We start from the raw sequence: 227,414 nt of genomic DNA, 5'->3' as shown, positions 1-227,414 counted from the left end.
CAGTCTTGCGGTTCTGCCCGTACGGGTCGAACGCGACGGGTGTGCCCGTCGACAGATTGCAGAACGCGATATCGTTGAGGCCGAGCGTGCGAGCGGCAAGGTGCTCGCGGGTGTTGACGTCGATCTTGTACTTGATCCCGGTGACCGTAACAGGCGTCGTCCGGGTGCCGATGCGGGCCAGATAGGAGCGGCCAGGCATGAGTTGCTGGTCGCTCATCCAGATGACATGTGCCGCAAACTGGTCCGATACCTCGGGAGGAGAATCCGGACTGATCAGGAGATCGCCGCGGGCGATGTCCAGCTCGTCTGCGAGCGTGATCGTGATCGCGTCACCGGCCTGGGCGGAGGTCTGAGCGCCTTCCGCGGTCAGGAGTTCCTTCACCCTCGAGAGCCTGCCGGAATTCGCGACGGCGATGGGATCGCCGGCATTGATTGTCCCGGATGCTACCGTGCCGGCGTAACCTCTGAAATCAAGATGGGGTCGGTTGACCCATTGCACCGGAAAGCGGAACGGACGTTCGATCGTGTCGCCACTCACATCGATGGTTTCGAGATAGTCGAGCAGGCTTGGCCCGCGAAACCAGGGCGTGTTGTCCGACACCTTCGTGACGTTGTCGCCATGTCGGGCCGAGATTGGAATCGGTGCGATCGACGAAAAGCCGAGTTCCGCGGCGAAGCCTCTGTATTCATCGACAATGCGAGAGAAAATCTCGCTTTGATAGGAGATCAGATCGATCTTGTTCACGGCCAGGACAACATGACGTATGCCGAGCAGCGAACAAATCAGGGAGTGTCGTCTGGTCTGAGGCAAAACACCTTTGCGCGCATCGATCAGGAGAATGGCGAGATCGGCTGTCGATGCCCCGGTGGCCATATTCCGCGTGTACTGCTCGTGGCCGGGCGTGTCGGCGACAATGAAAGAACGTCGGGGTGTGCTGAAGAAACGATGTGCAACGTCGATCGTGATGCCTTGCTCCCGTTCGGCTTCGAGCCCATCCATGAGGAGTGCAAGGTCGATGTCGTCTCCGGTGGTGCCGTGGCGCTTCGACTCCGTCGCCAACACGGATAGTTGATCTTCAAAGATCAGCTTGGAGTCATGCAGGAGGCGGCCGATCAGCGTGGACTTTCCGTCATCCACCGATCCACAGGTGAGGAAACGAAGCAGGTCCTTGCTCTGCGCTTCGACGGGAAGTTCGCGGCTGTCCATCAAAAGTAGCCTTCGCGCTTCTTTCGCTCCATTGATGCGGGTTCGTCGCTGTCTATCAGGCGCCCCTGCCGCTCCGAGAGCCGCGTCGATCTCATTTCCGAGATGATATCTTCCAGCGTTGTGGCGCTGGAATCGATCGCACCGGTCAGGGGATAGCAACCCAGCGTCCGAAATCGAACTTGCCGCGATTCCGGCTGCTCGTCCGCATTGAGGGGCAGTCTCTCGTCATCGACCATGATCCAGGAGCCGCCGCGCGCCACGACCGGGCGGTGTTTGGCGAAATAAAGCGGCACCACGGGAATGTTTTCCAGATGGATGTAGTGCCAGACATCCAGTTCGGTCCAGTTCGAGAGCGGGAAAACGCGAACGGTTTCGCCTGGTCCGACACGGGTGTTGTACAGGTTCCACAATTCTGGGCGCTGGTTGCGGGGGTCCCAGACATGTCCGCGCGAGCGAAAGGAGAAGATCCGCTCCTTGGCCCGGCTCTTCTCTTCGTCCCTGCGAGCGCCGCCAAAAGCGGCATCGAAGCCATAGAGGTCGAGCGCCTGTTTGAGCGCGTGGGTCTTCATCACCTGAGTGTGGATCGACGAGCCCGATGTAATCGGCGAGATGCCACGGCCTAGACCATCCTGATTGATGTAGATGAGCAGCTCGATGCCGAGCCGACGCGCTGTCTCGTCGCGAAACGAGATCATCTCGCGAAACTTCCATGTCGTATCGACGTGCAATAGCGGAAACGGGAGCTTTGCGGGGTAGAACGCCTTGAGCGCCAAATGCAGCATGACGCTGGAGTCCTTGCCAATCGAATAGAGCATCACCGGGCGTCTGAATTCGGCGATAACTTCGCGCATGATCTCGATTGATTGAGCTTCCAGACTCTTGAGGTGCTTCGGAAGCCCGCGCTGCGTCCCGTCAGTGGTTGATGCGACGAAATTCATTGCAGGCGCCTTCAGGGGAATCTCATTGGGAATGCCAACATACTTCATGCCAAAGCGGCAGCGATAGTTGATGTCTACGGCGCGCGGAGCTATGTCGTCCGGCCGCTGGGAAGCCGGCGCCGACGAATTCTTGATCTTGGTGCGATAGTAAATGCGTGGGCCTTGTTGCCTTGCATTCTGAACGCGGTAGTGGCTGATGCGACTTCAAGGTGCCGGTGAAGCGAGCGGTCGCGGCGTTCAGCGGCACACTTTGAATTAAAGAGACCCGATGGCATTGAATGCGGACGACATTTTTCTGAATCCCGCGCTTGAATCCCGCGTGCGCGGACAAGCCTGGGCGCTCTTGCTTCTCAACGCTGCCGATCCGCGGATGGGATCGTTGTTTGCAACGCAGCAACGCTGGCTGATGGCGCACGCGGCGGTAGCGCAGTTCTTCCGAGATGTTGCCGTGGCCGGCCCTGGCTCCGGAGTGTTGACCGCACGTGTGCTCGATCTTGTCGAGCATCACCAGATCGCAAGCCGGAACACTGCGGCTGCCTTCGTCAAGGAGATGTTGAAATACGGCATCGTGCGCCATGTTGCGGGAAGCGAGGGCAAGCGTCATCGCCCGGTGGAGCCGGGACCTGCAGCGCTTGATGCGCTGTATCAATGGCATCTGCTGCATCTGGCAACGCTGGATGGCCTTGATGGCGGAAGCCGTTCGGCGACATTGGCCGCCCGACCAGAGGTCGTTCAGCGCATGCAGCCGCTGATTGCCGACGGCTTGCTCGGGTCTCACATGGTTCGCGAACCCGAACCGACGTTCAAGCTGTTCACCTGGGTCGACGAGGGGGGCGTGTTGATGGATCGCCTGATCGTCGGCTGTGAGGAAGAGGACGCCAGCCTCGATCGTATCACGACCGACGTGACGTCGGTCTCCGCTCTGGCGCAGCGGCTGAAATTGTCGCGGACACAACTGGGCCGCAAGCTCGCCGAGGCGGAGTCCATGGGAAGCGTTGGCTGGGTCGGAGCGCGCGGCAAGTCCCGGCTCTGGGTCTCGAAAGGCTTCCGCCGCGAATATCACAAGGCGCAGGCCGTCAAGCTCGCGATCATCGACGCGGCCTTCGACGCCTGTTTCGTGTCGCATCGATGAAGTCAACGACATCGTTGGACCGATGATCGGCAGCATTGATCAATCCGCTGTCGCCTGACCATTTTTGGTGGTCGACCTTTCCGGCCGGTCTCGATCTTTACCGCACATGTTGGGCCCGCTGCGGAAAGTGCCGCAGTGGTTCATGGCGCTGCGGGCATTGATTTCGCAGCAGATTTTCGTGCGCGGAATGAGAGCATGTCGCGATCTAGGTAAACGCATTTTCGGATTTTATGCGCGCCGGGCGGGTAAGCACAATTGATGAAAATGGGCGCGTGTGAACGCTGGTTCGCAGCCTTCGGCAGCTCGACACCGTACCAATGGGTCCGCTGAGGAATCGTCGCTTCCGGGCTGCGCTGAATGAGAATGGCATTGGTGAGGAGGATTGCTCTCATCGGTCGGTAGATGGAGAGCGCGACAACAGCGTTGGTCGGATGTGTTTCGGCGGTCATCTTCCGCCTCGTTTGCGCTACCGTTTTCAGATGGAATGAATGATGCTGCATGTCGGCAGTGATCGATATTTGTCGCTCTCTATTTCGCAAGAGCTTTCGGCCGAGGGCGCGTCGGACGCGTCTGCCGCGGCGATTCAGGATACGCATACGCATCTCGTCAACGCGGAATTGAAGCGCGCCGGCGACGACTTGATGCTGACGGGCTCAGACGGAAAGAGCCACGTAGTTGCCGGCTATTTCAAATCGGAAAACCTGCACGCGGTGCGGTCGCTGGATGGTGCCAGGCTGAGCGGCGAAATCGTCGCTGTGTTGGCCGGGCCAGTTGCTCCCGGACAGGACGCCGCCAAGGACGCACCGCCGCCGGCGATGCAGGTGATCGGACACGCGGTACGGATCGAAGGCCAGGTGACGGTCCTGCGCAACGGCGTCGTGGTGGCGCTCAACAACGGCGATGTGCTGCTCAAGGGAGACGTGGTCCAGACCGACAGCGGGGGCGCGGCTGGCCTGGTTTTCAACGACGGCAGCGCGTTCCAGATCGGGCATGGTTCGCGCCTCGTACTGAGTGAGTTCAGATTCGACCCGCATGGCAGCGCCAATCTGGAAGTCGTCGATCTCCTCCAGGGATCGTTCAGTTTCGCGTCCGGCAAGATTGCCAAGTCGGGCGAGATGCGGATTGGAACGCCGATCGGTTCGGCAAGGATTGCGGGCTCGGCCGGTGGCGGCGAGATCTCCCCGGACGATGGATCGGTCACGCTGTCGATCTTTCGTCAGAGCGACGGGCAGCATCAGGCGACCGCCTACGATCGGAACGGCAATGCCATTGCAATCATCAGCAGCGAAGGCGGCAAGCTGGAGCTGAAGCCGACCGGTCCAGCTCAGATAGCAACCAGCGAGCAGGTAAAGACGGACGCCGATCGGGCAGACGAGCTGGATGCGTTGAACAACATTCTGCAGATCAAGAACCTTGCGGACCGCCATGGCAGCGACTCGCGGAACGGTGCCGGTACGCACGGTTCGTCGTCTCCTCCACCTGTCTCGTACGATCCGGGAGGCGGCGCGCCATCGTCTCTGCCTGATGGAGCTTCCGGCCACGGCCCGCCGGTCGGCGCCGGTGCGGACGTCGCCCCCCATATGCCCGGAGGTGGTAATGGCGGAGCCGGTCCCGGAATTGCATCGATCCCGACGCCTCCGGTCAATGATCCGCCGTCGCTATCTTTCAATTCCGGATCGGCGCCATTGGTTGCGCTCGAGCAAACGCCAGTCGCGATTGCGCCGGCGCTGACGCTGTCCGATCCGGACAGCCATACTTTGCTGCAGGCGACGGTCCGTATCACCGGCAACTATCAGCCGGGCGAAGACATCCTGTCGTTTACGAACACCACGCTGATCGAGGGCAGGTTCGATGCGGCCACCGGCACGCTGACGCTCACGGCGAAGGCCGGCCAGCAGCCGTCGGTTGCGGATTTTGCGGCCGCGTTGCGAGCGGTCTTCTACACCGACACGAGCGACAATCCCTCGCCGTTGACCCGCACGCTGACCGTGACGGTGCAGGACCCGGACGGCAGCGCGCATGGCGGGCAGGACACGACCGTCGCCACGCGCGAGCTGACGGTCGGTGCGGTCGACGATGCGCCGGTCATCGGCGCTGCGCAGACAACCGGTGCGGTGCGGGAGGATACGGCGCTCGATGCCCAGGGGCGGCTGCATGCCGACGGTGCGATCGCGTTCACCGACGTCGATCTGGCGGACGCGCATGTCGTTTCGGCCACCTTCGACAGCTCGACCCGCGCGGGCGGGCTGGCGCTCGGGACCATGAGCGCGCATCTGTCTGCCGACACCGTCAATGGCCTCGGCGGGCAGGCGACGTGGCAATATCTCGTCGACAACGCGGACGTCCAGTTCCTGCGGGCCGGGCAGACCGTCACGGAAACCTATGCCGTGACCGTCAGTGATGGTCATGGCGGGCTGGCAAGCCGGAACGTCGCCATCACGATCACCGGCGACGAGGATGCGCCCGTGCTGGCCGCTGCATCTGAAGGCACCAGGGAAGCCGCTGACGCCGCCGCGCAGCACATCACGCTGACGGGCACCCTGCCGGTGACCGATCCCGACATCGGCGATACGCTGACGGCTTCGATCGCCGGTCCGCCCGTGGTGACCCTCGACGGCCACGCCTTCGCCCTGCCGGCAGGGGCGGCGTCGCTGATCAACAACGCACTGTCATTTCATGCGGGCAGCTCCAACGGCGGCACTGCCGGTGTCGGCTGGACCTATGATGCGTCCGCGGCCAACCTGGATTTCCTGCGGGAGGGGCAGAGCCTCGTCCTGACCTACACGGTCGAAGTCAGCGACGGACTCATCACCAGCAACCAGCAGACCCTGACCATCACCATCGCCGGCACCAACGACGAGCCCGTGGTGACGGGCGACACCGCGGCGGCCAACGAGGCGGCCGATGCCCATGCGCAGGTCATTTCGCTGGCGGGCTCGATCTCGGCCAGCGACCGCGACGTCGGCGACACGCTGACGGCTTCAGTGGTCGGCGCGCCGGTGGTGAGCCTCGACGGGCACGCCTTCAATCTGCCGGCCGGCGCGCTGGCGCTCACCGACAATGCCGCCTTTGCGATCGACTCCACTGGTCACCTATCGACGGGCGCCGCCACGACGTTCGGCTGGACCTACCAGCCGGCTGCGGCAGACCTCGATTTCCTGAAGCAGGGCCAGGCGCTCACGCTGACCTACGCGGTCGTGGTCGGCGACGGCACCGCGACCAGCGCCACGCAATATGTCACGATCACCATCAACGGCGCCAACGACGCGCCGTTGGCCATCGCGCACAGCTACACGACCGACGAAGACCATGTGCTGGTGGTGCCGGGCGCGGGTGTGCTTGCCGGCGCGAGCGACCCCGATGGCGATGCGCTTCACTCGATCCTCGTCAACGGTCCGGCCCACGGCACGCTGACGCTGAATGCCGACGGCTCATTCACCTACGCGCCCGTCGCCGACTATAACGGCACCGACAGCTTCACCTACAAGGTCAATGACGGCCTCGCCGATTCCAACGTGGCTACCGTCGATATCGTCGTGCAGCCGGTTAACGACCCAGCCGTGATCTCGGGCACCAGCGCCGGCTCGGTGACCGAAGCGGGCGGCGTCGCCAACGCTTTGGCGGGGACGCCAAGCGCGACCGGCACTCTGACGGACGCCGACGTCGACAATCCCGCCAACACCTTCACTGCGGTCGGGACGGCCGCGGCGAGTGACCACGGTTACGGCACCTTCACCATGACGTCGGGCGGCGTCTGGACCTACAATCTCGACGACAGCAACAGCGCGGTTCAGGCGCTCAATGCCGGCGGCGCGCTGACCGACACGTTCACGGTGACGACCATCGACGGCACCGCGCAGGTGGTCACGATCACCATCAACGGCGCCAACGATGCCGCGGTGCTCTCGGCCGATTCAGTCAACCTGAGCGAGACCGATTCAGTGCTGTCGACGAACGGCACGCTGACGATCCACGACGTCGACAGTCCCGAAACCTTCGTTGCGCAGGCGAGTACGCCCGGGCAATACGGCATCTTCACGGTCGGTACGAACGGCGCCTGGAGCTATGTCGCAAGTTCGGCACATGACGGGTTCGTCGCCGGGCAGACCTACACCGACACTTTCGCCGTGACGAGCTGGGACGGCACGACCTCGTCCGTCACCGTCAAGATCCTTGGCACCAATGATTCTGCGGTCGTGTCGGGCACGAGCGCGGGTTTGGTGATCGAAGCGGGTGGCGTCGGCAACGCGGTCGTGGGCACGCCGAGCGTGACTGGCACGCTGACGGACTCCGACATCGACAACCCGGCCAACACCTTTACCGCGGTCGCGACGCCCACGGCGAGCGCCGGCGGCTACGGCACCTACACCATGACCTCGGGCGGGGCATGGACCTATCATCTCGATGACGGCAACAGCGCGGTGCAAGCGCTCAACGCCGGCGCAACGTTGACCGACACGTTCACGGTGACGACCATCGATGGTACGGCGCAGGTGGTGACCATCACCATCAACGGCGCCAATGACGCGGCGGTGGTGTCGGGCACCGGCAGCGGCGCGGCGACTGAGGCGGGCGGGCTCAACAACGGCACGCCGGGAACAGCGATCGCAACGGGCACGCTGACGGACAGCGACGTCGACAATCCGGCCAACACCTTTACCGCGGTCAGCACGGCAACGGCGAGCGCCGGCGGTTACGGCACCTACACGATGACGTCGGGGGGCGTGTGGACGTATACGCTCGACAACGGCAACTCCGCGGTGCAGGCGCTCAACGCCGGCGCAACGCTGACCGACACGTTCACCGTGACGACCATCGACGGCACCGCGCAGGTGGTGACGATCACCATCAACGGCGCCAATGACGCGGCGGTGGTGTCGGGCACCACAAGCGGCGCGGTGATCGAGGCGGGCGGCATCAACAACGGCACGCCGGGAACGCCGGTCGCAACGGGCACGCTGACCGACAGCGACGTCGACAATCCGGCCAATACGTTCACCGCGGTCGGCACGCCGGCGGCGAGCGCCGGCGGCTATGGCACCTACACGATGACCTCGGGCGGTGTGTGGACCTACACGCTCGACGACAACAATCCGACGGTGCAGGCGCTCGATGTCGGCGCTGTTCTGACCGACACGTTCACGGTGACCACCATCGATGGCACCGCGCAGGTGGTGACGATCACCATCAATGGCGCTCACGATACGGCCGCGGTGACCGGTGCAATCACCGGCGCGGTCACCGAGGCGGGCGGCGTCAACAACGGCACGCCGGGAACGCCGGTCACCACCGGCACGCTGACGACCGCCACGGGGGCTTTTGTCGCGGTTGCTTCCGCGACGGCCAGCACCGGCGGCTATGGGACGTACGTCCTGACGTCAGGTGGAGTGTGGACCTACACGCTCAACAACAGCAATGCCACGGTCCAGGCGCTGAATGCCGGCGCCGCTCTTACCGACACCTTCACCGTCACCACGACGGCCGGCAGCACGCAGGTCATCACCATCACGATTGCCGGCACCGACGATGCGCCGGTGCTCTCCGGCGACGCGGCGGCCTCGCTGCTGCAGGGGACGTCGACGGTGATCACCACCGCCGACCTCAGCGCTGCTGATATCGACAATACGGCGAGCCAGCTGACGTTCAATGTCAGCAGCACCGTTCACGGTTATGTGGCGCTGTCGAGCGCGCCTGGCGTCGCGATCACCAGCTTCACTCAGGCCCAGCTCGCGGCGGGCCAGGTGATCTTCGTCAACGACGGGACCCAGAATCCCGCCGCGAGCTTTACGGTCACTGCGACCGACGGCAGCCTGACCACGGCGGGAATGACCGTCAATGTCGCCGTCAACAGCGACTTCGTCATCACCAGCAATGTCGATCTCGGCGCCGTCTCAGAGACCATCCACAGCCTGAGCCAGTCGGGCGGCACGCTGTCCGGCACCGGCACGCTGACCGACGCCAACGGGGCGACGTTCACCGGCGGCACCGAGAGCGGCAGCGGCGCGACGGTCGTCAACGGACTTGCGACGTTCTTCAATGCCAACAACCAGACGTTCACGCTCGACGGCAGAACGCTGGAACTGCACGGCTCCGCGCAGAGCGGGGCGTTTTCCGGCGATACGCTGCAACTCAACAACGGCGCGGTGCTCAAGATCGACGCCGGCGTCACCTTCACCGATGCGTCCGCCAGCGGCACGGCTTTCAACATTGCCTCCAGCGCGGGCACCGGTACGGTCAATGTCGCCGGCAGCTATGAAAAAACCGGCGGCGGCACCACGGCGATCTCGACCGCGCTCACCAACACCGGAACGATCGATGCCAAGGCCGGCACGCTCGATCTCGCCGGCAGCGTCACCAATTCGGGCACGCTGAAGGCGGAGAGCGGCGGCACGCTGCTGGTGGCCGGCAACGTCACCGGGTCGGGTGCCGTGATCGTCGACGACAACGGAACGGTCGAGTTCGGCGGCAATGTCGGCGCCGGGCAGACGATCACGTTCAGCGGTACGTCGGGAACGCTGAAGATCGATCATCCCGCCAGCTTCGCCGGCACCATCACCGGCTTCAGCGGCGCGACCGATACGATCGACCTCGCCGGGATCAACCACAACTCCGCGCAGTTCTCGCAATCGTTCGATGCGGCGACCGGCATCCTGACGGTGACCGACGGCACCAACACCGCCACTCTGCATTTCAGCGGCGCGACCTACGGCTTCGTGTCTACGACGGATGCCTCAGGCACCGGCACGGTGATCAGGCCGGCCAACGTCTACACCGTCCATAATGCGGCCGAGCTCAATGCGGCGCTGCTCGCGGTCAGCCAGGGCGGCTCGGCGGCCGCTGTCAACAGCAGCTATTCGATCGAGCTCGCGGCCGACATTTCGGTTGCCTCGCTGGGCACCAACCTGACGGCGATCAATCTGGCCAGCGGCAGCTCGCTCATCATCCATGGCGGCGGGCATACGCTGGATGGCGGCAACGTCTATCGCGGCCTGTTCGTTTACGGCGGCAATGTCGCGATCGACAATCTCGCCATCAACCACACGCTGGCGCAGGGCGGCGCCGGAGGCACGCAGGGCGGCGGCGGTGGCGCCGGATTGGGCGGCGGCCTGTTCGTGGCGGCGGGCGCGACGGTGTCGATCAGCGACGTCAGCTTCAGCGGCGACAGGGCGGTCGGCGGCAACGGCGGCAGCCTCGACGGTGGCGCGAACAGGGGCGCCGGCGGCGGCGGCATGGGATCGTCCGCCAGCGCCAACACCGGACAATATCAGCACGACGCGACACGAGGGCCGCAAGGCCATTCCACCTACGTCGCAACGGCGTTCGACGGTACGGCCGGCGGCGGCGTCGGACTCAACATTCCCGGCCAAGCTGGGCTTGCGCATGGCGGCGCCGGCGGCGCGTGGACCGGCGGAAGCTTCACCAACTACACGCCGGCTGCAACCGGTGGGTTCGGCGGTGGCGGCGGTGGCGGCTTCTACAGCTACATGAACGCCATCGATACGTCCCAAATCTCGCGGCTGGGCACGAATGGCGGCAATGGCGGCTTCGGCGGCGGCGGTGGCGGCGGGGCGAGCGGCTCGGCCGGACTGCACACCACCGGCGGCGCCGGCGGGTTCGGTGGTGGCGGAGGCGGCGGATATTTTGGCGGCGCCGGCGGCTATGGCGGCGGCGCCGGTGGCGGCCATGGCAGCTCCGGTCTGCTTGGGGTTGGCGGCGGCGGTCTTGGCGCCGGCGGTGACATCTTCGTCCAGGAAGGTGGACATCTCATCGTCGGCGGCGGCTCGCTGTCGGGAGGAACCGTCGCTGGCGGCGCCGCTGGGACCATCGGCACGGCTGCGCAAGGCGGCCAGGCGCTCGGCTCCGGCATCTTCATCCAGGGCAACCAGACGGTCACCTTCGCGCCGGCCTCCGGCGATGATCTCACGATCTCCGACGTCATCGCCGATCAGCATGGCAATGGCGGCACCGGCAATGTCGAGATCTCCGGTAGCGGCATCGTACATTTCGCCGCGGCGAACAGCTATGTCGGCACGACCACCGTCGACGCCGGCGCCACGCTCAACATCGAGGCGGCCGGCGGGCTGGGAACGGGCGCGGTCACCGACAACGGCACCCTGAACGTCAACGCTGCAACGACGTTTGCCAGCACGGTCAGCGACGGCGGTGTCCTCAACGTCAACGCGGCAACGACCTTTGCCGGCGCGGTCACCGACAGCGGCGTGCTCAACGTCAATGCTGTTACGACATTCGCGAGCACGGTCATCGACAGCGGCGCGCTGAACGTCAATGCGGCGACGACCTTTGCGAACACCGTCACCGACAACGGCGCGCTGAACATCAACGCGTCCGCGATCTTCCAGGGCACGGTGGTCAACAACGGCACCGTCACCATCAATGCCGCGAACGCAGATTTCGCCGGATCGATCACCGGCAGCGGCACGATCAATTTCGGGACGTCGGGCGGGACGGCCGTGTTCGAGCACGGCGTGCCGACCCAGACCATCACGGGCTTTGCCAATGGCGACGTCATCGACCTCCGGTCGGTGGTGGCGACCACGGCTTCCGTCGATGCCGGCAACGTCGTGACGTTGAAGGACGCCGGCGGCGCCGTTGTCGCGACGTTGCATTTCGATCCGGCGCAGACGCTGGGCCCGTTCGGCGTGACGAGCGACGGTCAGGGCGGCACCAAGGTCGTCGCCATCCAGACCACCTTCAACGTCAGCTCCGCCGCAGAGCTCAGCGCGGCGCTCACCGCGATCAGCCAAGGCGGCACGTCCTACGCGAAGAACGTCGCCTATACGATCCACTTTGCCAGCGACATTTCGCTGGCCTCGCTCGCGGCCTCGACGCAGCTCGCGGCCATCAATCTCGACACCGGCAGCTCGCTGCTGATCGATGGCGCAGGTTTCAAGCTCGACGGCGCCGGCGCCCATCGCGGCTTCTTCGAATACGCCGGCAATGTGAGAATCCAGAATCTCACGATCGCGCACACGCTGGCGCAAGGCGGCGATGGCGGCATCGGCGGTGGTGGCGGCGGCGCCGGACTTGGCGGCGGCCTGTTCGTCGCGGCCGGCGCGTCGGCGACGATCGCCAACGTGACCTTCCTCGACAACGCGGCCCATGGCGGCGACGGTGGTGGCGTCAACCCGGCCGGCCGGATATTTCAGGGCGGCGCCGGCGGCGGCGGCATGGGCATCGATGGAGCCGCCGGCTCCACGACCGGGGTGTACCATCTCAATCACTACCAGAGCTTGACCGGCTGGGGCTATGCGGGTGGCGCCGGCGGCGGGCTCGGCCTGTCGAATCTTCCGGGCGGAGGCGGCGCAGGAGCGACGTCGTATCGCGGATCGTCCCCGGCCTCCGGCGCCTTTGGCGGTGGTGGCGGCGGCGGCGGCGCCTTTCTCGCTAACCTGAAAGCCGGAAGCCCCGGTGCACAGGGCGGCTTCGGCGGCGGCGGCGGTGCCGGTGGCGGCTACAACAGCAATGACTCCTATGGCGGCGGCGCCAACAGTGCCGGCGGCAATGGCGGCTTCGGCGGCGGCGGTGGTGGCGGCGGGCTCCGCGGTCACGATGGCCTCGGCGGATTCGGCGCCGGCAATGGCGGCGTCGCGCTCGCTTATCTTGCCGACGGGACATTCCAGTCGCGGATCGGCGACGTCGGCGGCGGCGGCCTTGGCGCCGGCGGCGGGGTCTTCGTCCAGGAAGGCGGCACCCTGATCCTCGAGAGCGGCTCGCTGTCCGGCGGCTCCGTCGCCGGCGGCGCTGCGGGCGCGATCCAGGCTGCTCATCAGTTGTACGATATGCCCGGCGCTGGCCAGGGGCTCGGCAGTGGCATCTTCTTCCAGGGCAATCAGTCGATCGTTCTCGCGCCGACGTCCGGCAATGCGATCACGATTGCCGACGGGATTGCCGACCAGGGCGGCAACGGCGGCAGTGTCTCGATCGAGATCAAGGGACCGGGCACCGTCGAGTTCGACGGCGCCAATTCCTATGTCGGCGGCACCACGATCGATGCGGGCGCCAAGCTCACGCTTGGCGGGCAGGGCACGCTCGGCAGCGGAGCGGTCGTCGACAATGGCGACCTCGTCATTGCCCATTCCGGCACGTTCGGCAATGCGTTCACCGGGAACGGTGATCTCGCGTTCGGGGCCCAGATCATCACCGTCACCTTCACCGCCTCGGTCTCGCTCGGTGGCTCACTGGATCTCGGCGACGGCGACAATGTCGCCGCCTTCAACGGTGGGCTGTCTGGCCTTCAATCGATCAATTTCGGCACGGGGATGCAGACCCTGTCCGTCACAGGCGCGATGCCGAGCGCCGTCGTGCACGGTTTCGGCGTCGGCGACACGATCGATCTTGCGACGATCAACGCGACGGGCATCGGCAGCTTCGTCAACAACGTGCTGACGCTGACGGGCCCCGGTGGCGCGCCGGTTGCGACCATCCACTTCGATCCAGCCCAGCAGAATATCGCGCCGCACGGATTCGTGCTGGTGTCCGATGGTGCCGGCGGCACCGAGGTCATCCTCAACGAGGCGCCGGTCTACCGTGTGTCGACCGCGGCGCAGCTCGTCCGTGCGATCAACGAGATCAGCGTCGGCGGTGTGTTCTCCGCCACCAACCAGAACTACGAGATCGACATCGTCGGAAGCTTCACGCTGGACGGCGCGCTGCCCGACATCAATCTCGCCAGCGGCGACACGCTGACGATCCATGGCCTCGGCCATGAGATCGACGGCGCCGCCACCTATTCCGGCTTCGTCCTGCGATCCGGCGACGTGACGATCGATCATCTGACCGTCGCCGACTTCGTCCGGCACGGCGGTGACGGGTCGTCACCGGGAACTGCGTCGAAGTATGGCGGCGGCGGTGGCGGACTCGGTGCGGGCGGCGCGCTGTTCATAGGTGCCGGCAGCTCGGCGACACTGACCGATGTCGCTTTCACCGACAATCATGTCTTCGGCGGACATGGCGGTCAGGGCGGCATCTACGCACCGAGCGTGCCGAATGGCGACCAGGGCGTTACGACGGGAGGCGCATCGAGCCCGGGCCAGCTGGGATTCGGCTATGGCGGGGCGGGTGGTCATTTCACCGCCAACGGAGGCGGCGGCGATTTCGGCGGTGGCGGTGGCGGTGGCGGTGGCGGGCGTAGTCCGGTCACATCCTTTCCGCCCGGCGGTGGCGGCGCCGGCGGCTACGGCGCCGGCATGGGCGGCACTGGAACCTCTGGTGGCGGAGGCGGCGGCGGCGGTGGTGGCGGCGGCGCGGGCCTCGGTGGCGCGGTCTTCGTCGCTTCCGGCGGTGCACTGAATATCACCGACTGGACCTTCTCCAACAATGGTGCAACGGGCGGCGCCGGCGGCGGCAGCCTATGGGGTACCAGCGGGACGGCGGGCCAGGGCATCGGCAACGATATCTTCAACTACGGCGGCACCATCGGCCTGACGTCCAACGCCGGACAAACACTCACCATCGATCAGTTCGTCGCCGGCACGCAAGGCACCTTCAACATCTACGCGTCCGGCATCGTCGTGCTGACGCAGGGCATCGGAACCGGCGTCCTCAACATTTCCGGCTCCGGCAATGTCACCGTGCTCAACGACATCACGGCCACCGCCATCAACGTGTCGGGGGCGGGCAATGTGCTGTTGCAGGGCGAATTCCACGGCCAGCAGGCCATCACCCACACCGGCACCGGCACGCTGACGATCAAGCCGGTCTACAACGTCTCGACGGCGGCCGAACTCGTCACCGCGATCCAGACCATCGACGGGAATCCGATCTCGGGTCTGCCCGTCAACTACGTGATCAATCTCACCGCGGACCTGAACCTGAGCGCGGTGCTGCCGTTCCTGACGATCGCGGCCGGAGACACGCTGACCTTCGAAGGCAACGGCCACACCATCGACGGCGGCAACCTCTATGGCGGCTTCACCGTTCAGTCCGGCGTCGTCACCTTTGATAACGTCACCATGCAGCACATGGTCGAGCGCGGTCAGGACGGCTATGCCGGCATCACCAATCTCGGCCACGCGGCGGCGGCTGGCGGCGGCGGCGGCGGTGGTCTCGGCGCGGGCGGTGCGTTTTACATCGGCAGTGGCGGCTCGGCGACGCTGACCAACGTCAACGTGCTGAGCAATCAGGCCGTCGGTGGCAATGGCGGCGCTGGCCAAGGGCTTTACTCCAATTTCGGATCCCGGGGCGGCGGTGGCGGCGCCACCAATGGTGGGTTGACCGGAATCAAGACGGGCGGCGATGGCGGCAACTGGAACACGTCGGGCGGCGGCTTCGGCGGCGGCGGCGGCCTGGGTGGCGGCGGCGGCGGCGGATATGGTCCCTGGCAGTTACAGTTTCAATATCCGGGCGGCTCCGGCGGCTACGGCGCAGGCGCCGGCGGCAGAGCCGGATCTGACAGCAACAACAGGGAGCACGGCGGCGGCGGTGGCGGCGGCGCCGGCCTTGGCGGCGGCATCTTCGTCGCCTCCGGCGGCTCGCTGACCATTGGCGGCAGCACATCCGTTGCCGGCAACGCGGTGCAGGGCGGCCTCGGCGGCGCGGGTGGGAACGCCGGCGCCAACGGCGCTGGCATCGGCGCGGGCCTCTTCACCGCATCGAGCAATGTCACGCTGGCTCCCTCGCTCGGGCAGACGATCCATATTTCCGATTCGATCGCCGGCAACATGACCGGCACGCTCCATATCGACGGCGCCGGCACGGTCGTGCTGGACGCGATCGCAGCAACGATCATCGACATCACCGGCAGCAGCGCGCTGACGCTGCCTGCTTCGCTCATCAACGACTCCCTGACCGTGTCGGGTTCGGCCACCTACACCGTCACTTCGAGTGGCTTCAGCGGCGCCGGCTACTTCGGCGCGGCCGGCTATGGCGTGCTCACGATCGCCGTTACGGAGACCGTGACCGGCGGTGTTCGACTCGCCGAGCACGGCACGGTCGAGCTGGCCGCAGCCGGTGCGGCCGGGAGCGGCGCGATCACCTTCCAGTCGGGTGCGCAGGCGACCCTGATCATCGATCAGGGCGCCACGCCGCTCAACGAGATCGACGGCTTCCTCCCCGGCGACACGATCAAGCTGGCCGGCTTTGCCGCCGGCGCGACTGCGACGCTCGGCGCCGGCAATGTGCTCACGATCAGCGACGGCACGCACAGCGCCCAGCTTCATCTCGACCCGAGCTTCAATTACTCGACCACCCAGTTCAACGTGACGGCCTACAACGGCGGCATCGCGCTGACCGGGATCATCGCGCCGAACATCACGCTCGTCGGCCAGCCGCTGAACGGCAACCAGGTCGTGCTCAGCGGCAGCGGGGCGCCGGGCAGCACCGTCCAGATCTTCATCGACGGCAATCAGGTCGGTACCGCTACGCCGGATGGCTCCGGAGGTTTCACGTTCTCGACCTCGGCGCTTGCCGATGGCGAGTATCATGTTACGGCAACGCAGACGGTCGCCGGCCAAGCCCCGATCACGACCTCGCTCATCGTGGACGTGCTGCCGAGCGCCCCGTCGATCGCGCTGGCGCCCGGACAGACGACGCTGGCCACCAATGTCGGCGTGCATCTGCAGGGCAGCGGCGAGCCGAACCAGACGGTCACGCTGCATCTCAGCGGGCCCGGCGGCAGCTCCCTGACATACACCACGGCAACGGACGGTAGCGGCAATTACGACTTCGTCACGCCGAACCTGCCTGACGGCCACTACACGCTCAATGTGACCGAGACAAACGCGCAAGGCCTCGTCAGCCCGCCGTCGGGCGTGCTCGCCTTCGACGTCCATCCGAAAGCCCCGGTGATCGCGGTGGTCGGGCAGCCGCTCGACGGTGCCAGGATCGAGGTGGCAGGCAGCGCCGATCCCAACATCACGATCAACATCTGGGTCCGCAACCAGTCCGGCGATCAGTACATCGGCTCCGGCAGGGCCGATGCCACGGGCCATTTCGATTTCACGGCGACCCAGCCGATCGGCCACGGCAACTATACGCTGCTCGCATTGGCGCAGGATTCCGCAAACCTGATAAGCGACCAGGCGCTCCCCTTCACGTTCCACGTCGATCCGCAGGCACCCGTGATCACCTCGATCGTCGGGCAGAGCGTCAACGGGGGCACCGTCGAGATCAAGGGCAATGCGCTGGCGGGCAGCACCGTCACGCTCTATGAGGGTAGCACGGTGGTCGGATCAGGCGTCGCCAATGGCGCCGGCGTTTTCGATATCGTCACCACCGCCACGTTCGCCGAGGGCGTCCATTCCTTGCGGGCGACGGCAGCGGACGCCGACGGCCTGACCAGCACGCTCTCCACCGCGTTCAACGTCACCGTCCTGCCGACTGCGCCGGTGATCTCGGCCGTCATCGCGACGGCGCCGCAGACGATCGAAATTCAAGGCACCGGCGAGGCGGGAGAGACCGTCAAGGTCTATGCCGACGGCACGACGCTGCTGGGCTCGGGTGTGGTCGATCAGACCGGGCATTTCGATTTCAGCGTCGATGCGCCCGGCGGTCACCACGTCATCACCACGACCGAGACCAATAGCAGCAATCTGACGAGCCCCGTCTCGGCGGGCGTTGCGATCGACGTGACGCCGAAGGCGCCCGTCATCACCTCGGTGGCGCCGCTGGTCGCGACACAGATCGATGCCAGCCACGATTTCATCGTCAAGGGCACCGGCCAGCATGTCGGCGAGACCATCACGCTCTATGCCGATGGTGGCACAACCGCGATCGGCACAGGTATCGTGGCAGCCGACGGCACCTTCACCATCACGACCACGGTGGCGCTCGCGAACGGCAATCATACGCTGACCGCCACCGATGCGGCCGGCGCCGACGTCAGCGCGCCGTCGACCGGCTTTGCGATGTATGTCGATCCGGCTCCGGTCACCGGCATCAGCCAGGTCGGGGTCGCCGCGGATCACGGTGTCATCGAGCTCCAGGGTTCGGGCCAGCCGGGCGACACGATCACGCTGATGCTCGGCAACACCGTGATCGGCACCGGCACGGTCGACGCATCAGGTCATTTCGACGTGACGACCGACCCGGCTGCGGGCGCGCTGCTCGGCCCCGGCCTCCAGCACGTCACGGTCATCCAGACCGACAGCCTCGGTCACGCCAGCCCTGGGGCCGCGTTCGATGCCAGCGTGGCGCCTGCCGCGCCCGCCGTCGCGTCCGTGCTCTCGGTGTCCGACGCGGTCGGGCGCGTCGAGGTGAAGGGCAGCGGCGAGGCCGGCACCATCATCAAGCTCTATGCCGACAATGGCACCACGGTGATCGGCACCGGCGCGGTCGATGTATCAGGTCATTTCGACATCTATAGCGAGTTCCAGTCGGTCAGCGGCGGCGCGCACAGCATTACGGTCACTGCGACGACCATCGACGGCATCACGGGACCGGCCTCGGCCGGCTCGAACGTCACGGTCACACCAGTTGCGAACACCTGGACCATCACCTCGGCGGCCGATCTCGCCAAGGCGATCGCGGCGATCGACGTCTCCGGCGCGAGCGCACAGAACGGCGCGCACTACACGTTCGACGTCGTCGGTGATCTGCAGCTCGCTGATCAGTTGCCGGCCTTCAATCTTCCGCCGGGCGCCTCGCTCACCATCGCCGGCCATGGCCATGTGCTCGACGCTCACGGCCTCCCGGGTCTGTTCGTCTACGCCGGCAGCGTCGAGATCGACGATCTCGGAATCATCAATGCCGTGGCGAAGGGCGGCGACAGCAATTTCGGTGGCGGCGGCGGCGCCGGCCTCGGCGGCGGCCTGTTCATCGCATCGGCAGGCACGGTGACGCTGTCCAACGTCAATTTCGCCAACGACAAGGCAATCGGCGGCAACAGCACCGGCGCGTTCGGTTACATGGGTGTTGGGCTTTATGGCGGCGGCGGCGGACTCGGCGGTGCCGGCGGTTTCCAGGGCGGTGGCGGAATTGGCATTCATGCATCCGGCGCCAGCCATCCGCGGCCCTATTACACAGGAACAGGCGCTGGTGCCGGCATCGCAGTGGGCGCGGCCACAGGTGGCGGACAGGTCGTCGGCACGAACCCGGCCTATCTTGGCGGTGCACAGGGCGGCGGCGGCGGTCTGGGTATCGGATTCTACACCAGCGCGGGCTATTTCGGCTTTTCTGGATACGGCAACCCGGGCAGCGGCGGTGGCATCGGGGGCGGTGTCGGCACCGTCAATGGCAGCAGCACGATCGCCACGGGCGGTGCGGGCGGCTTCGGCGGCGGTGGCGGCGGCGGCGGTTTTATCTGGCCGTCCTTCATCGGTGGATATGGCGGCGCCGGCGGCTTCGGTGGCGGCGGCGGCGCCGGCCAGCATGGCGGCGGCGCCGGTGGTTTCGGCGGCGGCGGCGGTGGTGGCGGCTATGGCAGTGCGGGCGGCTTTGGCGGCGGCGCCGGAGGCACGGGCGCCTATGGCGGCGGTGGTCTCGGCGCCGGCGGCGCGATCTTCGTGCAGCAGGGCGGCACGCTCATCTTCGCCGGCTCCGGCAGCGAGCGGAACGGCGGCGTGACTGGCGGCACCGCCGTGACCTGGACCGGCGCCCATGCAGGCTCGGCATTCGGCAGCGGCATCTTCCTTCAGGGCAACCAGACCATCACCTTTGCGCCGGATGCGACGCACATCATCACGATCAGCGACGTGATCGCCGACATGATCGGCTCGCATGATGCCAGCGGCCAGACCGGCGCGGGACGTCTGCTGCTCGATGGCGAGGGAACGCTGGTGCTGGGGGCAACGAACACCTTCACCGGCGGCGTCACGATCGAGAACGGCACGCTCGATTTGACCGCGCACGGTGCGGCAGGGTCCGGCGCGATCGACTTCTCTGCGGCGGGCCATGCCGCACTGGAATTCAGCGCGGCCAACGCGCCCGTCAACGCGATCGAGCATTTCGGCACGCGTGACCAGATCGTCGTTGATGGCTTCCATGCCACCAGCGAGAGCTACAGCAATGGGGTGCTGGTGTTGAGCGGCGCCACCGGATCGATCAGCCTTGCGGTGACCGGCGAGGATATCGCGACGCTGTCGGATTTCCATTTCGTCTACGATTCTGCGGCAAACACCACGACCGTCACCGCCGGCCCGGATCGCTCGGGCAGCGACGTGATCCATTACGGTAGCGGCGCGCATAGTCTCACCGGCGGGACGGGCGACGACGTGTTCTTCTTCCGTGGAACAGATCTTGCCGCTGGCGTGACCGACAAGATTACCGACTTCTCGTGGGCAACCGGCAGCGGCGAGCACGACCGCATCCATATCGAAGGCGTCGATCCCAATGCGGTGACGGTCTCGACCGTCAACGGCGGCCACGACACCGACATCGCTGTCACCGTCACTGGCGGTACAGCGCATATCCTGGTGCAGGGCGTCGGCTCAGGCCCGCTGGAAATCGAATTCCAGAACACGACGCCGACGGATGATGCGCATCTGAACACGCTGCTGACGCCGTCGACGGCCAATGAGACGGTCGCCAGTTTCAATCTCGGCGCCAATCCGCCTTACGCCAAGTCTCTGGTCAGCTATGACGCAAATGGCGCCGTGGTCGCGCAGGACGTCACCAACAATGACGGATCGCACACGGTCACGGTGCAGGGGGCCAACGCCGCGCTCACGGCCTCGGGTACGAACGATACATACGTGTTCCAGTCCAATTCGCAGGTGGCGGCCACAGCGACTATAAGCAATTTCGACGTGGCGCATGACGTTCTGCAGCTCAGCCAGTCCGTCTATGCGGACGCGGCGGCAGCGCTGGCTGCGATCACGGCCGATCCCCACAACGCCGGCAACCCGGCCGATACCGTAATCGCGCTCGATGCCCTTCACTCGGTCACGCTGAACGGTATCAGCCCGAACCTGCTGCAGCAGCGGGATTTTCTGGTAGTCTAGTCACGAATCTCCGGTCAGGTTTGCAGGATCATGCAAGGCGATATCCATTTCATCTCTGGACTTCCGCGCGCGGGCTCGACGCTGCTGTCGGCCATATTGCGGCAGAACCCGCGCTTTCGCGCCGGGATGACCGGACCGGTTGGCTCGCTGGTCGACGGCATGCTGCGCAGCATGAGCATGAGCAACGAGACCGCGATTTTCATCACCGACGAGCAGCGCCGGGAGCTCGTCAAGGCGATCTTCTCGACCTACTACGCCGACCTGCCGAAGGGACATGTGGTGTTCGACACCAACCGCAATTGGTGCGCGCGGTTGCCGCTGATCACCGAGCTGTTTCCGCGCGCCAAGGTGATCTGCTGCGTGCGCCACATTCCCTGGATCCTGGATTCGGTCGAACGGCTCATTCGCAAGAACAAGTATCAGCCGTCGGGCATCTTCAATTTCGAGCCGGGCGGCACGGTGTATTCGCGTGTCGAAGGGTTGGCGGCCCCCAACGGCATGGTCGGCTTTGCCTGGAATGCGCTACGCGAAGCTTTTTGCGGCGAGCAGACCGCGTGCCTGCTGGCGCTGACCTATGAGACGCTGACCAGCCAGCCGGAACGGGCGATCGCGGCGGTCTACGAGTTCATCGGCGAGAAGCCGTTGGCGCATGATTTCCAGAACATCGAGTTCGACGCCGAAGAGTTCGACCGCAGGATCGGTACGCCGGGTCTGCACAAGGTCGGCAAGCGCGTGGAATCCCCGGGTCGCAAAACCGTGCTGCCGGGCGATCTCTGGCGCAAATACGAGAACGATGCGTTCTGGGGCGACCCCGCGCGCAACCCGAACCAGGTGAAGGTGATCTAGGGCAGGTACGAATACCTCGGATCAGGTTTCTCGGGGGTGAAGGGCGCCGCCGATGCGCCACGCCGACTTTCAAGCCTTTCGCGTGGCGACGGTACCTGCGATTGCGCTTTGCCCCCTGTGGATACCGACGTTTTCTGATTCAGTACTTCCAAGACGAGAGAACACGAATCCTGCTCGCAACGCGATAGGCCAGAGCGTTGCGAAAACGTGTGCCGGCACATAGCGCGGCAGTGCAAGGACGGTGTGCCGGATTTCTCAGTTTGGTTCGTCCCTTGCAGGATCGATTGGAGATGTAATATATCAATTAGATGAATGATTTACGCTGGAGATTTTCCACAGCGCCCATGATGGATTGGACCGACCGGCATTGCCGGGTGTTCCACCGTCACCTCACCCGACGGGCGCTTCTCTATACGGAGATGCTGACGACCGGCGCCGTCATCCACGGCGACCGGGACCGGCTGCTCGGGTTCGATGCGATCGAGCACCCGGTGGCGCTTCAGCTCGGCGGCTCGGATCCGCGCGAGCTCGCGCTGGCGGCGCGGATCGGCGAGGAGTTTGGCTATGACGAGATCAATCTCAATGTCGGTTGTCCGTCCGACCGCGTGAAGGACGGCCGCTTCGGCGCCTGCCTGATGGCGGAGCCGGAGCTCGTGGCGCGGTGCGTCGATGCGATGAAGCGTGCGGTTGCCGTTCCTGTCACGGTGAAGTGCCGCATCGGCATCGATGATCAGGATCCTGAAATGGCGCTCGATACGCTCGCGCGTGCGGTGGCTGCATCCGGCTGCGACGCGCTGATCGTGCATGCTCGAAAAGCCTGGCTCAATGGATTGTCGCCGAAGGAGAACCGCGACATCCCGCCGCTTGATTATGATCGCGTCTATCGTCTCAAGCGTGCGATGCCGGACGTGCCTATCATCATCAATGGCGGCGTCCCGGGCATCGACGAGGCGAAAACGCATCTCGAACATGTCGACGGTGTGATGCTCGGTCGGGCCGCCTATCAGGAGCCGTGGCGGCTGCTCTCTGTCGATGCCGAGATCTTCGGCGAGGCTGCGCCGCATGCGACAATGCAGGACGCATTCGAGGCGATGATGCCCTACATCGAGGAGCAACTCGCGCGCGGCACGCGGCTGCACGCCATCACGCGGCATTTCGTCGGCGCCTTCCACGCGGTTCCCGGCGCACGTGCGTTCCGCCGGCATCTCGCCGAGCAGGGTGTCAAGCCGGGCGCAGGTCTCGGCGTGCTGCGCGATGCGATCGCGCGCGTCGGTGCGCGCGTGCCGGCGGAGGCGGCTGCTTAACAGCGCCCATCATGAATAAGGAGCCGGATCGCAAGATCCGGCCCCGTCGTCGATCCGCAATCAGCGGAACAGGTCGAAATGATAGTTCACGCCAACGCGGAACGTGTGGAATTTCGCAGCGTTCCAGTCCGGCAGATCGTCGTGCTTGAACTCGGTGTAGAGATACTCGGCCTTGGCCGACCATTTCGGCAGGAACGCCCACTCGACGCCGCCGCCCGCGGTCCAGCCCATTTTCATCTTGTTGATGGGGCCGTCCTTCAATTCGCCCGCGGCAAGACCCGCGGTCCCGAAGAACAACAGCCGTGAATCCATCGTGGCGATGCCGGCGCGGGCCCGGCCGGTCATGAACCAGGGAATGCTCACGGCGGCGCTGTTGAGGGCGTCGTGGTTCTTGATGTCTCCACCCTCGAAGTCGTTCTCGATGCCGACCACGAACATCGGCGAGAGCTGATAGTTGTAGCCGATCTGCACGCCACCGAAGGCGCCCTTGACCTTGCCGCCGCTCACGCCGACGAGGTTGGTGAAGGCATCGTCGCCGCTCTCGGCGTAGCCGGCGTTGAGGCCCGCATAGAGGCCCGTCCACGAATAGACCGGCTGCGGTGCCGTGTAGGCGGAAGAGGGCGCCGCATAGCGCGGCGAAAGGTCGGCAGCGCTGGCACTGCCCGCGGCGATCGTCGCGGCAAAGGGCAGGGCGCGCATCAGGCGACGTAAGGCGGCTCTGGCAGTCATTGGTCACATCTCCCACTTGGCCGCTTCCGGCGGGAAGCAGCGCTTGTCCAACCCCGATCCGGGAATGTCATCGTTATAAACCGACCAGGCGGTTTGTAAATAGCGGAAATGCCACACCCGCGATCTACCGCTGGCGTTGTGGAAAGATCCGGCCGACCGGTTCGGCATATTGCGGAAGAAGCTCAACGCGGGGCAGGTAATGTCCCTCGTCGATCTCGCGCCGGACATGCGCGGCGATCTCTTCCATCGGCGCGAACCAGACGTCGCCTTGCGCGACCATCCGCTCGAGGAAGCCGGCGAACACATGCCAGCGCGCGAGCCGTCCCGTCGCGAACGGGTGCAGCGTGGGTATCCACAACCCGCCATAGGTGTAGGCCGCCTGGAACTCCTCGAGGAATGCCGCAAAGCCGTTACTGGGGCTGCGTATGGGCATGAAGTAGTCGAGGTCGAAGGATTGGACATATTGCGGCCAGTCATCGAGGCCCCAATGCGTCGGCAGCTCGATCAGCTCGCCGCCGTTCGCCCTGCTCTTGATGACATAGGGCACGTCATCGCCCATCAGCGAAGCATCGTAGGTGAAGCCGCGCGCCAGCAGCAGGTCCAGCGAGCGGTGCGAGAAATTGTACAGGGGCGCCCGCCAGCCACGCGGCGACTGTCCCGTCGCCTTGCGGATGATGTCGATGCCGAGGTCGAGCCAATGGGATTCCGCGTCCGGCGTCTGGTCGAGCGGGTTCTCGTGGATGTAGCTGTGATGCCCGATCTCGTGGCCGCCGGCGAGCATCGCCTCGATGGCGGCGGGATATTGCTCGATGCACCAGGCCGGAACGAAGAAGGTCTGCCTGATGCCGAGCTGCCGATAGGTCTCGACGATGCGCGGCACCGCGACGGTGGGGCCATAGCGCAGCATGGAGATGCCCGAGACGCGCTGATTGCCGTCACCGGGATGCTCGACATGGATCAGGCTGTCGGCATCCATGTCGAAGGTCAAGCAGCAGGCGCACTTGGCGCCGTCGGGCCAGCGGACGGGATTGGCGATCATGCGTGTCGTCTCCGGACTCCGCCTCCTGCGCAAGCGTGCGGCGGCAGCGGTTTCGGGCCCATGCATCGGGCGTGCCATCGCTCGATCGCGCGCTGATCGATGGTGCCGATCGCTACGGCGGAATCGTCATGTCAACTGGAACGGAATCTGCTTCTGCCGGAGCTGACAATTCGCCGATCGGAGGAAACATGGCACACGGGTATGAGGGCGGCAGACTGGACCTGCCATTTGTCGGGCATTCCACCTTCGGCAAGCGGCCTGTCTGCCTCGAGTGGGACAAGCTCGACGCCGATGTCGCCGTGCTCGGCGTGCCCTTCGACATGGGCACGCAATACCGCTCCGGCGCGAGGTTCGGGCCGCGCGCGATCCGCGAAGCCTCGACGCTCTTCTCCTTCGGCCATGGCGGCGCCTATGATCACGAGGACGACATCACCTATCTGCCGCTCGACAAGGTGCGCATTGTCGATGTCGGGGACGTCGACATCGTCCACACCGACACGGCAAGGAGCCATGCCAACGCCGAAGCAGCCGTCCGGAAGATCCTCGAACGCGGCGCGCTGCCCGTGGTCCTCGGCGGCGATCACGCCGTCAACATTCCCTGCGTCAGGGCCTTCAGCGGCCATGGCCCGATCCATGTCGTCCAGATCGATGCGCATCTCGATTTCGTCGACGTGAGGCATGGTGTGCGCGAGGGCCATGGCAATCCCATGCGCCGCGCCGCCGAGCAGGACCATGTCACCGGCCTGACCCAGATCGGTATCCGCAACGTGTCGTCGACCGCCCGAGAAGGTTATGAGGATGCGCGCGCGCGCGGCTCGACCATCCTCTCGGTCCGCCAGGCACGCAAGCTCGGCGCCGAGGGCGTCCTGGACCGGATTCCACACGGCGCCCGCTACTATGTGACGATCGACATCGACGGCTTCGATCCCTCGATCGCACCAGGGACGGGAACGCCGAGCCACGGCGGCTTTCAATATTACGATGTGATGGAGATCCTTCAGAGCCTCACGAAGCGAGGCGATGTCGTCGGGATCGACCTCGTCGAAGTTGCCCCCGCCTACGATCCTGCCGGCGTGACGAGCATTCTCGCGGCGCAGGTGCTGATGAACTTCCTCGGCTATATCTTCGAGGAGCGTTCGCGGCGATCGTGATGTCCTAGTCCACCGCCGTGCGCGGGCGGCGGTGGCTGCTCTGCAGCTCGGGATAGCCCGTGAGCATCAGCTTGTCGGCGCGCACACCCCAGCTCTCCAGGCGGTCGAGGAAGCTCATGCCGAGCAGATTGGTCTTCATCTGGCCGCGCTGCACGACGAGGGCCGGCACCGATTTCTCGACGAGATGGCCGACGGCGAGACGATCGAGCGTGAGCCGTGCCGCCTTGGTGTGGCCGCCTGCGGTCTCCAGGTCGACGTCGTATTCGAGCATTTCGAGCGGCAGCCCGATCGCTTTCGCCGTTTCCCAGGTCAGCACCACGGAGGTGGCGCCGGTGTCGATCACCATCGGTGCGGCGACGCCGTTGATCTTTGCCCGCAATGCGAATTCGCCGCCCTGGCCGCGCGGGATCTGCACGGCGGGGGGCGGGGTGGCGGTCTGTCCGCGGAAGATGTGCGAGACCTTGTGGCTCGCGCGCGCGATCTGATCGGGGTCGCCGTAGGCGACGACGGCCCCCGCTGTGCCGGCGAGCATGACGAGGACGAGGAGGAAGCGGATCATCGCGCACCTCCGCCGCAACCGCTCAGGCCGGTCAGGTGCGTTTCGGAGATCCCGCGATCGGCTGCAAACCGGCGTCCGCCATGCGTGCCGGCAACAGTGCCATGACCGAGAGCCGTTCCGCGCTTTCCATGGCGTGCCAGCGCGCGATCTCCGGCAAGGTGCGGCCGCAGCCGAAGCACAGCTTGGTCCTGGGATCGATCATGCAGACGGCGACGCACGGCGTTTCTTTGCTCATTCGGACATAGTGGAGGATTGTCGGGCATGTCTGCAAGCATCTGGTTACGAGCCCGTGCCTGCGCTCATGATCGGCTTGTGGCGCGGCCGGCGTTTCTCGTCGGGGACGACGGACCCTTCGGGCTGCAGCGGCGGAGAATCGTCCGACAGCGGCGCCAGCGCGCTCATCACGCGCTCCGGCGGGAAGGTGACGATCACCTCGGTGCCGATGCGCAGCTTCGATTTCAGCGTGAACGTGCCGCCATGCAGGTCGATCAGGTTCTTGGCGATCGGCAGGCCGAGGCCGGCGCCCTGTTCGGCCGACTTGATCGAGTTGGAGCCCTGGCCGAAGGAGGCGAGCACGACCGGGATCTCGTCCTCCGGGATGCCTGAGCCGGTATCCTTCACCGAGAGATATTGTCCGCCCGACGCAGTCCAGCCGGCCTTGAGCCAGATCTCGCCGCCTTGCGGGGTGAACTTGATCGAGTTGGAGAGCAGGTTGAGCACGACCTGGCGGATCGCGCGCTCGTCGGCCCAGAGCCGCGGCATGGCCTGCTCGAACACCTCGTGGATGGTGATGCCGCGGCTGGAGGCGCGCAGCTTCATCAAATGATGGCAGTCGGCGACGATGCCGACCAGCGACACCGCTTCCTCGTTGAGCTCGTAGCGGCCGGCCTCGATCCGCGACAGGTCGAGGATCTCGTTGATGAGGTTGAGCAGGTGCACGCCGGAATTATGGATGTCGGCAGAATATTCCTTATAGACCGCCACCGCATGCGCGCCGAAGATCTCGCTCTTCATCACCTCGGAGAAGCCGAGGATGGCGTTCAGCGGCGTGCGCAGCTCGTGGCTCATCTGCGCGAGGAAGCGCGACTTGGCGACGTTGGCGGATTCGGCGCGGTGGCGCGCCTCGTCCGAGATCGCCTTGGCTTGTTCCAGCTCGCCGATCAGCGCGTCCTTCTCGGCCCGCGCTTCGAGCGTTGCGAAGGTCGAGGAGTGCAGGCGATGCGCCAGCAGCACGAAATAGCCTTCGGCCGCAATCGCGAGCGCGGCCAGGATGTAATTGTCCAGCGAGCCGGTCATCGCGAAGCTCAGCGCCATCGCAACCGCGACCGGCGCGGTGGCGGCAAGGGCGGCGATCGGCAGGTTCGCGGCCAGCATGCTCGATACTGCGATCACCAGCAGCATCAGGAACATCATCAGCGTTTCCGTCACCATGTCGAGCACGGGATGGATCAGGATCGCCATCCAGCACAGGCCATAGAGCAGGTCGAGCACGACGAAGCGGGTCCGCCAGGCGCGCGTGGCCGCGGGCGAGGCGGGCTCGACCAGGAAACGCCGGCAACTGCGGATCATCGCACCGTGGATGCAGAGCATGCCGGCGGTCCAGAGCGCGGCCGGGATCGGCTGCATCCACAGGCCGAAGAGTACGCCGGTCGCGACCACCAGCAGCATCACGACATAGGAGGCCGATAACCGCGTCTGGGCATATTGGCGCAGCATCTCGGCGTCGAAGGCCGGCCGGGTTCCGCTGGTCGACGTTAACTTATCGCGCGCCTCGCGCACCCGCTGCGCCGCAGCCCTTCGGCTGCTCGCCGATGGAGCGCTCACCGGCTCGGCCGGAAGCTGCACTACCTCAGGCTTTTCAGCGGGGTTACTCATCGAACAACAACGATTCCTGCCCGCGCCGGGCGCGGGCCTTCTGCATTCTCTATCTCTGGCAAGAAATCCTTAAGAGGTGACTTAAGGAGCTAAAGAATTACGTTAACCCGGCGTTAATTTTGGAGCCGGCCGGCACCGTCAATGCAGGGCCGCATGCTGGGCGATGTATACCACCGCGCCCGCCAGATAGCCCGCCAGCGCGGGGCCGGCGATGCGGCGGGCGTACCAGAGGAACTCGATCCGCTCGAGGCCCATGGCGGCAACCCCCGCGGCCGAGCCGATGATCAGGATCGAGCCGCCGGTGCCGGCGCAATAGGCGATGAACTCCCAGATGAAGCTGTCCGCCGGATAATGCGCGAGGTCGTACATGCCCATGGTCGCGGCGACCAGCGGCACGTTGTCGATGATGGCGCTGAGCAGGCCAAGCACGATCACGATGACGTCCTGGCGGCCGATCGCGGCATCCAGCCAGCGCGCCAGCATCGACAGCAGGCCGGCGTGCTCGAGGCAGGCGACCGCGAGCAGGATGCCGACGAAGAACACGATCGAGCTCATGTCGATCCGCGCCAGCGCGTGCACCAGCGTGAGAGGCTGGCGCACGTGCTCCTCCTTGTGGCGATGCACGATCTCGCCGACCAGCCAGAGCACGCCGAGCCCGAACAGGATGCCCATGAACGGCGCCAGATGCGTGACCGCCTTGAAGACCGGCACCGCGATCAGCGTGCCGAGCCCGAGATAGAACATCAGGTTGCGCTCGAACCGATCGACGGCCAGCAGCCCGTTGTCCTTCGGCGGCGGTGCGATGGTCTTGCCTCGAAGCGAGAAGCTGATGAAGGCGAGCGGCACCAGCAGATTGAGCAGCGAGGGCAGGAACACCGCGCTCATGATCTTGAGCGGCGAGATCTGCCCGCCGATCCACAGCATGGTCGTGGTGACGTCGCCGATCACGGTCCACGCGCCGCCGGCGTTGGCGGCAATGACGATGAGGGAGGCGAACAGCAGGCGGTCGTCGCGGCGGGCGATCAGCTTCTGGATCAGCGAGATCATGACGATGGTGGTCGTCAGATTGTCCAGGATCGCGCTGAGGAAGAACGTGACGAAGCCGATCAGCCAGATCAGCGTGACCTGGCGCGTGGTGCGGATCAGGGAGGTGATGACCTCGAAGCCGTCATGGGCATCGATCACCTCGACGATCGTCATGGCGCCGATCAGGAAGAAGACGATCTGCGCGGTGGAGCCGACGGACTCGTCGAGCTGGCGGCCGACCAGCGCGTGGTCGCCGGTCGCGACCGCGTAGATGGTCCACAATAGCCCCGCGCCGAGTAGCGCCGTGGCGCTCTTGTTGACGCGAAGCGGGTGCTCGAGCGCGATCGCCGCATAGGCAAGAACGAAGATGGCGGCGATCGCGATCAGCAAGGTCGTTTCAGATGGTCAGGTTTCAGCGATTGAGGCGCGCGAGCAGGCTCGACGTATCCCAGCGCTTGCCGCCCATCTTCTCGACCTCGGCGTAGAACTGATCGACCAGCGCGGTGACAGGCAGATTGGCGCCGTTGCGGCGGGCTTCGGCGAGCGCGATCGAGAGGTCCTTGCGCATCCATTCGACCGCGAAGCCGAAATCGTACTTGTTCTCGTTCATGGTCTTGTAGCGGTTCTCCATCTGCCAGGACTGCGCGGCGCCTTTCGAGATGGTCTCGATCACGGCGGCGACGTCGAGGCCGCTCTTCTTGGCGAAATGGATGCCTTCGGAGAGACCCTGGACGAGGCCTGCGATGCAGATCTGGTTGACCATCTTGGTCAGCTGACCCGAGCCGGCGGGCCCGAGCAGCTTGCACATCCGTGCATAGGCGCCCGTGATGATCGGCTCGACGCCGGCATAGACATCCTCGGCGCCGCCGCACATCACCGTCAGCACGCCGTTCTCGGCGCCGGCCTGGCCGCCAGACACGGGTGCGTCGATGAACTTGAAGCCGGCCTTGGTCGCAGCCGCATCAAGCTCGCGCGCGACCTCGGCGGAGGCGGTGGTGTGGTCGACGAAGGTTGCGCCCTTCTTCATGCCGGCGAACGCGCCATCGGCGCCGATCGTGACCGAGCGCAGGTCATTGTCGTTGCCGACGCAGCACATCACGAAATCCTGGCCCTCGGCGGCGGCCTTCGGGGTGGCCGCGGTCTTGCCGCCGAACTTGTCCGCCCATTCCTTCGCCTTGGCCGCGGTGCGGTTGTAGACGGTGACCTCATGGCCCCCTTTTTTCACGAGGTGTCCGGCCATGGGGAAGCCCATCACGCCGAGACCGAGGAAAGCGACTTTAGCCATTGTGGTACCTTGTCCGTAGTTTGGGTTTTACGGTTGTAGCCGGGCGGGGGGCGCCCAGGCGGCATCTTCGGGGTTCCGCCCTGGAGCGGATCGGGCGCACCATAAACCCTTAGGGGCGGAGGGCAACGGCTTCGTTTGGCGCCCTCCTGTGCTAGGATGGCGGACCTCAAGAACTTCAAAACAAGGGAGCGAAACATGGCATCGGGCTTGGGCGGCGTGAGCGTTGGCGTCCTCGATCATTTCAACATAAGGACCCGGAATCTGGCCGAGACGGTCCGCTTCTACGAGGACGTGCTGGGTCTGGAAAAAGGCCCCCGGCCGAATTTCGCCTTCCCGGGGGCCTGGATGTACAGCGAGGGCAAGGCGGTGGTGCACCTCGTCGATATTTCGCTGACCTCGGAGCCGCAAAAGCCGGATTCCGGCGTTGTCCACCATGTCGCCTTCGTCAGTCGCGGGTTCGACGGCATGAAGCAGCGGCTGACGTCCAAGGGGATGAAGTTCGACTCCCGCCAGGTGCCCGGCGGCGACCTCTGGCAGATCTTCGTCCACGACCCCAACGGGGTCATGATCGAGCTGAACTACGAGGCGGCCCTGGAGCAGGGCGCCGCGCCCGCCGAGATGGCTGACGATATCGGCAGGCAGTAGCCTTTTGGTCGTTTCCGCTCTAATGGGGCATCCTGAAGCCTTGGGCCTGATCTGACCGGATCATGCCCCGTTTGGGAGATGCGCTTTGAGCGTGACGCAGCAACAGGTTCTCGACAGCCTCGCCCGGATCAAGTCGCCGCGCGGGGTTGCGCTCACCAATGCCAATGTGCTGAGCCCGATCAGCGCCTCCGACGGCAAGGTGTTCTTCTCGATCAATGTCGATGCCGCCGAGGCGCGGGCCTGGGAGCCTATCCGGGCCGAGGCCGAGGCCGCGGTGCGCAGCCTTCCCGGCGTCACCACCGTGATGGTGGCGCTGACCGCCGAACGCAAGGCGGGCTCGGCGCCTCCGCCACCACCACAGCCGAGCCGCGGCGCGCCGGGCGTGCAGCCGATCCATGCCCACAAGCCGCCGCCGCAGGGCGGCGCCCAATCGCCGATGGCGCGGCAGTCCGAAATCCCCGGCGTTGCCGCCGTCATCGCGGTTGCGTCCGGCAAGGGCGGCGTCGGCAAATCGACCACCGCGCTCAACCTGGCGCTCGGCCTGCGCGACCTCGGCCTCAAGGTCGGGCTGCTCGATGCCGACATCTACGGCCCCTCGGTGCCGCGGCTGACCGGCCTGCGCAACAAGCCGGAGCTGGACGGCGAGCGCAAGATGATTCCGCTGCGGCGCTTCGGCCTTGCCATCATGTCGATCGGCTTCCTGGTGGAAGAGGAGACCGCGATGATCTGGCGCGGGCCGATGGTGATGTCGGCGGTGACGCAGATGCTGCGCGACGTTGCATGGGGCCAGCTCGACGTGCTCGTGGTCGACATGCCGCCGGGCACCGGCGATGCCCAGCTCACGCTGGCGCAGAACGTGCCGCTGAAGGGCGCCGTGATCGTCTCGACGCCGCAGGACCTGTCCCTGATCGACGCCCGGCGCGGGCTTGCGATGTTCAGGAAGGTCAACGTGCCCGTGCTCGGCATCGTCGAGAACATGAGCTATTTCCAGTGTCCGCATTGTGGCACGAAATCCGACATCTTCGGCCATGGCGGGGCGCGGCACGAGGCCGAAAAGCTTGGAGTGCCGTTCCTCGGCGAGATCCCCCTGCATATGGCGATTCGCGCCACGTCGGACGCCGGCAATCCCGTCGTCGACAGCGAGCCGGACGGTCCCCATGCGGCGATCTATCGCGCCATTGCGGGCCAGGTCCGCGACCAGCTCAAGGGCGTCATCGCCGCGGCCTGAAGCGGCCGTCGGGGCATGCGACTTTCGTAGAGCCCCGTCATGCCATTGTCGCGTTCCGAAAGCGGCCCGTCCGTGTTAAAGGCCCACGGCAGTCAAGCCCCTTCGGTTCGACGCGGCCCGAACGCGTCGCCGGAATGAGCGGCGGCAAAAGAGAAGTTAAGGGGAAACGCCCCAGCAAGGAGAGACCTGAAGATGAAGCGTCGTGATTTTCTCAAAGTGTCGGCAGCAGGCGCGGCGGCGACCGCCGCGGTGGCCTCGCCGGCGATCGCGCAGTCCTCGCCCGAGATCAAGTGGCGCCTGACGTCGAGCTTCCCGAAGTCGCTCGACACCATCTATGGCGGCGGCGAGCAGCTGGCGAAGTACGTCGCCGAGATGACCGACAACAAGTTCCAGATCCAAGTGTTCGCCGCCGGCGAAGTCGTCCCCGGCCTCCAGGCGCTCGACGCGACCTCGAACGGCACGGTCGAGATGTGCCACACCGTCTCGTACTACTACGTCGGCAAGGACCCGACCTGGGCGATCTACGCCTCGGTGCCGTTCGGCCTCAACGCCCGCCAGCAGAACTCCTGGTGGTACCAGGGCGGTGGCCAGGAGCTCGGCAATGAGTTCTTCAAGAAGTCGAACGTGATCGGCTTCGCCTGCGGCAACACCGGCACCCAGATGGGCGGCTGGTTCCGCAAGGAGATCAAGACCGTCGCCGACCTCTCGGGCCTGAAGATGCGCATCGGCGGCATCGCCGGCCAGGTGCTGCAGAAGGTGGGCGTGGTGCCGCAGCAACTCGCCGGCGGCGACATCTATCCGGCCCTTGAAAAGGGCACCATCGACGCCGCCGAGTGGGTCGGCCCTTACGATGACGAGAAGCTCGGCTTCGCCAAGGTTGCCAAGTACTACTATTATCCGGGTTTCTGGGAAGGCGGTCCGATGGTCCATGCCTTCACCAATCTGGAAAAGTGGAACTCGCTCCCGAAGAACTACCAGGCGATCCTCACCAACGCGGCGGCCAATGCCAACAGCTGGATGGCCGCGCGCTACGACATGCAGAATCCGGCGGCGCTGAAGCGTCTGGTTGCCGGCGGCACCCAGCTTCGTCCCTTCACCAACGAGGTGCTGGAAGCCTGTCTCAAGTCGACCAACGAATTGTGGGCGGAGACCTCGGCCAAGAACGCCGACTTCAAGAAGTCGATCGACGCCATGCAGGCCTACCGCTCCGACGAATATCTGTGGTGGCAGGTCGCCGAATACACCTACGACAGCTTCATGATCCGCTCGCGCACCCGCGGCTGATCGTTCGAGCTGTTCGCAAGACCGGAAAGCCCGGCCTCGAGAAGAGGCCGGGCTTTTTCTTTGCGGCGCGTCCGAAGGGCCAAACAAAAAAATATCGAAAACAACCCCATGCACAGTAGAGGCGGGGTCAGGCCAGGTTGCTCGGTGGATGCGGCTAGTCGTCTGACATGTTAGGCAAATCAGCGGGACCGAGCAATTCTGGAGCAGCCGGCTCCGACGCGGCGCTTTTTGCCTGACGGTGACCGGATAGACGTCATCATTTGGCGCGCCTCTGCCTCCCATCGTCATTGCGAGCGCAGCGAAGCAATCCAGAGTCCCTCCGCGGAAAGATACTGGATTGCTTCCGCCTTCGCCGAGGCTTCGGCGGACTGCGCTCGCAATGACGGGCGGATGGAGCTGGGGCTCAGTCGAGCAACGGGGCCGTTTTGACTCGTCGGGCAAAACAGTGGTAGAAAGCGATAATCGAATAATCCGAAATTTGCCTCGGCGCTGATCCCGGCGATGACCATGTTCTTCGATCCCGATGAGATTCAACGCGCGTTGCGCAAGGCTTGGTCGCTGTCGACGGCCAGCCAATGGACGGCGGACAATCCGGCCGCGGGGCAATGCAACGTCACGTCACTGCTGATCCACGAACTCTTCGGCGGTGACTTGCTGAAGACGCCGCTGCCGGCCGGCGACCATTTCTATAATTGGATCGAAGGCAAGCGGCACGACTTCACGGCGAGCCAGTTCGATCAGCCGATCGTCTACATGGATTTGCCAACAAGTCGCGCCGACGCAGAGCGAGGGGCGACACACGAGGAGCGGGCTCAACTCAGAGCGGCATTTCGGGAGCACCACATCGAGTCAACCTAGAACAGCGGTTCGGGGATGACGCTGGCAGAGGGTGACGTGGCGCCACAGGCCTCCCAACCTGTTCGGGTGCTCGATACTTGATGCCTATCTCAACGTGAGTGCGGTACGTATTTTTTCGGTGTTCCTTTTGCGGAACGATCAGGCTATCGGAATCCTGCAATCGGGCTGAGGTCGCGGCGGTACCACCACCGCCGTTCCGGCTTCAAGGGACGGTATACCGGACCCAACAAGTCCCGACGGGAATTCAACCTTCATCGAATACGGCGGCGTCTCGATTCCGGATCGAGATGCCAGGACGGCCGTTGCCTGGGGACTTATCAGTGACAATGGCAATTGAGATTTTACAGCTCCTGGTCCGATCGGCCGACAGCTGGATTTTTGAGGGCAGTGTTTCGGGTCTGAGCGATCGTGAATGGATGGCCTTGCGCTATCTTGCCCGCGCAAACAGGTTTTCGAGGACGCCGAGCGCTCTTGCCAGCTTTCTGGGCACGACCCGCAGCGCCGCATCGCAGATTGCCGCCGTGCTGCAGAGCAAGGGATTGATGGTCCGCAAGCCAGTTGCAGAGGACAAGCGTTCGATCGCGCTCTGTCTTACGGGAGCAGGCGAGAGATTCCTCGATCATGATCCGATGAACGCTCTGCGAGACCGGCTTGTGGCACTTGATGTCATCGATCGATCTCAGCTGCTCGACACGCTTCGCCGCGTCCTGGTCGGGTTCGACGTTGGCAAGCGCCGCCATCATGCCGACGTTTGTACCGGATGCATGTTCCTGATCGAGAGGGGCGAGGGGAAGGACCGACATTTCAGGTGCCAATTCTTCCGGAAAGCCATCGCCCAAAAAGACACGACCCTGCTTTGCGCCTATTTCGAGGGACGGAGCGAGAGGTCCGCCATAGGAGGCCCGCAAGACCTTTTGGAGAAGGCCATGCGAGCACCTGCTATTTCCGGCGATACCTGAGTGCCTCGACCAGGAGCGAAAACGCCGGTGAGGGTTGGCGGCGGCTCGGATAGTACAGATGATAGCCCGAGAACGGCGGACACCAGTCCGATAGCACCCTGACCAGCTTGCCGCTGGACAGGTAGGGCTGCACATGTCCTTCCGTGAGGTAGGCGAGGCCCAGGCCCTTGAGCGCTCCGTCCAGCAGAAGGCCGGCGCTGTTGAAGACGAGCTGTCCGTCGACGCGCACATTCAGCTCGCGGCCGCCTTTCTCGAACTCCCACGCATACAAGCTGCCGCCATGGGTCGGCAGGCGCAGGTTGAGGCAGTTGTGGTGCGTCAGATCCTGCGGAATCCTCGGGCGCTTGCGTGCGGCGAAGTAGGAGGGCGAACCGACCACGGCCATGCGAAGGTCGGGACTGACGCGCACCGCGATCATGTCCCTGGCCACGAGCTCACCGGGTCGAATGCCCGCATCGACCTGCTGCGCCACGATGTTGGTGAGACCGTAGTCGATGACGATCTCGACATGGATGTCGGGGTACTTCGGAAGGAGCCTGGCCAGTGCGGGCAGCACGATTTCGGCGGCGGCGTATTCGGTCGCGGTCAACCGCACGGTCCCGGCCGGTTTCTCCCTGAGCTCGCTGAGCGCGGCGAGGTCGGCGTCCATCTCGCTGAATTTGGGAGCGATGCTTGCAAACAGGCGTTCTCCGGCCTGGGTCGGTGTGACGCTCCGCGTGGTCCGGTTGAGCAGCCGCATGCCGAGCCGCTCCTCCAGGTTCCGGATGATCTGGCTGAGCGCAGACTGCGTCATGCCGAGCTTTGCCGCTGCACGCGTGAAGCTGCGTTCGCGCGCCACTGCAAGGAAGGCGAGGAGATCGCCCGCATCGTCCCGATTCATTAATTAGCCCAGCTAATGACTGCATTCGAAATCTATCACCTAATCGGGGAAGCGCGGAAGCTCTAGGTTCGGCTCAGCCATCAGACCAACGAAGCAGGAACCGAGAGAGGCATGTCGGCAACAACGATGCAGGAGCCGGTCGCGGGCCCTCGCGGGGCTGCAGCCGTGCTGCCGATCATGGGCGTGGTCTTCGTGGCCTTCCTCGTCATCGGCGTTGCGATGCCCGTGCTTCCGCTTCACGTCCATGATGGGCTGGGCTTCGGCACCTTCGTGGTCGGCCTCGTCGCCGGCAGTCAGTTTGCGGCCTCGCTGGTGTCGCGGCCATGGGCTGGCCACTTTTCGGACAGAAGCGGAGCCAAGCGCGGCGTGGTCGCCGGTCTGCTTGCGGCCGCGGTGTCCGGACTGCTGTATCTGGCTTCACTGGGATTGACCCACGCGCCGCTGATCTCGGTCGCGATACTTCTGCTCGGGCGCGCGTTGTTGGGCGCGGCCGAGAGCTTCATCATCACCGCTGCGGTGAGTTGGGGGCTTGCACTTGCCGACAGCCGCAGCACAGGCAAGGTGATCGCCTGGGTGGGGTCAGCGATGTTCGCGGCCTTCGCGATCGGCGCGCCCGCAGGCTCCGCGCTCTACGCTGCCTATGGATTTGCCGCGATCGCGACCGCGACGGCGGTGGCGCCACTGCTGACGCTGCTGCTCGTCGCGCCGCTTCCCGCAATTGCGCCGGTGCACCAGGCGCGTCTCTCGTTCGTTCAGGTCGTCGGCTCAGTGTGGGTGCCGGGTTTCGGCTCGGCGCTCGGCAGCGTCGGGTTCGGTGCGGTGACGACGTTCGTCGCCTTGCTGTTCGCGAACCGGGGGTGGACGAACGGCTGGCTTGCCTACAGCGCCTACGCGGTCGCGTTCATCCTGGCGCGGGTGTTCTTCAGTCACGTGGCCGATGCGGTCGGCGGCGCAAAGGTCGCGCTGGTCTGCGCGCTGATCGAAGCGGTCGGGCAGGCGCTGATCTGGCTCGCCGCCCGACCCGAAATGGCGCTCGCCGGCGCGGCGCTGACCGGCTTCGGCTTCTCGCTGGTGTATCCCGGCTTCGGCGTCGAAGCCGTACGCCGCGTTCCCGCGCAGAGCCGCGGCCTCGCCATGGGCGCCTACACCGCCTTCCTGGACCTCGCGCAAGGGCTCGCAAGCCCTGCGCTCGGACTGATCGCGACCGGAGCGCGGCTCAACACCGTGTTTCTCGTCAGCGCCATGACCGTGCTCTGTGCCGCACTCGTCGCCTGGTGGCTGATCGCGCACCCCTCAACATTGGAAGGATCTCCACGATGAAGCTGCTCGCAGTCACCCTGTTTTCGTTCTGCCTGTGCGCCGGCGACGTGGCCGCCGCCAGCGAGGTACAAGGAGCCCATCTTATGTCGAAGCCCGAAGACATCCGCGCCGTCGCGCCCGCGCTCGAAAGCTTTGCGCAGAAGGTTCTCAAGGACGATCTCTGGAAGCGGCCGGGCCTCTCGGTCCGGGACCGCAGCATCGTCACCGTCGCGGCTCTCATTGCCCGCAACCAGACGGTGGAGCTGCCGACCTATCTCGGTCTCGCGCTCGACAGCGGCGTGAAGCCGTCCGAGATCTCCGAGATCATCACGCATCTGGCCTTCTACACCGGCTGGGCGAATGCGATGGGGGCGATCCCGGCGGCGCGGGATGCGTTCAGGAGCCGCAACGTCGGCGCCGATCAACTGCCGCCGGCCTCGGGACCGCAGCTTCCGCTCGACGAAGCCGCGGAGAACCAGCGCGCGAGCCGTGTCGGCGACCAGTTCGGGCAGATCACGCCGAGCCTCGTGCAATACACGACCGACGTGCTGTTCAGGGATCTGTGGCTGCGGCCGGCGCTGGCGCCGCGCGACCGCAGCCTGGTCACCGTGAGCGCGCTGATCGCGACCGGCCAGGTCGCGCAGATCACCTATCATTTGAACCGGGCGATGGATAACGGGTTGACACGTGAGGAGGCCGGCGAGGTGCTCGGGCATCTCGCCTTCTACGCCGGCTGGCCCAACGCGTTCTCCGCGGCGCCGGTCGTCAAGGACGTCATCGAGAAACGTCCGCACTGAGGGAAGCCGGACCATGTCTCACCTCACACGCAGGGGCGCGCTGATCAGCGCCGCCGCCGCTGCGATCGGAGCCCACCGGACGCTTGCGGCCGAAGCACAGAAGGAAGCCCACATGGACATCGACATCAAAAGAAACGGATCGCGCCCCTCCCAGAAGGGTCCTGCCGACTGGTTCACCGGAACGGTTCGCATCGATCCGCTGTTCCAGGCGCCCGATCCTGCGCGCGTGGCGGCCGGTCAGGTGACATTTGAACCGGGTGCCCGAACCGCCTGGCACACGCATCCGCTCGGCCAGACCCTGATCGTCACCGCCGGGCTCGGCTGGGTGCAGCGGGAGGGCGGCCCGGTCGAGGAGATCCGGCCCGGCGACGTCGTGTGGTTTCCGCCGGGACTGAAGCACTGGCACGGAGCCTCGCCGACGACAGCGATGACGCACATCGCCATCCAGGAAGCCCTCGGCGGCAAAACCGTTGACTGGATGGAGAAGGTCAGCGACGAACAATATCGCAGGGCATAGCTCGCGGAGAAGCCACGTCGAGCTTGCGTTCTGCGAAGACCCAGGGAGCAGCGCATGGCGATCGTCTTCATCACCGGCAGCACGGATGGCCTTGGCCGGGCAGCGGCGCAGTCGCTGCTCGATCAGGGACACCGCGTGGTGCTGCACGCGCGCTCGGCCGAGCGCGCCGCGGCGGTCGCGGACTTCGCCTCGCATGCCGCGGGGATCGTGGTCGGCGACCTCAGGAGCGCCGTCGAGACGAAGGGCATCGCGGACCAGGTCAATGCGATTGGACGCATGGATGCGATCATCCACAATGCCGGCGTCTATACCGAGCGGAGCCGCGGCCCGACCGCGGAGGGACATGCCGGCACGCTGGCGATCAACACGCTGGCGCCGTACATGCTGACGGCCCTGATGGCGCGGCCGAAGCGGCTCGTCTATCTCAGCAGCGGCCTGCATCGCGGCGGCGAGGGCTCGTTGCGTGACCTCGACTGGACCCAGCGAAGCTGGGATGCGGGGAAGGCCTATGCCGAAAGCAAGCTGCATGCGGTGGCGCTGGCTTACGTACTGGCGCGGCGCTGGCCGAACGTCCTCTGCAATGCGGTCGATCCCGGTTGGGTGCGCACCAGAATGGGCGGTGCGGGCGCCCCCGTGGATCTCGACACCGGACAGCGGACACAGTCCTGGCTCGCCGTGAGCGAGGAGCCGGCCGCGATGGTCAGCGGCCGCTACTGGCATCACCTGCGGCAGGAGCAGCCGGCCGCTGAGGCGATTGACCCGACGTTCCAGGACGCGCTCATCGCCAGACTGAACGAGCTGACGGGCGTGCAGCTTCCGATGGCGTAGCCTGCAATTGACACGCTCCAAACCACGGGCGGGATCAATAAACCGGGAGGTGTGAAGCGGCTCACATTCGCCCCGGAGAATTGGCTCTAGAAAAGCTCAGGAGCCGGCAAACTTCCGCTCTGCGCCGATGGCCGCGATGGGTGCGCCAGCCGCGAAGCTCGGAGCGGCAGGCCTGAACTCCGGTTCCGCGTCGTTTGGACGATCATTCGATTGGATTTCAAGCGGGCGCCCACCATCGATGGTGAGCGTCCTGGACGGAAAACAGACCGGCAGGATGCCGGCACCGCGGATGCGGAGAACAGCGCCGGCTCGTTTCGCCCGTTGCGCGCTTTTCTGTCCGGCATAGACTTTGAGTAGGCGTGAGGATTTTGCGCCGGCTGTTGCGCGGCTGAGGGTTGCGTCGTGGCGAAAGTCGTTTTCAATCTGACCATTGAAGATAGTGGCGAAAGTCATTGCCGCATCGTCGCGGAATACAATTCATCGAGCCGCGAGATTGAAGTCGAGAAGCTCAAGCCGAGCTTTCGTCAGAATCTGAGGCCGTTGCAGGAGGCGATTCTCCAATGCGCTGCCGCGCGCAACGCCGACGTGGCGATGCGCGCGCGAACCGAGAATGCGGCAGCGGCAAATGGCGGCGATGAAGCAAGACCCGCTTTCCGCGATGCCGCGGGAAGTCTGACCTCGGGATCGGACGAGCGGATCGTGCAGGAGGTCGGATCGCAACTCTTCGAGTTCATCTTTCAGCGCAAGATCCTCGAGCTCTATCAGGAATGTTCCCAGGCGGCGCGAAAGGTCGATCAGCCGTTCCTGATCCGTCTGCGGGTCACCGATCCCACGCTCGCCTACGTGCCCTGGGAGACGATGTACGACAAGAAGAACCGCTTCTACGTGACGACATCCCAGAGCACGCCATTCACGCGAGCCGTCGACGACTATGCCGAGGAGCGCAGGGTGGCCGCGGCAAGGCCGATACGGGTGCTGGGCATGGCCGCACGGGTCAAGGTGTTGAACGGATTCCCGCTGGACGAGATCGAGGTCGATGCCGAGCAGGTCGCGATCAAGAGGGCGCTGAGCGAGCTGAACGACGGCAAGCGGCTGAAACTGTCGTGGATCCCCTCGGCGAAGGCCCGGGATCTCAACCGCCGCTTCCTGCGGGGAGATGAGGGCAAGCGGTGGGACCTGTTTCACTTCATCGGCCATGGCGGCCACGATCCCGAGCGGCAGATGGGCTTCATCGTGGTGCAGGAGGAGGGCGGGTCGAAGGGGATCAGGCTCTATGCCGACATGCTGAAAGCGTTTCTGACTCAGCCCGGTCAGACGCCGAGCCTCGTCGTCCTGAACTCCTGCAGCGGTGCCCAGGGCGAACCCGGCTCGCTGTTCTCGAGCACCGCCGCCGAGCTCATTCAGGGAGGCGTGCCCGCCGTGATCGCCATGCAGTTCGAGATCAGCGACAATATGGGTCTCGCCTTCGCCGACACCTTCTACACCTATCTGGCGGAAAGCGTTTCGATTCAGGCGGCGCTTGCGCATACCCGGGCCGAATTGAAGGCGCGGCAATTCGCCGAATGGATTTCGCCGGTTCTGTACATGCGCGGCCTCGACGGGGAAATTTTCGTGGACCGGGCCGGATCGGAGTGAGTTTTCATCCATGCAAGGCGTTGACCCGTCGATCGTAGCTCTCTGCCTCGGTGCGATTGCGATCTGCGTCGTCAGCGCGATCGACTTTCACGCGCCCTTCGAAATCTCGGACATTCGCTATGCCGTGATGCGCGATCGCTATTATTTTGCGGTCTTTGGCTACGTCATGATCGCGGTGGTGTTCTATTTCTTCGTCGCGATCCTGTTGTCCCGCGGACTCGAACCGCTCGTTGCGATTCCTGCGACGATCGCCTTCATGGTGCTGGCGCCCCACCTGCCGCTGCTCGGTTGGGTGATCGATTTCCTGCGGACCATGATGCAGACGCTGGCCCGCTACCCGCAGGCCGTGGAGACGGTCATCGTGGCCATCGCGCGGTCGCCGATCAGCGTGACGGAGCGGGCAAGGCCCGAGTTGCAGCGCGAGCTCGAAGGCTACGGCGTTCCCGCCGGGCTGATCGAGAAGGCGCTCAACGACGACAACGACGTGCTCGCCGTCGGCGCGGCAACCATGATCAAGCAGGTCGCTTCCCTCCACACCAGTTTTGTCGCGCTGCGCGAGAACAAGCGGTTCGACAGGTTTTTCCGGGCCCGGAAAGCCGCCTTCGACGAGATGGAAAAGCAATATCGGCGCATGCTGCGACGCTCGGCCCGTGCGCTCCTGCTGACGGAGGACATCACGGTGTCGGACGTGGACGCGATGGAGCTGGTGCTCGAGATTTCCGATTTCATCGCGGAGGAATGCGAGGATCTGCGCGTCGCCTACCAGCGTCGATTGGCCGAGGCGACGCTGTCGGTCGTCGACAGGCGCGACTCCCGGATCGAGCTGATTTCCAGCTTCGGATATCACACTGTTCTCCCCCAGCCGCTGCCGTTTGCCCCCCTGGTGATCATCTTCGTGCTCGACTTCGTGGTCTCCGTCTTGCCGCTGCTCTTCATGAACCTGTCGAAGAACTATGAAGTCGGCTCGCTGACCGGAGGGCTCTCCTCCGCCGCACATGCGGTAGCCCTGACGATCTCGATCTTCTTTGCGATCTATCCGAAGGCCTCGACGAATTTCGCGCGACCCTCGCTGTACGCCTTGCCCTGGCGCTCCTACGTGGTGTTCGGGGGGCTATCCTATCTGATCGGCAACGCCGTGCTCTGGATCACCTACAGCACGATCCCGATCGCGCCCGGCTGGCTGGCCAGCGGTCATCCGCTTGCGGCAAGCTCGCTGGTGTCTCTCGTCTTCCTGGTCAATACGATGGTCCTGAGCATTCTTCTCGACGTGCGGCTCCGGGCCGATCGACTGGACTATCACGAAGCAAGGCTGAGGGATGGCGCGACCCATGCGGTGGTCATGGCCTCTACCATGCTCTGTCTTCTCATCGGCTTCACATTGGTGAGCAGGCATTTTGGCCTGAACATGCCGTACATCTCCTGGCTGCAATACGGGTTCATCGTCGCTCTGTTCGGCGTGCTCGGCTTCGTCATGGGTTATCTCGTGCCGTCGACCGCGGAAGCCTACATCGAGGCCAACAAGCTGATCCGGAAATCGTCGGCGCTCGATGGCAATCGGCTCGAGTGGGCGGCACCGGCGTCTCAGCCGAGCACGCAGCTCAGATCTTGATTTCATGCCGGGCTCGCAAGCCCGTGCGCCATATGAGGACGCGACGAAGCAGATCGTCTGGAGAGGGGCGAAGTCATGGCTGAACTCGAAGTAGCGAACGGGATCGTGGTTCGCAGTCCCGACGATGTCGAAATCAGGATCGTTCAGGACGGTCCCGTTCGCCGCGGATTTCGCCGGGGCACTGCCAGCCAGATCGATGGCGCCGATCAGCTGAGGGGAGCGTTGGCGTCCGACTTCACCATCGCGGCCGAGGTCGAGATGGTGCCGACGCGCCCGGGAACGCGTGCGCTGCGACGGGACGCATCGACGCCGACGCAGATCGAGGTCGAAGTCGACCCGTCTGAACGGGCGCTGGTCCTGATCGAGGGCGCAGGCGGCGTCTATGCCTGGACCTATCCGCAAGCGGCGGGCCAACCGTCGAGGCGGCGTGGAGCTGGACAGGTTCTGGTATTTCCGCTGACGGCTGGGGCGAGGGGTTCGCCGCGCGGCATCGTCCCCGCCAGCGGCAAGCGCGGTCCCGTCCTCGACTGGGTGTCCGACAAGCTGATCGATCCGGTCCGTGCCTATGTGCTGAAGTTCGCCGCCAGAACGGCGATCGACGTGGCGACCGACTACATCGAGGGGGACAAGGAAGAGGGCATCGTGGTGATGGCCGGGTCCGATCCGGCAGCATGGACGCCGGCGCGATCGGCGCGGCCCCGACTGCCGCAGGATCGCCCGCTGAAGATCCTGCTCATGGTGCACGGCACGTTCTCGTCGACGGCGAGCGGATTCGCGCAGCTAGCCGGCTCCGACAGCGGGAAGACGTTCCTGTCGAAGGCCGGCGCGCATTACGACGCCGTCCTCGGCTTCGATCACAAGACCCTGACAGTCGCACCGGCAGAGAACGCGGCCGCTCTTGTTGCCGCGCTGCAGGCGCTCGGAATCCCCAAAAATTCCTCGATCGACGCTGTCATCCACAGTCGCGGCGGACTGGTCTATCGCGTGGCCGAAAATCTGCTCGCGGAGAAGCGGCCCGACATCCGGCTCGGCAAGGCCGTCTTTGTCGGCTGCACCAATGCCGGAACGCATCTGGCCGAGCCCGAGAACTGGGCGGCGATGATCGACCTCTACACCAACGGGATCATGGCCGGCGTCCGCGCGGTGTCATTCCTCGCAGGCGGCGCGGCGCTGAGCCCCATCGCGTCGCAGGGGATCAAGACGGTCGGCCGTTTCGTCCAGGCGTTCTCCGAAGTCGCCATCGATGAGGGCCGGGTGCCCGGACTTGCCGCGATGCGCCCGACAAGCGATCTCGTTAAGGAACTGAACGGCGCGGCCGGTCCTCTCGACGGGCTCGCAGCCTATCATGCGATCACGTCGAATTTCGTCGCGCAGATCGCGCCCGACAAGGGCGTGACGAAGGAGTTCGCCGAGTTCGTTGCCGATCGCGTGACAAATCGGCTGTTCCAGCTCGACAACGATCTGGTGGTGGATACGGCGTCGATGACGTCGTTCGGGACCCGTGGCCCACGCCTTGCGAAGGACGCGACGTTTGCTTTCGGCGATACGGACGACGTGTTTCACACCACGTATTTCGCGACCGACATCGTGCCCGCGAAATTGAGCGAGTGGCTGGGTCTTGGCGCAGCTCGTCCCGAGAGAGCCCCGGTGCAGATCGAGCTGCAGCAGCCGCCGCCGCGACGATCGAGGCGGGGAGTGGGCTCCATTGTCGAAAGTCCGCTTGAATCCAGTGTGGCTGCGCGCGAATGGGAAAGCCCGGGATCCGGCCCCATGTCGGACACGCTCACATTGCGACGGACGCGATCCCGCTCCGCTCCTTCGGCGAGGCCAGCCAGACCGCAGGAGGCGCCTGCCGCAGGTGACGCGCCGCCCCCGGTATCGACGTCGCCCGATTCACGAACCGCGGCCTGCTATTTTGCGGCGGAGATCGAGTCTCATCCGCCGCCGAAGAAGCCGGTCCCGCTGTTCGTCACGGTCTCCCGCGAGAAGATTCAGGCCGCGCAGAGCCCGGCTTCGGCCGCGCTGGATGCACCGGTCAACGTCGATACGGCACGCGCGATCGTCGTCGAGGTCATCGCGCGCAAGAATTGCCGGGTCATCGGCGACACCAGCGCCGAGATCGACCTGCCGCGGGATCAGCGGGCGGAGTCGCTCCGCTTCGTCGTGGAGGGCGCCGCGGAAGGCGCGGCTGACATCCTGGTCGAAGCAAGGCAGGGCCCGCGCATTCTCGCGTCATTTACCCTGGCACCCGTGTTCGTCGATGCCGACAGCAAGACCTTGCGCCGGAGCCAGGCTGGACTGGCCATGGCGGCACATCCGGACGAGCCGGCGGTGCTGCGGATCTACGAGATCGTCGAGAGCGGCAAGGTGACGCTGCGTTTCGATCTGGCCTGCGTCGACCCGAACATCGCGGTTTCGGAATCGCGCACGCTTCCGGGCGGCTTCTCCCGCGATGTCTATGTTGCGGAGATCTTCAAGGGCATCGAGAGCGCGTGGCTCGCAACGAACCGCTTGTATGACCAGTTCCTGTCGCGCCTGCAGGCCAACGGAATCGTCATGGCAAACGAGTTGCTGCCGGACAAGGTGCGCGAGGCGTTGTGGACCCACCGCGACGCGATCCGCGCGATCCAGGTCATCTCGGAGGAGCCGTTCATTCCCTGGGAGCTGCTCTATATCAACGACCGGAAGTCCGGACCGGACGGGAAGGGTTTTCTCGCGGAATGGGGGCTGGTGCGCTGGCTGCACAGCACGCCGTGGCCCGGTCCGCAACTCGCCATGCGCAATGATCGCGTCAACTGCGTGATCCCGGCCTATGTCGATCCCGGCCTGCAGCTCGAAGGCGCCGATGCCGAACGTCAGATGCTGGCCAAGCTCTTCGGCAGCCCGCGCGAGGTGACGGCCGAGAGCATCGCCGTGACCGGCTTCCTGCAGAAGGACGCGAAGGACTGCGACGTCCTGCACTTTGCCTGCCATGGCGAGGCCGCACAGCGGGCGGTGATGACGGCCGACCTGTTGATGACGGGCACCAAGGTCGACGGCAATTTTGCCCAGGACTCGCTCTCGGCGGATCAGGTCAAGGCGTATGCCCGCTTCGCCGAGAGCGGGCCGAATCCGATGGTCTTCATCAACGCCTGTCAGACCGGGCGCGCCGGGCGCGGCATCGGCGGAGGTGTCGCCGGCTTCGTCGATGCCTTCCTGCGGCCGTACTCCGAGCGCGGCGCCGGCGCGCTGGTCGGCGCGCTCTGGTCGGTCGACGACAAGCTGGCCTACAGCTTTGCCGAGGCGTTCTATCGTTCGCTCAAGCAGGGAGATGCGCTGGTCGATGCCGTCCGCGCCGCGCGCGAGGCCGCCAAGAACCGGAAGGAACTGACCTGGCTCGCCTATTCCGTGTATGGCAATCCGTTCGCGCGCGCCGCGGATGCTCCCTAGCGGGATCCATCCACCGCCCTCGCATCCTGAGCTCGCGCCGGATCGGCTTACATGAACCTGACGGGACCCTCGAGGTCGGCCTGCCCGGTGCTTTTTCGCTGGCCGAAACCGGACGAATGGGGGAAGAGAGCACGGATGCGGCGCGAGCCGTGCCGTGACACCGGACCATCCGGCAGGAAATGCGATGCGCCTTCTGATCGTCGAGGACAATGCCGAGCTGTCGCGGCTCGTGGCCGCCGGTCTGTCGGCGGCCGGATATGAGAGCGACATCGTCGGCAGCGCGGCCGAGGCGCGCGAGGCGGTCAGCAGCGTCAGCTACGCCGCGATGATCCTCGATCTCGGCCTCCCTGATGGCGACGGCCTGTCGGTGCTGCGCGAGTTGCGCCGGCAGATGGAGCCGCTGCCGGTGCTGGTGCTGACGGCGCGCGGCGGCCTGCAGGACCGCGTGAGCGGCCTGCGCAGCGGCGCCGACGACTATCTCGCAAAGCCGTTCGCGATGGAGGAGCTGGTGGCGCGGCTGGAGGCGATCCTGCGTCGGCCGGGCCAGCTGCTCGGCCGCTCGCTGCATCTGGCCAACCTCGTCTACGACACCGAGAGCCGCCAGATCTTCGTCGACGACCAGCCGCGGATCATCTCCGCGCGCGAGACCTCGGTGCTGGAGATCCTGCTGCGCCGGCAGGGGCGGGTGGTGCCGAAGAAGAACGTCGAGGACCACATTTTCGGTCTCGAAGGCGAGGTCGCCTCCAACGCGGTCGAAGTCTACGTCTCGCGGCTGCGCAAGCAGCTCGCCGAGCATGGCGCCAGGGTCGTGATCCACACCATCCGCGGCGTCGGCTACCTGATGGCCGAGGAGAAATAGCGTGGCCGCCGCGAGCGCCTATGGCAGATCGCCGACGTTCAAATCGCTGATCTGGCGCATCGTGTTCCTGCACATCGTGGCCGTTGCGGTGGTTGCGATCTTCCTGCCGCTGGTGCTGTTCTGGCTGCTCAACTCGGAGGTCGACCAGCTCCATCGCGACGCCATGCGCGCCCAGGCCGAGGTGCTCGCCGAGCGCATCGTCCCGCAGGCGGATGGCACCTTGACGTTCATTCTGCCGGACAGCCTGCGAGGTCTCTATTCGGAAGCCTACGGCCGCTACCTCTACGACATCCGCGATGAGGACGGCCGTGTGCTGTTCTCATCCCGCCGCAAGGCGGGCGCCGCGACACCGGCGCCGCCGCTGTCCGAAACGATTTCCGGCGCCGGCGTGACGCGCGTCATCGAGGGCAAGACGGTGCGCATCCGCGTCGCCGAGGACCTTTCGCATCGCGACGTCATCATCGACGACATCATCTCGAACTTCTTCCGGCGGGTGGGCTGGATCACCATCCCCATCCTGCTGGTCCTGCTCGCCACCGACATCATCATCTTCCGCCGCGCGATCGCGCCGCTGTGGAAGGCCTCGGAGGAAGCCAGCAATATCGGTCCGGCACGCACCGACATCCGTCTGCCGACGGAGCAGATCCCGCGCGAGATCATGCCGCTCGTCACCGCCGTGAACCAGGCGCTGGACCGCCTCGAGGACGGTTTCCGGGTGCAGCGCCAGTTCACCGCGGATGCCGCGCATCAACTGCGCACGCCGCTCACGATCCTGCGCACGCGGATCGAGACGCTGCATGACGGCGCGGCAAGAGAGGCGCTGCACGCCGACATCGAGAGCATGAGCCGCATCGTCGCCCAGCTGCTGGAGATCGCCGAGCTCGACACCCTGGTGCTCGATCCCGGCGAGACCGCCGATTTGCGCGCCGTCTGCACCGAGGTGGTCGGTTCGATCGCGCCGTTCGCGCTCGCCCAGCACAAGGACATCGCGCTGAAAGGCGTCGATGCGCCGGTGCTGATCCACGGCAATGCCGAGATGCTCCAGCGCGCGATCTTCAACCTCGCCGAAAACGCCATCAAGTTCACTGCAACGGACACCGCGGTCGACGTCGAGGTCGGCGAGGACGGCTCGGTGCGCGTGCGCGATTGCGGCCCGGGCATCGCGGAAGCCGAGCGCGATTTGATCTTCCAGCGCTTCTGGCGCGCCGACCGCCAGCGCAGCGACGGCGCCGGCCTCGGGCTCTCGATCGTGCGCGGCGTCGCCGACGATCACGCCGCGACGGTGGCCGTGGAGAACCTTCCCGGCGGCGGCGCGGAGTTCACGCTGCGCTTTCGGCTGGCGGAGGAGGGCGCTTTGCCCTCTCCCCTTTTGGGAGAGGGTGGCTCGCCGCGATAGCGGCGAGACGGGTGAGGGGTATCTCTCCGCGAGTCCGGAATCGTAGGGTGGGCAAAGGCGCACTGGCGCCGTGCCCACCATCGATCCAACACTGCAACAGAGAAGTGGTGGGCACGCTTCGCTTTGCCCACCCTACGATACTGAATTCGCGGAGAGATACCCCTCATCCGGCGCTTCGCGCCACCTTCTCCCACAACAAGGGGAGAAGGGAAGAAGAGGCTGGGCGCTATTTCACCTTGCCGGTGGACAGATCCATGATCATGCGCGTGGTCAGGTAGAGACGCGGCACGATGGTGTCGAGCTTCACATATTCGGCATCGTTGGAATGCGCGCCGAAGCCCGAGAGGCCCATGCCTTCGACCACTGCGCCCTTGGTCTTGAGCGCGGCAAAGGCGGCGTCGGTGCCGCCGCCGGTCGCCTTCTCGTCGACCTTGAGAGGTATTCCGAGCTCCCCATAGATCGTCTTGCCGTAGGCCGCCACGCGGCGCGAGGCGTCGTTGGCCTCGAGTGGCGGACGGCGCACCTCGAATTTCAGCTCGACCTTGGAATCGGGCAGCAGGCGGTTCTTGATCTTCTCCTGCAGCGCTTTTTCCAGCTCGTCGAAGTCCGAGACCTTGAGCGCGCGCGCATCCGCCTGGGCCGTGGCTTCGGCCGGGATCACGTTGCGGTTGGTGCCGGCCTTGGAGACGGTCCAGTTCAGCTTCAGGCCTTGCTCGGGCTTGGACAGGTCCTTCATCTGAAGCACCTGGTGCGAGAGCTCGTAGAGTGCGTTGATGCCGCCCTCGGGTCTTGCGCCGGCATGCGACGACTTTCCGATCACGGAAAGATAGGCCGAGCCGATGCCGCTGGTGGCGAGCCGCAGCGTGCCGTCGGTGCCGCCGCCCTCGAACGAGAATACCACGTCCTGATCCGAGGCGAATTTTGTGATGGTGCTGCGCCAGCCGGGCGAGGAGATCTCCTCGTCGCCATTGGTGAGCACCGTGAGCGTGCCGTACTCCCTGAAGTTCAGTTTCTGCAGCATCGCCACGGTGTGGAGAATGAGCGCGACGCCCTGCTTGTCGTCGGAAATGCCGAGGCCATAGGCCTTGTCACCGTCGATGCGGAACGGCTGGTCTTTCAGCATGCCCTTCAGGTACACCGTGTCCATATGGGCGATCAGCATGATTTTCCTGCTGCCGGTGCCCTTGAAGACGGCGTGCACGGCCGGACCGATTTTCTCGGGCGTGTCGTCGAGGCGATAGATGTCGGTGGGCTGCAGGATCTCCACTGTGCCGCCGAGCTGCCTGAGCTGGTCGGCCACCCGCCCGGCGATCTGGTTCAGGCCGTCGATGTCCTTGCTGCCGGATTCGATGCTGACGAGATCGCGCAGCGTGTCGAGCAGCGGCTGCCGCTCCTTCTGTGCCAGCGCGTGGACGTCGGCCACCGGCTCGGCGTGCGTGATGGTGGCAGCACATGTCAGCCACAGCGAGGCGATCAACGAAGCGACGAGCGAGGGAACAGGGTGCGATCGGGGCATGCGCGGCGGTCCATCGGTTGGAGGATGGGCCCGGTATGCCTGTGTTCGCCGCGCGTGTCACGCGTGTCGGTCTCCACCCTCCCCTGGAGGGGGAGGGTCGGCGACCATTGAGCGCAGCGAAATGGGCGACGGGGTGGGGTGATCTCTCCACACGAACACTGCCCGCGGGGAGAGATCACCCCACCCCGCTCGCGCTACGCGCGATCGACCCTCCCCCTCCAGGGGAGGGTAAGAGGGCAGGTGTGCGAGTCGCCTTACTTCTGCGGCGGACCGAGATCCAGCGGCGGAAGCTCGATCTGCGGGACCTCGATCTTGACCTTGTCGAGATCGACGTTGAGCGGCTTGTCGAGCAGGCCCGTCACCACGGACGGGAAGATGATCACCAGCAGCACCATGATCATCTGCAGGCCGATCCAGGGCATCGCGCCCCAATAGATGTCGGAGCTCTTCACTTCCTTCGGCGCCACGCCGCGCAGGTAGAACAGCGCGAAGCCGAACGGCGGATGCAGGAACGAGGTCTGCATGTTCACGCACAGCATCACGCCGAACCAGATCAGCGCCGCGTCCGGTCCCACCACGGGGGCGAGAATCTTCTGCGCGATCGGCGCGATCATCGGCAGGATGATGAAGGCGATCTCGAAGAAGTCGAGGAAGAACGCCAGGAAGAAGATGAAGAGGTTGATGAAGATCAGGAAGCCCCAGACGCCGCCGGGCAGCGAGGTCAGGAGATGCTCGAGCCAGACGCCGCCGGAGACGCCGAGGAACACCACCGAGAAGCAGGTCGAGCCGATCAGGATGAAGGTGACCATGCAGGTGAGGCGCATGGTGGACTCGTAGCCCTGCTTGATGAGGTCGCGCAGGTCGGGAATGCGCGCGGCCTGGAAGCAGATCCACGCCACCGCGAGATAGGTCACCGCGAAGGCGAGCTTGAAGATCAAATTCTCGCTGAACAGCATCGCGATGATGGTGCCGATGCCGGCGGCGATCACGCCAATGACCAGCACCTTGCGATCGTTCGAGGTGAAGTCCTTGTGGTGGATCGCGGCGAGCACGATGGCGCCGACCGCGCCCATGGCGCCGGCTTCCGTCGGGGTCGCAAGGCCCATCATCATGGTGCCGAGCACGACGAAGATCAGCACGGCCGAGGGGATGATGCCCATCAGGCATTTCTTCCACAGCGCCCAGCCGGTCAGCGTGCGCGCTTCCTTCGGCACCGGCGGCACGTGGCCCGGCTTGATCAGGCCGAGGATGAAGGTGTAGCCGGCGAACAGCATGATCTGGAACACCGAGGGGCCCCAGGCGCCGAGATACATGTCGCCGACCGACTTGCCGAGCTGGTCGGCGAGCACGATCAGCACCAGCGAGGGCGGCACCAGCTGCGTGATCGTGCCGGAGGCCGCGAGCACGCCGGTGATGTAGCGCATGTTGTAGCCGTAGCGGATCATCACCGGCATCGAGATCAGCGCCATGGCGATCACCTGCGCCGCCACCGTTCCGGTGATGGCGCCGAGGATGAAGCCGACGATGATCACGGAATAGCCGAGGCCGCCGCGAACCGGGCCGAACAGCTGGCCCATCGAATCCAGCATGTCCTCGGCGAGCCCGCATCGCTCCAAGATCGCGCCCATGAAGGTGAAGAACGGGATCGCGAGCAGCAGCTCGTTGGAGAGCACGCTGCCGAATACGCGGCCGGGAATGGCCTGGAGGAAGTTGAGGTCGAAGAAGCCGAGATGGATGGCGAGGAAACCGAAGGACAGGCCGACCGCGGCAAGCGTGAACGCAACCGGGAAGCCGATCAGCATCGCCAGAACCAGGCCGCCGAACATCAGCGGCGGCATCATTTCCAGCGTAATCATTGGGTCGGCCTCTCGTACTTGGCGTCGATCGTCACATAGCCCTGGAGAGCCGCGATACGCTTGATGACTTCGGAAACACCCTGGAGCGCCAGCAGGACGAAGCCGGCGGGGATTACGAACTTGATCGGCCAGCGGATCAGGCCGCCGGCATTGCCGGACATCTCGCCGACGTCATAGGCCTGCATGAAGAACGGCCAGGACAGATAGGCGAGCAGGAGGCAGGCGGGAATCAGGAAGAACAGCGTGCCGATCAGGTCGAGCAGGAGCTGGCCGCGCTCGGACAGCAGCAGATAGAAGATTTCGACCCGGACGTGCTCGTTGCGCTTGAAGGTGTAGGACGCGCCGAACATCACCAGGATCGCGAACATGTACCATTGCATCTCCAGCCAGCCGTTGGAGGAGTAGCTGAAGGCGTAGCGGATCATGGCGTTGGCCGCGCTGACCAGGCAGGACAAAAGCACCAGGAGGTTACAGACGTAGCCGATCTTCTCATTGAGAAGATCGATGGCGTTGCTCACCGCCAGCAATGGACGCATCTTATTTTTTCTCCGTCGCGGTCTAACTTCACGGGAGCAGCATCAGCACGCATCGCTCGGTCCGCATGCGAAAAAGCACGCGACCGCACGGCTCGTTTTCCGAAAGCGTTGCGGCGTCAGTCCTCCCCTCGTGCCTTGCCGTCTTGACCGCGACCGCCAACGGGCGGGCCGGCTTATTGCTGCCGGGCAAGCAAAGGCGGTCGCACCAAACCAGCGGCTTCACCTGCCGTCAATCGGAAAATGGACAAATTGACGCGTGGTCAAAAGCTTAGGTTAGCGGCGGCCGGCGGCCTGGAAGGCCTTCATCCGGCTCATCAAGAACCTGAGCAACTGGCTGGCCGCGTTCGGCAGCTCGCGGCCCAACCGCGTGACGATGTGGGCTTCCGCCGAGGAGAGCAGCACATTGTCGACGGGGAGGGCGACCAGCGATCCGTCCTCGAGGTCCGCTGCCACCGAAAACGCCGGGAGCAGGGTCACGCCGAGGTCGGAGCGGACGAAATCTCTCAAGATGCTGATCGAGGTCGTGGTCAGCTTCGGCGAGAGACCTATTTTCTCGGACGTTTCGGCCATCGCGAGCAACTGACGCGTGCCGTAACCCGCATGCATGATCCCGAGCGTGTGCCTGGCGATCTCCCGAAGCTTGACCGGGCGGCGGAGCTTCGCGAGCGGATGGTCGGGGCGCGCGATCAGGCAGATCGGCTGACGGATGGCAGCGCAGGAGCGGATTCGCGGATCCTGGGGCGGGTGATAGACGAGCCCGATATGGCAGCGATCGTCGGCAATGGCGCGAATGACCTCGCTGGTGCCGGCGAGTTCCAGCGAAATGGTCAGCCGCGGATGCCGCCGCCAGAACTCGCCGAGCGCGCCGCCCATGAGATCGGCGGCAAAGCCTTCGCCGAGCACGAGGTCGATGTGACCGCGGTGCAGCCCCTGGAGTTCCCGCAAGCGGGCCAGGGTGTCGTCGCGGTCCACGGTATGGCGGCGGTAGTGCGCGATCAGGAGCTCGCCAGCCTCGGTCGGCCGCACGCCGCGGCTATGGCGGTCGAGCAGGGCGGCGTCGAGCTCCCGTTCCAGCAGGGCGATCTGCCGGCTGACCACCGACGGGTTCACCCCAAGCGCATCGGCCGCGGCGCGGACGGCGCCGTAATGCGCGGCCTCGAAAAGGTAGCGGAGCCGGTTTTCGTCGAGTGCATTGCTCATGCCCAAGTGTTGCCTATGAGGCAACATTAGGCAACCGCGCCGCTGATCCCCAGCCCGGGCCCGAATCCCTATGGTTTTGCCTGAAATCGCAGGGTGAGGGACTGGACATGGCGGTCGTCGGCGTCGTTGGGCTCGGGAATATGGGGCGCGGTATGGCGCTCTCGCTGACGCGGGCCGGGCACGAGGTGCTCGGGACCGACGCCTCGGAAAAGGTGCGCAGTGCGCTCGCATCGGAAGGTGTTGCGGTTTTCGAGAGTGTCGGACCGCTTTGCGCCCGCGCCGATCTGCTCATCCTCTCGCTGCCGACCGCCGAGATCGTCGATGCCGTCGTGGCCGGCGAGGGCGGAATCATCGCCCATACACGGCCGGGCCTGCGCGTGGTCGACACCTCGACATCCCATCCCGAGACGACCCGCCGCCTTGCCGCAGCTCTCGCCGCGCACGGCATGTCCATGATCGACGCGCCGGTCAGCGGCGGCCCGAAGGGCGCCATCACCGCCACCATGACCATGGTGATCGGCGGTGCCGACGCCGATGTGGCCGCGGTCGAGCCTGTTCTTGCCGACATCAGCGCGAAGCGCGTCCATGTCGGATCGGTTGGCGCCGGGCATGTCTGCAAGATCATCAACAACCTGCTGTGCGCGGCGCATCTGTTGACCGCTGCCGAGGCGATGCGGATCGCGCGCGCGGCCGAGGTCGATCCGGCCCGGCTGCTCGAAGGCCTCAATGCCGGCTCCGGCCGGTCCGGCGTCACGCAGGTCAATCTGCCGACCTGGGTGCTGAACGGCGCGTTCGATTCCGGTTTTACCATGAAGCTGATGCGCAAGGACGTGCGCCTGGCGAGCCAGCTCATCGGCGAGCTCGCGCTCGACTTGCCGATCGCCGCGGAAGCCGCACGGGTCTGGTCGCAAAGCGCCGCCTCGATCGGCGACGGCGAAGACTTCAACAGGATCGTCGAGACTCAGCTCGGCAGGATGTGAGCAACAGCATGACCTCTTTCATCGACACGCGACTGCGCGATGCGCTCGCTCCGTTCTGGCCTGATTGCGCGGCGATCGGTTCTCACGTTGCGGGCCGTATCGTTCCTGGTACCGGCGAGCTCATCGCGATCGATGATCCCGCAACCGGCGTGCCGCTCTATGCCTATCGTGATGCCGGCGAGGCGGTCGTTGCCGAGGCGGCAGCAGTGGCCAGCGCAGCGCAAGCCGGCTGGTCGCGGCTCACCGGTGCGGCCCGCGGGCGCGTCATGCAGGCGATCGCGCGGGCCATCCAGGGCAAGGCCGAGGAGCTGGCGCGCCTTGAATCGCTCTCGGCCGGCAAGCCGATCCGCGACACGCGCGTCGAGGTCGCCAAGGTCGCCGAGATGTTCGAGTACTATTCCGGCTGGGCCGACAAATTCCACGGCGACGTGATCCCGGTGCCGTCGAGCCATCTCAACTACACGCGGCGCGAAGCCGTCGGGGTCGTGCTGCAGATCACGCCCTGGAATGCGCCGATCTTCACCTGCGGCTGGCAAGTCGCACCCACCATCGCCATGGGCAACGGCGTGCTGTTGAAACCGTCGGAGCTGACGCCGCTCACCTCCATGGCGGTCGCGCTTCTTGCAGAACAAGCGGGATTGCCGGTCGGGCTCGTCAATGTGCTCGCTGGCTACGGCCACACGACGGGGCAGGCCGCGCTCGGCCAGCCGGCGGTGAAGAAGGTGGTGTTCGTAGGTTCAGTGCCGACGGGCCGGCTGATCGCGGAAGCCGCGGCCAAGCGGCTGCTGCCCTGCGTGCTCGAGCTCGGTGGCAAGTCCGCCAACATCGTGTTTGCCGACGCCGACCTCGCACGCGCTGCGATCGGCGCGCAGTCGGCCATCTTCGCAGGCGCCGGGCAGAGCTGCGTCGCAGGTTCGCGGCTACTGGTCGAACGCTCCGTCTATGATCGCTTCGTCAAGATGGTCGCCGATGGTGCCGCGAAGCTGAAGGTCGGCGCGCCCGACGCCGCGGACACCGAGGTCGGGCCGATCAACAATGCCCGGCAATATGCCCGCGTGCTCAGCATGGTGAAGCAGGGCCTCGCGGAAGGGGCAAAGCTCGCGACCGGCAGCGACGGCAGCACGGGGAAGGGCGGCTTCTTCGTCGCGCCGACCGTGCTGCGCGACGTCAGCAACAGCATGGCGGTTGCGCGCGACGAGATTTTTGGACCCGTCGTCGCCGCGATCCCGTTCGATTCCGAGGAGGACGCGATCGCACTTGCCAATGACAGCGATTTCGGTCTCGCCGGCGCAGTCTGGACGCGCGACGTCGCGCGGGCGCATCGGGTTGCCGCGCAGGTCAGGGCCGGAACGTTCTGGATCAACTCCTACAAGACGATCAACGTCGCCTCGCCCTTCGGCGGCTTCGGCATGAGCGGCTATGGCCGTTCGAGCGGGGTCGAGACGCTGTTCGAGTACACCCAGGTCAAGAGCGTCTGGGTCGAGACCGCGGCCGAGCCGGCTGTGGGCTTCGGCTACGCGCCGGGGATTCGGGAGTAAGGCTTTAGGCTATTGTTTGAGCGGTCGTAGATCTTGCCGGGGCAATCGGGCAGGCTTGAAAAACGCTCTCAGCGGCGGCAATCTCCACCTGACTGAGGCCTCGATCTGGAGAATCTCGGCTTATGCCGACCGATGCGAGGATCGACGATGAAGCCGCGGCTGATCATGTGGCTTGCCGTTGTTGCGGGCGTCGCCATGGTGCTCGGCATCGCCTGGGCCGCCATCCTCTGGACCCGCCCGGAGCCTATTCGCATCGCGTTCGCCAATTCGCTCTCTGGCCCATCCGCCCCGGCCGGGACGGAAAGCCTGATCGCGATGCAGCTTGCATTCGACGAAGTGAACGCCAAGGGTGGCGTCAGCGGACGGCCGATTGAACTCGTTCTGTTCGACGACGCAAGCGATCCAGCCGTGGCGCGCGCGAATGCGCAGGCGATCGCCGACAGCCCATGCGTCGCTGTGCTCGGCCATTATCTCAGCTCCGCATCGCTCGCGGCAGCGCCGGCATACAAGGATGCGCGGATTCCGGCGCTCACGGGAACCGCGGCTGCCGACGATCTGACATCCACCAATGATTACTATTTTCGTGCGCTGTCGCCGGTCTCCGCACAGGCGCGCTCGATCGCGGAGCATCTGCGCGCCGTGATGAAGGAGCCAAGAGTCCGTCTTGTTCACACGCGCGATTCCTACGGCAAGAGTTTTGAGCGTGGATTTGCGGCGGCCTATCCGGCGGAGCAGTTGCGCGTCTTCGGACTGGACGTCGCAGCCGGTCAGATCCGATCGCTAGATGAGGCGCTGGACGCTGCCGCGCAGGAGCCCGGTCCCGGTGTCATCGTCGTCGGCGCGGCAGCCGACTATATCGCAGACATTGTCAAGGCGCTGCGTCGCCGCGGCATCACGGGGACGATTATCACAACCCAGGGCGCGGGCCGCGAAAGCTATTTGAGAAATTTCGTCAACGAGCCCGAGGAACAAACGCGTCCGGGTTTCTTCAGTGAGAATCTGTATGCGGCATCGTCGCTGATTTTCGACAGCGCCGGCGCGGCGGCGCAGGCTTTCGCCGCCGACTACAAAGCGAGAGCGGGAACCTCCCCAAGCTGGGTTGGCGGTGGCTCGTATGACGCCGCGCGCCTGATGATCGACGCGCTGAGACGAGCTGCCGTACATCGCCGGTTTATGGGGCAGGGGATTCAGAAACCATCCGACAGCAAGGTTGCGGATCGCGACCGGGTGCGCCTCGCACTGGCCGCGATCAACAGTCCGAAATCGGCGGTCGTCGGGCTGACGGGGCGGCTCTATTTCAACGCGAACCGCGACATTCCGCGCCCGATCCGAATGGGTTTCTTCCGTTACGGTCGGTTCGTCACGGCGCCGCTGCAACTCGTGCGCATCGATCAGCCGGATGGAATCGATCTCGACGCCGAACGGGAGAAGGGCCATGTCATCGCGTTCGAGGGTCGGCGCTACTGGATTCAACGCGTCGTCTATACCGGCATCGACATCATTCGCGTCAGTCGGATCGACGTGAAGCAAAATTCGTTCAACGTCGACTTCTATCTCTGGATGCGGTTCGCCGGCGACGATGAGGCGCAGACGCACGTCGAATTCCCGGCCTTGCTGGATCGCGGGGCGTTCGATGCAGCTCGGCCGATTCAGGCTGGACAGGAAGACGGCCTGAGCTATCGGCTCTATCGCATCAACGGCGATTTCAAGGCCCGTTTCGATCTCCATGATTATCCGTTCGACACGCAGAAATTGCGTCTGCATTTCCAGAACACGGAACAGCGGCGGGAACTCGTCACCTATGTCATCGATCGGTTCGGCTTGCGCCTTGCCGAGGACGGAAGCTCGCGGGCCGAGGACGGGGCCTATTCCGGACTTCCGCTCTGGCGATTTCTCGGGCTGAACTATTTCGTCGAATCCATGTCCAGCGGATCGACGCTCGGCAAGGCGTCCTTGTTTGATGCCGGGGCAATGACGGAATTCGCAGGATTCGATGCGACCATCGTGCTGCGCCGCAGCTCCTCCATCTACATGCTGAAGAACCTGCTGCCGATGTTCCTGCTCGTGCTCGTCGTATTCGCGACGCTGTTCTTTCCCGAAACCATGTTTCGTGAACGCGTGACCATTCCGGTGACCTCGATCCTGGCGAGCGCGGTGCTGCTCGTGGCGGTGAGCAGCCAGATCGGCGATGTCGGATACACGGTGGTGGTCGAAGAGATGTTCTACATTTTCTTTGTACTATGCCTGATGACGATATTGGCGGGCTACAAACATGAAAAACTTCGGGCCACCGGCCGAAAGCGCGCCGCTGTTGTTCTGGATCACGCAGCGCAGGTCATTTATGCCGGGACGGTGCTCGCTGTCATCGTCGTGCTCTACCGGCGCTATGCCTTGTGAGGCGCGTCGATACCTCGCCGGTCCGCCACACCTTCTTGAAATTCGCAGCATGAGTCCGCCCCCTCCGGGGCCGGATCATGCTTCAGCCGCCAGTGACGCTCATGTGCCTGCTGACACTGGGCCGGTTGTGGCGACGGTCGATGATGAAATCGTGGCCCTTGGGCTTGAGCCCGATGGCGCGGTCGATCGCATCGGCAAGCAGCATGTCGTCATCAGATGCACGCAGCGGCTTGCGCAGGTCCGAAGCATCCTCGTGGCCGAGGCAGGTGTGTAGCGTCCCCGTGCAGGTGATCCGCACGCGGTTGCAGGATTCACAGAAATTATGGGTCATCGGCGTGATGAAGCCGAGCTTGCCGCCGGTCTCGGCGACGCTGACATAGCGCGCGGGGCCGCCGGTGGATTCAGCGAGATCCGTCATGGTGAACTGCTGGGCGAGGCGTGCGCGCACCAGCGACAGCGGCAGATACTGGTCGATGCGGCCCGATCCGATTTCGCCCATCGGCATCACCTCGATCAGCGTCAGGCCCATGCCCTTGCCGTGGGCCCAGCGCATCAGCGAGGGCAGCTCGTCCTCGTTGAGGTTCTTCAGCGCGACTGCGTTGATCTTCACGGCGAGGCCGGCGGCCCGCGCGGCCTCGATGCCTTCCAGCACCTTATCGATCTCGCCCCAGCGGGTGATCTCGCGAAACTTCTTGGGATCGAGCGTGTCGAGCGAGACGTTGATGCGGCGGACGCCGCAATCGGCGAGTTCCTTCGCATGCTTTGCGAGTTGGGTGCCGTTGGTGGTCAGCGTCAGCTCGTTCAGGGCGCCGCTCGTCAGGTGCCGCGACAGCGAGCGCACCAGCGACATCACGTTGCGGCGGACCAGCGGCTCGCCGCCGGTGAGGCGCAGCTTCTTCACGCCCTTGGCGATGAAGGCCGAGCAGAGCCGGTCGAGTTCCTCCAGCGTCAGCAGGTCCGCCTTGGGCAGGAACGTCATGTCTTCCGACATGCAATAGAAGCAGCGCAGGTCGCAGCGGTCGGTGACGGAGACTCGCAAGTAGGTGATCGTCCGCCCGAACGGATCGGTCATCGCGCTCGACAGCGCAGCGCGGGGGCTCACGGAAGGTCCGTTCATACCAAATGCCTTGTCACTTACGGCGACGGGCGCACCTTTGCTTCAGCGGTGCTCTGGAAGCAATCTAAGCATCGGACGCGTCGAGGACAATCGGGTGGTATACGTAACTCAGCGCTTGCCCGCGTTCGGATCGGGGAACGGCGAGCCGGCCGCAGGTGCAGCATCGGCCGGCGCCGCGGCGGTCGCGGCCGGTTTCGGCTTCTTCGGCCGGTGCGGCTTGCGGACGGGCTTCGGCGGGGCGGCTGGCTGGAGCTCCGCAAACACCGGATTCGGGTCGGTGGTGACCGAGGCAGGCGTGGTGAAATCGCCGGGATTCTTGATCACGTTCACCGGCACGCTCGCGGGCTGGTATTTTGGCAGCGCGAAAGCAACCGTGAATGGGGCGTCGGGCGCGGGAACCGAGACCGAGCAGGGGGTCTTGCAGCCCTGACCAAGCGAGGTCGTGGCATCAGCCCCGGGGGGATTGGATTCGAGCTGGACCTGAACGGTCGGGGGCGCCGATTTGAACATGTCCCAGGACATCGAGGAGCAGCCACCCAAGCTTGCTCCCGCTAGTGCAATCGCGATCACACGACGCATGAACCACCCACATCTGCTGCGACGAACCGCCACATCCCGGGCGGACCTTAGGGACGTCGCTGAGGGCAGGCAACCGGCGCGCCGCGCATAGTTAATAGTTGGTTAACGCGGGGTATCTTTGATTTTTTGGTGGGATTTCAGGATCTTGTCGAATGCTAGGCCATCATCAGGCTGCTGGCGGCCGCCGGGAGGTCGCGCATGTGGTGGATCAGCCGGTCCGGCTTCAGCTCGGCAATCGGTACGTCCGTGTAGCCGAAGCTGACCCCGATCACGGGAACCCCGGCCCGCCGGGCGACCCCGACGTCGGTCCCGGCGTCGCCGACCATGATGCTGGCCTTCACGTCCCCGCCGGCCCTGGCCACCGTTTCCCGGAAGATGGTCGGATCGGGCTTCTGGACCCCAAAAGTGTCGGCGCCGCAGATCGCCGCGAAGCGGCGGCTGAGGTCGAGCTGGTCCAGCAGCCGCTTCGACAGCCATTCCAGCTTGTTGGTGCAGACGGCGAGGCGATGGCCCTGCGCCGCAAACTGGTCGAGCGCCGCCTCGAGCCCCTCGAAGGGCCGGGATTCGACCGCGATATGCTCGGCGTAATAGGCGATGAAATCCGCCGTCATCCGGTCCATGTCGGCGGGCGTGACGCTCCGGCCCTCGGCCTCCAGCCCCCGCTCGATCAGCTTGCGGGCGCCGGCGCCGATCATGTTGCGGGCCGACGCCACCGGGACGGGCGGCAGGCCTTCGCGGTCGAGCACGTAGTTCAGCGCGGTGATCAGGTCGGGCGCCGTGTCCACAAGCGTGCCGTCGAGATCGAAGACGAGGGTGTAGGGGGAGGTCATGGCCAAGCGCTATCGGGCCGGCCGGATCGACGCAAGGGCCGAAGCCATAAGTTCACCTTATAAGATCGGCCCAGAGGCCTGTTCCGGCGGGAAAAACGAGGCTACATAGGCCGCCGCAAGCGGCTAATACCGGCGGCACTCTCAAGCCAGAGGCGGGCGCAAAATTGAACATGGACCAGTTGAAGCGGCAGGCGGCGGCGCGGGCGCTGGAGGAGGTGCGTGACGGCATGCAGCTCGGGCTCGGCACCGGCTCGACCGCAAAGCATTTCGTCGAGCTGCTCGGCGAGCGGGTGGCGGCCGGGCTCAAGGTGATCGGCGTGCCGACCTCCGAGGCCACGCGCGCCGATGCGGAGCGTTGCGGTGTGAAGCTGACCACGCTGGATGAGATCGACCATCTCGACATCACCGTCGACGGCGCGGACGAGATCGATCCCGAGCTCAATCTGATCAAGGGCGGTGGCGGAGCGCTGCTGCGCGAGAAGATCGTGGCGGCCGCCTCGGACCGCATGATCGTGATTGCCGACGACAGCAAATGGGTGCCGACGCTCGGCAAGTTTCCGCTGCCGGTCGAGGTCATCCCGTTCGGGCTTGGCGCGACGCGCCGCGCGATCGAGAAGGCATTTGCCGACTGCGGCGTTTCCGGGCAAATGGCGGTCCGCAAGGCCAAGGACGGCCACGTTTTCGTCACCGATGGCGGCCACTGGATCGTCGATGCCCAGCTCGGACGTATTGCGGATCCCGCCAGCCTCGCCAAGGCGTTGAGCGCGATCCCCGGCGTGGTCGAGCATGGATTGTTCATCGGCTTGGCCAGCTCGGCCGTCCTGGCGGGTGGCGAGGGAATTCGCGTGATTGAACGGCGAAAGCCGAAAGGAGACTAGGAATGAAGAGCGTTTTGAAATTATTGCCGGCCGCGACCCTTGCTGCTGGCCTGGCCGTCGCGGCGGTCCCGGCGATGGCGCAGCAGGCGGCGCCGGCCCAGCCCAAGGCCGCCACAGCGCCGGCCCAGCCGAAGGCCTCGCCGGCGGCGATCGCCGCGGCCAGGGAAATTTTGCAGATCAAGAACGCCACGGCGATGTATCAGGGCGCCGTGCCCGGCCTCGTCGAGAAGACCAAGATCGCGCTGACGCAGCAGAACCTCAACTACCAGAAGGATCTCAACGAGGTCGCGCCGATCGTGGCCCAGCAGCTCGCCGGCCGCCAGAACGAGATCGGTGAAGGCATGGCGCAGATCTATGCCAGCGAGTTCACCGAGCAGGAGCTGAAGGATCTCGTCACCTTCTACAGGTCGCCGCTGGGCAAGAAGCTGATCGAAGCCGAGCCGCGCGCCATCGGTCTCAGCATGGCCTTCATGAACTCCTGGGCCCAGAACTTCTCCGAGACCGTGATGGGTGCCTTCCGCGCCGAGATGCGCAAGCGTGGCAAGGAAATCTGACAGTACCTATCTGACAGAGGATACCTGATAGGGACTCCCTGGAAGAGGTCGGAGTGGACAATGGCTGAATTCGACGTCGACCTCTTCGTCATCGGTGGCGGCTCGGGCGGCGTGCGTGCCGCCCGCATCGCGGCCGGTCACGGCGCCCGCGTAATGATCGCGGAAGAGTATCGCATGGGCGGCACCTGTGTGATCCGCGGCTGCGTGCCGAAGAAGCTGTTCGTGATCGGCTCGCATGTCCGCCACGAGATCGAGGACGCCGCCGGCTTCGGCTGGACCATCCGGTCCATGAGCTTCGACTGGGCGACGCTGATCGCCAACAAGGACAAGGAGATCGCGCGGCTGGAGGCGGCCTACACGACGAATGTCGAGAAGTCGGGCGCGCAGATCGTCAAGAGCCGTGCGGTGATCGAGGACAAGCACACCATCCGCCTGCTCGAGAACGACAAGAAGGTCACGGCGAAGTACATCCTCATCGCCACCGGCGGTGCGCCCAACCATGGCGCGGCGATTCCCGGTATCGAGCACGTGATCTCGTCCAACGAGGCGTTTCATCTCAAGAAGCTGCCGAAGCGGATCGTGATCCAGGGCGGCGGCTACATCGCGCTGGAATTCGCCGGCATCTTCGCCGGCTTCGGCTCCGACGTCACCGTGATCTATCGCGGCGACAACATCTTGCGCGGCTTCGACGAGGATGTCCGCACGCATGTGCGAGCCGAGATGGAGAAGCAGGGCATCACCATCCTCACCGGCTGCACGGTGACCAAGGTCGACCGTCACGGCGAGGAGTTCACCACCCATCTGTCGAACGGCTCGAGCATCGCCTCCGACCAGGTGATGTTCGCGATCGGCCGCCATCCCAACGTCGCTAATCTCGGCCTGGAGAACGCCGGCGTCGCCATCAATCCAAGGAATGGCGGTATCGCGGTCGATCATTTCTCCAAGAGCTCGGTCGACAGCATCTACGCGATCGGCGACGTCACCCATCGCTTCAACCTGACGCCGGTCGCGATCCGCGAGGGCCATGCCTTCGCCGACACCGTGTTCGGCAAGCGCGAGGTGCAGGTGGATCACGCCAACATCCCGACGGCCGTATTCTCGCAGCCGGAGGTCGGCACCGTTGGTCTCACGGAGACCGAGGCGCGCGCGCAATTCAGCCATGTCGACATCTACAAGACGACCTTCCGCCCCATCAAGGCGACGATGTCGGGCCGCGACACCCGCGTGCTGATGAAGCTGGTGGTCGACGGCTCGACCGACCGCGTGCTCGGCTGCCACATCGTCGGCGATGCCGCCGCCGAGATCACGCAAGCCGTGGCGATCGCGGTGAAGATGAAGGCGACCAAGGCGGATTTCGACGCGACCATCGCGCTGCATCCGACCGCGGCCGAAGAGCTCGTCACCATGCGCACCCCGACCGCGCGCCACGTGCGGCAGGCGGCGGAGTAGGGCTGTCGGAAGAGCCTGGCCTGCATGGTTCGAGACGCCCGCTTTGGCGGGCTCCTCACCATGAGGGTCTAAGATCTCGCCGCGAAGTGTGACCTCATCCTGAGGGCCCGCCATAGGCGGGCGTCTCGAAGGATGGCCGCAAGCGAAGACGTACGCGTACAGATACCCGACCGGCTTGCCTTCGGTGCGCAGGGGACGGACGTCCTTGTGCGTGATGATCTGACCGGCGAGGCCGTCGATCTCGTCGCGCTGCGTCGGTGTCCAGCCGCGCAGCTCGTTCATACCCTTCAGCAGGCCTCTCAGGACCTGGGCATTTTCGCCGACGCCGATGAGGCTGATCGACTCTTCCCCTCATGCACGCGAGCTACTGCAGGCGCTGCACCGGGCGGTGAGCGGAGATGATGGCCTATCGACCCACTACGCTCTAGCCAAGCTACTTAGCTGTCCCCGTCGTAACTCCTGGCGCTGTCGTAACTCCTGGCGCCGTCGCAACTCCTGGCGCCGTCGTAACTCCGCGCCGCACTTGGCGCGCTTCACGGCGACCCTCGCGGCGCACTTGGCGCGCGTCACGGCGATCCTCGCGGCGCTCGTGTCGCCCCTCACGTCGATCTTGACGCCTTTCCATACCAGCGGTCTGCGCCTCCGCGTCAGGGACCATCAGCACGGTCGGGAACGCGGCTATTGCAGTCGCCAAGCCCAAAGAAGAAAGAAGCTTCCGCCGAGAGATCATGACTACCTCCCTTGCTGGACTGCCCCAAGATTTAAAAGTTTACTCGCTCTGCCCGTCCTCGTCTTGATCTATGTCATTGGACGGTTGCACTCACATCCGCCATCCTTCGACGGTCGCGCCGTCGCGTGCGCATCACCTCGACACGGCTTCTTTCGTTGAGATGCACGGCACGGATCGAACCCGGAGCCAGCACGGGCAACGGCTCGCACCGTCACCGCGTCACCATCACGGCGCGGACAGGCGACGGACGCGGCAGGCAGCGCGCGCACCGGGAGCGGGCAGGCCGGGAGCAACGGGCGACACCGCCAGGCGATGGCGTAAACGCCAAAAGCGCTAAAACCAGAAGGCCGCCAACTGAGGCAGCCCAATCGCTAAACGAACGCTATGTAGGAGGTCGTCCCGGGCCGCAGGAAGGCCGTCCAGCGCCTGGGAGCGGCAGCACCACGGGGCCGGGCAGGCCGCCAGCCTATCCACAGGAAGCCGCCGGGCATTCCCGAAGCTCTTAAAACCTAACATATTAATTTCGTTGGGTTTTTCTGGCCAGTCAGGCTCCCGCAAGGGGAGAAGGAAGAGAAACTCCGGTCAGCTGACTCTGATCACGCCTACGCCCAGATGAGGCCGGCGCTCAGCCGTACAAATATCCGACCGGCTTGCCTTCGGTGCGCAGGGGACGGACGTCCCTGTGGGTGATGATCTGGCCGGCGAGGCCGTCGATCTCGTCGCGCTGCGTCGGGGTCCAGCTGCGAAGCTCGTTCATGCCCTTGAGCAGGCCGAGGCGCAGGACCTGGGTGTTCTCGCCGACGCCGATGAGGCTGATGGACTCCTTGCCTGCCGTCACCACGTCGCCGGCGGAGAGTTCAAAACTCTCGCCGGACTTCTTCTTGAACTCGGCCGTGCCGCGAATGACGCGGTAGATCACGACCTCGCCCTTGGCAAAACAGGTCGCGTCCGCCGCGGTAGACGTGCTCTTCGGCAAGAGTGCGTGGCCCCGCGGGTCGGTCGCGATGATGTGGCCGGTGACGAGATGCCCGCTCGGAATCTCGATGCCGATATCGCGCACGTAAACCGGCATGGCCGATTTGACAGGACCATCGGTGAGCGGCTTGAACAGCGCGTCCAGCGCCAGGGGATCCTGCAGCCAGAAGCCGGCATCGGCCGGACGATCATGCAGCGGATGGCTCCAGGCCACGCGCGGCGTTTCGTCCTCATTGATCTGATCCGGGCCGACGATGGTCGGGTTCGGAAAGGTGGTGGGATCGGTGATGAAGGCTTCGAGGAATTTGCCGGAATAGCCCATCGAGATCGGATCGGGCACCACCGTTTGCGGCGTCTTCAGGTTCTCTTCTGTCGACAGTCCCGACCAGGTGTAGAACAGCTGCCGATGCACGATCGCGCTTTGCAGCATCACCGCGCCGGGGCCAACATTGTACCAGCGCCCGTCATAGTCGAAGGTGAACGCGCCCGAAGTGACCAGCACGAGCTGAAAGCCGCCCGGTGGCAGATGCAGATGGAAATCGGTGGGGCCGGTGTCGGGACGGTAGATCGGCAGGTTGGTCGCGACCTCGTGCAGCAGGAAGGTCTCATTGTTGGCGTGAAAGCCTTCGTTGGCGCGGTTGTAGAGCGCCTGCGGCCGGTAGGTCGCCTCGAACTTCGCGTTCTTGTCGCGATCGATCGCGACAAAGTCCTGATCGTTGAGGCGGAGGGGTGAGCCATCCGGGCGGGTGAGGCCGGTGAATTTGAGATCGCCCGCAGCATGCACGTTCATGGCATTCTCCGATGTGAGGCCGTCATCCCGGAGCTGGGCGCACGCATCTTGCTGCTCCTGTCGTGGGAGGGCAGGGAATCCGGCGTGACGATGTCTTGCGAATTTTGGGCCAGTCGGCGTGCGGCGCAGCGCGCGGGCTCTCCGGCGTCTCGCGGCGAGAGAAAAATCGAGGTTGCGCCTGAAGTTAGATCGCGTGGTTCACCAGCCTGCCAGGCCCTGTTCGCAGAGCTCGCGAGTCCGGTCGAGGCACGCATTTTGTCTAATTTGTCGGCATGTCCTGCAAAGGCCATGCAGTCGTACAGGTCGCTGGGACAGGCAATCGCCGGCGGCTCAAGCTCCGGGGCGGCTCATTCGAACGACTGACGGACGGTCCGCTCGGGCTTGCCGGACGGGCTGTCTGCCCACTTCGCCATGTCCACCGCGCGCGCGTCGATGCCTTCGCACCAGAGGCAGCTCAGCTCCGCGCGGCCCTTGGCCGTCAGCATCGGGACAAGCGCATGGCCGCAGCCGGTGCAGGACGTGATGCTGTGCATGCGATTCTCCGCGATCATCGAACTTCAGGGGCGACCTTTTCGCTGCCGAAGCTTGCGCGGGCGCTATGACGGAGCGATGCGCCCCATCGGAGCTCGCCCGAGATCATAGCGATCTATGGTGACGCGGCTGCGATGCCGCCGTTTTCGCCCGGCCCCGGTGTTAAGATGCGGGACGTCGAGATCGGAGGTCGAGATGGACGATCAGGCCACGCGAGCCGCGCTTCAGCGCCATTGGGATGCTTCGGACGCCAATGATTTCGAGGCCGAGCACGACATCTATCGCGAAGATGCCGTGCTCGACTATCCGCAATCGGGCGAGCGCATTCATGGCCGCAGGAACATCCAGGAGAGCCGTTTCGTGCAGCCGAACAGGAAGCGCTTTACGGTCCGGCGAATCGTCGGCGGCGGCGATCTCTGGGTGAGCGAGTTCGTCCTGAGCTATGACGGGGTGCCGTCCTACGTCGTGAGCATCATGGAATTCCGTGACGGACTGGTCGCGCACGAAACGCAATATTTCGGCGACCGGTTCGATCCGTCACCGTCCCGTGCGCATCTCGTCGAGCGGGAGTGAGCTGCGTGCTCCGCGCTCCGCTGTCATTCCCCGCGGAGGCGGGGAATCCAGTACGCCGCGGCTACTCGATAATCACGCACGTCTCGGAGCACTGGATCGCCCGCCTGCGCGGGCGATGACAGCGAGAATGTGATCAGGTGCGTCGCCCGCAACTGTTTAACCAAACATGACAACACGGAACCGATGCGGCGGCTGGTCGCAGTCGGATCGCCTTGATTCCGACAGACCCATCTTTATTTCTGGTGGCGAACAAGAATCCGGGCCCCTCTGGCGAGGACGCCGACAGATGTCGGCAAACCTCGCGATGTCGGATGACCTGTCCCGCGCGAATGCGATGGATCGGCCGACTGTCGGGCCCTCTCGACTTCCTTCCGATCCGTCGTCCCCATCGCAGCTCCGCGCGGCCATTTGCGCAAAATGAGGAGCAACGATGTCTGACGCCAAATTCTCAAATTCAATCGAGATCACCGAACCGTCCAGCCTGAACGAGCAGGCGGCGGTGGCGCTTGTCATTGCCGGCGCGCTGGTCGCCGTGGCCGACCGGCGCGTCTCGCCGGTCGAACGCGACGAGGTGATCCGCTTCATCAGGGATCGCGGATTGGCGCCGCACATCGATGACGAACGGCTGCTTTCGATCTTCGACGAACTCGCGGAACGATTGGAGGAGCCGGACTTTGCCAATGTGGTGATCGACACGCTGCGGCCGGTTTCGAACATGCCGCTGTCATCGCATCTGATCGAGCTGTCGGAGCGCGTCGCGGCCGCGGACGAGGACGTGCATCCGCACGAGGTGCAGGCGATCAAGCTGCTGCGGCTTTTGACGCTGGTGCTGCCGCGCGCGAAGCAGGTCGGGCCGGGTGCGATGAGCACTGCCCAAAAGGAGTGAGCATGAGCACGACTTCGGATGAGCAAGCGGCAGGGAACGCGGGCGCCGCCAGCCAGATGGCCGGCGGCGATCCGCGCCTCGACAAGCTCGTCCATCGCCTGCCGCCGCGCATGGGCGATACCGTCACCTATCTGCTCAGGCCGTCCAGCCGGTGGGTGCGGATCCCCTCTGGCGCGCTGCTCGTCGTCGGCGGCGTGCTCTCCTTCCTGCCGGTACTCGGCGTCTGGATGCTGCCGCTTGGCCTCGCGCTGCTCGCCGAGGACGTGCCGGCGCTGCGAACCTCCCGTTCAAAGGTCCTCGATTGGGTCGAGCGGAAAAAGCCGGGATGGCTCGATCCGTCTGCATCGAAAAATGATCAATCATGACTGAATTCATCACAACCGACGCGCTGACCGCGCTGCTTCAGGTCATCCTGATCGACCTCGTGCTCGCCGGCGACAACGCCGTCGTGATCGGCCTTGCCGCCGCCGGCCTTCCGGCCGCGCAGCGCCGGCGTGCCATCATCGTCGGCATTGCCGCAGCAACCGCGCTGCGCATCGTCTTTGCCGGCGTCGCGACCCAGCTCCTGCAGGTGATCGGTCTTCTGCTCGCCGGCGGCGTGCTGCTGCTCTGGGTGTGCTGGAAGATGTGGCGCGAGCTGCGCGAGCATTCAGCCCATTCGAGCCAGCTCGCGTTCAGCCATGGCGGCGCGAGTGCTGTGCCGGCGCAGAAGACTTTCGGCCAGGCGGCGGTGCAGATCGTCGCCGCCGACGTATCGATGTCGCTCGACAACGTGCTCGCGGTCGCGGGCGCCGCGCGCGAGCATCCCTACATCCTCGCCTTCGGCCTGCTGTTGTCGGTCGCGATGATGGGCGTTGCCGCCGACCTGCTCGGCCGGGTGCTGCAGAAGCAGCGCTGGATCGCCTATGTCGGTCTCGCCATCATCGTTTACGTCGCCTTCGAGATGATCTATCGCGGCTCGCTCGAGCTTGCGCCCGTGATCGCAAGTCTCTAAGCGGACGCTTCCTGCCTGCACTCCGGAGTGATCAATGAAGTCTGAACCCAAAGCACATTTGGTTGCGCCGTCGTCGCCGCCGCAAATCGGCCCGTTCGCGCAGCTGATCTTCGGCTCGCGCTGGCTGCAGGTGCCGCTCTATGTCGGCCTGATCATCGCACAGGGCGTCTACGTGCTGCTGTTCCTGAAGGAGCTCTGGCACCTGGTGGTGCATTCGTTCGATGCCAGCGAGCAGCAGATCATGCTGGTCGTGCTCGGACTGATCGACGTCGTCATGATCTCGAACCTCTTGGTGATGGTGATCGTCGGCGGTTACGAGACGTTCGTTTCCCGGCTCAACCTGAGCGGCCATCCCGACGAGCCGGAATGGCTCAGCCATGTCAACGCCAGCGTGCTCAAGATCAAGCTGGCGATGGCCATCATCGGCATCTCCTCGATCTCGCTGCTGCGCACCTTCATCGAGGCCGGCAATCTCGGAACCACGCGCAGCAATTTCACCGAGAGCGGCGTGATGTGGCAGGTCCTGATCCACCTGACCTTCATCATCTCCGCGATCGGCATCGCCTGGGTCGACCGCCTCAGCGAGAACGGCCACCGCAAGCAGGCTGGTCACTGAGCGTCGACTTTCGAACGGTTGCGGGGCGCTTGCCGGCTGTGCTGCGTCTCCAGCGCTAGGGCGTGTGCGGATGGGCGGCGTTCTCGCGCCGCTCGCGCTCGCCCAATTCGCGCACCAGCTCCTGAAGGAAGGATTCGGTGTAGGCGGGTAGCGTCCGCTCGGCGCGGACATAGATGCCGAGATCGGACCAGACCGGGCTGCCGGCATTGTCGAGTGGAAGAAAGACGAGCTGGCTGTCGCGCGACAGCCTGTTGATGCCGAGCTGGGTCTGGAAGGCGACACCGACGCCGCGCGCGGCGAGCTCGCGCATCAGGTCGATCGAATTGGCCTGGATCGCCGGCTCCGGCGTCTCCGAGAGCTGCGCGATCAGCGGCTGCAGCAGATGATAGATCGACAGCTCCGGCAGCGCGTTGATGACGGGGAAGGCGAGGCATTGCGCCAGCGTCACCGTCTTGCGGCGTGCCAGCGGATGCTCGCGTGCGACCACCGCGCCGAGACGAAACCGCTTCAAGGCGGCCTGCCGCAAATCGGGCGGATGGCGGAGCGCCATGGCGATGCCGATGTCGGCTTCGCCGCGGCTCAAGGCCTCCAGGACGTCCGACGATCCCTTCACCTCGATGGTGAAGCTGACGCGGCGGGCCCGGCCGCGGTGGGACGCGATCAGGTCCGGCAGCACGGATTCCGTCAGCGATTCGATGCAGGCGATGCTGACGGTGCCGCTCCAGGCGCCGGACAGGGACGCGACGTCCGAGCGGAAGCGGTCGAGGTCCTGGAGCACGTTCATGACATGCCGGGCCAGCATCTCGCCGACCGTCGTCAGCGTCAGGCCGCGCGCATTGCGCTCGAACAGAGGTGATCCAACCTCTTGCTCCAGCTTGAGAATCTGGCGGCTGACGGCCGAGGACGCAACGTTCAGGACGCGCGCCGCCGCCCGGATCGAGCCGGTGCGGCGAACCGCGTGGAAATACTGGATGGCGGGTGAATGAAATCGCATGGGGCCCCTTGGCAGGACTATAGCCGTTGCCGAAACGGCAGCAATATGTGCGAAATTCTCTGCTTTTCGAGAGCGCTCCTCCTCCCTAGGTTCGCGGCCGGCTTGGCCGGCCCTGCCGGGACGACGCCATGCCGTGCGCAACGCCGCGCCAGGGGATTTCGGGGTGAACGAAAACATCGCTTGCGAGCTGGAGCACGGGCCGGACACCCGTCTGGTTGATCGCCGCCGCGCGGCCGCCTATGTCGGCGTGACCGCCGGGCGCTTCGAGCAATTGGTGCGCGACAACGTCGTGCCGCCGCCGGTCATGGTGGACAACAAGCGACGCTGGCCGATCGCATTGCTCGATGTCGCGAGGGAAGCGGTCATCAGCAGCATGCCATGCCTGCCGCAGGTGATGGCCGACGCCGCGCCGGAGGCGCACCCCTGCGAGCGCGATCCGGCACCCTCGCATGAATTGCCCGATCAGGCCTGGTTCGAGCAGCGCACGCGGTTCGTGCAGCGCGTGCGCCGCTCGCTGCTCTCCGGCAACGAGATCCGCCTGCTGCGCGAGTTCAAGCTGCTCAAGCAGAACCGGATCAGCATGTTCGGCTACTACGGCAGCTTCGAAGCGCTGATGGTGCGCGGCTACATCGTCGAGATCGATCGCAAGCCACCGTCGAGCCGGCCGCTGGTGACCTATCGCCTGACCGAGCGCGGCGAGCAGGTGGTGTCGGCGCTGAAGGACGAGCCGCTGATGTGAGCGGGCCGGGTGGCGTTGCCGGGACCGTGTCGCCCTCAGAAGTCGAAGCCACGCTCCCCCGGCTGGTTCGAGATATTCCAAAAGAACCGGCTGGACCTGATCGCATCTATCGCTATATTTTTTAGGATATAGCGGAACTGCGCTTCGGAGTTCTCGATGGAAATCAAAGTCAGATCGCTCACGACCTGCGAGGTGGCGGCCGACGGCGGCGCGATCTCGCTGGGGTTCGAGGACGTGACGGGCAATTCGGCTGCCGTCCGCGTCTCGCTCAACCAGGTCGGCGCCCTCATCATGACACTTCCGGGATTGCTCGAGACGGCGCTGAAGGCCCGTTACGGCGACCAGAGCCTGCGCTACGCCTATCCGCTGGCGTCCTGGGTGCTGGAGCAATCGACCGACACGACCCAGCGCATCATCACGCTGCAGACCGAGGACGGCTTCAAGGTCCGCTTCTCGATCCCGAAGGCGGAGCAGAGCCTGCTCGGTGAGGCTCTGACGCAGCCGATGCCGGAAGTGAATGTGCGCCCGAACTAGCGCGCGCACTCAAAGCCGCGGCAGCCAGCGCCGGGCTCATTCGGCCCTAGAGCGTTCGATTTCGTTCACATAATCGGCCCACTCGAATTCAAAGGGCCCGACGCCGAGCTCGGAAGCGGCATCAATTTCATTTTCATGTGCGAAATCGGACCACCGCACGCCACGATCAGTTCGAGAGACGCGAGCGGTGATGGCGCCACAAGCGAAGTCGCCACACTCCGGACAGACAAAAAGAGCCACCCGGTGCCCGTCCACCGGGGCATCAGAAGACAACATGGCCGCCGTTCGTCCATTGAACCGTCGGGCGAAGTCACGTTCGAATTCTGGGTTCGAGAGAGAACCGCACATATCGAATGTGAGCCCCCCGGCAGCTTCGAAGAGCGATACTCCATTGACGACGAAGTCGAACGTTCGCCGCTCCTGGTGCGGAGGATTTGTGCCGCCGATCCGATGCAGGGGCGCTAATTCAAGCCGATCCATCATGTCCACCCGTCCGGTCACGACTTCCGCGAACGGGCGATGTCGCTCCTGAGTGCCTCCAGCTCCTTGTGCACGGCGCGCGCGGCGTCGCGCTCGATCTTGCGGTAGCGTGCGACAAGCTTCTCACCGAAGGGAGTCAGCATCGCCCCGCCGCCGTTCTTGCCGCCGGCCTGTGGCTCCACGACGGGATGTCCGCAGATGCGCTTGATCTCGTCGACGAGATCCCAGGCCCGCTTGTAGGACATGTCCATGGCGCGACCGGCCGCCGAGATTGAGCCGTGCTCGCGGATCTGCTCAAGCAGCTCGATCTTGCCGGGCCCGATCCGGTCTTCGCCGTCGAGGTCGATGCGAAGGCTCAATTGGGGAAGCGATTTGGCGCTCGCGCGCGACATGACGAGGACTCTTGGATCAATTCGCAACTGAGATTGCCACTCTTGCCTGCCGTGGACAAGGTGAGGGCGCATTCATCACCGCACGGCGTGCATCTCCAGGAACGCCTTCACGCCGGTCACGGTGCCCGTGTCCGAAGGCACGTAGCCGGGCAGGGTGGCGACGGCGGCGCGAAAATCGGCGCTGCGGATGATCTCGAGGATGCGCTGCATCGGGGCGGTATCGAGGAAGGCGCGCTTGCAGACGAAGAAATAATCCTCGGTGAGGATGCGGATGAAGTCGAGGCCGAACTGTCGCGCGGCCGCCTCGACGCCGAAGCACGCGTCCGCCATGCCGCTCGCGACATAGGCCGCGACTGCGGCGTGGGTGAACTCGATCTGCTGCGCGCCATTGATCCTGCTCTCGTCAATGCCGTTTGCCGCGAGCAGCTGGTCGAACAGCAGGCGCGTGCCGGAATCATGGTCGCGGTTGACGAAACGGACGTTCGGTTTGGTGAGGTCGTGAAGCGAGGCGATGCGCAGCGGATTGCCGCGCGCGACCATCAGCCCCATCTCGCGCGTGACGAAGCTGATGATGCGGTCTTCGCGCGGATCGAGCCATTCGCGCGCGGCCTTGATGCCTTGTGCGCGCAGCGCGCCGTGCGGCAGATGCAGGCCGGAGAGGTCGCAGGCGCCTTGCGCCAGCGAGACCAGCGAATGCTGGTTGCTGACATAGCGCAGGTCGACGCCGATGCCGGGCTCGCGGTCGAGGAATTCGCGCAGCTTCGCCACCGCAAAGCCGTGGCTGGCATGCACGCGGATCACGGACGGGCGCTGCTCGAGGAACGGCTTGATCTCGCTTGCCAGCTCCTGCGCGAGGTTCTCGAGCTGCGGCCCGAGTCGCGCCTGCATCCGCTCGCCGGCCCACACCAGCCGCTCGCCGAACGGCGTGAGTTTTGAGCCCTTGCCGCGCTGGGTCTCGACCAGAGGGGTTCCGAAGAACTCCGACCATTGCTCGATCAGATTCCAGACGTGGCGATAGGAGAGGTGCGCGTCGCTGGCGGCGCTGGTGATCTTGCCGGTCTTCCGGATTTCGTTGAGGACGCCGAGCATGACGGCGACGGTGCGCGGGCTGCCCTCGCGGCGAAACCGCCAGACGGCCTCGATCTCGATCTGAAGCATATGGCCTTTCCTTATGAACTTCGCTTCATATATTGGGCGTCCATTTGCACATCATATCATATTTACTGCGGCCAATAGGTGCCTAGTCTGGTATACCAGAACAGGAGGAAATATGATGTCAGTTGCATATGACTTTGCGCATTCGCCGGCAACCGCGTTCATGGCCCGGCCGCAGCATCTGCTCATCGACGGCCGCCGCGTCCCCGCCAGCTCCGGCCGCACCTTCAAATCCCTCAACCCTGCAACGGGGCAGGTCATCGCCACCGTCGCCGAGGGCGGCGAGGCCGATGTCGAGCATGCGGTCGCCGCGGCACGCCGGGCGTTCGAAGGCCCCTGGCGCACGATGCGCGCCTCCGAGCGTGGCCAGATATTGCTGCGCTGGGCGGACCTGCTGAAGGCACACGCCGAGGAAATCATCGAGCTCGAGTCCATCGACGCCGGCAAGCCCATTGCCGCGACGATGCGTCAGGACTTTCCCGCCGCTGTCGACACGCTGATCTATTACGCCGGCTGGGCCGACAAGATCAGCGGCGACGTCGTGCCGGTGCGCGACGATGCGCTGACCTACACCATGCGCGAGCCGGTCGGCGTGGTCGCGGCGATCGTGCCGTGGAATTTCCCGCTGATGATCGGGATGTGGAAGCTCGCGCCGGCGCTGGCCTGCGGCTGCACCGTCGTGATGAAGCCGGCCGAGCTGACCTCGCTGTCGGCGCTGCGCATCGCCGAGCTCGCGCTCGAAGCGGGCCTGCCGGCTGGCGTCTTCAACGTCGTGACGGGTCCGGGACGCGTCGTCGGCGACGCGCTGGTCAATCACCCCGATGTCGACAAGGTCACCTTCACCGGCTCGCCCGGTGTGGGGCGAGGAATCATGAAGGGCGCGGCCGGCAACTTCAAGCGCGTCTCGCTCGAGCTCGGCGGCAAGTCGGCCAATGTCATCTTCGACGATGCCGATCTTGAAGCGGCTTCCAAGGCCGCGGCCTCCGGCATCTTCTTCAATGCCGGCCAGGTGTGCTCGGCAGGCTCCCGGGTGCTGGTGCAGGAGAAGGCCTATGACGAGGTCGTCGAGCGACTGGCTGCACGCGCGAAGTCGCTCAGGATCGGCGATCCGCTCGATCGCAAGACGGCGCTCGGTCCCGTCATCTCCGAGAAGCAGATGAAGTCGATCCTCGACTATGTCGATATCGGCTTGAAGGAGGGCGCGAGCCTCGTCACCGGCGGAACGCGGATCGGCGAGCGCGGTTACTTCATCAGCCCCGCCGTGTTCGCCGATGTCGCGCATGAGATGCGGATCTCGCAGGAGGAAATCTTCGGCCCCGTCGTCAGCGTCATCAAGTTCAAGAACGAGGCCGACGCCCTGCGGATCGCGAACGGCACCGCCTACAGCCTCGCCGCCGGCGTCTGGAGCCGCGATATCGGCAAGCTGCAGCGCTTCGCCAAGCGGGCCCGCGCCGGCACGGTCTGGATGAACACCTATGGCTATACCGACGTGCGCCTGCCCTGGGGCGGCGAGCGCGACTCCGGCCTCGGCCGGGAGCACGGCTCCGCCGCGCTCGACAATTTCACCGAGCCCAAGGCTGTGTGGATGAATCTGGCCGTCTGATAACCTCCCGATCGGCCAATCCTGGGCCCGCCTGATCGTCCGGTCAGGCGGGCTCTTTTTCGAGATCGATAAAATTGTCTGCATCCGGCTCAGCAGCCGCAAACCCTCTCGACAGGAAACACGGCGTCTTAAACCAGAGCTTTGGAACCGACCTGCATCCTGCCCGCAACAGGGCAGGGCATTATCATGTCAATCTTCAGGGAGATCGTCGTGGCGGTTGCGGGAGTGTACGCGCTCCTGTTCGCCTGCGATGCAGTGTTCGGCGTCGGCGAGACGCGCTTCGACGACAACTATTATAGCGCCACCTTCTACGCACCCAAGCCGAAGGAGTTTCGGTTCGCGAGCGACACGCCGCCGGCGGTCCGCGTCAGCGACGCCTTTGCGCAGTTTGCGCCGAGCGATGCCAAGCCGAACAGGCGCTACTCGTCGCTGACGACGATCATTCGCTGACGGCTCACTCGCCCTGGAGCCATTCCGCGACGCCGCGCCACAGCGTGTCGCGGTGCGCGGGGCGGAAGAAGCCGAAATGGCCGATGGCCTTGGTGCCGACGTCGGACGGCTTCACCGTCAACACCTCCGGCTCGATCGCGGTGAATCCGCTCGCGAGCAGCTCGACCGCCGGGCGTGTCGCCCAGGGATCGTCGGAGAAGCACAGCGCGCGCAGCTCGCCCTTGAATCTTGCAAAATTGTCCAGCGCGGGTAGCTTTGAATCGAAGAGATAGCGCGGACTCCGGACCCACTCGGCCCATTGCAGGAAAACGCCCTTGGGCAGATCCTCGCCGATGCCGGCCCAGCCCGGCGCGTAGCCGAGTGCGTGGGCCAGCGGCACGCCGACCAAATTCATGAAGGCGTAAACGCGGTACTTCTCCGGCGAGGTCATCAGCCGCCAGGTTGCGGCCTGCGAGGCCACGAAGGCGGCGCGGGAGATCTCGCTGTTGTTCTCGATCAGCCCGAGCGCCTGGCCGCCGTAGGAATGGCCGACATAGGCAAGGGGCAAGCCATGATAGCGCTCGCGCATCCAGCGCACCGCGGCGGCGACGTCGAGCGCGGCCCAGTCCGACATCGAGGCCTTGAAGCCGACCAGCGATTTCGGCTGGTTGTAGCCGACCATCGCCGGCAGCCGGGAGTCGCCGATGCCGCGATAGTCGTAGGTGAGCACCGCACAGCCGCGATGGGCGAGATAGGAGGCAAAGCCGCGATAGATCTTTCGCGGCACGGCCGTGGCCGAATTGATCAGGACGGCGTGGCGCTTGGCGCCGCGCGGCAGGAACAGGGTGCCGGCCAGCGCATACCCGTCGGTCGCCGGGAAGCTGATCTCGTCGATGAAAACGTCGTCCGGTGCCGCGTCCATGGGCGGAAGGTATCTTGCCGGTTTCCTCGCTACCCCTAGCAAATGCGAATTCAGCTTTACCCGCAAGGGTTTGCAATGCGAAACGGATTTACAACTGGCGATGTCGTGCCAGCCTGTGTATAAGGCGGCCCTCGCAACCCTTAGATCAGGTTGTGCTTTTTGCTTCACGGAGAGATTGCGATGTCCGAGCGGTGGACGCCCGAGTCCTGGCGCAGCAAGCCGGTGCTACAGGTGCCCGATTATCCCGACGCCAAGGCCCTGGCCGACGTCGAGGCGCAGCTTGCGACCTTTCCGCCGCTGGTCTTCGCCGGCGAGGCGCGCAATCTGAAGAAGGCGCTGGCCCGTGTCGCGGCCGGTGAGGCCTTCCTGCTCCAGGGCGGCGACTGTGCCGAGAGCTTTGCCGAGCACGGCGCCAACAACATCCGCGACTTCTTCCGCGTGCTGCTGCAGATGGCGGTCGTCTTGACCTATGCCGGCGCGGTGCCGGTGGTGAAGGTCGGCCGTATCGCAGGCCAATTTGCAAAACCGCGCTCGTCGCCGACCGAGAAGGCTGATGGCGTCGAGCTGCCGAGCTATCGCGGCGACATCGTCAACGACATCGCCTTCACCAAGGAGGCGCGCGTGCCGGACCCGCAGCGCCAGCTGATGGCCTATCGCCAGTCGGCCGCGACGCTGAACCTGCTGCGCGCCTTCGCCACCGGCGGCTACGCCAATCTCGGCAGCGTGCATCAATGGATGCTCGGCTTCCTTAAGGATTCACCGCAGTCCCGCCGCTACAAGGAATTGGCCGACCGCATTTCGGATGCGCTCAATTTCATGCGCGCCTGCGGCCTCGATCTCGAGGCCCATCCCGAACTCCGCTCGACCGATTTCTACACCAGCCACGAGGCACTGCTGCTCGGCTACGAGCAGGCCATGACCCGCGTCGATTCCACGACCGGCGACTGGTATGCGACCTCGGGCCACATGATCTGGATCGGCGATCGCACCCGCCAGCTAGATCACGGCCACATCGAATATTTCCGCGGCATCAAGAATCCGATCGGGCTCAAATGCGGCCCGTCGCTGAAGCCCGACGAACTCCTGAAGCTGATCGATGTGCTCAACCCCGACAACGAGCCGGGCCGGTTGACGCTGATCGGCCGCTTCGGCTCCGACAAGGTCGGCGAGCATCTGCCCAACATGATCCGCGCCGTGCAGCGCGAGGGCAGGGTGGTGGTCTGGTCGTGCGATCCCATGCACGGCAACACCATCACGTCGACGTCGGGCTACAAGACGCGGCCGTTCGACCGCATCCTGTCCGAGGTGAAGTCGTTTTTCGCGATCCACGCCGCCGAAGGCACTCATGCCGGCGGCGTGCATCTGGAGATGACGGGCAAGGACGTCACCGAATGTCTCGGCGGCGCCCGCGCGATCACGGACGAGGATCTCAACGACCGCTACCACACGGTCTGCGATCCCCGCCTCAACGCCGAGCAATCCATCGATATGGCCTTCCTGGTCGCCGAGCTGCTGAAGCAGGAACGCGCCGGCAAGACCAAGCCGATGCCGGCCGCAGCGGGGCTCTAGGACCTTGCTGCGAATCTGGAAGGCCACGATCAATTCCCGCAACGGTCTGGCTTTTGCGTTCCGTTCGGAGCAGGCCATCCGGGAGGAGATATTTGCGCTCCTCGCGTCGCTGCCGCTGGCCTGGTTCATCGGCGCGACAGCGATGCGTGCGGTCGAATTGATTTGTGCGGTCGCGTTCGTGCTGACGGTCGAGCTGCTCAACACCGCGATCGAGAAGCTCGCCGACCGCCTGACCATGGATCACGACAAGCAGATCGGCCGCGTCAAGGACATGGGCTCTGCCGCCGTCGGTGTGGCGCTGCTGATGGCGGGCGCGTTCTGGATCTTCGCCATCGTCGAGCGGCTGGGTTTCGTCTGACGAGAATTGAAAAGGGCCGTCATGACCGAACGTCTCAACGCATTCGCGGTCACGCTCGCCCAGCTCAATCCGACCGTGGGCGACATCGAGGGCAATGCCGCGAAGGTGCGCGCCGCGCGCGCGCAAGCGGCGGGCGACGGTGCCGATCTCGTGCTGTTTCCGGAACTGTTCATCGCCGGCTATCCGCCGGAAGATCTGGTGCAGAAGCCGGCCTTCCAGGCCGCCTGCCGCGTCGCGATCGAAGCGCTCGCGCGCGAGACCGCCGATGGCGGGCCGGCCATGCTGGTCGGCACGCCCTGGGTCGAGGAGGGCAGGCTCTACAATGCCTGCGCGCTGCTCGACGGCGGCCGTATCGCCGCACTTCGCTTCAAGTGCAATCTGCCGAACTACGGCGTGTTCGACGAGAAGCGGCTGTTTTCGCGCGGCCCGGCCGCCGGCCCCGTCACGGTGCGCGGCGTTCGCATCGGCGTGCCGATCTGCGAGGACATCTGGCTCGAGGAGTCCGAAGACTACGAGAACGTGGTCGAGACGCTGGCCGAGACCGGTGCCGAGATCATCCTCGTGCCGAACGGTTCGCCTTACGCCCGCGACAAGAACGACGTGCGCCTGTCGGTCGCGGTCGCGCGCGTCACCGAGAGCGGGCTGCCGCTGGTCTATCTCAACCAGGTTTGCGGCCAGGACGAATTGGTGTTCGACGGCGCGTCCTTCGCGCTCAACGGCGATCTCTCACTCGCGGCGCAACTGCCGGCGTTCGAGGAAAGCGTCACCACGCTCCGCTTCACCCGAAACGGCGACGATTGGCGCTGTACGGGGCCGCTCGCGGAGCAGGTCGAGGGCGACAAGGCCGACTATGCCGCCTGCGTGCTGGGCCTGCGGGACTATGTCGGCAAGAACGGTTTTCCCGGCGTGCTGCTCGGCATCTCCGGCGGCATCGATTCCGCGCTGTGCGCCGCCATCGCGGTCGATGCCCTCGGCGCCGACCAGGTGCATGGCGTGATGCTGCCTTATCGCTACACGGCCGCACATTCGATCGCCGACGCCGGCGAGCTCGCCGGCCATCTCGGCATCCGCTACGAGGTGTTGCCGATCGCGGAAGCCGTGACCGGGTTCGAGACGATCCTCTCGGGCATCTTCAAGAATCTGCCGCCTGATATCACCGAGGAAAACCTCCAGGCCCGCACCCGCGGAACGCTCTTGATGGCGATCTCCAACAAGACCGGGCTGATGGTGGTGACGACCGGCAACAAATCGGAGATGTCGGTCGGCTACGCCACGCTCTACGGCGACATGAACGGCGGCTTCAACCCGATCAAGGACATCTACAAGACGCAGGTGTTTCGGCTGGCGAGCCTGCGCAACGGCTGGAAGCCGGATGGCGCGCTCGGGCCCGCAGGCGAGGTCATTCCCCCTGACATCATCACGCGTCCGCCGACCGCGGAGCTGCGCGAGAACCAGACCGATCAGGACTCGCTGCCGCCTTACGACGTGCTCGATGCGATCCTCGAGCGGCTGGTCGAACGCGAGGAGCCGCTCGATGCGATCATCGCCGCCGGCTTCGACCGCGAGACCGTCACCCGCATCGACCATCTGCTCAACGTCGCCGAATACAAGCGCCGCCAGGCTGCGCCCGGCGTGAAGGTGACACCCAGGAATTTCGGCCGCGACCGCCGCTATCCCATCACCAACCGCTTCCGTGACAAGGGCGAGAGGCTGCCCGCGCCGGACGAGACGCTGGTCTCGCGCGGAAGCCGGGCGTCGATCGACGCGTTCGAGGGGTGACGCTTTCGCGTGTGAGGGCGACAGCGCCCCAAGGTTCGCTGTCATCATCCGCGAAGGCGGATGATCCAGTACTCCGCGGCGGATGTTGAGACGACCGACTTCAGCCATAGAACGTCAATAGGTATGGCCGAACGCTCGTGTCGGGCAGATGAAACATGGCAGACGAGTTCATCCTGGATATTGAGGACCTCCGAGAGGTCGCTGCCTACGCGGTGGAAAATGCTGCAGACGTGCTGGAGATATTCGAGCAATCGCATCCTGCGGATTCCCGTCCGCGGGACGCGATTGAAACCGCGCGGACGTTCGCAAGAGGAGGCAAGCGGGTGAAGGCCCTGCGCGATGCGGCCTGGGCGGCGCTGAAGGCATCAAAGGAAACCGAAAATGCAGCAGCCAGCCAGGCTGCGCGCGCTGCGATGTGTGCCTCATCCGCGGCTTATCTTCATCCGCTGGCTCGATCGACTCAGGTCAGGCACATTCTTGGCGCGTCCGCCCACGCAGCCCGAGCCGCCGAACTTGCTGCAGGTGACGCTTCCGGTGTTGGTGCCGACCATGTTGAGCGCGCCATCCGGCGTGCGACGCCAAGGCTTGTCGAGGTCCTGCGGCGTTACCCGCTCGCGCCGATCGGCGGCGGGCGGGTTGGCGAACTCCTGCGCGCAATCGATCGCAGGCTTCGCGGCGAGCTGCCGTAACTGGATGCCCACGCCCCAGGGCGATGGCGGCGAGAACTCAGATTGCCGCTACGACGGGGTTGCGAAAAACAGTACCCGCAGGAAGTGCGTGTATTCGGATTCGAGCACCATGATCGACACAAATACCAAGACTGCGATCGGCGGCACCAGGATGGCATAGGCCAGGGCCAGCCGCTCCCAGGCCATGTGCATGAAGACGGCGACGATCAGGCCGGCCTTCAACATCATGAACAGCAGGATCAGCGACCACCTCAGATAGCCATGCAGGCCAAAATAGTCGACGAGGTAGGAGCACGTGCTGAGGACGAACAACCAGCCCCAGACCACGAGGTAGAGCTTGATCGGGTGCTGTTGCCCCTTGGCGTGAACGGCTCCCGTTGCGACTGCACCATGCGCCGGAGCGTGGAGCTGTCCTTCCATGTGTATTGTCGCGTTTGCCATGCGCCGACCTCACCATAGATAGAAGAACGCAAAGATGAACACCCACACGAGGTCGACGAAGTGCCAGTACAGCCCGGTGATCTCGACGATCTCGTAATAGCCCTTGCGGCTTGTGAAAAAACCACGCCTCTCGACGTCGAAGTCTCCCCGCCAGACCTTTCGCGCGATCGCGATCAGGAAGATCACGCCGATCGTCACGTGGGTGCCGTGGAAGCCCGTGATCATGAAAAAGCTCGAGCCGAACTGCACCGCGCCCCACGGATTGCCCCAGGGACGGACGCCCTCCATGATCAGCTTGGTCCATTCGAAGGCCTGCATGCCGACGAAAGTTGCGCCGAAGGCCGCCGTGATCAGCATCAGGATTGCGGTTCTCACGCGATCCCTGCGGTAGCCGAAATTGACCGCCATCGCCATTGTTCCGCTGCTGCTGATCAGGACGAACGTCATGATGGCGATCAGGATCAGGGGGATGTGGTTGCCCCCGATATTGAGGGCGAAGACTTCGCTGGGATTCGGCCACGGCACGGTCGTCGACATGCGCGCCGTCATGTAGGAGAGCAGGAAGCAACTGAAGATGAAGGTGTCGCTGAGGAGGAAGATCCACATCATGGCCTTGCCCCAGGACACGTTCTTGAAGGCGCGTTGATCCGAGGCCCAGTCTGCGGCGATGCCGCGCCAGCCTTCAAGCTGTGCAGTCGATTGGCCCGGATTTGTCAGCACGGTCTCAGCCATCTGGTCTCGCCTCCCTAGCGCAGCAATTGGCGGCAGATGTCGACGAAATCGTCGGCCCAGCCCGTGAGAAGACCGAGCAGCACAAGCCAGACCAGGAGCAGGAAGTGCCAGTAGATGGTGCACAGCTCCACGCTCAAGCGCATGTCCGCGATCTCGGCGCCACGCCACATCTTGGCCAAGGTCCGGCCCAAAGCCACCAGGCCGCCCGTCAGATGCAGCCCGTGCACCGCAGTCAACAGGTAGAAGAAGGAATTCGCCGGATTGGACGCCATGAAATAACCGGCGGCTCCGAGCCGTTGCCAGGCCAGGAGCTGTCCGGCGAGGAAGATCACGGCAGACGCTCCGCCGGCGAGCAGACCGACCATGACGCCTTCAGCGTCGTTTCGGCGTGCGGCCAGGTACGCCCATTGCAGCGCGACGCTGCTCAGGACCAGCACGCCCGTGTTGACCCACAGCAGTCGCGGTACCGGCAGCGGCCGCCAGTCGACCACGCTCATGCGCATCGAGTAGGCGCTGATGAAGAGGACGAACAATGCGCTCGCGACAGCGAGAAACACGCCAAGGCCGACCTTCGCCGCCGGCCAGGTCATGGTATCCCCGCCCGGGAAGTCACCGACCGCGCCTTCCTCCAGCCAGGGCTTGGCCGTCAGCCGCTGCTGCGACAGCCACCATCCGGCAATCACCGCGAGCACGCCCAGGAACAGGATGATGGCGCTCACGAAGCAGCTCCCTGAACGAGCTGCGTCGCGCGCGGCGGCTGGTTCTGCGGAATGAAGTCCTCCGCGGCGCCGGGTACACTGTAGTCATAGGCCCAGCGGTACACGACCGGGAGCTCCTTGCCCCAGTTGCCGTGCCCCGGGGGCGTCTCCGGCGTCTGCCACTCCAGCGTCGTGGCCCGCCACGGATTGCCGCCTGAGGCTTCACCCTTGAACAGGCTCCAGACGAGATTGAAGAGGAACACCATCTGGCCGAAGCCGACGGTCAAGGCGATTACGGAGATGAAGGCGTTCAGTGAATGGGCCGAGGACGGGATGAATGACGTGTCCCCGAGCTCGAAATACCGGCGCGGAACCCCGAGCAATCCAAGATAGTGCATCGGGAAGAAGATCAGGTAGGCGCCGAGGAAGGTGACCCAGAAGTGAAACTTGCCCAGCGTGTCGTTCAGCATCCGCCCAGTGACCTTGGGGTACCAATGATAGATCGCGCCGAGCACGACCATGATCGGCGCAACGCCCATCACCATGTGGAAATGCGCGACCACGAACATGGTGTCCGAGAGAGGCACGTCCACCACGACGTTGCCGAGGAAGAGGCCGGTGAGCCCGCCGTTCACGAAGGTGATGATGAAGCCAAGGGCGAACAGCATCGGCACCGTGAGATGAATGTCGCCGCGCCACAGGGTCAGCACCCAGTTGTAGACCTTGATCGCGGTGGGGATTGCGATGATGAGCGTCGTGGTGGCGAAGAAGTACCCGAATTGCGGGAACATGCCGCTTACATACATGTGGTGCGCCCATACGACGAAGCTGAGCGCGCCGATGGCCACGATCGCCCAGACCATCATGCGGTAACCGAAGATGTTCTTGCGCGCATGCGTGCTGATCAGATCGGAGACGATGCCGAAGGCGGGCAGGGCGACGATGTAGACCTCGGGATGGCCGAAGAACCAGAACAGGTGCTGGAAGAGCAGCGGGCTGCCGCCGCCATATTTCGACAGCGTGCCCATCTCGACGAGGGCGGGCATGAAGAAACTGGTTCCCAAGAGACGGTCGAGCAGCAACATCACCGAGCCGACGAACAGGGCAGGGAATGCCAGCAGCGCCATGACGGTCGCCGTGAAGATGCCCCAAACGGTCAGGGGCAGACGCATCAAGGTCATGCCACGGGTGCGTGCCTGGAGCACGGTCACCACATAGTTCAGTCCGCCCATGGTGAAGCCGATGATGAAGAGGATCAGGGAGGCCAGCATCAGAACGATGCCCCAATCCTGCCCGGGCGTTCCGGAGAGGATTGCTTGCGGCGGGTAGAGCGTCCAGCCGGCGCCGGTGGGGCCGCCGGGCACGAAGAATGTCGAGGCCAGCACCAGGACTGCGAGCAGATAGACCCAGTAGCTCAGCATGTTCACATAGGGGAAGACCATGTCCCGGGCGCCGACCATCAGCGGGATCAGGTAGTTGCCGAAGCCGCCCAGGAACAATGCGGTGAGCAGATAGATCACCATGATCATGCCGTGCATGGTGATGAACTGGAGGTATTGATTGGCATCGATGAAGGAGAAGGTGCCGGGGAATCCCAGCTGCAGCCGCATCAGCCACGACAGCACCAGGGCCACCAGGCCGATGGCCGTGGCCGTCAGCGAATACTGAACGGCGATCACCTTGGCGTCCTGCGAGAAGACATACCGTGTCCACCAACTCTTCGGATGATAGAGCTCGACATCGGGTACTTCGGCAGGTGGAACGCCTGCGATCCCTTCATATGGAATATCGACCATAGAAACCTCCTCGGTCGTTTCCATCGGGGTGAAGCGTTCGCCTCATGCACCCGATTTATCTTCGCGGCAGCTTTACTTGCCGCCGGATCGGTACGTCGCCTTCACGACGGCTTTTGCCGGCGACAATTCCGCAAACGTCTTTTGTTGCTCCAGCCAAGCGTGATATTCGCGCTCTTCGTCGACGATGACCTTGGCCCGCATCTGATAATGAGCGGCGCCACAAAGCTCGGCGCAGAGAACATCGAACGTCCCGGTTCGGATCGGCGTTATCCAGAAATAGGTCACCATGCCTGGGACCATGTCCATCTTGGCCCGGAATTCGGGCACGTAGAAATCGTGCAGGACATCGACCGAGCGGAGGAGAACCTTGACCGGCTTTCCCACTTGAAGGTGCAGGTCGCCGTTCTCGATCACGACGTCGTCCTGCGCGTGTGAATCGTCACGATTGAGTCCCATCGGATTGTCGGAAGCGATGTTGCGGACATCGGATGTGCCCAACCGTCCATCCTTGCCCGGAAGGCGGAAGCTCCACTGCCATTGCTGGCCCATGACCTCGACCTCGGTGGCATCCGCGGGTACCGTCACGAACTGGTGCCAGACCACGAGGCCGGGGGCCAGCATGGCCGCGACGCCGATGCCGGTGCCGACGCTCAGCCACCACTCGAGCCTCTTGTTTTCGGGATTGTAGTCGGCCCGTCTTCCCTCCTTGTGGTGAAAGCGGAAGACGCAGTAAGCCATGAAGGCGATGACCGCGACGAAAACGAAGCCCGTGATCCAGAACGTAATGTTGATGGTGTGATCGATATAGGCCCAGTTCGTGGCGATCGGCGTCCACCACCACGGGCTGTAGATGTGAAACAGCACCGAGCCGATCGCGACCAGAAGCAGTATCAGTGCGACAGCCATCCTGATCCATCCTTGCCATCGAAGGCTACGGATACGAATCCAGGGCGGAGCTCATGTCTGTCGCGATGGCTGGCCTTTCTTGGTTGGCATTCATGCCATCGCCGGCCTTTTGCCTCGCCCATTCCACCGGTCGCGAAATCAGGACAGCGCTCGCGACCAAACTCTAAGGGCGTCTGAGTCTAAAATGATACCGGCCTAATCCGGCGTCAATAGAGCAATGTAGGTGCTCCGACATGGCGTGGTTGCCGTCGCCCGGCCAGTCGACAAAGCATCAAGCGCGCATGTTGGTTGGCGGCGTGGCGATGCAGCGCACAATCAGACAATTCACCTAACCGTGAGCGCAGCCGTGCCCCGCGCGCGCTAAGCTGGCCAAGCAGGTCGCGACGGGTTCCGTCCGGCCAGGCTCTGTTCGCTGAACCTGGGTTGCCGTACCCGACCCCTCGCGTTTCCTGCTCGTCAGGCGGACACGCGTGACTGAAAAGCGCGTGTGATCGAAAACCGCGATTTTCAGCACGGGAGGGTCCGTTCATGGCCACTCTGTACTCCCACGACATCGTCAGGCGGCACGTATTCGGCGAATCGGCCTCCTATCCCATTCGCAAGATCGGCTTTTCCGACCTGACCGAGGCCCTGCGCCTGGGTTGGGAGGATTTCCAGGCGATGCCGAGCCACGCGATCATCGTGTGCGTGATTTATCCCGTTCTCGGTCTCGTCCTGTTCAGGATGGTCCTCGGCTATTCGGTGCTGCCGCTCCTGTTTCCGCTGGCCGCCGGCTTCGCCCTGATCGGGCCCTTCGCCGCGATCGGTCTCTACGAACTCAGCCGGCGCCGCGAGCGTGGCGAGGAGGTCGATGCGTGGGATGCGATCAAGGTGCTGCGCGCACCGTCGTTCGGTGCCATGGTCGAGCTCGGCGTGCTCCTGCTGGTCCTGTTCGGGGCCTGGATCGGTGTCGCGAACGCAATCTATGTCACGATCTTCGGTCACGCGGCGGCTGCAAGCATTCCCGACTTCGCAACGCGTGTGCTGACGACGCCGGAAGGCTGGTCGCTCATCCTCGTCGGTTGCGGTGTTGGCTTCCTGTTTGCGGTTGTGGCCTTGTGCGTCAGTGTCGTGTCGTTTCCGTTGATGCTCGACCGGCATGCGACTGCGATCGACGCGATCCGCACGTCGCTCCGAGCGGTGGGGGCGAATCCGGTTGCGATGGCCGGATGGGGCCTCATCGTGGCGGCGCTGCTCGTGATCGGCTCGCTGCCGCTCTTCGTCGGTCTCGCCGTTGTCCTGCCGGTGCTCGGTCATGCCACCTGGCACCTCTATCGGCGGGTGGTCGAGCCCAATCCGAATCCACCGGACGAGCTGCCGCCGCCCCCGAAGGGAAAGCGCTACGCGGCGGACTTTCCGGCCAATCTCTTCCCGTGGAGCCGCGAGGGCGAACAGTAACAGCGAAACGGCCGCGCCTGGCGGCCGCCTTCGCTTGGCATGACGGGTGAGGACCTACTTCTGCTGCTGCGGCAGGAAGGTCGGGCCGACCGAGCGGATCGGCTTGTTCTCCGACGAGGTCGTGGGGGCTGCATCCGCGGGCGGTGTCGCGGCCGGTGCGGTGGCCGTCGTCGGCGCGGGCGCCGCGCCCTTCTTGGCATTGGCAGGCTGCGGCGCGCCCTTGTTGAGGCGCTGCTGCTGCATCTTCCTGGCGCTCTCCTCGGTGACGATGATGTCGCCCTGCTGCTCGGCGGCGGCCTTGTCGTCGGCCGATTTGAGCGCATCCGCCCAGGTCTGTCCGGCCGCCTTGCAGGAGCAGGACGGATTGAACTCGCTGCGGAATTTGAACGCGGTCGGCAGCGCCGTGTAGGGCTGGCCGCCGATGGAGACCGCCGAGTTCATGTCCTCGCCGGGATTGCGATGGGTGTAGAGCACGGCTTCCGCGGCGGGGCACAGCGCCTTGCAGGTCTTCTCGTCGTCGGGGAAGCGCGCCGGCACGGTGGCGAAGGAGATCGGGAAATAGGCGCCGTCGCAGGTGCGCACGCACACGGTGCGGAAGGTGCCGGATTGCGGGCCGAGGTCGGAGGGCGGCACGGCTTGCGGATTGTTCGGGTTGTTGCCGCCGAACAGGTTGCTCAGGAAGTTGCCGCCGCCTTGCGACTGCACGGCATTGGCATATTGCGGGCCGCAATTGTTCTGCGCCAGCGCCATCAGCACCGAGCGGCGCTGGTTGTCGCGCTCCGGGCTGAAGCCGCCGCCGCGCAGGCGTTCGAGATTGCCGGTGATCTGGTCCAGATTGGCGCGCATCTGCTGGATCTGGGTGTTGACCGGCCCGCACTGCGCCTGCTGGCCGTTGAACAGCGAGAAGAAGCCGGAGGAATCGCAGCCCATGCGCTTGGCCTGCATGGTGACGCGGTCGAGCTCGGCCTGCTGCTTGGCCTGGGAATCCTGGTAACGGCGGATCTGCTCTTCGCGCGCGGGATCACCACCGCCGCCGCCACGATCGAGCGCGGCGAGCTGGCCTTCCAGCCGGGCGCACATCGGATTTGGGCCGAGCCCGTTCTGGCCGGGCTGAGGCGGCGGGCCGGGCGGGCCGGCCTGCGCGAAAGCGCCATTGGCGAGCACGACGGTGCCGAGGAGCACGGTGCAGGCAAGTAGGGAGCGGGCACGGGAGAGAGACAAAAATTCAGGCATATCCGCCATTCTAGCGAGGTCACGGCCCAGCGTGACTTTCCAAGATGACTTGGGGGCCGAAGCGCGCCCTCCAATAGCCGCTTCCTGCGGCATCGTCACGTCGTTTCAGGGGGCCTAAGACTGGTCCTAAGGTCTGCCAGCTCCGAGGGAATTCAGCGCTGGCAGGTGATTGCGACATATTCGTCGCAACGGCCATGGGAGCAGTTTGCGCCGGTTTTGGGGACAGAGCCGGTAATTTCGTCTGGATCGACCCGGCGATAGCTTGATGCCTGGGCAAAATCCCGTGACTGGCAGTAGGTGCGCGCGACCTGCGCCCCGCATTTGTCGCCCCTGGCCAGGCACTGGTCGATGCCATAGCCGTCCGCCTGGTTGGCAATGATGAAGACGCGGGTCTCGGCGAATGCGCCGGATGCCGCGACGAGGGAGGCACAGGAGACGAGCGCGAACAGAAATCGCATGGGAATACCGGGGGCTGGAGACCGTCCGCTCTTAATAAACTCAAAAGGTTAAGGGGAATGGAACCATTGCGGCGGGCCGGCGGGCATTGCGGGGAGAACACGGCATTTTCGCGGCTCTCTTGACGTCAGGGGCCCTCGTGGCCCATATGTTCCCGCATGAACGGTCTCCTCGCCATTTGCATCATTTGCGAGATTACGAGCTAGCGATTCGCTGGCTGGAGCCGTCTTTTCTCAAACACATTGAGAGCACTGGACGCCCGGCCAACAGCCGACGGGTGTCCCTATGGAATTGCGCCTTTACGATACGCTGACGAAGGAAAAGCGCCCCTTCGTGCCGCTCGATGCGAAGAACGTCCGCATGTATGTCTGCGGACCGACGGTCTACGACTTCGCCCATATCGGCAATGCGCGGCCGGTGATCGTGTTCGACGTGCTGTTTCGGTTGCTCCGCCACACTTACGGTGAGGCGCATGTCAAATATGTCCGCAACATCACCGACGTCGACGACAAGATCAACGATCGCGCTGCGCGCGACTTTCCCGGCCTGCCGCTGAACGAGGCGATCCGCAAGGTCACCGAGCAGACCGGCAGGCAGTTTCACGCCGACGTGGATGCGCTTGGCGCACTCCGGCCGAGCGTCGAGCCGCGCGCGACCGAGCATATCGGCGAGATGCGCGAGATCATCGAAAGGCTCATTGCCGGCGGTTTTGCCTATGCCGCCGAGGACCACGTGCTGTTCTCGCCGCAGGCGATGAACGCGGCCAATGCCGGCCTGCCGCGCTACGGCGCGCTGTCCAATCGCTCGCTGGACGAGATGATCGCCGGTGCCCGCGTCGATGTTGCGCCTTACAAGAAGGGCAACACCGATTTCGTGCTGTGGAAGCCGTCCAAGCCGGGCGAGCCGTCATGGCCGTCGCCGGCCGGCATCAAGGCCGAGGGGCGTCCGGGCTGGCACATCGAGTGCTCGGCCATGGCCTGGAAGCATCTCGGCGAGCACTTCGACATCCATGGCGGCGGCATCGATCTCGTGTTTCCGCATCACGAGAACGAGGTCGCGCAGACCTGCTGCGCGTTCCACCAGCAGCGCATGGCGAACTACTGGATGCACAACGGCTTCCTGCAGGTCGAGAGTGAGAAGATGTCGAAGAGCCTCGGCAACTTCATCACGATCCACGAGCTGCTTCAGGACTGGCCGGGTGAGGTGCTGCGCCTCAACATGCTGAAGACGCATTACCGCTCGCCGATCGACTGGACCATGAAGTCGCTGGAGGAGAGCGCCAAGACGCTCGACGACTGGTATCGCGTCGCCGCCGACGTTGTGCCGGGCGAGCCGGCCGCATCCGTGGTCGAGCCGCTGCTCGACGATCTCAACACGCCGCTGGCGATCGCGGCGCTGCACGGCTTGCGCGGCGAAGCCGCTGCATTGTCGGGCTCGTTGCGGCTGCTGGGCTTCCTGTCGGAGAGTGCCGCGCAGTGGGAAAGCCGCAAGCAGCAGGCGAGCGGCGTCGATGCCGGGGAAGTCGAGCGGCTGATTGCCGAACGGACAGCCGCGCGTGCACGGAAAGACTTTAGGGAGTCCGACCGCATCCGCGATCTGCTCGCCGGGATGGGCGTTGCGATCAAGGACTCCAAGGACGGGACGACCTGGGAGATCGCGCGATGAAGCGGCCCGACACGCCGTTCCCGCGGCACTGGCTCTATTACATCGCGCTGAAGATCCTGCTGCTCGGCGCCGCGGTGGCGATCGTGCTGAAACTCTATGGGATGTGGTGAGTACGATGGGACAGACTTTGCCAAAGCCCGGCCTGCGGCCGTTTCTGCCCGATGACGTGTCGGTGCTCGCCGCCATCTTTACCGCCAGCATCGAACAGCTGACCGGCGATGACTACAGCGAGGCGCAGCAGCAGGCCTGGATGGAGGCGGCCGAGGACGAGGAGTTCGGCAAGCAGCTCGCGGCCGACCTGACGCTGATCGCGACGCTCGAGGGCTCGCCCGTCGGCTTCGCCTCGCTGCGCGGAGCCGATCATATCCGCATGCTCTACGTGCACCCGGCAGTGGCCGGGCAGGGCATCGCGACCATGCTGGTCGACGCGCTGGAGAAGCTCGCCGGTGGCCGGGGCGCCAAGAGCCTGACGGTCGATGCCAGCGATACCGCGGAGGGCTTCTTCGCCAAGCGCGGCTACGCCGCCCAGCAGCGCAACAGCGTCACCATCAATGACGAGTGGCTCGCCAACACCACCATGAAGAAGACGCTTGGAGCTGCGCCATGAGCAAGGAGCGTCTTTATCTGTTCGATACCACTTTGCGCGACGGGGCGCAGACCAACGGCGTCGATTTCACGCTGGCCGACAAGCAGGTCATCGCGGCGATGCTCGATGACCTCGGTATCGACTATGTCGAGGGCGGCTATCCCGGCGCCAATCCGCTCGACACCGAGTTCTTCGGCTCCAAGCCGAAGCTCAATCACGCACGCTTCACCGCCTTCGGCATGACGCGGCGGGCCGGGCGCTCGGTCTCCAACGATCCCGGTGTCGCGGGCCTTTTGGAAGCGAAAGCGGATGCGATCTGCTTCGTGGCGAAGTCGTCGGCCTATCAGGTGCGCGTCGCGCTGGAGACGACCAAGGAGGAAAACCTCGCCTCGATCCGCGACAGCGTCGCCGCCGCAAAGGCCGCGGGCCGCGAGGTCATGCTCGACTGCGAGCATTTTTTCGACGGCTACAAGGAAGACGTCGCATTTGCGCTCGCCTGCGCCAAGGCCGCTTATGAAGCCGGCGCGCGCTGGGTGGTGCTGTGTGACACCAATGGCGGCACCATGCCTGATGAGGTCGAGGCCATCGTCACCGAGGTGACCAAGCACATCCCCGGCGATCACGTCGGCATCCACGCCCATAACGACACCGAGCAGGCGGTGGCCAATTCGCTCGCCGCGGTGCGCGCGGGCGCGCGGCAGATCCAGGGCACGCTGAACGGTCTCGGCGAGCGCTGCGGCAACGCCAATCTCTGCTCGCTGATCCCGACGCTGAAATTGAAGAAGGGTTTTGCCGACGTTTTCGAGATCGGCGTCACGTCCGAGAAGCTGGCGACGCTTGTCAAAGTCTCGCGCACGCTCGACGACATGCTCAACCGCGTGCCGAACCGGCATGCGGCCTATGTCGGCGAGAGCGCCTTCGTCACCAAGACCGGCATCCATGCCTCCGCCGTGCTCAAGGACCCGCAGACCTATGAGCATGTGCTGCCGGAGCTGGTCGGCAATCATCGCAAGGTGCTGGTCTCCGACCAGGCCGGCCGCTCCAATGTCATCGCCGAGCTCGACCGGGCCGGGATTCCTTACGAGAAGAGCGATCCGAAGCTGACCCGTCTCGTTGAAGAGCTGAAGGAGCGCGAGGCACAGGGCTACGCCTATGAATCCGCCAACGCCTCTTTCGACCTCTTGGCGCGCCGCACGCTCGGCAAGGTGCCGCATTATTTCGAGGTCGAGCAGTTCGACGTCAATGTCGAGCAGCGCTACAACGCGCTCGGCGAGCGCGTCACCGTGGCGCTGGCCGTGGTCAAGGTCGACGTCGCCGGCGAGCACCTGATCTCGGCAGCCGAAGGCAACGGCCCTGTCAACGCGCTCGACGTCGCGCTGCGCAAGGATCTCGGCAAGTACCAGAAATACATCGAGGGGCTGACGCTGATCGACTACCGCGTGCGTATCCTCAACGGCGGCACCGGCGCGGTCACGCGCGTCCTGATCGAGAGCGAGGACGAGAACGGCGATCGCTGGACCACGGTCGGCGTGTCCCCGAACATCATCGACGCTTCGTTCCAGGCGCTGATGGATTCGGTGATCTACAAGCTCGTGAAGTCGGGCGCGCCGGCGTAAGCCCCACGACGGCTGTCATACCCCGCGAAAGCGGGGTATCCAGTACGCCGCGGCTTCTCGGTCGCTCTCTGGCGTCTCGGAATACTGGATCGCCCGGTCGAGCCGGGCGATGACAGTTGGGGTGAGGAGAGGGCAAGGCATGATCGACCACATCTCCGTCGGCGTCGGCGATCTCGATCGCGCCGCAAAGTTCTACGAGGCGACGCTCGCCACACTCGGCCTCACGCGTCTCGTCACGCGGCCTCGAACGGTGGGTTTCGGCAAGGCCTATCCGGAGTTCTGGATCAACTTGCGCGAGGGCATGCCGCGTGTCGGGCCTTCGAGCGGCGTGCACATCTGCCTGCGGGCGAAGACCACGGGCGAGATCGATGCGTTTCACGCCGCCGCTCTGTCCGCCGGCGGCGCGTCCGACGGCGCGCCGGGCATCCGTCCGCACGATCGCGTGCGCTATTACGCGGCCTTCGTCTTCGACCCCGATGGTAACCGGATCGAAGCGGTGACGTTTCCGAGCGAGTAGCGCATGATCCGGAAAAGTGTGAAGCGGTTTTCCGAAAAGATCATGCGCCAGCAAAAAAGCTCTTACAGCTTGCGCGCGACTTCCGGGGCGAGCTGTTTTTCCTCCTCGGCGATCTGCGCCGCGGCCGCTTTCAGCTTCGGCAGGATCTCCTCGACGCGATCGGCCTTGAGGATGTCGACCGTCAGGCCGGCGCGGATGAACTCGGTCTGGCGCATGTGCGACAGGAGCGAGAACAGCGGCTCCCAGAAATTGTCGATATTGGCGAGCAGCACCGGCTTGGCGTGACGGCCGAGCTGCTTCCAGGTCAGCTGCTCCACCAGCTCCTCCAGCGTGCCGACGCCGCCCGGCAGGGCCACGAAGGCGTCGGAGCGCTCGAACATCAGCCGCTTGCGCTCGTGCATGTCGGGGGTGACGATCATCTCCTGCACGCGGGTCAGCGCGTTCTCGCGCATCCGCAGGAATTCGGGGATGATGCCGGTGACGGTGCCGCCGTGATCCAGCACGGAGGTTGCGACCGAGCCCATCAGTCCGAGCGAGCCGCCGCCATAGACCAGGCGGATGTTGTTCTCGGCGAGGGCCTTGCCGAACGCCTTGGCGCCTTCGGTGAAGCGGGGATTGGTTCCGGGGCCGGAGCCGCAATAGACACAGACGGTTTTGATAGTGCTCATTGGTGCCATGATGCATTGCAGCGAAGAGGCGTCAAGCCCAATCGGTGATTCGGACTGCCCGGAAATCTACCGGTAAATGGCGAGAAACAATCGAAGATTCGCCATCTGGCGGGGTGCGCGGGCATCGGGAAGGCTCTATATGACAAGCGAAATTCGTTAATCGCAGCGACGCCCGCATCCGGCGGGCTTTCAGGTTTGTTGATGGACCAACCCCAATCGTTCGACGGCGCCGACGTTCCTGATCCTCCCGCCGGGGGACCACTGGAACGGGCCACGCTGATGGGCACGCTGGCGCATCTGTGGCCCTATATCTGGCCGGGTGACCGTTTCGACCTGAAGATGCGGGTGGTCTGGTCGCTGGTGCTGCTGCTCGCCGCCAAGCTGATCACGCTGGCCGTGCCGTTCAGCTTCAAATGGGCGACGGATGCGCTGACCGGCGCCAACACCGCGCCGGTCGCGGCCGACAATTGGCACCTCTGGGTGATCGCATCGCCGCTGCTGCTGACCGCGAGCTATGGCGCGATGCGCATCGTGATGGCAGTGCTGACGCAATGGCGCGACGGCATCTTCGCCCGCGTCGCCATGCACGCGGTGCGCAAGCTCGCCACCATCACCTTCGTTCACATGCACGAGCTGTCGCTGCGCTTCCACCTCGAGCGCAAGACCGGCGGCCTGACGCGCGTGCTCGAGCGCGGCCGCGAGGGCATCGAGGTCATCGTGCGCATGGTGATCCTGCAGCTGATCCCGACGATCGTTGAGGTCTCGCTCCTGATGGCCGTGCTGCTCTGGCAGTTCGACTGGCGCTATGTGGTTGCGACCCTGATCACCGTCGCGGTCTACATGTACTACACCTACATCGCGACCGAGTGGCGGATCGGCATCCGCCGCAAGATGAACGATTCCGACACCGAGGCGAACACCAAGGCGATCGACTCGCTGCTCAACTACGAGACCGTGAAATATTTCAGCGCCGAGGCGCGCGAGGCGCAGCGCTACGACAGGTCGGTGGAGCGTTACGAGGAGGCGAGCATCCGCACCTACACCTCGCTCGCGGTGCTCAACACCGGCCAGGCCGTGATCTTCACGATGGGACTGACCGCGACCATGCTGATGTGCGCGATCGGCGTACGCAACGGCACCAACACGGTCGGCGATTTCGTGCTGGTCAACGCCATGATGATCCAGCTCTACCAGCCCCTGAATTTCATGGGCATGGTCTATCGCGAGATCAAGCAGGCGATCATCGACATCGAGAAGATGTTCAACGTGATCGGCCGTGAGGCCGAGATCAAGGACGCGCCCGACGCGCAGCCGCTGGCCGTTTCCGCCGGCACGGTGCGGTTCGAGGACGTGCGCTTTGCCTATGAGCCGACGCGGCCGATCCTGAAAGGCATCAGCTTCGAGGTGCCAGCCGGCAAGACCGTCGCGATCGTCGGTCCCTCCGGTGCAGGCAAGTCGACCATCTCGCGCCTTCTGTTCCGCCTCTATGACGTTTCCGGTGGCAAGATCCTGATCGACGGCCAGGACATCCGCGAGGTCACGCAGGCCAGCTTGCGCGCTTCCATCGGCATGGTCCCGCAGGATACCGTGCTGTTCAACGACACCATCCGCTACAACATCCGCTATGGCCGTTGGGACGCCAGCGATGCCGAGGTCGAGGAGGCCGCGCGCCTCGCGCAGATCGACCATTTCATCCGCCTGGCGCCGAAGGGCTACGAGACCCAGGTCGGCGAGCGCGGCCTGAAACTGTCGGGCGGCGAGAAGCAGCGCGTCGCGATCGCGCGTACGGTGCTGAAGGCGCCGCCGATCCTGGTGCTTGATGAAGCGACCTCGGCGCTCGACACCCACACCGAGCACGAGATCCAGGGCGCGCTCGACCGCGTTGCCAAGAACCGCACCTCGCTGGTGATCGCACACCGGCTCTCGACCATCGTCGGTGCCGACGAGATCATCGTACTGGACCAGGGCCGCATTGCCGAACGCGGCACCCACGCCAGGCTGCTCGCGCTGGGGGGCCTTTACGCCAGCATGTGGAACAGGCAGCGCGAGGCCGAGGCGGCGCGCGAGAAGCTGGCCAAGATGGCCGATTCCAGCGAGGCGCCCAACCGGGAGCCGCCGCCGGTCGCCGACGCCCTGACGACGCCCGCGGCTGCGGAGTGATCTTGTCTCCGATCCCAACTCTGGCCTAAACAAGCCCGCGCGACGACCCGCGCCATCAACCCCAGGCGGCAGATAACGATGTCCATTCTCGATTCGATCCAGCGTCAGATCCCGCCGATCCACAAGGAGGGCTATCCCTTCATCGGAGCCTTTGCGCTGGCGAGCCTGATCCTGTTCTGGCTGTGGTCGCCTTTGGGATGGATCGGCACGATCCTGACCGTCTGGTGCGCGCTGTTCTTCCGCGACCCCGTGCGGGTGACGCCGGTGCGCGAGGGTCTCGTGGTGTCGCCGGCCGACGGCCGCGTCTCGATGATCACCATGGCGCTGCCGCCGGCCGAACTCGGCCTCGGCGACCGGCCGTTGCCGCGCATCTCGGTGTTCATGAGCGTGTTCAACTGCCACGTGAACCGCAGCCCGATCGCGGGCAGGGTGGACCGCATCGCCTACCGGCCCGGCCTGTTCATCAATGCCGAGCTCGACAAGGCGAGCGAGGACAATGAGCGCAACTCGCTGGTGATCTCGACGCCGACGGCGCGGATCGGCGTGGTGCAGATCGCAGGCCTCGTCGCCAAGCGCATCGTCTGTTTCGTCAGGGAAGGGCAGGCAATCGGCGCCGGCGAGCGCTTCGGCCTGATCCGCTTCGGCTCGCGGCTCGACGTCTACCTGCCTGTCGGCACCAAGGCGCTGGTCTCGGAAGGGCAGACCGCGATCGCCGGCGAGACCATTCTGGCCGACCTTGCCGGCGAGGACCCGAGCCGCGCCTTCCGCGCCAATTAACCAAAGTCGGTCCTTGCGGGCCTTCCGCCGCAATGGCGGAGGGGGACGGGGCTTGCTATATCTCGCCTCAGGATAAGGACGAGCCATGACGCCCTATGACGTGAGAGATCCCGATGTCCGCCGCCGGCGGTTCCGCCCCGTTCCGGTGCGGATGCTGGTGCCCAACGTCATCACCCTGCTGGCGATCTGCGCCGGCCTGACCTCGATCCGCCTGTCGATCGAGGGGCGGATGTCGCTGGCCGTCTACGCCATCGTGTTCGCGGCCGCGCTGGACGGTATCGACGGCCGCATCGCGCGCATGATCAAGGGCCAGTCCAAGTTCGGCGCCGAACTCGACAGCCTCGCCGACTTCGTCAATTTCGGCGTGGCGCCCGGCCTGATGCTGTATTTCTGGCAGCTGCACGAGCTCGGCAATGCCGGCTGGATCGCCGCCATGGTGTTCGCGATCTCCGGCGGCCTGCGTCTGGCGCGCTTCAACGCCACCATGGACGATCCGAACAAGCCGGCCTTCGCCGCCAATTTCTTCACCGGTGTGCCGGCACCCGCCGGCGCGATCACGGTGCTGCTGCCGATCTATGTCGCCTTCCTCGATCTCGGCCGGCTGCCCGCGGCGGTGACGGCGGCCTATACGCTGCTGATCGCCTTCCTGATGGTGTCGCGCCTGCCGGTGTTCTCCGGCAAGACCAAGCGCATGCGCGTGCCGCCCGAACTGGTGCTGCCGGCCTTCGTCGCGGTGATCGTCTTCATTGCACTGCTGATCGCCTATCCCTGGCACGTGCTGTCGATCGGCACGGTGCTGTATCTTCTCGCTCTGCCGCTCGGCTACAAATCCTATCGCGACCAGGCGCGCGCGATGGAAGCCACCACGCCGTCGGGAGGCGAGGTCCCGTCGCCGCCGTCGGCACCCACGCTGGCGAATTTGTCGGAGCCGCCGCACGACGAGGACCGACCCGGACGGCTGCACTGAGCGGCCACACGCGGATATCTGCCATGAGGCCCCCTGAGTTGGGTTGAGGCCTGATCTCGGCTATATCGCCCTGTGCCGGCGGCATCGCGTCAATCAGCCGCCAATCTGGGAGAGAACGCCGTGACTGATAAAGCGACCGGGCCGCTGCCCGCTTCCGTCCTCGAAGCGCTGGGCCGCTACGACACGCCGACGATCTGCAACGCCATGGAGATCGTGGCGCCCGAGCGCCGGCTGATCGGCTACACCACCAAGCAACTGGTCTGCCCGTTTCCCGACCTGCCGCCGATCGTCGGCTATGCCCGCACGGTCGCAATCCGATCGGTGCTGAAATCCTCGCTTGCACCTGAAGAGCAGTCGAAGCGCCGCATCGCGTACTACGAATATGTCGGCACCGGTCACGGTCCGCGCATCTCGGTGATCCAGGACATCGACGGTCCCGACGTTGGCTATGGCGCGTTCTGGGGCGAGGTGCAGAGCAACGTCCACAAGGCGCTCGGCTGTCTCGGTGTCATCACCGACGGCTCGATCCGCGACATTCCGCAATGGGCGCCGGGCTTCCAGGCGCTGGCCGGCTCGATCGGCCCGTCGCACGCCTGGGTGCACGCCGAGAGCTTTGGCGGCGAGGTGCGCGTCGCCGGCATGACCGTGAAGTCCGATGATCTGATCCACGCCGACCAGCACGGCGCGATCGTGATCCCGCTCGACGTCGCCGCAAAGCTGCCCGAGGCCGCCGAGCTCTGCGGCCGCCGCGAGACGCCGATCCTGGAGATTGCCCGCAGCCCCGACTTCTCGCTGGAGAAGCTGAAGGCCGCACTGAAGCGTTCGGCGGAGATCCACTGACTTGGTAATTGGGCGATCTACGGCCGCGACGCCGGCCGTGGATCGCCTTGTTCCGTCAGAAACAGGGCGGCCTGATCCGGCTCGCCGAGCACGGCGGCGGCGCATCCGATCAGGGTGAAGCCGCCGGCGAGATCCCACAGGGTGATGTCGTCTGCGCTGTCGGGGCTGTGAATCAAGCGCGCTGCGATCACGGCGAAGGCAGCCTCGATAAACAGCAGCACGCTGAACGCCGGCAGCACGAGTTCCGGCTCGAGCAGATGGAGCGCCAGCACCGCCGGTAACGCAGTGAGAAGGCTGAACAGCGTCAACATCGCGATGTCTCCCGCGATCGAGCATGCCGCACGGTTAGCAAATACCAAATGATCGATCGTCTCGACGTGGCGTAGGGCCGCAGCGTCGTTCCAGCGCGCCTGCTTATGGTTAGCGAAGTGTTGAGATTCCCGTCCCTGGACGGCAATCGCTGCGCGCAGCAGCGGGTCGCACACTGCCCCAGCTTAACCTTTACGCGGCTTTAAGGGCGGCGCTCTAGGGTTTCCGATGCGGTTCGGGGTTGGGCCGCGCCAGCGGCCAGGACGGCCGTTGTTGCGGACGCGTTGGAGTCTTCCATGGATATCATGACGGGCGTTGGGCTCACGGCGGGCATCATCGTCATCACGGCGATGATCTTCATGGGCGGCGACCTGCACATGTTCATCTCCGAACATGCGATGATCATCATCTTCGGCGGCTCGATCTCCGCGACCATGATCCGCTTTCCGCTCTCGGCGCTGCTGCACGGCCTTCCGCTCGGCGCCAAGTTCGCTTTCACCATGAGCCGGCTGTCGGCCCACGACCTCGTCGACGAGCTCGCCCGCATCGCCGAGATCGCCCGCAAGCAGGGCCCGGTGGGTCTCGAAAAGGTCGAGACCGACGAGCCCTTTCTCGCCAAGGGCATCCGCTACGTCGCCGACGGCTACGACCTCGACTTCATCCGCGACAATCTCGAGCGCGACCGCGACAACTTCCTGATGCACCTCGACGAGGGCAGCAAGATCTACCGCGCCATCGGCGACTGCGCCCCGGCCTTCGGCATGATCGGCACGCTGATCGGCATGGTGCAGATGTTCGCCAACATGACCGATCCTTCCAAGCTCGGCCCGTTCATGGCGACCGCGCTCCTGGCCACCCTGTACGGTGCGCTCGTCGCGAACCTGTTCTGTCTGCCGATCGCCGACAAGCTGCACGGCAAGCTGCTCGACGAAGAGACCAACCGCACCCTCATCATCGACGGCATCCTGATGATCCGCGACTCCAAGAGCCCGACCTTGGTGCGCGAAATGCTGCTGGCCTATCTGCCGGAGAAGCATCGCCACGCCGAGGGCGAGCCGGTGCCGGCGTAAGGCCGCTCCCCGGGATCAACAGAGATGGCCAAGAAGAAACGCGGCGATGCTCACGGCGGCGGTCACGGCTGGTTCGTGACCTTCGCCGATCTGATGGGCCTGATGATGAGCTTCTTCGTGATGCTCGTCGCGTTCTCGACCCAGGACGCCAACAAGCTGAAGATCGTCGCCGGCTCGATGCGCGACGCGTTCGGCGTGCAGAGCGAGGCGCGCTACGCCGGCATCGTCGAGTCCGACGGCCTGCCGACCCGTCCGCGGCTGAAGAACGTCGATCACATCCAGCCCGAGGATGCCTCCAACACGCCGACGCCGGACCAGGAGGACCGCGACCGCACGTCGGGCGCGAAGATCAAGGTCGACCGCAACTTCGCGCTGGCCGCGGCCTCGCTGCGGCAGGCGCTGCAGGACATGCCGGAACTGACCGAGATGTCCAAGCACATCATGTTCGAGGAGACCAAGCAGGGTCTTAACCTCGAGATCGTCGACCAGGACGGCCGCTCGATGTTCGCCGACGGCTCCAAGGTGCCCTATGACCGCACCCGCCGCCTGATCGAGAAGCTCGCGATCCCGCTGAAGGCGACGCCGCTTCGCGTCTCCATCGCCGGTCACACCGCGGCCGGATTCGTGCCGACGCGCAGCGATTACGGCGCCTTCGATCTGTCGGCCGACCGGGCCAATGCCGTGCGCCAGATTCTCGAGCGCGAGGGCCTGCCGGCCTCGCACATCTTCGCCGTCTCCGGCAAGGCAGACACCCAGCCGCTGTTTCCGGACGATCCATCGCTCGCCGCCAACCGGCGCGTCACCATCACGCTGATGCGCGAAGACCCGCCGCTGCCGCCGAATCTGAAGCCGTAATCCCCTTGCGCTACCATCTTACCTGAGGCATCTCGTCGCGCAGGCGACGGCGTGGCCGCGCCGTCACAGCATCCGGCTCCATGCCTGCTATGCTGCGCGGATTGACAGGCGCGCAGGAAGCGTCAAAAGGCGCCGGATCAAATTCAGGGACGAAGCGTTTTCCATCCTCATGGCGGCGAGCATCACACAGACCGAGACCCAGGAAGGGCCGGTCACCTCGGGTTTTTGGGCCCTTACGCTCGGGAGCATCGGCGTTGTCTTCGGCGATATCGGGACCTCGCCGCTCTACGCATTCCACGAGGCGATGAGGGGCGCGGCCCATGGCGAGCCGGTCTCGCGGGTCATGGTGCTCGGCGTGCTCTCGCTGATCCTCTGGGCGCTCTTTATCGTCGTCACCGCCAAATACGTCCTGCTCCTGCTGCGCGCCGACAATAACGGGGAGGGCGGCACGCTCTCGCTGATGGCACTCGGCCAGCGCGCGCTCGGGCGGCGAAGCTGGTTCCTGCTCGCCCTCGGTGTGGTCGGCGCCTCCATGTTCATCGGCGATTCCATGATCACGCCGGCAATTTCGGTGCTGTCGGCGGTCGAGGGTCTGAAGCTCGTGACCCCCGCCTTCGAGCACTATGTCGTACCGCTCACCGTCATCATCCTGGTGTTGCTGTTCGCGGTCCAGAGCAAGGGGACCGCGCTGGTGGCCTCGGCCTTCGGGCCGGTGATGGTGGTCTGGTTCACCGTTCTTGCGGTGATGGGCGCCGTCCACATCGCCGACGATCCGTCGGTGCTCGCGGCGATCAATCCCTATTACGCCCTGCAATTCCTGCTGTCGCACGGCACGATCGGTCTCGTGACGCTGGGCGCCGTGTTCCTCGCGGTCACCGGCGGCGAGGCGCTTTACGCCGATCTCGGCCATTTCGGCCGCAAGCCGATCCAGTCGGCCTGGATGTTCTTCGTGCTGCCCGCGCTGCTGATCAACTATTTCGGGCAGGGCGCGCTGGTGCTGTCCGATCCCAGCGCGATCGAGCATTCGTTCTACCGCATGGTGCCCGAGAGTCTGGTGCTGCCGCTGGTCGGACTTGCGACCGCGGCGACCGTGATCGCGAGTCAAGCGGTGATCACCGGCGCCTATTCGCTGGTCTATCAGGCGGTGCAACTTGGCCTCTTGCCGCGTTTCGAGGTGCGCTACACCTCCGAAACCCATGCCGGCCAGATCTATCTGCCGCGCGTGAACCGGCTGCTGCTGATTGGCGTGATGCTGCTGGTGCTGCTGTTTCACACCCCCAGCAATCTGGCTTCGGCCTACGGCATCGCCGTCTCCACCACCATGGTCGTCGACGGCATCATGGGCTTCGTCGTGATCTGGAAGCTGTGGAACTGGCGCGCCGCGACGGCGGCGGCGGTGATCGTGCCCTTCGTCGTCGTCGACATGAGCTTCTTCAGCGCCAATCTGCTCAAGCTGCTCGAAGGCGCGTGGGTCCCGCTGCTGTTCGGCGCGGCCATGGCCGGGACGATCTGGACCTGGCGCAAGGGGACCGGCATCCTGCTTCAGAAGACGCGCCGGATCGAGGTGCCGCTGGACGATCTGATCCGGAGCCTGGAGAAACGGCCGCCGCACATCGTCAAGGGCACCGCGGTGTTCCTGACCAGCGATCCTTCCTTCGTGCCGACCGCACTGCTGCACAATCTCAAGCACAACAAGGTGCTGCACGAGCACAACGTGATCCTGACCATCGAGACCGCGCATACGCCGCGGGTCGATCTGTCCGAGCGGTTCCGCATGGAGAAGATCAGCGACAAGTTCTCGAAAGTCCGCCTGCGCTTCGGCTACATGGAGCAGCCAAACGTGCCCAAGGCGCTGGCGATCGCACGCAAGCAGGGCTGGCAGTTCGACATCATGTCGACGTCGTTCTTCGTGTCACGAAGGTCGCTGAAAGCCTCGGCGCAGTCCGGCATGCCGCTGTGGCAGGACCATATCTTCATCGCGCTGAGCCGGTCGGCGAACGACGCCACCGATTACTTCCAGATTCCCACGGGGCGGGTGGTTGAAGTCGGGACTCAGGTCACCATCTAAAAACGCAACCGGCGGAACCATGCAGATTTGCATGCCTAAGGCCCAGAATCGGGCTAGGCTATGCCGGTAGCGCAGGACTATAAGCCGCGCGCCCTTTCTGCCATTGTGCAGTGAAGCATTTTAGAGGCCTCCAGGCTCTCCCATGACAAGTGACGTAGCGATTTCCGCCCCGGAAACGACGGCGGCCAATGGGCATGGCGAGGCCCACACCACCGCCCGTTTCGGCGCGCTGACGCTCGGCAGCATCGGCGTCGTCTATGGCGATATCGGCACCAGCCCGCTTTACGCGTTCCGCGAGGCGGTGATGGCCGCTTCGGGCGCGGAAGGCGCCCCGACGCCGGCGGCCATCCTCGGCGTGGTCTCCCTGATCCTGTGGGCGCTCATCGTGGTGGTGACGCTCAAATACGTCGTGATCCTGCTCCGCGCCGACAATAACGGCGAGGGCGGCACGCTGGCGCTGATGGCGCTGGCCCAGCGCGCGGTTGGAACCGGCGGGGCGACCATCGTCCTGCTCGGTATCATTTCCGGGGCGCTGTTCTACGGCGATGCCGTGATCACGCCGGCGCTCTCGGTGCTGTCGGCGATCGAAGGCATGAAGGACGTCACCCTGACGTTTGAGCCATACATCGTCCCGCTGACCGTGGTGATCCTGGTCTGCCTGTTCGCGGTGCAGTCCCGCGGCACGGCGCGCGTTGCGGCGTTTTTCGGCCCGATCATGTGCGTCTGGTTCGCAGTCCTCGCGGTGGCGGCGATCCACCCCATCATCGAGCAGCCGCAGATCCTGTTTGCGCTGAATCCGCTTTACGCGGTGTCCTTCATGCTCCACCACGGCATCATCGGCTTCGTGACCCTGGGCGCGGTGTTCCTGGCCGTGACCGGTGCCGAAGCGCTCTATGCCGACCTCGGCCATTTCGGCAAGCGGCCGATCCAGACCGCCTGGCTGTTCATCGTGCTGCCGTCGCTGGCGCTGAACTATCTGGGGCAGGGGGCGCTGGTGCTCGGCGATCCCGGCGCGATCGTCAGCCCGTTCTTCCAGCTCTTTCCGCAAGGCTTTTTCCGCGGCACCATGGTCGTGCTGGCTACCATGGCGACCGTGATCGCGAGCCAGGCCGTCATCACCGGCGCCTATTCGCTGACGCGCCAGGCGATCCAGCTCGGCCTGCTGCCGCGCTTCGAAATTCGCCATACGTCTGAAGCCCATTCCGGCCAGATCTTCATCCCGCGCATCAACCAGCTGCTGCTGGTCGCGGTGGTGCTTCTGGTGCTGCTGTTCCGCTCCTCCAGCGCGCTGGCCTCGGCCTATGGCATCTCCGTCACCGGCACCATGGTGGTCACGGCGATGATGGGCTTTGTGGTGGTGTGGAAGGTGTGGCGCTGGTCGCCGATCGCCGCTGGTGCGCTGATCGCGCCGTTCCTGTTCCTCGACCTGACCTTCCTCGCCGCCAATCTGCTCAAGGTGTTCGAGGGCGGCTGGGTGCCGCTGGCGCTCGGTGCGGTCATGATCATCCTGATGTACACGTGGCGGCGCGGCAGCCGGCTCTTGTTCGAAAAGTCGCGCAAGCTCGAGTTCCCGCTCGCCGATCTCGTGGCCATGCTGGAGAAGCGGCCGCCGCAGCGGGTGCCCGGCACCGCCGTGTTCCTGACCTCGGACCCGCTCAGCGCCCCGACCGCGCTGATGCATAGTCTGAAACACTACAAGGTGCTGCACGAGAAGAATGTCATTCTCACCATCGAGACCGCGCAGACCCCGCGGATCGACCTGGCCGAGCGCGTCAGGCTGGAGCAGATCTCACCGACCTTCTCCAAGGTGACGCTGAAGTTCGGCTTCATGGAATCGCCCAACGTGCCGAAGGCCCTCGCCATCGCCCGCAAGCTCGGCTGGCAGTTCGACATCATGTCGACCTCGTTCTTCCTGTCGCGCCGGGCGCTCAAGCCCGCCGCCCATTCCGGCATGCCGCGCTGGCAGGACCGGCTGTTCATCTCGCTGAGCCGCTCCGCCAACGACGCCACCGACTATTTCCAGATCCCCTCGGGGCGCGTCGTCGAGGTCGGCACCCAGGTGACGATCTAGGGCGGGAAACCAACGCCGGACTTCAAGTCGCTGCGATTTAGCTTTAACTTGCGCCGCGCGGCTCAAGCCTTTGTGGCGCTTGATTTTCGTTTCCCGAGAGGCGAGGTTGCCGCGCGCCGGGATCGCCCCGGCATGCAGCCCGCGACGTTGGAGGATGAAGTGGCAAACCAGGTACAGGATCTGACCCCGGACGAGGTCTCCAAGGGTGTCGCGGAAGGGCGCTATCTGCTCGTCGACGTCCGTGAGCCGAACGAGGTCGAGGCCGAGGCCTATCCCTATGGCGTCGTGGTTCCGCTCTCGACCTTCGATCCCAAGGCGATCCCCGATCCGCAAGGAAAGCAGGTCGTGTTCGCCTGCCGCTCGGGCAAGCGCTCGGTGACCGCCTCGCTGGCGGCGCAGGCGGCGGGCCTGCCTTACGACAAGCATCTGGCCGGCGGAATGCTGGGCTGGAAAGCGGCGGGTCTTCCCAGCAAGGTCGGTGGCTGATCGGCCCCAATGCCTAACAAGATGTCCAAGAGCTCGTCCCTGAACAAGGTCTTCGCCGACCTTCCCGTCACCATCTTCGAGGCGATGTCGCAGGCCGCGCGCGACAATGCCGCCATCAATCTCGGCCAGGGCTTCCCTGACGATCCCGGCCCCGAGGACATCCGCCGCGCCGCGGCCGAGGCCTCGCTGAACGGCTACAACCAATACCCCTCGATGATGGGCCTGCCGGAGCTGCGCCAGGCGATCGCGACCCATTACGGCCACTGGCACGGCCTCAAGCTCGATCCGATGAGCGAGGTGATGGTCACCTCCGGCGGCACCGAGGCGCTGACCTCGGCCATCCTCGCGGTGGTTCAGCCCGGCGACGAGGTGGTCTGCTTCCAGCCGGTCTATGATTCCTATCTGCCGATCATCCGCCAGGCCGGCGGCATTCCGCGCCTGGTTCGCCTGGAGCCACCGCACTGGCGGTTGAATGAGGACATGCTGAAAAGCGTGTTCAATTCAAAGACCAAGGCGGTACTGTTCAACAACCCCTTGAATCCCTCCGCGGTGGTCTATCCGCGCGAGGACCTCGAGCTGCTCGCGCGCTACTGCCAGGAGTTCGACGTCATCGCGATCTGCGACGAGGTCTGGGAGCACGTCACCTTCGACGAGCACAAGCACATCCCGCTGATCACCATCCCCGGCATGCGCGAGCGCACCATCAAGGTCGGCTCGGCCGGCAAGATCTTCTCGCTGACGGGCTGGAAGATCGGCTTCGTCTGCGCTGCGCCACAGCTGTTGCGCGTCGCCGCCAAGGTGCACCAGTTCCTGACCTTCACCACCGCGCCGAACCTGCAGGCCGCCGTCGCCTACGGCCTCGGCAAGTCCGACGACTACTTCCTGTCGATGCGCAAGGATTTGACGCGGAGCAGGGACCGCCTGACCAAGGGCCTCGAGAGCCTCGGCTTCCCCGTGCTGAAGTCGCAGGGCACCTACTTCCTCACCGTCGACCTGTCGCCGCTCGGGCTCAACGAGAGCGACACCGAGTTCTGCTGGCGCATCGTCAAGGACTACAAGGTCGCCGCGATCCCGGTCTCGGCGTTCTACGAGCAGGACCCGGTGACCTCGGTGGTGCGCTTCTGCTTTGCCAAGAAGGACGAGACGCTCGACACCGCGCTGGAGCGGCTGTCGGACGCGGTGCGTGGACGCAAGAGGTAGACAGAGATGACCAATGTCAGCCGCTCGGGGTTTCGCCTCGGTCTTGCAATCGCCGCAGCGCTGACGTTGCTCTCCGCCCCCGCCGGGGCCGAGGAGCGGGTCGTCAACTTCTACAACTGGTCCAACTATATGGCGCCTGACGTCCTTGAGGCCTTCACCAAGGAGACCGGCATCAAGGTGGTCTACGACACCTTCGACGCCAACGAGACGCTGGAGACGCGCCTGATGGCCGGCAAGTCCGGCTACGACGTCGTGGTGCCCACGGCCTACTTCCTGCAGCGCCAGATCAAGGCGAACATCTTCCAGAAGCTAGACAAGGCGAAGCTGCCAAATCTCGCCAATGCCTGGCCCGTGGTGACGCAGCGCCTCGGCATCTACGATCCCGGCAATGTCTACGCCGCCAACTACATGTGGGGCACGACGGGCATCGGCTACAACGTCGCCAAGGTGAAGCAGATCCTTGGGGCGGACGCGAGGATCGACAGCTGGGACATCGTCTTCAAGCCGGAGAACCTCGCCAGGTTCAAGGACTGCGGCGTGCACATGCTCGACTCCGCCGACGACATCTTTCCGGCAGCGCTGAGCTGGCTCGGGCTCGATCCGAACTCGACCAAGCAGGCGGACCTGGAGAAGGCCGCCGACGTCGTCGCCAAGGTCCGGCCGTCCGTGCGCAAGTTTCACTCCTCCGAATACTTAAGCGCGCTCGCCACCGGCGAGATCTGCTTCGTGGTCGGCTGGTCCGGCGACATCATGCAGGCCCGCGCCCGCGCGGCGGAGGCCAAGAGCGGTGTCGAGATCGGCTACACCATTCCGAAGGAGGGCGCGCAGATGTTCTTCGACAATCTCGCGATCCCAGCGGATGCCAAGAACGTCAAGGAAGCCTACGAGCTGATCAACTATCTCTATCGTCCGGACGTTGCCGCCAAGAACTCGGACTTCCTGTCCTACGCCAACGGCAACCTCGCCAGCCAGAAGCTGGTCGATCCGAAGATCCTGAACGACAAGAACATCTATCCGGACGAGGCGACGCTCGCAAAACTGTTCGTCATCACGGCGCGCGAGCCGGCGACCCAGCGGATCATCAACCGGCTGTGGACCAAGGTGAAGACGGGGCGGTAGGCCTTCCCGCGACCAGCCTCGAATCCAAAACCTGAAAACAACCCCATGCACAGTAGAGCCGGGACGGAAATCATTGGGCTTTTTTGATTTCTGGAAACGCGAAATATTCGGTTGCGGCGTCGGGCAAAACAGCGGCAGAATGGCATGATGCGGTTGGCCTGTGCTGTGGCCCTAAATTCCTCCATCATGCCCCGCGAAGGCGGGGCATCCAGTACGCCGCGGCCTCTCGGTTCAACGACAACTGTCTCGGCGTACTGGATCGCCCGGTCAAGCCGGGCGATGACAGCTAACTGTGACGAGGGCGCGAACCTCACCACTCATAACGCACCGTGCCCTTGCCAGTGTAGGTCTGCGTGCTGCGGGAGAACTCGCCTTCGACGGTGCCCGCGAGCGAGAGGCCGTTTCGCCACTTCATTTCCGCGCGGCCGCCGACCAGCGCGGAGTCTGCTGCCGGTTGCGCGCCGTTGACCGTGAAGGCCGCGCCGGGGAGCGTCTGGAAGGCGGCGTTCACGAGGCGGTTCGTATTGGTGTCGTGGGCCCAGGCGAGGCGGCCGCGCAAAGTGAGCACGCCGTCGTTGACGAGAAAGCGCTGGTCGGTGCGGGCGCCGAGCTCGGTGCGGACATTGGTGGTGTCCTGCGCCGTGTAGGAGAGCGCGAACTGGTTGCTGCCGACGATCGCGGTCTCGCCATAGCCGGGGAGGTGGAAGGTCGTGACTTGTGCGGCCGCGTAAGGCGTCACGCCGAAGCTCGATGCGGGGATCGGTGCGAAGCGCCAGCCGGCTTCCAGGCGGCCCGAGAAGGTGCTGGCCTTGAAGTTGGCGGTCAGCTTGTCGGTGCCAGACACCGTCACGGTGCGGTCGGTGGTGACGTCCTGCCAGCCATAGGCGAGGGCAGCCGAGAGATAGGCCGGTCCAAAATTGTGGCGGGCATAGAGGCCGGCCTGGAACAGATCGGCGCGGCCGCTGCCGAGACTGTCGGACAGCGCAAAGTTGTAGCCGGCGCCGCCGAGCGCGAAGCCGACCAGCGTGTTCGGCGAGACGCGGTAGTCGGCGCCGACCACGGTGCCGTAGATGCGGCTGGTGGTGGTGCTCGAACCGGCCGCAGTGTTGCCGTTCAACGTGCTGGCGCCGCCATAGCCGGAAGCCCACACGCCCCAGCGCCGGTCGACGACATCGCCGCTTGCATCGCGGGGCGTCACCGCGGCGTAGGCCTCGCGCACCCTGGCGTTATCCGGTGCGGTGGAAGCGTAGCCCAGCGTCCCGCCGTCGCCGGCCGTGCCGCCACGCTCGCCATCTGTGCCGCCGCCACCGAACGGATCAAGCATGCCCACGAACTGCTGCGTGGCATTGAACGCGGCCTGCGTGCTGGCGGCGCCGGGCTGGCCGGAGACCTCGCTGAGGGCGCGGTTGAGCTGGGCGCCGCCCATGTTGAGCAGCGCATCGAAGCCGGCCGGCGGCGTCGCGCCGCCTTCGACCGCCTTGTTGATCGCGCCGGCCACGTTGCTCTGGTTGCCGCCGGTGCCTGCCGGCAGCACGATCGTGCCGGGATCGAGCACGAGATAGACGTTGTTGAGGTCGTAGGTGAGGTGCGGATTGCGGGTGGGGCTGAAGCTGCCGGTGACGCTCAGCCCGGCGAACTGCGTTCCGCCAAAGCCGCCGGTCGCGTTGAGAATGGTGTAGGTCTGGCTGCGGAAGCTGCCGGGAATCGCCACCGCCTGCACGGTGGCGCCGCTCAGCGTCGCGATGCCCGAGACATTGGTCCGGTCGGCGGCTGTCGTGGAGACCTCGACTCTGTAGAAGCTGCCGGCACTGAAGGCGAGGTTGCCGCTGACGGTGAGCGTGCCGATCGAATTGCCCGGCGCCAGCGTGCCGCCGCTCGCAATCGTCGTGGTGCCGACCGCGCCGGTGCCGCCGAGCGTGCCGCCGCTGTTCACGGTGAGGCTGCTGGAGGACGCAATCGAGCCGTTCACCGCCAGCGTGCCGCCGTCCACGATCGTGGCGCCGGTGTAGGTGTTGATGCCCGAAAGCGTCAGCGTGCCGGTGCCGACCTTGATCAGCGATGTCCCGGTGATGTGCGCGTCGCCAGTGAGCACGCCGGTGACGGTCGTCGACAGATTGTTGCCGCCAACCGTCAGTTCTGCACCGTTGAGGTTGAAGGTGCCGCTGCCGGCGATCGAGCCGGCGCTGATTTTGCCGTCGCTGCCCGGGCCGGGGGTGTTGAAGTCGATGACGGCGCTGGAGGTGGTGTTGATGAGCTGCGCGTTGCCGGCGGTGGAGTTGCCGTCGAACAGCACGTTGCCGCTGTTGACGATGGTCGCATCGCCGGCCGTTGAGTGGCCGTAGAACGCCAGCTGCGCGTTGTTGGCGATATCCGCGCTACCTGCCGTGGTATTGAGGAATGCCAGCGTCCCGGCGGACACCGTCGCGCCGGAAAAACCTGCCGCGCCGGTCAAGGTCAGCGTGCCGGCGCCGGACTTGGTCAGCGTGCCGCCGCTGATGCTCTGGCTGATGACGAAATCGTTGGCGGCGTCCGCAATGTCGAATGTGCCGCCGCCGGCACCCAGGGTGACGGTGCGTGCGGTGGCGTTGAATGCCGTGCCTGATATTTGCAGGGTGCCGCCGTTGAAGGTCAGGCCGCCCGCGAGGTCGCCGAGATTGGCGTCCGAGGAGACGCTGACCGTTCCGCCGGCGAATGTGGTGCCGCCGGTGTAGGTGTTGGCGCCTGTCAGCGTCAGCGTGCCGGTGCCGGTCTTGACCAGCGAGCCGCCGGTGCCGCCGCTCGCGCCGCCATCGGCGATCACGCCGGTGACGGTGGTCGACAGATTGTTGCCGCCGACCGTCAGTTCGTTGGCGCCGAGATAGAAGGTGCCGTTGCCGGCGATCGAGCCGGCGCTGAGCTTGTGGTCGCCGCTCGCGCCGGAGCTGCCGGAGAAATCGAAGACGGCATTGGCCGCGTTGTTGATCAGCTGCGCATTGCCGGCGGTCGAATTGTCCTGGAAAGTGGTCGTGCCGCCGGCATTGTTGGTGATCACGGCGCTGCCGGCCGTGCTGCTGACGACAAAATTGATGGTATTGGTGTTGGTGATGGAGGCGTTGCCGGCCGTGGAGTTGTCGCGGAAAACCAGCAAATTGGAGTTGGTGATGGTCGCGCTGCCAGCCGTGCTGTCGTTGTAGAAATACAGCCAGCGATTGTTGGTGAGCGTGGCGTGGTCTGCCGTGCTGGTTTCGTTGAAAGACAGCCAATTGTTGTTGGTGATCGTTGCGTTGCCGGCCGTGCTGCCGCCGTAGAAATACATGAGGTTGTTGGTGGTGATGATTGCGCTGCCGGCCGTGGCGTTTCCGGAGAGAAGGACCGTGCCGCTGCTGCTGTTGGTGATGGTGGCGGTCCCGGCGGTGCTGGTGTCGTAGAAGTATATCGAGCCGTTGTTTGAGATGGTCGCGGAGCCGGCGCTGCTCGCGTTTTGGAAGTTCGTGGTTCCGTCGTTGGAGATGCTGGTGATGCCGCTGGTGTCGGCGTTGACGACGTCGAACGTGCCGCTGGCGCCAACGTTGACGGTTCCCAGAATGGAGCCGACGCCGCCGGCACTGCCGAGCTGTAACGTGCCGCCGTTGATGGTGGTGCCGCCGGTATAGGTATTGGCGCCCGACAGGGTCAGCGTGCCGGTGCCGATCTTGACCAGCGAGCCACCCGTGCCTGAGATGACGCCGCTGACCTCGGTCGAGGAATTGTTGGAGCCGACCGTCAGCTCGTTGGCGCCGAGGACGTAGCTGCCGGCCCCGGCGATCGATCCCGCGCTCAGCCTGCCGTCGCCGTTCGGACCGGTGCTGTTCGAGAAATCGATGGTGCCTCCGGCGTTGTTGATAAGGGTGGCGCTTCCGGCCGTGCTGCTGTACCGGAACTGGAGGACGGAATTGTTGGTGATGGTGGCGCTGCCGGCCGTGCTGGTGCCAAGGAAATACAGAGTTCCGTTGTTGGTGATGGTGGCGTTGCCTGCCGTGTTGGCGTCGCTGAAGTCCAGCTCGTTGTTGTTGGTGATGGTGGCGTTGCCCGCCGTGCTGGTGCTGAAGAATCCCAGGGTATCGTTGTTGATGATAGTGGCGCTGCCAGCCGTGCTGCTACCGAAGAAAGACAGGGTATGGTGGTTGGTGATGGTGGCGCTGCCGCCGTTGACGGTGATGCCGGCACCCGTGAAGGTCAACGGACCGTTGACGTCAAACGTGTAGTTCGAGGCGCCCGCATTGAAGGTCCAGCCGCCGACGCTGACGCTTGAAACCGCAAGGCTGGTGGTGTCCGAGGTGCCGAAGGAGGCCGTGCCCACCGGCACGAAGCCGCCGTCCCAGTTGGAGGCGGTGCCATAGTCGTTGCTGCCGGGGGAGGCGAGCCAGGTGCCATTCGACGAGCCGTGCGAGGGCGCGGCCGGCAGCATCCAGGCCAAGGCCAGCGCCGACGACGTCAGCAGCGCGGCCCGCAGGTGGCGGGTCGCCTTGAAACAATCTTTCCCCGTCTTCACTACGTCCCCCAACACGTCCCGAGTCCTCGGCTGGATTCATCTCATCGGCAGGGAGTGGTGTCCTGATAAGCGGTTGGCTAGTTTCTGAAAGTTTCTGATATTTGTGTTTCAGACCCGATTTTCGGGCATTTTCGGCAGACTTCGGCTATATGAGCCGCCTTGAGAGACGTGTTGGGGGATAGCTTGCTTCGTTTCGCCGGCTTCGAGCTGGACCTGCCGCGCGCGGAGCTGCGCGGGGCCGATGGCACGCCGATCAAGCTCCGGCCCAAGACGTTCGAGATGCTCCGGCTGTTCGCCACCAGTGGCGGCCGCGTGCTCAGCAAGCAGGAGCTGATGGAGGCGGTCTGGCCGAACGTCCATGTTGGCGAGGACAGCCTGTTCCAGTGCATCCGCGAGCTTCGCACCGCGCTCGGCGACGAGCGGCGGCAGCTGATCAAGCTCGCCTCCGGCGGCGGCTATCTGCTGGCGACGGAGGTCTTTGCAGCGCCCGAATCCGGCCCGGTGCAGGCCAAGGAAACCCGGCCGGACCCGGGCGGCGAGGTCGCGCCCCCGCCGCCGGCCGAGGTCGCCGCGGCGTCTGCGAGGCCACAGCGCGCCTGGTTCGGCTTGAGCCGGCAGGCCACGGTCGCCGCCGTGGCCGGGCTCTGTGTGATCGTCATGGGGCTTGCAGTTGCCGCGCCCGTGCTGAAGCCGGACCTCCTGTTCAGGCGAACGCCGCCGCGGCTCGCGGTGATGCCGATCGTTGACGACAGCAAGGACGCGCGCGGCGCGGCGATGGCCGCAGAGGTCACCGCCCGCCTCACCGATGGTTTTGCCAGGATCCAGAACATCAGCGTGGTTGCGCCACGACTGGCGGCCAGGAGCGGCGACAGCACCGCTGCGTCCGCCGCATCATCCGATTACGAGCTGCGCGGCGAACTGGAGCGCAGCGACAAGTCCTGGACGCTGCGCGCGCGTATCATCAAGGCTGCGACCGGCGAGGTGCAGTCGGTCGTCGCAGCGTCCGTCACTGCTGACGAGGCGGACGCGCAGCTCGCGCAGTCCCGGCTCGTCGCCGGCGTCGGTCACGGGCTTGCGCGCCGTCTCAACGAGATTCTGGAGTCGCGTGCGCCGCGCCCTCTGGTAGCCGGGGCGTCGGCCGGCGGCGACAAGGTTGCGGTCGAGCAGGCGCTCGCCTCGATCAACCAGACCACGCGCGAGCGTTTTGGCGCGGCACAGGCCATGCTGCAAAAGGCGCTCAGCGACGACCCCGACAATCTCGACATCGCGGTTGCACTCGCTTCACTGCAGATGCGCGGCATTCAGATGGTCTGGTTCAGCCCGGAGGAGGCTGTTGCGGTCGAGGCCAGGGCCAACGCGACGCTGGAGCAGGCGCTGCGGTCGAAGCCGAATTCGATTCCGGTGCTCGAGGCCTATTGCCGCTTCCTCAGTGCGACCAACCATTTTGTCGAGAGTCTCGTCACCTGCGCCAAGGCGTTGAGCTTCGATCCGTGGAACGGGTCGGCGCTCTATCTAATCGGTCTTGGGCAGATCTATCTCGGCCGCTTCGACGATGCGCTCGCGACATTCCAGCAGGCCGATCGCTACGACACGCCGCAGGCCTCGCGCTGGACCTGGCTGCTCGGCGCGGGCATGACCTATGCCTTGATGGGGCGCTTCGAGGAGGCATTGCCGTGGCTGCAGCGCTCGATCGCCATTACGCCCGGGACCGGCCGCTCGCACTTTCTGCTCGCTGCTGCCTACCAGAGAACGGGCCGCCTTGAGGAGGCGAGGGCGACGATGCAGGAAGGGCTGAGGCTGCGGCCCGGCACGACGAAGCTCAACGTCTCGCCGCCGATGAAGAACGCAAGTCCGGTTTGTGTCGCAGCCTGGGATCGCGTCGTGCAGGCCGAGGTCGACGCGGGATTGCCGGAGCAGTGAAGGCGCGAGAGCTTCGGAACCCTCGCTGTCATGCCCCGCGAAGGCGGGGCATCCAGTACGCCGCGGCGTGAATTGTGAGAGCGAGCTCTCCAACCCAGGCCTCTGGAATACTGGATCGCCCGGTCAAGGCCGGGCGATGACACCGAGAATGAGGCGCGCTCTCGGCCTCCACGCAATGACGGAGTAACTACCGCCACCTGCGGTGCAGCCAGAGCCACTGCTCGGGATGCTCGCGCACCCAGCTCTCCACCACGCTGGTGATGGCCTGCGTCGTGCCCTGGATGTCGATCTTGCCGTCGGCATCGCGCACCGGCTGGACTTCTTCCGTCAGCTCGCCGCGGAAGCGGCCGCCGGGCAGGCGGATGATGCGGACGCCGTGGATCGGGCATTCGACCTGGCGGAGCAGGCGGGCCAGCATCGGGTTGGCGCGGGTCTTGCGGCCGAAGAAGGCGACCTCGACGCCGCCGGTCAGATACTGGTCGATCAGCATCGCGACATGCTTGCCGTCCTTCAGCGCCTGCGCGAGGCGCAGCGGCGCGTCGCGGCCGGCCGGGATCAGCGTGCCCATGTTGACCTGGCGCATCTCCTGGATGATGCGGTCGGCAGACGCAATGTTCGGGCGGCGATAGAGGATCGCGGCGTCCAGTCCATGCGAGACGGCGGCAAGTGCCGGCAATTCCCAGTTGGCGAGATGCGCGGCAAAGATCAGCGCCGGCTTGCCGTCGTCGCGGATCTGGTCGAACAGCTCGACGCAGCGCGCCGAGAGTTCGATCCGGCTCTTTTCGGGATGGTCGCGGTCGTAGTCCCAGACGTGGTCCATATGGGCGAACTCGGCGCCGACGCGGCCGAGATTGTCCCACACGCCCATCAGGATGTTTTCGATCTCCTCCGGCGACTTCTCCGGAAAGGCCGCGGTGAGATTGGCGCGGCCGATGCGGTGCTCGCGCAGGCGCGGGCCGATCGATTTCACGACGCGCGCGAAAAAATCCGAGGTCTTGACCGGATCGAAATAGCGCGTGGTGCGCAGCATGCCGACGGTGGCCGCGCCGATCAGGCTGCCGCCGATCGACTTGGCAGCATTGCGCGCGCGGATCTTCGCGCCGAGAGAAATCAGCGCCATGCGTCCGGTCAGGCCGGTTCGCGGGTCAGAATCAGCGAGGCGTTCTGGCCGCCGAAGCCGAACGAGTTCGACATCACCGCGGTGACGCGGGCATCGCGCGCCTTGTTGCCGACGACGTCAAACAGGATCGTGGGATCCGGGGTCTCGTAGTTGATCGTCGGCGGAATGCGCTGGTGCTCGAGCGTGAGCAGCGAGAAGATCGCCTCGACTGCGCCTGCGGCCGAGATGGTGTGGCCGACCATCGACTTGTTGGAGGTGACCGGAATCTTCTGCGCGAGCTCGCCGAACACGGCCGATGTCGTATTGAACTCCATCTTGTCGTTCTCGGGCGTCGCGGTGCCGTGCGCGTTGATGTGATCGATCTGGTCCGGCGTCATGCCGGCATCGGCCAGCGTCTTGTTCATGCAGCCGATGATCGGCTTGCCATCGGGAGACGAGCGGGTGCGATGGAAGGAATCGGTGAGCTCGCCGCAGCCGGCGATCACGCCGAGAATCTTCGCGCCGCGCGCGGTGGCTGCCTCGTAGCTTTCCAGCACCAGCGCGCCGGCGCCCTCGGCCATGACGAAGCCGTCGCGGTTCTTGGAGAAGGGACGGGAGGCCGCCTGCGGCGGATCGTTCTGGGTCGACAGCGCCGAGAGCAGCGAGAAGCGCACCAGCGCTTCCGGATTCACGGTGCCGTCGGTCGCGACGCACAGCGCGGCATCGGTCTCGCCGCGGCGGATCGCCTCGACACCGAGCTGGATCGAGGTCGCGCCAGAGGCGCAGGCCGTCGACAGCGAGATCGGCGAGCCCTTGGTGCCGAAGGTCTCGGCGAGATAGGCGGCGACTGAGCCGAACATGAAGCGATGGTGATAGGCGCTGTACTTGCCGCCGCCGGAGATGCGCAGCAGATCGTCATAGTTGAAGTCCTGCGCGCCGACCGCGCGGCCAAGCTCGCGGCGCTGCGGCCACTCGACCTCGACCGGCGCGACCGCCAGGAAGAGTGGGCCCGGGAAATCAGCCTTGGCGCCGATGCCGGCCTGCTCGAGCGCTTCCTGCGTGACGAGCTCGGCCATCCGTTCGGACAAGGCGGTGGAGGAGAACGGATCGACGCTGACGAAATCGACGGTGCCGGCCATCGTGGTCTTGAGGCCCTCGACCGGAAAGCGCGTGATGGTGCGGATGCCGGATTCGCCGGCCACGAGCTTCGCCCAATTGTCGGCCTTGCCGGCGCCGAGCGAGGTCATGATGCCCATGCCGGTGACGACGACGACGGGACGCCCGAATTTGTCGCGTGGTGCAGTCATGTCGATCCCCCGATAGAAGAGCTAGAGCATCCGCTAAAGCGCAACGCGCTTTAGCTCACCGCCTCGACCAGCGCCATGCCTTCGCCGCGCCAGTGTCCGGCCCCCACCACGACAATCTGGGTGGGCGCCCCCTGCATTTCAATCTCGGTTCCGGTCGAATCGTTCGGCGGGAACAGCGCACCGCGCGAGATCGACAGCGCGGCGAGCGCGATGCCGAGCGGGAATTGCGTCTCCATGGTGTGACCGAACATCGTGCCGGTCGAGCGCACCGGGAAGTCGGCATGACCCTTCAGGAAGCCGCGCTCTTCCGAGGTCGCAGGCTCGGCGCCGGTCGCCCCCGTGATGATCGCGCCCTTGCCCTCGCGCTTCGGCAGCTTGGCCCAGAGCTTCTCCAGCGTTGCGGCCATGTCGCCGGGCTGCTTGCGGCGGGCGAGGTCGGCGACGACGCTCGACAGCTTCGCGAACGGCTTTGCGCCCCGCGCTTCGGCGTGGGCCTTCGATTCCAGCACCAGGAACGCGCCGGCCGAGCCGAGCGCGAAGCCGGCATGGTCCTTGCGCGCCCACACCGGGGCAAACTTGTCCCTCAGATTGAAGTCGCCGAATTCGTAGAGGACGAGCAAGTCCTTGCGCTCGCCATTATGCGAGCCGCCGACGAGGGCGATATCGCTCTCGCCCGAGGCGATGCGCGCAAGCGCGATGCGGGCGGCATCGGCGCCGGCGACCTCTTCGCCCATGAAGGTGCGCGAGGTGCCGCCAAGACCGTGCACGATGGCGATGTTGCCGGCGAGCAGGTTGGAGAGCTGCGCCAGAAACAGCGTCGGCCTGAGATCGCTCATCAGCCGCTCGTTGAGGAAGCCGGGCGCGTTGGCCCCCTTGGCCTCGGCCGTGAGCACGCCGGTGTCGACATTGAGGTCGCGCTCGCCGCCGCCGGCGGCGATCACCATGTCGATCTTCGACAGGATATCCTTGTTGCCCTTGATGCCGGCGGAGTCGAGCGCGAGGCCGGCAGCATAGGTGCCGATGCGCTGCCACGCTTCCATCTGGCGCTGGTCGCCCTTCTTCGGAATCTGGCTGTCGAAGGAGACGGGCATCAGGGGATGCACGATGTAGGGCGCAAAGCCCTTCTCGTCGACATTGATGCGCTTTTCCTGCAGCGCGGCCCAGTTGGCGTCCAGGCCCTCGCCGAGCGAGGTGGCAAGGCCAATGCCGGTGATCCAGACTTCCGTCTGGCCGGGCTTCGAAGCGGTGTCGGTCATGGCGATACGGCCTGTTGCGGAAAGCCGACGCGTTGCGCGACCGCGTCCATGTATCCGCGCATATCCGAATTGGGGAAGGGGATCAGCGTGAAGGTGAGCGTCGAATTCGCGCGCAGCTTGCCGCCGACCCGGATCTTGGCCTCGGTCATCGCATAGCCCGAGCCCTCATGAGCCACGCTCGCCTCGAGGGTCATCAGGTCGCCCGGAAACACCGAGCCGCGCACCTTGGCCTCCTTCACGGCGGCGAGAATCGGCATGCGCTCGAACTTCAGCACGCCCAGCAGGAGGAAGCCCGAGGCCTGCGCCATCGATTCGATCAGCAGCACGCCGGGCATCAAGGGATAGCCCGGAAAGTGCCCCTCGAAGACGGTGCTCTCCTGGGGAACCTGGGCCTCGACGACAATCTTCTTCTCGTCGACGTTGAGGTCGACGATGCGATCGATCATGTGGAAGTATTCGAGTTGCATGGCCGCCCGATTAGGCGCTCGCGCCCTTGGCGGCAACCAGCTCGTCGATGCGCGCGCACAGGTTCTTCAGCACGAAATATTGTTCGGTGGTCGCCTTGCCGTCGTTGACCTCCTGGGTCCACTTCTCCAGCGGCAGCTTGATGCCGAACTGCTTGTCGATCGCGAAGGCGATATCGAGGAAATCGAGGCTGTCGATGCCGAGGTCATCGATGGCATGGCTATCCGGCGTGATCGTGTCGCGCGGGATGTCGCAGGTTTCAGCGATGATCGTAGCGACCTGATCGAATGTGGAAGACATCACTAAGCCTTTGATATATTGCGGATATTTGTCAGATTTTCCAGAGTGGCGCGAAGGGAGGGCATCGCGCCCCTGATGACGCCCTCAAACCCCCCTCTGGCCGGGTCGAAAGCCCGTATATCGGAGCGCCGCCCTGAGTTCAATGGAGCCGGGCGGGCCCAAGGGGACAGCAAGGGACAGGGCTGGGGATGCCGCCGGCAGGGCTGCCGGCCGCAGGCGGGGCCTAGATGTGGGGCGTCGTGATCTTGGCGCAGTCGCGGCGGCCCATCAGCACGCAATCCTGGGTCCGGCGCAGGTCGGCGATGCTGACCGCGAGCCAGATCCCGATCGCGGTCAGCGCGATGGTGAAGGCGAGCGCGGCGATGTTGGCGAGCATGCGGTGGCGGAATTCGTCCGGCTCGGCGCGGGGCCGCTCGTAGCGCGACAGGTCGAGCGGTTCGGGCGCAACGCGCAGCGGCTGCACGGTGCCGTTGCCCCGGTTGCCCCCCGGGGTGGGCGAGGTGCGCGGCCTGAACTGGAGCACCCGGTGCTCGTCATCCGAGCTTATGGGCCGCTGGGTTTTCATGGGGCGAGGATCACTCCGAAGCAGCGATTTTTAGATAGCACACGTGGTGAAAGCGTTGCAGAAAATCTTCTCAACGCGTACGTGCATTGTGCCTCTTGCACGCCTCCTCGCGAAACCCTGGAGATCGCGGTGCCGGGGCGTCATGCCCTGGTCAGGACGTGCGGGTTGCGTTGCAGCAACGAAAGATGGCGCCGCGTGCAGCCTCGTGAACATCGGCTTGTGATCTCCCGGTGCAGGTCGAACGCATTTACCGGCATGGGACCCATGGCATAATCCAGGGAGCCCGGGCGACCGGTTGCAACGATGTGAGGGGCCCTTCGACCATGACCACGACCAACGCGCGCGAGCCGAGAGTGCATCCGGTGCCGATCCTGTCGCTTCGGCCGACGCAGATGACGGTCGGCATGCGCGAGGTCAAGGAGAAGCGCAAGCGCTGGCGCGAGCACGGCAAGAAGAAGCAAGCCGATCTGCTCGGTACCCACATGATCCCCGTCGTCCACGGACCTGACGAGCGCTATTACGTGATCGACCATCATCATCTCGGCCGCGCGCTGCACGACGAGGGTATCAAGGAGGTGCTGGTGACCGTGGTCGGCGACCTCCGCATGGTCGAGCGCGAAGCGTTTTGGGGCGTGATGGACAACAAGCGCTGGGTCTACCCATACGACTCCAAGGGCGAGCGGCGGCCGTTCCGCGACCTGCCGAAATCGGTCGCCGATCTCAAGGACGATCCCTTCCGCAGCCTTGCCGGCGAGCTCCGCCGCATGGGCGGCTTCGCCAAGGACACGACGCCGTTCTCCGAATTTCTGTGGGCGGACTTTCTGCGCCGAAAGCTGTCGCGCAAGGCGGTGGATGCCAATTTCGACAGGGCGCTGGAGAAGGCCCTGGCCGCGGCCAAGAGCAAGGATGCGGTCTACCTGCCCGGCTGGTGCGGGCCGGCGGACGACGATTGAGCGCAACCGCTCATATCAGTCGCGCTGGAAGATCTTGGCGCCGGGATAAGCGCGCCGCGCATAGGTGACGACCAGCGCCCGGTCCTGGGTGGCCAGGAAGGGCGTTCGGATCCGGCACGATCCGATGATGAGGTGCCACAGACCATTGAGCTTCTGAATGACGACGTTCATTTGCGTAGTCCTCGACGACTCCATATTGAGCAAGCGCTGCATTGAGCAAGCGCTGCCTGTCGCGGCGGGCCCTGCGATTGACGATCGTGATGACGGGGCAAAGCTCCCGGTTTCGCTCACGCCCGCTGCAAAACGACGGCGACTATTGTTAGTTGGTTACGGCATGCGGCCCGATAAGCCGGCTCTCATCACAGCCGCTTGAGCGACATCATTTTCCGCATCGACGAAACCGTCCTGAAACAGAGCCGGCCCATCTATTTGCGGTATCGAGCTCACTCAGGAGGCAGAAATGCGCCGTGTGTTTTTCGCAATTGCCTTGCTCGCCGTCGCCTCAGCAGGAATCTCGGCCTCGTTCGCCGCAGTTCACCACGCCAAGACACTGACATTTGCCGAGCGCTTTGCCCCGGCGCTCGAGTTGATGGCGAAGCAGTAGCGGCCTCGCGCTTCCCAGCCGCGGGCCGTGCAGGGGTGTGATCACTCAGGATCCTGCGGGCCGGGTGAGGAGAGCAGCCGCTCGATCGCCGCGGCGGCCTCGCCGTCGCGCGCTTTTTGCAGCAGCGTATAGCGCTCGGCGCCGGCCGGCAGCTTGCTCGCGGCGGCGCGGGCGTCCCGTGTGAATTTGTTCAAGCGCTCCTGGAGCGAGAGGGGTGGTCGCGTTCGGTTGCGTTTCCTGGTCATGAATTGCCCTTTCCGGTGCAAAGACAACCATGGCCGCGCGAGCACTGTCCTTAACTTTTGTTGGTGCTGCCAACCGACCGCGGGCGTTCCCTCGGGCTCATCGTGCTCGATGAGCGGAAAACTTTAGGAACTGTCGGATTTCGACGGCCGTTAGCTGCAGCAGTCGCCAACGCTGAGCCGCCGATGCCGCGCTTCCATTTCGACATCCACGAGAACGGCCGGGTGTTTCCCGACGAAGACGGCCAGGATCTTGCGAGCGAGAACGACGCGCGCAAGGAGGCGCTCATGACCGGCGCTTCCGTCGCTCGCGACGCCTTCGTCTTGGGCAGTGCGCGGCACGTCGTCGTCGACGTTCGCGAGGAGGGCGCACCGTTCCTGAAGGTGTCGATCACGCTCGATGTCGAGGAAATTTAGGCGTGCGCTGTCGGAGCGCGGCCGGTGCGAACCTGCGGCAGAGCGGCGCATGCGATCTTGACGTATCGCAAAGAGAGGCTGTCGGCGGTGGGTAAGGTGTGCTTGCATGACTGCCGAACCAGCGTTGCGCTCCCGCGGAGGCAAATGGACTCCGGATCATGCCGACCTGGAGACGCCACGATGAGCCTGATCCTTCGCATTCTGTTCGTCCTCGCCGGAGCCATCACCGCGCTGTTCGTCGCGCGGGATGCGCTCAACTTCACCATCATCCAGACCTTCGTCGCCATTCTGCTCGTGACCGCCGTCCTGCTCGCCGGGAGCCTCTGGAGCCTGCGGCGGAAGACGTGAGCGGCAAGACGCGCGCGCGACCGTCCGGACTGAGCGAGGCAGAGGCAAAGGCGCGACTGGAAAAGGACGGCGCCAACGAGCTGCCGCGGCCCGAGCGGCGCAGCTCCTTGCGCATCGTCGTGGAGGTGCTGCGCGAGCCGATGCTGCTGCTGCTGCTTGGTGGTGGGCTGATCTACCTCGTGCTCGGCGATCTCAAGGAAGCGCTGATCCTGCTGGCCTTCGGTGCGATGTCCATCGTGATCACGGTGGTGCAGGAGACCCGGACCGAGCGCGTGCTGGACGCCCTGCGCGACCTGACCAGCCCACGTGCGCTGGTGGTGCGGGACGGTGCGCGCCGGCGAATTCCGGGCCGAGAGGTCGTGCGCGGCGATCTTCTCGTCCTCGGCGAAGGCGATCGGGTTCCCGCCGATGCCGCGCTCGTGGAGGCGCACGATCTGCAACTCGACGAATCCCTGCTCACCGGCGAGTCCGTGCCTGTCCGCAAGCAGGCTGCGGACATGATCGCGGCAGTCGATCACCGGCCCGGCGGCGAGGATCAGCCCTTCGTATATTCCGGCTCGCTCGTCGTGCGCGGCGAGGGGCTGGCGCTGGTCGAGGCGACCGGCCCGCGCAGCGAGATCGGAAAGATCGGACTGTCGTTGCGCGGCTTGCAGGCCGAGCCGCCCCGGCTCCAGCAACAGACCGCAAGGCTGGTGCGGCTCTGCTTCCTCGGCGGCGCCGTGGTCAGCATGGCCGCCGTCGCACTCTATGGCGTCCTGCGCGGGGACTGGCTGCAGGCGCTGCTCGCAGGCATCGCCATCGGTATGTCGATGCTTCCGGAAGAATTCGGCGTCGTGCTCACGGTCTTCATGGCGATGGGAGCGTGGCGGATCTCCCAAGCCCGCGTGCTGACGCGGCGCGCCGCCGCCATCGAGGTTTTGGGGTCTGCGACCGTCCTGTGCACCGACAAGACCGGAACACTGACGCAGAATCGCATGTCCGTCGCCGAGCTGCGGCTGCCCGATGGGGCGCGGATGCGCCCAGCGGCCGGGGAAGATCGCGCCGGACCGGAATTCGCCGAGCTGGTGCGCTGCGGCGCCCTGGCGAGCTCTCCGGAACCGTTCGATCCGATGGAGAAGGCGCTGCACCAGTTCGCGCACGACGCCTTCCAGGACGGCGATGCCATGGATGGCGAGCGGACGCTCGTGCGCACCTACGGTCTGCGCCCCGAACTGCTGGCGATGACCCAGGTCTGGTGGACAGCCGGCCGGGCGGACCTCGTCGCATGCGCCAAGGGTGCGCCCGAGGCGGTTGCGCGGCTGTGCAGGCTGAACGATGCCGGCCAGGAGTCGGTGCGAGATGCCGCCAGCGCGATGGCGAAGGACGGGCTTCGGGTGTTGGGCGTAGCCGTCGCCGTCTGCGACGATGCTTCGCTCCCGCAGTCACAGCAGGCGTTCGCGTTCCGCTTTGTCGGCCTGGTCGGGCTTGCAGATCCGCTGCGGCCCCATGTCCCGGAGGCGGTTCGCGAATGCCGTGCGGCCGGAATTCGCGTCGTCATGATCACGGGCGATTATCCGGCAACGGCCGTTGCCATTGCGAACCAGGCCGGCCTTGACGTCCAGGACGTCATGACCGGCGATCAGGTCAGGCTGGCGGATGATCCGGAGCTCGCACGGCGCGTCAGGCATGTCAGCGTGTTCGCGCGGGTCCTGCCGGAACAGAAGCTGCGCATCGTCCAGGCGATGAAGGCCAATGGCGAGATCGTGGCGATGACCGGCGATGGCGTCAATGACGCGCCATCGCTCAAGGCCGCCCACATCGGCATCGCGATGGGCGGGCGCGGGACCGACGTCGCCCGCGAGGCGTCGTCGATCGTCCTGCTTGACGACGATTTCGGCTCGATCGTGTCGGCCATTCGCCTGGGGCGCCGCATCTATGACAATCTGCGCAAGGCGATGGCCTTCATCTTCGCGGTTCACGTCCCGATCGCCGGACTTGCGCTGCTGCCGCTGGTGTTCGGGCTGCCGCTGATCTTCAGTCCGGTGCACATCGCGTTTCTGGAGCTGATCATCGACCCCGTGTGCTCGCTGGTGTTCGAGGCGGAGCGCGACGAGCGCGATGCGATGACGCGGCCGCCGAGACGGGCCGATGCCGAGCTGTTCTCGTGGGCCCTGGTCGGCTGGAGCGTTCTCCAGGGCGCGCTCGCCTTCGCCCTCACCGCCACCATATTCGTCGGCGCGCTTCGCTCCGGCCTTGCCTCCGACGAGGCGAGGGCGCTGGCCTTCGTGACGCTCGTGGTCTGCTTCGTCGCGCTGGTCCTCGTCAACCGCTCCTTCAGTGCGTCGTTCGCGTCGGCATTCTTCCGGCCAAATCCCGCTCTGGCCTGGATCTTCGCGGCGGTCGCCGCCGTTCTCGCTGCAGCGCTGCTCTGGCCGCCGGCCTCCAGCCTGTTCCGCTTCGGTCCGCTGCATGCCGATGATCTGTTGATCACGCTCGGCGCGGGACTGCTGCTGCTGACGCTGCTCGAATTGCTGAAGCCGCTGTGGGCGCGGCGGTTGCGATTCTAGGTCGCGGCGCCGCAGTATGATCGCGAAGAATGGCGATACATCATCGCCGTTGTCGGTCCGTAATTCATGCAGCTAACGGAAGGCGCGAGCAAGACGGCGACGCTATTTCATTAGAACAGATCCAATCTATATCGATTCCACAGCGCGAACGCCCAAAAATCTTTGATTGTGCATTCGGAGTGTTCGCATGGTCGTCCCCGTAAATTTGGGGACTGGGAATGCTGGAATTTGTGTTTGACGCACGCGCAACGAAGCGCGGGCGCGTGTCGGTCTTGTGCGGTCTTCTCGCGCTTCCTCCCGCCATCGCCTTCGGCGGCAGCGCGCAAGCCCAAAGCGCGAGCGGAGCATCGGATCTTCCGCCCGTCGTGGTCGAGCAAAGCCGCCCAAGCAAACGCCAGGTCACGGCGTCGCGCAGCTCGCGATCGGCGAGCGCCCAGCGCACCCGATCTCGTGCGGCAGGACAGACGCCTCAGGCGGCTTCACAGTCGGCCGCCGCTGCAACGGAACGCGGTACGGATCCGGTGAGGGGTTTTGTACCTGTCGTCAGCTCGGCTGCGATGAAGTCCGACACGCCGATCCTCGAGACACCGCAATCCGTTTCCGTCGTCAGCCGCGATCAGCTCGATGCCCGCTCGGTCACGACGCTGGTCGAAGGATTGCAGTATGTCGCGGGTCTTGCCATCCAGCCGGGCGGCAAGGACCCGCGCTACGACAACGTCTTCATCCGCGGCTTCGAGAACAACGGCTACGGCGCCTATCGCGACGGACTTCGCGAGGTCGGCGATCCCAACTTCTTCTCGCTGTTCCGCAACGAGCCCTACGGTTTCGAGCGGATCGACGTCATCAAGGGACCGAGCTCGGTCATGTACGGGCAGGGCGCGCCTGGCGGCCTCGTCGATGTCATCAGCAAGCGGCCGACCGACAAGGCCTTCGGCGAGATCGTCGGGCAGTTCGGCAATTACGACCGCTATCAAGGCGCTTTCGATTTCGGCGGGCCCGCGACCAAGGACGGGACGCTGCTCTACCGCCTGACCGGCGTGTTCCGCGATTCCGACGCGCAGATCGCCAACTTCTCCAACTTCGTGAAGGACAACCGGACCTATATCGCGCCGGCCGTGACCTGGAAGCCGACCAACGACACGACGTTGACGATTCTCGCCGACTATACCCACGACCTGACCGGAAACGCCTTTCCGCTGTCGATGTTGCATGTGGCGGGTGGGAAGATCACAGGCGTCACCGCGGCACCGCTGTTCCTCGGCGATCCCAGCTACAACAAGTTCGATCAGGAGCAGGAGCGCGTCGGCTACCTGTTCGAGCATCGCTTCAGCAACAATCTGATCTTCGAGTCGAAGACCCGCTACGGCCACAGCGAGCTCGACTATCGTTACCTGACGTTCACCGGAACTCCGCTCGACACTCTCACGATGTTCGGGCGGCGCGCGGTTCGCACGGTGGAGCAGTCCGACTCTCTGTCGACCGACAACCACCTGATCAGCAAGTTCAGCATGGGGCCGCTTCAGCATACGGTGGTCTCCGGCATCGACTATCTGACGCTCGACATGACCAACCGGACCTATTCCGGTGTCGCGCCCTCGCTCAGCCGGATCAATCCGGTCTACGACCAGACCATTGTCGTTCCGACGACGCTGTTCGGTAACTCGTCGAACCAGGCGATCGATCAGGTCGGCGTCTACGTTCAGGACCAGATGAAGCTCCACAACTGGATCTTCACGCTGGGCGGCCGGTACGACGCCTCCGAGCAGAAGACGTTTGCCCTGCTGACGAACAAGACCACCGACACCAGGGACACCGCCTTCAGCAAGCGAGGCTCCGTCTCCTACGTGTTCGATTCCGGAGTGGCTCCCTATTACAGCTATTCGGAAGCGTTCCTGCCGACGCCAGGCACGGATTTCGCGGGCAGTCCGTTCAAGCCGACGACGGCACAGCAGCACGAAGTCGGCGTGAAGTACCAGCCGTCGCGGACCCTGCTGATGACTGTGGCGCTGTTTGATTTGACGCGCCAGAACTCGCTCACGACCGATCCGGCACATCTCAACTTCAACACCCAGCTCGGCGAGGTCAATTCGCGCGGCGTCGAGTTCGAGGTGCTGGCGCAGATCGTGCCGGGGCTGAACCTGGTGGCGACCTATACCAATATGGACGTGAAGGTGACGCAAACCACCGTCGCCGCTGACCTCGGCAAGGTCCCGACGCTGGTGGCCCGCCAGCTCGCATCGGCCTATGTCGACTATACGGTCCAGGGCGGCACATGGGATGGCTGGGGTCTTGGCGGCGGCGTTCGCTACAACGGGCCGACCTTTGCCGACACCACCAACACCATCGTCAACGCGGATTATGTCGTGTTCGATGCCGGCCTGCATTATCGCCAGCCGAAGGGGGTGAACCTGGCTCTGGACGTGAAGAACATCGCCGACCGCGTCACCCTCGCTTGCACGACGAATGGTGGTTGCCAGTACACCAGCCCGCGCACCGTCACGGGTACGCTCAGCTATCGCTGGTAGACGCATGGTTCAGGCACGCACGATCCGGCTCTGGTCCCGCATTCACACCTGGACGTCGCTGGTGTGCATGCTGTTCCTGCTGATGCTGTGCGTGACGGGGCTGCCGCTGGTCTTTCACGACGAGATCGACGATCTGCTCGAGGACGAGATCGCGGCGCCCGCGATGCCGCAAGGAACGCCGCGTCTCTCGCTCGACCGGATGATCGCGGCGGCGCAGGCGCGCTTTCCCGGCCAGTACGTCCTGCTGCTCAATCTGAAGCAGACCGAGCCGCTGGTGACTGTCGCGGTGTCTCCGACCGCTGTCCCGGCGCCCGGGAATTTCCATCGCCTGACTCTCGATGCGCGTACGGCCGAGGTGCTCGGAGAGGAGGCTCCGCATCAGGACGTCATGGACATCGTGTTGCGGATTCACAAGGACATGTTCGCAGGGCTCCCCGGCGAGCTCTTTCTCGGGGCGATGGGTCTTGTGTTCGCGATGTCGATCATATCCGGTGTGGTGGTCTATTGGCCGTTCATGCGGCGGCTGGATTTCGGCACGATCCGCCGGCGGACGTCGCCCCGCGTCAAATGGCTCGACACTCATAATCTCCTCGGCATCGTCACCGTGACTTGGACGATGGTGGTGGGCCTCACCGGCATGATCAACACGCTGGCGACGCCGCTGTTCGACCTGTGGCGGGCGCAGCTCATTCCCGTGTTGCTGGCGCCTCATCTGGGCAAGCCCGTGGCTCCGATCCCGTCGGTTCAGGCCGCGGTCGAACTCGTCCGTGCGAGATTTCCGGATCGCCTCGTCACCTCGGTGACGATGCCGACGTCGGCGCGCTTCGGCAGCCCGCAGCACCTCGTCGTCTGGACCAAGGGCGCGACGCCCTTCACGGCGCGCACGCTCCAGCCGATGCTGGTCGACGCCAATGACGGCAAGACGATCGTCGCGCCCGAAGTGCCATGGTATCTGAAGACGCTTCAGGTCTCGCGTCCGCTGCATTTCGGCGACTATGGCGGGCTTCCGCTGAAGATCGTCTGGGCGGTCCTGGACGTGATGACGATCATCGTCCTCGCCAGTGGAATCTATCTCTGGGCGGCGAGGAGAAGGTCGTCGGCCCGCCGCAAGCCGATCGACGCAGGCCGGACCGAAGCAGTCGGTGCCTAGTCCCATGCTCCCATCCGTTTCCAAGGCGGACGTTCCGAACCGGGTCCGGCACCATAGAAGTGCCTGGGATGTGTTCCGGGTGCCGCTCCTCGTCGGCTTGGTCTGCGCCGCGGGACTCGGTCTGGCGCTCGTTGGAGATGGGATCTGGGATGGCCTGTCCTGGCTGGCACTTTCGTTGCCGGTCGCGCTTGCGGTCTTCTACTGGCGCCGCGCAGGTCGCTCGCACTGACTGAACCGTCGAACGGGTTGCTACGGGTGCCGCTCTTCCGGGCCGCTGCCGACGTCATGCGTCTCGTCCCTGCCGCCGAGCATGCGGTGCAGCCAACGCTCGATGCGGCGGCCGATGGTGAGCAGCACGAAGGCCAGTGTCAGCGCGACGGCGACGATCTTCCATTGGCCGACGCCGCAGGCGATGCCGAGACAGGCGGCGAGGAAGGTGCAGGCGGCGCTGGTCAGGCCGCGGACGCGGAACCTCTCGCTTTCGTGGACGATGACGCCGGCACCAAGGAAGCCGATGCCGGTGAGGATGCCCTGGATGACGCGGCTCGCCGCATCGGTGATCTTGCCGGCCTCGGCGAACTGCACGGCCAGCAATACGACGGTCGCGGTCGAGAGTCCGACGATGCCGAGCGTCTTCAGCCCGATCGGCTTGCCCTGCAGGTCGCGGTTGAGCCCGATCGCGCCGCCGGCGAGCGTCGCAACGCCGAGGCGCAGCAGCACATCGGGCCAATCAAGCTCGGTCATTTTTTCGGCAGGCGTCCCATCAGATAGAATTCCTCGTTCGGCCGCATGCCCGTGAAATTCGCCAGCCGGTTCGACAGCGCGAAGAACGCGGAGATCGCGGCGATGTCCCAGATGTCGTCGTCGCTGAAGCCGTGCGGCTGGAGCGCGGCGAAATCCTCCTCCGAGACGCGCTGCGCATCGGCCGAGACCTTCATCGCAAAATCGAGCATCGCCTTCTGGCGCGGCGTGATGTCGGCCTTGCGGTAGTTCACCGCGACCTGGTCGGCGATCAGCGGATTCTTGGCGCGGATGCGCAGGATCGCGCCATGCGCGATCACGCAATACTGGCACTGGTTGGCGGCCGAGGTCGCCACCACGATCATCTCGCGCTCGGCTTTGGTCAGGCCGCCGTCCTTCTCCATCAGCGCGTCGTGATAGGCGAAGAACGCGCGGAACTCGTCAGGGCGATAGGCCAAAGTGAGGAACACGTTCGGCACGAAGCCGCTCTTCTCCTGCACGGCGAGGAGACGGGTGCGGATGTCCTCGGGAAGCGTGTCGAGAGCGGGAGCGGGGAAGCGTTGCGCTGCGGCTTTTGTCATGTGCATGGATTCCGGCTGGGGGCCGGCCACCATAGTCGATGCGGGCGGCGGCCTCAACGTGCCGCGGTATGCCAGGGGCGCGTGCCACACACTCGCGTCATCGCCCGATTTAATCGGGCGATCCAGTATTCCAGAGGCGTTAGTGATCGAGCAGAGAGGCTGCGGCGTACTGGATGCCCCGGTCAAGCCGGGGCATGACAGTGTGCTTGGAGCGCGAGCGTTGCCTTACCGCAGCGGCTTCTTCAGCAGCGAGAAGCGGTCGGGATCGAGCCCCATCGACGGCTGCAGCATCGGGGCTTCGAGGCTGGACATCGTCTTCGTGGGCGGAGCCGAGAACACCGGATCGTTCGGAGAGGAATCGCGCTGCGAGGTGGCGCCGCGCCAGCGTTCGAGCACGGCGCTGACGAAATGCATGTCGTGACCGGCGGTGACCGACGGTACGCTGCTGATGGTGGCTTCGCCGCGCGGCAATTGGTGCGGCGGCACCTCCTTGAAGCGCAACCGGGTCGGCAACGCGACGCCTTCACCGAACGCCAGCACCTCGCGGGTGCCGAGCGAGGGCACGAAGGACAAGAGGTTCGCGGCCGCGTCCGATACCGCGGCGCGCAGCAGCGCCTGGTCGCGGTCGTTGGCAAGACGCATCGTGAACAGCGTGTTGCACTGGGAGATGATGGTGGCGTCGAGTTCGGCCGGACGCTGGGTGATCAGCCCGAGATAGACGCCGTATTTGCGGCCTTCCTTGGCGATGCGCGACACCGCCTTGCGGGTCGGGCCGAAGCCGATATTGCGGTCGGCTGAGGCGTAGCGGTGCGCTTCCTCGCAGACGAACAGCAGCGGCGAGACGCCGTCGCTCCACAGGCCGAAATCGAAGGCCATGCGGCACAGCACCGAGACGACGGAATCGATGACTTCGGCCGGGAAGCCGGCGAGCTGCATCACCGTCATCGGCTTGCCGTTGGCGGGCAGGCGGAACAGATGGCTGATCACCTCGGCCATGGTGTCGCCGCCGACATTGGCGTTGTCGAACATGAAGGCGTAGCGCGGGTCGTTGCGCACCGCTTCGATGCGCGAGATCAGCTTGTGATAGATGATGCGCGAAGAGCGGTTCTCGAGCTTGCCCATGCGCTCGTCGATCAGCGACAACAGGTCGACGAGGCGGTACGGCACCGGCGTGTCGACGGTGTAGCCGACCTGCTTGGGATCGATGCGCTTCAGACCGATGCGGTCGGCGTTCTGGTACTGGGTATAGACGCCCTTGGCGAGCGGGATCACCTCGGCGAGGATATCGAGCTCCTCGGGCACGCCGGGGCGGCCCGCGAACAGCACGTCGACGATTTCCTCGAAGTTGAACAGCCAGAACGGCAGCTTCAGGTTCCGCGGGTTCAGCACGAGCGCGCGGTCGCCGAAGCAGCGGCCATATTCGTTGTGGACGTCGAGCAGGAAGATGCGCAGGTTCGGCCGCGCCTTCAGGATCTCGTTGAGCAGCAGCGAGACGCCGGTCGATTTGCCGACGCCGGTCGAACCCAGCACGGCAAAATGCTTGGACAGCATTTCCTCGACGTCGACATAGGCGACGACGGAGCGGTCCTGCTGGAGGAAGCCGACATTGATCTGGTCCGAACCGGTTGGCGCGTAGATCGTGCGCAGCTCCTGGCTCGTGATCAGTTCGACCGCATCGCCGATGGTCGGATAGTTGGTGACGCCGCGCTGGAATTTGGCCTTGTCGGAGGCGTTGAGAATCTCGCCGAGCAGGTCGACCGAGGCGATCGCGATGTAATTGTCCGCGCCCGACAGGTTCTCGCAGGAGACCTCGGTGATCATCGCGACGATGACCGAGCTGGCGCAGCGAATGCTGACGAAGCGGCCGACGGTGGCCCGAACCTCCGAGATCGGCATCTGGCTGGTCGCCAGAAGCCCGACCCGGGCGAGCGATCCACGTACCGAAATCACGCGTCCAAAGGATGTCACGATGAATGAACCCGGCAAGAGCGAGGAATTTGTTCCAGACTATGCGTGGCCGTCGCTGGACAAACGGTTAAACGCCGGGCGCGCCCGCTCCGTTAAATCCGCGGTAATTCGGTCGCAAGCTTTGTCGCAAATGCAAATTTTGGGGTCGAAACGCCGGGAAAATACTGCATTTCGAGGCCGGGGATGGGCGAGGCGGTCTTAAGGAAGATTTTACCATCCGGGCAGGCTGACGTCCGTCGGGAGGACCCACGCGAGCAGCCGGGGCCATTCGCAAGGGGCGCCGCGGTTCATTTGTTGACGGGACCTAATCATTTGTACATTAGTACAAATGAAATCGTAACCATCGCTGCCGCGCAGGGGCGCCCCTCGTTGTGCCCCAATGAATGGCACCGTCGGTCAGGCGGAAAAGCAGCCACGCCTTACTGGACAAGCCCTGGAGGAAATCATGCAGCCCGAACCGATCCTCGATCTCGCCCATCTCGGCCATATGGAACTGCTGACGCCGAAGCCCGACGAGAGCCTGAAATTCTTCGTCGACGTGATGGGGATGACCGTCAGCGGGCAGAAAGGGGACTCGGTCTACCTGCGCGGCTGGGACGATTACGAGCGCTATTCGCTCAAGCTCACGGCGTCGAAGACGTCAGGCATGGAGCACATGGCGCTGCGCGCGCGCAGCCAGCAGGCGCTGGAGCGCCGTGTTGCGGCGCTGAAAGGATCCGGCTTCGACATCGGCTGGATCGACGGCGACATGGGGCAGGGGCCGACCTTCCGCTGCCGCGACCCTGATGGGCACATCGTCGAGCTCTATTACGAGACCGAATGGTATCAGGCGCCGCCGGAGCTCAAGCCCGCGCTGAAGAACCAGGCGCAGCGTTTTCCCGCGCGCGGCGTCAATGTCCGCCGGCTCGACCACCTCAACTGCCTCGCCGTCGACATCAAGGCCAACCGCGAGTTCTTCGAGAACTATCTCGGCTGCCGGCTCACCGAGCAGATCGTGCTCAACGACGGCCGGGAAGCTGCGATGTGGCTGACGATGTCGAACAAGAGCTACGACTTCGCCTATTCGCTCGACCATTCCGGCACGCCCGGCCGCTTCCACCACGTCACCTACGCGCTCGACAGCCGCGAGGAGATTCTTCGCGCCGCAGATATTTTCCTTGAGAATGGCGTGCATATCGAGACCGGCCCGCACAAGCACGCGATCCAGCAGACCTTCTTCCTCTACGTCTACGAGCCCGGCGGCAACCGCGTCGAGGTCGCCAATGCCGGCGCGCGCCTGATCCTCGCGCCCGATTGGAAGCCGATCGTGTGGACCGAGGAGGAGCGCAAGAAGGGCCAGGCCTGGGGATTGAAGACGATCGAGTCCTTCCACACCCACGGCACACCCCCGGTGGAGGTGAAGAAGCACGGCTGATTGCACGCTTCTCTCAATGCGTGGACGATCGTAGCCTTGCGATCGTCTCGCGGACGCCGCTCCACGCCGGCTTGTCCGGCGCGAACTGCTTGCGCAGGAAGGTGACGAGCTCCTCGACCTGTGCGTCGCTCATGCTGTTCCTGAACGCCGGCATGTAGCCGAGATCGCTCGACACGGGATCAGTGATGCCGTGCAGGATCACCTGCACGAGATTGTCCGATGTCGCGCTGTGCAGATTGCTGTTGAGCGCGAGCGAGGGCCTGCTGCCGAACAGCGGCAGGCCGCCGACCTCGTGGCACACGGCGCAGGCGCCTTGATAGAGACGCGCGCCAGTGGAGGAGGCGACGGTGACCTGTGTCGCGCTTTCCAGCCGTGCCGCAACCGCGTCCGGCGTCTCGGCTGCGCCGTCGTTGAACGAGTTGAGATAGACCGCCATCGCGCGGATGTCCTGGTCGGGCAGGGCTTTCAGATCCCTGACGATCGGCGCCATCGGGCCGGCGGCGACGCCGTGATAGCGCGAATGGCCGGTGCGCAAGTAAGCGTAGAGCTCGTCCTCGCTCCACGGGATCGGCGCGTGCGAGAGCGAAGTCAGCGGCGGGGCTTCCCAGCCCTCGGCAAAGCCGCCGGCAAGATAGGCATTGCGCTGCTCGGCGCCGAGCGCGTTGCGCGGCGAATGGCAGGCGCTGCAATGGCCGAGGCTCTCGACGAGATAGGCGCCGCGATTCCACGCCTCGGATTTTGTGGGATCGGGCTTGAATTCGCTCGTCCCGTGGAACAGCGCGTTCCAGCCCGCGAGCAGCGGACGGAGATTGAACGGGAAGGCGAGCGTGTTGGCGGGCACCGTCGCGCGCACCGAGGGCTGTGCCATCAGGTAGGCGTAGAGCGCCTGCATGTCGGCGTCGCTGGTCCTTGCAAAATGCGTGTAGGGGAAGGCGGGATAGAGTTGGCGGCCGTCGCGATGCAAGCCATCGCGCATCGCGCGCTCGAAGGCGGGATAGGACCATGTGCCGATGCCGGTCTCGACATCGGGCGTGATGTTGGTCGAATAGATCGTGCCGAACGGCGTCTCAAGCGCGCGGCCGCCCGCGTTGATCGCGCCCTTCAGGCTGGTGTGGCACTCCGCGCAATTGCCGAGCGCGGCAAGCTGCTCCCCGCGCGCGATCGTCGCCGCGGAATAGACCGATGCATCGGGGCGTGCGATGGGCGCAATAGCGCGCCCCGGCAGAAGCGCGGCGCCGATTCCGATCGCAGCGGTGCAGACGGCCGCAATCGTCGCGTAGATGCCGGCGCGCTTGGCGAACGGATTTTCCCAGATGCGAGACGGAGGCGGGGCTGCGGGCGCGGGCAGGGCCTGCGGTGTCGCCGCTGCCTCACCGTGTAGGCCCTTAAGGATGCGCTCGGGCGTGAACGGCGGCTCGCGAAAGCGCACGCCGGTGGCATCGAAGATCGCATTGGCAATCGCCGCTGCGCTCGGCACGGACGCGGACTCGCCGACGCCGAGCGGCGGCTGGTCCTGCCGCGGCAGCATCAGCACGTCGATCTTGGGGACGTCGGGGAAGGGGATGATCGGATAGGCGCCCCATTCGCGCGCCGCCACCGCACCGCGCTCGAACGAAACCTCCTCCATCAGCGCGCGGCTGGTCGACTGGATGACATTGCCGTGGATCTGGTGGCGCACACCGTCCGGATTGATCATCAGGCCGGAGTCCTGCCCGGCGACGACGCGCGTCACGCTGACGTCGCCGGTGGTCTTGTTCACCGCGACGTCGGTGACCCATGCCGACCACGCCGCGCCATAGCCGGGAAACTTGCTGTGGACATAGAGCGCATAGGCAAAGCCGCGCCCGTGCACGATCTCGCCATCTTTCTCCTCGCGAACCGGGCGCGGCGCCCAGCCCGCGCGCTCGGCGACCGCATTGACGAGATCGACGGCGCGCGGGTCTTTCAGATAGCGCAGGCGATATTCGATCGGGTCGACGCCGGCCTCGGTCGCGGCCTCGTCGATGTAGGATTCATGCGCAAAGGTGTTCGGCAGCGCCGAGACGCCGCGGAACCAGGACGCGCGCACGATCGGCGCCATGTCGTGGGCGACGACGCGCATGTGGTCGTAGTCGTAAGGCGGGATCGCGGTGCGGTCGCCCATCTGCAGCACGGCGGGATCGGGCGCGATGCGGCCGGTCAGCAGCAGCGCGAGCGTCGGGGCGGCGTTCGAGGGATAGCGCGTGGCGAGATCGTAAGCCGCAATGCCGCCGTTGGCATCGAGGCCACCGTTGACGTCGATGAGCTGCGCGGTGCCCTTGGGCTCCCAGGCATGCTCCTGCTCGCGCGTCAGCTGCACGCGGACGGGGCGGCCGACGGCGCGCGACAGCAGCAGGGCATCCGCGGTGACGTCATCGGCGCAGTTGCGGCCGTAGCAGCCGGCGGCCTCCAGCCTGACGACCTCGATCTCGCTCTCGGGACGCTCGATCAGCAGTGCGAGATCGCTGCGCAGCACGTGCGGGTTCTGCGTGCCCGACCAGACGCGGATATTGCCATCCTGAAAATCGGCGACCGCACAGGACGGGCCGATCGAGGCGTGCATCTGGTACGGCCAGACGTAGGTGCGCTGCATCGGCCTGGCCGCGCCGGCAATTGCCTTGTCGACCTCGCCCTTGTCGATCAGCGTGCGCGGCGTCGACGGATTGGCGCGCAGCGCGGTCTCGATATCGGCGAGGTCGGTGAGGGCGGGCGTCGGCTTCCAGCTCAGCTTGAGCTGCTCGGCGGCGCGAATCGCATTCTCTTCGCGCTCGGCAACGACGCCGACGAAATCGCCGATGTGGACGACGGCGACGAGGCCGGGAATGTCGCGCACCGAGGATTCATCGACCGCGAGCAGGCTGGTGCCGACGAACGGCCCGGCATCGACGCCGGAATAGGGCGGCCGCACCACGCGGCCGTGCAGCATGCCTGGCACCCGAATGTCGTGCACGAAGGTCAATTCGCCCGTGGCCTTGGCCGGCAGGTCGACACGCGGGACGGAGTGGCCGACGATGGCGTAGTCGCCCACGGGCTTCACGGTGACGTCGTCTTCGAGCTCGAGCCGGATCTCTTCGCCGCCGATCAGCTCGCCATAGCTGACGCTGCGATTGTGTCCGCGCACGAGGCCGTCTTCGATCTTGAGGTCGGCGGCCGGCAGCTCCAGCCGTTCGGCCGCGCGTGCGATCAGGAAATGACGCGCCTGCGCCGCGGCCTTGCGCAGGGGAACGGCGGTGATCTGGATGGTCTCGCTCGCGATCGTTGCGCCCTGGTTCGGCACCACCGACGTGTCGCCGAGCACGACGACGACGCGCGCAAAGGAGACGTCGAGCTCCTCGGCGACAATCTGGCCCAGCGCAGTGCGGATGCCGGTGCCGAGATCGACATGGCCGTTATAGGCCGTGACCGAACCGTCCGCGGTGATGCGGACGAAGGTCTCGGATGTGACCTCGTCCACACTGCGGGCGACGACAAGCGCGCCGGATGGCCGCTCAGCTCCGTTCGAAACAGGGGAGGCCATCAATCCGCGGCCTCGGTGAGCTGGCCGGATGCGCGCATCACCGCGCGCAGGATTTCGACATGCGTGCCGCAGCGGCAGAGATTGTAGCGCAGCGCCGCCAGCGCCTCCTGCTCGGTCGGACGCGGGTTCTGCGCGAGCAGCGCCTTGGTGGTCATGATCATGCCGTTGAGGCAGTAGCCGCATTGCGCGGCCTGCTCGTCGATGAAGGCCTGCTGCACGACATCGGGCTTGTCACGCGTGCCGAGGCCTTCGAGCGTCACGATGTCGCGTCCGGCGCAGCCGCCGATCGGAATTACGCAGGAGCGCGCCGCGGTACCGTCGATCAGGACAGTACAGGTGCCGCATTCGCCGAGACCGCAGCCATATTTCGGACCGTTGAGCGCGAGATCGTTGCGCAGCACATAGAGCAGCGGCGTCTGGCGCTCTGCAGCGACCTCGTGGATCCTGCCGTTCACGGTGAGGCGGATCGGTGTCTGCGTCATCCCTGTTCCCAAGCCCAAGACCATGCAGTCGCAAAAATTCTACGCCGCGACGATACCGTTTGTACACAAACGTGCAAGCCGTGCATGTCGCACTGCAGCGCGATTGCCTCCTTTGTGGACAGAGCCGATAGGCAAATGAGGTTTTATGCAGCAGCGATGTCTTTTGCGCTGCACCGCCGCTTGACAGCGCCGGGGGACCGCGCGCAACATCGTTCGTATACGAATGATAACGACGTCTCCGCTGGCCTGACATGGTGATGGAAACAACGAGCGCTGCCACCGACAAGATCCGCTGCGATGCCTGTCCGGTGATGTGCTACATCAAGCCGGGCGCGGCGGGCGCCTGCGACCGCTATGCCAACCACGACGGCAAGCTCGTCCGCGTCGATCCGCATGTGATCCTGGAGCGCACCGTCTCGCATGGCGGCAAGCTCGTTCCGTTCAGCCGCACGGAAGACTGGGACGGCAAGATCGTCCACGAGCCTTCGACCTTCGTCACCGCGATCGGCGCGGGCACGACCTATCCGGACTACAAGCCGGCACCGTTCATCGTCTCCGCGGAGGTCGACGGCGTCGACATGGTGACCGTGGTCACCGAGGGCATCTTCTCCTATTGCGGCATCAAGGTGAAGATCGACACCGACCGCTATCTCGGGCCCGAAACCGCGACCGTGCGCGCGCAGGGCGAGGCGGTCGGCCACGTCACCACCAGCGAATACGGCTCGCAGATGCTGTCGCTCGGCGGCGTGCATCATCTCACCGGCGGCTCCAAGAAGGAGGGCCGCGTTACCTGCGACACGCTGATGGATCTCGCCAATTGCAAGGCGGTGGAACTGACCATCGATGGCGGCGCGAGCGTTGTGGTGCAGGCCGGCCAGCCGCCGATCGTCAACGGCGTGAAGGAAGAGCGCATGCGGGTCGGCTGCGGCTCGGCGACGATCGGCATGTTCGCCAAGCAATGGCACGGCAAGGTCGACGAGGTCGTCGTGGTCGACGATCACATCACCGGCGTGCTCTCGGAGCACCAGGCCGGCAAGCTGCTCGACATCGCCGACACCGGCATCAAGATGAAGGGGCGTCGCTCGACGCCCGGCCGCTACTTCCAGGTCGCCGATCCCGGCACGGGATGGGGCGGCACCAACATTTCCGATCCGCTCTCGATTCTCGGGCCGTTCGACAAGAAAGAGGCGAGGGCCGGGCTGACCATGCTGATGGTCTCCACCACCGGTGAGCATTCGTCGTATTACGTGCTCGACGAGGCCTTGAACCCGGTCGAGACCGAGATGCCGGCCGACCTGAAATTCTCGGTCGAGCGTATCCAGGAGAATTGCGAGCCGGCATTGTGCACGGTGCTGTTCATGGCGGGCGCGGGCGGCTCGCTGCGCGCCGGCGTCACCGACAATCCGGTGCGGCTCACGCGTTCGGTGAAGGATGCGCTGACGCGCGTCACCAGCGGCGGCGCGCCGGTCTATGTCTGGCCCGGCGGCGGCATCACCTACATGGTCGACGTGACGCAGATGCCTTCGGGCGCGTTCGGCTACGTGCCGACGCCGGCGCTGGTCGCGCCGATCGAGTTCACGATGAAGCTGACGGATTATGCCGCGCTCGGCGGGCACATGGATTATGTGAAGCCGCTCTCCGAGGTGCAGAACGGCGACGATGTCCGCCAGTTGCCCTGGCAGAACCCGATTCCGGGACCGCGGGCATGACACGGCTCCCGCAAATCGCATTGCTGTCTGATGGCCGGCGGCTGCATTTGCAGGATGGACCGATTGATCTGATCGTGGAGGCGAGGGGGCGCGCGGACGCAGTGCGTGCGGCCTATGAGGCGGCAGCGCAGCGGTTCACCGGACTTCTCGACGAGCTTTGCGCGGAACTGCCGGAACTGCGGGCGGCCGCTGGGACGCGAGCGTCCTTGAAGGGCGTCGTTGCGCGGCGCATGCACGCCGCTGTTGCACCTTATGCCGCCGACTGCTTCATCACCCCAATGGCGGCAGTAGCCGGCAGTGTGGCGGAAGAGATTCTTGGCGCGATGCTGGCTGTCGCGTCCCTTGACCGGGCTTACGTCAACAATGGCGGCGACATCGCGCTGCATCTCGGCAAGGGCGAGCATTTTGCCGTCGGCCTGATGGACCGGCCGGACCGCGACGGCGTGATGCGGACCCTGAGGGTCGATTCAGATGATCCCGTGCGCGGGATTGCGACGAGTGGACGGCACGGCCGCAGCTTTTCGCTCGGCATTGCCGACGCGGTGACGGTGCTCGCGGCGACGGCATCGCGGGCCGATGCGGCCGCGACTGTCATCGCCAATGCCGTCGATCTGCCCGGGCATCCCGCCATCATCCGGACGCCCGCGAACGAGGTTCAGCCCGACAGCGATCTCGGCGCGCGTCTCGTCACCCGCGGCGTCGGTGAATTGTCGCAAGACGAGATCGCGGCCGCGCTGGAATCTGGCGCGGAATGTGCACGGCAATTGTTCGATCGCGGATTGATCGAGGGTGCCGTGCTGCGGCTTTGTGGTGATATGCTTGTCATGGGACCTAAGGATATAGAAGAGCAACGAACGCGCCCGCTCGTGCTGGAGAACGCGGTCGATGCCTGAACAGGGAAGCGAAACATGAGCGCGATCATCCGCAAGATCGTCACCGTCGTCGAAGAGACGCAGATGGAGATGGGCCGCCAGGTCTCGCCGCCGACCCGGCGTGCCGCGGCGATCGCCGTGATCGAAAACCCGTTTGCCGGGAAGTATGTCGAGGATCTCTCGCCGCTGATCGCGATCGGCGAGGAGCTCGGCGAGCTCTTGTCGAAGCGCGCGGTGGCGGCGCTCGGCATCGAAGGCGCCAAGGCGCAGAGTTATGGCAAGGCCGCAGCCGTCGGCGAGAACGGTGAGCTCGAGCATGCCGCCGCCATCCTTCACCCCAAGATGGGCGCGCCGGTCCGCAAGGTGTTGGGCAAGGGCGCGGCGCTGATCCCGTCGTCGAAGAAGCGCAGCGGGCCGGGCACGACGCTCGACATTCCGCTGGGGCACAAGGACGCTGCCTTCGTGCGCAGCCATTTCGACGGTATGGAGGTGCAGATCAACGACGCGCCGCGCGCCAACGAGATCATGGTCGCGGTCGCCGTCACCGACAGCGGCCGCCCGCTGCCGCGCGTGGGCGGGCTGACGGTTGCTGAAGTCAAGGGCGAAGACGGCCTGAGATAGGGTTTGAACCGGGGAGGCGGGCACAGCTTTCCCGACAAGATCGCGCTGAAGACGTAGAGAGTTCAAAACTGGAGGTTGGGATGCGAGCGAGAAACTATTTTGTGGGCGCGGCCTTCGCGCTTCTGGCGGGCGGCATGGCTCAGTCGGCCATGGCGCAGGACATCAAGATCGGCGAAATCAACAGCTATTCGCTGCTGCCGGCATTCACCGAGCCCTATCGCAAGGGCTGGCAGCTCGCGGTCGAGGAAATCAACGCGGCCGGCGGCATCAACGGCAAGAAGCTCGTCGTCATCTCCAAGGATGATGGCGGCAAGCCGGCCGACGCGCAGACCGCAGCCAACGAGCTCGTCTCGAGCGAGGGCGTCGCGATGCTTGCCGGCACGTTCCTGTCGAACATCGGTCTTGCGGTCTCGGACTTCGCCAACCAGAAGAAGGTGTTCTTCCTCGCTGCCGAACCGCTGACGGACGCGGTGACCTGGTCGAAGGGCAACAAGTATACGTTCCGCCTGCGCCCCTCCAACTACATGCAGGCCGCGATGCTGGTGGAGGCCGCCAGCAAGCTGCCTGCAAAACGCTGGGCGACGATCGCGCCGAACTATGAATACGGCCAGTCGGCGGTTGCCGTGTTCAAGAAGCTGATGTCGGAGAAGCGCCCCGACATCCAGTGGGTCGACGAGCAGTGGCCGCCGCAGGGCAAGATCGATGCGGGCCCGGTGGTGCAGGCGGTTGCCGCGGCCAATCCCGAGGCGATCCTCAACGTCACCTTCGGTGCCGACCTCGTCAAGCTCGTGCGCGAAGGCAACACCCGCGGCCTGTTCAAGGGACGCGAGGTGGTGTCGTTCCTGACCGGCGAGCCCGAATATCTCGATCCGCTCAAGGACGAGACGCCGGAGGGCTGGATCGTCACCGGCTATCCCTGGTACTCGATCAAGACGCCCGAGCACGACGCGTTCCTGAAGGCCTACCAGGCCAAGTACAACGACTATCCGCGCCTCGGCTCGATCGTCGGTTACCAGACCATCAAGTCGGCGGCAGCGATCCTGGCGAAGGCCGGCTCGACTGATCCGGAAAAGCTGATCGTCGCGGCGGAGGGCCTCTCCATGCCGTCGCCGTTCGGTGAGATCACCTTCCGCAAGATCGACCACCAGTCGACGCTTGGTGCTTACGTCGGCAAGACCGCGCTGAAGGACGGCAAGGGCGTGATGGTGGATTCCACCTATAAGAAGGGCGCTGACTATCTGCCCAGCGACGCGGAAGTCGAGAAGCTGCGGCCGAAGGATTAGTCTCCGCTGCCGTAGGGTGGGTTAGCCGAAGGCGTAACCCACCACTTTCGGTGCCACACGAGAAGAGGTGGTGGGTTACGCTTCGCTAACCCACCCTACGACTTCACCTAACCCGGACCGAAGATGGCCTTTTACGTCGTACAGTTTCTGACCGGTCTCGCCAGCGCAGCGTCGCTGTTCCTGGTGGCGTCGGGCCTGTCGATCATCTTCGGCGTGACCCGGATCGTGAATTTCGCGCATGGCGCCTTCTACATGATCGGCGCCTACATCGCCTTCACGCTGACCGAGCGCCTCTCCGGTGCGTTCGGCTTCTGGGGCAGCATCGTGCTGGCCGCGCTCGCAGTGGCGCTGATCGGCGTACTGGTCGAGATGGTGCTGCTCCGCCGCATCTATCATGCGCCCGAACTGTTCCAGCTGCTCGCGACGTTCGGCCTGACCCTGATGGTCGAGGACCTCGTCGTGCTGATCTGGGGGCCCGACGATCTCGTCGGCCGCCGCGCGCCGGGTTTCAAGGGCGCGATCGATTTCTTCGGCCAGAACATCCCGAGCTATGACCTGTTCCTGATCGTGCTCGGCCCGGTCGTGCTCGGCATTCTCTGGCTATTGTTCCAGCGCACGCGCTGGGGCGTGCTGGTACGCGCGGCGACGCAGGACCGCGACATGGTCGCAGCGCTCGGCGTCAATCAGAAATGGCTGTTCACGTCGGTGTTCGCGGTCGGCGTCTTCCTCGCCGCCCTCGGCGGCGCACTCCAGATTCCGCGCGATGCCGTGCATCACGCGATGGATCTACGCATCATCGTCGAGGTCTTCGTCGTGGTCGTGATCGGCGGCCTCGGCAGCATCGTCGGCGCCTTCGTCGCGGCGGTGCTGGTGTCGGAATTGAATGCCTTCGGCATCCTGATCTTTCCGAAGATTTCCATCATCCTGGTCTTCCTGGTGATGGCGGTGGTGCTGATCGTCCGGCCCTGGGGTCTGTTCGGCAAGCCGGAGGCCGCCGCGCGCAAGACGCCGGGTCTCACCGTCAATCCCTGGCGGCCGCTGACGTCGAACGAGCGGCTGGCCTCGCTGGCAGCGCTCGTCATCGCGGCGACGCTGCCGCTGTTCGCCGGCAATTACGCGCTGACCGTCGGCTCGGAGATCGCGATCTTCGTGATCTTCGCCGTCTCCTTGCATTTCCTGATGTCGGTCGGCGGGCTCGCATCCTTCGGCCACGCCGCCTATTTCGGCCTCGGCGCCTACGGCATCGCCTTCCTCGCCAAGATGGCGGGGCTGCCGATGATCGTCTGTCTGCTGCTCGGGCCGCTGCTCGGCTGCATGGGCGCGGCCGTGTTCGGCTTCTTCGCCGTGCAGCTCTCCGGCGTCTATTTCGCCATGCTGACGCTCGCCTTTGCGCAGATCGTGTGGTCGATCGCGTTCCAATGGGTGAGCGTGACGGGCGGCGACAACGGCATCCTGGGCGTCTGGCCGGAGAAATGGGCCGCGAGCCCGTCAAATTTCTATTGGCTGGCACTCGGCGTTGCCGCGCTCGTCACGATCGTGCTGCGGGTCATGGTGTTCTCGCCGTTCGGCTACGCGCTGCGGGCCACGCGTGACTCGCTTCTGCGCAGCGAGGCGATCGGCATCGACGCCAAGCGCATCCAGTGGACCGCCTTTGTGATCGCCGGCACGACCGCCGGCATCGGCGGCGCGCTGTTCGCCTATCTGAAGGGCAGTGTCTTCCCCGACAATCTCGGCATCTCGCTCTCGGTCGACGCGCTGGTCATGGTGCTGCTCGGCGGCGTTGAGACCGTGTCGGGCGCGGTGATCGGCGCCATCGTCTACAAAGCCCTGAACATCTGGCTGGTCAGCCAGACCGATCTCTCAAAACTCGTGCTCGGCGGCTTCATCGTGCTGATCGTCGTCGTCTTCCCCAAGGGCATCGTCGGCATGCTGGAGATGCTGGCGCAGCGCCGCAGGAAGTCGTCGCCGCCGGGATCCCCCTTGCTTGCCAAGACGATCGAGTCCGCCGAATGAGTGTTGCACCCCCACTTCTCGCGGTCGAAGGCCTGACCAAATCCTATGGCGGCATCCATGCCGTGCGCGGCGTCTCGTTCTCGCTGCGCGCCGGCGAAATTTTGGCGCTGATCGGGCCGAACGGCGCGGGCAAGAGCACCTGCTTCGACATGCTCAACGGCCAGAACAAGCCTGACAGTGGTCATGTCCGCCTGCTCGGCGAGGAGACCACCGGCAAGAAGCCGCGCGAGATCTGGCGGATGGGGGTGGGGCGCACCTTCCAGATCACCGCGACCTTCGCCACCATGACCGTGCGGGAGAACGTGCAGGTCGCGCTGATCTCGCACGGCAAGCAGCTCTATAATCTCTTCGGCTCGGCGCCGAATTTCGATCGCAACGAGGCGGGACGCCTGCTCGAGCTGGTCGGCATGGGCGGCTACGCCGATCGTCCCTGCGGCGAGCTTGCCTATGGCGACCTCAAGCGGCTCGAGCTTGCGGTCGCGCTCGCCAACCAGCCGAAATTGCTGCTGATGGACGAGCCGACCGCAGGCATGGCGCCGCGCGAACGCGTCGACCTGATGCGGCTGACGGCGCAGATCGCGCGGGAAAAGTCGATCGGCGTGCTCTTCACCGAGCACGACATGGACGTGGTGTTCGAGCATGCCGACCGCATCATCGTGCTCAACCGCGGCACGCTGATCGCCGAGGGCTCGCCGGCCGAGGTGCGCGGCAATCCGCAGGTGCAGGCGGTCTATCTCGGCGAGGGCCTCGTCTACGATGCCCGCCATCGCGAGGGGACCTCGGCATGAAGCTCACGGTGCAAGACCTCAACAGCCATTATGGTCCGGCGCATATCCTGTTCGACATCGGCTTCGAGGTCGGCGAGGGCGAGGTGGTGGCGCTGCTCGGCCGCAACGGCGCCGGCAAGTCGACGACGTTCCGCTCGATCGTCGGCCTCGTGGCGCAGCGCTCCGGCCGCATCATGTTCGAGGGCAAGGACGTCTCGGCGAAGCCGACCCACGAGATCGTGCGCGATGGCCTTGGCTACGTGCCGGAGGAGCGGCGCATCTTCACCGACCTGACGGTGGAGGAGAATCTCGAAGTCGGACGGCAGCCGAAGCGTCCCAATGCGCCGCACTGGACGCGCGAAAAACTGTTCACGCTGTTTCCCAATCTCGGCGAGATGAAGAATCGCCCCGGCGGCCGCATGAGCGGCGGCGAGCAGCAGATGCTGACCATCGCGCGCACGCTGATGGGCAATCCGTCGCTGGTGCTGCTCGACGAGCCGTCGGAGGGCCTGTCGCCGAAGATCGTGGAGCAGATGGTCGATGCCATCCTGACCATGAAGAAGGAGGGCGTCAGCATCGTCGTCTCCGAGCAGAATCTGCATTTCGCGCGGCTGATCTCCGACCGCGCCTACATCATCGAGCGCGGCCGCATCTGCTTCGGCGGCACCATGGCCGAGCTCGACGCGCGTCCGGACATCCGCGACGCGCATCTGTCGTTGTGAGGGGTGGGGGACGGATGGCGAGAAGCGTTGCGGCGAAGAAGAACGGCAAACCGGCCAGAGCGCTGAGCAAGCCGCCCTACGTGCTCGACGAGCAGGTCGGCTTCATCCTGCGCCAGGTCTGGCAGCGTCACAGCTCGATCTTCTCCCGCGACATCGGCACCAATCTGACACCGACGCAATGGGCGGCGCTGTCGAAGCTCGCCGAGACCGGTCCGTGCTCGCAGAATCAGCTCGGACGTCTCACGGCGATGGACGTCGCGACCATCAAGGGCGTGATCGATCGCCTGACCGCGCGCGGCCTGACCGAGACCAGCCAGGATCCCGAGGACGGCCGCCGCCTGCTGGTCAGCCTGACGCGCGCCGGCCAGCAGCTTGCGGAGAAGCTCGCGCCCAATGCGCTCGCGATCACCCGCGAGACACTGGCGCCGCTCGACGCCAAGGAACGCGAGACGCTGATGGCGTTGTTGAACAAGCTGCGGTGAGGAAGGTGCGGTAAAAATCGGTGCCGTAGGGTGGGCAAAGGCGCGAAGCGCCGTGCTCACGATCTCAGCATTTAACGAAGATTGGTGGGCACGCTTCGCTTTGCCCACCCTACGGCAGTTGAACAAGCTGCTGGAACGAGCGACTAACCTCGATGAAGGGTTTGTCGAGGTTCTTCGTCATGAGAGCGGCGGCGCAATTTGCGATAGTTCTGGCTGTTGGCGCGGCACTCGCGGGCCAATGCGTGCCTGCTTTTGCCGCCCAGCCCTACGAAGGCTTCTGGGCCTCGACCAAAAAGGACTGCCGCGACGACGACAGCCCGAACCGCATGAGCATCGAAGGCGGTAATCGTCTCTATTGGTACGAGACACGATGCCGCGCTAGCGAGATCACCGCCGACGGCAAGCTTGGCTGGACAATGAAGCTCGCCTGCGAAGGCGAAGGCGAGAAGTTTCGCTCCAATCCCCGGGTGTCCATCGCGGCGGATGGCAGGCTGGTGATGGACAACGGCCCGGTCGGGCGCGCGAAGCGCCAAACCTATGTGCGTTGTGAGGGGCCGAAGCCGCGCTGATCGCTTACGTCTTTCCCGGCCATTTGGCGCGGTAGCGGATTTCGCTGCCGTCAGCGAGTCGCCGCCACGTCCCGAATTCCGGTGTATGCGGCGCCCGGGCCGTCAGATCGATCGGATAGACCCGGCTCGGTTGGCCCTGGATGTTGACCGCGAGCTGCCGGTGCGAGGTGCGAAACGCCAGCTCGACCTCGCCCGCGATGACGGGCTGGTCGCCGTCGCGATAGAAGGCGGCGGGCGTCACTTCGCCCGGCATGGTGTTGAGGTCGGTCTGCAGCTCGATGGTGATGCCCTGCGCGGTCGCCGGCACTTTTACTCCGGCCGGAAAACGGACCTCGAACACGAGCAGGGGATTGTTGCCGTTCCGGTTGAGCCAGGGCGTCGCGGTCGCATAGGCGTAGGCGATGTAGATGCCGATACCGGCGACGCAGAGCAGGACGACGACGCCGAGCGACTTCAGGCTGTTGCGCGCGACGCTGCCATTGCCTGCATCCTTATCCTTGCCCGAACGCGTCACCAGCCAGCTGGCAAGCACCGCGCCGGCGATCGCGCCGATGGGAGAGTAGAAGAACAGTCCCAACAGGCCCGATGTGATCGGGTCCGCGCGGTTGCCGAAATCGAGGATGGAGAACAGCACAAAGACCGCGATATAGCCCGCTACCGCGCCAGCAATGCCGACGCCTATTCGCGATGAGTTCTTCATGTTGCCCTCGATGGTTCAGCAAGGAACTGCCGCCGCCGAGGGCTGCCTGCGTTAGACGCAGCAGGCAGCAGACTTGTTCAACGCCTTCGAGGGGCGATGCGGAGCGGCGGGCCGCTCCGGCTGCGTCACTTCGCCACCACCTCCGGCACCTTGGTGGCCGGGGGCGTGTTGCGGCTGCGCTGGGTGCGCACGATGCCGTCGATGATGGTCATGCCGATGCCGGGGAGGTCGCCGAGCTGGACGCTCTCCAGGATGTTCTTGCCGGGCGAGTGCTGGGCCTTGTCCATGATGACGAAGTCGGCGGAACGGCCGACCTCGATCAGGCCGCAGTCGAGCTGGCGCATCCGCGCGGTGTTGCCGGTGGCAAGGCAGAACGCGAGCTCGGCCGGCAGCTCGCCAAGCGAGGACAGCATCGACACCATGCGCAAGATGCCGAGCGGCTGCACGCCGGAGCCGGCGGGCGCATCGGTGCCGAGGATGACGCGATGCAGATCGCCCATCTCGCGCGCGATGCGCAGCGTGAACAGGGCCGAGCGCTCGTTGCCGTTGTGAACGATCTCGAGGCCGCGCTTACAGCCCTCGCAGATACAGCGGATCTGGTCGTCGGGGAGCGCGGTGTGGCCGCCATTGATGTGGCCGACCACGTCGGTGTCGGCCTCCAGCACCACGTCCTTGTCGATCAGGCCTGAGCCGGGGATCGAGGGGCCGCCGGTGTGAATGGTGCTCTGGATGCCGTATTTGCGGGCCCAGCCGACCATCTTACGCGCGGTCGGGCCGTCCTTGACGCCGCCGAGGCCGACCTCGCCGAGCAGTTTGACGCCGGCGGCCGCCAGCTCCTTGAAGTCCTCCTCGACCATCTCGCATTCGATGACCGGCGCGCCGGCGTGAACCTTTACGCCGCCCGGTCGCAGATTCCAGAAGGCGCGCTGGGCAAAGATCGCCATCGCCTTGAGCCCGACGACGTCGCGCGGACGGCCGGGCATATGGACCTCGCCGGCGGAGATCATGGTGGTGACGCCGCCATGCAGATTGCTGTCGATCCAGCCGATCTGGTTCTGCCGCGGCGTCCAGTCGCCGGCGACGGGGTGGACATGGCTGTCGATCAGGCCGGGCGCCACCGTGGTGCCGTTGGCCTCGACGATGGTGGTCGCGCCTTCGGTATTGAGGTCCTTGAAGCGGCCGATCGCGGTGATCTTGCCGTTCTCGGCGACGATGGTGTCGCCGTCCAGGATCGGCTTTTCCAGGGCGCCGGACAGGATCAGGCCGATATTCCGGATCACCAGCTTCGAGGGTCCGGTGGCCTGGGGTGCGTCATGCGCCATGGAAGGGGCTCCTTATTCCTTACTGCAACGCTTCCGATCTTGGGCAGCCTTGACCGCGGGATCAAGCCGGATTATTCATTAGTATACGAATGATCGTGTACAAACGACGCATAGCTGACCGCCTCGGAACCGCATTGGAAGCGAAACGGAAGGGTGAGATGAGCAATTTCAATCAGGAAAGCGTTTTGAGCGTCCACCACTGGACCGACACGCTGTTCTCCTTCAAGACCACCCGCAGCCCGACCTTCCGCTTCCGCAACGGCGAATTCACCATGATCGGGCTCAAGGTCGGCGAGAAGCCGCTGCTGCGGGCCTACAGCGTCGCCAGCGCCAATTACGAGGACACGCTGGAGTTCTTCTCGATCAAGGTGCCGGATGGACCGCTGACCTCGCGCCTCCAGCACCTGAAGGAAGGCGACGAGATCATCGTCAGCCGCAAGGCCACTGGGACGCTCGTCATCGACAATCTGGAAGAGGGACGCAACCTCTACCTCATCGGCACCGGCACCGGTCTTGCGCCGTTCCTGAGCGTGATCAAGGACCCCGAGACCTACGAGCGGTTCGAGAAGGTGGTGCTGCTGCACGGCTGCCGGCACGTCAAGGAGCTCGCCTATGGCGAGATGATCACCGAGCACCTGCCGAAGGACGAGCTGCTCGGCGAGTACATCCAGAACCAGCTGATCTACTACCCGACGGTGACCCGCGATCCCTTCCGCAACCGCGGCCGCATCACCGACCTCATCACGTCAGGAAAGCTGTTCACCGATATCGGCCTGCCGGCGCTGGACGCCGCCCACGACCGCGTCATGATCTGCGGCAGCCCGGCGCTGGTGGCGGATACCCGTGTGCTGCTCGGCGAGCGCGGCTTCATCGAAGGCAACCACGGCGAGCCGGCTCAGTTCGTGGTCGAAAAGGCCTTCGCCGAGCGCTAAAGCGTTTTCGAGCGAAGTGGATGCCGGTTCGCGTAAAGAAAACGCGCCAAGATAAGAATCTAGAGCCCCGTTCCGGGGCTCCAGGCACAGAATTTCTGCGCGAGAAGATCGCATTTTCGCCACCGCCGGGGCGTTGCGGCGCCGATTCGGCGCACGATACTATGTGGGACCGAATCAGCGGAGTTCCCACATGGTTGCGGACAGCGACAGCAACATCGCCTGGCACCGGGTTCAGTTGAAGAAGAATCGCGCCGAGTTGAAGGCGCTGGAGACCGCGCGCTTCACGATGGGCGAGATCGCGTCCTCGAAGCGGAACGGCCAGACCCAGAAGGCGATCGCGGAACTCAAGCGCAAGATCGCTCAGTCCGAGCGCGTCATCGCCGATCACGACAAGCGCACGCGGCGTCCGCTTGGCACCGACCTGCAGAGCCTCAGCAATGGCAGCTGGAGCCATTGGGACTCCTATACCAACCAGCAGCAACGCAAGACCGGCCAGCGTTCGCCCGGACGCGGATAGGCTCTCTTCCGCCGGTTCCGGCTCTTGCGCGCCGCCGCGCGCACACCATCTGGTTGAGGCGCCAACCATTCCGGTGATCCCATGGCACAGCGCCTCGATTTCACCAGCGAGGCTTTCTTCCGCGATCCGCCCAAGGCGATCGCGATGCTGCGCGCGTCCGGCCCGGTGGTCGCGACGCGCTTTCCCCTGGTCGGCGAGGTCTGGATCACCACCACGCACGACGCCACGGCAGAGGTCCTGAAGGACGGCGCGACCTTCACGCTGCGCAAGGAGGATGGCGAGGTCGCGGGGCTACGCTGGTGGATGCCGAAATACGTCAAGACCATCGCCAATAACATGCTGACGATGGACGAGCCGGATCACACGCGGCTGCGCAGCATCGTAGACGAAGCGTTTCGCCGCCGTGCGATCGTGGCGATGGAGCCGCGCATTCGCGCGATAGCGGACGGTCTTGCCGGCGAGCTGTTTGCCGGCGGCAGCCCCGCCGATCTCGTCCAGCGTTATGCCCGACTGCTGCCGCTGGCGGTCATCTGCGAGTTGCTGGGCCTGCCGGCCGCCGATCGTCCGAGGTTCATCGCCTGGGCGAATTCAATGTCGTCTCTCACGAATGTCCTCAGCTTCTTTCGGTTGCTGCTCGCATTCCGCAAGATGCGACGTTATCTCGAAGAGCAGTTGCAGATCGCGCGCATGCGGGGCGGCGAAGGCCTGATCGCCGAACTCGTCCAGGTCGAGCGCGAAGGCGGCCAGATCACGCCGGATGAAATGGTTTCGATGGTGTTCCTGCTGCTGGCTGCGGGCTCGGAGACCACGACGCATCTCATCAGCGGTTCGGTCTATGAACTTCTCAAGGATCCGGCCTTGCGCGACTGGCTGGAGCAAGACCATAGCCGCATCGCGCTCGCCGTCGAGGAGTTTCTGCGCTTCGTCTCGCCGGTGCAGTTTTCGAAGCCGCGCTACGTGCGGCGGGATACCGAGCTTGCGGGCGTGCGGCTGAAGAAGGGCGATCGTGTCATGGTCATGCTCGCCGCCGCAAATATGGATCCGGCGGTGCACGACAAGCCGGAACGGCTCGACCTCGCGCGCAAGCCGAACCGCCACATCTCGTTCGGAACGGGAATTCATTTCTGCCTTGGCCATCAACTAGCGCGGATCGAAGCGGCCTGCGCGCTGGAGGCGCTATTTGCGCGATGGCCGAAACTTGGTCTGGCCATTGATCCCTCGCAGGTTCGGTGGCGCAGGCGCCCGGGCCTGCGCGCGATCGCAAGGTTGCCAGTCGTTGCAGACGGGAACGGCCGGCCGCGCCTCGCTGCGGCCGCCGCCGAACCGCAGCTCGCGGATTAACACCGCACCTGCACCGCACGGGGAACAAGGGGCGCGTCATCTTGCATAAGGTGCGAAACAATCTGGAATGCGCCCGCGTTGCCTCGATGCACGTAACAGCAAGGGAGCAGTCCATGCCCAACGGCGGCAAGACGCATATCGGATCAGGCGCGCATGGCAAGGGTGCGGGGACCGGCGCACTTACTGATATCCCAAAGGACAAGGTCGGCGATAACATGATCCTGTCGAACCGCGACAAGGCGCAGCATTCCGACATTCGCGGTATGGATGGCAAGTTCATCCAGACGGAGCAGTACCAGGATCATTCGGCCAACCGGCTGAGCGACGACGGGGAGGCTGACGAGTAGTCCTCGCTGCAAGCGGCAGCTTCAGGAGCCGGTCGACTTCCTGGAAGCGACGAGATCGCGCTCCCAGCCGAACACGGAGCGACCGTCGAGATCGGGCGAGGCTGCACGTTCACCTGCGATGAACGACTCCACCGACGGCCCACGCGCGGTCCGCTCCAGCCGCCTCGCCTGGTCGTCGAGGCGCTTGATCGCCTGCATCTCTTCCTCACGCCCGAGCTTTGCGTTCTGGATCGCACCCTTCAGCACGCGGATGGTCTCGTCATAGACCTTGATCGGGACGGGATAGGGATGCCGATCCTTGCCGCCATGGGCGAGCGAGAAGCGCGCCGGGTCCGTGAAGCGATAGGGCGCGCCGTGCACGACTTCGGCGACCATCGCCAGCGAGCGCACGGTGCGCGCGCCGACGCCGGGCGTCAGCAGCAGTTCCGGGAAATCGACCGGGCCGCGCTCGGCCGCCGCAGCCAGCGTGCCGTGCAGGCGGCGCGCGAACACGTCCTTGGGTCTGACATCGTGATGATCAGGCATGATCAGGTGCGGCAGCAGGGCTTGCGCCGGCTCGGGCGCCGTCCCGATGAGCTGCTCGAATTCGGAGACGATGCGGTCGGGGCCGAGGTCGCTCAAGAGCTCCAGTTGCGCGGTGCGCGAGACGTCGGCGCGGTGATCGGTGAGATTGACGATCTCGCCCTGCTGCGGACCGTCGATCGCGCTGTGGGGCGCATCGACGAAGCTCTTCAGCGCTTCCGAATGCCAGTGATAGCGGCGGGCCTGGCGCTTGTCGCCGTTCATGCCCTGCTGCACCACCGTCCATTTGCCGTCGGCGGTGACGAAGAAGCCGTGGAGATAAAGATCGAAACCGTCCTGCACAGCGGCGCTGTCGACCTTCGCCACCAGGCGGCTGGCGCGCGTGAGCTTTGCGCCGTCGAAGCCGACGCGATCGCCGAGCAGCAACAGCTCGTCCGGTGTCTTGCGCGAATGCTGGCCGCGGCCGCCGCAGACATAGATGCCGAGCTCGTCCTGGAGCGGGCCGAGTCCGCGCTTCAGCGCGCCGATCACCGAGGTGGTTATCCCTGAGGAGTGCCAGTCCATCCCCATCACGGCGCCGAACGACTGGAACCAGAACGGATGCGACAGACGCTGCAGGAATGCATCGCGTCCGTAATGATGAACGACTGCCTGGGTGACGATCGCGCCGAGCGTCGCCATGCGGCTTGCGAGCCACGGCGGAACCCGTCCGGTGTGGAGAGGAAGATCGGCGCTGCCGGTTCGTCTGGTCATGCGAACCACAAACTAGCGCAGGTCGGCGACGGTTGCACCAGCGGAATGCCGCGTTGCAGGGGGCGGGGGGAGCGAAGCCGGCCGGGAGGCGTTGAGCGCTGACGCGAATGCAAGATGGGGACAGCAATGAATTGGCAGGCCCTGATGGCCGACATCGACAGGATGTTCGGCTGGATACCGCCATGGTTCATCGGGCTCTGCCTCGTTGCCGGGGCGATCCTGCTTGCCCTGTTCGTTTATCGAATCGCGGTCCGGCTGCTCAATCGCGCCTTCGGGACCCGGCTTCCCCTCATCAGCGTGTTCATCGAGCGGACGGCGGGGCCGGCCCAGCTTGCGCTGTGTCTTGCCGCCGTCGCGCTCGTCCTGCCGCTCGCCTCGCTCGACGACACCATCCGCGCGCCGCTCACGCGCCTGTTCGTCGTCGCCTTCATCGCGCTGATCGGCTGGATCTCGATCCGGGTCGTCGACATGAGCGCGGCGCGCTATTTGCAGAGTTTCCGCGACGTCACCGAAAATTTCATCGCGCGCAAGCACGTCACGCAGGTGCGCGTGTTCAAGCGCGTCACCGACATCATCATCGTCATCATCACGGTCTCGACCGCGCTGATGACGTTCGATTCGGTGCGGCAGTACGGCGTCAGCCTGTTCGCCTCCGCGGGCGCTGCCGGTATCATTGTCGGTCTTGCCGCCCGTCCGCTGCTCAGCAACCTGATCGCGGGCTTGCAGATCGCGATCACCCAGCCGATCCGGATCGAGGATGCCGTCATCATCGAGAACGAGTGGGGCTGGGTCGAGGACATCGCCTCGACCTATGTCGTGATCCGGCTCTGGGACTGGCGCCGCATGGTGGTGCCGCTGTCGTACTTCATCGAAAAACCGTTCCAGAACTGGACCCGCGATACCGCCTCCCTGATCGGCGTCATCGCGCTCCATGTCGATTACCGCGCCGATGTACCGCGCATCCGGCGCTGGCTGGAGGAGGCGGTGAAGCAGTCGAAGCTGTGGGACGGAGAGGTGGTCAATCTTCAGGTGATCGACGCGGATTCGCGCACCATCGAGCTGCGCGCGCTGGTCAGCGCCAGGAATGCGCCGCAATCCTGGGACCTGCGCTGCGAGATCAGGGAGAAGCTCGTGGCCTTCATCCGCGACGAGATGCCGGAGGCGCTGCCGCGCGAGCGTGCAATCCTGATCCCGTCCGCCGGCGACGATGCCGACTTCCTGCGGCCGCCACCGGACAAGATGCGGGCGAGCACGCGCAATTGAACGGGGCGGGGTTGTTAGGCAGCTCCAGCCACGGCGGCCTGTCCGCCGGCGCGCGGGCGCCGCTTGCGCAGTTTCCGCCGGGCCCAGATCAGCAGTCCTGTCGAGAGCAGCGTCAGGAGCGCGATCGAGGTGACGACATTGAGCGGCGAAGCGATCAGGGCCGACCAGTTTCCTTCATGGATCAGGCGCGGCCAGTTGCGCGGCAGCGGCGTGACGCCGCTCGCATTGACGGCGTAGGCACGGAGCTCTCCGCCCTCATAGATGCGCGCCATCACGCGGCCGCCGCGGGTGCCGATCGAGATCACGTGGGTGAGGTCGTGCCGGTCCGCGACCATGCGAACGGCCTCAGGCAGGGCAACTGGACGTCCGCCGCCGGCTGGAGCGGCTCCGTTCTGAAACGTCAGGCCGAACGCCATGCACAGGCCGGTCAGCGGGCTGAGCAGGACCAGCGGCAGCGCGAACCACGCGGTGCCCTTGTGCCATCCGGACAGCGTGTTGCGCGGCCGCGGCAGTCCCATGAAGATACCGAGAACCATCAGCGTGACCATGGCGATGGTCGAGCTCGTCACCAGCCACGCCTGGCCGAGCAACCGTTCATGGGTGAAGCGGGCCCACAGCAGGAGATCGGAGAGGCCGGAAGCTGCGGCGGCGGGCTCGCCGGTTGCGAGATCGATCGCCGGGGTGCCGGCGCCTTGCAGCGTCATGCGCTGGCTTGCGGCATTGATCGACAGCCCGCGTGCCTTGCCATCCGGATCATATCGCTTCACCAGCTCGACGACGCGCGCTGCATCAATGCCAGGACCCATGGTGCCACTGACTTGCACCAGCGGCTCGAAGGACAGGATCAGTCCGGTGACGATGATCGCGAGCAAGGGCAGGGCAAAGACCAGCGTGATCCAGCGATGCAGCGTCAACAGCAGGGGCTTGCTCATGTCAGGTCTCCGACGATCCGCCGCTTTGGTTGCCCAACGCGGCGCCGAAGACAAATGACGCTTTGTCCATGTTGTTGCGTTGATTTGCAGCAAACGGAGTCTGCGTAGCGTCGCAGGCGAATGCTAATCGTTCGCAGGTTCGAGCGTCGTCAGCAGCTTGTGCAGCAACCGCGTCGCGCGCTCGATGTCGGCGTCCGAGAGGCCGCCGCGCACCATCGTGTCGCCGTGCTCGAGAACGTCGGCCATGACGCGCTCGGCGAGCGTGCGGCCCTTGGCCGTCAGCCGGACCGGCTTGCTGCGCTTGTCTTCCGCGCCTTCCGCCCGCGTGATGAAGCCTCGCTCCTGCAGGGAATTGAGCACCTTGGTCAGTCCGCCCGACGAGATCAGGATGGCCGGGTAAAGCTCGGTCGGGATCATCTCGTACGGGGGAGCGACGCCGCGGAGCGTGATCAGCACCTCGAATTCCATGAATGACAGGTCGTGCGCGGCGATCTGCTGCGCGACGCCGTCGCGCATCAGGCTGTTCAGGCGATAGACGCGCACCATGAGCTCGCCGACGGCGGTGACGGATTCGGGCCAATGCTTCTTCCTGATGCCGAGAAGCTTGTCCGCGGGATAGCGCGGTTCGGTCACGTTGCCTCCTGAGTTCATCTAACGAAGAGTTCATCGGTGGATGTCTTGCCAGAAAGATATCCAGGATATATCTTCCTAGAAAGATAACTGATCGGCCGTCGTCGGTCGGCGAGAATCCGGACATGAGCCCGACGCGCGCGAGAAGCCGGCGCGCGAACGGGAGAGCCTTTGCCAAAACGGAGCATGACATGATCAAGCAATATCTGACGCTGACCTTGACCGCGGTGGTGATCCTGGCCGCGTCGGCGGCTTTCGCTGAAAGCGGTCAGACCAGGACGACTGCCGCGGCCAAGGCGACCAAGCAGGCCACCGCACGGCAGGCTTTCGGGGCCGCGCCGGCCGGCACTAATTCCGCTGAGGCTGTTGCCATCGCTCGTCCGCCGGCTCAGCCCGGCGCCTGGTAATCCCGGAGACAGGGGTTGCCGAGTGGCGGGCCGGCCTTCCAGCCTGTCGGCAGCATTCTGCATGTCCGGCGACATCATCCGAAAACCCTCACGGCATCGTTAGCGGCTAATAGCTTGCTGGGAAGATACCTGCGGCCTACATCGCCGTGCAAGGCGGACGTCCCGACATCATCAGCCTGAAAGGGCATCCCATGAATCATTCCGTGGCCGAGATCGCCACCGAGCGGGCCAGCATCTACCTCCAGCAGCTCTGCAAGCACTTTGCGCACAAGCTGCCGGTGGAGTTCACGCCGGAGCAGGGCACGATCCCGTTTTCAGTGGGGACGTGCCGGCTCGAAGCCGCGGCCGGCAAGCTCGTGCTCAGGGCGGACGCCGAGAATGCGGACCTCCTCAAGCAGGTCGAGGGCATTGTCGAGCGGCATCTCGTCCGCTTCGCCTTCCGCGATCCGCCGGAGATCGTCTGGCGGTCCGCGGAGCAGGCGGCGAGTTAGGGCCTACTCGCGTTTGGCCTTGATCGCGCCACGCAGGCCCGCCTGCTGCTGGATCGTGTCCAGCGCGCCGCTGGACTGTTCCTCCGTGACGAAGCGATTGAGCAGGGGAAGCGCGTCCTCGCGCCCCTTCGGGATCGCGATCGCCATGTGCTCCAGCCCCCAATTGCCGTCGAGGATTTTGGCGCCCGGCATCTGGTCGGACATCTCGAACAGCGTCGGCTTGTTGGTGGCGTAGAGATCGATCTCGGCGCGGCCGAACATGGCGATGGCGACCTTGACGCTTTCGGCCGGAACGATGGTCGCATTCTTGAATTTCGCCGGCAGCGTCCGTTCCGAGGTCGAGCCCTTGGTGACGCCGATCTTCACGCCGGGCTTGTCGATATCCTCGACCGTTGCGACCTGCGAATTCGCGGGGACGAGGAAGCCGAGTTCGATCGCCAGCACTGGCTGGGTGAACGTGACCTCGTTCGCGCGAGCGGGCGTGGCGTTGGTCACGGTGAAATCGATCTGGCCGTCATGGATCGCGGTGACGATGTCGGCGACGCGCTGAAATCTGACATAGTCGACGCCGATTCCGAGCCGCTTTGCCAGCTCGCCGCCGAGATCATAGGCGAGGCCGTGCGGCTTGCCGGCGGCGTCCGTCACCATCGAGGTCGGGCTGCCCGGATAGATGCCGACGCGCAAGGTCCCGCTTGGCGCGAGGAGCTTTGCCTCGCCATCGGCGCGCGCGGGCGGCGCGCCGATCAGGTTGATGATTGCAACCGCGAGCAGGGCGGTGCGCGCAAGGTGCCCAGAGGTCCTCATGGGAAGAGCCCTACTGCGCGCGGATGTTGGCGGCCTTCAGCACCGGCTCCCATTTGGTCGCCTCGGCACGCATATAGGCGTCGAAATCCTTGGCGGAGGAGCCGACGGGGGCTGCGCCGATCTTGCCGAGCGTCGACAGCACGTTTGCGTCCTGCAGCGCGGCCTTGAGGTCGGTCTCGAGCTTCGCGACGATCTCCGGCGGCATCTTGGCCGGACCAAGCACGCCCCACCAGACCGAGACGTCGTAGCCGGGCACGCCGGACTCCGCGACGGTTGGCACGTTCGGCAGGGCCTTGGAGCGCTCGGCCGAGGTCACCGCGAGCGCGCGCACCGGGCCGCCCTCGAGCTGGCCGATGGCTTCCGCAAGCGGATTGATGCTGAGCGGGATCTCGCCGGCGATCACGGCCGTCAGCGCCGGTGCGCCGCCCTTGTAGGGGATCGCGACGATCTTGGTGCCTGACATGTGTTTGAGCAGCTCGCCGGCAAGATGCGCCGAGGTGCCGTTGCCCGACATGCCGTAGGAGAGCTTGTCCGGCTCCTTCTTGGCCGCGGCGAGCAGATCGCCGAGCGTCTTGTAGGGGCTGTCCTTCGCCACCACGATCGCGAGCGGGGAGGAGGCGACTTCGGTGATCGCGGTGAAATCCTTGAACGTGTCGTAGGGCACGCTCGGATAGATGAACTGGTTCAGCGGATGGCCGCTGGCGACCAGGATCAGCGTGTAGCCGTCGGGTGCGGCCTGCGCCAGCGTCTGCGACGCCACGATGCCGCCGGCGCCGGGACGGTTGTCGATCACCGGCTGCTGGCCCCAGGTTTTTGCGAGTGCCTGTCCCAGCGTGCGGGCGAGGACGTCGACCGCACCGCCCGCGGCGTAGGGCACGAGGATGTGGACCGGCTTGCTCGGATAATTGTCGGCCTGCGCGGCGCTGCCCGCCAGCAGCAGACCGGCGCCCAGCATCAAGCCGGCGATCTTCTTGTTCAAACCCAGCATTCCCAGCACTCCTTGCGGGCATTCCGTCCCTGACGGCGGTCTCTGAGCCGCTCCGGACGATACCCATGGTTTTTGTTGACGAGACCTGATCTTTTGTACGATAGTACAAATCACATGGTACGCAAGCCCACCAGCAAGGAATCGGCCCGCAAGCCGAACATGCGCGAGGCGATCCTCGCCGCGGCCGAGGAGCTGTTTGCCACCAACGGCTTCAATGCCGTCTCGGTGCGCGACATCGCGCAGGCTGCCGGGGCCAATCCCGGCAGCGTCACCTATCATTTCAAGACCAAGGACGGCCTGCTGCTGGAAATCTACCGGCGTCATTGCGGGCCGATGAACCTGCGCCGTTCCGAGCTGCTCGCCGCCGCAAAACGCGTGCGCGATCTGCAGGACCGGCTGGAGGCGATCGTGCGCGCCTATGTGGTGCCGGCTTTCACCTCGGGCAGCGATCTCGCCGGCGGCGGGGCGCGCTTCACGCGGTTGCGCGCGGTGATGTCGGCTGAGGGCAATGAAGTTGCGCGAAAAATCATCGCGCAGACCTTCGATGACACCAGCCACGCCTTCATCGACGCGATCCACGAGAGCCTGCCGCACATTCCGCGCACCGACATCGTCTGGCGCAGCCATTTCCTGCTCGGCGCACTCTATTACTCGCTGGTGACGCCGGACCGCGTCTCGCGCCTGTCGCGCGGCGAGGCCGACGGCAGCGATGCCGCGGGCGCCATCGAGCAGTTGGTGCAGGCGACCGTCGCCGCATTCCAGGCGCCGGCGCTTGACCAGGCCGCGCCGGCACGCCGGCGGCCGGTCGTCAGCAGCAAGACTTGAAAGAAACCGCCCGAGGGGAGGCGCGTAACAGCACCTTCGCTCGCAAGCGGGCCATGTAACAGGGTGCTTTAGGAAATGAACAGGCGGGAGTGCTTGCATCTCTTGACCGGATTGGCCGGTGCCGCGCTTGCGGGTGAAGCGCGCGCGCAAAGCGCTGAGAAGGCGATCCCGACGATCACGCCGCCGGACCCCAATCCCAAGACGCCGTCCTTCAAGCTGCCGGCGAAATCCTGCGATACCCATACGCATATCTTCGGTCCCGCGGCCCGTTATCCCTTCGCCGAGAAGCGTCCGTACAACACCGCCGATGCGCCGCTGGAGACGTTCCGCAGCGTCCACGAGAAGATCGGCGTCGAGCGTTGCGTGATCGTCAACGCCACCGTGCACGGCACCGACAATCGGGTCGTCACCGATGCCATCGCCCAGAGCGAAGGCGCCTACAAGGGCATCGCCAACGTCAGCGACGAGATGACCGAGAAGGAGCTTGCGGCGCTCGACAAGGGCGGCATCTGCGGCTGCCGCTTCGCCTTCCTCAAGCGCCTCGGCGGCGTCGGCGACATGACCAAGTTCCAGCGCATCGTGCATCGCGTCGCCGAGCTCGGCTGGCACATCGACGTCTATTTCGAGCCGGGCACGATTGCCGAATTCGCGCCCATCCTGACCGCGCTGCCGACGCCTTACGTGATCGATCACATGGGCACGGTGCAGGCGGGGAAGGGGTTAGATGATCCCGGCTTCACTGCGCTGCTCGATCTGCAGAAGAAGGACGAGAAGTGCTGGGTCAAGATCACGGGCCTGGAGCGCGCTTCCAGCACCGGCAAGCCGTTCCATGACGCCGTGCCGTTCGCGAAGGCGCTGATCGACAACGCGCCCGATCGCGTGCTCTGGGGCACCGACTGGCCGCATCCCAATGTCAAGGTCATGCCTGACGACGGCGATATCGTCGACCTCATTCCTCTCTTCGCGCCCGATCCCAAGGTCCAACAAAAGCTGCTGGTCGACAATCCGGCGCGCCTGTTCAAGTTCACCTGATGACAATGATGTACACGCCGACGATTCCGCCGCCCGATCCGAACACGCGCACGCCGAAGTTCAAGCTGCCAAAACTGTCATGCGACGCGCATTGCCACATCTTCGGGCCCGGCTCGAAATATCCTTATGCGCCTGACCGTTCCTACACGCCGCCCGATGCGCCGCTGGAAGACTTTCGCGCACTGCACGCCAAGCTCGGCGTGGAGCGCGCGGTGATCGTCAATGCCAGCGTGCACGGCACCGACAACACGGTGGCGCTCGATGCCATCGCCGAGAGCAATGGCGCCTATCGCGCGGTTGCCAATATCGACGACACCATCACCGAGCGCGAACTTCGCGTGCTGCATGAGGGCGGTTTCCGCGGCTGCCGCTTCAATTTCGTCCGCCATCTCGGCGGCGTTCCCGACAAGCGCGTGTTCGACCGCATCGTCGCGATGGTCACGCCGCTCGGCTGGCACATCGATCTGCATTTCGATGCGATCGACCTGCCTGAATATGCCGACATGCTGACCAGGCTGCCGCTGAGCTACACCATCGACCATATGGGCCGGGTGAAGGCGTCCGAAGGGCTCGATCAGCTTCCATTCAAGATCCTGATCGAGCTGATGCAGCGCGACGAGAAGTGCTGGGTGAAGATCTGCGGCTCGGAGCGGGTGTCCTCAGCCGGTCCGCCCTTCACGGATGCGGTGCCGTTCGCGCGAAAGATCGTCGAGACGGCGCCCGACCGCGTCATCTGGGGCACCGACTGGCCGCATCCCAATGTCAAGGTGATGCCGAATGACGGCGACCTCGTCGATCTGATCCCGCTGTTTGCGCCGGAGCCGGAGTTCCAGCAAAAAATCCTGGTCGACAACCCCGCACGCCTGTTCGAGTTCGACCGATGACGGCGATCACGATCGACAAGCCGCGCGGCCGCGCCTGGTGGAAGGAGCTCTGGATCCAGGTGCTCATCGCCATGGCGGCCGGCATCGCGCTTGGGATCGTGAGCCCCGAGGCGGGCGCCAAGATGCAGCCGCTTGGCGATGCCTTCATCAAGGCGATCCGGATGCTGATCGCGCCGATCATCTTCTGCACCGTCGTGCACGGCATCGCGCACATGGCCGACATGGCGCGGGTCGGGCGCGTTGCGGTGAAGGCGATCGTCTATTTCGAGATCATGACCACGATCGCGCTGATCATCGGGCTCGTGGCCGTGAACCTGATGCGGCCCGGCGTCGGCATGAACATCGACCCCGCCAGCATCAATGCCAGTGCGATCGAACCTTACGTCAAGCAGACCAGCGTCATCGGCTTCGTGCCGTTCCTGTTGAACATCGTGCCGGCCACGTTCATCGGCGCCTTTGCGGAAGGAAACATCCTCCAGGTGCTGTTCATTTCCGTGCTGTGCGGGTTCGCGCTGGTGCAGCTCGGCGAGAGGGCCGCGCCGCTGGTCCATCTGATCGACATCGCCGCCAAGATGGTGTTTGCGGTGGTCGGCTTCGTGATGTGGGCGGCGCCGATCGGCGCGTTCGGTGCCATTGCGTTCACGGTGGGAAAGTTCGGCGTGGGCTCGCTGGCCTCGCTCGGCAAGCTGCTCGGCGGCTTCTATCTGACCTGCCTGGTCTTCATCGTCATTGCGCTCGGGCCCGTCGCGCGGCTCTGCGGCTTCTCGCTGCTCAAGCTGATCCGTTACATCTGGGAGGAGCTGCTGATCTGCATCGCCACGACCTCGTCGGAGACGGTGCTGCCGCGGATGCTGACCAAGCTGGAGAAGGCCGGCTGCGAGAAGAGCGTGGTCGGGCTGGTGATCCCGACCGGCTATTCCTTCAATCTCGACGGCACCTGCCTCTACCTCGCCGCGGCCTCGGTATTCCTGGCGCAGGCGACCAACACGCCGTTCGGGCTCGCCGAGCAGATCGAGCTCTTGCTGATCCTGCTCGTGACCTCCAAGGGCGCGGCGGGAATCGCAGGCGCGGCCTTCGTCGTGCTGGCGGCGACGCTGTCGGCGACCGGCACCATTCCGGTGACCAGCGTGGCGCTGGTGCTCGGCATCCACCGCCTGATGTCGCAGGGGTTGACGCCGACCAATCTGATCGGGAACGCGGTTGCGACCATCGCGATTGCCAAATGGGAGGGCGCGCTCGACGGCGAGCGGTTGCGCCGCGTGCTCGACGGCGAGGAACCCGCGGTCGCTGCGGCCTGAAATGAACCTGCTGCCGGCATGAAGCAGGCGGCCTATGATGCTTACGAACGAAAGAGGGGAGTTTGTCCCATGAAAACAGGTCTTGTCGTCACCGCCCATCCCGGCGATTTCGTCTGGCGCGCCGGCGGCGCCATCGCGCTGCATGCGAAGAAGGGCTATCGCATGAAGATCGTGTGCATGTCCTTCGGCGAGCGTGGCGAGAGCCAGTTCGCCTGGAAGGAAAAGGGCGCGACGCTGGAATCGGTCAAGGCCGGCCGCAAGGACGAGGCGGAGCGGGCGGCCAAGCTGCTCGGTGCCGAGATCGAGTTCTTCGACTGCGGCGACTATCCGCTGAAGCTGACCGAAGCGCATTTCGACCGCATGGTCGACATCTACCGCGAGCTCAATCCGAGCTTCGTGCTGACGCATGCGCTGGAAGACCCCTATAATTTCGACCATCCGAACGCGGCGCATTTCGCCCAGGAAACGCGCGTGGTCGCGCAGGCGATGGGCCACAAGCCCGGCGCGCAGTACAAATATTCGGCGCCGCCGGTGTTCCTGTTCGAGCCGCACCAGCCCGAGCAGTGCAATTACAAGCCGGACACGATCCTCAAGATCGACGAGGTCTGGAAGGAGAAGTACGAGGCGTTCCAGATCCTCGCCGCGCAGAAGCACCTCTGGGGCTATTACGAGCGTGTCGCACTCAACCGCGGCATCCAGGGCAGCCGCAATACCGGCGTGCCCATGACCTATGGCGAGGCCTATCAGCGCCTGTTCCCGACCGTTGCGGAGGAATTGGCATGAAGCCCGTCGTCGTTCGCAACATCAAGCGCGCCGATCCCGCCGGCATGGCGGAGTACGGCGTATCGACCGTGCACGAGGCCTATGGCCGCCTCGGCCTGATGAAGCCTTATCTGCGTCCCGTCTGGGCGGGTGCGTCGATCGCCGGCCCCGCCGTCACCGTGCTGGCGCAGCCCGGCGACAACTGGATGATCCATGTCGCGGTCGAGCAGTGCAAAAAAGGCGACATCCTCGTCGTCGGCTGCACCACCGACAATACCGACGGCATGTTCGGCGAGCTGCTCGCCACCTCGCTCCAGGCCCGCGGTGTGCAGGGGCTGATCATCGATGCCGGCTGCCGCGACGTCAAAGCGCTGCACGAGATGAACTTTCCGGTGTGGTCGCGCGCGGTCTCGGCCAAGGGCACGGTCAAGGCGACGCTCGGCTCGGTCAACATCCCCGTGGTTTGCGCCGGCGTGAACGTCGATCCCGGCGACATCATCGTCGCCGACGACGACGGCGTCGTGGTGGTGCCGAAGCGCTATGCGGTCGAGGTCGCCGAGAAGGCCAAGAAGCGTAACGCGGATGAAGGCGGCAAGCGCAAGCGGCTGGCATCGGGCGAGCTCGGCCTCGACATGTACAGCATGCGCGAGGCGTTGGCGAAGGCCGGCCTCGTCTATGTCGACAATCCCGAGGATGTCTGAAGCGAAGACAAGCGGAGCGGGCGGATGGATCGTCTGAAGCTGAAGGCCGTGCTCGGCAACCACCCTCACGTCCAGGCGGTGAAGAGCGGCGAGCTCCGCTCCGACCTCTTCGATCTCGACTTCATCGAGTACACGCCGACCAACACGGCATTCAAGCCGATGGTGCGCGAGCAGGCCTTCGACGTCTGCGAGATGGCGATCGTCACTTACCTGATGGCGAAAGCCCACGGCAAGCCGCTGGTGCTGCTGCCGGCGACCATGATGGGCCGCTTCCAGCATTCCTATGCGCTGTACAATCCCGCCCGGGGAACGCTGGGGCCGTCCGATCTCGAAGGAAAGCGCGTCGGCATCCGCTCGTTCACGACCACGACGGGCGCCTGGATCAGAGGCATCCTCGCCAACGATTACGGCGTCAATCTCGACAAGATCCGCTGGGTGACGTTCGAGGATCCGCATGTCGCCGAATATGTCGACACCACCGAGCGTGCGCCGAAGGATAAAAAGGTGTTGCAGATGCTGCTCGACGGCGAGGTCGACGCCGTGCTCGGCGAGACCTCCAACGATCCCAAGCTGAAGCCGCTGTTCCCCGATCCGGCCGCGGAGGCGGCGAAGTGGTACGAACGCCGCGGCGTCGTCCCGGTCAATCATCTCGTGGTCGTGACCGAGCAGCTCGCGAAATCCCGTCCTGACGTGGTTGCGGGCGTCTATGATCTGCTCAAGCGGAACAAGGAGCAGGCGGGGCCCGCGGCGACGCCCGACCTCGTTCCGTTCGGGATCGAAGCCAACAGGAAACCGCTCGAGCTCATCGTCGACTATGCATTCCAGCAGGCGCTGATCCCGCGCCGCTATGCGGTCGAAGAACTGTTCGACGCGACGACGCGAGGATTGAACTGATGGCAGGTGATCCCAGGCGCTGGCAGATCGGACTGGTCGGCTATGGCGAGGTCGGCCGTATCCTGGCCGAGGATTTGCGCCAGCAGGACATCAAGGTCTCCGCCTATGACATCAAGCTCGGCGAGCAGGGTGCGCCGCTAAGGGAGCATGCGGCAAAATTCGGCGTGACGCTCGCGCCGTCTCATGCCGAGCTGACCGCGAAATCCGACTTCATCATCTCTGCCGTCACGGCGAGCCAGGCCGTCCCCGTCGCAAAGGCCTGCGCGAGCGCGATCAACCAGGGCACCTGGTTCCTCGATTTCAACTCGGCCTCTCCCGGTGCCAAGCAGCGCGCCGCGGCACTGATCGACGGCGCTGATGGCCGCTACGTCGAGGGCGCGGTGATGACCTCGGTGCCGCCATATCGCATCAAGGTGCCGCTGCTGCTCGGTGGGCCCGGCGCGAGGGAGCTGGAGCCGCTGCTGAACGCGATCGGCTTTGCGGCGAAGGTTGCCAGCGACAAGCTGGGTGTGTCCTCGGCGGTGAAGATGTGCCGCAGCATCATGATCAAGGGCCTCGAGGCCATGGTCATCGAGAGTTTCACCACCGCGCGCGCCTATGGTGTCGAAGATGCCGTGCTGGCGTCACTCACCGAGACATTCCCCGCCATCAACTGGGAGAAGCAGGGCGCCTACTTCTTCCAGCGCGTGATCGAGCACGGGCGCCGCCGGGCCGAGGAGGTGCGCGAGGTCGCCGAGACCGTGCGCGAGGCGGGACTGACGCCGTGGTCGGCGCAGGGCACGGCCGAGCGGCAGGCCTGGGTGGCCGATCTCGCCGATGAGGGGCTGTTCGGACCCAAGGGGACCAGGGAGTTTGCCCGCAGCGCGGACTGGCGTACCGAAGCGGATCGGATCCTCGCGAAGATCAACCGCGCGAAATAGGGCGGCTCCGGCTCAGGATTTCGCCGCGCAACAGCCCGTGAGCTCGTCGCGGGCGCGGTCGATCAAATCGATCAGGTTTTTGGCCTGCCGGACGACTTCGGTCGTGCGCTCAGTGCGGAATTCGGCAAGGATCATGCGAATGCACTTGTCGGCGGTCTCGAGCGTCCACAGCATGCGGGCCATCTCGTCCTCGGAGCGGACCGCCGCGATATCGAGGCCAGACAGGACTTCGCCGATACCATTCAGTCGCTTGATGGCGGTCTCGGCGGGCGTCCCGGCCCGAACGGAGCGAGAATTGATGCTGCTGAATGCGCTGAACACGTCCATGCTTCCCGGTTGAATGCAGACATCAGTGCGGTCTCACTAAGACCGGCACCGCGGGACTTGCATTGCGTGCAGCTATCGGGGAATCGGAGAGAATCTACTATCCGGGAGAGTACCGGATTCGGAATTTTGGAACGGCGAACGGTAATGGAGTGAAGGTTGCTGTGGGTTAGCCCGACTTTCGCGCAATCCTGCCATGCGCGGCGACAAGCCTGCCTTCCTTATAGACGGAGCGCCCCTGCGGTACGGCGACGATGGCCTCGGGCACGTGCTCCGCATTGAGCGTCACGAAGTCGGCCTTCGCCCCGACCTGCAGGCCGTAGCCTTCCAGCCGCAGTGCCTTGGCACCCGATGCGGTGACGACGTCGAATGCGGCGCGCAGTTCCTCGTCGATATTGAAGCCGGAGCGATAGCCGAGCGTCGTCGCCCGCCGCAGCATGTCGCCATCGCCATAGGGCCACCAGGAGTCGCGGATGTTGTCGTTGCCGCTGAAGACGGTGACCCCGGCCTTGCGCAGGGCAAGGATCGGCGGAAACGGCCGCGCGCCCGGCGCGTTGGTCATGATCGCGACGCCGGAGCGGGCGAGAACATCCGCGATCTTCTTGAGGTAGTCTGCCGTGATATCGCCGAGCCCGTAGGCATGGCTGACCGCCACGTGGCCCTCCATGCCGAGCGCGCGCGTGCGCGCCGCGATCTGCTCGATCTCGAAGGCGCCGAGTGTACCCATGTCGTGCAGGTGGATGTCGACATCGACGCCGCGCCTGTCGGCGACGCCAAACACGACGTCGAGATGCTTCTCGACGTCGCGATCGAAACTCGCGGGGTCAAGCCCGCCGACGAGGTTGGCGCCGAGACCAATGGCTTCGTCGAGCAGTTGCGGGGTGCCCGGGCTCGACAGGATTCCGCTCTGGGGAAAGGCGACGAGCTGGATGTCGATCAGGCCTTTGTATTCCTCGCGCACGCGCAGGATCGTTTCGAGCGATTTCAGGCCGACCGAACCGTCGACCATGACGTGGCTGCGCATCTGCGTGGTACCATGGCCGATGCAGAGATCGAGTTGGTTGCGCGCGCGCACGTCCATCGGCGCTGACACGGCCATATTCTCGGCCTGGAAGGCGACGCGCTCATGCACGTTGAAGCCGTCAGTGCACGGCTTGTGTGGCCGCCAGGCGTCGCCATAGAAGCTGGTGTCGAGATGGATGTGGCCCTCGACGAAGCCGGGAACGACGAGCGCGTCCTTGAGGTCGACCGTCTCGGCGCCGGCCGGCGGCTGGTCAGCAGGTGCAATCGCAGCGATGCGGCCGTTCGCGACCGCGATGTGCTGGCGGGTGCCGCCATCGAAGCGCGCGTTCAGGAAGATTGTGTCGAAGGCCATTTGGGTTCCTCCGTCGATTGATGGCGGTGATCCTCGCGCAGGCGGCGACGATGGCGCAAGACGTGGGTCGATCAGTTCTAGGGGCGGAACAGCATGGCCCTCTGCCGCGCAAAGGTCTGCCGGCCACCCCTAAAGCCCATCATGACGTCAGGCAGCTCGGCGATGGCAAAGCGGCTGTCCCTGGTATCGAGCACGATGAGGTCGGCGGGATTGCCGACCTTGACGCCGTAATCACCGAGGTTCATCAGCCGCGCCGGCAGGTCAGTGACGAGGTCGAGGCAGGTGTCGAAGTCGCTGACCGAGGCGTGCGCGACATTGGCGTAGAAGTTCGCCATCCGCAGCAGCGAGGCATCGCCGAACGGCGTGAAGGGATTGAGCACGTTGTTGGTCGCGACCGAGCACAGCACGCCATCGCCGGCGAGCTTGTGGGCGAGCGTCAGCCCGCGCGGCGCATTGTGGGTGGCCTCGCGCCCCATCAGGTAGAGATCGGTCGCGGGCAGCACCGTGACGGCAACGCCTGCTTTGGCCAGTTGCGCGGTGGCGGCTTTCATCCGCTCCGGCGGCAATGCCGAGAGTTTTGTGGCATGGCCGATCGCCACGCGTCCGCCGTAGTTGCGCCGCTCGGTGAGGCGGCAGACCTCGTCGAGGTGCCACCAGGAGGGATCGAGATCGAAGTCGAGATGGAGATCGACGTCCATGTCGAATTCCTCAGCGAGATCGAAGATGCGCGCGAGATGGGCGTTCGGGTCGGTGTCCATGTAGGGACAGCCGCCGATGACCTCGCCGCCGTTGCGCAGCGCCTGGATCAGCAGGTCCTCGGCACCGGGATCGTTGGTGAGGCCTTCCTGCGGGAAGACGCAGAGTTCGAGATCGATCGCCCAGGCGTAGTCACGCTTGAGCGCCTGCACCGCCTCGAAGCCGCGCAGGCCAATGCGCGGGTCAATTTCAACATGTGTGCGCATGCGCGTCGTGCCGTGCACGATTGCCCGCTCCAGCACGCGAGCGCCGCGTGCGTAGACGTCCTCGACCGTGAAATCCTTCTTCATGCCGGCGACGGCGCGGATCGCCTCCGAGACACTGCCGTGATCGTGCCCGCAGCGGCCGAGCAGGCAGGCCTTGTCGAGATGGATGTGGGTGTCGACGAAGCCGGGCAGGGCAAGGTGGCCGCCGACATCGACCTCGACGGTCTCGCAGGCGAGCTTTGGCGCGATCGCGGCGATACGTCCGTCCTTCACGCCGATATCGACGGGTGCGGCGGATGAGCGCAACAGCGCGTTGCGGAAGATCAGGTCGAGGGCGGCTTGGGTGGTCATGGCGTCGGATTCAGCTGTGGTAGTCTAGCGAAAGCTGAGGGGGCGGGCAGCTCCAGATTGTGTGCAGTCGAGACATCAGATTGTCCAAAAAATATGCATGCACTTTGGGGGCCGAATTGTAGAATGCCGGCACTTTCGGAGAATTCGCCATGTCCGCTCCCGCCAAAGCCGAACGCCCGATGACCGACGCCGAGATCGTGGAGGCCTACCTGACGGCCTCGATGATACCCGATCCCGACGCCGCCGCGGCCTACATGAAGCCGGGCACGGTGATCACGTTCACCGGCGGGCGCGAGTTCGACCATCCGCGCGGGCCGACCGGCTTCAATGCAAAGCGCTATCGCTGGGTCAAGAAGAAGATGGACCGGTTCGACGTATGCCCCGGCGCCGACGAGACCGTCGTCTACAGCATCGGCACGCTCTATGGCGAGTGGATGGACGGTACGCCGTTCGAAGGCAACCGCTATGTCGATCGCTTCGTCGTCAAGGGCGGGCAGATCGTGAAGATGGACGTCTGGAACGACAGCGCCGAGCGCATCCTCGTTCAGCGCGGGATCGAGGCCTAACCGGCGCATGATCCGGAAAAGTGCGCAGCGGTTTTCCGGCAAGATCATGCGCAAACAAAAGCCGCTAAAGCGCAATCTATTGCGCTTTAACGGCGCGCCACCTTCGGCAACTTCACCACGCGATTGCCGGCCTCTTCGTCGGCGTAAGGCGCCAAAATATCGAGCAGATCGCGGCCGCGCTGCGGTGTGGGGGCGACCAGCGCGCGATTGGCCACGGAATCCAGGTGATGATGCATCAGGTCCATCACCTTGGCCTCGTCACCCTTGGCGAGCGCCGAGATGATGGCGCGGTGCTCGTTGATGGCGCATTCGGTGGAATGCGGCCGGCTGTAGAGCGACAGCGTCAGGCAGCAGCGATAGGCGACCTCGCTGACATAGCGCACCAGGATCGGGCTGTTCGTCATCTGCGCGAGCAGGATGTGGAATTCGGTCGCGAGCCGGATCGAGACCGCATCCGTGCCGCCGCGGGCGCGATCCTCGGCATCGACATGGGCATTCAGCTCGGCGATCTGCGCCTTGGTCAGCTTGCCCGCGAGCTGGCGGACGACGAGGCGTTCGAGCTCGATGCGGATGTCGAAGGCATCGCGCGCCTCCTGCCAGCTCGGTGTCGCCACCACCGCGATCCGGTTGCGGCGGAGCTCGACCAGCCCCTCCGCGGCGAGTTGCCCCAGCGCATGGCGGGCAATGGTGCGGCTGACGCCGAAGCGTTCGCCGAGCGCATCCTCCGGCAGCTTGGCGCCGGGCTCGAGCGCCTGCTCGATGATAGCGCGCCGGAGCGCGCGGCAGATCACGCTGACCTTGTCCGACGATTCAGAAGTCTTGCTGCTTGCGCGCGCCGCCATCGGCGAATCCTTGAGGGGAGAGTCGAAACCACTCTTTAGCACAGCCCTTCGCCAATTCCGCGCTCCAATTGCATGCAGTTTGGCGTCCAGATTGCCTAAATGGAATCCGCTCAATCGGCGGGGCATTTGGCCAAATCATTGATTTTGCGGGAGGCGGCCGCTGGCATTCAGCTTGCATGCACTTTGGCTGTGATGCGCATGCAACCCAAGACCCAGTTTGACGGCCAGGCCGTTCCTGAAGGCTCTGCCGCGACCGCCATCGAGCTGTCCGAGGCCTCCGTGACTTTCGGACGCGGCGACCGCGCCGTGCCCGCGCTGTCGAAGACGACCTTGAGGATCGCCGACGGCGAGTTTGTCGCACTGGTCGGCCCGTCCGGATGCGGCAAATCGACCATTTTGCGTCTCGTCTCTGGTCTGGTGCAGCCGACCAGCGGCGTCGTCATCGTCGGCGGCCGCGAAGTCGCGGCGCGGGCGATGCGGGTCGGCATGGCGTTCCAGAACCCGACCATGCTGCCGTGGATGACGATCGAGCGGAACATCATGTTGCCGCTGAAGATCGTCGAACCGTTCCGCTCGAACTTCCGCAGGCTGCGCAAGACCGAGTTTCGCGACAAGGCCAACGCACTGCTGGAGCAGGTCGGCCTCAAGGGTTTCGGCAACCGCTATCCTTGGCAGCTCTCCGGCGGCATGCTCCAGCGCGCCAATCTCTGCCGCGCGCTGATCCACGAGCCGCGCATGCTGCTGCTGGACGAACCCTTCGGCGCGCTCGACCAGTTCACCCGCGAGGAGCTGTGGGCGATCCTCCAGAACCTCTGGATGACGCACAAGCCGACCGTGCTGCTGGTCACCCATGATCTGCGCGAGGCCGGTTTCCTTGCGAGCCGCATCTGCGTGATGAGCGCGCGTCCCGGCCGCATCCTCGACGACAGCCGCGTCGAGTTCGCGCGCCCGCGCACCGTCGCCATGACCTTCGAGCCGGATTTCGTTGCGCTGAACCAGAAGCTGCGGACCTTCATCGAGGATGCGCGCAGCGCGGCCCAGCAGGGAGCAGGCTGATGTTCGGGATCGATATCAGGCAGAAGGTGTGGTCGGCGGGACTGATCGTGCTGTTCTTCGTCGCCTGGGAGCTGTTCTGCCTGATGACGGGCATGTCGGACCTGGTGCTGCCGCGGCCCTCGCAGGTGTTCGTGACGCTGGTCCAGCGCTTTCCGGTGCTGTGGCCGCACATCGTGCAGACGCTTGCCACCACCATGTTGGGCTTCGTCCTTGGCGTTGCGCTCGGCGTCGCCCTTGGCGCGATCATCGGCGTCTCGAAGACGGCCTATGACACCTGCTATCCGCTACTGATCGGCTTCTCCTCGATCCCCAAGGTCGCGGTGGTGCCGATCTTCGTGCTGTGGTTCGGCTCCGGCACCGTGCCGGCGGTGCTGACCGCGCTGTCGATCTGTTTCTTCCCGATCGTCGTCAATATCGCGACGGGCTTGGCGACCACCGAGCCCGAGCTCGAGGACGTGCTGAAGGCGCTCGGCGCCAGCAAGCTCGACATCCTCTGGAATGTCGGCCTGCCCAGGACCATGCCGTTCTTCTTCGCCTCGCTGAAGGTCGCGATCTCCTACGCCTTTGTCGGCGCGGTGCTGTCGGAGACCGTCGCCTCCAACCGCGGTATCGGCAACGTCATGATGACCGCGTCTTCCAATTTCAACGTGCCGCTGGTGTTCGCCGGCCTGTTCGTGCTCGCCGGCCTCGGCGTCGCGCTTTACGTCGTGTTCTCGCTGATCGAGGGACAGGTCACCGGCTGGGCGACGCGCAAGAGCGACGTGATCGCCACCTGAAGTCTTGAACCGTCACGCAACGAAGCTGAGGAGGTCTCGATGTTGAGAAAAATAACTGCCGCGCTGCTGGGATTGGCCTTATCCACGGGGGCCGCGATGGCCCAGGAAACCACGATCAAGTTCACGCTGGGCTGGAAGACGCAAGGTAGCGATGCCGCGTTCTTCTACGCCAAGGACAACGGCTACTTCAAGGAGGAGGGCCTCAACGTCGTCATCGACCAGGGCGAGGGCTCCGGCGCCACCGTCACGCGCGTGATGTCCGGTGCCTATGACGCCGGCTTCGGCGATGTCAACGCCATCATCCAGAACGCCTCGACCAAGCCGCAGGAGGCGCCCGTCATGGTCTACATGATGTGGAACCAGCCGCCGTTCGCGATCGTCGCCAAGAAGACCAGCGGCATCAACACCATCAAGGACTTTGAAGGTCACACCCTCGGCGGCGCGCAGGGCACGCCGACGACGCGCCTGTTGCCGGTGTTCACCCGCAAGAACGGGCTCGACGGCGAGAAGATCAAGATCTCCAACATGGCGCCGAACCTGCAGGAGCCGATGCTGATCAAGGGCGACATCGACGCGGCGCTCGTCTTCAACATTACCAGCTACTTCAACCTCGTGCTCAACCGCCAGGACCCGGACAAGGACTTTAAGTGGTTCTCGTTCGGTGAGTACGGTCTCGATCTCTACTCCAACGGCGTGATGGTCTCGAAGAAGCTGATCGCGTCGAACCCGAAGGCGGTGGCCGGCCTCGTTCGCGCCATCAACAAGGGTGCGATCGCGGTGGCCAAGGACCAGAATGCCGGCATGAAGGCGGCGCTGAACTACGACAATCTGATCGACGTCGCGGTCGAGAAGCGCCGGCTGCAGTACTCATTTGACAAGCTCATTGTCTCGCCCGAGATGAAGGAGATCGGCATCGGCGACATCAAGGACGACCGCATGACGCGCGCGATCGGCATCGTGGTCGAGGGCTATCAGCTCGCCCGCGCCCCGACGCCGGCCGAGGTGTTCTCGCGCGAGTTCCTGCCGCCGCGCGCGGAGCGGGAGCTGGTGTATACTGCCAACTGATCTTCAACGGGTCTTGGAGAGACGGTCATGGCCACGGAGATTTCGGCAACCAGCCTGTTCCGTGGCCCTGACCGCGGCATCAGCGACAATGTCGTGCTGCGGCACGATGGGGGCGTCATCACCGATATCACGGAAGGAGCGGGGCCGGGGCCGCGCTCCTTCGTCATCCCGGCCTTCGTCAACGCCCACGACCACGCCCGCGCCACCGCATCGTCCTTCGGCGCGGTCGGCATGCCCCTGGAAAGCTGGATCCTGCGGACCGCGCTGGGCACGCCTGTCGATCCCTACTTCGCTGCTGCCTCTGCCTTGGCGCGTTCGGCCAAGGCCGGCTGCGCCGCCATGATGGTGCACTACACGCGGCCGAGCGGGACGATGCCCTTGGTCGACGAGGCCAGGGCCATTGCGAAGGCCGCGTCCGACGTCGGCATCCGCATCGCCTTTGCGCTGGCCGTGCGCGACCAGAATCCGATCGTCTATGGTGATGCCGAGCCGGTGCTTTCGGGACTTCCCAGCGATGATCGCAAGACCATCGAGGATCTCTTCGTTCGCGCACCGATGTCGCCGAAGGCCTATATCGAGCTGACCGACGCCATTGCCTCAGGGATCGCCGGCCCGATGGTGGACGTTCAGCTCGGGCCTGCCGGCGTGCAATGGTGCTCGAAGCCGCTGCTGGAGGCGGTGGCGGAGAACTCGGCGCGGACCGGCCGCCGCATTCACATGCATCTGCTGGAAACCGTGTACCAGCGCGCCTGGGCCGACCAGAACTTTCCGGACATGGTGCGCTGGCTCCGCGACATCGACTTCCTCTCCGAGCGGCTGACGCTGGCGCATTGCATCCACGCCCGTCCCGAGGAGCTCGAGATGATCGCCGCCTCCGGCGCGCGCATCGTCACCAATTTCAGCTCGAACATGCATCTGCGCTCGGGCCTTGCCCCGATCGCCGCCGCATACAAATGCGGCTGCGCCATCGCTGTCGGCGTCGACGGGCTGGCGCTGGACGAGGACGACGACGTCCTGCGCGAGATGCGGCTGGTGCAGATGGTCCATGGCGGTCTCGGCTTCAAGGCGACATGGACGCCGGCCGAGATGTTTTCGCTCGCCATCCGCAACGGACGCCGCGCCACCGGCGCGCCCGGCAACGGCGAGCTCGTCGCCGGCAATCCGGCCGACTACGTCGTGATCGATCTCGACCGGCTCGATCGCGACCGGATCATGGCGGTCGATCCCATGGCGCTGCTGTTCGCACGCGGCAATGCGTCGCTCGTGAAGGAGGTCGTCGTCGCCGGCAAGACGATCGTCAGGGACGGGGTCGTGGCAGGTGTCGACCTGCCGGCCGTCGAGCAGGAGTTGCGGGCGATGTACCGCGCCAATGTCGGCAAGCTCGAAAGCTTCCAGCGGATATGGCCGCCTCTGTCGGAACGGCTGAGCGGCTGGTTCGAGCAGCAGCTGACCTGTCAATGAGGCGCCTGTCCTTGGCCGCGATGTATATAAAAAGGCGATAACTGCTAAAACCTGCCTCGTCTGGCGCCGGCTGCATCTATGCGCTATCAGCTCCGCGATTGCGTCTCGACACCAGTCGATGACCCCCTTGAGGAGCCCTCCGATGCGTCTTTCTACCATTGTTCTGGCCGTGACATGTCTTGCCGGCGCAGCCTCAGCCGAAGACCTCACGGGCACGCTCCAGAAGGTGAAGGAGACCAAGAAGATCACGCTGGGCTATCAGGAGGCCTCGGTCCCGTTCAGCTATCTCGACGGCAACCAGAAGCCGGTGGGCTTCGCCATGGACATCTGCCTCAGGATCGTCGATGCCGTGAAGAAGCAGCTCGGCATGCCCGATATTTCCGTCGAGACCCTCGCGGTGACGTCGTCGAACCGCATCCCGCTGATGGTCAACGGCACGCTCGATCTGCATTGCTCGGCGACCACCAACAATGCCGACCGCCAGAAGCAGGTCGCCTTCACCAACACGCACTTCCTCAGTGCGACGCGGTTCGCGGCCAGGAAGGCGGCGAACATCAAGACCATCGACGACCTCAAGGGCAAGGCGGTCACGGCGGTGGCGGGATCGGTGAACCTGACCCAGCTCGCCAAGGTCAACACCGAGCGCAATCTCGGCATCAACATCATGCCGGCGAAGGATCAGGCCGAGGCGTTCCTGCTGCTGGAGACCGACCGGGCCCAGGCCTACGCGCTCGACGACGTCCAGCTCGCGGTCGCGATCGCGCGCTCAAAGGAGCCGCAAGCCTTCATGATCAGCGAGGAGACGTTCTCCAAGCCCGAGCCCTACGGCATCATGCTGCGGCGGGAGGATGCGCCGTTCAAGGCGCTGGCCGATCGCGCGACGGCAGAGCTTTATGCGAGCCCGGAGATCGAGGTGCTCTATGGGAAGTGGCTGGAATCGCCGACGCCGCCGAACGGTCTCAACTACAACGTCCCGATGTCGGCAGCCCTGCGCAATGCCTTCAAGAAGCCGAGCTCGAGCGCCGATCCTGACGTCTACGTCGTGAACTGAGGCGGGGCGTCAGCGCATCCGCGGCGTGTCGAGGAGCTGGCCTGCCAGCGCCGCGCCGATTGTCGCGATCGCGGCCATGACGAGCGCCCAGGCGACGAACAGCCGATGACCGATCAGCGCACCGCTCAAGAGCGGCGCGCTGATATTCGCGCCTGACATCAGCGACTGGTTGAGGCCCATGATCATGCCTTGGCGGTTGATCGCGGTCGAGCGCGACAATTCCGCCGTCAGCGTGCTCCGCGCAAACATGGTGCCGACGATGATCAGTGTCAGGTTGACCGCGAGCAGGCCGACATTGTTCTCGGCTCCAAGGCCTGCAAAGCCGAGGGCCATGCAGGCGAATGCCGCCATCACGATGCTGCGGTCGGATGCGATGAGGTTCACGCGTGTAATCAGGAGGCCCTGCACGACCATGTTGATGAAGCCGGCGTAAGCAAAGATCCAGCCGAGTTCGCGCGCGCCGAAGGCATGGCCGTCCCAGGAGAACCGCGCCGACAGGAACAAGCCGATCTGCGACAGAAACATCGAATTGACGAAGAAGAACACGATGAGCAGGCTGAGCAGGCGCCAGGCGTAGCGCATGCCGAACAGGCTGCGGGTCAGCGTCGGCTCGGGCACGCGGTGCTGGTAGAGCGGCTCGGACGCCGGATGATCCGGAGGGAGCAGGGCGATTGTCGCGACGATGCTGATCAGGGAGAGCGCGGCCGCGGCCCACACCGGTGCGGTCTGGCCATAATGGACGAGGAAGCTCGACAGCGCCGGCCCGAGCAGGAGCCCGGTCCCGATCGCCCCGCTGGTCATGCCGAGCGCCTGCTTGCGCGTCGCGGGCGCGCTGTGCTCGGCGGCATAGGCATGCGCGACCGAGATATTGCCGGAGGTCAGGCCATCGATGATCCGGGCCACGAACACGAGCGTCAGATTGCCGGCGAGCGCGAGCAGGACGAATCCGGTGAGCGTTCCGATCTGGCTGACGACCAGCACCTTTCGCCGTCCGTAGCGGTCCGAGAGAATCCCGACCACGGGCCCGGCGATGAGCTGGCAGACGGCGTAGACCGAGATCAGCGCGCCGAGCAGGAACGGCGTGGCGCCGAGCCGCTGCGAATAGAACGGCAGCAAGGGCAGGATGATGCCCATCCCGGTGGCATCCACGGCCACGACCACGAAGGTCGGGACCAGCGTCAGCGCGCTGTATCCGGCCATCGTCTCCGCTGCATGTGCCGGGGAACCCGGTCCCATGGCGCCCGTCCTCGTTCGCTTTTGCGTGATCGCCGCTGCGATGCCGGGGTATATAGTTGTAAACTAATAGTTCGTGTCCTATCTAATTTGCATGGCTCCCTCGCAGGCTCACATCCATGCCGAAATCGGCCGGCTGATCGCGCGCCTGGGGCGGATGTGGCGGCGCGAGTCGGATTCTGCTCTGTCCGAGCACGGCCTGTCCTATGCGACCGCGATTCCGCTGCTGGTGCTGTCGCGCCAGGGCGAGAATGTCCGGCAAGGCGTGCTCGCGGATGAGCTCGGCATCGAAGGGCCGTCGCTGGTGCGACTGATCGATCTGCTCCAGGCCGAGGGTCTGGTCGAACGCCGGGAAGATCCGACCGATCGTCGTGCCAAAACGTTACATTTGACGAAAGCGGGCGCGGCCAAGGTCGAGGAGACCAACCGGGTGCTGCGCCGGGTGCGGGCCAGCCTCCTGAAGGATATCGGGCCCGAGGAACTTGCGATAACATTCGAGACTCTTCAGCGCATCGAACAGCGGGCCAGTCGCCTGCAAGACGTCAAGACTGGTCCCGAAGCGAAATAGCCATGCGCGCAGACGAGCCGTTCCTGGTCCGCCACGCGGACCTCATTTTTGCTTTGAAGACGTTCGCCGCGTCGATGCTGGCGCTCGTCATCGCGCTCGCGATGGATTTGCCGCGGCCCTATTGGGCGATGGCGACCGTCTACATCACCTCGCAGCCGCTGGCGGGGGCCACCAGCTCGAAAGCGTTCTTCCGCGTGATGGGCACGCTCGTCGGTGCCGTCATGACGGTGGCGATGGTGCCGAACCTGATCGATGCGCCGGAACTGCTCAGCCTTGCCATCGCGCTGTGGGTCGGGCTTTGCCTTTATCTGTCGCTGCTCGACGGCACGCCGCGCAGCTACGTCTTCATGCTGGCCGGATACACGGTGGCGCTGATCGGTTTCCCCGCGGTGTCCGAGCCCGGCGCCATCTTCGATACCGCGGTGGCAAGGCTCGAGGAGATTTCGCTCGGCATCATCTGCGCCAGTCTGGTCTCGACCATCGTGTTTCCGCGCAGCGTCGCGCCTGCCGTGGCCCACCGCGTCGACACCTGGCTATTGGATGCACGCCGCCTCAGCCAGGTCGTGCTGCTGCGCGAGTGCACCAATGAGGCGCGCCGCGGCAAGCGCCTGAAGCTTGCGACCGACATCGTCGAGATCGACACGCTCTCCACGCATCTTGCCTACGACCGGTTGACCGACCGCAATGCCGTGACGGGCCTCGGCGAGATCCGGCTCCGGATGTTGACGCTGCTGCCGGTGATCGCCTCGATCGAGGACCGGCTGGCTGCACTCGGGGAGGAGGCGCTGCGCCGGCAGCCCGAGCTGAAACAGCTGCTCGAGGATCTTGCGCAATGGATCGTCAGCGACGTCGGCGCGCGGCAGCCGGCCGACCGGATCCGCGCCGCGATCGCGGAGCAGCAGGCGGTGCTCGACGACAGCGCCTCCTGGGAGCGGATCATCACCACAAGCCTGCTGTTGCGGCTGCGCGAACTCGTCGACCTCTCGCGCGACTGCCGCGAGCTGACCGAGGCGATCGCCGACAACCGCAACGTTTCGACGCTCGAACTTGCCTTCCATTCCGAGGCCGGCGCCGCGCCCGTGCGTCACAGGGATCGCGGTCTTGCGCTGTGGTCGGCGGCTGGTGCCGCCATTGCCATCCTGATCTGCTGCGCATTCTGGATCGGGACCGGCTGGCCGGACGGTGCGTCGGCGCCGATGATGGCGGCGGTCGCCTGCTCGTTCTTTGCCGCGCAGGACGAGCCGGCGCGCTTCATCCGCAGTTTTGGCCTGTGGTCGCTCGTCGCCATCGTCGTGGTCGCGATCTACCTGTTCGCACTGGTGCCCGCGATCTCCCATCTCGAGGTCCTGATCGTCGCGCTGGCGCCGACCTTCCTGGTCTATGGCTTCCTCATCAGCCGGCCGGCGACGGCGGGCACCGGCATGGCGCTCGCGGCGAACACTGCGACGCTGCTGGCGCTGCAATCGACCTACAGCGCGGATTTCGCCTCCTACGCCAATTCCGCCGTCGCCTTCTTCGTCGGCGTCGTCATCGCCGAGCTGGTGACGCGGATCGCGCGCGGAGTGGGCGCCGAATGGATCGCCAACCGCCTGGTGCTGTCGAACTGGAAGACGCTCGCGGTCGCTGCCGAACGCCGCGGCAAGCGCGACCGCGCCGAGTTCGCCGGCCTCATGCTGCACCGGCTCGGGCTGCTGGTGCAGCGCATCGCGTTCCTGTCGGAGAGCGACCGGCGCGACGCCGACAGCCTGGTCCAGCTCCGCATCGGCATCAACATTATCGATCTGCGCCGCGCCCGCTACGGGCTTGCGGCATCCACCATTGCCGTCATCGACGACATGCTCGATCAGCTCGCCAAGGCCTGCCGCGGCTATGCGGGGAATGGAATGCCGGGCGAGCTGCTGACGAGCGTCGACCGGGCGCTGGCCCAGGCGGTGAAGGATCCCAATGACAGCGCGCGCGAGGACGCCCTGATCGGCCTCGTCGGCATCCGCCGCGGCCTGTTCCCGGACGCGCCGGCCTATCGGCCGCGCGCAGAGAGTGTTGCGGCATGAGACATGTGATCGACATCTATGGCGTGCTGGTGCCGGCGCTGCTGCTGTGGATCATCATCGCCTACGTCCTGAGCGCGCTGTTGCGCCGCTTGATGCAGCGCTTCGACCTCTACCGCCTGGTCTGGCACCGCGCGCTGTTCGATTTTGCCATTTTCGTCTGCCTGCTCGGCGGCGTCGTCTATCTCTCGGAGTACCTCACATGAAGGGCAATCTTGCCTGGCTCGGCCGCATCGCGCTGACCGTCATAGCCGTCGTGCTTGCACTCGTCGTCGGACGCGAGCTCTGGGTCTATTACATGGAATCGCCCTGGACCCGTGACGGCCGCGTGCGCGCCGACGTGGTCCAGGTCGCGCCCGATGTCTCCGGGTTCGTCACGGAGGTGCTGGTCAAGGACAACCAGAAGGTCCGCCGCGGCGACGTTCTGTTCCGGATCGACCGCGAGCGCTTCGCCCTGGCGCTGCGGCAGGCCGATGCGTCGGTTGCCGGTCATCAGGCCACGCTCGACCAGGCCAATGCCGATCTGAAGCGCTACAGCACGCTGACGACCGATGCGGTGTCGCAGCAGAAGCAGGAGCAGGTGCTGGCCACCCAGCTGCAGGCCAAGGCGGCCTTCGATGCGGCCGTCGCCGACCGCGCCGTGGCCCAGCTCAATCTCGACCGCAGCGAGGTCCGTGCCTCCGTGAACGGCGTGATCACCAACATGGACCTGCGCCCCGGCGCCTATGTCACGGCCGGGAAGGGCGTGATGGCGCTGGTCGACACCGACACGCTGCATGTCGAAGGCTATTTCGAGGAGACGAAGCTCGCGCGCATCCGCGTCGGCGACAGGGTGCAGGTGCGGCTGATGGGCGAGAAGGTGACGCTGTCAGGCCGTGTCGAGAGCATCGCCGCCGGCATCGAGGATCGCGACCGCGCGGAAGGCGCGAGCCTGCTCGCCAACGTCAACCCGACCTTCAGCTGGGTGCGGCTCGCGCAGCGCGTGCCGGTGCGGATTGCGCTGGACAATGTTCCGGGCAACGTGTCGCTGGTCGCCGGCCGCTCCGCGACGGTGGAGGTATTGGACTAACGCTGCGAGCAGATGATCGCGCTTGGCCTGGGGAAAACCGGCGACGAGCGTTTCAATGCCAAATCGTAAGGCTAATCCTGACTCGCGTGTGTTGAGTCGGGGGACTGTATGGGCGTTTGGTTTTTAGTCCTAGCAGCCTGTATCGTCGGCGCGTTGCTCCTGTTGGCGTTCTGCCGATAGCGCCGATTGCAGATACAATTGTTGCTGCGAAGCATCAGCGAGCCGCGGAATAGCGGTTCCGGACCGATGGTTTTTGACTGTGCATGGATGAACGCGTTCACTCCCGGGATCGGAGGCGGACGTGAGCTGGTTGTTTGTGTTTCTCATTGCCGCAAGCGCAGTCGTTCTGATCGCCCATGCGATTGACGCGATGCGTTCTTGATACGGCCTGTGACTCGGTTTCGTCGGTAGCGAGGTAAGAGCCGAAAATGTTCCGAGGCGGGCGAGCGTCAATTTGAGGAACCTGGCCCTGCGAGCCAGGGTTGTCACAGCAGGAGGAATACGATCATGCTTGCGTTCTATCTGCCGTTCATCATTTTCGGAGCGATGCTCGAAGCGATTTCGAATCAGAATGTATCTGCGCCCATCCAGGAGCCGCCAAGCTTCGACTAGACGCCGATCCCTTGGCGCAGTCTCTAGTACCGACGCACCAGCGTCGGCCTAGATATTCGAGTATTTCTTCAGCTCGAATCGCGCGATCTGGTTCCTGTGAACCTCGTCCGGTCCGTCGGCAAGACGCAGCAGGCGCGCGGTGGCGTAGGCCTGCGTCAAGCCGAAATCATTCGAGGTGCCGCCGCCGCCATGGGCCTGGATCGCCCAGTCGATGATCTGGCAGGCCATGTTGGGCACGGCGACCTTGATCATGGCGATCTCGGCTTTCGCGACCTTGTTGCCGACCGTATCCATCGCGTAAGCCGCGTTCAGCGTCAGCAGCCGGGCCTGCTCGATCATGATGCGGGCTTCCGCGATGCGCTCCTGCGTCACCGTCTGCTCCGAGACGGGCTTGCCGAAGGCGATGCGGCTGCGGACGCGGCGGCACATCTTTTCCAGCGTGCGTTCGGCGAGCCCAACCAGCCGCATGCAATGGTGGATGCGGCCGGGGCCGAGGCGGCCCTGCGCGATCTCGAAGCCGCGGCCTTCGCCGAGCAGCATGTTCTCCTTCGGGACTCGCACATTGGTGAAGACGACCTCGGAGGCACGATCAGGCACGCCGTAGAAACCGAACACGGGCAGGGGCCGCTTGACCTCGATGCCCGGCGTGTCCATCGGTACCAGGATCATGGATTGCTGCTTGTGGCGATCCGGATTGTCCGGATCGGTCTTGCCCATGAAGATGCAGATCTTGCAGCGCGGATCGGTCGCGTTGGTCGTGTACCATTTGCGCCCGTTGATGACGTAGTGATCGCCGTCGCGCACGATCGAGCTCTCGATATTGGTCGCATCCGATGATGCGACCGCCGGCTCGGTCATGGCGAAGCAGGAGCGGATTTCGCCCGCGAGCAGCGGCTTCAGCCAGCGCTCCTTGTCCTGCTCCGACCCGTAGCGCTCCAGCACCTCCATATTGCCGGTGTCGGGCGCGGAGCAGTTGAACACTTCGGGCGCCAGATGTGAGCGGCCCATCACCTCGCAGAGCGGGGCATATTCGAGATTGGTGAGCCCGGCGCCGTGGCTCGACTCCGGCAGGAACAGATTCCAGAGGCCTTCAGCGCGCGCCAGCGGCTTCAGCTCCTCGACGACCGGATAGACTTTCCACGGTCCGAGCTCTTCCGCCTCGCGATAGAAGCGCTCCTCGTTCGGATAGATGTGCCGGTCCATGAAACTTTCGAGCTTGCGCTTGAGCTCGACGACTTTGGGCGACATCGGATAGAGCATGTTTCGTCTCCTTGATCGGGCGGCGGCAGGGCCTATGCGACTTCGAGGTAGTCCGGCCCCGGCAGTGTCGGGAAGGGCGCCGTTGGCAGCGTCTGGTACCAGAACGCGACCGAGGCGATGTCGTCCTGCAATGGAAGATATTTTCCGTCCTTCGCGCCGGGCAGCCAGCCCAGCGCCTGGATGGTCACGCGCAGATCGCTTCGGAAGCGGACGGGATCGGGGATGTGCCAGCGATAGAGGCCAAAGCGCTGCTGCGACCGGTAAACGCCGTCGGGACGGATCACCTGCGGCAGGCCGGCATAGGGCGTGGTGAATTCCTGATAGCGCGATTGCTGGAACGGGGCCTGGCCGGCATGGGCGACATGGGGATCGAAATTATAGGCGCCGCAGAAATAATCCTCGGTGCCGGTGCCGCAGATGGTCGGGAATGCGCCGTCGCCGTCGATGAAGAATTTGATCTCGCCTTCGCCCCACCAGCCGTTGTTGTGGACGCCCCAGGCCATGTAGGTGCCGACATAGTGGCCCGCACCCTTGACGCCATCGAGGATGGTGTAGACCTCCTTGAAAGGAAGCGGGTTGGTGCGGCGGAATTGGGCATGGAAATAGGCGCACTCCTCAGGGACATCGGTCAGCGTGTAGTTGATCTGGTAGTAGATCGTGACCGGCTCCTCGCTGCGGTTCTCCAGCGTGAAGCGCGCGCGTTTGCGGAACGGCATTTCCCAATAGCAGTTGAAGGCGCGGCCGGGATTGACGCAGACCGCGAGCGAGGAGACCTGCGCGAACTCCTCCCAGCCGCAGGCGAAGAAATCACCGGCCGGGCATTCCACGCTCGGCTGCGTCTGATCGTCCCAGTAGACGCGCAGGATCGAGTGGCGCAGGCGTCCGCGCGCCAGCGTCATCCAGATTTGCTGGATCGCGCCCTGGCCCTCGATGTCGGCGAGCGTGATCGTCGTGCCGGGTTCGATGACGACGTAAGGAGAGACCTTCCAGCCCTGGCCGAGATCGCGGGCCTGACGCGCGGCGGGGCCGTCGACGGACATGCCGCCCTTGCCCTTCTCGCCGGTGAAGTTCTCCGGGCTGATCGAGCGCGTCAGCGCATTCGACAGGCGCGACAGGTTGCCGAGATGCATGCCCAATCCGGAAAACGTCATGATGTCCTCGATGCGGGGTTAGCGATGACCCCGTATATCGCCCCCGAATTGACCAAAACATGAAGATGATCGCGTTCGCGAAGATCTGCTTCGTAGCCCGGATGGAGCGCAGCGCAATCCGGGGTCGTGCGTCATGGCAAGATTCCCGGATTACGCTGCGCTCCATCCGGGCTACGAGGTCGACGCCTTTGCGCGCGGCTCATGCCACGCGATACTCCTTAAATTGTTCGCGCAGCGCCGATTTGAGCACCTTGCCGGTGCCGGTCATCGGGAATTCGTCGAGGAATTCAACGGCGTCCGGCAGCCACCAGCTCGCGATCTTCGGCCGCATGTGGTCGAGCAGCGTCTTGCCGTCGACGGTCGCGCCTTTCTTGCGGACGACAAGGAGGAGGGGGCGCTCCTGCCATTTCTCGTGCGCGATGGCGACGACCGCGGCTTGCAGCACGTCGGGGTGAGACAGGGCGATATCCTCGAGCTGGATCGAGGAGATCCACTCGCCGCCGGACTTGATCACGTCCTTGGAGCGGTCCGTCAGCGTGACGTGGCCCTGCGGATCGATCACGGCCATGTCGCCGGTGATCAGCCAGCCGTCGCGGTCGAGGCCCTCGTCAAGCTTCATGTAGCCGGAGGCGACCCACGGTCCGCGGGCCCGCAAATGGCCGACCGTCTTGCCGTCGCGCGGCAGCTCATTGCCGGCGTCGTCGACGATGCGCAAGGCGGTGCCGAAGCAGGCGCGGCCGGAGACCTGACGCCGGTCGAACTTCTCTTTCTCGCCGAGATGCTCCGAGCCCGGCCGCAGGCCCGGCATCGAGCACCCCAGCGCCTCGGTCATGCCCCAGGCCTGGATATAGTCGACATTGTACTCGCGCTTGAGCTTCTCGACCATGGCGCGCGGCGGGGCCGAGCCGGACGATAATGTCGCGCGCAGCGTCGTGAACTTGTTGCCGGTGCGCCCGAGCCAGTCGAGCAGGATCAGCCAGAAGCTCGGCACGCCCGCCGACAGCGTCACCTTCTCGCCCTCGAGCAACTCGTACAGCTTGTCGGGTTCGTAGTTGCGGCCGGGCAGCACCAGCTTGGAGCCGGTGTAGGGCGCGGTGAACGGCATGTTCCAGCCATTGCCGTGGAATAGCGGCGCCATCGGCATCATCACCTCGCGCACGCCTTCGACATGTCCCGGCAGGAAGTCGAAATTGCAGCAGGTCATGGTCTGCAGGATCGCGGCACGGTGCGAATAGATCACGCCCTTGGGATTGCCCGTCGTGCCCGAAGTGTAGCAGATGGTGGACGCCGATTTTTCGTCGAACTCCGGCCAGGTGAAGCCGGCGTCGTCTTCCTTCTCCAGCAATTCCTCGTAGCAATGCACGTTGGCAAGCTTCGTCTCCGGCATCCGCTCGCGCGATGACATCACGACATAGGCTTCGATCGTCTTCAGTTGCGGCGCGATCGCTTCGACGATCGGCAGCGTGGCACGGTCGATGAACAGCAGGCGATCTTCAGCGTGGTTGATGATGTAGACGAGCTGCTCGGGAAACAGCCTGGGATTAACGGTGTGCAGCACGTAACCCATGCCGGGCGCCGCATAGAACATCTCGAAATGCCGGTGCGTATTCCAGGCCAGCGTGCCGACGCGGTCGCCTTGCTTCATGCCGAGCCGTTTTAAGGCCAGCGCCATGCGCTTGATGCGCGGGTGGGCCTCGGCATAGGTGGTGCGATGGATGTCGCCCTCGATCTCGCGCGCGACGATCTCGGCCTCGCCGTGATAGTCGGCGGCGTACTGGATCAGGCCGCTGATCAGCAGCGGCATGTCCATCATCAATCCCTGCATGGTCTTCCTCCGGATTGCCACGTCGTTGCATGGCGTAGGCTTGTGATTTGTGCGGAGGGTAGCGGAACGTCACGCGGCGTTCACGCAAAAAACAGCGGACGTGATTGCATGCGTCACTTTTTCGGGGCTAATTTGAGGTTGAGCTGCCGGCGAAGCAGCGTCCGCCGTGGAGGAAATGAATGTCAGCGGAAAGACACAAGACCGGCACAGCCGGCGCAGCTACGGTCGATATTTCCGCACTCCGCGCGCGCTATCGCGACGAGCGCGACCGCCGTCTGCGCGCCGAGGGCAAGGCGCAGTATGTCGAGGTCACAGGCGAATTCGGCCGCTATCTCGACGATCCCTGGGCCGATCCCGGCCTTGCGCGCGAGCCCGTCAGCGAGCAGACCGAGGTGTTGATTGTCGGCGGCGGCTTTGGCGGGCTGCTCTGCGGCGCGCGCCTGCGCGAAGCGGGCATCGCGGATTTTCGTATCGTGGAAAAGGCCGCGGATTTCGGCGGTACCTGGTACTGGAATCGTTACCCTGGAGCGGCCTGCGATACCGAGAGCTACATCTATCTGCCGCTGCTGGAAGAGACCGGCTACATGCCGGTGCGCAAATATGCGCGGGCGCCGGAGATCTACGAGCACTCGCGCCGCATCGGCCGTCACTTCTCGCTCTATGAGCGCGCGCTGTTTCAGACCGTCATCTCGCGGATGACCTGGCAGGAGCAGGAGGCACGCTGGCTGGTCGAGACCGATCGCGGCGACCAGATCCGCGCGCGCTTCGTCATCCTCGCCGGCGGTCCGCTGAGCCGTCCGAAGCTGCCGGGCATTCCCGGCATTGAAACTTTCAAGGGCCACAGCTTCCACACCAGCCGCTGGGATTATGCGTACACCGGCGGCAGTGCGGAGGGTGATCTCACCGGTCTTGCCGACAAGCGCGTCGGCATCATCGGCACCGGCGCCACCGCCGTGCAATGCGTGCCGCATCTCGGCCGCTCCGCGAAAGAGCTCTATGTCTTCCAGCGCACGCCCTCGGCGATCGGCGTGCGCGACGACCGGCCGACGGATCAAGCCTGGGTGCAGGAGCTCAAGCCCGGCTGGCAGCGCGAGCGCATGGACAATTTCACCGCCGTGATCTCCGGTGAGCCGTTCGAGCGGGATCTGGTGCAGGACGGCTGGACTGGCCTCCTCGGCGAGATCCTGCTGGCGCCGCGCCGGCAACCGCAGCCGGTGAGCTCGATGGAGGAGACGCTGAAAGTCATTGAGCAGGCCGACTATCGCAAGATGGAGGAGATCCGCGCCCGCGTCGACGCCGTCGTAAAAGATGAAGCAGCCGCGGCGGCGCTCAAGCCCTGGTACAAGGCGTTCTGCAAGCGGCCGTGCTTCCACGACGAATATCTCGACACTTTTAATCAACCCAACGTGCACCTAGTCGACACCAAGGGGCAGGGCGTCGAACGCATCACGGAGAATGCGGTTGTGGTCGACGGCAAGGCCTATGAGCTCGACTGCCTGATCTATGCCAGCGGTTTCGAGGTCGGCACCGATTATGCGCAGCGCATGGGCTTTGAGGTCTACGGCCGCGACGGCATGAGCCTGTCCGAGCGCTGGCGCGACGGCGTCAAGACCATGCACGGCTTCTACAGCCGCGGCTTTCCGAACTGCTTCCTGATCGTCACGGTGCAGGCCGGCCAGAGCGCCAACTTTCCGCACATCATCGACGAGCAGTCTCAGCACATCGCCTATGTCATCGATCAGGCGCGCAAGCGCGGCGCCAGGACGCTGGAGCCGACGTCAGCTGCCGAGAACGCCTGGGTCGATGAGGTGGTCAAGGCCGCGATCGGCCGTCAGACCTATCTCGCCGAATGCACGCCCGGCTATTACAACAATGAAGGCGTGTTTGATCCGATCGCGGCAAGAAACAGCCAATATTGGCGCGGCCCGGTGGCGTTCCTGCGGCTGCTGGCCAAGTGGCGCAAGGAGGGTAATCTGGACGGACTGGAATTGACTTGCGGGACCGCCGCGGAGGCCCGGGCTTGAGCGACATGATCCCGGCGCCGACGGGCGCCACGCGGCTCTGCGTCATCGTCGGCGATCCCATCGCGCAGGTGCGCTCGCCGGCGGGCGTGTCGGCCGCCTTTGCCGCGCGCGGGCACGACGGCATCCTCGTGCCTGTCCAGGTCGCGCCGGAGGACTTGCCGGATTTCCTTTCGGTGGCAACGCGGCTGAGGAACCTCGACGGGATTGTCGTGACCATCCCGCACAAATTCGCCTGCTACCAGACTTGCACGAGCGCGACGGCGCGCGCGCATTTCCTGCGGACCGTCAACTTGATGCGCCGGCGTCCCGACGGCGCATGGCATGGCGACATGGTGGACGGTCTCGGCTTCGTCGGCGCGGCGCGGGCGAAGGGGATCGATCCGAAGGGCATGCGGGCCCTACTTGTCGGAGCGGGCGGTGCGGGATCGGCGATTGCACTCGAGCTGGTCGAGGCCGGCGTTCGCGAGCTTGCGATCCACGACAGCCTGGCCGAGCGGCGCGATGCGCTGGTCGGCCAGCTCAACAGGCTGGGCAAAGCGTCGGTGCGGATCGGCTCGGCGGATCCGGCCGGCTTCGACTTCGTCGCCAATGCCACCCCCGCCGGAATGAAGGATGGCGACCCGCTGCCGGTCGATGTCGCGCGGCTGGCGCCATCGACCTATTGCGGCTGCGTCATCACCAAGCCCGACGTTTCACCGTTCATCGCAGCCGCCCGCAGGATCGGTTGCGTGACCGGGACCGGCACGGACATGTACCGGCAGCATCAGAGCATCATGGTGGATTTTCTGCTGGGAGCGGAGGGAACGTAAGGCGCGTGTCAAGGGCTTTGCTTGGATTGATTGTATCCGGCGGGACTTGAGCGATTGCAACGGACGTAGGATCATGCGCTCGCGCGAGCCGGTCGCGCACCAGCAAGAGGAACGCGCAATGATCAGGGGCAGGACAGTCGCAACGGCGGTGCTTGGCGCGACCGCGCTGCTGCTCTCCCTGCCCATGGCCGAGGCTGCCACTTGCGGCAACGGGCCCGCCGGCTTCGAGGCCTGGAAGCGCGAGTTCAGCGCTGAGGCGCAAGGAAAGGGCATCGGTCCCACCGCGCTCTCGGCGCTGATGCAAACCAATTACGCCAGTGCCACCATCGCGGCAGACCGTGGCCAGCGCAGCTTCTCGCTGTCGCTCGACCAGTTCCTCGCCAAGCGCGGCGCGACGACGATCGTCGCCAAGGGCCGGCAGCTCAAGCAGTCGCAGGCCGCCTTGTTCGCCTCGATCCAGCAGCGTTACGGTGTCCCGCCCGGGCCGCTGATCGCGATCTGGGGCATGGAGACCGGCTTCGGCAGCCAGCGCGGTAACCAGAACATGCTCTCCTCGATCGCGACGCTCGCCTATGATTGCCGCCGTCCCGAATTCTTCACCGACCAGCTCTATGCCGCGCTGAAGCTGATCGACCGCGGCACCCTGTCGGGATCGACCCGCGGCTCCATGCACGGCGAGGTCGGCCAGACCCAGTTCATGCCCAAGAACATCCTGGCCTATGGCACCGGCAATCTCGAGGTCGCCGCCAATGCGTTGAACTCGACTGCGAATTTCCTGAAGGCCCATGGCTGGCGTGCGGGAGCCGGTTACCAGCCGGGAGAACCGAATTTCGCCGCCATCGAGGCATGGAATGCTGCCGGCGTCTATCAGAAGGCGATCGCACTGATGGGCCGGCAGATCGACGAGGGAGGAGGGGCGGCGGCCTCGCGCTGAGAAGTCACGCGAACCGGCGTCCACTTCGCTCGAAAACGCTCTTGCTCAGCAAGGCGTGATACACTGGTGCGAGAAAGTTGTTGCTATCGGGAACCGACGGCACGAGGTTTGCTTTGATCCGTTTCAGGGCTGGGCATGAGGAGACTCAACTATGGCAACCCAGATCGTGATGGACCAGACTGGCGACACCCGCCACGAGTTTGATCCTGGCAATGCCGAAGCGCTGGCGCGAGCCGAACAGCGCTTTCGGGAGTTGACCGGAGCCGGCTTCACCGCCGCCTACCGAACCGGACCCGGCGAAGTCACCCGTATCAAGTCGTTCGATCCGACCGCGCAGGAAACGCTGTTCTATCCCCGCTTGGTCGGCGGCTGATCTGAGCTGCTCATGTTCGCGGCATTGTGGTTCCGCGCGCCCGCGCGTGCCCGCTTGCACGCGCTGCGCGAACTCTACCGGCGCTTCTTCGGCGAGAACACGCCGGATGCGCGGGGCCGCCGGCTTCTGGCCGAATGGCTGACGCCGGAGCAGCGGGCGCAGTTCGAGCAGCACCGGTATTTCGACGTCATCGGCTGCGATAGCGGCAAGAAGTATCGCATTCACTACGGTACGGCCGCCAATGTCCACGAAGTCGACGATGCCGGTCACGCGACAATGGGGTGGTGCTTCGTCCCCTCGGGCTTCCTCGTGCCGGGCGACGTGATGCTGGCGCAGAAGATCGCGCTCGAGACGGATGAAAAGGCCGCGCTCGCGCTCGCCAACCGGTTTCCGCCGGCAACGCATTCGGAGCACTTTTACCGGCGGCCGTTCTAGAGCATGATCCGGACCCGAAGGGCCGCGTTAGCGCAAAGTGTGCAGCGGTTTTCCGAAAAGATCATGCTCAAGCGAAGAGCAAGCGCTCAGTAATGCGTGGTGCGATAGGCATCCAGCGCATGCGCCGCAAAGATGCCGATGCTGCAGAGGGCGAGGAGGCCGGAGATCAGTTCAATCATAGCTCGTCCTCCCGTGGCGACTGCGCGACGAGGTTCTGGCAGCAGGCATAGTCGTAGATCAGGTCGAGGAGGAATTGCATGGTAGCCGTCCCTGTATTTATTTTGACAACGACTTAACCGGCGATCCGTTTCAGGCGTGTTTCGTCGCATCGGGAAAGAGGTTTCGCGGGGGAACCCGGGGCTGGCTTGAGCACGGCGGACCCGTTACATCGCAATTTCGCTAAATCCTTCTGGCCGCGCATTCCCGGCAGCGGCGGACCAAATTGCGAGGCAAAATCATGGCGCAGGTCGAGTGGTTCGACGATCTCACCATTGGAATGCGGTTCAAGTCGCCCGAGGTGGTGGTCACCGAAGCCGACATCAAGCGCTTCGCCGCCGAGTACGATCCGCAGCCGATGCACCTCGACCATGAGGCGGCGAAGGAGACCCTGTTCAAGGGGCTGGCTGCCTCGGGATGGCACACCGCGGCGATCGCCATGAACCTCGCGATCCAGGCCCGCCCGTTCGGCCCGCATCCGCTGATCGGCGCCGGTGTCGACGGGCTGCGCTGGACCATGCCGGTGCGGCCCAACGACCGCCTGCACCTGGTCGGTGAGGTGATGAGCCTCACGCCTTCGAAGTCGAAGCCGCAGGGCATCGCGCTGGTGAAATGGACGATGTTCAACCAGAACGGCGAGGAGGTTTACACCTTCACCCCGATCGCAATCGTGCCGCGACGGGGGTAGAGCGGCCGCTGGCCGCTTGCTTCGCCCGCTACCCGAGACCCTTGCGGGTCGCCGGAAGAGATGGTCATCTCGGCGTGGGGAACGCGCTGGAGGCTGACATGAATCGATCTGTTCTCGCCGCCGGAATTCTCGCGGGCATCTTGAGCGCAGCTGCCTCGAGCTCGAGGCCCGTGTTCGCGCAGCAATCCAAGGTCGGCGACTGGACCATCGAGAAGCGTTCCCAGGATACGCATTGCAATGCGAGCCGCGGCTACAAGGACAAGGACGACGAGAACCGCGACTACGTCATCGTCATCACCTATTCCGACAAGGCGATCGTGATCGTGATGATCTATGACGGCTGGGAATGGGACAAGGTCGGCGAGATCCTCCGGGCCGATGTCGGCACCGATGACGCCGACATCATGAAGAAGGCGAAGTGGGAGGTCATGGACAAGACCACCGTGCGCGGCATCTTCGAATACGATCAGTCGATCATGGACCGGCTCTCGAAGGCCAAGCGCCTCACGCTCGATTTCGAGGATGATGACGAGGACAGCATCGAGATGCAGATCCCGCGCGCCGGCGAGGCGCTCGCCGCGCTGAAGTTCTGCGAGGAGAACCGGAAGTAGATTGTCGGCGCCGGCCGCGAAGCCGGTTCGGTATTCGGCGTGATCGCCTTTCCCCGCGTCAACGAGACGGTCTTTCGCAAGACCGTGCTCGTTCTGTTGCTGATCTCGGGGATTTCCCTGATCTAGTGCCCCTGATCTAGTGCCCTTGGACTTCGTGAAGCCCCTGGACCGGCGCCGCGCTGGTGTCACTGCTGTGATGCACCAGCGGCTTGTTGCCGGTGATGGTTCTGAGCAGCACATAGAACACCGGCGTCAGAAACAGGCCGAACACGGTGACGCCGATCATGCCGGAGAACACGGCAACGCCCATCGCACGTCGCATCTCCGAGCCGGCGCCGGTGGAGAGCACCAGCGGCAGCACGCCCATGATGAACGCCATCGACGTCATCAGGATTGGGCGCAACCGCAGCCGGCTCGCCTCGATCGCGGCGCGGATCGGCGTGCGGCCCGCGAATTCGAGCTCGCGCGCGAATTCGACGATCAGGATCGCGTTCTTGGCGGAGAGTCCCACGAGCACGATCAAGCCGATCTGGGTGAAAACGTTGTTGTCGCCCTTGGAGATCCAGACGCCGAACATCGCGGCGAGCAGGCCCATCGGCACGATCATGATGATCGACAGCGGCAGGGTCAGGCTCTCATAGAGCGCGGCCAGCACCAGGAACACCAAGAGGATCGCCAGCGGGAACACCCAGATGCCGGAATTGCCGGCGATGAACTCCTGATAGGTCAGGTCGGTCCATTCGAAGGCAAAGCCCGGCGGCAACGTCTCCGCCGCGATCCGCGTTGCCGCCTCCTGGGCCTGGCCTGACGAGAAGCCGGGCGCGGCGGCCGCGTTGATGTCGGACGACAGGAATCCGTTGTAGCGGATCGCACGCTCCGGCCCCGCGCTCTGGCGGATCTTGAGCAGCGCCGACAGCGGCACCATGTCGCCGGACGACGAGCGCACCTTCAACTGCCTGATGTCGTCGGCACGGGCGCGGAACGGCGCGTCGGCCTGGACATAGACGGAGTAGGTGCGGCCAAACTTGTTGAAGTCGTTGACGTAGTAGGACCCGAGGTAGATCTGCAGCGTGTTGAACACTTCCGTCACGGGCACGCCAAGCTGCAGCGCCTTGGTGCGGTCGATGTCGGCGAATAGCTGCGGCACGTTGACCTGGAAGCTCGAGAACACGCCGGCGATCTCCGGTGCCTTCTGCATCGCCGCCATGAATGCCTTGGTCGCCTCGTTCAGTGCTTCATAGCCGAGGCCGGCGCGATCCTCGATCTGCAGCTTGAAGCCGCCGATGGTGCCGAGGCCGTTGACCGGCGGCGGCGGGAACATGGCGATGAAGGCTTCCTGGATGCCCGCATACTTCTTGTTCAGCTCGGCCGCGATGGCGGGACCGCTGAGCGAGGGATCCTTGCGCTCGTCGAACGGTTTCAGCGTCGAGAACACGATGCCGGCGTTGGAGGAGTTGGTGAAACCGGAGATCGACAGACCCGGGAAGGCGACCGAGCTCTCGACGCCGGGCTGGGTCAGCGCGATGTCGCTCATCTTGCGGATCACCTCTTCGGTGCGGTCGAGCGTGGCGCCGTCGGGCAGGCGGGAGAAGCCGACCAGATATTGCTTGTCCTGGCCCGGCACGAATCCACCAGGCACCTGCTGGAACAGGAAGGCGGTGAGGCCGACGAGGACGACGTAGAGCCCCATCACCGCAGCCTTGCCCGAGATCACCTTGGTGACGGTGCCGCTGTAACTCCCCGAGGAGTAGGTGAACGCCCGATTGAAGCGGCGGAAGAACCAGCCAAGGCTCTTCTCCATGACGATCGTGAGCTTGTCCTTCGGTTCGTTGTGCCCCTTGAGCAGCAGCGCCGACAGCGCCGGCGACAGCGTCAGCGAGTTGACCGCGGAGATCACCGTCGAGATCGCGATCGTCAGCGCGAACTGCTTGTAGAACTGCCCGGTCAGGCCGGAGATGAAGGCGAGCGGCACGAACACCGCGATCAGCACCATCGCGATCGCGATGATCGGTCCCGACACTTCGCGCATGGCCTGATAGGTGGCATCGCGCGGCGATAGTCCGCCCTCGATGTTGCGCTCGACGTTCTCGACCACGACGATGGCGTCGTCGACGACGATGCCGATCGCGAGCACCAGGCCGAACAGGCTGAGCGCGTTGATGGAGAAGCCGAACACGTGCATCACCGCAAACGTGCCGACGATCGAGACCGGCACGGCCAGCAGCGGAATGATCGAGGCCCGCCAGGTCTGCAGGAACAGGATCACCACCAGCACCACCAGCGCGATCGCTTCCAGCAGGGTGTGGATGACCGCCTCGATCGAGGAGCGCACGAACTGGGTGGGATCGTAGACGATCTGGTAGGACACGCCCTCCGGCATGTTCTTCTTGATCTCGGCCATGGTGGCGCGGACGTGGTCGGAAATCTGCAGCGCGTTGGAGCCGGGCGCCTGGAAGATCGGGATCGCCACCGCCTGCTTGTTGTCGAGCAGCGAGCGCAGGCCGTATTCGGACGCCCCCAGTTCGATGCGCGCGACGTCGCGCAGGCGAACGACCTCGCCGCGCGTGCCGGTCTTGACCACGATGTCGCCGAATTGCTCCTCGTTGGCGAGACGGCCTTCGGCGTTGACGGAGAGCTGGAGATCGATGCCTTTGACGTTCGGGGAGGAGCCGACCACGCCGGCGGCGGCCTCGACGTTCTGCGCCTGGATCGCCTTGACGATGTCGCTGGCCGTGAGCCCGTGCTCGGCCGCCTTCTGCGGATCGACCCAGACCCGCATCGAATAGTCGCCGGCGCCATAGAGCTGGACGTCGCCGACGCCGTCGATCCGCGCCAGGCGATCCTTGACGTTGAGCACCGCGTAGTTGCGCAAATACGTCATGTCGTAGCGGCCGTTCGGCGACAAGAGATGCACGACCATGGTGAGGTCGGGCGAGGACTTCTTGGTGATGATACCGAGCTGGCGCACCACGGCCGGCAGGCGCGGCTCGGCCTGCTGCACGCGGTTCTGCACCAGCTGCGTCGCCTTGTCGGGGTCGGTGCCGAGGCGGAACGTCACCGTCAGCGTCATGGCGCCGTCGGTGGTCGCCTGACTCGACATGTAGAGCATGCCTTCGACGCCGTTGATCTGCTCCTCGATGGGAGTAGCCACCGTCTCCGCGATCACCTTCGGATTGGCGCCGGGATAGGTTGCGCGCACCAGCACCGAAGGGGGCACGACGTCGGGATATTCCGAGATCGGCATCGCGAACAGCGAGATCAAGCCGGCGAGGAAGATCAGGACCGACAGCACGCCGGCGAAAATCGGACGATCGATAAAGAACTTTGAGAGATTCATGGCTTTGCCCCTGCGCGAGAGACAGCTCTCCCGTTATTCCGGAAGGCGGCTGAGCCCGCGCCCGGAATCGAGAAGTGTTGTCTTGGTCGGTCTATGACGTCGTCCTTCCGGGCTCGCCTGATGCGCGGCCCGGAAGGACGTAACTAACGTTGCACTACGTCCTGATTGCTGTGGTTCGACGCCTGCTGCGGCCCGCGCGCACCCATTGCCGCGATCTCCGTCTTGAGGAGGGCGCCGGGACGCACGCGCTGCAGGCCGTTGACGACGATGCGGTCGCCGGGCTTCAAGCCCGTGGTGACGATGCGAAGACCATCGACCGCGCCGCCGAGCGTGATCGGCCGGTACACCGCGCGGCTGTCGTCGCCGACCGCCATCACGAACTTCTTGTCCTGGTCGGTGCCGATCGCACGCTCGTCGATCATCACCAAGGTCTGCTGCTTCGGCTGGCCCATGCGCACGCGGGCGAACTGGCCGGGAATGAGACGCCCGTCCTCGTTCTTGAATACCGCGCGGACGCGGATCGTGCCGCTCTGGCCGTTGACCTGGTTGTCGATGAGCTGGATGTGGCCTTTCGCCGAGAGGCCGCCCGACGTCGCCATTTCCACCGGGATCTGGTCGAGCTTGCCGCGCTGGCCGGTGCTATCTGCGATCGAGTTCAGTGCGCGCAGCACGACCTCTTCATCCGCATCGAAGGACGCGTAGATCGGATTGACCGAGACCAGCGAGGTCAGCACCGGGGAGGCGGTGCCGGCGGCGACGAGATTGCCGACGGTGACCTCGATCTTGCCGACGCGGCCGTCCACCGGTGCGCGCACCTCGGTGTAGTCGAGATTGAGCTTTGCGGTCTGGAGCGTCGCTTCGGCCGCCTTGACGTTGGCGATCGCTTCGCGATTGGCGTTGTCGCGCTGGTCATAGTCACGCCGGGTGACCACGGCGTTGCCGACGAGCTGCGCACCGCGCTCGAGCTCGCTCTGGGTGAACACGACGCGCGCTTTCGCAGCCTCGAGCTGGGCGGCGGCCTTGTCGACCTCGGCTGCATAAGGCGCCGGGTCGATCTTGAACAGCACATCGCCGGCCTTCACCAGCGCGCCTTCGGTGAAGTTGGTGGAGAGGATCGCACCGGCAACGCGCGGGCGCAGCTCGACGCGTTGGATCGCCTCGAGCCGGCCGGAGAAATCATCCCACAGCACGGTCTGCTTGGGTTCGATCAGTGCGACCGTGACGGGGACGGCTTGTTCAGCAGCGGCCGCCGTTGCGGTTGCCTGCGCGGCACGGAAGTAGTGGCCGGTCGCGATCGAGCCGGCTACGGCGAGGGCGCCCACGATGGCGACGCCGCCGAGAAGGCGGCGGATACGGCCGGCGCGGGAGGTATTTTGGGAGGGGGGCATTTGCGCGCTCCAGATATGTAGTGTTCACTACAGATGTGGAGCTGGATATCGCAGCGCAAGATACTTATGTACCGTTCGCTAAGAAAATTGTAGCCGCTTACCGCAAGAATGGGAAGGCGAAAGAGAAAATAAAGCGAGAACAATTAGATAGCATCGAGCGTTGATTGGGGCGAAGCGCCGATTGTGAGGAGACTGAAGACATGGGCATGGGACGCCCCCGCGAATTCGATGCCGATGTGGCGTTGGACCAGGCGATGGAAGTGTTTTGGCGCCATGGCTATGAGGGCGCCACGATTGCTCAGCTCACCGAGGCCATGGGCATCAACCCGCCGAGCCTCTATGCCTGCTTCGGCAACAAGGAAGGCCTGCTGAAGGCCGCGCTCGATCGTTACACCAAGCTGCGCGGCGCCTGGATGGACGAGGTGGTTGCTGCCCCAACCGCCCGCGAGGTCGCCGAGCGGATGCTGATGGGCATCGCCGACAAGCAGACCGATCCCGCCAATCCGCCCGGCTGCCTGCTCGTGCAGGGCGGCATCGCCTGCGGCACCGGCTCCGAGAACGTCCCCTTCGAGCTCGCCGCCCGGAGAGCCCAGAACGAGGACCAGCTCCGCGATCGTTTCATTCGGGCCAAGGCCGAAGGCGATCTCAAGCCGACGTCGGATCCCGCCGCGCTCGCGCGCTATGTCTCTGCGGTGTCCGTCGGCATGGGCGTGATGGCGTCGTCAGGCGCGGACCGCGAAGCGCTGCGACAGGTGGCTGATGTCGCCGTGCAGGCGGTCGAGGCGCAGTCGGGCTGAATTGAAAAGCGATATCAGCGTCGTGGCGCGATCACTTCGCGCCGCCTATGAGCTTCATGATGCTTTCGACGAACTGATCGTCGTCAAGCATCTCGGCTCCACCGATCTCGATCGCGTCCTGAAGCTCGACGCGGCTGTGCAGCCAGAATTGCACGAGGGCGCCGGCGGCACAAAACACGAGGCCGGTAGGCAAATCGCGGCGCAAGAGATCGGCCTGCTGCGCTCTCATGAATAGCGGGACCGCTTTTTCGCTCAGCCGGCGAGAGCGCGATTTGCGCTCGTCGCTCGGACCGTCGAGCTGGCGCCAAAGGTTGATCCGGAACGCTTCCGGATGCTCGCGCCAATACCGCAGGTAAGTTCTGAGCGCGGTTGGAATTGACTGTGCATCGAGCGGCTCAGGGGAGATCGCGTCGCCCACATAGGCGAGAAACTCGCCGGAGGCCTGTTCGCCGACGATATTCCAGAGCTCTTCCTTGCTTTGAAAATGGTGGTGCAGCAGCCCCTGGGACACCTTCGCGCGCTCCGCGATGTCGCGCATCCGCGTGCCGTGAAACCCCGACTTCGCAAACTCCGTGCGCGCTGCGGCGAGGATCGCCTCACGGCCGGCGACAGGGGAGTTGGGGGACCGGCGTGGGCTCATCTGCTACCTTCTAACTATTCTAAATCGCTTACGAATTTTATCTTGACTGGTCAAGCAGCCAGTGTTGACTGGTCAACCAGTCAGTATTTGGAATTGCGTGGGACTGGGGAATATGTGGTTGGGGTTGGGAAGCGGTGGTCAGCTCGGATGCGTTTCGCGAGCTGCGATTATGGTGACGGCATTCGGATTGCCGCTGGACGGCGCCCTGGCGCAGCAGTCGGTCGAACTTCCGGCGGTGTCTGTTGACGCGCCGGCCAAGAAGAAGAGGAGCAGCAGTGCCCGGGTTGCGCCGCGTCCGCCGGCCCCGGTCGCAGCCACGGTGACAGCCCGCAAACGGCCGGAAATCGAAACCGAAGTGCCGGTCAGCGTGACGGCGGTGACCGGCGCGAAACTGGAGGACATCTGGAAGACCCGCTCCAACGCCGATCTTGCCCGGAGCGTGCCGAACTTCAATTTCGTCGATCTCGGCGGTCAGGCTTCGAACCTCGCCAACATCCGTGGCGTCGGATCGTTCTCGCCGGTCTCGCCGGACGACACCTCCGTCGTCTTCTATGTCGACGATGCCCCGCAGTCGGTCTACGGCATCGCGCCAAATCTTCTCGACACCGAGCGCGTGGAGGTGTTGCGAGGGCCGCAGGGCACGTTGTTCGGCCGCAATTCCCAAGGGGGCGCCGTCAACATCGTCTCGCGGCTGCCGACTTTCGACCGCGCGTTTTCGCTCACGGGCGAAGTCGGCACCAAGGGATATGCGCTTGGCGAGCTGATTGCGAATGCGCCCCTGATCTCGGACGTGCTCGCAGGCCGGATCGCCATGCGCTACGCAAATTTCAACGGCGACGTGCCCAACATCCTGCTCGGTGGCAACGATGCCGCGACGCAGATCGGGGCATTTCGCGGCAGCCTGCTCTACAAGCCGACGGACCGAACCACCGTCACCTTCAGCGCATCCTACAGCAAGGACGACGACACGATGCCGCGCTGGCTGCTGCGCGGGGCGCCGAACTTCCCCGTCAGCGCGGTGAACCCGCGCAATGAAGTCGACCGCGAAGGCCAGAATTACAATCTGAAGGTCAGACACGATTTCGGGCCGGTCATTTTCGATTCCGTGTCGAATTTTCAGCGGACCAATTCGTTCCAGCGATCCGATCTGACCGACTCGCTTGTCTTCGCCAAACTCACCGGCTTGCCCGCCGCCTTCTTCTCCACGCCCGGGGCGGATCTGGCCAAGGTCGGAATTGGCGAGAGCACATGGCTGCAGGAGCTGCGCTTGTCTGCGCCGCAGGGAAGCGCTGTCAGCTGGACCACAGGCCTCAACCTCTATCGAACCGAAGTCGAGCTCAACAGCGACACGCGATCGGTCACGCCTGCCTATGCGACCGCAACCGGAATTCGTGACAACAGCTTCGTCACAAACAGCTACGCCGGATTCGGAGAAGTGACGGTGCCGCTGGTAGGCGCGTTGAAAGGCGTCCTCGGGCTGCGCGCAACGCACGAAGACAAGACGGCGGCCTATCGTTATCTCGGTGTCGGCACGCCCGGCACGGTTCCGGGCTATGCCCAGGACCTCAAGCTGAGCGATGATTTTCTCACGGGGCGCACCGGCCTGAGCTACGACTGGGCGCCGGAGGTCATGACTTACGCCACAGTCGCCCGCGGTTACGTCACCGGCGGCTTTCCTGCAAACTCAGTCAACAATCCCCTGGGCAAGCCGGAAGTCCCGTTCGCCGCCTCGACGAGCTGGACATACGAGACCGGCTTCAAGTCCGAGCTCCTCGATCGCCGCCTGAAATTCACCGGCGCCGCCTTCTTCAACGACGTCAAGAACGGGCACCTGGTGGTCTTCGACGTGCCTTCGGCATCGTTCACGATCGCCGCGCTCGACTATCAATCCTGGGGCGGCGAGCTCGAAGCCAGCTGCGCGTGACCCCGAACCTCGATCTGTCCGGCGGCATCGGCCTCACCCATGCCGAACTCGTCAACGTTCCCGCAGGCAGCGCCGCCGGGGCGAAGAACGGCGGGCGCGTCCCGAACGTTGCGCCGGTCACTGCCAATGTCGGCTTTCAATACCAGGTGTCGGCCGCAGCGTTTCGCTTGAACGGCGATGTCTACGTCCGCGGAAATTATCAGTTCGTCGGAGCGCGCGCCGCCGATGTCGCCAACAGTTTCGATCTTGCGTCCTACGGCGTCGTCAACGGCCGGATGGGTTGGAAGGTGAGCAATTTCGAAGCCTATCTGTTCGCCAACAATTTGCTCGATGAGCGCTACGAGACGTTCGGCCAGAGCTTTGGGACGGTTCAGTCGGTCCGCGTCGGGCAGGGGCGGATCGTCGGCCTGGGCGCGACATCGCGGTTCTAGCGCTGCTTCCCGGAGGATTGAGATGAAGCCCGATGAATTCACGCTGCATGACGTGTCCCGCTTTCCGCTGGTCGTCTTGTTCGGGCGCGCGCTGCCGCGCGGTTACGGTCCGACCTGGGTCAAGGAGTTCGATGCCTTGTTGAGCCAGGGGCAAGCATTCGCCCTGGTGTTTCCAAACTCCGCCGAGGACGAGGATCACGAGGACCAGAAGCTGCGAGCCCTGTTCCTGAAGGCGAACAAGGCGCGATTGGCCGAGAGATGCGTGGGCATCTTCAGCGTGGAGCGGGACATGGCGACCCGCCGCGCCAAACGTGCGCAGGGCAAGGGGCTCGCTGCGGCATTGGGAATACGTTTTCGTATCGCAGCGACGCGCGAGGAGGCGGAACGTCTTGCGGCTCTCGCGCTCGCCGGACTGTCCGTGCCCGACGATGTCGAAGGCGATTGACGCGGCCCCGTCATATCTGCGCATCGGCAAGCGGCGTCTGCGCATTCCGAGGCGGCGCGGAATCCGTATTGCCCTTGGTGTCGCTCTGCTTGTGCGCGGAATGCTTCCACCGGCCGGATTCGTGCTGTTGCCGGCCGCGCTCTCGCTGCTTTCCATCGACATTCCGCGCATTCGCCGATGGCGCCGGATCATGACGGTCAGGATTGGGCGAAAGACAGCGAAGGCGGCGGGACGAATCCGCCGAACTCGCGTTCGATCAGTCCGGCCAACGCAATCGTCGTCCGATCCTCGAGATACGGCCCGATGATCTGGACGCCGACCGGCAAGCCTGACTGCGTGCGCTCGATCGTGACGGCGGTCGCCGGCAATCCGCAGGTCGAAGCGGGGTCCGCCCAGATGAAGCAGGCGTCGGAGTAGTTATAGAGCTTGCCATCGATGTCGAGCTGCCGCGCATCGAACGGTTCGGAATGATCGTGCGGAAATGCCGGCACGGCGGCGGCCGGGTAGATCACGGCGTCGAATTCGCGGAAGAAGTGCTGCCACCGCTGCTGCAGCTGCAGGCGGGCCGCATCGGTCGCCAGCCATTCACGATGGATCATACCCCAGCCGCGGGCGCGCTCGGCCTGCAGGCTCCGGTCATCGGGCGCGAGGGCTGCGGCAAGTCCTTGCGCCTCTGCGAGTGCGGCCGGTGTCAGGCGCGGACTGCGCGCGGCGTTGAGCAGCTTCATGTAAAGCCGCGCGGATTCGGCAAGATCCGGCAGCGCTGCGCTTGAGCGCGCCACCAGCGCCCCTGATCGTTCGAGCCGTTCGGCTAATCGTCCAATGGCCGAACGCACGGCGCCACCCGTCGGCATCAGCGGGTGGGTGTCGATCACGAGGATTCTGAAATCCTTGAGCTGGTCATGTCGCGGCGCGGGCAGCGCAAGGCGATAGCCGATGCCGTCGCGCGTCTCGTCCGGGCCAGCAATCACGTCGAGCGACAAGGCAAGGTCCGAGGCGGTGCGCGCCATCGGCCCGACGACAGCGAGATCGCCCTGGCCGGGGACGGGCGGTGCCGGAGGCAAACTATATCCGCGCAGCGGGACCAGGCCGAGGCTCGGCTTGTGTCCGAACACGCCGCAGAAGTGCGAGGGCACCCGGATCGAGCCGCCGATATCCGAGCCGATCGAGAGCGGACCGAACCCTGCGGCCAGCGCCGCGCCCGATCCGCCCGAGGAGCCGCCGGGCGAGCGGCCAAGGTCCCACGGGTTGTTCGTGGTCCCATGGATCTCGTTGTAGCTCTGGAAATCCCGCAGGCCGATCGGGATGTTGGTCTTGCCGATGATGACGGCGCCCGCCGCCTTCAACCGAGAGACGACGAGAGCATCTTCCTTTGGTTGAAAATCCCTGAAATGCGGAAAGCCCCATGTCGTCGGCAGGCCGGCGACATTGAACGGTTCCTTCAACGTCACGGGAATGCCGAGCAACGGCAACCGCTCACCGCGGCCAAGCGCGGCATCGGCGGCGCGGGCGGCGTCTCTGGCGCGATCGAAATCGCGAACGATGATCGCGTTGATCCGCCCGTCCAGTGCCTCGATGCGGGCGATGGTGTGCGCGAGCAGCTCCGAGGCAGATATCTTGCGCGCGTGCAGGGCGCCAAGGAGTGCGCCGATCGAGCCGTAGTTCAGGTCAGTGGCGTCTGCAGTCATCGCGCGCTCCATTGTCTCCCGGCCGAGACCTTGTAGCCCGGATGGAGCGCAGCGCAATCCGGGACATGTCCCGACACGGATGCAGGACCCGGATTACGCTATCGCTCCATCCGGGCTACGGGGCTGTGGCGCATCCTTCGAGACGCCCGCCTTCGGCGGCCCCTCAGGATGAGGTCGCGTTTTGTGGCAAGATATCAGACCCTCATGGTGAGGAGCCCGCCGAAGCGGGCGTCTCGAACCATGCAGGCCGTGCTCGTCCGGCGGCCTCTCAGGAGGCTTCCTTGAGGACCGGCGCCGCCGATTCCTCCGCCTTGAGCTCCTCGAGACTGCGATGCCGCGGTTCGATGCCGAGCGCCCAGACCGTGATGATCTGCACCACCAAAAGGCCGATCATCAGTGCCATCACGCCGGCGACGCCGCGCGACTCGAACAGCGACACGACGAGGAACGGCGTGATGATCGTGGCGCCGCGCCCCAGCGTGTTGACGATGCCGGAGGCGCGCAGGCGGACCTCGGTCGGAAACAGTTCGGGGATGTAGATGCCGAACAGCAGGGCGACCAGGACGTAAATCGGCACCGTCAGCGCAAAGCCCACGGCCGGCAGCAGGATCGGATCCGAGATCATGGGGTAGAGGATGCCCAAGGCCACCGTGATCAGCGACGCGCCGATGATGGTCGGCTTGCGGCCCCAGCGGTCGGCGGTCAATGCGCCAATGGCCGAGCCGATCGGCGCGCCGAGCGCCATCAGCAGTGAATAGCCGAACGAAGTCGCAATCGAGAGGCCCTGCTTGACGAAGAAGACGGGCAGCCACGTCACGAAGCCGTAGAGCAGCGTGTTGATCGTGATCAGGCAGACCGAGCCGACGATCATCCGCGACAGCAAGGGCGTGGTGAACAGCGTGCCGAGATCGGCCGCGACCGGGGCTGACGTGACAGGCGCGGGAGCGGGCAGGGGCTGGCCTTGCGCCGCCTCCTTCTCGATGGCCAGCATCAGCGCTTCCGCTTCTGCGGTGCGTCCCACCGCTTCCAGCCAGCGCGGCGATTCCGGCAGCGACTTGCGCATATACCAGACGACGAGCGCGCCGACGCCGCCGAGCACGAACATCGAGCGCCAGCCGAATTGCGGCACCAGCACGGATGCGACGAGCAGCGCCACGGGCAGGCCGGTGACGACGCACACGGTGGTGAAGCCGAGCCATTTGCCGCGAGTGCGGGCGGGCACGAATTCCGTCATCGTCGAATAGCCGACGACGTTCTCCGCCCCTAAGCCAACGCCCATCACGAAGCGGCAGGCGATCAGGAACGCCATGTTCGGCGAGAACGCCGCGGCGAGGGAGGCAAGGCCGAAGAGGAGCAAATTGAACTGATAGGTGAAGCGGCGTCCATAGCGGTCGCCGAGGAAGCCGGTGCCGAACGATCCCAGCATCATGCCGACGAAGGTCGCCGAGATGAACGCTGCGTTCTGGGCGAGCGTCGAAAAGCCGGTCTTCAGCGTCACGCTGAGCACGGTCCCGGCGATGTAGATGTCGAAACCATCGAAAAACATGCCGATGCCGATCAGCAGCATGATGCGGCGATGGAATGGTCCGATCGGCAGCCGATCGAGACGGCCGCCTGCGTTCACCGATGTCGACATTGACGCTCTCTCCCTTGACTGTTGTTCTGGTTGATGCGGCCCGCCTTCTGTGGGCGGTGAGCTGCTTCTGGTCTCTGCTAGTTCAGTCGCTTCTGATTGGCCGTGTCACGATACCAGTCGAACGGCTGCTCGTGGGTCGCGACCATCACGCTCTTGGTGTTGAAATGGTCGTTGAAGCTCTCGGTGCCGCATTCGCGGCCAATGCCGGAATCGTCGACGCCGCCCCAGGGCGAAGCGGGGTCGAGCCGGTGATGATCGTTGATCCAGACGATGCCGGCCTTGACGTTTGCGGCGACGCGGTGCGCGCGGGCGACGTCGCGGGTGCGGATGGCGGCGGCCAGGCCAAACGGCGAGTCGTTGGCAAGCCGCAGCGCCTCGGCCTCATCCTTGAACGGTGTCACCGAGGTGAACGGACCAAACACTTCTTCCTGAAAAATCCGCATGTCGGATTTGACGTCGGCGAACACCGTCGGCTCGACGAAATAGCCGTTGTCATGGCCCGGCACCTTCGCGGCAACGCCGCCGGTGACAAGACGCGCGCCATCGGCGTGACCATAGCCTGCGTAGGCGAGAACGCGGTCGCGCTGCCTGGCCGAGATCACCGGACCCATCTGGGTGCTGGGATCGAAGGGATCGCCGACGCGGATCGTGCGGGTCTTGGCCTGCAGCTTCTCGACGAATTTGTCATAGATCGAGGCCTGGACCAGATGGCGCGAGGCGCAGACGCAGGTCTGACCGGCGCCGATGAAAGCACCGAACGCGGCATAGTTGACGGCGCGGTCGACGTCGAAATCGTCGAACACCATCACCGGCGTCTTGCCGCCGAGCTCCATGGTCTGGTGCGCAAACACCTTTGCGGCTGCGCTGCCGGCGATGCGGCCGGCCTCGGTGCCACCGGTCAGGACCAGCTTGTTGATGTCGCCGTGTTCGGCCAGCATCTTGCCCGCGCTCTGGCCGAGGCCGAGGACGATATTGAAGACGCCGGGCGGAAGGCCCGCTTCGGTGAAGATCTGGGCCAGCTTCAGCGTGGTCAGCGGCGTGTATTCGGACGGCTTGACCACGGTGACGCAGCCGGTCGCCAGCACCACGGCGAGCGACTTGCACAGGATCATCAGTGGGTGATTGAACGGCGTGCAGTTGGCGACGACGCCGATCGGAGTGCGGAGCGTGTAGTTCAGATAGGCGCCTTCGACCGGAATCACGGAGTCGCGGCGCGACAGCGCGACGCCGGCAAAGTAGCGGAAGAAATCGGGCAGGCGGGAGAGCTGGGCGCGGGTCTCGTTGACCGGGCGGCCGTTGTTGAGGGTCTCCAGCCGGTACAGGCTGTCGAGATTGGCCTCGAACGCATCGGCGAGCCTGTTGACCAGCCTCGCCCGCGCGCGCGTGTCCATGCCGCCCCAGGCCTTGCCTTCGAACGCGGCGCGCGCGCTTTTCATGGCGCGGTCGATGTCTTCGGCGGTGGAATTGGGAATGCGGGCGATCACGTCGCCGGTGGCGGGATTGCGGACATCAAGCATCGCGCCGTTGCCGGCTTCGACTTCACGCCCATCGATGAAATTGCCGTGGATTTCGACGTCGATCGACGCGGGTTTTGACGGGATGTTCATGACGACCTCTCTTCCACGATGACGGCATTACGCTTGAGCGCCGGCAGAACGCGTTTTTCGGTGGCGCCGATATGGGCCTTGATGATGCGCGCGGCGGTTCGCCTCTCGCGCTGCTGCATGGCGTCGATCAGGGCGACATGTTCGGCGACGAGCTTTGCCGGATCGTGGCCTTTCAGATTGGAGATGCTGACGCGGACCAGCCGGTCGGCCTGGCCGATCAGGTCGCACAGCGCGGTGGCCATACGGCGATTGCCGGAGGCATGGGCGAGCGCGGTGTGGAAGCCGCGATTGTAGGCGATGAAGTCTTCGTGGTTGCCGGAGAAGCGGCGGAATTCGTCGAGCGACTTCAAGACACTGTCGGGGGCGCTCTCGATGGCTTCGGCGACGCAGGCCGGCTCCAGCGCAAGACGGAAGCGCAGAAGGTCGCGGGCATCCGAGAGTGAGATCGGCGTGACCCGGTAGCCCTGGCGCGGCTGCACCGTGACGAGGTGCTCGCGCTGCAGCCTCAGTAGTGCATCCCGGACCGGTTGCCGGCTCACGTCATAGCGCTCGGCGAGGTCCTGCTCGCGCATTTCATCGCCTGGCGCAAACCGGCACGCTAAAATATCAGATCTGAGACGATCGTAGATATTTTCACGCAAAAGCATCATTTCTCTTGGCTCCTTGGCCTCAATATCTCAATCGTGATATTTCAGGTCAAGTGCCAAATGCTTGAATTCCCCGACAGTTGATTTATCAGTCGGGGCCTTCGGGGCACGCGAACGGGCAATGAAGTTAGGGAAAGACCGCACATGGACAGGCTTCTAGCCAACGGGACCGTCAACGCCGCGCAATCGGGCGAGGGGCCGCCGCTGTTCCTGTTCCACTCGCTGTTGTCGGATCGCGCGAGTTTTGATGCGATCGTGCCGGAGCTCGAGACATCGTTTCGCACCATCGTGCCGGAGCTGCCGGGGTTCGGCCGCTCACGCGCGGTCGAAGGCGGCCTTGCTGCGGTCGCGGACCGGATGGCAGAGGCTGTCAAAGACGCCGCGGGCGGTGCGCCGGCGATCGTGCTCGGCAATGGCTACGGTGGCTTCGTCGCCTTGCAGATGGCGATCCGGCATCCTGAGATCGCGAGCAAGCTCGTTCTCGCCGACAGCGGTGCGGCGTTCTCGGAGCCCGGCCGCGAGGCGTTTCGCAACATGGCGAAGGTGTCGCGTGAGAAGGGGCTCGAGGCCATCACCGAGGTCGCGATGCGTCGGCTATTCGCGCCCGAGTTTCAGGCGCAGCATCCGGAACTGATGCAGGATCGCCGTGCAGCGTTCCTACGGACGGATCCCGATGTATTTCGCGCCGCGTGCGACGCGTTGGCGAGCCTGGATCTCCGCACTGAGCTTGCCGCGGTGAAGGTTTCAGTGCTCGTTCTGGTCGGTGAGCACGATGAGGCGACGCCTCCGCCGATGTCGCATGAGCTGGCCGCCGGATTGCCGCGCGCCGAACTGAAGATCATTCCGGGTTGCGCACACGTGCCGCAGCTTCAGGCGCCGTGGCAGTTTCTCGAAGCGCTCGAGGGCTTCCTGCTCTGATCGGCGCTTTGCACCCGGCACCGGAACGAAGCGCCTTGCGTTCGAAGCAGCGATGCCTTCCGAAGAGTTAACGGGAGCGGCTCGGCGGCGAACACTCGACCGGCCATCGTGCGATCCGGCGTCTGTTTTGCCCGACGTGTCAAACGCCCGTGCACGTCGGGCTCGCGCCATGCCGCGCGAAATTCCTCAATGATTTGTACTGTGCATGGGGTTGTTTTCGCATTTTTTGTTTGAAGGTTCCCCGGGGCGGAACGTCAGCCGTCAACGTCCGTATCGACACGGCCACCCCTAAGAGTTTTTACACACAGTTCTGGCACGCTCCGCGCGTCAATATCCGCAACCTGCATCGTCGCCTCTCATTGTGCGCACGAAAAGACAGGACCCGCGGGCATCGAGGGGGCGTAAGCCATGACTGCACTTGCTTCGGACGCCGGTCGCGCGAGGGCTGGGATCGTGCCGATCCTGTTGTGCGTCGTTCCATTCAGCCAGATTCCGCTCGATGCCTATACGCCCGGCCTGCCGCAAATGGTGGTGGATCTCGCCGCCGACGCGGCGTCGATGCAGAACACCGTCACCGCCTACATGCTCGGCATGAGCTTGGCGCTGGTGCCTGTCGGCATCGCCTCCGACACGCTCGGCCGCCGCAACGTCCTGCTCGCAGGGCTGTCGGTGCTGATCGCGATGAGCATCGCCTGCGCGCTCGCCACCAGCGCCTCGCTGCTGCTGGGCTTGCGCTTCCTGCAAGGCATCGGCGGCTGCACCTGTCTCGTCGTCGCTTATGCGGTCGCCGCCGATTGTTTCCGCGGCCGCGAGCTCACCGCGATCTCCGGTCTGCTTGGCGCGGCGTGGGGGCTTGCGCCGGTGCTGGCGCCGGCCGCCGGCGGCTTCATCGTCGAGCTGACCTCGTGGCGCGGCGTCTTCGTCGTCATTGCCATCGCAGCGGCGATCGTCGCCGCGATCGTCGTATTTCTCCTGCCCGAAACGTTGTCGGCCGAGCGCCGCGCGCCGTTCGATCCGCGCCGCACCGCCGGCATCCTGCGTGATGCACTCGTGCGTCCGGGCTTCCTCGCCTTCGTGCTGGTGTTTGCAGCGGCAGCCAGCGCGCAGCTGGCGTTCGGCGTCGTCGCGCCGTTCTTCTACCAGACCGGCCTCGGCTATTCCGCTGCCATCTACGGCCTCGTCGCGCTCGGCCTCGGCGGCGTCAATCTCGCCGGCGAACTCGGCTGCGCGCATTTCGCGCGCTTCATGCCGGCCCGCGTGATGGGCTTCGGCGCCTTCGCGCTATTCCTCGCCGGTGCGGTGGTCCTGACCGTAACAGGCATGACCCTCGGTCTCGATTTCATGTCGATCACGATCGGCGGCGCGCTGGTGCTCGGCGGCTGCGGCGTGCTGTGCCCGATGATGTACGGCATGGCGCTCGGCCTGTTCGAGCGCGACCACGGCCTGATCGGCGGCCTCATCAGCGCGCTCTGCTATCTCGCCGTCAGCGGCGCCATGGCGATCGCGGCGGTGCTGCCCGAGGCGACGCAGGCGCCGATCGGATGGCTCTATCTCGGCCTCTGCGCCGTCGCGGGCACGCTGCTTGCGATCTCGCTGCCCTCGGCGCGGCAGGCCACACAACCTTAAGGAAGGAACCAGATTATGGCCACTGTTGGTATTCGCGGCACGTTCTTCGACTTCGTCGACGACCCCTGGAAGCACGTCGGCAACGAGCAGGCGGCCGCGCGCTTTCACCAGGACGGCCTCATGGTCGTCACGGACGGCGTGATCAAGGCGTTCGGTCCTTATGACAAGATCGCCGCCGCGCATCCGGGCGTCGAGGTCACCCATATCAAGGGTCGCATCATCGTCCCCGGCTTCATCGACGGCCACATTCATCTGCCGCAGACCCGGGTGCTGGGCGCCTATGGCGAGCAGCTCCTGCCGTGGCTGCAGAAGTGGGTCTATCCGGAAGAGCTCAAATACCGGGATCGCAACTACGCCCGCGAGGGCGTGAAGCGTTTCCTCGACGCGTTGCTCGCCGGCGGCACCACCACCTGCCAGGCCTTCACAAGCTCCTCGCCGGTCTCGACCGAAGAGCTGTTCGAGGAAGCGAGCCGGCGCAACATGCGCGTCATCGCGGGCCTCACCGGCATCGATCGCAACGCGCCGGCCGATTTCATCGATACCCCCGAGAATTTCTATCGCGACAGCAAGCGGCTGATCGCGCAGTATCACAACAAGGGCCGCAACCTCTACGCCATCACGCCGCGCTTCGCCTTCGGCGCCTCGCCGGAGCTGCTCAAGGCGTGCCAGCGCCTCAAGCACGAGCATCCGGATTGCTGGGTCAACACCCACATCTCCGAGAACCCGGCCGAATGCACCGGCGTGCTGGTCGAGCACCCGGACTGCCAGGACTATCTCGGCGTCTATGAGAAGTTCGACCTGGTCGGGCCGAAATTCTCCGGCGGCCACGGCGTCTATCTCTCCAACAACGAGTTCCGCCGCATGTCGAAGAAGGGCGCGGCGGTGGTGTTCTGCCCGTGCTCGAACCTGTTCCTCGGCAGCGGCCTGTTCCGCCTCGGCCGCGCCACCGATCCCGAGCATCGCGTGAAGATGTCGTTCGGCACCGACGTCGGCGGCGGCAACCGCTTCTCGATGATCTCCGTGCTCGACGACGCCTACAAGGTCGGCATGTGCAACAACACGCTGCTCGACGGCAGCATCGATCCCGCGCGCAAGGACCTTGCGGAAGCCGAGCGCAACAAGCTCTCGCCCTATCGCGGCTTCTGGTCGATCACGCTCGGCGGTGCCGAAGGCCTCTACATCGACGACAAGCTCGGCAATTTCGAGCCCGGCAAGGAGGCTGATTTCGTCGCACTCGATCCGAACGGCGGCCAGCTCGCACAACCCTGGCATCAGTCGCTGATCGCCGACGGCGCCGGCCCGCGCACGATGGACGAGGCCGCGAGCATGCTGTTCGCCGTCATGATGGTCGGCGACGACCGCTGCGTCGACGAGACCTGGGTGATGGGCAAGCGTCTCTACAAGAAGAGCTGAAGCGGACGGCCGCCGATGAGCGCATCTCCTGACACAGCCGGCCAGCCGGTCGCCCTCGTCATCCAGCGCCGTATCGCGGACGACGGCTTTGCCGCGTTCGCACGCTGGAACGGCGAGGTCGGCGAGGTGCTCAAGACCTGGCCCGGCTTCCTCAGCCAGGAGGTGGTTCCGCCGCAGCCGCCGGCGCATGTGGACTGGGTGACGATCCTGCGCTTTGCGAGCCCGGCCGCCGCGCGCGCCTGGCTCCAGAGCGAGGTGCGGGCGAAGCTGATCGCGGAGATACAACGCTTCTTCGTCGGTTCGGAGGACGTCCATATTCTGCCGGACACCGGCGTTCAACGCGACAGCGCAGTCTCCGCCGTCATATCCTTCAAGGTACCGGCAGGGTTAGAGGACGCCTTCTTCACATGGCAGCAACGCATCCAGGCTGCCGAAGCCGAGTTCAAAGGATTTTTGCGGCACAAGATCGAGCGGCCCATTCCGGGCCTGCACGATGAGTGGATCGTCATCCTGTCGTTCGACAGCGATGCCAATCTCAATGCCTGGCTCGACTCGCCGCTGCGGCAGACGCTGCTGAGGGAAGGCGCGCGCTTCAACGCCGGCATGAATGTGAAGCGGGCGAGCTACGGTTTCAATTTCTGGTTTCCGGCCGGCAAGACGCAGGCTCCCGAGCAGGGGCCGGGCTTCATCTGGAAGAGCAACCTGATTGTTCTCCTGGTGCTCTATCCCGTGGTGTACCTCTGGGGTTATTTCATCAGCAGGCCGCTGATCGACAGCCACGGCGTGCCGGTCTGGCTGTCGCTGTTCGTCGGCAATCTCGTCAGCACCCAGCTGCTCGGCTGGTGGCTCGTGCCCGCCGCCTTCAGGGCGCTCGACTGGTGGGTGGCGCCGAAGGCGGCGATCGGCCGCCAGATCGCCGGCTACGCGCTGCTTGCCGCGCTCTACGCTGCGTCGATGGGCCTGTACGCGCTGCTGCTCGCATGGCATTGGGGACGGTGAGGCCGTCCACCGTATTGTCGCGGAGAGGGACGGTCGCTGGACATCGACGACCATGTTCGCCCTGACATTTCTCGGCACCTCGGCAAGCGTTCCCTCGGCGGAGCGTAATCATCCGGCACTCCTTGTGGAGGCGGCGGGCCAGCGCATCCTGGTCGATTGCGGTGAGGGCACGCAGCGCCAGCTGCTGCGCAGCGGTGCCGGCTTTCGGCGCCTCGACCGCATCCTGCTCACGCACGCGCATCTCGATCACGTGCTCGGCATCCCCGGCCTGTTCTCGACGCTGGGCTTGCGGCAAACCTCCGACGTGATGAGCATTCACGGCGGAGAAGGCACGCTCGACATCGTCATCCGTATGCTCGCAGGGCTATGGGGTGCGGGCAGGGCGCCGATTGCGGTGGAGTTCTCAGCCTTGAGCGAAGGGCAGGTCATCGACGCCGGCGACTTCATCATCGACTGCTTTCCGGTCCGCCACCGTGACACCGACAGTTTTGGTTTCGTCTTCAAGAGTCCCGCTCGCCGCCACCTTCGGTCCGATCGCCTCGCGGCGCTCGGTGTTCCCGACGGTCCCTTGCGCGGCGAGCTGGCGCAGGGACGGCCAATCGTCGTCGATGGCCGAACGATCGATCCGGAAGATGTCCTGGGGCCGCCGAGCGGCGGCAAAAAGCTCGTCGTGATCGGCGACACCGAGACGACGGATGGACTCTCCAAGCATGTCGCCGACGCCGATATGCTGGTGATCGAGGCAACGTTCCTCGATCGCGACGCGCCGACGGCGCGGAATTACGGCCATCTCACCGCGGCAGAGGCGGCGTCCTTTGCGGCCGCGAACAACGTCGGCCAGCTGGTGCTGACTCACATGTCGGGACGCTATGAGGACGAAGAGATCCGGGCGGAGGCCGCAAGGATCTTTCCAAACAGCCGGATCGCCGCCGACTTCGACCATGTGGTCATCTAGTCGCCGCGACCCCCGTTCAGCTCGACAATCCCGACTTGATCGCGAGATCCTGCGCCTGGCTCGTCAGCTGCACCAGTCGCGGCAGCGCCTGGTCGCGAAAGGACGGCATGTCCATCCGCATCGCATCGACGGTGACGCTCAGTCCGGCGACCACCAGACCCTGGGCGTCGAAGATCGGCGTTGCCAGCGTGCGCAGGCCATAGGCGTTCTCGCCGTCGGAGACGGCATGGCCCTTCTTCTTCACCTGATCGAGCCGGGCGAGCAGGGCATCGAGGTCGGTGAGCGTTCGCTCCGACAGTTTTACACGAGGGCGCAACTCAAGCCGCGAGATCTGCTCGTCGCGCGCCAGATGCGCCAGCATCACGTGGCCGAGCGCGGCGCTGTAGGCGGGGATGCGCGTGCCCGGCCGGCGATCCATCTTGTGGCGATCGAGGCCGGCACCGACGCGGGCGAGATAGACCACGTCGCCGCCGTCGAGGATGCCGAGCGAGGCCGCATCGCCCACCGCAGGCACGAGCTCGCGCAGCAGCGGCTCGACGATGGTCCGCAAGGATCCGTGCGACAGCACGGTGTAGCCGAGATCGAGGCAGGCGACGCCGAGGCGGAACCGGCGGCTCTGCGGAACCGCCTGAAGGTAGCCGAGCTCGATCAGGGTCTGGATCAGCCGGAACGCGGTCCCGCGGTCGAGATCGGCCCGTGCGGCAATCTCACTCAGGGTGAGCTCGAAGGCCTCGCTGGTGAAACTCTTGAGCACGGCAAACGCCTTGCCGACCGAAGCGACGTAATTCTTTGGATTTTTCGCTGTGGCTTCAGGTTTGCGCCGTGTGGCCTTGTTCTCAGGCTTGCTCTCGGTCTTGGCCATTCGAATGCCCCGCCCACGACAGCTGCCCTTGACGCGGCGGCAGCCTGATCTTACCAACGAGGCAGATCATAACAAATGTTCGCATTCCGAACAATATCGATTTGACGATCGGAGGAAGTTTGTCGACATCATCGCTGCACCCTCATGGCGTGTTCTCCGCCGCGTTGACGCCCCTCGACGCCGAGCTCGCCCCCGATCATGCGCGCTTCGTCGCGCATTGCCGCTACTTGCTGGACGAAGGCTGCGACGGCATCGCGCTGCTCGGCACCACCGGCGAGGCGAACTCCTTTTCCGCGGCCGAACGTATGGCCCTGCTCGAGGCGGTGGTGGCCGCGGGCATCGCGCCGCAGCGGCTTCTCCCTGGAACGGGCGTCGCCGCGCTCACCGAGACCATTGCGCTGACGCGTCACGCGCTCTCGGTCGGTGTCGACACCGTGGTGATGCTGCCGCCGTTCTACTACAAGGGCGTCAGCGACGACGGCATCTACGCGTCCTACAGCGAAGTCGTGCAGCGCATCGGCGATGCCCGGCTCAAGGTCGTGCTCTATCACATCCCGCAGATGTCGGCGCAGCCGATCTCGCACGCGCTGATCGAGCGGCTGCGCAAGGCCTATCCGGCCGTCTTCACCGGCATCAAGGATTCCTCCGGCGACTTCGCCAACATGACCGCGATGGTCGAGCGCTTCCCGGGCTTCTCGGTGCTCGTCGGGGCCGATCCGCTGCTCCTGCCGCTGCTGCGCAAGGGCGGGGCCGGCTGCATCACCGCGACCTCGAACCTCATCGCGCGCGACCTTGCCTATGTCTACAAGCACTTTCGCGACAGCGACGATGATGCGGCGCTCAAGGCGGCGCAGGCGCGCATCGTGAAAGCGCGCGAGCTGGTCTCGCGCTTCCCGCAGATGGCCTCGCTGAAGGCGATCGTCGCCGAGCGCACCGGCCATGCCGGATGGCAACGCCTGCGGCCGCCGCTGGAGTCGCTGCCGCCGGCTCAAGCGAAAGAGCTGCTTGCGGATGCCGCGGCGTTCGCTGCCGCCACCGTCTAGAATCAGCCCGGGCGACGAGGCGAACCGATGTCCGATTCTTTCCAGGATGCGTTGGCCGGGCTCGCCGCTATCGTCGGCGGCAAGCACGTCATCGCGTCCGGACCCGACCAGGAACCCTATGTGGTGGACTGGCGCGGGCGCTATCACGGACGTGCGGTCGCGGTGGTGAAGCCGGGTTCGACCGCCGAGGTCGCCACTGTCGTGAAGTTCTGCGCGGAAAGGCGGCTCGCGATCGTGCCGCAGGGCGGCAATACCGGCATGTGCGGCGCCGCGACGCCCGACGATCACGCCGGCAATGTCGTGATCCGGCTCGACCGCATGCGCGCTATTCGTGACGTCAGCCCGCTCGCCAACACCATCACAGTGGAGGCCGGCTGCATCCTCGCCGAGGTGCAGAACGCGGCGCGCGACGTCGATCGCTATTTTCCCTTGAGCCTCGGCGCGGAGGGCTCCTGCCAGATCGGCGGCAACATCTCGACCAATGCCGGCGGCACCGCCGTGCTGCGCTACGGTCCGACACGCGATCTCGTGCTCGGGCTGGAGGTCGTGCTGCCCGATGGCCGCGTCTTCAACGGCCTGCGCGCGCTGCGCAAGGACAATACGGGCTACGCGCTGAAGCAGCTTTTCATCGGCGCCGAGGGCACGCTCGGCATCGTCACCGCGGCGGTGCTGAAGCTGTTCGCGCCGCCGCGCAGCTCGGCCCTGGCGCTGTTGAAGCTGCAGGGCGTGGAGCAGGCGCTCGAAATCATGCAGCGCCTGCGCGGCGCGGTCGGCGACCGGCTCGGCAGCCTCGAGATCATGTCGCGCTCGCAGATCGAGGCGATCGCCGCGACGGTGCCGCATGTCACCATTCCCTTCGAGCTGACGACGCCATGGTATCTGATCGTCGAGCTGACCGACACGCTCGCAGGCGTCGACCTTAATGAGCCGCTGGCCACTGTGCTTGCGGACGCGATGGAAGCGGGGCTCGCCGAGGACGCCATCTTGGCCTCCAATCTGGCGCAGGCGAAGGCGATCTGGGCTGTCAGGCACAGCGTGTCCGAAGGCAACAAGCGCAGCGGCTATGTGGTGTCGCATGACAGTGTGGTGCCGCTGGAGCGCCAGGCGGCCTTCGTCAACAATGTCGAGGCGCGGATCAAGGCGGCGGTTCCGCATGCGAACGTCGTCATGCACGGCCACATCGGCGACGGCAACATCCACGTCGTGGCCCTGATCGATCGGGTACATTGCCAGGACCCGGATGCGACGGCGAGGCTGGTGGCTGTGATCAACGAGATCGTCGACGACGAGACCGCGGCGCAGGGCGGTGCGATCAGTGCCGAGCACGGCATCGGAATCACCAATCGCGGCAGGCTTGCGCGGGTTGCCGATCCGCTCGATATCGAGCTGATGCGCGACATCAAGCAATTGCTCGATCCGAATGGCCTGATGAATCCCGGCAAGATTTTTGGCGCGGGAGCGAGATGACGATGACGAGCGTCCGGCTGCTTGCTGACGATCTGACCGGTGCGCTCGACACCGCTGCGGAGTTCGTCGGCCTGTGCGGACCGTTCGACGTCACCTGGCCGGAAGCACCTGCGGCGTCCGGCTCCGGCAGCCTCGCGATCGACAGCGGTACCCGCGAGCGGTCGAAGGCCGAGAGCGTCGAGATCGTCGGGCAGCTGGCGCCACGGCTTCAGGGAGCGACGATCGCCTACAAGAAGGTCGACAGTCTCCTGCGCGGGGCGTGGGCTGCCGAGCTCGGCGCCTGCCTGCGCAGCGGTCATTGGGCATCCTGCGTGGTCGCGCCCGCCTTCGACTATCAGGGGCGCCGCACCGCAGGCGGCCAGCAATTCGCACGCACGGTGCAAGGCGAGTGGCACCGGGTCGGCGACAATTTGCTGGATCAGTTGGGGCAGGACGGCATCGAGGCGCTGCGGGGCAGCTCCGATACGCTGTCGCAGAGCGGCGTTCAGGTGTTCGATGCCGAGAGCGACATCGACCTCGACCGCGTCGTCGAGATGGGACGGCGGATGCCGGGGCCCGTGCTGTGGTGCGGAAGCGGTGGACTGGCCGGCGCGCTTGCGCGCAGTCACCGTGCCGATGCGCCGAGCCAATTGAAGTTGCCGGTGCTGGGGCTGTTCGGCTCCGACCAGCCCGCCGCTGCATCTCAGCTCGCTGCATGCGGCGAAGCGACGATTGAGCTTGCGGAAGGCCAGGGCGCGACGCGCGTCCAGCGCAAGCTCGCCGATGACCGCGTGGCCATGGTCAAATTCTCGCTCGCCTGCGGCCTGACGCGCGCTGAAGCGGCGCAGCGGATCGCGCGCGAAATGGCGGCATTGATTGCGGCGCTCGATCCGCCCGGCACGCTGATCGTCGCCGGCGGCGAGACCTTGAAGGCCGCCTGTGTTGCCCTTGGCGCGCACGCGCTTGAGGTGACAGGGCGTGTTGTTCCGGGATTGCCGCGCTCGATCCTGCAAGGCGGGCGCTGGTCCGGCGTCGACGTCATCTCGAAATCCGGTGCATTCGGTCCCAGCGAGCTGTGGCGTGACCTGCTCCGGGACAATCATCTGCTCAGAATGGAGAGTCCGATATGACCTCTCGTCATCTTGCCATCACCATGGGCGATCCGGCCGGGATCGGGCCGGAGATCATCGTCAAGGCCTGCGTCGGGCTGAAGGAGCGGATCGCGAAGGGGGATCTGCGCCTGCTCGTCATCGGCAGCGGCGCGGCGCTGGAAGGCGCGAAGGCCGCGCTCGGCGCCGACGTCGCGATCCCCGAGGTGACGGCCGACGATCGCGAATGGCCCAATCTCTGCTACCTGCAGGCCGACGCCGAGGGCGATCCGATCAAGCCGGGCGTGCTCAGCGCCGACGGCGGCCGCTTCGCCTACAAGGCGATCGAGCAGGGCGTGCGCCTGACGCAGGCCGGCCGCACCGCGGCGATCGTCACCGCGCCGCTCAACAAGGAAGCCCTCAACAAGGCCGGCTATCATTTCCCCGGTCATACCGAGATGCTGGCGCATCTCACCGGGGTGCGCGGCTCGGTGATGCTGCTCGCCCATGGCAACATGCGCGTCAGCCATGTCTCGACCCATGTTGCGCTGGAGGACGTGCCGAAGCGCCTGACGCCGGAGCGGCTGCGCATGGTGATCGACCTCACCAACGACGCGCTGCGCCGGCTTGGCATCGCCAAACCGAAGATCGCAATCGCCGCGCTCAATCCGCATGCGGGCGAGGGCGGGCTGTTCGGCCGGCAGGATATCGACGTGTCGGCGCCGACGATCGCGAAAGCGGTCGCCGACGGCCTCGACGTCGTCGGCCCGGTGCCGGGCGACACCATTTTCGTCAAGCTGCGTGCCGGCCAGTTCGATGCCGCGGTCGCGATGTATCACGATCAGGGGCACATTCCCGTCAAGCTGCTCGGCTTCCAGGTCGATCCCGCGACCGGCCGCTGGCAGGAGCTTTCCGGCGTCAACATCACGCTGGGCCTGCCGATCATCCGCACCTCCGTGGATCACGGCACCGCCTTCGATATCGCCGGCAAGGGCATCGCCAACGAGCACAGCCTGATCGAGGCCATCGATTATGCCGAGCGGCTCGCCGCCGGTGCCTCCGCAGCCAAATCATGAGATCGAACGCACGATGACCAACGCCTTCACGCCCATCGAAATCCAACGCCCCACCATCCTGGAGTTCGGCAACGGCACCATCACCGCCGCGGCGCGCTTTGCCGAGCGGATCGGCGCCAGGCGGCCGCTGGTGATCTCGGACCCGTTCAACGCGCGCCGCGTCGACACGCTGGGGCTGCCGGGCGCCGTAAAGGTGTTCGGCGACGTCAAGCCCGAGCCGGACCTGCCGAATCTCGAGAAGGCGGTGGCCATGGCGAAGGACGCCAGGCCCGATCTCGTCGTCGGTTTCGGCGGCGGCAGCGCCATGGATCTCGCCAAGCTGGTCGCGGTGATGTGCAGCAGTGACGTGCCCTTTGCCGACATCGTCGGGCCGGAGAAGGTCGCCGGCCGCAGCGTCGCGCTGATGCAGATCCCGACCACCTCGGGCACCGGCAGCGAGGCCGGCACCCGTGCGCTCGTCACCGATCCCGTCAGCCAGAACAAGCAGGCGGTGCAGAGCCGCTTCATGCTCGCCGACATCGCCATCGTCGATCCGGACCTGACGATGACCGTGCCGAAGGAGGTGACCGCGGCGACCGGCGTCGATGCGCTGGCGCATTGCGTCGAGGCCTACACCAGCCGCAAGGCGCATCCGACGATCGATCTCTACGCGCTCGAAGGCGCGCGGCTGGTCGGGCGCTATCTCAAGCGCGCGGTCGCCGATGGCGGCGACCGCGAGGCGCGCGCCGGCCTGTCCCTTGCCTCGCTCTACGGCGGCTATTGCCTCGGGCCGGTGAATACGACCGCGGGTCACGCTGTGGCCTATCCGCTCGGCACGCGCCATCACGTCGCGCACGGCCTCGCCTGCGCGGTGATCTTCCCGCACACGCTCGCCTTCAACATGCCGGCGGTGGAAGAGAAGACGGTCGCCGTGCTGGGTGCGTTGGGGCTGCCCCAGCAACGCGATCCGAAGTTCGTGTTCGAGGCGACCTACGCGTTCTGCAAGGATCTCGGCATCGAGATGCGGCTGTCAGCTCTCGGCGTGCCCAAAAGCGATCTCGGCGTGATGGCTGACGAGGCGCACGCCATCCGCCGCCTGCTCGACAACAACCCGCGTGACCTCAGCCGGGATGCGATCCTGAACATGTACGAGGTCGCGTTCTAACGGCTCGCAACACCCAATCAACAACAGTGAAAGTAGAGGAAACCTCGATGAGATCGATGTGGCTTGGTCTTGTGTCGGCAGTGCTGCTGGCGACGTCACCGGTGCAGGCGCAGGACGCCTATCCATCCAAGCAGGTGACGGTGATCGTTCCCTTCGCCGCCGGCGGCACCGCCGACATCTTCGCGCGCATGGTCTCGAACCATCTGCAGGTCAAGCTCGGCAAGCCGTTCGTGGTCGAGAATGTCGGCGGCGCCGGCTCGATCCTTGGCGTGACGCGGCTGGCGAAGTCGGCGCCTGACGGCATCACGCTCGGCCTTGCCAGCACCTCCGCGCTTGCGATCAACCCGTCGCTCTATGGGCCGAAGCTGAGCTACCAGCCGGACAAGGATCTGGTGCCGGTCGCCCAGATCAGCGTTGTGCCCAACGTGCTCGTGGTGAACCCCAACAAGATCAAGGCCCGCACCGTGCCGGAGCTGATCGCCTATCTGAAGGCCAACCCGGACAAGGTCTCGTTCGGCTCCGCCGGCGTCGGCACCTCGCAGCATCTGGCGGGCGAACTGTTTCAGCAGATGACCAGCACCAAGATGGTGCATGTGCCCTACAAGGGGTCGAGCCAGATGCTGACGGACCTGCTCAGCGGCCAGATCGATCTCGCTTTCGACAACGTGCCGCTGCTGCTGCCGCAGGTGAAGACCGGCCAGCTCGCGATGCTGGCGACGGCGACGCCGAAGCGGGCCGACTTCGATCCGCAGGTCCCGGCGGTGGCCGAATTCCTGCCGGGCTTCGAGGCCGTGGCTTGGCACGGCTTCTTCGTGCCCGCGGGCACGCCGAAGCCGATCGTCGAAAAGCTCTCGGCCGAGATTCGCGCCTTCATGCAGCAGCCGGAGACGGTGCAGAAGATGGCCGAACTCGGCGCCTCCGCGGTGGCGGTGGATTCGAAGCCGTTCGCGGCCTACATCGCCTCCGAGACCGCGCGCTGGAAGAAGGTGATCGAGGCCGCGAACATCAAGCTGGAGTAGTGGCGAGGGCGTTCACCCCAAGGCTTTGGCTGTCGCGCTTTGATCAGTGGATCGCAGCGCTTGCCAGCCCAGATGCGAGCGGGTAGAACGCTGCCACGCCTGAGCCGTGATTTGCGCCAAACGCGCTTCCGGCCACAGTCGGACAAATCAGTAAGGCATTGAATTTGTTCGACTATTCCGTTGGGGAATGGTGTAACGGTAGCACAACAGACTCTGACTCTGTTTGTCTTGGTTCGAATCCAGGTTCCCCAGCCAGTTCCGGGCGCTTTCTGAACACTGATTTGTCGGCACTCGCGACGGTTTGCCTCAGCGGAATTGGCGTCTTCGACGTCGGGCCGCCACGCGCCCGGTCGTCCTTGGGACACACACACAACCCAAGGAGATCAGGAATGCCCTATGTCGATGGTTTCGTGCTGGCCGTGCCGAAGGACAAGATCGAGGCCTACAAGGCCCTGGCGCGAACGGCCTGTGCGGTCTGGATGGAGCATGGCGCGCTCGACTATGTCGAATGCATTGGTGACGACGTTCCCTATGGCGAGTTGACCTCGTTTCCGCGCGCGGTGATGGCGACGGAGGAGGAGGTCGTGGTGTTCGCCTGGATCGTCTATCGCGACCGGGAGACGCGCGATGCCGTCAACAAGAAGGTGATGGCGGACCCGCGGCTCAAGCACGGCGACATGCCGTTCGACGGCAAGCGCATGATCTATGGCGGCTTCACGACGCTGCTGCAGGCGAGCGACGTGGCGGGCTGAATGCACGCTTCGTAGGGTGGATTAGCGCAGCGTAATCCACCATCTTCGTCTCCGCGGAAACCAAGGAGGTGGGTTACGCGAACTGCGCTTCGCGCAGTCGCACAGCTAACCCACCCTACGGTTGTTGGTTTGGGTCGTTTTGATCGCGCTAATCGACGCCAGATTGAGCGCTGTTCGTGCCCTTCCGTTATCCCTGCCTGCCCATGCAGCATCGTCGCAGGCCGTTTCACCTTGCCGGTAGCCAGTCGGCATGCCATCCTCCCGCAGCCAGGCATAATCAAACGGAGGCGGGGCGTTTCGCCCAAGCTCTCCAAAAAATCTTGGTTGGGGAAACCCTTGGGAGGTCTGATTTCATGACATTGAAGCAGGTCACGGGGCTGCTTTGCGCGGCCGCAATGTCCCTTGCGCTCGTCTCGGGTGCAACGGCGCAGGACAAGGTCGTCAAGATCGGCGCGATCCTGCCGATGTCCGGCGGCACGGCCTCGATCGGCGCGCACGCCAAGGCGGCGCTCGAGGTCGCCATGGACATCATCAACAACGCCCATCCGGAACTCGGCGGTCTTCCGCTGGCGAAGAATGCCGGCCTTGCCGGCCTCGGCGGCGCCAAGGTCGAGGTGGTGTTCGCCGACAACCAGGGCAGCCCGGCGACGGGGCAGAACCAGGCGCTGCGGCTGATCACGGAAGAGAAGGTCGCCGCGATCCTCGGCGCCTATCAGTCCGGCATCACCCTGACCTCGAGCGCGATCGCCGAGAAATACGGCGTCCCGTTCCTCACCCCGGAATCGGTTGCCGCCAATCTCACCGAGCGCGGCTTCAAATGGTTCTTCCGCACCACGCCGATCGCGCCGGATTTCGTCCGCATCTACGACGAATTCCTCACCGACATGAAGGCGGCCGGCGCCAAGACCGACAGCATCGCGCTGGTCCATGACAACACCGAATACGGCACCTCGGTCGCGAGCACGATCGCCTCCGGGTTCAAGGCGAAGGAGCGCAACGGGGTCATCGACATCGCCTATGCCGTCAACGCCACCGACGTGCAGGCCCAGGTGCTTCAGCTCAAGGAGAAGAAGCCCGATGTCGTGCTGATGATCAGCTACACTTCGGACGCGATCCTGTTCGCCAAGACCATGCAGTCGCTCGACTACAAGCCGCCGCTGCTGCTCGCGGACGATGCCGGCTATTCCGATCCGTCCTTCATCAAGGCGGTCGGCAAGCTCTCGCAAGGCGTCTTCAACCGCTCGTCCTGGGCGGTGGGTCCGCCCGGATCGCCGTCCGCCATCATCGCCGACATGTACAAGAAGAAGAGCGGCGAGGAGATGGACGACACCGTCGGCCGCCAGATGCAGGGCTTCTTCGTGCTGGTCGACGCGATCGACCGTGCCGGCTCGACCGATCCGGCCAAGATCCAGGCCGCGCTGAAGGCGACCGACCTCAAGCCGGAGCAGCTCATCATGGGCTACAAGGGCGTGAAGTTCGATGACAAGGGCCAGAACATCCTGGCCTCGGCCTACATCATCCAGCTTCAGGACGGCGAGAACTACGTCTCGGTGTGGCCGAAAGCCAATGCCCAGAAGGCGCCGATGCTGCCCTACAAGGGCTGGTGATCATGCGAAGGCGGGACCTTAAGTCCCGCCTTTTTCACAAGGCCTGGTAGAGCAGCGCAGCTCATGTCCTTCGTTCTCGTGCAGGTGATCGTCGGCGGCCTTCTGCTTGGCGCCGTCTATGCCCTGTTCTCCTCGGGCCTCACGCTGGTGTGGGGCATGATGAACATCGTCAATTTCGCGCATGGCGACTTCGTCATGCTCGGCATGTACGTCGCCTATGTCGTCTATACCCTGATGGGAGGAGGGCCGCTGCTCGGCGCCCCGCTGGCGACGCTGGTGCTCGCCACGCTCGGCATCGTGGTCTATTTCGGCCTGATCCGCGACATCATGAAAGGGCCGATGCTGGCGCAGATACTCGGCACCTTCGGCCTCGCGCTGCTGCTGCGCTATTCCGTGTTCTGGTGGTTCGGCGCCAACTTCCTGTCGATGCCGCCGAACATCGTGGGCGGCACCTATGCCTTTGCCGGCCTGCGCATCGAGGCCTCGCGGCTGCTCGCGGGCGTCGTCGCGCTCCTGGTGACGCTCGGCCTGCATCTGTTGCTGACCCGCACCTCGCTCGGCTCGAAAATGCTGGCGGTGGCGGAGGATCAGACCGCGGCCCAGCTGATGGGCATCCGGCCCGACACCATGCAGGCGATCGCCTGGGCGATCGCGGCCGGCGCCACTGGGCTGGCCGGCGCGCTGATCGCGAACTTCTTCTACATCGTGCCGACCGTCGGCGAGACGCTCGGCATCGTCGCCTTCGTCACGGTCTCGCTCGGCGGTTTTGGCAGCGTGCCGGGTGCTCTCGTTGCCGGCCTGTTGATCGGCGTGATCGAATCTCTGTCCGGATATCTCATCGGCGCGATCTACAAGGACATCATCGTCTATGTCCTGTTCCTGTTCTTCCTCTGGTTCCGGCCGCAGGGCCTGATGGGGAAGATGTGATGCGGCGCTGGATCTGGCTCTCGGTCGTCGCAGCCTTTGCGATCGCCTATCCGCTGCTGCTGTCCTCGCCGTTCCAGCAGCGCCTCGGCGCGCTGGTGCTGCTCTATGCGATTGCAGCCTCGGCCTGGAACATCGTCGGCGGCTATGCCGGGCAGGTCTCGGTCGGCCACGTCGTGTTCTTCGGCTGCGGTGCCTATGCCGCGATGGGTGCTTACGCCAAATTCGGCCTGTCGCCGCTGTTCGGCATTCCCGGCGGCATCGTGCTGGCGGTCGGGCTCGCCGCGATCGTCGGCGTGCCGACGTTGCGGCTGTCAGGCCATTATTTCAGCATGGCGACGATCGCGGTCGCCGAAACGATGCGGCTGATCGTGACCAACACCGAATGGCTTGGCGCGGCCGTCGGTCTCTCCGGTCCGACGGTCCCACGCAACATCTTCGATCTCTCGTTCCTGTCGGCGCTGCCGTATTACTATCTCTTCCTCGCCGTTCTCGCTGTCACGCTTGCGATCACCTGGTGGATGACCAACAGCCGGATGGGATTTTACCTGCGGGCGATCAAGGATTCCGAGCGCGCCGCGTGCTCGCTCGGCGCGCCCGCGAGCCGCACGAAACTCTACGCCTACATGCTGAGCGCGGCACTGACCAGCGTCGCCGGCGCACTCTATGCGATGATGTTCGGCTTCGTCGATCCCGAGTCCGGGCTCGGGATCCTGATCTCGGTGAAGATCCTGATCATGGCCGCGCTGGGCGGGGCAGGGCTGCTGTTCGGACCGCTGGTGGGCGCTGCGATCCTGGTGCCGCTGGAGGAGATCTCCAACAGCTGGCTTGGCGGCAAGGGCGCCGGGCTCACCTTCGTGGTCTACGGTGCGATCATCGTGCTGATCGCGCGCTTCCAGCCGGGCGGCCTGCTCAGCCTGCTCACCCGGCGCGGCAAGCCCAAGACTGACACGTCGAAGACCGACACGGGAGCAAGCCATGCTCCTTGAAGCGCGCGGCATCACCAAGGCGTTCGGCAGCTTCAAGGCGGTGGACGACGCCTCCGTGACGCTGGAGCAGGGCGACATCCTCGGCCTGATCGGCCCGAACGGCGCGGGAAAGTCGACCTTCTTCAACTGCCTCACCGGCGACCTCAAGACCACCTCCGGCCGCGTGTTGTTCGAGGGGAGCGACATCACCGACGTCGCGCCGGAGCGGCGCGCCGCCCTCGGGCTCGCCCGCACCTTCCAGGTGCCGCAGACCTTCGAGGGCATGACGGTGCTGGAGAACGTCATGATCGGCGCCTTCCTGCGCACCCCGCATCGCAAGGAGGCCGAGACCAGCGCACGCGCGGTGCTGGAGCGCGTCGGCATGAGCCGCCTTGCGGAGGCGCCGGCGCGCTCGCTCGGCACGCCCGGCCGCAAGCGGCTGGAGATCGCACGGGCGCTGGCGACCGAGCCTAAGGTGCTGCTGCTCGACGAGGCCATGGCCGGTCTCAACGCGCATGAGGTGAGGCTCGCCATCGATCTCGTCCGCGACATCCACCGCTCCGGCATCACGCTCGTCATCGTCGAGCACATCATGGAAGTGATCATGTCGCTCGCGAGCCGCGTGATGGTGTTTCACCAGGGCAAGGAGATCGCGCGCGGCAGCCCACGCGAGGTCACCTCCAATCCGGCCGTGATCGAAGCCTATCTCGGAAAACGCGCCGCGAAGGCCGCGGCCGGCCACACACCGGTCGAGCTGATGGGCGGGCCGGACCTATGAGCGGGGCGCTTCTCAGGATCGAGCATCTCGAAGTGCGCTATGGCGACCTCATCGGCATCTCCGACGTGTCGCTGGAGGTGCCGGAGGGCAGCGTCGTCGCGCTGCTCGGCTCCAATGGCGGCGGCAAGACCACGACGCTGAACGCGATCGCCGGCCTCATCCCCGTGCATGCCGGCTCGATCAGCTTTCGCGGCGAGGAGATCGCGGGACAGAAGGCCTTTGCGATCGTGCGCAAGGGCCTTGCGCTGTCGCCGGAGGGCTGGCGCCTGTTCGTCCAGCAGAGCGTCGAGAACAACCTGATGTTAGGTGCGACGCCGCTGCACGACAAGTCGCGTCAGACGACGCTGCTCGAACGCGTCTACGAGGTCTTCCCGCGCCTGAAGGAGCGCCGCAACCAGCGCGCCGGCACCATGTCGGGCGGCGAGCGGCAGATGCTCGCGGTCGGCCGCGCGCTGATGAGCGATCCGAAGCTGCTGATGCTGGACGAGCCGTCGCTCGGCCTCGCGCCGGCCGTCGTCGAGTCCATGTACGAGACCTTCGGCCGCCTGCATCGCGAGGGCCTGACCATCCTGCTCGCCGAGCAGTCGATCGAGCTCGCGCTGGAAGTCTCCGACTTTGCGACGGTGCTTCAGGTCGGCAAGAGCGTGCTCTCGGGCACCGCGGCAGCGCTCGCCAAGGACCCGCAGGTGCAGAAGGCCTATCTCGGCGTGGACTGATGGAATCGCGCAACGCGCAAATGGCGGGGTAGTAACGAAAGACCTTCGTTACTTGATCTTGTCGTAGGCCGCCGCGAAATCGCCGAGCGGCATCGGGATCGCGATCGTCTCCTTGGCCATGTTCTGGAACGAGACCTTCAGCTGCTTGCCCGACCGCAACGCTGCGAGCAGGTCCGCTGCGATCGGTGTCGAGGCGTAGCAGCCGCGGTTCTCGCAGGTCTGGATCTGGAGATCGGCCGTCTTGCCCTCGTCGACCTGGAGCTTGGCGCCGACGGGAAGGTTGAGGCCGAGCGGCAATTGCAGCAGCGCGATGGGCGTGCGGGTGTCGGGCGCGATGCGGATGTTGATCAGGACGACGGTCTGGCCGGTCTTGGTCAGCACCGCGTTCTGCTCCATCGCGCATTCGAGTGGTGCCTCGCGACTGGCGCTGGTGCAGCGGACGATCCAGCCGGGCTGTCCGGGAGCACCTTCAGCCTGCGGCTGCGTCGGGGCGGGCGTGGGCTGCGCCGCGGGAGCAGCATTCTTCTTGGCGCCCTGCTGGGCATGCGCGGCGCCCGTCGACAACAGGAGGGCAGCGGCGAGGGCGACAAGTCTTGATTGCATGGGCATGGCGAAACCGCGTTGGCGTGAACCGGGGGTCTCGCTGTAGCGTCGCGGGAGCCGCGGCGCAAGCTTACTCGGCGGCTTGCTTGACGCTGCCGTGCTCGTGCGTCTCGTGCCCTTCGCCGTCACCCGTACGGCCCCAGCCCGAGAACCAGTTGTTGAGCTCATCGAGATAGAGATAGACGACGGGCGTCGTGAACAGCGTCAGCGCCTGGCTGACGATCAGGCCGCCGACCATGGCGTAGCCGAGCGGCTGGCGGATCTCCGCGCCGGTGCCGTGGCCGAGCATCAAGGGCACGCCGCCGAGCAGGGCTGCCATCGTCGTCATCATGATCGGACGGAAGCGCAACAGCGCGGCCTGGCGGATCGATTCCTCCGGCGTCTTGTGCTCGTCGCGTTCGGCGGCAATCGCGAAGTCGACCATCATGATGCCGTTCTTCTTCACGATGCCGATCAACAGGATGATGCCGATCAGCGCGATCAGGCTGAAGTCGAAGCCGGCCGCCATCAGGATCGCGAGCGCGCCGACGCCGGCCGAGGGCAGGGTCGACAGAATCGTGATCGGATGGATGTAGCTCTCGTAGAGAATGCCGAGGATCAGGTACACCACGACCAGCGCCGCGAGGATCAGGAGCGGCACGGTGCCGAGCGACTGCTGGAACGCCTGCGCGGTGCCCTGGAAGCTCGAGTTCAGCGTCGGCGGTGCGCCGAGCTCGGCCATCGCCTTTTGCACGGCCTCGGTTGCCTGGCCGAGCGCGACGCCCTGCGCGAGGTTGAAGCTGATCGTGATCGCCGGGAACTGGCCCTGGTGGCTGATCGAGAGCGGGCGGACCGGATCGGTGGTCCAGGTCGCAAAGGTCGACAGCGGCACCTGGTCGCCGGTCAGCGGCGATTTCAGATAGAGCTTGTTCAGGCTGTCGAGATTGCCCTGCAGCTCCGGCAGGATCTCGAGGATCACCTTGTAGGTGT

200 protein-coding genes, 1 tRNA gene and 1 pseudogene (2 of these 202 cut by a window edge) are annotated in these 227,414 nt (G+C 65.1%); 126 read left to right on the top strand and 76 right to left on the bottom strand.

The window, feature by feature from the left end; genetic code table 11:
* Both cysN and cysD read right to left on the bottom strand, forming a co-directional pair.
* Positions 1–1,207, bottom strand: the 5' portion of a protein-coding gene (cysN, locus tag XH79_RS01560; protein ID WP_271580385.1) for a sulfate adenylyltransferase subunit CysN. The gene continues 665 nt to the left of window position 1, outside the view; only the first 1,207 of its 1,872 coding nucleotides appear in the window; the start codon lies at positions 1,205–1,207; its stop codon lies beyond the left edge, outside the window.
* A complete protein-coding gene (gene cysD, locus XH79_RS01555; protein WP_212338687.1) occupies positions 1,207–2,145 on the bottom strand; it encodes a sulfate adenylyltransferase subunit CysD in 939 nt (312 codons plus the stop codon). The genes cysN and cysD overlap by 1 nt, the downstream gene beginning before the upstream one ends.
* Positions 2,146–2,413: 268 nt before the next feature.
* Between cysD and XH79_RS01550 the strand changes: the two genes are divergently transcribed.
* The gene (locus XH79_RS01550) at positions 2,414–3,277 is read left to right on the top strand and encodes a hypothetical protein (protein ID WP_271580384.1); all 864 of its coding nucleotides are present in this window, start codon (positions 2,414–2,416) and stop codon (positions 3,275–3,277) included.
* A gap of 140 nt (positions 3,278–3,417) precedes the next feature.
* On the opposite strand, the gene XH79_RS01545 is transcribed toward XH79_RS01550, so the two are convergent.
* Positions 3,418–3,726, bottom strand: coding sequence for a hypothetical protein (locus XH79_RS01545; protein WP_271580383.1), 309 nt, complete (start codon positions 3,724–3,726; stop codon positions 3,418–3,420).
* A 39-nt stretch (positions 3,727–3,765) separates the two neighbouring features.
* Between XH79_RS01545 and XH79_RS01540 the strand changes: the two genes are divergently transcribed.
* From XH79_RS01540 to dusA, 3 genes are all read left to right on the top strand, one after another.
* Positions 3,766–21,174 (top strand): beta strand repeat-containing protein, encoded by a 17,409-nt coding sequence (locus XH79_RS01540; RefSeq protein WP_271580382.1) that lies wholly within the window; start codon positions 3,766–3,768, stop codon positions 21,172–21,174.
* A 30-nt stretch (positions 21,175–21,204) separates the two neighbouring features.
* Complete coding sequence (locus XH79_RS01535; protein WP_271580381.1) at positions 21,205–22,020, top strand: sulfotransferase family protein; 816 nt, start codon at positions 21,205–21,207, stop codon at positions 22,018–22,020.
* Positions 22,021–22,328: 308 nt separating this feature from the next.
* Positions 22,329–23,324, top strand: coding sequence for a tRNA dihydrouridine(20/20a) synthase DusA (gene dusA / locus XH79_RS01530; RefSeq protein ID WP_271580380.1), 996 nt, complete (start codon positions 22,329–22,331; stop codon positions 23,322–23,324).
* A gap of 60 nt (positions 23,325–23,384) precedes the next feature.
* Here dusA and XH79_RS01525 read toward each other — a convergent pair whose 3' ends face one another.
* Positions 23,385–24,053: an outer membrane protein gene (locus XH79_RS01525; RefSeq protein WP_271580379.1), complete on the bottom strand. Its 669-nt coding sequence runs from the start codon at positions 24,051–24,053 to the stop codon at positions 23,385–23,387.
* A gap of 124 nt (positions 24,054–24,177) precedes the next feature.
* Positions 24,178–25,092 (bottom strand): polysaccharide deacetylase family protein, encoded by a 915-nt coding sequence (locus XH79_RS01520; RefSeq protein ID WP_271580378.1) that lies wholly within the window; start codon positions 25,090–25,092, stop codon positions 24,178–24,180.
* 188 nt (positions 25,093–25,280) lie between these two features.
* Here XH79_RS01520 and speB point away from each other — a divergent pair, with 188 nt between their 5' ends.
* The gene (gene speB, locus XH79_RS01515) at positions 25,281–26,243 is read left to right on the top strand and encodes an agmatinase (protein WP_271580377.1); all 963 of its coding nucleotides are present in this window, start codon (positions 25,281–25,283) and stop codon (positions 26,241–26,243) included.
* Between the two features lie 4 nt (positions 26,244–26,247).
* Here the strand turns inward: speB and XH79_RS01510 are convergent, their stop codons facing one another.
* The 5 genes from XH79_RS01510 to XH79_RS01490 form a co-directional block, all read right to left on the bottom strand.
* Positions 26,248–26,802, bottom strand: a complete 555-nt coding sequence (locus tag XH79_RS01510; protein WP_271580376.1) for a TIGR02281 family clan AA aspartic protease — start codon at positions 26,800–26,802, stop codon at positions 26,248–26,250.
* 31 nt (positions 26,803–26,833) lie between these two features.
* A complete protein-coding gene (locus tag XH79_RS01505; RefSeq protein ID WP_212338721.1) occupies positions 26,834–27,037 on the bottom strand; it encodes a DUF1289 domain-containing protein in 204 nt (67 codons plus the stop codon).
* 44 nt (positions 27,038–27,081) lie between these two features.
* Complete coding sequence (locus tag XH79_RS01500) at positions 27,082–28,677, bottom strand: sensor histidine kinase (protein WP_271580375.1); 1,596 nt, start codon at positions 28,675–28,677, stop codon at positions 27,082–27,084.
* A 138-nt stretch (positions 28,678–28,815) separates the two neighbouring features.
* A complete protein-coding gene (nhaD, locus tag XH79_RS01495; protein ID WP_271580374.1) occupies positions 28,816–30,093 on the bottom strand; it encodes a sodium:proton antiporter NhaD in 1,278 nt (425 codons plus the stop codon).
* Between the two features lie 22 nt (positions 30,094–30,115).
* Entirely contained in the window at positions 30,116–30,988 is an 873-nt protein-coding gene (locus tag XH79_RS01490) for an NAD(P)-dependent oxidoreductase (RefSeq protein ID WP_212338729.1), read from the bottom strand.
* A gap of 195 nt (positions 30,989–31,183) precedes the next feature.
* Between XH79_RS01490 and XH79_RS01485 the strand changes: the two genes are divergently transcribed.
* From XH79_RS01485 to XH79_RS01475, 3 genes are all read left to right on the top strand, one after another.
* The gene (locus tag XH79_RS01485) at positions 31,184–31,633 is read left to right on the top strand and encodes a VOC family protein (RefSeq protein WP_245003531.1); all 450 of its coding nucleotides are present in this window, start codon (positions 31,184–31,186) and stop codon (positions 31,631–31,633) included.
* A gap of 85 nt (positions 31,634–31,718) precedes the next feature.
* Positions 31,719–32,861 (top strand): Mrp/NBP35 family ATP-binding protein, encoded by a 1,143-nt coding sequence (locus XH79_RS01480; RefSeq protein ID WP_212338732.1) that lies wholly within the window; start codon positions 31,719–31,721, stop codon positions 32,859–32,861.
* A gap of 192 nt (positions 32,862–33,053) precedes the next feature.
* Positions 33,054–34,145, top strand: coding sequence for a TRAP transporter substrate-binding protein (locus tag XH79_RS01475; protein WP_212338735.1), 1,092 nt, complete (start codon positions 33,054–33,056; stop codon positions 34,143–34,145).
* 284 nt (positions 34,146–34,429) lie between these two features.
* Here XH79_RS01475 and XH79_RS01470 read toward each other — a convergent pair whose 3' ends face one another.
* Positions 34,430–34,654, bottom strand: a complete 225-nt coding sequence (locus XH79_RS01470; protein ID WP_271580373.1) for a hypothetical protein — start codon at positions 34,652–34,654, stop codon at positions 34,430–34,432.
* Here XH79_RS01470 and XH79_RS01465 point away from each other — a divergent pair.
* Together XH79_RS01465 and XH79_RS01460 are read left to right on the top strand one after the other, a co-directional pair.
* Complete coding sequence (locus XH79_RS01465) at positions 34,647–35,003, top strand: YunG family protein (RefSeq protein WP_442869892.1); 357 nt, start codon at positions 34,647–34,649, stop codon at positions 35,001–35,003. The two genes, XH79_RS01470 and XH79_RS01465, sit on opposite strands and share 8 nt — an antisense overlap.
* A 326-nt stretch (positions 35,004–35,329) precedes the next feature.
* Complete coding sequence (locus XH79_RS01460; protein WP_271580372.1) at positions 35,330–35,962, top strand: MarR family winged helix-turn-helix transcriptional regulator; 633 nt, start codon at positions 35,330–35,332, stop codon at positions 35,960–35,962.
* Here the strand turns inward: XH79_RS01460 and XH79_RS01455 are convergent.
* The gene (locus XH79_RS01455; protein WP_212338737.1) at positions 35,943–36,842 is read right to left on the bottom strand and encodes a LysR family transcriptional regulator; all 900 of its coding nucleotides are present in this window, start codon (positions 36,840–36,842) and stop codon (positions 35,943–35,945) included. The two genes, XH79_RS01460 and XH79_RS01455, sit on opposite strands and share 20 nt — an antisense overlap.
* Before the next feature lie 111 nt (positions 36,843–36,953).
* Here XH79_RS01455 and XH79_RS01450 point away from each other — a divergent pair, with 111 nt between their 5' ends.
* The 4 genes from XH79_RS01450 (at position 36,954) to XH79_RS01435 (ending at position 40,283) form a co-directional block, all read left to right on the top strand.
* Entirely contained in the window at positions 36,954–38,162 is a 1,209-nt protein-coding gene (locus XH79_RS01450; protein ID WP_271580371.1) for an arabinose transporter, read from the top strand.
* Positions 38,159–38,938 carry a carboxymuconolactone decarboxylase family protein gene (locus tag XH79_RS01445; RefSeq protein WP_212338739.1) on the top strand — a complete coding sequence of 260 codons (780 nt, stop codon included), beginning with the start codon at positions 38,159–38,161 and terminating at the stop codon, positions 38,936–38,938. The genes XH79_RS01450 and XH79_RS01445 overlap by 4 nt, the downstream gene beginning before the upstream one ends.
* Before the next feature lie 118 nt (positions 38,939–39,056).
* Positions 39,057–39,455: a (R)-mandelonitrile lyase gene (locus tag XH79_RS01440; protein WP_271580719.1), complete on the top strand. Its 399-nt coding sequence runs from the start codon at positions 39,057–39,059 to the stop codon at positions 39,453–39,455.
* A 54-nt stretch (positions 39,456–39,509) separates the two neighbouring features.
* Positions 39,510–40,283, top strand: a complete 774-nt coding sequence (locus XH79_RS01435; RefSeq protein ID WP_271580370.1) for an SDR family NAD(P)-dependent oxidoreductase — start codon at positions 39,510–39,512, stop codon at positions 40,281–40,283.
* A 96-nt stretch (positions 40,284–40,379) separates the two neighbouring features.
* Here the strand turns inward: XH79_RS01435 and XH79_RS01430 are convergent, their stop codons facing one another.
* A complete protein-coding gene (locus tag XH79_RS01430) occupies positions 40,380–40,736 on the bottom strand; it encodes a hypothetical protein (protein WP_271580369.1) in 357 nt (118 codons plus the stop codon).
* A gap of 138 nt (positions 40,737–40,874) precedes the next feature.
* Between XH79_RS01430 and XH79_RS01425 the strand changes: the two genes are divergently transcribed.
* From XH79_RS01425 to XH79_RS01405, 5 genes are all read left to right on the top strand, one after another.
* The gene (locus XH79_RS01425) at positions 40,875–41,918 is read left to right on the top strand and encodes a CHAT domain-containing protein (protein WP_271580368.1); all 1,044 of its coding nucleotides are present in this window, start codon (positions 40,875–40,877) and stop codon (positions 41,916–41,918) included.
* Positions 41,919–41,928: 10 nt separating this feature from the next.
* Positions 41,929–43,527, top strand: a complete 1,599-nt coding sequence (locus XH79_RS01420; RefSeq protein WP_212338745.1) for a hypothetical protein — start codon at positions 41,929–41,931, stop codon at positions 43,525–43,527.
* Positions 43,528–43,602: 75 nt separating this feature from the next.
* The gene (locus tag XH79_RS01415) at positions 43,603–46,956 is read left to right on the top strand and encodes a DUF7379 domain-containing protein (protein ID WP_271580367.1); all 3,354 of its coding nucleotides are present in this window, start codon (positions 43,603–43,605) and stop codon (positions 46,954–46,956) included.
* 184 nt (positions 46,957–47,140) lie between these two features.
* Positions 47,141–47,815: a response regulator transcription factor gene (locus tag XH79_RS01410; RefSeq protein ID WP_130371747.1), complete on the top strand. Its 675-nt coding sequence runs from the start codon at positions 47,141–47,143 to the stop codon at positions 47,813–47,815.
* 1 nt (position 47,816) lies between these two features.
* A complete protein-coding gene (locus XH79_RS01405) occupies positions 47,817–49,211 on the top strand; it encodes an ATP-binding protein (protein ID WP_271580366.1) in 1,395 nt (464 codons plus the stop codon).
* A gap of 226 nt (positions 49,212–49,437) precedes the next feature.
* Here the strand turns inward: XH79_RS01405 and XH79_RS01400 are convergent, their stop codons facing one another.
* From XH79_RS01400 to XH79_RS01385, 4 genes are all read right to left on the bottom strand, one after another.
* Positions 49,438–50,727 carry a M20/M25/M40 family metallo-hydrolase gene (locus tag XH79_RS01400; RefSeq protein WP_271580365.1) on the bottom strand — a complete coding sequence of 430 codons (1,290 nt, stop codon included), beginning with the start codon at positions 50,725–50,727 and terminating at the stop codon, positions 49,438–49,440.
* 254 nt (positions 50,728–50,981) lie between these two features.
* Complete coding sequence (locus XH79_RS01395) at positions 50,982–52,583, bottom strand: TRAP transporter large permease (RefSeq protein WP_232955920.1); 1,602 nt, start codon at positions 52,581–52,583, stop codon at positions 50,982–50,984.
* A complete protein-coding gene (locus XH79_RS01390) occupies positions 52,580–53,119 on the bottom strand; it encodes a TRAP transporter small permease subunit (RefSeq protein ID WP_145831530.1) in 540 nt (179 codons plus the stop codon). The genes XH79_RS01395 and XH79_RS01390 overlap by 4 nt, the downstream gene beginning before the upstream one ends.
* A 273-nt stretch (positions 53,120–53,392) precedes the next feature.
* On the bottom strand, positions 53,393–54,319 hold the full coding sequence (locus XH79_RS01385) for a LysR family transcriptional regulator (RefSeq protein ID WP_271580364.1): 927 nt from the start codon (positions 54,317–54,319) through the stop codon (positions 53,393–53,395).
* A gap of 80 nt (positions 54,320–54,399) precedes the next feature.
* Here XH79_RS01385 and XH79_RS01380 point away from each other — a divergent pair, with 80 nt between their 5' ends.
* The 3 genes from XH79_RS01380 to XH79_RS01370 all read left to right on the top strand — a co-directional run bounded on the left by XH79_RS01380 (position 54,400) and on the right by XH79_RS01370 (position 59,234).
* Positions 54,400–55,299: an NAD(P)-dependent oxidoreductase gene (locus tag XH79_RS01380; RefSeq protein ID WP_333938770.1), complete on the top strand. Its 900-nt coding sequence runs from the start codon at positions 54,400–54,402 to the stop codon at positions 55,297–55,299.
* Positions 55,300–55,307: 8 nt separating this feature from the next.
* Positions 55,308–56,837: an aldehyde dehydrogenase family protein gene (locus tag XH79_RS01375; RefSeq protein WP_271580363.1), complete on the top strand. Its 1,530-nt coding sequence runs from the start codon at positions 55,308–55,310 to the stop codon at positions 56,835–56,837.
* Between the two features lie 147 nt (positions 56,838–56,984).
* Positions 56,985–59,234, top strand: coding sequence for an ABC transporter substrate-binding protein (locus XH79_RS01370; RefSeq protein WP_271580362.1), 2,250 nt, complete (start codon positions 56,985–56,987; stop codon positions 59,232–59,234).
* Positions 59,235–59,316: 82 nt separating this feature from the next.
* On the opposite strand, the gene moaA is transcribed toward XH79_RS01370, so the two are convergent.
* The 3 genes from moaA to XH79_RS01355 all read right to left on the bottom strand — a co-directional run bounded on the left by moaA (position 59,317) and on the right by XH79_RS01355 (position 61,760).
* Entirely contained in the window at positions 59,317–60,351 is a 1,035-nt protein-coding gene (gene moaA / locus XH79_RS01365; protein ID WP_212338767.1) for a GTP 3',8-cyclase MoaA, read from the bottom strand.
* A gap of 108 nt (positions 60,352–60,459) precedes the next feature.
* Entirely contained in the window at positions 60,460–60,930 is a 471-nt protein-coding gene (locus XH79_RS01360; protein WP_271580361.1) for a hypothetical protein, read from the bottom strand.
* A gap of 155 nt (positions 60,931–61,085) precedes the next feature.
* Positions 61,086–61,760, bottom strand: coding sequence for an HAD family hydrolase (locus XH79_RS01355; RefSeq protein WP_212339966.1), 675 nt, complete (start codon positions 61,758–61,760; stop codon positions 61,086–61,088).
* A 164-nt stretch (positions 61,761–61,924) separates the two neighbouring features.
* Between XH79_RS01355 and rpiA the strand changes: the two genes are divergently transcribed.
* Genes rpiA through gor form a run of 3 tightly spaced genes read left to right on the top strand, consistent with a single transcriptional unit; the run spans position 61,925 to position 64,641 of the window.
* Positions 61,925–62,638 (top strand): ribose-5-phosphate isomerase RpiA, encoded by a 714-nt coding sequence (gene rpiA, locus XH79_RS01350; protein ID WP_212338770.1) that lies wholly within the window; start codon positions 61,925–61,927, stop codon positions 62,636–62,638.
* A 2-nt stretch (positions 62,639–62,640) separates the two neighbouring features.
* Positions 62,641–63,192 carry a DUF2059 domain-containing protein gene (locus XH79_RS01345; protein ID WP_271580360.1) on the top strand — a complete coding sequence of 184 codons (552 nt, stop codon included), beginning with the start codon at positions 62,641–62,643 and terminating at the stop codon, positions 63,190–63,192.
* Positions 63,193–63,252: 60 nt separating this feature from the next.
* The gene (gene gor, locus XH79_RS01340; RefSeq protein WP_271580359.1) at positions 63,253–64,641 is read left to right on the top strand and encodes a glutathione-disulfide reductase; all 1,389 of its coding nucleotides are present in this window, start codon (positions 63,253–63,255) and stop codon (positions 64,639–64,641) included.
* A gap of 153 nt (positions 64,642–64,794) precedes the next feature.
* Here the strand turns inward: gor and XH79_RS43065 are convergent.
* The 3 genes and pseudogenes from XH79_RS43065 to XH79_RS01330 all read right to left on the bottom strand — a co-directional run.
* Positions 64,795–64,977, bottom strand: a pseudogene (locus XH79_RS43065) (hypothetical protein); the annotation flags it as partial.
* Between the two features lie 1,019 nt (positions 64,978–65,996).
* Positions 65,997–67,136 (bottom strand): hypothetical protein, encoded by a 1,140-nt coding sequence (locus tag XH79_RS01335; protein ID WP_271580358.1) that lies wholly within the window; start codon positions 67,134–67,136, stop codon positions 65,997–65,999.
* A 347-nt stretch (positions 67,137–67,483) separates the two neighbouring features.
* Positions 67,484–67,669 carry a hypothetical protein gene (locus tag XH79_RS01330; RefSeq protein WP_212338779.1) on the bottom strand — a complete coding sequence of 62 codons (186 nt, stop codon included), beginning with the start codon at positions 67,667–67,669 and terminating at the stop codon, positions 67,484–67,486.
* A gap of 193 nt (positions 67,670–67,862) precedes the next feature.
* Here XH79_RS01330 and XH79_RS01325 point away from each other — a divergent pair, with 193 nt between their 5' ends.
* From XH79_RS01325 to XH79_RS01305, 5 genes are all read left to right on the top strand, one after another.
* Positions 67,863–68,240 (top strand): nuclear transport factor 2 family protein, encoded by a 378-nt coding sequence (locus tag XH79_RS01325; RefSeq protein ID WP_271580357.1) that lies wholly within the window; start codon positions 67,863–67,865, stop codon positions 68,238–68,240.
* 430 nt (positions 68,241–68,670) lie between these two features.
* Positions 68,671–69,126, top strand: a complete 456-nt coding sequence (locus XH79_RS01320; RefSeq protein ID WP_212338785.1) for a TerB family tellurite resistance protein — start codon at positions 68,671–68,673, stop codon at positions 69,124–69,126.
* Between the two features lie 2 nt (positions 69,127–69,128).
* Positions 69,129–69,491 (top strand): hypothetical protein, encoded by a 363-nt coding sequence (locus tag XH79_RS01315; RefSeq protein ID WP_212338787.1) that lies wholly within the window; start codon positions 69,129–69,131, stop codon positions 69,489–69,491.
* Positions 69,488–70,120 carry a YjbE family putative metal transport protein gene (locus tag XH79_RS01310; RefSeq protein ID WP_271580356.1) on the top strand — a complete coding sequence of 211 codons (633 nt, stop codon included), beginning with the start codon at positions 69,488–69,490 and terminating at the stop codon, positions 70,118–70,120. The genes XH79_RS01315 and XH79_RS01310 overlap by 4 nt, the downstream gene beginning before the upstream one ends.
* 34 nt (positions 70,121–70,154) lie before the next feature.
* A complete protein-coding gene (locus XH79_RS01305) occupies positions 70,155–70,736 on the top strand; it encodes a TIGR00645 family protein (protein ID WP_271580355.1) in 582 nt (193 codons plus the stop codon).
* A 55-nt stretch (positions 70,737–70,791) separates the two neighbouring features.
* Here the strand turns inward: XH79_RS01305 and XH79_RS01300 are convergent, their stop codons facing one another.
* Entirely contained in the window at positions 70,792–71,730 is a 939-nt protein-coding gene (locus tag XH79_RS01300; protein WP_271580354.1) for a LysR family transcriptional regulator, read from the bottom strand.
* Between the two features lie 163 nt (positions 71,731–71,893).
* Here XH79_RS01300 and XH79_RS01295 point away from each other — a divergent pair, with 163 nt between their 5' ends.
* Positions 71,894–72,469 carry a hypothetical protein gene (locus tag XH79_RS01295; protein ID WP_271580353.1) on the top strand — a complete coding sequence of 192 codons (576 nt, stop codon included), beginning with the start codon at positions 71,894–71,896 and terminating at the stop codon, positions 72,467–72,469.
* 156 nt (positions 72,470–72,625) lie between these two features.
* Positions 72,626–73,003 carry a hypothetical protein gene (locus XH79_RS01290; RefSeq protein ID WP_271580352.1) on the top strand — a complete coding sequence of 126 codons (378 nt, stop codon included), beginning with the start codon at positions 72,626–72,628 and terminating at the stop codon, positions 73,001–73,003.
* 36 nt (positions 73,004–73,039) lie between these two features.
* Here XH79_RS01290 and XH79_RS01285 read toward each other — a convergent pair whose 3' ends face one another.
* The 3 genes from XH79_RS01285 to XH79_RS01275 all read right to left on the bottom strand — a co-directional run bounded on the left by XH79_RS01285 (position 73,040) and on the right by XH79_RS01275 (position 75,033).
* On the bottom strand, positions 73,040–73,486 hold the full coding sequence (locus tag XH79_RS01285) for a hypothetical protein (RefSeq protein ID WP_212338804.1): 447 nt from the start codon (positions 73,484–73,486) through the stop codon (positions 73,040–73,042).
* Positions 73,487–73,500: 14 nt separating this feature from the next.
* Positions 73,501–73,875 (bottom strand): winged helix-turn-helix domain-containing protein, encoded by a 375-nt coding sequence (locus tag XH79_RS01280; protein WP_212338807.1) that lies wholly within the window; start codon positions 73,873–73,875, stop codon positions 73,501–73,503.
* Between the two features lie 75 nt (positions 73,876–73,950).
* Complete coding sequence (locus tag XH79_RS01275) at positions 73,951–75,033, bottom strand: substrate-binding domain-containing protein (RefSeq protein WP_271580351.1); 1,083 nt, start codon at positions 75,031–75,033, stop codon at positions 73,951–73,953.
* Between the two features lie 115 nt (positions 75,034–75,148).
* On the opposite strand from XH79_RS01275, the gene XH79_RS01270 reads away from it, so the two are divergent.
* Complete coding sequence (locus XH79_RS01270) at positions 75,149–76,633, top strand: aldehyde dehydrogenase family protein (RefSeq protein WP_271580717.1); 1,485 nt, start codon at positions 75,149–75,151, stop codon at positions 76,631–76,633.
* Positions 76,634–76,819: 186 nt separating this feature from the next.
* Positions 76,820–77,083, top strand: a complete 264-nt coding sequence (locus XH79_RS01265; RefSeq protein ID WP_271580350.1) for a hypothetical protein — start codon at positions 76,820–76,822, stop codon at positions 77,081–77,083.
* Between the two features lie 4 nt (positions 77,084–77,087).
* On the opposite strand, the gene XH79_RS01260 is transcribed toward XH79_RS01265, so the two are convergent.
* Positions 77,088–77,984 carry an alpha/beta hydrolase family protein gene (locus XH79_RS01260; RefSeq protein ID WP_271580349.1) on the bottom strand — a complete coding sequence of 299 codons (897 nt, stop codon included), beginning with the start codon at positions 77,982–77,984 and terminating at the stop codon, positions 77,088–77,090.
* A 180-nt stretch (positions 77,985–78,164) separates the two neighbouring features.
* Between XH79_RS01260 and XH79_RS01255 the strand changes: the two genes are divergently transcribed.
* From XH79_RS01255 to XH79_RS01240, 4 genes are all read left to right on the top strand, one after another.
* On the top strand, positions 78,165–79,553 hold the full coding sequence (locus XH79_RS01255) for a class II 3-deoxy-7-phosphoheptulonate synthase (RefSeq protein ID WP_271580348.1): 1,389 nt from the start codon (positions 78,165–78,167) through the stop codon (positions 79,551–79,553).
* A 4-nt stretch (positions 79,554–79,557) separates the two neighbouring features.
* Positions 79,558–79,911 carry a diacylglycerol kinase gene (locus XH79_RS01250; RefSeq protein ID WP_212338821.1) on the top strand — a complete coding sequence of 118 codons (354 nt, stop codon included), beginning with the start codon at positions 79,558–79,560 and terminating at the stop codon, positions 79,909–79,911.
* Positions 79,912–79,932: 21 nt separating this feature from the next.
* Positions 79,933–81,690 (top strand): NAD+ synthase, encoded by a 1,758-nt coding sequence (locus tag XH79_RS01245; protein ID WP_271580347.1) that lies wholly within the window; start codon positions 79,933–79,935, stop codon positions 81,688–81,690.
* Between the two features lie 155 nt (positions 81,691–81,845).
* The gene (locus XH79_RS01240) at positions 81,846–82,379 is read left to right on the top strand and encodes a putative immunity protein (protein ID WP_271580346.1); all 534 of its coding nucleotides are present in this window, start codon (positions 81,846–81,848) and stop codon (positions 82,377–82,379) included.
* A gap of 48 nt (positions 82,380–82,427) precedes the next feature.
* On the opposite strand, the gene XH79_RS01235 is transcribed toward XH79_RS01240, so the two are convergent.
* The 5 genes from XH79_RS01235 to XH79_RS01215 all read right to left on the bottom strand — a co-directional run bounded on the left by XH79_RS01235 (position 82,428) and on the right by XH79_RS01215 (position 86,952).
* A complete protein-coding gene (locus tag XH79_RS01235) occupies positions 82,428–82,820 on the bottom strand; it encodes a cytochrome C oxidase subunit IV family protein (RefSeq protein ID WP_212338831.1) in 393 nt (130 codons plus the stop codon).
* Between the two features lie 9 nt (positions 82,821–82,829).
* The gene (locus XH79_RS01230) at positions 82,830–83,552 is read right to left on the bottom strand and encodes a heme-copper oxidase subunit III family protein (RefSeq protein ID WP_271580345.1); all 723 of its coding nucleotides are present in this window, start codon (positions 83,550–83,552) and stop codon (positions 82,830–82,832) included.
* A 14-nt stretch (positions 83,553–83,566) separates the two neighbouring features.
* Positions 83,567–84,271: a cytochrome c oxidase subunit 3 gene (locus XH79_RS01225; RefSeq protein WP_271580344.1), complete on the bottom strand. Its 705-nt coding sequence runs from the start codon at positions 84,269–84,271 to the stop codon at positions 83,567–83,569.
* On the bottom strand, positions 84,268–86,046 hold the full coding sequence (locus XH79_RS01220) for a cbb3-type cytochrome c oxidase subunit I (RefSeq protein WP_212338837.1): 1,779 nt from the start codon (positions 86,044–86,046) through the stop codon (positions 84,268–84,270). Before XH79_RS01220 ends, XH79_RS01225 begins: the two co-directional genes overlap by 4 nt.
* A gap of 72 nt (positions 86,047–86,118) precedes the next feature.
* Positions 86,119–86,952 carry a cytochrome c oxidase subunit II gene (locus XH79_RS01215; RefSeq protein ID WP_271580343.1) on the bottom strand — a complete coding sequence of 278 codons (834 nt, stop codon included), beginning with the start codon at positions 86,950–86,952 and terminating at the stop codon, positions 86,119–86,121.
* Between the two features lie 528 nt (positions 86,953–87,480).
* Between XH79_RS01215 and XH79_RS01210 the strand changes: the two genes are divergently transcribed.
* Entirely contained in the window at positions 87,481–88,389 is a 909-nt protein-coding gene (locus XH79_RS01210) for a DUF2189 domain-containing protein (protein WP_212338842.1), read from the top strand.
* Positions 88,390–88,443: 54 nt separating this feature from the next.
* On the opposite strand, the gene XH79_RS01205 is transcribed toward XH79_RS01210, so the two are convergent.
* On the bottom strand, positions 88,444–89,631 hold the full coding sequence (locus XH79_RS01205; protein WP_271580342.1) for a DUF2865 domain-containing protein: 1,188 nt from the start codon (positions 89,629–89,631) through the stop codon (positions 88,444–88,446).
* Between the two features lie 143 nt (positions 89,632–89,774).
* Positions 89,775–90,080, bottom strand: a complete 306-nt coding sequence (locus tag XH79_RS01200) for a hypothetical protein (protein WP_212338846.1) — start codon at positions 90,078–90,080, stop codon at positions 89,775–89,777.
* A 283-nt stretch (positions 90,081–90,363) separates the two neighbouring features.
* Here XH79_RS01200 and cysS point away from each other — a divergent pair, with 283 nt between their 5' ends.
* The 4 genes from cysS (at position 90,364) to XH79_RS01180 (ending at position 94,462) form a co-directional block, all read left to right on the top strand.
* The gene (gene cysS, locus XH79_RS01195; protein WP_271580341.1) at positions 90,364–91,743 is read left to right on the top strand and encodes a cysteine--tRNA ligase; all 1,380 of its coding nucleotides are present in this window, start codon (positions 90,364–90,366) and stop codon (positions 91,741–91,743) included.
* A 115-nt stretch (positions 91,744–91,858) separates the two neighbouring features.
* Complete coding sequence (locus XH79_RS01190) at positions 91,859–92,350, top strand: GNAT family N-acetyltransferase (RefSeq protein WP_271580340.1); 492 nt, start codon at positions 91,859–91,861, stop codon at positions 92,348–92,350.
* Positions 92,347–93,945, top strand: coding sequence for a citramalate synthase (gene cimA / locus XH79_RS01185; protein WP_271580339.1), 1,599 nt, complete (start codon positions 92,347–92,349; stop codon positions 93,943–93,945). Before XH79_RS01190 ends, cimA begins: the two co-directional genes overlap by 4 nt.
* A gap of 139 nt (positions 93,946–94,084) precedes the next feature.
* Positions 94,085–94,462 carry a VOC family protein gene (locus XH79_RS01180; protein WP_271580338.1) on the top strand — a complete coding sequence of 126 codons (378 nt, stop codon included), beginning with the start codon at positions 94,085–94,087 and terminating at the stop codon, positions 94,460–94,462.
* A 62-nt stretch (positions 94,463–94,524) separates the two neighbouring features.
* Here XH79_RS01180 and XH79_RS01175 read toward each other — a convergent pair whose 3' ends face one another.
* Entirely contained in the window at positions 94,525–95,130 is a 606-nt protein-coding gene (locus XH79_RS01175; protein WP_212338851.1) for a TIGR00730 family Rossman fold protein, read from the bottom strand.
* 201 nt (positions 95,131–95,331) lie between these two features.
* Between XH79_RS01175 and XH79_RS01170 the strand changes: the two genes are divergently transcribed.
* The 4 genes from XH79_RS01170 (at position 95,332) to XH79_RS01155 (ending at position 99,874) form a co-directional block, all read left to right on the top strand.
* Positions 95,332–97,290 (top strand): ABCB family ABC transporter ATP-binding protein/permease, encoded by a 1,959-nt coding sequence (locus tag XH79_RS01170; RefSeq protein ID WP_271580337.1) that lies wholly within the window; start codon positions 95,332–95,334, stop codon positions 97,288–97,290.
* Positions 97,291–97,344: 54 nt separating this feature from the next.
* The gene (locus XH79_RS01165) at positions 97,345–98,067 is read left to right on the top strand and encodes a phosphatidylserine decarboxylase (protein WP_271580716.1); all 723 of its coding nucleotides are present in this window, start codon (positions 97,345–97,347) and stop codon (positions 98,065–98,067) included.
* Positions 98,068–98,152: 85 nt separating this feature from the next.
* Positions 98,153–99,034 carry a CDP-alcohol phosphatidyltransferase family protein gene (locus tag XH79_RS01160; protein ID WP_271580336.1) on the top strand — a complete coding sequence of 294 codons (882 nt, stop codon included), beginning with the start codon at positions 98,153–98,155 and terminating at the stop codon, positions 99,032–99,034.
* A gap of 120 nt (positions 99,035–99,154) precedes the next feature.
* The gene (locus XH79_RS01155) at positions 99,155–99,874 is read left to right on the top strand and encodes an RraA family protein (protein WP_271580335.1); all 720 of its coding nucleotides are present in this window, start codon (positions 99,155–99,157) and stop codon (positions 99,872–99,874) included.
* Positions 99,875–99,891: 17 nt separating this feature from the next.
* Here the strand turns inward: XH79_RS01155 and XH79_RS01150 are convergent, their stop codons facing one another.
* Positions 99,892–100,359 (bottom strand): hypothetical protein, encoded by a 468-nt coding sequence (locus XH79_RS01150; RefSeq protein WP_271580334.1) that lies wholly within the window; start codon positions 100,357–100,359, stop codon positions 99,892–99,894.
* 120 nt (positions 100,360–100,479) lie between these two features.
* Here XH79_RS01150 and XH79_RS01145 point away from each other — a divergent pair, with 120 nt between their 5' ends.
* The 7 genes from XH79_RS01145 (at position 100,480) to XH79_RS01115 (ending at position 109,052) form a co-directional block, all read left to right on the top strand.
* Positions 100,480–101,253 (top strand): motility protein A, encoded by a 774-nt coding sequence (locus tag XH79_RS01145; RefSeq protein ID WP_018645542.1) that lies wholly within the window; start codon positions 100,480–100,482, stop codon positions 101,251–101,253.
* Between the two features lie 24 nt (positions 101,254–101,277).
* Positions 101,278–102,108 (top strand): OmpA/MotB family protein, encoded by an 831-nt coding sequence (locus XH79_RS01140; protein ID WP_212338861.1) that lies wholly within the window; start codon positions 101,278–101,280, stop codon positions 102,106–102,108.
* A gap of 169 nt (positions 102,109–102,277) precedes the next feature.
* Positions 102,278–104,176, top strand: a complete 1,899-nt coding sequence (locus tag XH79_RS01135; RefSeq protein WP_271580333.1) for a potassium transporter Kup — start codon at positions 102,278–102,280, stop codon at positions 104,174–104,176.
* Between the two features lie 142 nt (positions 104,177–104,318).
* The gene (locus tag XH79_RS01130) at positions 104,319–106,247 is read left to right on the top strand and encodes a potassium transporter Kup (protein WP_212338865.1); all 1,929 of its coding nucleotides are present in this window, start codon (positions 104,319–104,321) and stop codon (positions 106,245–106,247) included.
* A gap of 159 nt (positions 106,248–106,406) precedes the next feature.
* Entirely contained in the window at positions 106,407–106,733 is a 327-nt protein-coding gene (locus tag XH79_RS01125; RefSeq protein ID WP_080138282.1) for a rhodanese-like domain-containing protein, read from the top strand.
* 21 nt (positions 106,734–106,754) lie between these two features.
* Positions 106,755–107,933: an aminotransferase gene (locus tag XH79_RS01120; RefSeq protein ID WP_271580715.1), complete on the top strand. Its 1,179-nt coding sequence runs from the start codon at positions 106,755–106,757 to the stop codon at positions 107,931–107,933.
* A 6-nt stretch (positions 107,934–107,939) separates the two neighbouring features.
* Entirely contained in the window at positions 107,940–109,052 is a 1,113-nt protein-coding gene (locus XH79_RS01115; RefSeq protein WP_271580332.1) for a polyamine ABC transporter substrate-binding protein, read from the top strand.
* Positions 109,053–109,362: 310 nt separating this feature from the next.
* Here XH79_RS01115 and XH79_RS01110 read toward each other — a convergent pair whose 3' ends face one another.
* Positions 109,363–113,577 carry an autotransporter outer membrane beta-barrel domain-containing protein gene (locus XH79_RS01110; RefSeq protein ID WP_271580331.1) on the bottom strand — a complete coding sequence of 1,405 codons (4,215 nt, stop codon included), beginning with the start codon at positions 113,575–113,577 and terminating at the stop codon, positions 109,363–109,365.
* A 168-nt stretch (positions 113,578–113,745) separates the two neighbouring features.
* On the opposite strand from XH79_RS01110, the gene XH79_RS01105 reads away from it, so the two are divergent.
* Positions 113,746–115,482, top strand: a complete 1,737-nt coding sequence (locus XH79_RS01105) for a tetratricopeptide repeat protein (RefSeq protein ID WP_271580330.1) — start codon at positions 113,746–113,748, stop codon at positions 115,480–115,482.
* A 187-nt stretch (positions 115,483–115,669) separates the two neighbouring features.
* Here XH79_RS01105 and XH79_RS01100 read toward each other — a convergent pair whose 3' ends face one another.
* The 6 genes from XH79_RS01100 to XH79_RS01075 all read right to left on the bottom strand — a co-directional run bounded on the left by XH79_RS01100 (position 115,670) and on the right by XH79_RS01075 (position 120,474).
* Complete coding sequence (locus XH79_RS01100; protein WP_271580329.1) at positions 115,670–116,602, bottom strand: lipid A biosynthesis lauroyl acyltransferase; 933 nt, start codon at positions 116,600–116,602, stop codon at positions 115,670–115,672.
* An 8-nt stretch (positions 116,603–116,610) separates the two neighbouring features.
* Complete coding sequence (locus tag XH79_RS01095) at positions 116,611–117,888, bottom strand: beta-ketoacyl-ACP synthase (RefSeq protein WP_271580328.1); 1,278 nt, start codon at positions 117,886–117,888, stop codon at positions 116,611–116,613.
* Between the two features lie 50 nt (positions 117,889–117,938).
* Positions 117,939–119,144: a beta-ketoacyl-ACP synthase gene (locus XH79_RS01090; protein WP_271580327.1), complete on the bottom strand. Its 1,206-nt coding sequence runs from the start codon at positions 119,142–119,144 to the stop codon at positions 117,939–117,941.
* Positions 119,141–119,611 (bottom strand): 3-hydroxyacyl-ACP dehydratase FabZ family protein, encoded by a 471-nt coding sequence (locus XH79_RS01085; protein ID WP_212338905.1) that lies wholly within the window; start codon positions 119,609–119,611, stop codon positions 119,141–119,143. The genes XH79_RS01090 and XH79_RS01085 overlap by 4 nt, the downstream gene beginning before the upstream one ends.
* 10 nt (positions 119,612–119,621) lie before the next feature.
* Positions 119,622–119,909, bottom strand: coding sequence for an acyl carrier protein (locus tag XH79_RS01080; RefSeq protein WP_007592476.1), 288 nt, complete (start codon positions 119,907–119,909; stop codon positions 119,622–119,624).
* Positions 119,910–120,132: 223 nt separating this feature from the next.
* Positions 120,133–120,474 carry a hypothetical protein gene (locus tag XH79_RS01075; protein WP_212338908.1) on the bottom strand — a complete coding sequence of 114 codons (342 nt, stop codon included), beginning with the start codon at positions 120,472–120,474 and terminating at the stop codon, positions 120,133–120,135.
* A 323-nt stretch (positions 120,475–120,797) separates the two neighbouring features.
* Here XH79_RS01075 and XH79_RS01070 point away from each other — a divergent pair, with 323 nt between their 5' ends.
* Entirely contained in the window at positions 120,798–121,427 is a 630-nt protein-coding gene (locus XH79_RS01070) for a ParB-like protein (protein ID WP_271580326.1), read from the top strand.
* Between the two features lie 15 nt (positions 121,428–121,442).
* Here XH79_RS01070 and XH79_RS01065 read toward each other — a convergent pair whose 3' ends face one another.
* Positions 121,443–121,598 carry a hypothetical protein gene (locus XH79_RS01065; RefSeq protein WP_212338915.1) on the bottom strand — a complete coding sequence of 52 codons (156 nt, stop codon included), beginning with the start codon at positions 121,596–121,598 and terminating at the stop codon, positions 121,443–121,445.
* A gap of 289 nt (positions 121,599–121,887) precedes the next feature.
* On the opposite strand from XH79_RS01065, the gene XH79_RS01060 reads away from it, so the two are divergent.
* Positions 121,888–122,031, top strand: coding sequence for a hypothetical protein (locus XH79_RS01060; RefSeq protein WP_212338917.1), 144 nt, complete (start codon positions 121,888–121,890; stop codon positions 122,029–122,031).
* Between the two features lie 41 nt (positions 122,032–122,072).
* Here XH79_RS01060 and XH79_RS01055 read toward each other — a convergent pair whose 3' ends face one another.
* Positions 122,073–122,225: a hypothetical protein gene (locus XH79_RS01055; protein ID WP_245003535.1), complete on the bottom strand. Its 153-nt coding sequence runs from the start codon at positions 122,223–122,225 to the stop codon at positions 122,073–122,075.
* A gap of 234 nt (positions 122,226–122,459) precedes the next feature.
* Here XH79_RS01055 and XH79_RS01050 point away from each other — a divergent pair, with 234 nt between their 5' ends.
* From XH79_RS01050 to XH79_RS01030, 5 genes are all read left to right on the top strand, one after another.
* Positions 122,460–122,690, top strand: coding sequence for a DUF6894 family protein (locus tag XH79_RS01050; RefSeq protein ID WP_212338925.1), 231 nt, complete (start codon positions 122,460–122,462; stop codon positions 122,688–122,690).
* 180 nt (positions 122,691–122,870) lie between these two features.
* Entirely contained in the window at positions 122,871–123,038 is a 168-nt protein-coding gene (locus XH79_RS01045) for a hypothetical protein (protein ID WP_165405372.1), read from the top strand.
* Positions 123,035–125,584, top strand: coding sequence for an HAD-IC family P-type ATPase (locus XH79_RS01040; RefSeq protein ID WP_271580325.1), 2,550 nt, complete (start codon positions 123,035–123,037; stop codon positions 125,582–125,584). Before XH79_RS01045 ends, XH79_RS01040 begins: the two co-directional genes overlap by 4 nt.
* Positions 125,585–126,141: 557 nt before the next feature.
* On the top strand, positions 126,142–128,109 hold the full coding sequence (locus tag XH79_RS01035) for a TonB-dependent siderophore receptor (RefSeq protein WP_271580324.1): 1,968 nt from the start codon (positions 126,142–126,144) through the stop codon (positions 128,107–128,109).
* Positions 128,110–128,113: 4 nt separating this feature from the next.
* Complete coding sequence (locus XH79_RS01030; protein WP_271580323.1) at positions 128,114–129,259, top strand: PepSY-associated TM helix domain-containing protein; 1,146 nt, start codon at positions 128,114–128,116, stop codon at positions 129,257–129,259.
* Between the two features lie 249 nt (positions 129,260–129,508).
* Here XH79_RS01030 and XH79_RS01020 read toward each other — a convergent pair whose 3' ends face one another.
* The 3 genes from XH79_RS01020 to XH79_RS01010 all read right to left on the bottom strand — a co-directional run bounded on the left by XH79_RS01020 (position 129,509) and on the right by XH79_RS01010 (position 132,549).
* Positions 129,509–130,003 (bottom strand): MgtC/SapB family protein, encoded by a 495-nt coding sequence (locus XH79_RS01020; protein ID WP_212338938.1) that lies wholly within the window; start codon positions 130,001–130,003, stop codon positions 129,509–129,511.
* A complete protein-coding gene (locus XH79_RS01015) occupies positions 130,000–130,581 on the bottom strand; it encodes a peroxidase-related enzyme (protein WP_271580322.1) in 582 nt (193 codons plus the stop codon). The genes XH79_RS01020 and XH79_RS01015 overlap by 4 nt, the downstream gene beginning before the upstream one ends.
* Before the next feature lie 225 nt (positions 130,582–130,806).
* A complete protein-coding gene (locus XH79_RS01010; RefSeq protein WP_271580321.1) occupies positions 130,807–132,549 on the bottom strand; it encodes an ATP-binding protein in 1,743 nt (580 codons plus the stop codon).
* A gap of 445 nt (positions 132,550–132,994) precedes the next feature.
* Here XH79_RS01010 and XH79_RS01005 point away from each other — a divergent pair, with 445 nt between their 5' ends.
* Positions 132,995–133,963, top strand: coding sequence for a catechol 2,3-dioxygenase (locus XH79_RS01005; RefSeq protein WP_271580320.1), 969 nt, complete (start codon positions 132,995–132,997; stop codon positions 133,961–133,963).
* 13 nt (positions 133,964–133,976) lie between these two features.
* On the opposite strand, the gene XH79_RS01000 is transcribed toward XH79_RS01005, so the two are convergent.
* Both XH79_RS01000 and XH79_RS00995 read right to left on the bottom strand, forming a co-directional pair.
* Positions 133,977–137,498, bottom strand: a complete 3,522-nt coding sequence (locus XH79_RS01000) for a molybdopterin cofactor-binding domain-containing protein (RefSeq protein ID WP_271580319.1) — start codon at positions 137,496–137,498, stop codon at positions 133,977–133,979.
* Entirely contained in the window at positions 137,498–137,980 is a 483-nt protein-coding gene (locus tag XH79_RS00995; protein ID WP_271580318.1) for a (2Fe-2S)-binding protein, read from the bottom strand. The genes XH79_RS01000 and XH79_RS00995 overlap by 1 nt, the downstream gene beginning before the upstream one ends.
* A gap of 251 nt (positions 137,981–138,231) precedes the next feature.
* Between XH79_RS00995 and XH79_RS00990 the strand changes: the two genes are divergently transcribed.
* The 9 genes from XH79_RS00990 (at position 138,232) to XH79_RS00950 (ending at position 147,018) form a co-directional block, all read left to right on the top strand.
* A complete protein-coding gene (locus tag XH79_RS00990; RefSeq protein ID WP_271580317.1) occupies positions 138,232–139,689 on the top strand; it encodes a 6-hydroxynicotinate reductase in 1,458 nt (485 codons plus the stop codon).
* Positions 139,686–140,582 carry a UPF0280 family protein gene (locus XH79_RS00985; protein ID WP_271580316.1) on the top strand — a complete coding sequence of 299 codons (897 nt, stop codon included), beginning with the start codon at positions 139,686–139,688 and terminating at the stop codon, positions 140,580–140,582. The genes XH79_RS00990 and XH79_RS00985 overlap by 4 nt, the downstream gene beginning before the upstream one ends.
* Positions 140,583–140,597: 15 nt before the next feature.
* Positions 140,598–141,182, top strand: a complete 585-nt coding sequence (locus tag XH79_RS00980; protein WP_018645575.1) for an amino acid synthesis family protein — start codon at positions 140,598–140,600, stop codon at positions 141,180–141,182.
* Between the two features lie 80 nt (positions 141,183–141,262).
* A complete protein-coding gene (locus XH79_RS00975; protein ID WP_212338957.1) occupies positions 141,263–142,465 on the top strand; it encodes an ABC transporter substrate-binding protein in 1,203 nt (400 codons plus the stop codon).
* A 123-nt stretch (positions 142,466–142,588) separates the two neighbouring features.
* Positions 142,589–144,478 carry an ABC transporter permease gene (locus tag XH79_RS00970; RefSeq protein ID WP_271580315.1) on the top strand — a complete coding sequence of 630 codons (1,890 nt, stop codon included), beginning with the start codon at positions 142,589–142,591 and terminating at the stop codon, positions 144,476–144,478.
* Positions 144,475–145,266: an ABC transporter ATP-binding protein gene (locus tag XH79_RS00965; RefSeq protein WP_212338961.1), complete on the top strand. Its 792-nt coding sequence runs from the start codon at positions 144,475–144,477 to the stop codon at positions 145,264–145,266. Before XH79_RS00970 ends, XH79_RS00965 begins: the two co-directional genes overlap by 4 nt.
* Entirely contained in the window at positions 145,263–145,967 is a 705-nt protein-coding gene (locus tag XH79_RS00960) for an ABC transporter ATP-binding protein (protein WP_211409258.1), read from the top strand. Before XH79_RS00965 ends, XH79_RS00960 begins: the two co-directional genes overlap by 4 nt.
* Positions 145,968–145,981: 14 nt before the next feature.
* Entirely contained in the window at positions 145,982–146,449 is a 468-nt protein-coding gene (locus XH79_RS00955) for a MarR family winged helix-turn-helix transcriptional regulator (RefSeq protein WP_018645580.1), read from the top strand.
* A gap of 179 nt (positions 146,450–146,628) precedes the next feature.
* Positions 146,629–147,018 (top strand): hypothetical protein, encoded by a 390-nt coding sequence (locus XH79_RS00950; RefSeq protein ID WP_333938768.1) that lies wholly within the window; start codon positions 146,629–146,631, stop codon positions 147,016–147,018.
* A gap of 4 nt (positions 147,019–147,022) precedes the next feature.
* On the opposite strand, the gene XH79_RS00945 is transcribed toward XH79_RS00950, so the two are convergent.
* Positions 147,023–147,718, bottom strand: a complete 696-nt coding sequence (locus XH79_RS00945; protein WP_212338964.1) for a hypothetical protein — start codon at positions 147,716–147,718, stop codon at positions 147,023–147,025.
* Between the two features lie 125 nt (positions 147,719–147,843).
* Positions 147,844–149,040, bottom strand: a complete 1,197-nt coding sequence (locus XH79_RS00940) for an amidohydrolase family protein (protein WP_271580313.1) — start codon at positions 149,038–149,040, stop codon at positions 147,844–147,846.
* A 158-nt stretch (positions 149,041–149,198) separates the two neighbouring features.
* Between XH79_RS00940 and XH79_RS00935 the strand changes: the two genes are divergently transcribed.
* From XH79_RS00935 to XH79_RS00920, 4 genes are all read left to right on the top strand, one after another.
* Positions 149,199–149,972 (top strand): ferredoxin--NADP reductase, encoded by a 774-nt coding sequence (locus tag XH79_RS00935; RefSeq protein WP_271580312.1) that lies wholly within the window; start codon positions 149,199–149,201, stop codon positions 149,970–149,972.
* Between the two features lie 190 nt (positions 149,973–150,162).
* Positions 150,163–150,489 carry a hypothetical protein gene (locus XH79_RS00930; RefSeq protein ID WP_271580311.1) on the top strand — a complete coding sequence of 109 codons (327 nt, stop codon included), beginning with the start codon at positions 150,163–150,165 and terminating at the stop codon, positions 150,487–150,489.
* An 81-nt stretch (positions 150,490–150,570) separates the two neighbouring features.
* Positions 150,571–151,830 carry a cytochrome P450 gene (locus XH79_RS00925; RefSeq protein WP_271580310.1) on the top strand — a complete coding sequence of 420 codons (1,260 nt, stop codon included), beginning with the start codon at positions 150,571–150,573 and terminating at the stop codon, positions 151,828–151,830.
* Between the two features lie 113 nt (positions 151,831–151,943).
* On the top strand, positions 151,944–152,177 hold the full coding sequence (locus tag XH79_RS00920; RefSeq protein WP_271580309.1) for a hypothetical protein: 234 nt from the start codon (positions 151,944–151,946) through the stop codon (positions 152,175–152,177).
* A 21-nt stretch (positions 152,178–152,198) separates the two neighbouring features.
* Here XH79_RS00920 and XH79_RS00915 read toward each other — a convergent pair whose 3' ends face one another.
* Entirely contained in the window at positions 152,199–153,452 is a 1,254-nt protein-coding gene (locus XH79_RS00915; protein WP_271580308.1) for a DUF763 domain-containing protein, read from the bottom strand.
* 126 nt (positions 153,453–153,578) lie between these two features.
* Between XH79_RS00915 and XH79_RS00910 the strand changes: the two genes are divergently transcribed.
* Positions 153,579–154,715, top strand: a complete 1,137-nt coding sequence (locus tag XH79_RS00910; RefSeq protein ID WP_271580307.1) for a mechanosensitive ion channel family protein — start codon at positions 153,579–153,581, stop codon at positions 154,713–154,715.
* 14 nt (positions 154,716–154,729) lie between these two features.
* Here XH79_RS00910 and XH79_RS00905 read toward each other — a convergent pair whose 3' ends face one another.
* Complete coding sequence (locus XH79_RS00905; RefSeq protein WP_271580306.1) at positions 154,730–155,647, bottom strand: PepSY domain-containing protein; 918 nt, start codon at positions 155,645–155,647, stop codon at positions 154,730–154,732.
* A gap of 123 nt (positions 155,648–155,770) precedes the next feature.
* Positions 155,771–156,280, bottom strand: a complete 510-nt coding sequence (locus tag XH79_RS00900; protein ID WP_271580305.1) for a MarR family winged helix-turn-helix transcriptional regulator — start codon at positions 156,278–156,280, stop codon at positions 155,771–155,773.
* Between the two features lie 188 nt (positions 156,281–156,468).
* On the opposite strand from XH79_RS00900, the gene XH79_RS00895 reads away from it, so the two are divergent.
* On the top strand, positions 156,469–156,684 hold the full coding sequence (locus tag XH79_RS00895) for a hypothetical protein (protein WP_271580304.1): 216 nt from the start codon (positions 156,469–156,471) through the stop codon (positions 156,682–156,684).
* A gap of 191 nt (positions 156,685–156,875) precedes the next feature.
* Entirely contained in the window at positions 156,876–157,175 is a 300-nt protein-coding gene (locus tag XH79_RS00890) for a DUF2218 domain-containing protein (protein WP_271580303.1), read from the top strand.
* A 3-nt stretch (positions 157,176–157,178) separates the two neighbouring features.
* Here the strand turns inward: XH79_RS00890 and XH79_RS00885 are convergent, their stop codons facing one another.
* Positions 157,179–157,979 (bottom strand): ABC transporter substrate-binding protein, encoded by an 801-nt coding sequence (locus XH79_RS00885; RefSeq protein ID WP_271580302.1) that lies wholly within the window; start codon positions 157,977–157,979, stop codon positions 157,179–157,181.
* Between the two features lie 10 nt (positions 157,980–157,989).
* The gene (locus tag XH79_RS00880) at positions 157,990–158,967 is read right to left on the bottom strand and encodes a tripartite tricarboxylate transporter substrate binding protein (RefSeq protein WP_212339005.1); all 978 of its coding nucleotides are present in this window, start codon (positions 158,965–158,967) and stop codon (positions 157,990–157,992) included.
* A 114-nt stretch (positions 158,968–159,081) separates the two neighbouring features.
* On the opposite strand from XH79_RS00880, the gene XH79_RS00875 reads away from it, so the two are divergent.
* From XH79_RS00875 to XH79_RS00840, 8 genes are all read left to right on the top strand, one after another.
* Positions 159,082–159,792 carry a TetR/AcrR family transcriptional regulator gene (locus tag XH79_RS00875; protein ID WP_212339008.1) on the top strand — a complete coding sequence of 237 codons (711 nt, stop codon included), beginning with the start codon at positions 159,082–159,084 and terminating at the stop codon, positions 159,790–159,792.
* 75 nt (positions 159,793–159,867) lie between these two features.
* Positions 159,868–160,824, top strand: a complete 957-nt coding sequence (locus XH79_RS00870) for an amidohydrolase family protein (RefSeq protein ID WP_271580301.1) — start codon at positions 159,868–159,870, stop codon at positions 160,822–160,824.
* Positions 160,824–161,708 carry an amidohydrolase family protein gene (locus XH79_RS00865; protein WP_212339014.1) on the top strand — a complete coding sequence of 295 codons (885 nt, stop codon included), beginning with the start codon at positions 160,824–160,826 and terminating at the stop codon, positions 161,706–161,708. Before XH79_RS00870 ends, XH79_RS00865 begins: the two co-directional genes overlap by 1 nt.
* Positions 161,705–163,006 carry a C4-dicarboxylate transporter DctA gene (dctA, locus tag XH79_RS00860; RefSeq protein WP_271580300.1) on the top strand — a complete coding sequence of 434 codons (1,302 nt, stop codon included), beginning with the start codon at positions 161,705–161,707 and terminating at the stop codon, positions 163,004–163,006. The genes XH79_RS00865 and dctA overlap by 4 nt, the downstream gene beginning before the upstream one ends.
* Positions 163,007–163,075: 69 nt before the next feature.
* Complete coding sequence (locus XH79_RS00855; protein WP_211403268.1) at positions 163,076–163,789, top strand: PIG-L deacetylase family protein; 714 nt, start codon at positions 163,076–163,078, stop codon at positions 163,787–163,789.
* Positions 163,786–164,469 carry a 4-carboxy-4-hydroxy-2-oxoadipate aldolase/oxaloacetate decarboxylase gene (locus XH79_RS00850; RefSeq protein ID WP_271580299.1) on the top strand — a complete coding sequence of 228 codons (684 nt, stop codon included), beginning with the start codon at positions 163,786–163,788 and terminating at the stop codon, positions 164,467–164,469. The genes XH79_RS00855 and XH79_RS00850 overlap by 4 nt, the downstream gene beginning before the upstream one ends.
* A 24-nt stretch (positions 164,470–164,493) precedes the next feature.
* Positions 164,494–165,363, top strand: coding sequence for an ABC transporter substrate-binding protein (locus tag XH79_RS00845; protein ID WP_271580298.1), 870 nt, complete (start codon positions 164,494–164,496; stop codon positions 165,361–165,363).
* Positions 165,363–166,283, top strand: coding sequence for a DUF1932 domain-containing protein (locus XH79_RS00840; RefSeq protein ID WP_271580297.1), 921 nt, complete (start codon positions 165,363–165,365; stop codon positions 166,281–166,283). The genes XH79_RS00845 and XH79_RS00840 overlap by 1 nt, the downstream gene beginning before the upstream one ends.
* A gap of 12 nt (positions 166,284–166,295) precedes the next feature.
* Here the strand turns inward: XH79_RS00840 and XH79_RS00835 are convergent, their stop codons facing one another.
* The 3 genes from XH79_RS00835 to XH79_RS00825 all read right to left on the bottom strand — a co-directional run bounded on the left by XH79_RS00835 (position 166,296) and on the right by XH79_RS00825 (position 169,295).
* A complete protein-coding gene (locus XH79_RS00835) occupies positions 166,296–166,610 on the bottom strand; it encodes a hypothetical protein (protein WP_212339027.1) in 315 nt (104 codons plus the stop codon).
* A 166-nt stretch (positions 166,611–166,776) separates the two neighbouring features.
* On the bottom strand, positions 166,777–167,982 hold the full coding sequence (locus XH79_RS00830) for an amidohydrolase family protein (protein WP_271580296.1): 1,206 nt from the start codon (positions 167,980–167,982) through the stop codon (positions 166,777–166,779).
* Positions 167,983–168,059: 77 nt separating this feature from the next.
* The gene (locus tag XH79_RS00825; protein WP_271580295.1) at positions 168,060–169,295 is read right to left on the bottom strand and encodes an amidohydrolase family protein; all 1,236 of its coding nucleotides are present in this window, start codon (positions 169,293–169,295) and stop codon (positions 168,060–168,062) included.
* A 149-nt stretch (positions 169,296–169,444) separates the two neighbouring features.
* Here XH79_RS00825 and XH79_RS00820 point away from each other — a divergent pair, with 149 nt between their 5' ends.
* The gene (locus tag XH79_RS00820) at positions 169,445–169,861 is read left to right on the top strand and encodes a nuclear transport factor 2 family protein (RefSeq protein WP_271580294.1); all 417 of its coding nucleotides are present in this window, start codon (positions 169,445–169,447) and stop codon (positions 169,859–169,861) included.
* An 86-nt stretch (positions 169,862–169,947) separates the two neighbouring features.
* Here XH79_RS00820 and XH79_RS00815 read toward each other — a convergent pair whose 3' ends face one another.
* Complete coding sequence (locus tag XH79_RS00815) at positions 169,948–170,703, bottom strand: GntR family transcriptional regulator (RefSeq protein WP_271580293.1); 756 nt, start codon at positions 170,701–170,703, stop codon at positions 169,948–169,950.
* 192 nt (positions 170,704–170,895) lie between these two features.
* Between XH79_RS00815 and XH79_RS00810 the strand changes: the two genes are divergently transcribed.
* From XH79_RS00810 to XH79_RS00790, 5 genes are all read left to right on the top strand, one after another.
* On the top strand, positions 170,896–171,759 hold the full coding sequence (locus XH79_RS00810) for an ABC transporter ATP-binding protein (protein WP_442869890.1): 864 nt from the start codon (positions 170,896–170,898) through the stop codon (positions 171,757–171,759).
* The gene (locus XH79_RS00805) at positions 171,759–172,535 is read left to right on the top strand and encodes an ABC transporter permease (protein ID WP_271580291.1); all 777 of its coding nucleotides are present in this window, start codon (positions 171,759–171,761) and stop codon (positions 172,533–172,535) included. Before XH79_RS00810 ends, XH79_RS00805 begins: the two co-directional genes overlap by 1 nt.
* A 39-nt stretch (positions 172,536–172,574) precedes the next feature.
* Positions 172,575–173,600 carry an ABC transporter substrate-binding protein gene (locus XH79_RS00800; protein WP_271580290.1) on the top strand — a complete coding sequence of 342 codons (1,026 nt, stop codon included), beginning with the start codon at positions 172,575–172,577 and terminating at the stop codon, positions 173,598–173,600.
* A gap of 27 nt (positions 173,601–173,627) precedes the next feature.
* Positions 173,628–175,061, top strand: a complete 1,434-nt coding sequence (locus XH79_RS00795; RefSeq protein ID WP_271580289.1) for an amidohydrolase family protein — start codon at positions 173,628–173,630, stop codon at positions 175,059–175,061.
* Between the two features lie 142 nt (positions 175,062–175,203).
* Positions 175,204–176,112, top strand: coding sequence for an amino acid ABC transporter substrate-binding protein (locus XH79_RS00790; protein ID WP_271580288.1), 909 nt, complete (start codon positions 175,204–175,206; stop codon positions 176,110–176,112).
* 9 nt (positions 176,113–176,121) lie between these two features.
* Here XH79_RS00790 and XH79_RS00785 read toward each other — a convergent pair whose 3' ends face one another.
* The gene (locus tag XH79_RS00785; RefSeq protein WP_271580287.1) at positions 176,122–177,348 is read right to left on the bottom strand and encodes an MFS transporter; all 1,227 of its coding nucleotides are present in this window, start codon (positions 177,346–177,348) and stop codon (positions 176,122–176,124) included.
* A 91-nt stretch (positions 177,349–177,439) separates the two neighbouring features.
* On the opposite strand from XH79_RS00785, the gene XH79_RS00780 reads away from it, so the two are divergent.
* From XH79_RS00780 to XH79_RS00765, 4 genes are read left to right on the top strand one after another with little or no spacing between them, the layout of a single operon-like run.
* Complete coding sequence (locus XH79_RS00780) at positions 177,440–177,913, top strand: MarR family winged helix-turn-helix transcriptional regulator (protein WP_212339049.1); 474 nt, start codon at positions 177,440–177,442, stop codon at positions 177,911–177,913.
* A gap of 2 nt (positions 177,914–177,915) precedes the next feature.
* The gene (locus tag XH79_RS00775; RefSeq protein ID WP_271580286.1) at positions 177,916–179,964 is read left to right on the top strand and encodes an FUSC family protein; all 2,049 of its coding nucleotides are present in this window, start codon (positions 177,916–177,918) and stop codon (positions 179,962–179,964) included.
* Complete coding sequence (locus tag XH79_RS00770; protein ID WP_212339054.1) at positions 179,961–180,167, top strand: DUF1656 domain-containing protein; 207 nt, start codon at positions 179,961–179,963, stop codon at positions 180,165–180,167. Before XH79_RS00775 ends, XH79_RS00770 begins: the two co-directional genes overlap by 4 nt.
* Entirely contained in the window at positions 180,164–181,030 is an 867-nt protein-coding gene (locus tag XH79_RS00765) for an efflux RND transporter periplasmic adaptor subunit (protein WP_271580285.1), read from the top strand. The genes XH79_RS00770 and XH79_RS00765 overlap by 4 nt, the downstream gene beginning before the upstream one ends.
* 660 nt (positions 181,031–181,690) lie before the next feature.
* Here the strand turns inward: XH79_RS00765 and XH79_RS00760 are convergent.
* The 3 genes from XH79_RS00760 to XH79_RS00750 form a co-directional block, all read right to left on the bottom strand.
* A complete protein-coding gene (locus XH79_RS00760; protein WP_271580284.1) occupies positions 181,691–182,902 on the bottom strand; it encodes an acyl-CoA dehydrogenase family protein in 1,212 nt (403 codons plus the stop codon).
* Positions 182,903–182,934: 32 nt separating this feature from the next.
* Positions 182,935–184,053, bottom strand: a complete 1,119-nt coding sequence (locus tag XH79_RS00755; RefSeq protein ID WP_271580283.1) for a glycoside hydrolase family 172 protein — start codon at positions 184,051–184,053, stop codon at positions 182,935–182,937.
* A gap of 199 nt (positions 184,054–184,252) precedes the next feature.
* The gene (locus XH79_RS00750; protein ID WP_271580282.1) at positions 184,253–185,878 is read right to left on the bottom strand and encodes a long-chain fatty acid--CoA ligase; all 1,626 of its coding nucleotides are present in this window, start codon (positions 185,876–185,878) and stop codon (positions 184,253–184,255) included.
* Positions 185,879–186,057: 179 nt separating this feature from the next.
* On the opposite strand from XH79_RS00750, the gene XH79_RS00745 reads away from it, so the two are divergent.
* The 7 genes from XH79_RS00745 (at position 186,058) to XH79_RS00715 (ending at position 191,968) form a co-directional block, all read left to right on the top strand.
* On the top strand, positions 186,058–187,902 hold the full coding sequence (locus XH79_RS00745) for a flavin-containing monooxygenase (protein WP_271580281.1): 1,845 nt from the start codon (positions 186,058–186,060) through the stop codon (positions 187,900–187,902).
* Positions 187,903–187,907: 5 nt separating this feature from the next.
* Complete coding sequence (locus tag XH79_RS00740; RefSeq protein WP_271580714.1) at positions 187,908–188,711, top strand: shikimate dehydrogenase family protein; 804 nt, start codon at positions 187,908–187,910, stop codon at positions 188,709–188,711.
* A gap of 118 nt (positions 188,712–188,829) precedes the next feature.
* Positions 188,830–189,645 (top strand): lytic murein transglycosylase, encoded by an 816-nt coding sequence (locus tag XH79_RS00735; RefSeq protein ID WP_212339066.1) that lies wholly within the window; start codon positions 188,830–188,832, stop codon positions 189,643–189,645.
* A 151-nt stretch (positions 189,646–189,796) separates the two neighbouring features.
* Positions 189,797–190,018: a hypothetical protein gene (locus XH79_RS00730; protein WP_211409289.1), complete on the top strand. Its 222-nt coding sequence runs from the start codon at positions 189,797–189,799 to the stop codon at positions 190,016–190,018.
* A 12-nt stretch (positions 190,019–190,030) separates the two neighbouring features.
* Complete coding sequence (locus tag XH79_RS00725) at positions 190,031–190,453, top strand: hypothetical protein (protein ID WP_212339068.1); 423 nt, start codon at positions 190,031–190,033, stop codon at positions 190,451–190,453.
* Between the two features lie 457 nt (positions 190,454–190,910).
* Positions 190,911–191,357, top strand: coding sequence for a MaoC family dehydratase (locus XH79_RS00720; protein WP_271580280.1), 447 nt, complete (start codon positions 190,911–190,913; stop codon positions 191,355–191,357).
* A 98-nt stretch (positions 191,358–191,455) separates the two neighbouring features.
* Positions 191,456–191,968 carry a hypothetical protein gene (locus XH79_RS00715; RefSeq protein ID WP_271580279.1) on the top strand — a complete coding sequence of 171 codons (513 nt, stop codon included), beginning with the start codon at positions 191,456–191,458 and terminating at the stop codon, positions 191,966–191,968.
* Between the two features lie 136 nt (positions 191,969–192,104).
* Here XH79_RS00715 and XH79_RS00710 read toward each other — a convergent pair whose 3' ends face one another.
* Both XH79_RS00710 and XH79_RS00705 read right to left on the bottom strand, forming a co-directional pair.
* Positions 192,105–195,305: an efflux RND transporter permease subunit gene (locus XH79_RS00710; protein ID WP_271580278.1), complete on the bottom strand. Its 3,201-nt coding sequence runs from the start codon at positions 195,303–195,305 to the stop codon at positions 192,105–192,107.
* Between the two features lie 143 nt (positions 195,306–195,448).
* On the bottom strand, positions 195,449–196,693 hold the full coding sequence (locus XH79_RS00705) for an efflux RND transporter periplasmic adaptor subunit (RefSeq protein ID WP_271580277.1): 1,245 nt from the start codon (positions 196,691–196,693) through the stop codon (positions 195,449–195,451).
* A gap of 200 nt (positions 196,694–196,893) precedes the next feature.
* Between XH79_RS00705 and XH79_RS00700 the strand changes: the two genes are divergently transcribed.
* Complete coding sequence (locus XH79_RS00700; protein WP_212339089.1) at positions 196,894–197,490, top strand: TetR/AcrR family transcriptional regulator; 597 nt, start codon at positions 196,894–196,896, stop codon at positions 197,488–197,490.
* 31 nt (positions 197,491–197,521) lie between these two features.
* Here XH79_RS00700 and XH79_RS00695 read toward each other — a convergent pair whose 3' ends face one another.
* A complete protein-coding gene (locus XH79_RS00695; protein WP_212339091.1) occupies positions 197,522–198,130 on the bottom strand; it encodes a TetR/AcrR family transcriptional regulator in 609 nt (202 codons plus the stop codon).
* 169 nt (positions 198,131–198,299) lie between these two features.
* Between XH79_RS00695 and XH79_RS00690 the strand changes: the two genes are divergently transcribed.
* The 3 genes from XH79_RS00690 to XH79_RS00680 are packed head-to-tail and all read left to right on the top strand — an operon-like array spanning position 198,300 to position 200,930.
* A complete protein-coding gene (locus XH79_RS00690; protein ID WP_271580276.1) occupies positions 198,300–200,054 on the top strand; it encodes a TonB-dependent receptor in 1,755 nt (584 codons plus the stop codon).
* Positions 200,051–200,485: a TonB-dependent receptor domain-containing protein gene (locus tag XH79_RS00685; RefSeq protein WP_271580275.1), complete on the top strand. Its 435-nt coding sequence runs from the start codon at positions 200,051–200,053 to the stop codon at positions 200,483–200,485. Before XH79_RS00690 ends, XH79_RS00685 begins: the two co-directional genes overlap by 4 nt.
* A 22-nt stretch (positions 200,486–200,507) precedes the next feature.
* Complete coding sequence (locus XH79_RS00680) at positions 200,508–200,930, top strand: hypothetical protein (protein WP_212339096.1); 423 nt, start codon at positions 200,508–200,510, stop codon at positions 200,928–200,930.
* 197 nt (positions 200,931–201,127) lie between these two features.
* On the opposite strand, the gene XH79_RS00675 is transcribed toward XH79_RS00680, so the two are convergent.
* From XH79_RS00675 to XH79_RS00660, 4 genes are all read right to left on the bottom strand, one after another.
* On the bottom strand, positions 201,128–202,618 hold the full coding sequence (locus XH79_RS00675) for an amidase (protein ID WP_442869887.1): 1,491 nt from the start codon (positions 202,616–202,618) through the stop codon (positions 201,128–201,130).
* Positions 202,619–202,886: 268 nt separating this feature from the next.
* Positions 202,887–204,254 (bottom strand): MFS transporter, encoded by a 1,368-nt coding sequence (locus tag XH79_RS00670; RefSeq protein ID WP_212339112.1) that lies wholly within the window; start codon positions 204,252–204,254, stop codon positions 202,887–202,889.
* A 77-nt stretch (positions 204,255–204,331) separates the two neighbouring features.
* Positions 204,332–205,861 carry an aldehyde dehydrogenase gene (locus XH79_RS00665; protein WP_271580273.1) on the bottom strand — a complete coding sequence of 510 codons (1,530 nt, stop codon included), beginning with the start codon at positions 205,859–205,861 and terminating at the stop codon, positions 204,332–204,334.
* On the bottom strand, positions 205,858–206,508 hold the full coding sequence (locus tag XH79_RS00660) for a GntR family transcriptional regulator (RefSeq protein WP_271580713.1): 651 nt from the start codon (positions 206,506–206,508) through the stop codon (positions 205,858–205,860). Before XH79_RS00660 ends, XH79_RS00665 begins: the two co-directional genes overlap by 4 nt.
* A 144-nt stretch (positions 206,509–206,652) precedes the next feature.
* On the opposite strand from XH79_RS00660, the gene XH79_RS00655 reads away from it, so the two are divergent.
* From XH79_RS00655 to rnz, 5 genes are all read left to right on the top strand, one after another.
* The gene (locus XH79_RS00655) at positions 206,653–207,426 is read left to right on the top strand and encodes an alpha/beta fold hydrolase (protein WP_271580272.1); all 774 of its coding nucleotides are present in this window, start codon (positions 206,653–206,655) and stop codon (positions 207,424–207,426) included.
* A gap of 408 nt (positions 207,427–207,834) precedes the next feature.
* Positions 207,835–209,052, top strand: a complete 1,218-nt coding sequence (locus XH79_RS00650) for a multidrug effflux MFS transporter (protein ID WP_271580271.1) — start codon at positions 207,835–207,837, stop codon at positions 209,050–209,052.
* 15 nt (positions 209,053–209,067) lie between these two features.
* Entirely contained in the window at positions 209,068–210,465 is a 1,398-nt protein-coding gene (guaD, locus tag XH79_RS00645; protein ID WP_271580270.1) for a guanine deaminase, read from the top strand.
* 15 nt (positions 210,466–210,480) lie between these two features.
* The gene (locus XH79_RS00640; RefSeq protein WP_271580269.1) at positions 210,481–211,464 is read left to right on the top strand and encodes an antibiotic biosynthesis monooxygenase; all 984 of its coding nucleotides are present in this window, start codon (positions 210,481–210,483) and stop codon (positions 211,462–211,464) included.
* Positions 211,465–211,516: 52 nt separating this feature from the next.
* Complete coding sequence (rnz, locus tag XH79_RS00635) at positions 211,517–212,419, top strand: ribonuclease Z (protein WP_271580268.1); 903 nt, start codon at positions 211,517–211,519, stop codon at positions 212,417–212,419.
* A 16-nt stretch (positions 212,420–212,435) separates the two neighbouring features.
* Here the strand turns inward: rnz and XH79_RS00630 are convergent, their stop codons facing one another.
* A complete protein-coding gene (locus XH79_RS00630; protein WP_271580267.1) occupies positions 212,436–213,281 on the bottom strand; it encodes an IclR family transcriptional regulator in 846 nt (281 codons plus the stop codon).
* A gap of 119 nt (positions 213,282–213,400) precedes the next feature.
* Here XH79_RS00630 and XH79_RS00625 point away from each other — a divergent pair, with 119 nt between their 5' ends.
* The 13 genes from XH79_RS00625 (at position 213,401) to XH79_RS00565 (ending at position 225,842) form a co-directional block, all read left to right on the top strand.
* On the top strand, positions 213,401–214,324 hold the full coding sequence (locus tag XH79_RS00625; RefSeq protein WP_271580266.1) for a dihydrodipicolinate synthase family protein: 924 nt from the start codon (positions 213,401–213,403) through the stop codon (positions 214,322–214,324).
* Between the two features lie 27 nt (positions 214,325–214,351).
* Entirely contained in the window at positions 214,352–215,791 is a 1,440-nt protein-coding gene (locus tag XH79_RS00620) for an FAD-binding oxidoreductase (protein ID WP_271580265.1), read from the top strand.
* A 2-nt stretch (positions 215,792–215,793) separates the two neighbouring features.
* Positions 215,794–216,900: a four-carbon acid sugar kinase family protein gene (locus XH79_RS00615; protein ID WP_271580264.1), complete on the top strand. Its 1,107-nt coding sequence runs from the start codon at positions 215,794–215,796 to the stop codon at positions 216,898–216,900.
* On the top strand, positions 216,897–217,934 hold the full coding sequence (gene pdxA, locus XH79_RS00610; RefSeq protein ID WP_212339142.1) for a 4-hydroxythreonine-4-phosphate dehydrogenase PdxA: 1,038 nt from the start codon (positions 216,897–216,899) through the stop codon (positions 217,932–217,934). Before XH79_RS00615 ends, pdxA begins: the two co-directional genes overlap by 4 nt.
* Positions 217,935–217,947: 13 nt before the next feature.
* A complete protein-coding gene (locus XH79_RS00605) occupies positions 217,948–219,078 on the top strand; it encodes an iron-containing alcohol dehydrogenase (protein WP_271580263.1) in 1,131 nt (376 codons plus the stop codon).
* Between the two features lie 47 nt (positions 219,079–219,125).
* On the top strand, positions 219,126–220,097 hold the full coding sequence (locus tag XH79_RS00600; protein ID WP_271580262.1) for a Bug family tripartite tricarboxylate transporter substrate binding protein: 972 nt from the start codon (positions 219,126–219,128) through the stop codon (positions 220,095–220,097).
* Positions 220,098–220,278: 181 nt separating this feature from the next.
* Positions 220,279–220,352, top strand: a tRNA-Gln gene (locus XH79_RS00595).
* Positions 220,353–220,486: 134 nt separating this feature from the next.
* Positions 220,487–220,849, top strand: coding sequence for a DUF1428 domain-containing protein (locus XH79_RS00590; protein ID WP_271580261.1), 363 nt, complete (start codon positions 220,487–220,489; stop codon positions 220,847–220,849).
* A gap of 353 nt (positions 220,850–221,202) precedes the next feature.
* Entirely contained in the window at positions 221,203–222,456 is a 1,254-nt protein-coding gene (locus XH79_RS00585) for an ABC transporter substrate-binding protein (RefSeq protein WP_271580260.1), read from the top strand.
* Between the two features lie 63 nt (positions 222,457–222,519).
* Positions 222,520–223,383: a branched-chain amino acid ABC transporter permease gene (locus XH79_RS00580; RefSeq protein WP_271580259.1), complete on the top strand. Its 864-nt coding sequence runs from the start codon at positions 222,520–222,522 to the stop codon at positions 223,381–223,383.
* Complete coding sequence (locus XH79_RS00575; RefSeq protein WP_271580258.1) at positions 223,383–224,369, top strand: branched-chain amino acid ABC transporter permease; 987 nt, start codon at positions 223,383–223,385, stop codon at positions 224,367–224,369. Before XH79_RS00580 ends, XH79_RS00575 begins: the two co-directional genes overlap by 1 nt.
* Entirely contained in the window at positions 224,359–225,126 is a 768-nt protein-coding gene (locus XH79_RS00570) for an ABC transporter ATP-binding protein (protein ID WP_271580257.1), read from the top strand. The genes XH79_RS00575 and XH79_RS00570 overlap by 11 nt, the downstream gene beginning before the upstream one ends.
* Positions 225,123–225,842 carry an ABC transporter ATP-binding protein gene (locus tag XH79_RS00565; protein ID WP_271580256.1) on the top strand — a complete coding sequence of 240 codons (720 nt, stop codon included), beginning with the start codon at positions 225,123–225,125 and terminating at the stop codon, positions 225,840–225,842. The genes XH79_RS00570 and XH79_RS00565 overlap by 4 nt, the downstream gene beginning before the upstream one ends.
* A gap of 48 nt (positions 225,843–225,890) precedes the next feature.
* Here the strand turns inward: XH79_RS00565 and XH79_RS00560 are convergent, their stop codons facing one another.
* Together XH79_RS00560 and XH79_RS00555 are read right to left on the bottom strand one after the other, a co-directional pair.
* Positions 225,891–226,451 (bottom strand): invasion associated locus B family protein, encoded by a 561-nt coding sequence (locus XH79_RS00560; RefSeq protein ID WP_212337626.1) that lies wholly within the window; start codon positions 226,449–226,451, stop codon positions 225,891–225,893.
* Between the two features lie 64 nt (positions 226,452–226,515).
* Positions 226,516–227,414: the 3' end of a multidrug efflux RND transporter permease subunit gene (locus XH79_RS00555; protein ID WP_212337624.1), read on the bottom strand. Its footprint extends 2,248 nt past the window's final position; the window shows 899 of its 3,147 coding nt (coding positions 2,249–3,147); its start codon lies off the right edge, out of view — the gene reads right to left on this strand; its stop codon occupies positions 226,516–226,518.

Source organism: Bradyrhizobium sp. CCBAU 45389 (assembly GCF_028128625.1).
GTDB classification, from domain to species: domain Bacteria; phylum Pseudomonadota; class Alphaproteobacteria; order Rhizobiales; family Xanthobacteraceae; genus Bradyrhizobium; species Bradyrhizobium liaoningense_B.
Note: the sequence above shows the minus strand (reverse complement) of the source record. Positions and strands in the feature narration are given on the sequence as shown.

What these genes read in the sequence shown, in the direction of transcription:
- cysD (WP_212338687.1), bottom strand. Translation starts at nt 2,145, where the DNA reads ATGAATTTCGTCGCATCAACCACTGACGGGACGCAGCGCGGGCTTCCG.
- XH79_RS01550 (WP_271580384.1), top strand. Translation starts at nt 2,414, where the DNA reads ATGGCATTGAATGCGGACGACATTTTTCTGAATCCCGCGCTTGAATCC.
- XH79_RS01545 (WP_271580383.1), bottom strand. Translation starts at nt 3,726, where the DNA reads ATGACCGCCGAAACACATCCGACCAACGCTGTTGTCGCGCTCTCCATC.
- XH79_RS01540 (WP_271580382.1), top strand. Translation starts at nt 3,766, where the DNA reads ATGATGCTGCATGTCGGCAGTGATCGATATTTGTCGCTCTCTATTTCG.
- XH79_RS01535 (WP_271580381.1), top strand. Translation starts at nt 21,205, where the DNA reads ATGCAAGGCGATATCCATTTCATCTCTGGACTTCCGCGCGCGGGCTCG.
- dusA (WP_271580380.1), top strand. Translation starts at nt 22,329, where the DNA reads ATGAATGATTTACGCTGGAGATTTTCCACAGCGCCCATGATGGATTGG.
- XH79_RS01525 (WP_271580379.1), bottom strand. Translation starts at nt 24,053, where the DNA reads ATGACTGCCAGAGCCGCCTTACGTCGCCTGATGCGCGCCCTGCCCTTT.
- XH79_RS01520 (WP_271580378.1), bottom strand. Translation starts at nt 25,092, where the DNA reads ATGATCGCCAATCCCGTCCGCTGGCCCGACGGCGCCAAGTGCGCCTGC.
- speB (WP_271580377.1), top strand. Translation starts at nt 25,281, where the DNA reads ATGGCACACGGGTATGAGGGCGGCAGACTGGACCTGCCATTTGTCGGG.
- XH79_RS01510 (WP_271580376.1), bottom strand. Translation starts at nt 26,802, where the DNA reads ATGATCCGCTTCCTCCTCGTCCTCGTCATGCTCGCCGGCACAGCGGGG.
- XH79_RS01505 (WP_212338721.1), bottom strand. Translation starts at nt 27,037, where the DNA reads ATGAGCAAAGAAACGCCGTGCGTCGCCGTCTGCATGATCGATCCCAGG.
- XH79_RS01500 (WP_271580375.1), bottom strand. Translation starts at nt 28,677, where the DNA reads ATGAGTAACCCCGCTGAAAAGCCTGAGGTAGTGCAGCTTCCGGCCGAG.
- XH79_RS01490 (WP_212338729.1), bottom strand. Translation starts at nt 30,988, where the DNA reads ATGGCTAAAGTCGCTTTCCTCGGTCTCGGCGTGATGGGCTTCCCCATG.
- XH79_RS01485 (WP_245003531.1), top strand. Translation starts at nt 31,184, where the DNA reads ATGGCATCGGGCTTGGGCGGCGTGAGCGTTGGCGTCCTCGATCATTTC.
- XH79_RS01475 (WP_212338735.1), top strand. Translation starts at nt 33,054, where the DNA reads ATGAAGCGTCGTGATTTTCTCAAAGTGTCGGCAGCAGGCGCGGCGGCG.
- XH79_RS01465 (WP_442869892.1), top strand. Translation starts at nt 34,647, where the DNA reads ATGACCATGTTCTTCGATCCCGATGAGATTCAACGCGCGTTGCGCAAG.
- XH79_RS01470 (WP_271580373.1), bottom strand. Translation starts at nt 34,654, where the DNA reads ATGGTCATCGCCGGGATCAGCGCCGAGGCAAATTTCGGATTATTCGAT.
- XH79_RS01460 (WP_271580372.1), top strand. Translation starts at nt 35,330, where the DNA reads ATGGCAATTGAGATTTTACAGCTCCTGGTCCGATCGGCCGACAGCTGG.
- XH79_RS01455 (WP_212338737.1), bottom strand. Translation starts at nt 36,842, where the DNA reads ATGAATCGGGACGATGCGGGCGATCTCCTCGCCTTCCTTGCAGTGGCG.
- XH79_RS01450 (WP_271580371.1), top strand. Translation starts at nt 36,954, where the DNA reads ATGTCGGCAACAACGATGCAGGAGCCGGTCGCGGGCCCTCGCGGGGCT.
- XH79_RS01445 (WP_212338739.1), top strand. Translation starts at nt 38,159, where the DNA reads ATGAAGCTGCTCGCAGTCACCCTGTTTTCGTTCTGCCTGTGCGCCGGC.
- XH79_RS01435 (WP_271580370.1), top strand. Translation starts at nt 39,510, where the DNA reads ATGGCGATCGTCTTCATCACCGGCAGCACGGATGGCCTTGGCCGGGCA.
- XH79_RS01430 (WP_271580369.1), bottom strand. Translation starts at nt 40,736, where the DNA reads ATGACTTTCGCCACTATCTTCAATGGTCAGATTGAAAACGACTTTCGC.
- XH79_RS01425 (WP_271580368.1), top strand. Translation starts at nt 40,875, where the DNA reads ATGCGCGCGCGAACCGAGAATGCGGCAGCGGCAAATGGCGGCGATGAA.
- XH79_RS01420 (WP_212338745.1), top strand. Translation starts at nt 41,929, where the DNA reads ATGCAAGGCGTTGACCCGTCGATCGTAGCTCTCTGCCTCGGTGCGATT.
- XH79_RS01415 (WP_271580367.1), top strand. Translation starts at nt 43,603, where the DNA reads ATGGCTGAACTCGAAGTAGCGAACGGGATCGTGGTTCGCAGTCCCGAC.
- XH79_RS01410 (WP_130371747.1), top strand. Translation starts at nt 47,141, where the DNA reads ATGCGCCTTCTGATCGTCGAGGACAATGCCGAGCTGTCGCGGCTCGTG.
- XH79_RS01400 (WP_271580365.1), bottom strand. Translation starts at nt 50,727, where the DNA reads ATGCCCCGATCGCACCCTGTTCCCTCGCTCGTCGCTTCGTTGATCGCC.
- XH79_RS01395 (WP_232955920.1), bottom strand. Translation starts at nt 52,583, where the DNA reads ATGATTACGCTGGAAATGATGCCGCCGCTGATGTTCGGCGGCCTGGTT.
- XH79_RS01390 (WP_145831530.1), bottom strand. Translation starts at nt 53,119, where the DNA reads ATGCGTCCATTGCTGGCGGTGAGCAACGCCATCGATCTTCTCAATGAG.
- XH79_RS01385 (WP_271580364.1), bottom strand. Translation starts at nt 54,319, where the DNA reads ATGAGCAATGCACTCGACGAAAACCGGCTCCGCTACCTTTTCGAGGCC.
- XH79_RS01375 (WP_271580363.1), top strand. Translation starts at nt 55,308, where the DNA reads ATGACCTCTTTCATCGACACGCGACTGCGCGATGCGCTCGCTCCGTTC.
- XH79_RS01370 (WP_271580362.1), top strand. Translation starts at nt 56,985, where the DNA reads ATGAAGCCGCGGCTGATCATGTGGCTTGCCGTTGTTGCGGGCGTCGCC.
- moaA (WP_212338767.1), bottom strand. Translation starts at nt 60,351, where the DNA reads ATGAACGGACCTTCCGTGAGCCCCCGCGCTGCGCTGTCGAGCGCGATG.
- XH79_RS01360 (WP_271580361.1), bottom strand. Translation starts at nt 60,930, where the DNA reads ATGCGTCGTGTGATCGCGATTGCACTAGCGGGAGCAAGCTTGGGTGGC.
- XH79_RS01355 (WP_212339966.1), bottom strand. Translation starts at nt 61,760, where the DNA reads ATGACCTCCCCCTACACCCTCGTCTTCGATCTCGACGGCACGCTTGTG.
- XH79_RS01345 (WP_271580360.1), top strand. Translation starts at nt 62,641, where the DNA reads ATGAAGAGCGTTTTGAAATTATTGCCGGCCGCGACCCTTGCTGCTGGC.
- gor (WP_271580359.1), top strand. Translation starts at nt 63,253, where the DNA reads ATGGCTGAATTCGACGTCGACCTCTTCGTCATCGGTGGCGGCTCGGGC.
- XH79_RS01335 (WP_271580358.1), bottom strand. Translation starts at nt 67,136, where the DNA reads ATGAACGTGCATGCTGCGGGCGATCTCAAATTCACCGGCCTCACCCGC.
- XH79_RS01330 (WP_212338779.1), bottom strand. Translation starts at nt 67,669, where the DNA reads ATGCACAGCATCACGTCCTGCACCGGCTGCGGCCATGCGCTTGTCCCG.
- XH79_RS01325 (WP_271580357.1), top strand. Translation starts at nt 67,863, where the DNA reads ATGGACGATCAGGCCACGCGAGCCGCGCTTCAGCGCCATTGGGATGCT.
- XH79_RS01320 (WP_212338785.1), top strand. Translation starts at nt 68,671, where the DNA reads ATGTCTGACGCCAAATTCTCAAATTCAATCGAGATCACCGAACCGTCC.
- XH79_RS01315 (WP_212338787.1), top strand. Translation starts at nt 69,129, where the DNA reads ATGAGCACGACTTCGGATGAGCAAGCGGCAGGGAACGCGGGCGCCGCC.
- XH79_RS01310 (WP_271580356.1), top strand. Translation starts at nt 69,488, where the DNA reads ATGACTGAATTCATCACAACCGACGCGCTGACCGCGCTGCTTCAGGTC.
- XH79_RS01305 (WP_271580355.1), top strand. Translation starts at nt 70,155, where the DNA reads ATGAAGTCTGAACCCAAAGCACATTTGGTTGCGCCGTCGTCGCCGCCG.
- XH79_RS01300 (WP_271580354.1), bottom strand. Translation starts at nt 71,730, where the DNA reads ATGCGATTTCATTCACCCGCCATCCAGTATTTCCACGCGGTTCGCCGC.
- XH79_RS01290 (WP_271580352.1), top strand. Translation starts at nt 72,626, where the DNA reads ATGGAAATCAAAGTCAGATCGCTCACGACCTGCGAGGTGGCGGCCGAC.
- XH79_RS01285 (WP_212338804.1), bottom strand. Translation starts at nt 73,486, where the DNA reads ATGATGGATCGGCTTGAATTAGCGCCCCTGCATCGGATCGGCGGCACA.
- XH79_RS01280 (WP_212338807.1), bottom strand. Translation starts at nt 73,875, where the DNA reads ATGTCGCGCGCGAGCGCCAAATCGCTTCCCCAATTGAGCCTTCGCATC.
- XH79_RS01275 (WP_271580351.1), bottom strand. Translation starts at nt 75,033, where the DNA reads ATGCTTCAGATCGAGATCGAGGCCGTCTGGCGGTTTCGCCGCGAGGGC.
- XH79_RS01270 (WP_271580717.1), top strand. Translation starts at nt 75,149, where the DNA reads ATGTCAGTTGCATATGACTTTGCGCATTCGCCGGCAACCGCGTTCATG.
- XH79_RS01265 (WP_271580350.1), top strand. Translation starts at nt 76,820, where the DNA reads ATGTCAATCTTCAGGGAGATCGTCGTGGCGGTTGCGGGAGTGTACGCG.
- XH79_RS01260 (WP_271580349.1), bottom strand. Translation starts at nt 77,984, where the DNA reads ATGGACGCGGCACCGGACGACGTTTTCATCGACGAGATCAGCTTCCCG.
- XH79_RS01255 (WP_271580348.1), top strand. Translation starts at nt 78,165, where the DNA reads ATGTCCGAGCGGTGGACGCCCGAGTCCTGGCGCAGCAAGCCGGTGCTA.
- XH79_RS01245 (WP_271580347.1), top strand. Translation starts at nt 79,933, where the DNA reads ATGACCGAACGTCTCAACGCATTCGCGGTCACGCTCGCCCAGCTCAAT.
- XH79_RS01240 (WP_271580346.1), top strand. Translation starts at nt 81,846, where the DNA reads ATGGCAGACGAGTTCATCCTGGATATTGAGGACCTCCGAGAGGTCGCT.
- XH79_RS01235 (WP_212338831.1), bottom strand. Translation starts at nt 82,820, where the DNA reads ATGGCAAACGCGACAATACACATGGAAGGACAGCTCCACGCTCCGGCG.
- XH79_RS01230 (WP_271580345.1), bottom strand. Translation starts at nt 83,552, where the DNA reads ATGGCTGAGACCGTGCTGACAAATCCGGGCCAATCGACTGCACAGCTT.
- XH79_RS01220 (WP_212338837.1), bottom strand. Translation starts at nt 86,046, where the DNA reads ATGGTCGATATTCCATATGAAGGGATCGCAGGCGTTCCACCTGCCGAA.
- XH79_RS01215 (WP_271580343.1), bottom strand. Translation starts at nt 86,952, where the DNA reads ATGGCTGTCGCACTGATACTGCTTCTGGTCGCGATCGGCTCGGTGCTG.
- XH79_RS01210 (WP_212338842.1), top strand. Translation starts at nt 87,481, where the DNA reads ATGGCCACTCTGTACTCCCACGACATCGTCAGGCGGCACGTATTCGGC.
- XH79_RS01205 (WP_271580342.1), bottom strand. Translation starts at nt 89,631, where the DNA reads ATGGCGGATATGCCTGAATTTTTGTCTCTCTCCCGTGCCCGCTCCCTA.
- XH79_RS01200 (WP_212338846.1), bottom strand. Translation starts at nt 90,080, where the DNA reads ATGCGATTTCTGTTCGCGCTCGTCTCCTGTGCCTCCCTCGTCGCGGCA.
- cysS (WP_271580341.1), top strand. Translation starts at nt 90,364, where the DNA reads ATGGAATTGCGCCTTTACGATACGCTGACGAAGGAAAAGCGCCCCTTC.
- XH79_RS01190 (WP_271580340.1), top strand. Translation starts at nt 91,859, where the DNA reads ATGGGACAGACTTTGCCAAAGCCCGGCCTGCGGCCGTTTCTGCCCGAT.
- cimA (WP_271580339.1), top strand. Translation starts at nt 92,347, where the DNA reads ATGAGCAAGGAGCGTCTTTATCTGTTCGATACCACTTTGCGCGACGGG.
- XH79_RS01180 (WP_271580338.1), top strand. Translation starts at nt 94,085, where the DNA reads ATGATCGACCACATCTCCGTCGGCGTCGGCGATCTCGATCGCGCCGCA.
- XH79_RS01175 (WP_212338851.1), bottom strand. Translation starts at nt 95,130, where the DNA reads ATGAGCACTATCAAAACCGTCTGTGTCTATTGCGGCTCCGGCCCCGGA.
- XH79_RS01170 (WP_271580337.1), top strand. Translation starts at nt 95,332, where the DNA reads ATGGACCAACCCCAATCGTTCGACGGCGCCGACGTTCCTGATCCTCCC.
- XH79_RS01160 (WP_271580336.1), top strand. Translation starts at nt 98,153, where the DNA reads ATGACGCCCTATGACGTGAGAGATCCCGATGTCCGCCGCCGGCGGTTC.
- XH79_RS01145 (WP_018645542.1), top strand. Translation starts at nt 100,480, where the DNA reads ATGGATATCATGACGGGCGTTGGGCTCACGGCGGGCATCATCGTCATC.
- XH79_RS01140 (WP_212338861.1), top strand. Translation starts at nt 101,278, where the DNA reads ATGGCCAAGAAGAAACGCGGCGATGCTCACGGCGGCGGTCACGGCTGG.
- XH79_RS01135 (WP_271580333.1), top strand. Translation starts at nt 102,278, where the DNA reads ATGGCGGCGAGCATCACACAGACCGAGACCCAGGAAGGGCCGGTCACC.
- XH79_RS01130 (WP_212338865.1), top strand. Translation starts at nt 104,319, where the DNA reads ATGACAAGTGACGTAGCGATTTCCGCCCCGGAAACGACGGCGGCCAAT.
- XH79_RS01120 (WP_271580715.1), top strand. Translation starts at nt 106,755, where the DNA reads ATGTCCAAGAGCTCGTCCCTGAACAAGGTCTTCGCCGACCTTCCCGTC.
- XH79_RS01115 (WP_271580332.1), top strand. Translation starts at nt 107,940, where the DNA reads ATGACCAATGTCAGCCGCTCGGGGTTTCGCCTCGGTCTTGCAATCGCC.
- XH79_RS01100 (WP_271580329.1), bottom strand. Translation starts at nt 116,602, where the DNA reads ATGGCGCTGATTTCTCTCGGCGCGAAGATCCGCGCGCGCAATGCTGCC.
- XH79_RS01095 (WP_271580328.1), bottom strand. Translation starts at nt 117,888, where the DNA reads ATGACTGCACCACGCGACAAATTCGGGCGTCCCGTCGTCGTCGTCACC.
- XH79_RS01090 (WP_271580327.1), bottom strand. Translation starts at nt 119,144, where the DNA reads ATGACCGACACCGCTTCGAAGCCCGGCCAGACGGAAGTCTGGATCACC.
- XH79_RS01085 (WP_212338905.1), bottom strand. Translation starts at nt 119,611, where the DNA reads ATGCAACTCGAATACTTCCACATGATCGATCGCATCGTCGACCTCAAC.
- XH79_RS01080 (WP_007592476.1), bottom strand. Translation starts at nt 119,909, where the DNA reads ATGTCTTCCACATTCGATCAGGTCGCTACGATCATCGCTGAAACCTGC.
- XH79_RS01075 (WP_212338908.1), bottom strand. Translation starts at nt 120,474, where the DNA reads ATGAAAACCCAGCGGCCCATAAGCTCGGATGACGAGCACCGGGTGCTC.
- XH79_RS01070 (WP_271580326.1), top strand. Translation starts at nt 120,798, where the DNA reads ATGACCACGACCAACGCGCGCGAGCCGAGAGTGCATCCGGTGCCGATC.
- XH79_RS01065 (WP_212338915.1), bottom strand. Translation starts at nt 121,598, where the DNA reads ATGAACGTCGTCATTCAGAAGCTCAATGGTCTGTGGCACCTCATCATC.
- XH79_RS01060 (WP_212338917.1), top strand. Translation starts at nt 121,888, where the DNA reads ATGCGCCGTGTGTTTTTCGCAATTGCCTTGCTCGCCGTCGCCTCAGCA.
- XH79_RS01050 (WP_212338925.1), top strand. Translation starts at nt 122,460, where the DNA reads ATGCCGCGCTTCCATTTCGACATCCACGAGAACGGCCGGGTGTTTCCC.
- XH79_RS01045 (WP_165405372.1), top strand. Translation starts at nt 122,871, where the DNA reads ATGAGCCTGATCCTTCGCATTCTGTTCGTCCTCGCCGGAGCCATCACC.
- XH79_RS01035 (WP_271580324.1), top strand. Translation starts at nt 126,142, where the DNA reads ATGAAGTCCGACACGCCGATCCTCGAGACACCGCAATCCGTTTCCGTC.
- XH79_RS01030 (WP_271580323.1), top strand. Translation starts at nt 128,114, where the DNA reads ATGGTTCAGGCACGCACGATCCGGCTCTGGTCCCGCATTCACACCTGG.
- XH79_RS01020 (WP_212338938.1), bottom strand. Translation starts at nt 130,003, where the DNA reads ATGACCGAGCTTGATTGGCCCGATGTGCTGCTGCGCCTCGGCGTTGCG.
- XH79_RS01015 (WP_271580322.1), bottom strand. Translation starts at nt 130,581, where the DNA reads ATGACAAAAGCCGCAGCGCAACGCTTCCCCGCTCCCGCTCTCGACACG.
- XH79_RS01005 (WP_271580320.1), top strand. Translation starts at nt 132,995, where the DNA reads ATGCAGCCCGAACCGATCCTCGATCTCGCCCATCTCGGCCATATGGAA.
- XH79_RS01000 (WP_271580319.1), bottom strand. Translation starts at nt 137,498, where the DNA reads ATGGCCTCCCCTGTTTCGAACGGAGCTGAGCGGCCATCCGGCGCGCTT.
- XH79_RS00995 (WP_271580318.1), bottom strand. Translation starts at nt 137,980, where the DNA reads ATGACGCAGACACCGATCCGCCTCACCGTGAACGGCAGGATCCACGAG.
- XH79_RS00990 (WP_271580317.1), top strand. Translation starts at nt 138,232, where the DNA reads ATGGTGATGGAAACAACGAGCGCTGCCACCGACAAGATCCGCTGCGAT.
- XH79_RS00985 (WP_271580316.1), top strand. Translation starts at nt 139,686, where the DNA reads ATGACACGGCTCCCGCAAATCGCATTGCTGTCTGATGGCCGGCGGCTG.
- XH79_RS00980 (WP_018645575.1), top strand. Translation starts at nt 140,598, where the DNA reads ATGAGCGCGATCATCCGCAAGATCGTCACCGTCGTCGAAGAGACGCAG.
- XH79_RS00975 (WP_212338957.1), top strand. Translation starts at nt 141,263, where the DNA reads ATGCGAGCGAGAAACTATTTTGTGGGCGCGGCCTTCGCGCTTCTGGCG.
- XH79_RS00970 (WP_271580315.1), top strand. Translation starts at nt 142,589, where the DNA reads ATGGCCTTTTACGTCGTACAGTTTCTGACCGGTCTCGCCAGCGCAGCG.
- XH79_RS00965 (WP_212338961.1), top strand. Translation starts at nt 144,475, where the DNA reads ATGAGTGTTGCACCCCCACTTCTCGCGGTCGAAGGCCTGACCAAATCC.
- XH79_RS00960 (WP_211409258.1), top strand. Translation starts at nt 145,263, where the DNA reads ATGAAGCTCACGGTGCAAGACCTCAACAGCCATTATGGTCCGGCGCAT.
- XH79_RS00955 (WP_018645580.1), top strand. Translation starts at nt 145,982, where the DNA reads ATGGCGAGAAGCGTTGCGGCGAAGAAGAACGGCAAACCGGCCAGAGCG.
- XH79_RS00950 (WP_333938768.1), top strand. Translation starts at nt 146,629, where the DNA reads ATGAGAGCGGCGGCGCAATTTGCGATAGTTCTGGCTGTTGGCGCGGCA.
- XH79_RS00945 (WP_212338964.1), bottom strand. Translation starts at nt 147,718, where the DNA reads ATGAAGAACTCATCGCGAATAGGCGTCGGCATTGCTGGCGCGGTAGCG.
- XH79_RS00940 (WP_271580313.1), bottom strand. Translation starts at nt 149,040, where the DNA reads ATGGCGCATGACGCACCCCAGGCCACCGGACCCTCGAAGCTGGTGATC.
- XH79_RS00935 (WP_271580312.1), top strand. Translation starts at nt 149,199, where the DNA reads ATGAGCAATTTCAATCAGGAAAGCGTTTTGAGCGTCCACCACTGGACC.
- XH79_RS00930 (WP_271580311.1), top strand. Translation starts at nt 150,163, where the DNA reads ATGGTTGCGGACAGCGACAGCAACATCGCCTGGCACCGGGTTCAGTTG.
- XH79_RS00925 (WP_271580310.1), top strand. Translation starts at nt 150,571, where the DNA reads ATGGCACAGCGCCTCGATTTCACCAGCGAGGCTTTCTTCCGCGATCCG.
- XH79_RS00920 (WP_271580309.1), top strand. Translation starts at nt 151,944, where the DNA reads ATGCCCAACGGCGGCAAGACGCATATCGGATCAGGCGCGCATGGCAAG.
- XH79_RS00915 (WP_271580308.1), bottom strand. Translation starts at nt 153,452, where the DNA reads ATGACCAGACGAACCGGCAGCGCCGATCTTCCTCTCCACACCGGACGG.
- XH79_RS00910 (WP_271580307.1), top strand. Translation starts at nt 153,579, where the DNA reads ATGAATTGGCAGGCCCTGATGGCCGACATCGACAGGATGTTCGGCTGG.
- XH79_RS00905 (WP_271580306.1), bottom strand. Translation starts at nt 155,647, where the DNA reads ATGAGCAAGCCCCTGCTGTTGACGCTGCATCGCTGGATCACGCTGGTC.
- XH79_RS00895 (WP_271580304.1), top strand. Translation starts at nt 156,469, where the DNA reads ATGATCAAGCAATATCTGACGCTGACCTTGACCGCGGTGGTGATCCTG.
- XH79_RS00890 (WP_271580303.1), top strand. Translation starts at nt 156,876, where the DNA reads ATGAATCATTCCGTGGCCGAGATCGCCACCGAGCGGGCCAGCATCTAC.
- XH79_RS00885 (WP_271580302.1), bottom strand. Translation starts at nt 157,979, where the DNA reads ATGAGGACCTCTGGGCACCTTGCGCGCACCGCCCTGCTCGCGGTTGCA.
- XH79_RS00880 (WP_212339005.1), bottom strand. Translation starts at nt 158,967, where the DNA reads ATGCTGGGTTTGAACAAGAAGATCGCCGGCTTGATGCTGGGCGCCGGT.
- XH79_RS00875 (WP_212339008.1), top strand. Translation starts at nt 159,082, where the DNA reads ATGGTACGCAAGCCCACCAGCAAGGAATCGGCCCGCAAGCCGAACATG.
- XH79_RS00870 (WP_271580301.1), top strand. Translation starts at nt 159,868, where the DNA reads ATGAACAGGCGGGAGTGCTTGCATCTCTTGACCGGATTGGCCGGTGCC.
- XH79_RS00865 (WP_212339014.1), top strand. Translation starts at nt 160,824, where the DNA reads ATGACAATGATGTACACGCCGACGATTCCGCCGCCCGATCCGAACACG.
- dctA (WP_271580300.1), top strand. Translation starts at nt 161,705, where the DNA reads ATGACGGCGATCACGATCGACAAGCCGCGCGGCCGCGCCTGGTGGAAG.
- XH79_RS00855 (WP_211403268.1), top strand. Translation starts at nt 163,076, where the DNA reads ATGAAAACAGGTCTTGTCGTCACCGCCCATCCCGGCGATTTCGTCTGG.
- XH79_RS00850 (WP_271580299.1), top strand. Translation starts at nt 163,786, where the DNA reads ATGAAGCCCGTCGTCGTTCGCAACATCAAGCGCGCCGATCCCGCCGGC.
- XH79_RS00845 (WP_271580298.1), top strand. Translation starts at nt 164,494, where the DNA reads ATGGATCGTCTGAAGCTGAAGGCCGTGCTCGGCAACCACCCTCACGTC.
- XH79_RS00840 (WP_271580297.1), top strand. Translation starts at nt 165,363, where the DNA reads ATGGCAGGTGATCCCAGGCGCTGGCAGATCGGACTGGTCGGCTATGGC.
- XH79_RS00835 (WP_212339027.1), bottom strand. Translation starts at nt 166,610, where the DNA reads ATGGACGTGTTCAGCGCATTCAGCAGCATCAATTCTCGCTCCGTTCGG.
- XH79_RS00830 (WP_271580296.1), bottom strand. Translation starts at nt 167,982, where the DNA reads ATGGCCTTCGACACAATCTTCCTGAACGCGCGCTTCGATGGCGGCACC.
- XH79_RS00825 (WP_271580295.1), bottom strand. Translation starts at nt 169,295, where the DNA reads ATGACCACCCAAGCCGCCCTCGACCTGATCTTCCGCAACGCGCTGTTG.
- XH79_RS00820 (WP_271580294.1), top strand. Translation starts at nt 169,445, where the DNA reads ATGTCCGCTCCCGCCAAAGCCGAACGCCCGATGACCGACGCCGAGATC.
- XH79_RS00815 (WP_271580293.1), bottom strand. Translation starts at nt 170,703, where the DNA reads ATGGCGGCGCGCGCAAGCAGCAAGACTTCTGAATCGTCGGACAAGGTC.
- XH79_RS00810 (WP_442869890.1), top strand. Translation starts at nt 170,896, where the DNA reads ATGCGCATGCAACCCAAGACCCAGTTTGACGGCCAGGCCGTTCCTGAA.
- XH79_RS00805 (WP_271580291.1), top strand. Translation starts at nt 171,759, where the DNA reads ATGTTCGGGATCGATATCAGGCAGAAGGTGTGGTCGGCGGGACTGATC.
- XH79_RS00800 (WP_271580290.1), top strand. Translation starts at nt 172,575, where the DNA reads ATGTTGAGAAAAATAACTGCCGCGCTGCTGGGATTGGCCTTATCCACG.
- XH79_RS00795 (WP_271580289.1), top strand. Translation starts at nt 173,628, where the DNA reads ATGGCCACGGAGATTTCGGCAACCAGCCTGTTCCGTGGCCCTGACCGC.
- XH79_RS00790 (WP_271580288.1), top strand. Translation starts at nt 175,204, where the DNA reads ATGCGTCTTTCTACCATTGTTCTGGCCGTGACATGTCTTGCCGGCGCA.
- XH79_RS00785 (WP_271580287.1), bottom strand. Translation starts at nt 177,348, where the DNA reads ATGGGACCGGGTTCCCCGGCACATGCAGCGGAGACGATGGCCGGATAC.
- XH79_RS00780 (WP_212339049.1), top strand. Translation starts at nt 177,440, where the DNA reads ATGGCTCCCTCGCAGGCTCACATCCATGCCGAAATCGGCCGGCTGATC.
- XH79_RS00775 (WP_271580286.1), top strand. Translation starts at nt 177,916, where the DNA reads ATGCGCGCAGACGAGCCGTTCCTGGTCCGCCACGCGGACCTCATTTTT.
- XH79_RS00770 (WP_212339054.1), top strand. Translation starts at nt 179,961, where the DNA reads ATGAGACATGTGATCGACATCTATGGCGTGCTGGTGCCGGCGCTGCTG.
- XH79_RS00765 (WP_271580285.1), top strand. Translation starts at nt 180,164, where the DNA reads ATGAAGGGCAATCTTGCCTGGCTCGGCCGCATCGCGCTGACCGTCATA.
- XH79_RS00760 (WP_271580284.1), bottom strand. Translation starts at nt 182,902, where the DNA reads ATGCTCTATCCGATGTCGCCCAAAGTCGTCGAGCTCAAGCGCAAGCTC.
- XH79_RS00755 (WP_271580283.1), bottom strand. Translation starts at nt 184,053, where the DNA reads ATGACGTTTTCCGGATTGGGCATGCATCTCGGCAACCTGTCGCGCCTG.
- XH79_RS00750 (WP_271580282.1), bottom strand. Translation starts at nt 185,878, where the DNA reads ATGCAGGGATTGATGATGGACATGCCGCTGCTGATCAGCGGCCTGATC.
- XH79_RS00745 (WP_271580281.1), top strand. Translation starts at nt 186,058, where the DNA reads ATGTCAGCGGAAAGACACAAGACCGGCACAGCCGGCGCAGCTACGGTC.
- XH79_RS00740 (WP_271580714.1), top strand. Translation starts at nt 187,908, where the DNA reads ATGATCCCGGCGCCGACGGGCGCCACGCGGCTCTGCGTCATCGTCGGC.
- XH79_RS00735 (WP_212339066.1), top strand. Translation starts at nt 188,830, where the DNA reads ATGATCAGGGGCAGGACAGTCGCAACGGCGGTGCTTGGCGCGACCGCG.
- XH79_RS00730 (WP_211409289.1), top strand. Translation starts at nt 189,797, where the DNA reads ATGGCAACCCAGATCGTGATGGACCAGACTGGCGACACCCGCCACGAG.
- XH79_RS00725 (WP_212339068.1), top strand. Translation starts at nt 190,031, where the DNA reads ATGTTCGCGGCATTGTGGTTCCGCGCGCCCGCGCGTGCCCGCTTGCAC.
- XH79_RS00720 (WP_271580280.1), top strand. Translation starts at nt 190,911, where the DNA reads ATGGCGCAGGTCGAGTGGTTCGACGATCTCACCATTGGAATGCGGTTC.
- XH79_RS00715 (WP_271580279.1), top strand. Translation starts at nt 191,456, where the DNA reads ATGAATCGATCTGTTCTCGCCGCCGGAATTCTCGCGGGCATCTTGAGC.
- XH79_RS00710 (WP_271580278.1), bottom strand. Translation starts at nt 195,305, where the DNA reads ATGAATCTCTCAAAGTTCTTTATCGATCGTCCGATTTTCGCCGGCGTG.
- XH79_RS00705 (WP_271580277.1), bottom strand. Translation starts at nt 196,693, where the DNA reads ATGCCCCCCTCCCAAAATACCTCCCGCGCCGGCCGTATCCGCCGCCTT.
- XH79_RS00700 (WP_212339089.1), top strand. Translation starts at nt 196,894, where the DNA reads ATGGGCATGGGACGCCCCCGCGAATTCGATGCCGATGTGGCGTTGGAC.
- XH79_RS00695 (WP_212339091.1), bottom strand. Translation starts at nt 198,130, where the DNA reads ATGAGCCCACGCCGGTCCCCCAACTCCCCTGTCGCCGGCCGTGAGGCG.
- XH79_RS00690 (WP_271580276.1), top strand. Translation starts at nt 198,300, where the DNA reads ATGGTGACGGCATTCGGATTGCCGCTGGACGGCGCCCTGGCGCAGCAG.
- XH79_RS00680 (WP_212339096.1), top strand. Translation starts at nt 200,508, where the DNA reads ATGAAGCCCGATGAATTCACGCTGCATGACGTGTCCCGCTTTCCGCTG.
- XH79_RS00675 (WP_442869887.1), bottom strand. Translation starts at nt 202,618, where the DNA reads ATGACTGCAGACGCCACTGACCTGAACTACGGCTCGATCGGCGCACTC.
- XH79_RS00670 (WP_212339112.1), bottom strand. Translation starts at nt 204,254, where the DNA reads ATGTCGACATCGGTGAACGCAGGCGGCCGTCTCGATCGGCTGCCGATC.
- XH79_RS00665 (WP_271580273.1), bottom strand. Translation starts at nt 205,861, where the DNA reads ATGAACATCCCGTCAAAACCCGCGTCGATCGACGTCGAAATCCACGGC.
- XH79_RS00660 (WP_271580713.1), bottom strand. Translation starts at nt 206,508, where the DNA reads ATGCTTTTGCGTGAAAATATCTACGATCGTCTCAGATCTGATATTTTA.
- XH79_RS00655 (WP_271580272.1), top strand. Translation starts at nt 206,653, where the DNA reads ATGGACAGGCTTCTAGCCAACGGGACCGTCAACGCCGCGCAATCGGGC.
- XH79_RS00650 (WP_271580271.1), top strand. Translation starts at nt 207,835, where the DNA reads ATGACTGCACTTGCTTCGGACGCCGGTCGCGCGAGGGCTGGGATCGTG.
- guaD (WP_271580270.1), top strand. Translation starts at nt 209,068, where the DNA reads ATGGCCACTGTTGGTATTCGCGGCACGTTCTTCGACTTCGTCGACGAC.
- XH79_RS00640 (WP_271580269.1), top strand. Translation starts at nt 210,481, where the DNA reads ATGAGCGCATCTCCTGACACAGCCGGCCAGCCGGTCGCCCTCGTCATC.
- rnz (WP_271580268.1), top strand. Translation starts at nt 211,517, where the DNA reads ATGTTCGCCCTGACATTTCTCGGCACCTCGGCAAGCGTTCCCTCGGCG.
- XH79_RS00630 (WP_271580267.1), bottom strand. Translation starts at nt 213,281, where the DNA reads ATGGCCAAGACCGAGAGCAAGCCTGAGAACAAGGCCACACGGCGCAAA.
- XH79_RS00620 (WP_271580265.1), top strand. Translation starts at nt 214,352, where the DNA reads ATGTCCGATTCTTTCCAGGATGCGTTGGCCGGGCTCGCCGCTATCGTC.
- XH79_RS00615 (WP_271580264.1), top strand. Translation starts at nt 215,794, where the DNA reads ATGACGAGCGTCCGGCTGCTTGCTGACGATCTGACCGGTGCGCTCGAC.
- pdxA (WP_212339142.1), top strand. Translation starts at nt 216,897, where the DNA reads ATGACCTCTCGTCATCTTGCCATCACCATGGGCGATCCGGCCGGGATC.
- XH79_RS00605 (WP_271580263.1), top strand. Translation starts at nt 217,948, where the DNA reads ATGACCAACGCCTTCACGCCCATCGAAATCCAACGCCCCACCATCCTG.
- XH79_RS00600 (WP_271580262.1), top strand. Translation starts at nt 219,126, where the DNA reads ATGAGATCGATGTGGCTTGGTCTTGTGTCGGCAGTGCTGCTGGCGACG.
- XH79_RS00590 (WP_271580261.1), top strand. Translation starts at nt 220,487, where the DNA reads ATGCCCTATGTCGATGGTTTCGTGCTGGCCGTGCCGAAGGACAAGATC.
- XH79_RS00585 (WP_271580260.1), top strand. Translation starts at nt 221,203, where the DNA reads ATGACATTGAAGCAGGTCACGGGGCTGCTTTGCGCGGCCGCAATGTCC.
- XH79_RS00580 (WP_271580259.1), top strand. Translation starts at nt 222,520, where the DNA reads ATGTCCTTCGTTCTCGTGCAGGTGATCGTCGGCGGCCTTCTGCTTGGC.
- XH79_RS00575 (WP_271580258.1), top strand. Translation starts at nt 223,383, where the DNA reads ATGCGGCGCTGGATCTGGCTCTCGGTCGTCGCAGCCTTTGCGATCGCC.
- XH79_RS00570 (WP_271580257.1), top strand. Translation starts at nt 224,359, where the DNA reads ATGCTCCTTGAAGCGCGCGGCATCACCAAGGCGTTCGGCAGCTTCAAG.
- XH79_RS00565 (WP_271580256.1), top strand. Translation starts at nt 225,123, where the DNA reads ATGAGCGGGGCGCTTCTCAGGATCGAGCATCTCGAAGTGCGCTATGGC.
- XH79_RS00560 (WP_212337626.1), bottom strand. Translation starts at nt 226,451, where the DNA reads ATGCCCATGCAATCAAGACTTGTCGCCCTCGCCGCTGCCCTCCTGTTG.